Below are 171,711 nucleotides of genomic sequence, written 5' to 3'. Positions count from 1 at the left end.
AATTCGGGGTGCAGTTCACAACGTAGATTCTTCCTGTTATCACTATTTTTTTACTGGGTGGCGACTATTTGTTGCCAGAAAATACGCGGCAACTCCAAAACCAAGTAAGAAAAACGCGAGGATTCCGTAAGCTGCTCCTTCAAAACCTCGAATGAACTCTAAACTCACATAAAAAATGACCAAGGAGCTAATCACAGTTAACAAACATGGCACAAGTTTTATGAACAAAGAGATGTTCTTTTTTCTTAGCCACCACGTAATAAAGAGGACGATTACGCCTGGAACTAAGCTAATAAGAAAAGGCATTCCAAAAAACATGATACATTCCTCCTGCTTCTCTACTTCATTAAGGCTTTGACCAGAAGAGGTGCATGCCTAGATAAATGAGAGCGGCCAAGCCTATGAATCCAAAAACCAGAGTTGTAGCTATTCGTTTTGATAATCCTTTTTCCGCGTAAAAAGCCAAGAACAAGGATAAGACGATAAACGTGAAAAAAATAGGAAACATATAGTCCCCAATGAATTGGCTATATGCAGCCAAAATGATTGGAGAACCCGCAATTAATAAAGATAGAATTGAAAGTATACCAGCATTTCTTTTAAACACCATAATATCACTCCTCATAATAACTTTTAACTTTTATTTCCACCTTTTAATTATACATAATTTTCCTTATTGTGTATGTACACTTAATCTACAAATGCTGCAGGTAGCCATTTAATTAAACAACTGTTTAAAAATATTAGTATTGCCTCACTAAATACGGCAAATATTTTACCGATATAGAATATGTAAAGTATTTTCGATTTATTAACAAGGAGAGTTTCTATAAATGGATGCCGTTTCTAGTACATATCATATTCCGCTTGTCTCTCTATCTATCATTATTGCAGTCATTGCTTCTTATGCTGCATTGGATTTAGGGATTCAGGTACAAAAAACAAAATCATACGCACGGTACATTTGGATGGTCTCGGGAGCTTTTGCGATGGGGATGGGCATCTGGGCCATGCATTTCGTGGCGATGCTTGCTTTTCACTTATCTATCAACGTCACTTATGATGTGACGCTCGTCATCGTGTCAATCATTCCAGCGATTCTTTCTTCAGGAATCGCTCTCTATATCATTAGCAGACCCGTTATGGGGAAGAAACAGGTATTGTTGGGTGCTCTTTTCATGGCGACGGGTATTGTTTCCATGCATTATACAGGCATGGAAGCGATGAAAATGAACGCTGAAATAGAGTATGATCCAGTATTATGGACGCTCTCGGCGGTCATTGCTTTTGTTGCATCAGTAGTGGCCCTTTATCTACTTTCGTTTGTTAGCCAAAACTACAAAACAAGTAAAATATGGCTCGTGAAGTTAGGAAGTGCGGTGCTCATGGGTATCGCCATTTCCGGAATGCATTATACGGGTATGTCAGCTGCTACCTATAAGGCGCATCAGCATCACACTGATCTAGCAGCAACACCGTTTAACAGTACCCTTTTAGCTTATGCGATTGGTATTGTCATCCTCATTCTGTTAGGGATGGTGTTCATCAGCACGTTCATCGATCGAAGGTTTGAGTATCAGTCAATTCTATCAGAAAGAAAGTTTCGTTCAGTTATCGAATCTGCCAACGATTCTATCATTCTGTCAGATCGAATGGGAACCATCATTTCTTGGAATAAAGGAGCAGAGCTAATCTTTGGTTTTTCCGAAAAAGAAGCGGTAGGAAAAAATCTGCAGATCATTATACCGGACAAATTTAAAAAAGCGCATAAACAAGGAATGGAACGCTACCTTTTGTCTGGAGAACCAAAAGTGATTGGCAACACGGTAGAGTTAGAAGGACTTCGAAAGGATGGAAGTGAATTTCCGATCGAACTGTCGCTCGCAGCTTGGCAGGAAGATGATCAAGTTTATTTTAGCAGCATCATTCGTGACATTACAGAGCGAAAAAGAAACGAGAAGAAAATTAATCAGATGGTCTACCGTGATCCTTTGACAGGACTGCCGAATCGACTTCTGTTGAACGACCGTCTTTCTCAAGCCCTTGAACTCGCTGATGAGAACAAGCAGACGATCGGCATCATGTTCATTGACCTCGATCGGTTCAAGTATATTAATGATACGCTTGGACATGCGGTTGGAGATCAATTGTTGATAGAAATTTCAAAGCGCATTCAATCATGTGTAGGGAAGAACGACACGGTCTGTCGCCAGGGTGGGGATGAGTTTATCGTACTTATACCTAATACAACGGCAGATGAAGTGTCCAAAATCGCACAGCAAATCGTAGATCTGTTTAGCAGCTCCGTTATGGTCAATGAGCAAGAGCTCTTTGTGACTCCATCGATCGGAATCGCGATGTATCCGGGAGATGGCCGTGATATAGAAACGTTGATCAAAAATGCGGACACTGCGATGTACCGTGTGAAAGAACAAGGGAAAAACAACTTTCAATTTTATACACCAGAGATGAATGAGGCAGTTACTAAAAAAATGAAGCTTGAGATTGGCTTACGAAAGGCACTTGAGCGCGATGAGTTTAAAATTGTATACCAGCCTCAGATCGATGTGGAAACGGGCGTCATCATTGGAGTTGAAGCTCTTTTACGTTGGCATCATCCAGAATGGGGTACGATCTCACCGGCTGAATTTATTCCGATCGCAGAAGAAACAGGACTGATCTTACAGATTGGAGAGTGGGTGCTACATGGCGCTTGTCGTCAAAACAAAGCCTGGCAAAACGCAGGATTTGCGCCGTTACGGATGGCCGTCAACATTTCATCCCGTCAATTTCAGCAAAGTGATCTTGTTGAGCGGGTGAGTAGAATTTTGAGAGAAACTGAGCTTGATGCTCAATATTTAGAGCTTGAGCTAACAGAAAGTATCATTCAAGATTCAAAGTATGCGGTAGCTAAAATGCAGCAGTTGAAAGAGATGGGGATTCATCTCTCGATTGATGATTTTGGAACAGGCTATTCGTCGCTTAGCTATCTGAAGACGTTCCCGATTCATACGCTAAAAATTGATCAAAGCTTTACGCGTAACATCTATTCGGATCCAAAAGACGCTTCGCTTGTAGAAACAATTATCGCGATGGCTCATAACTTGGATTTGAAGGTAATCGCAGAAGGGGTAGAGACGGAAGAACAGCTTCAGTTCCTGCAGCAAAAGCAATGTAACGAGGCGCAAGGGTATTACTTCAGCCGGCCGATTTCAGCGGAGGAGCTGGCGGTGGTTCTTAAGGAAAAGTCAGTTGTAGCAGTTACTTAGGATAGTTTAATTGATTGAATTAATACTAACGAAACAAGCCACCTAATTTAATTAGGTGGCTTGTGCGTTTGTTAAAGCTTTATGTTCTGAGTTAGTAGTGTCATTTGACTTTACTTTTAAATTTTAAAACTCTCACAAGGACCACAAGTGATATTAACACTACAAGTATCCTATCATATTTAATAACATGATTTGTATAGTCAATTTTATTGTCATTGTAGAAAATTATCTTGTCATAAAAGATGCTATTTTCGATATTGTAATATCTTCCTGAACTATCTAAAATTAACGTATCTATTTGAAAATCTACAATCCAGCACAATGATAAATAAATTATTGATAATAAAATCACAGATATTAAATTCTTCATGTCTGTACCTGCCTTATTTGTTTGTATAAACCAGCTTTCCACTCTTTATATATTTCATTTTACCAGCATCAATATCACTTTTAATACGTTTTTTTAAATTTGCTTCTGAAGTACTACTTCCACTATTCTCTAAAGCTGTAAAGGCAGATCTTCCCTTTGAATTATTAAAGTAGTCCATATCATGTTCAATTTGTGGACCTTCATTATATTCTTCATGAATATCTGCAACTTCTTTCGCTTGTCCAGTACCAATACTTTCGGACATTAAGGCATTCCAAAATGAATGTCTAAATGCGTCAGCTTTTCCGTTATGTGCACCAGAATACCCAGAATCTAGAGCAGCAGCCGAAGCAGTATCCGCATTATTTTTTGCTGTTGCTGTATCAAATGGACCGACAGCAGCTATACATGCTGCTACTTCAGCAGCTTTTATTAAATAACTACTCCCACTAGAGCCCATAGTAGTCATCTTAGGAGGTAAATTCATTGCTTCTAATTCTGCTAATCTAGCTTCAGCTTCTGTATCATTAGTAATTTTACCTTCTTTTACTTCTATTACAAGTTGCTCGAAAGCAGCCATATCAACTGTTAGTTCTTCAGGTACTACTTGGTTAGTTGCATTTTCGGCTTTTGATACACTAGGTAAGAGTCCTCCAGATAAAATTGTCGCTGTTAAAGCAACTGCACAAAATTTTCCTAATTTCGCTTTGTTCATAACTTTTTATTCCCCTTTTCATTTTTGTAAACACAACGTATGTGGTGTTCTAAATAAAAATTAGCATTATTTGGATTATCTGTATATTGATAAAATTCCAAAAAAAGTAACCATTTATATCATTGTCATTTCTGTATTTTCACAACTATAAAAATCTTGATTGAATGATTTTCCATGCTATAAAATTAGAATCTTCTTGTTTGTTTTAAGAATAATTTTAAAAAACTATGACTTGTTACATTAGTGACTTAGTGCTTTTAACCTTGTTGAGAAAAACTTAGAAAATATTATAAGTAATTAAGTAAGAAGAATAAGATTTTTTCAATCACAAGTTATATAATGAGTAAATCATTATTAGGTTAAGTATGGTAATATGGGTAATAAGTGGTAAAAAAACATCAAGGAGTGACTTTATGATTAGAGGGGAGAAGATAAAATACTACCGGGATAAACTAAACTTAACGCAAAAAGTCTTAGCTGATGGGATATGTTCGATCTCTTATTTAAGCAAGATTGAAAACAATAGCATCCTCCCTACCGAAGAAACACTTACGTTTTTATGTAAAAAGCTTCATATTGACGTTAATGAGTTATTAGAATCTTCATCAACTGAAAAATTGGAATTATTGTTATCTAGCTGGTATGAGGATATTAAATTTCGTGATAAAAATGCGAGCAGTGAACATTATTCGATCATGAAAAAGCGAATAAAAGGAATTAGTGATATTAATTTGCTTGCACAATTTAAACTCATGTCCGCACGTCACTTTTTGTTAATTAATCAATTTATAGAGGCTAAAATATTATTAGATGAAGTAAGAGAAATATTGAAGTATCTTCCAGAAAAGATTACATCAAGGTATTATTACTTTGCTGGTCTGAATGAATACTTAAAAGGTGATTTGAATACAGCGCTTACTTATTATCAAAAAGTAGAAGAAAAAATAAGAGAGCCCGAATATTACTATCAACTTGGACTTATCTATACATCTCTTAATAAGATTACGATGTCAATTGTAAATACAGAAAAAGCTTTAAATGAATTTAATAAAGATATTTTGTTCTTTAAGGTAATTGATTGCTACATATTATTAGGCGTTAACTATAGTCGTATAAGAGAATATGAGCTTGCTATATCCTACTATAATAAAGCGTTAAAAGGCATACATTCTTTGAAAAATGTTACCCATTTAAAAGCAAACATTTTTCATAACCTAGGATGTGTCTATCATAGTCAAAAAAAATCAGAAGAAGCTGTGAATTATTTTTCGAAAGCTTTAGCGGAATGCGACAATTACTCTGGCTGTATTAATACAATCTATAAATTAGCTTTTGAGTTATTCCTCTTAGATAAATTTGTAGAATCTAACCAATGGATTGAAAAGGGACTTGCTTTGTCTGAACCAACTAATCAAACATATTATTTATTAAGGATGCTTAAGTTTCAAGTCGAAGGAAAAGAGTCCTATGAAGAATTTAGGAACTATGTAGAAGAAGAGGCAGTGAATTTCTTCCAACAAAAAAATGATGTAATTAATCTCGCATATTGTTATGAAATACTTGCAAAATTTTATTACCAAACTAAGGCTTATAAAAAATCAAGTGATTATTTTAGGAAATGTTGTCAGTTAAAAAATAATTATTATTGAGGTGTCAAACAATGAGAAAGAAAATCTTCATGTTTAGCGTTTTAAGTTTAATTACCCTTGGTATTTATGCAGGAGAAAATCTTCCAGAACCGATTATTAAACCATTTATTCATAGTCTATAGACATAAGGTCGCATAATATTTAATAAACAAAAAAAAGCACATGCACGTGCTTTTTTCTTTTTGCTTGAATTTATATGTAAGTAACACCTAAGTCATACATCTTTCTCATAGCTTCCATAGCAGAACTATAATACATGCTTGCTTGTTTATATTTTTGGTGATCCTCAAAATACTTTCCGAGTATAGGGTAATATTCTGCTAAAAAGATCCACTCATTTCTTTTTCTAAAATAAGGAATCATTTCTTTTATCATAAATTGAACGGTTGCTTCATTAAGTTCCCCGTGTGTAAATAGTTGTTTATAATAAAGGAAATGCAGTTCATATCCTCTGAAAATAGGGTTATCTTTCACGTGATCCATCCAAGTGTTCAATAACTGTAAGCCTTTTTCTGGTTGGTTTGTTTTTTCATAGCTTTTAATTAATGCGTAGATTGTCATAATCTTAGCTATGATAGGTTCACCTTTTTTTGCTTTTAAACTTCGAGAAAACAATTCAATCGCCTTTTCTGTTTCCCCTTTGTGATTAGCAATACTACCTAAATTATGGTAGACAATTCCTCTAATAACTTCATCACCAAATGAATTAGCTATGGTTTCGGCTAGGAGCAATTGCTTAATAGATTCGTCAAAATTTTTAATTCTCGTTTGGACAATGGCAAGTATAATCCTACAATCTGCACATCTTTTAAAGAAGTACGTTTTTTCAAATATGGTTAGAGCTAATTGTGTATATTCTAAAGCGGTGATGCTTTTAAATAGCTGATTTGCTGTGAGCCCAATCATATAGAGTAAGTAGCCTCTTTCCCATTCCTGAAAACGGTGTTCTTCTAACAATTTTTCAGCTTTTAAAGCATAGCTATGCGAGTCTTCAAATTCTTCCATAAAAAAACTGAGCTGAGATCTAGCTAGTAGATAGTAAAATGCCTTTTCCCCTTTGATTAAATCGTCAATATATGCAACTTCATCTAACATCTCAGGAACCCCATTTGTTTCCTGGGTAGTCATCATAATGTACATACTCTTAAAAATCTTGTTCAGAATATCCTCTTCAACGGATTGTGAAGGTAAGTCAATTAAATTTTCATATTTCTGCTTTGCGGTTGGATAATCTCTCATATATAAGGAATAGAAAAGATCTACATAGTTCTGAATGATACTTTTTTCATTTGTAGTATGTAACCTGATACCTAATCGCTCTGCTAAATGGTGCTGAATTTCCTCTGAAGGTTCAGTTACTCCATTTTCAATCTTACTTAAATAAGGTACTGAACATATCCCGGTAGCGATTTCTTGCTGGGATAAGTTTTTGACTTTTCGGAAATAACGAATCTTTTCTCCTAAATTCATTCTTGTTTACCCCACCTTTGTTCATAGGTTGATTTTACAATTATTAGGTATAAGCTCATGCTGAAAATTTTCCCTTCTATAAATATACCTGAACTTTAACTGTAAGAGGAAACTAGTCTCAAATAATTGCAATCTAATCCCTAAATCACTTCATGTTTCCCAATTTTCTTACCGAATTAATTAGGTATAATTATCTATAGAAACTAACAACTAGGGTGAAGGCTATGACTATTGAAAGAGGCGATTTAGTAACATATCACGAGGAATTACACAAAGTACTTCATGTGTATTCTTCAGATTTTCTTGAAATCAGAAAAGTGAACGAACCATATATCCCTAGAGTTATTTTGGTTCATAAATCAGAAGTTATTGCCCAACCATGATATACGGATATCCAACCAATACTAGAAAAGACTTTAGAGTGAGTGCTGTTCACTTCTTTAGTCTTTTTTCATTAGGTTAAAAATAATATGTAAGAATTTTCTGTAATCATTTATAATGAGGTTACTACTAATCAAGGAGGAATTTAACATGAGAAACATGACAAGTCGTATCGTCCAAACATATAAGGGTGGAACACGTTCTTAACGTATAGACGGTGTGTCCCCTTATGTGTGCCTCGTAAAAAAACACAAAAGGGGTAAATCATGCATTTTCCAATCAAACTTTTTTTCTCCTATTACAGACCGTATTTAGGGTTATTTCTATCTGTATTAATTATTGCGTTTATTGTTTCTGGAATCACACTCATCCTTCCGTTGCTCGTTCGGTATATAACCAAGGATGTTTTGGAAGGGGACTTGTCTGTTGCCCTTCATAAGGTGTACTGGATCGGCGGAGTCATGATTGTTTTAGTGGCGCTGCAAAATCTTGGAACCTACTTTGTCGATTATAAAGGCCATGAAGTCGGCGCTCGGATGGAAAGTGACATTCGCAGCGAGTTGTTTCAGCATCTGCAAAAACTTTCATTTAGCTTTTATGATAAAGAAAAGACAGGCCAACTCATGTCTCGGGTAACAAACGATTTATTTTTACTTGCTGAACTGTATCATCACGGTCCAGAAGATTATGTGAAATATTTTGTGAGGTTTGTTGGAGCCTTTGTGATCCTGTTTTTTATCAATGTGCCTCTAACGCTTGCCGTGTTTTTGTTTCTGCCCGTCATCGGATTTCTTTCGCTTTATTTTAACAAGAAAGAGAACGAGGCTTTGCGGCGAAATAAGGAGCGGATCGCAGATATCAACGCACAGCTTGAGGATACACTTTCCGGCATTCGGGTCGTAAAATCTTTTGCAAACGAACAAGTGGAAATTCATAAGTTTAACAATGAAAATATCCGTTTCTTAGATAGTCGAAGAAATACGTATAAAGTAGAAGCAACCTTTTATAACAGCATACAAATCTTGATTCAGCTCATCACGATTACCGTTGTTGTGTTCGGCAGCGCAAGTATCGTCAATCAAACGTTAGATTTAGCCGATATGATCACGTTTTTGTTATATGTCGGCTATATGGTGGAGCCTATTCAACGTCTGACTCATATGAGCACACAGTTTCAAGAAGGAATTACGGGCTTTCAGCGATTTATGGAGATCATGAACCTGAAACCAGACATCGAAAGTAAAACAGATGCGATAAAGCTTTCCGTGGTGAAAGGGGAAATTGCTTTTAAGGAAGTGAGTTTTCAGTACGAACCGCATTTGGATGCTGTGTTTTCAAATCTTACTCTTCATATACAGCCTGGAGAATATGTAGCGTTAGTCGGTCCATCTGGTGCGGGAAAGACAACATTATGCTCGCTCATTCCTCGCTTCTATGAAGTGACAGGTGGGGAAGTGCAGCTTGATGGTGTGGACATACGGAAGCTAGATTTAAATGATTTGAGAAATCAAGTTGGTGTTGTTCAGCAGGACGTTTATTTGTTTTCGGGAACGGTGATGGAGAATATTCGCTACGGCAAAAACGAAGCGACAGATGAAGAAGTGGTTGCAGCTGCAAAACAGGCAAACGCTCACGATTTCATTATGAGCTTGCCAAACGGATACCACTCTGACATCGGCCAACGCGGAGTTAAGCTATCTGGAGGTCAAAAGCAGAGACTTAGTATTGCTCGCGTTTTTTTGAAAAATCCGTCTGTCCTGATACTGGATGAAGCGACGAGTGCGCTGGATAATGAATCTGAAAGTGTTATTAAGGATTCGCTTGAGTCTTTAGCAAAAGGGCGGACAACGATTGTGATCGCCCATCGCCTTTCCACGATCCGCAATGCTGAACGAATTATTGTTTTAACGAATGAAGGCATTGTGGAGGAAGGTACGCATGATGCGCTGCTTAGACGCGATGGAGCGTATGCGCATCTTTACAATAAGCAGTTTGAAGTACAATACTAGATGGTTTTATAAAATGGTCGCCTCCTTTTTTAAAAAGGGGCGGCTATTTTTATGTGGCATGCAAGGATTGTACGTTTTACGGTACGTGCTTTTATAATTGTTACGCGTTCGCACAGATTTTTGTGTTTTACGCACACAATGTGGAGAATTGCGCACAAATAATGATGATCTGCACACATTTCGACACGCCTTTCACTCTTTTCGACACGCCTTTCGCACATCTCGTCACCATTTATGAAAAGTCCAACTGCATTTATTCAAAAAAACATAATAAAAATGAACTGGTTGATCATCCACTTCATTGGTTCGTTTCTTATGTAATTTACTTCTCTATGTACACTGTTTCACAATCTGTTGCAAAAAGAAAAGCGAGAGTGAATCAAGTTATGCTTCTCTTTGTAGGGCAGGCTTTTCAATCGTGCTGAGTAGATCTTCGCGTGCTTTTTGGCTTAATTCATTAGAGTACTCGATCGCATCATAGATGGATGCGAAGTGCTGTGATGCATAGTAAGGTGACTTGTAGCAACGTATCACTTTCGTTTGTGAAGGATAGATGAGCACCTTCCAGTGGTACACATTTCGTTGCTTTTCACTGCCTTCCATCGCGATGAGCCAATGTGTGGAGCTTTCAAGTGCAGCATCGTCTGTCTGTGCTGTATCCATGAGAGCTGCGCGATCATTCTCACCGATTAATATAGGTACCTTTTCATAAAACTCCCTAAGGTTTGGGTAGTTGTTCATACCATCTCTCCTCTCAAACATGATTTGTCCATTTCACAAAGTACATGTTTCGCTTATTGTGACATTATATGAAGGGAGAGGAGAAAAGATGATTCAAAAATAAAACCAGATGCTGAAAATCTTCAGCATCTGGTAGGTAATACATGCAAACTTTTAGAAACGTCTTCGCTTGTTCCGGCGAGGTCGTCTTGGTCGTCTAATTTTAATCTCTTTTACTTTAATAAACCTAACTCCAATAAATAAGAAATACGTAGCGAGTGCGACATAAAAGAAGATCGGTACGCTCTCGAATTTGTTCTTCGCAAGTAAGTAAAACATATAGAACAAAAATAGCGAGATGATCGTTCCGTATCGCGGCATCGGAATATCCTTGAAGCTTGGAATCTTGATCGTACTAACCATCAAGAGGCCGAGTCCGTAAAAAAGAAGTACAAAAATCCAAAGTGGAATCCATTTTACAAAAAAGACTAAGAATACAACGATTCCGCCTGCTAGTGGGATCGGAATTCCTTTAAAATATTTCATCGATTCTTCTGAAGCCGTAATGTTAAAACGCGCTAGACGGTATGCGCCGAATAACGGAAACAATCCTGCAAATAGAAAGCCCCACATTCCTAAATGAGCGAAGTAAGTATTCGCTACAAAATAAGCAGGTGCAACCCCGAAAGAGACAACATCCGCAAGGGAATCGAGTTCTTTTCCTAGGTTTCCTGAAACTCCTAAGATGCGAGCTGCTCTTCCATCGACCGCATCCAGCATCATCGCGATAAATATGAGGATGGCTGCGTTTCTAATATCACCGTTTGAAACGTATCCGATAGAAAGAAACCCACAGAATAAATTTCCTAAAGTTAATAAATTTGGTATATGCTTTTTCATTGTTCACGTCCTTAAATAATACTCTTCCCTATATAATAGATGATTTTATTGGAAAAAGTTATGTTTTTTTACAAGTAATTCAGTAATGTGTCAAAACATTTTTTAATTTTATTCTCAATATTTCTAGGAAAGTTTATATGTAACATTTTAGAGATCTAAAAGCAAGATTACTTCGTCAAAAAAATCGAGACGAAAAAGACAAAAAAGTTACTATGTTAAATTTTCATTAATTAAACCTTTCAATCTTGTAATCTTATTGCAGAATAATATTCCGTGTGTTTTACTAAAAAAAGTTTTTTAGAAAACAAATGGAAAAGAGGGGAGAAAATTCATATGATCCTGATACCTATTATTCTCGCTATAATTATTTTTTATGGAGTATATGAACAGAGATTACATAAGAAAAGCATAGAATCGATTCCCATTCGAGTTAATATCAATGGAATTCGTGGTAAGTCAACCGTGACTCGTTTAATAACAGGTATCGTAAGAGAAGCAGGTTATAAGACGATAGGTAAGACTACTGGTACTTCTGCAAGGATGATTTTTTGGTTCAAAGACGAAGAGGAACCAATCATCAGGAGGCCAGAGGGACCTAATATTGGAGAACAGAGGCGAGTCGTACAAAAAGCAGCGGACCTTGGCTGTGAAGCATTGATTAGTGAGTGTATGGCTGTAAATCCGGATTATCAGATCACTTTTCAAGAAAAATTAGTTCAAGCGAATATTGGCGTGATTGTAAACGTCCTGGAAGATCATATGGACGTTATGGGACCAACATTAGATGAGGTCGCGGAGGCGTTTATGGCTACCATTCCATATAATGGTCATTTAATTGTTACAGATGATGCCTACTTGGACTATTACAAAAAAATAGCTAAGGATAGAAATACGAAAGTTATCGTTGCAGATCACTCACAAATCAAAGAGTCTTTCTTAAGACAATTTGAATATATGGTCTTTCCTGATAACGCAGCATTGGCACTTGGTGTTGCTGAAGCGCTTGGTATTGATAAAGAGACTGCGTTTAACGGAATGTTACGTGCAAATCCAGATCCAGGGGCGATGCGTATCACTATTCTAGGAGATGAAGATTCTCCGTCCTATTTTGTAAATGGGTTTGCTGCAAATGATGCATCATCAACATTAAAGATCTGGGATCGAATTGTTGAACTAGGATATCCAACAGAAAAACCCGTGGTCATTATGAACTGTCGAGCAGATCGGGTGGACCGTACAGAACAGTTTTCTAAAGATGTTTTACCATACATAGATGCTGAAATACTTATTTTGATTGGAGAAACGACTAGTCCAATCGTTAATGAATTTGATAAAGGAAACATGAAAGCAAAGGAATTGTGGAATTTAGAAGGCTATCGTACAGAAGAGGTCTACAGCAAAATCATGCCTTTGTTAAACAACACTGTTATTTATGGTGTAGGTAACATTCATGGGGCAGCTGAACCTTTAATTCAAAAATTTTCAACAAATAAATACGGGAAAAAAGTGGGGTAACGAACAGATATGTTTGGATCTGATTTATACATAGCATTAGTCCTTGGAGTTATTTTAAGCTTAATTTTTACTGAAAAAACAGGAATTATCCCAGCAGGATTGGTTGTACCTGGTTACTTAGCACTTATCTTTGATCAACCCATTTTTTTGCTGATTGTACTATTTATTAGCTTACTTACATTTTTAATTGTTAACTTCGGACTTTCCAGATTTATGATTCTGTATGGACGCAGAAAGTTTGCAGCCATGTTGACTACAGGTATAGCTCTTAAATTAGTTTTCGATTATTTATATCCTGTTATGCCCTTCGAAATCTATGAGTTTAGGGGTATTGGAGTCATCGTTCCAGGATTGATTGCAAATACAATTCAAAAACAAGGTATTCCAATGACATTGGGAAGTACAGTATTACTGAGTGGAATAACGTTCAGCATCATGTCATTGTATTATTTGTTTTAGGAGAATAGTAGATGAATAGAGAATTAACACCTCAGGAAAAAGTGTTGCGCTTCTTAAAACGGACAAAAAAGAAAAATAAAAAATATTCCATTCTTTCCACGATCATTGTTTTAACTTTAATCATCTCTTACAACCTCTTTTTTGAGAATGATCCTGTTGCTGTAAAAAGTGAAGGAGAGCCACCGCTTCTAACAGGTACATTTGTGGGAGACATTATGCTGGGCAGGCATGTGGAGGAAGTTACGGATAAAAAAGGGCAAGAATACTTATTCAGAAATGTTCGTCCTTATTTTGAGACTTCTGATTACGTTACAGGCAACTTCGAGCATCCTGTAACAAAAACAGATGATTATGAAGAAGCGGATAAATTTATTCACTTACAAACTTCTGCTGATAGTGTAAAGACATTGAAGAATTTAGGATTTTCCGTATTGAATCTAGCGAATAATCACACGATGGATTATTTAGAACCTGGTTTAAAGGATTCAGTTGAAACATTCAATGAGACGGGCATGGACTTTGTAGGGGCAGGAAAGAACATTGAAGATGCAGGTAAAGTCTCCTACAAGTCGGTAAACGGCGTTACAATCGCAACGTTAGGGTTTACTGATGCTTATGTAAAAGGAGCAAGAGCTACAAAAAATGACGGTGGCGTAGCAAACGCTGATCCGACAATCTTTATGCCGCTAATCTCAGAGGCAAAAAGAAATGCAGATCTTGTAGTCGTGCACATGCATTGGGGACAAGAATACGATGCTGAAGCGAGTCCTAGGCAAAAGGGGCTTGGTCATGCGCTTTCAGATGCAGGAGCTGATATTGTTATCGGCCATCACCCTCATGTACTTTCCACTGTAGAAAAGTATAATGACACTGTTATTTTTTATTCGTTAGGTAATTTTGTATTTGACCAAGGCTGGTCCAGAACGCGTGACAGTGCAGTCGTTCAATATAAGCTTTCTAAGGATGGCATGGCAACCTTTGAAATCACGCCATTACGCATAAGAGAAGCAACACCTTCTCCTGTTAACAGTTGGATTTCTAGAGAAAAGATATTTAGACAATTAACAAAAGATACTGGTGAAAGTATAGTCTGGAAACGTAAGGATGGAAAGCTATCATTTCAGGTTAATCATAAAAAGGTAATAAAAGAAACGAGAAGATAAAATGAGAAAAAGGACAAAAACTTTTATTTTGGTAATTTGTTTTGGGATTTTGTTTTTATGGTTCAGTATGAGCGATTGGAATAATAAACGAGAGCATACAAAAAAATACGAATCAATTAAAGGTTTTGAGTCCTCATCAAACTATGAAAAATCAAGGCAAATTGGAGTATCTGCTTCCCATCCCATTGCCGTCAAAGCCGGAATAGACATCTTAGAGCAAGGTGGTAATGCGGTTGATGCTGCAATTGCTGTTTCATTTGTATTAAATGTAGTAGAACCATACGGCTCGGGGATGGGCGGTGGTGGTGGAATGTTAATTCAAAATAACGAAAAAAATGATTTTATTAACTATCGGGAACGTGCTCCATCGCATTTTCTTACTACAAAAAACCAAACAGCGATTCCTGGCTTTGTGAAAGGTATGGAAACAGCCCACAAAAAATACGGTTCTCTCTCTTGGGAAAAACTTCTGGAACCCGCGGTAGATTTAGCGGAACTAGGATTTAGATCAGATCAAGTGCTTTCAGAGCGGTTATCGAATGCGAAATATCGCTTGAATTCCTCTGATATGTCTGCGTTTTTTCCAGATGGCGAGACAATTGAAGCGAATGAAATAGTTCAACAAGAAGAACTTGCGAACACCTTAAGAGTTATACAGAGTGAGGGTGCAGAAGGGTTTTATTCTGGTGAGATTGGAGCAGACCTTAGTAAGTATCTAGGAATTAGCAACAAAGAGCTTAAGAGTTACTCAGTAAAATTCCAAAAACCAATTGCAAGTAAGGTGGATGGGTATGAGATTGTTTCAGCACCTCCACCGTTTTCAGGTATCACCTTCATACAAATGTTAAAGCTAGCTGACAAGTTTGAAATAACTGATTCAGAAGGCATGAGCGAATATATACATTTATCTGGAGAAATACAAAAAGCAGCTTATCATTCACGTTCGAATCATTTGAGTGATCCGTATTTTAATGAGGTCAATCAAAAGTACCTTTTGTCAGATTCATACATGAACAAACTCTCAGATCATATAAACCGTGATAAGATCTCGGGAAAAATGGATTTTGATGATGAAGAACATACAAGCACAACTCATTTTGTAATCATGGACAAGAAGGGAACAGTAGTGTCAGCTACAAATACGCTTAGTAACTTTTTTGGAACAGGTAAAATAATGCACGGATTTTTCCTAAATAATCAGATGGAGAATTTTAGCACTCAAGAACTATCTGCAAACTACTATTCAAAAGGAAAACAATCTAGAAGTTACACAACCCCGTCCATTATAAAAAACAAAGATCTTACGATTGGAATAGGTTCTCCTGGCGGCAGTAGAATTCCTATGGCTCTGTTTCTAGCATTGAATGAGTTTAAATCTAAAGAGGTTACACTTCAAGATGCTGTAGATCATTCAAGGTTTTATTTTGAAGACAAAAAGATAGTAGCAGAGTCCTCTTTTCCGAACAGTACTGAAAAAAGACTAAAGAAGCTAGGGTATTCTATTGATTATTATCAAAACAATACCTTTTATGGAGGCATTCAAGCCTTAGTCATTGATAGACAGCACGATAAAATATACGGTGTGGCAGATAAGCGTCGTAATGGGAGTTGGATGGTTAAATGAAAACAGTAAAAAAGTTTATGGGCTTTATACTGCCTGTGGTCATTATTCTTGGATTGCTACAGATCATGTCAACGTTTAAAAGAAGTGAAGTATTAAGTGCTGAAGAAAAAGAAGTGATTGATGGATTTGAAAACTTATCAGAGAATCTAGATACTACGCTTAACTATACAAAGGTTACAGGTAATAACGTGAGAGTGTTTAATTCGTACGGTGAAGTAGTATTTCAGACTTCGCTAAGCGATTGGAACAAAAAGCTAGTTTCCTATCAAAAGAAGTTCAATCTAGAAACGTTAGAAAAAGACGGCTGAAAAAAGTTGACACCACTGAAAAAGTCCATCAATAGATGATTTCAAGCGGTGATTTCCGCTCCAGGGTACATGCTTTCCGCGGGGCGGGCGGTGAGCACCATGCCGCTTCGCGCCTTTATGGGTCTCACCTGTCCCACTCGTCCCGCAGGAGTCAGTACCCTTGCGCTCCAATCCCTACATGGTTGTATCCAATCAAAAGAAAAGATCAAACGTTCTCGCAATGTCGAGCGTGTTTGATCTTTTTTTGTATAATAAAGAAATTTAAAAACGTGAATGTTTATCGTTTGGCATCCTCCCTGTGTAATGAATATGGATTTGCAAGGTGCATCATAATATTTGCGTCGAATTTAAAAAGAACTATTACGTTTAAAAAAGACAAAAAGAATGATTTGAAGTAAATCTATGCGGTGTGAGGCTATTGTTATTTTCAGTACCTTGAAAAAAGTCGTCTTTTTTATTTAATCATTTTTAGAAAGAATGCTTCATTTAATAGATGTAACGGTCGATAAAAGCTATAACACTCATATAGGAAAGAGGAAAAAAGATGAGGTTTAAGGCAAAGCGTTTATTGGCAATAATCGGATGTTGCTTATTAGCTATCGTTCCGTTATATCCTAATGATCTTAATTTAAGTGCGGAAGCTGTGGAAAAAGAAAATGTAATAAACTCTTCGCTAAAATTGCTTGGTACACCCTATAAGATGGGCGGAGAAGACAAGAGTGGATTTGATAGTTCTGGATTCTTACAATATGTTTTTAAGGACTCTCATAATATTTTATTACCTAGAACAATATCTGAACAAAGTAAAGTAGGATCTACGGTTAAAACAAAGGATTTAAGACATGGTGATTTAGTTTTCTTTGGCAGAGAGAATAATAAAAAAGTGGCTACACATGCCGGAATTTATATCGGTTCTAACCTTTTTATTAATGCACAAACTAAAAGAGGAGTTATCGTTAGTAACCTGAAAGATTCATATTGGCAGAAGAGTATTAAGGAAGCAAGACGTATCCCCTTAAATGATAAGAATATCAATAAATCACCAGTTATCAAAGAGTCTCTGCATTATCTAGGACTTCCCTATAAAAGGGGTGGGGATAACACAGAAGGTTTCGATAGCTCTGGTTTTGTACAGTACGTTTTTGAGAACTCAATGAATTTTAACATTCCAAGAACTATTGAGAAACAGTGGGATTTCGGTAAACCCGTCGTCGAAAAAGAGGTACAGGCAGGTGACTTATTATATTTTTATAATGATAAAAAGGATAAAACCTCACATGTAGGCTTATACCTCGGCAACGATCAATTTATCTCGTCTACGGTTTCAAATGGCGTTGTCATTTCCTACTGGAAAAAGAGCGACTACTGGAGAGGTAAATTTGCGGGTGCGCGCCGATTCCAAATTGCAGATTCCAATGTGCCAACGATTGAAGAAGCCAAAAAATATTTGGGCACACTGTATATCTTTGGAGGCGAAACGAATGCTGGGTTTGATTGTTCAGGATTAGTAAAGTTTGTCCACGATCAAATGACTAGTGTAAAATTACCGCGAACTGCAGAAGAACAGTGGTCTGTCGGAACTGAAATTACGATAGATCAAATAAAGCCTGGAGATGTTGTTTTTTTCAGCAACACATACAAAAAAGGAATTTCTCATAATGGCATATATATTGGTGAGAATCAGTTTTTACATGCGAACCGATCAAAAAATGTAGTTGTTTCTTATATAGGGGATACTTATTGGAAGGATAAATTTACGGGTATAAAAAGGTATAATAAGTAAAGTTAGGTAAAGAAGACTAGTCGGAATATAGACTAGTCTCTTTTTGTTTGTACCAATAGAACTCGTAGCATTTGAATCATTATTTTTGCACCGCAAGTTTTATAGAGATGAAGGTTTATCTTACTGGTTTACCGAATGAAGAAATAGTATAAATAGCGAACGTTAAAGGTAGGTGGACACCAATGAAGATTGTCATCGCTCCTGATTCTTTTAAAGAAAGTATGACAGCAGCTGAAGTCTGTAGAGCAGTGGAAGCTGGTTTCAAAAAGGCGTTTCCTCACGCAGAATATGTGCACGTGCCCGTTGGTGATGGTGGAGAAGGAACCGTTACCTCTGTTGTTGATGCGACAGGCGGTGAGATAGTCGAAGTGGTGGCAACAGGTCCGCTCGGTGAAAAAGTGGATGCGTTTTACGGCGTGACAGGTGACGGTAAGACGGCAGTGATCGAGATGGCTGCCGCTTCCGGTCTGCATCTTGTTCCGAGAGAGATGCGAAATCCTAGTTTGACAACAACACGCGGAACAGGTGAACTGATTCTAGATGCTTTGGATCGCGGTGTAGAGCGGATCGTACTCGGTCTTGGTGGATCTGCAACAAACGATGGCGGAGCTGGCCTGGCGTCTGCACTCGGTGTAAAGTTTTTGGATGTGAATGGCGAGGAATTGAAGGCCGGTGGTGAAGCGCTTCGTGAGCTGTTGACCATTGATGTATCTGGGCTGGATGCTAGGATACAGTCGGTGAAAGTGGATGTGGCGTGTGATGTGACCAATGCGTTAACAGGACCGCTTGGAGCATCCGCTGTTTTTGGACCGCAAAAAGGTGCGACGCCAGAGATGGTTGGTATTTTAGATGAGAGCTTAAAACGATACGCGGAAGTGGTGGAGCGGAATCTAGGTATTGCTGTGGATGAGTTGCCTGGCGCTGGTGCCGCTGGCGGCCTTGGTGCTGGGATTGTAGCGTTTTTAGATGGAAAGCTGCAAAGCGGAATCGATCTCGTGCTTGATGTGATTGGATTTGAAGAAGCCGTTCGTGATGCGAATCTCGTGATTGTTGGAGAAGGTCGGATCGATTCTCAAACCATTCATGGTAAAGCGCCAGTTGGTGTAGCGAAACGAGCGAAATCCGTTGTGGAAGGTGTACCGGTTGTTGCGATTGCTGGCAGCATCGGTCCTGAATACGAAGCGGTGTATGATCACGGAATTGATGCTGTGTTTAGCGTGATGAACAGTGTGGTGACGTTAGAGGAAGCATTGCTGCATGGAGCTCGAAATGTGGAAAAAACAGCAGAAAATATAGCGCGTTTGATGCAATTGGAAATAAATTAGCCCCTTAATTTTGTTCTCAAGGGGCTTTCCTCTTTTTATAGGATTTGAGAATTTTGAAGTAGTCTTGAAGTGCACAATCGAGGACTTTTTGTGAAGTGATTTACACGACATGTGGTTAATGTTTCTGTTTTTGCATCACTTTTAATAATTCAACCACATCATCATTTTGGCTAACTTCGATCCGCTTGGCAGTGGCTTTGACTTCTTTAACATCTGTTTCTAATGTATCGAGTCTAGTTACAATCTGTTGTTGGCCAGTTTCTAAGGTTGTTACCTTATTATCTAGATTGATCACTTTATTATCCAGATGGGTCACTTTATTATCTAGGTTACTCACTTTATTATCCAGCTTGCTCACCTTATTATCCAGATTACTCACTTTGTTATCCAGATTACTCACTTTATTATCCAAGTTGCTCACCTTATTATCTAGTTCAGAAACCTTATTATCGATGCTAAGTAATTTTACTAGAATTTCATTCAATATTTTTTCCAAATTTCTCACCTCCTTCATTAGTCTTCCTAAACATTTTACATTATATAAAACTTATCGTACAGTTGGGGTAAATTAAACGCATGTTTAAAAATCGGGAGGTCTTTTTCATGAGTGTTATTGATATTAACTGTGATATGGGCGAGAGTTTTGGGGCTTACAAACTCGGGACGGACGAAGAGATTTTAAAATACATAACATCAGCTAACATCGCGTGTGGTTTTCATGCTGGAGATCCTGCGACCATGAGAAGAACAGTAAAATTGGCGCTAGAGCATGAAGTTGGAATCGGTGTTCATCCAGGATTGCCTGATCTAGCAGGATTCGGCCGTCGAAACATCGACATCTCTGCTCAAGAAGCGTATGAGATGGTGGTTTATCAGATCGGCTCGTTGTGGGGATTCGTTCAGGCTGAAGGTGGAAAAATTCAACACGTGAAACCGCATGGAGCCCTTTATAATATGGCAGCGGTGAACCGTGAGCTGTCTGAAGCGATCGCCGAAGCGGTTTATAAGGTGAATCCTGAGCTTATTTTGTTTGGACTTGCAGGGAGCGAACTTGTTAAAGCGGGTGAAAAGGTGGGCTTACGCACAGCATCTGAAGTTTTTGCCGATCGTACGTATCAGCAAGATCGCACACTTACTTCACGCAAACTGCCTCATGCTGTGATTACGGATGATGATGCGGCTGTCGCACAAGTGATCCGTATGGCAAAAGAGGGAAAAGTGATGACGCAGCAAGATGTGGATGTCGATATTAAAGCAGATACAGTTTGCATACATGGAGACGGAGCTCATGCGCTAAGTTTTGCGAAGAAAATCAGACAAACGTTAGAGGATTCTGGGATCTCTGTACGGAAAATCGGAGAAAGTCTTTAAAATTAGGTATAACTGGGGGTTCAAGATGTGCTTGTGTAGCAGATTTTGAACCTTTTTTTATTTAGTGTGCGTAGAGTAGTGAGAAATGTGCGTAACAGGTGTCGCTTTGTGTGTAAGTTATGTCGAAAAGAGTGAAGTCGTTTATTAAATGTGCGCATCCATCCAAAAAGTGTGCGAACGTGTAACAAATATAAAAACACGTACCGTAAACGCATCATCCATGACATAATAAATCCTACAAACTTCTATACAGAAAGGAAACAAACTTATGATTTGGATTGCCTACCTCATACTTTTCTTCATTTCCCTTACTCTCGCGGTACTAGAAGCGCCAACGTGGATGTTCGTTACACTTCTATTCCTGTTCGTTGCTGGCTTTTTCCTCGCACTTTTCTATCCACTTATGTGGCAAAAAGATGCTGAGAAAGTAAAGAGATATTTATTAAAATCAAAGCAGCCGTACCACCGCTTTTTATATGCCTTTCTATATGAAGAAGAAAGTGAGGCTGAAGCGAGGCTTGCGAAAATTAAACAAGTTCAAGCGAGAAAATTTGCAGAAATCATGCTTTTCACACAGCAAGAAAGATGGGTTGAGGTGAAACAACTCTTACAGAACATGAAAAAGAGTGAGCTCACACTATATTATTCTGCGATCGTCGCGATGGAAGAAGATAGACAAGCAGAATACGAGGAATATAAAAATCAGTTGAAAGACCCCGATTATGTGACATGGTTAACAGCTGAAGAGCACCGACGCAACGGCAACGTTAACGGCGCTCTCGCAATTATCGATAAACAAATAAGTACCTTAGGTGGACTAAAGCTACTTTCCGCACTTCATTATAAAAATAAGCTGCAACACTCAAACTAAACGCCTAAAACTAGATCTCTGTACAAAAGATCTAGTTTTTTCTTTTTCCAGCACATTCCACGCGTCTTCAAGCTACCTTTATCCGACAAATAACAGTATAATTAGGCATAAAAACATTTTTTGTAAAAAGGCAGGAATATAGGGGATGAATAATTTTAGATTCGGGATTCGCCAGAAAATTATTGCTGGCTATATTGTCATCATTGTCTGTTTAATTGCTGCTATTATTGCGGTGACCAATCAGCTGGATAACATGAAGAGTGAGAGAAACTTTATCATCCAGCATGACATCGCGGTCAGGGACCTAACGAGTCAGATTGAAAAAGATTTGCTAACAATGGAGACGAACAAAAGGGGTTATCTGATCACTGGAGATGAGAGCTATCTTCAGCTTTATAATGAAGCTCGTTCAAAATGGACGAAGGACTTTAACGCACTGAACGAACTTCTTTCTGATAATCCGAGTCAGCAAAAAAACGCGGCAACGATTAACGAAAACATTAAAGAATGGATCACAGTTGCTGGAGATCCGCCTATTAAGATGAAGCAGCAGAACGATACGGCGGGTATCACGGAATTTTTCAGACTAGATCCAGGTAAAGAAAAGACAGGGCAAGTGCTTCAGCAGTTCGAATCTTTTCGTGCGAAAGAAAAAGCACTTACTGAACGACGCGCAGATGATCTGAACGATCAAAATCGATACTTAGAGATCGGTCTTTTTAGTTTGCTCGCATTCGTTGTCATCGCATCCATTACGCTTGCATGGATCATTTCCGGTTCGATCATTAAGACGATAAAAGCAGTCGTTGAGACGATTCGCGCCATGACAACAGGCGGCAATTTGAGCAGTCGCATTCATGTGAAATCGAATGATGAGATAAAAGACTTAGGAGAAGCGACGAACGAACTGTTGAACTCTTTCGAAGAACGCGACTGGCTGCAACGAAGTGTAACGGATGTTGTGAGCAAGAATCAAGGCGTTTCATCGCTTGAAACACTTGCTGAGATCTTTCTTTCTGCGACAGCCCAGATCACGGAATCATCGTACGGCGCTTTTTATATTAAAGAAGGAAAAGATAAGAACATTCGCTTTGTTAAAAAAGGAGCATTCGCCGACACTGCTGCAGATGTAGGACGAGCTAGCTTCACGCTAGGTCAGGGCCTCATCGGACAATGTGCATTGGAAAAACGAGTTCAAGTGGTCGAAAAGATCGATGGAAACTATACGCTTATTTCCTCTGGTCTTGGAGAAACAAAACCGAACAGCATCCTGATCGCGCCGATCGTGCATGAGGACGAAATCGTGGCTGTGATTGAGCTTGCGAGCCTAACGACATACAGTAAACAGCACATTGCATTTATTGAAAAAGTGCTTGAAACATTCGGACTCACGATCAATCGAGTGATCGACCGAATGGAGATTGCAAGACTTTTATCAGAATCACAAGCGATGACAGAAGAACTGCAGGCACAATCTGAAGAGCTTCAAACGCAGTCTGAAGAATTGCAGATGCAATCGGAAGAACTGCAGATGATCAACGAGCAACTAGAATCTCGCTCACAAGATGCTGAAGAAAAATCGAGGGCACTTGAGATCGCGAAAAAAGACCTGGAAGAGAAAGCAAAGCAACTTGAAACGGGGTCTAAGTACAAATCAGAGTTTTTAGCGAACATGTCTCATGAACTGAGAACGCCGCTTAACAGTATCTTGATTCTTTCCGAGATGCTTGCTGAAAATGGAAATCAGTCACTTTCGGACGAAGAGTTAGAGTTCGCTCGAGTGATCCATTCTTCAGGACAAGATCTTCTGAATCTGATCAACGATATTCTAGATCTTTCGAAGGTAGAAGCAGGTAAACTGGAGATCATGCTTAGTGAAGTGAACCTCAGTGAGTTTCCGTCTAACCTAGAAAGAAACTTTACTCATATTGCAGATCAAAAAAACCTGAACTTTACGATCAATATAGCTCCTGATGTTCCGACTCTTTTACAAACAGACGAGAAACGCTTTCAGCAGATTATCAAAAACCTGCTGTCTAACGCGTTTAAGTTTACAGAAAAAGGATCTGTATCGGTTAGCGTGAAAAAAGTTCAAACGGATGTGGTCTACAAAGGTGTAGATTATTGGTTAGAAGTAGCAATTAAGGATACGGGAATTGGTATTCCAAAAGAAAAGCATGCACTCATTTTCCAGGCTTTCCAGCAAGGTGATGGTGCAACGATTCGTAAGTATGGCGGCACAGGTCTTGGATTATCGATCAGCAGTGAGTTTGCGAAGCTTTTAGGTGGACGATTACAGCTGCAAAGTGAAGAAGGAAAAGGAAGTACGTTTAAACTGCTGATTCCAAGTATTTCAGATGAAAGTGTTTCTGCACATACGTTCCTAGGAGCATCAGCTGAAGTGGCAACCGCACTCGAACAGTCCAGCAACCCTGTTCTTGTAGCAGAACAACCGATAACAGCTAAAATCGTACCGGCAGAGCCTGAGGCAGAACAAACGCCGATCTCTGTTGATGAAGAGAACGTATTCTACGGTAAAACGGTATTGATCACAGATGACGATAACCGAAATATTTTTGCGTTAAAAACAGCTCTAGAACAAAAAGGAATGAACATTCTAATTGCCAATAACGGCATGGAATGTCTGGACGTTCTTGATGCGAACAAGAAGATTGACCTGATTTTGATGGATATCATGATGCCTGAGATGGATGGCTATGAAACGATGCAGCGCATTCGCGGAAACGGTGAGCACAAGGATCTGCCAATCATTGCGTTAACGGCAAAAGCGATGAAGAACGACCGTGAAAAGTGTCTGGAAGCAGGGGCTTCTGATTATATCAGCAAACCGTTGAAGCTTGAACAGCTCTTTTCTGTGATGCATGTTTGGATGACAAAGTGAGGATCGACCACTGATGAAGGATTTTTTATGGAACAACGATGACAACCAGGAAAATAGCTTAACGGAGACGCTTGAGATGGATCTGTTGTTAGAAGGGTTGTACCGCGTATCTGGGTTTGATTTTCGCCAGTATATGCGGTCCTCCATTCATAGACGTGTGCACAACCGCATGCAGCTCGAACAGATTCCGACGATTACAGGTGTTTTGGAAAAAGTGCTGCACGAACCAGCTTTTATGACGACGCTGCTCAATGATTTTTCGATCAACGTAACGGAGATGTTTCGTAACCCCGAGTTCTTTCGTGCCTTTCGTACAAAGGTGATTCCCGAGTTAAGAGATTTACCTGAGATCCGCATTTGGCACGCAGGATGCGCAACGGGGGAAGAAGTGTATTCAATGGCTATCTTAATGGAAGAAGAAGGCTTAAGTCATAAGACGAAATTTTATGCGACAGACATGAACGAGCCAGTGCTGAACAAAGCTCGTTCTGGCATTCTGCCGCTGAGCAAGATGAGGACGTATACGAAGAACTATATGTCAGCTGGAGGGACTCAAGCCTTTTCTGAGTACTATACAACAGACGGCCACTTTGCTTATTTAAAGCCTTCATTATTAAAACAAGTCAGCTTTCTTCAGCATAATCTTGTAACGGACCATTCGTTTAATGAATTTCATATTATTCTTTGCCGAAATGTCTTGATCTACTTTACGGCTGCTCTGCAAAATCAAGTGCATGAGCTGTTTTACGATAGTCTTAGCGCGAATGGTTTTCTTGGGCTTGGAGATAAAGAATCCATCCAATTTGCGGACTGTGCAGATAAATATACAGACTTTGCGGAACAGGTGAAAATTTATCAAAAAAAATAAAAGCAGGATGAAGGAGTATGGTTGCTTCTTCATTCCTGCTTTTTTTATTGGGCTTGAATCATCATGATACACATGTCATCGCTCTGACCTTTTTGTTGTTCTTCTGGAATGACAAGATGAATCGGCGAGCGGATGTTGCTCCATTTTTCAGAAGCCACATACTTCAGCTTCTCTAGCATCGTTTCTTCGTCATCGTCAGCTTCTAACACACCATCCGTGAAAAGTAACATCTGAATGTTGTCTTCATAATGGATAACAGACTTCTTCACTTCGATCTGTTCGAAGAAACCAACCGCATAACAGCTTCTTTCAATGGATTGAAGGGAGTTATCAACGAGCACATAGCCTTCTGGATGCCCCGCATTCACGTACTCAACCGTCTTTTTCTCGGTATCGATCAAAAGGTAGATGCCTGTGAAATAGTAGTTGTAATCGTTCTTCGGATTGTGAAGAAGTGCCATGTAACGGTTCAACTCTTTGATCACAAGCTCTGGATCTTTAAGTTCTTTAATGCTATCCCGCATAACAGAAGAGATGAACATGCAGACAAGAGAAGAAGAGATTCCGTGCCCCATCATATCGAGCAAGATGATGCCATATCGATTGTCATCAAACTTATGCCAATAATACATATCACCCGCGAGCTTAAAGGAAGGCAAATGAGATACGTTAATTGTAATATTGTCTTCTTTAATCGGAGGATTCAACAAGCCTTTTTGAACTTGCATCGCAAGATCGAGCTCGTTCTGAATCTTTTGTTCTTGTTCCGCATGCCAATCTTTCTCATATTTCAATCGCAGTGCGACTCGAATTCTAGCAAGCAGTTCTACTTTATTAATAGGCTTCGTCACATAATCCATCCCGCCGCAGTCCAGCGCTTCTGCTAACTTCGTAGAGTCTTCAAGCGCTGTGATGAAGATGATCGGAATGTCTTTGAAGCGCTCATCTTTTTGGATGCGCTGACAAGCTTCGATCCCATCGATCTCCGGCATCATGATATCAAGGAGGATCAGGTCGATCGACTTTTTGTTCAGCTCTTTATCGTTTTCTTCGAGGTGATCGAAAAGCTGTTGAGCAGATGAGAGTGAGGTACAGTCTTCGTATCCTGCATTCTTCAATATTTTTTCTATTACAAATAAATTTACTGTATTGTCATCAACGATCAGAATGGACATTCAAACTTCTTCCCCTTATATGTACCATTTATTGTGTGCTTTTCTAATATCATTCATTTCTATAACTCTAGTATACAAGTAAATGCAGAAAGGGACTATTTTTTAGATTAATTAGAGTGGGATTGTGGTGGTATAACAGTTATTAGGAGTGATTATGCTAGTTATAGCAGAAGAGGGGGTGTGTTGCGAAGTAGACTGTGTTCAGGATAAGGACATTGTTGCGGTTTGTACACACCAGATAGACTCCTTGAAATATATCCACGGTAATCCAAATTATATTCACGGATAAACCTTTTAATTTCAAGGATAACTAGAATAATTTCAGGGATAACAAGAATAATTTCACGGATAAAAAAATTTAAACGATTTTCGACACATATCGCCTCAGCTATTATCCATTTGCCCAAAAAGTTGTTTACCCTAATGTTAATTTCGAACAAAATTATTGACATTATTGTTCGTTTGTAACATTATAATACATATATAATGTTTGAAAATAACAAAGGTGATGAAAATAATGCCTAAAGAGCGTAGAGATCATATTCTTCAACAATTAAATACGAACGGAAAAATTGAGATTGAGGATTTAGTAAACGAATTAAATGTTTCGGCGATGACAATCCGCCGGGATCTTGCTTATCTCGAAGAAACCGACCAGATCATTAGAACGCATGGCGGAGCGATACTTAACAAGCCGTTAGTCGTGGAATCTTCGTTTCGAACAAAAGAAGGGAAGTTCAACGACCGTAAAAAAGCGATCGCCGAGAGAGCCGTGCAATTCATACAGGATGACTCGACTATTCTTTTAGATTCGGGAACGACAACATTAGAAATTGCAAAATTGTTAAAAGAGAAAACGACGATCACAGTAGTTACGAATGATATTAAGATCGCAGCTGAGCTTCTCGATACGGATGTAAAAGTAATCGTTACTGGCGGCGAACTGCAAAATACGATAGGAACATTGTTCGGCCCACTAACAGAACAGATGTTAAGAGCAATTCATGTGGATCTTTTTTTCTTAGGAGCTCATGCGATCCACAGCCGAGCAGGTGTTACAGCACCCACTTTCGAAAAGGCTTCGATTAAAAAGCTGATGATTGCGGCATCAGAAAAAACATGGCTCGTGGCTGACTCTAGTAAATTTGATCAAAAATCATTAACAAAGGTTTGTGACTTAAACCAGATACACGGATTGATTACAGATCAGCACATTTCAGAAGATACCGAAAAAATGCTGAATGAATATTTAGAAGTCGTAACCGTTAAAGGTGGTGGAAAGGGATGAAAGTCGGCGTTATCGCAGACGATCTAACAGGTGCCAATGCGACAGGTGTAAAACTGATCAAGCAAGGTTTTGAAGCGGCAACGATGGTGTATTACGATCAGGAGCCAGCATCAGGCAGTTACAACGCAGTTTGTATCGATACAGATAGCAGGTATGCACGAAAAGATGTGTCTGAGATGCGAATCAAAAAGTCATTGAGCAACCTTCAGCGTTGGGGCGCAGATGTTATCTGCAAACGAATCGACAGTACGGTAAGAGGAAACATCGGAACAGAGATTGACATGGTTTTGAATGAACTTGGTGAACGATCAATTGCGGTAGTGGTTGCATCGTTTCCAGATTCAAGCCGTATCACATCTGGCGGTTACTTACTGGTCGATGGTGTGCCTGTTCAGGCGACAGATGTTGCCAAAGATCCGGTCATGCCTCTTACTGAATCGTACGTTCCTTCTATTATAGGTAAACAGAGTGAGCATCTCGTATCACACATCGGACTCGAAACCGTTTTACAAGGAAAGAAAAGAATTCTGCAGGAGTTAAAGCGAAAAATAGACGAGGGAAATCGTATCCTTGTGATGGATGCGGTAACAGATGAAGAGATTGAAGATATCGCACATGCGATGACACTAATTGAGGATTATCAACTTGTACCGGTAGACCCGGGACCATTAACAGCTTATTATGCAAAGGCTTACACGTCTTTACACACAAAAAGTAAAAAGATACTCGTCACAGTTGGAAGTGTAACCTCTTTAAGTGGAGAGCAGCTAACATACTTGATCGATAAAACGGATGCGAAACCGGTCTATGTTGATGCTGAAAAATTAGCAAGTCTGTCGGATAGTTGGGAGTCAGAAGTTCAAAGGGGTGTGACAGCAGCCCTGGAAGCTATCCATCACCAAGACATCCTGATCATCACGACCAATTCGCCAGAAGCAAAACGATTAGAATTAAAACGATTGGCTGAAGAGCAAGGTGTGAGTCAGGATCAACTCGCAAAAAGAATTGCAGATGGATTAGGAAAGATCACGCGTATTGTGATTCAGTCAACGAATTATGAGATTGGTGGTTGCTTTTCTAGTGGAGGAGATGTTACGGCATCACTCTGTTCCGTTGGTAGAGCAGAAGGAATTAAGTTAAAAAATGAGGTGCTTCCTCTCGTCGCATACGGTGAATTCATTGGAGGTTACTTTGATGGTATACCGCTCGCAACAAAAGGCGGCATGGTCGGTGACAAAAAAGCGATTCACACGATTGTTAAACACCTTTTAGCAAACCAAACGTCTACAAAGCAAGTTCAATAAATTTTTTAAACAACTGAAGGAGGAAGAAACATGACTACGACAACGAAAACGACAACGACAGAAAAAGCAATCATCGCAATTCCAATGGGAGATCCAGCTGGTATCGGACCTGAGATTACGATGAAGTCTCTTGCGAAAAAAGAGATATACGACGTGTGTAAACCACTTGTGATTGGAGATACTGCAGTACTAGAAAAAGCTATCGAGATTGTAGGTGCAGATCTTAGAATTAATGAAGTAACATCACCAGCAGAAGGGAAATACGAACTAGGAACAGTTGATGTGATCAACTTAAACAACATTGATATGAAGAAACTTCAGTACGGTGAAGTTTCTGCTCAAGGCGGACAGGGAGCATTTGAATATATCAAAAAAGCTGTAGAGCTTGCGACAGCAGGAGAGGTTAAAGCGCTGGCAACAACGCCGATCAACAAAGAATCGTTAAAAGCCGCGAATGTTCCTTATATCGGACATACGGAGATGCTTGAAGCACTTGCAGGTTCAGATGATCCTCTAACGATGTTCGAAGTTAGAGGGATGAGAATCTTTTTCTTAACACGTCATCTTTCTTTAAAAGATGCGATTGCAGCTATGACGAAAGAACGTGTGCATGATTATTTAGTACGATGTGATCGAGCGCTCGCTCGCCTAGGTGTTGAAAACAGACGCTGGGCAGTTGCTGGTTTGAACCCGCATAGCGGAGAAGGCGGACTGTTTGGCTGGGAAGAAGTCGAGCAGATCAAACCGGGTATTGAGCTAGCTGTAGCAGATGGAATTAATGCAGTAGGTCCGGTTCCAGCAGATTCTGTATTCTTCCAAGCCTTAAACGGAAAATATGATGCGGTGTTGTCGCTCTACCATGATCAAGGACATATCGCAGCTAAGATGACAGATTTCCACCGAACAATTTCTATCACGAACGGCCTTCCGTTCTTAAGAACTTCTGTAGACCACGGAACGGCGTTTGATATTGCAGGGAAAAACATTGCAGAGAGCACGAGTATGGAAGAATGTATCAAACTAGCAGCTCAATATGCACCGAAATTTACAGCGAACAGTCTTTAAAATAGTCAGATGAAAGTGAAGGGTCTCGTGCCCTTCACTATTATTCCAATAAAATAAAAGCGCTTACATTAAAGGGGGTTAATGAAATGGAAGTTTCAGGAGCACAAATGGTAGCTGGTTTAGTTCTTGGGGTTATTGCATTAATTTTTCTCGTTTTAAAAACAAAGATTCACGCTTTTCTAGCTCTTATCATCGCAGCTTCAATTGCCGGTCTTGTCGGCGGTATGGAACCAGGTAAAGTCGCGGATACCATCTCGGCAGGATTCGGTAGTACGCTTGCCTCTATTGGGATTGTTATCGGACTCGGTGTGATGATTGGACGGATTCTCGAAGTGTCAGGAGCGGCTGAAACGTTAGCGTATTCACTAATTAAAGCAGTCGGCCGGAAAAAGGAAGAGTGGGCGATGGCGATCGCGGGTTATGTGGTTTCCATTCCGATCTTTGTTGACTCAGCGTTTGTTATTTTAAATCCACTCGTAAAAGCTTTATCTAAGAAAACGGGGAAATCGGTCGTTTCATTAGGTGTAGCTTTAGCCGTGGGTCTCGTGATCACGCACTCTTTAGTACCACCAACACCTGGTCCGTTAGGTGTGGCGGGAATCTTTGGAGTGGATATCGGACTTATGATTGGTCTTGGTCTTCTTTTTGCCATTCCGATTATGATCGCAGGCGTTCTTTATGCAAAATGGATTGGTAAACGAATCTATCAAGTACCAGATGATTCCGAGCTAGGATTTACACGTCCTACTAAACAAGCAGCTTATCAAGAGTTTATCGAGCTAGCAAGTGCGCGAGAGGATGATCTGCCTTCTTTAGGTCGCTCACTACTACCGATCGTCCTACCGATTCTATTAATCTTTTTAAACACGACGTTAACCGCACTCGAACTTACATCTGGATTTTACGGAATTCTAATTTTCTTAGGTAAACCGATTATCGCCGTAAGTATCGGACTCATTGTAGCAATCTACGCTTTAGCTGGTAACTTGAGTCGCTCTGAATCACTTGACCGAATGGAAGAAGGAATTCAGACAGCAGGTATCATCCTGTTAGTTACAGGTGCAGGTGGGGCGCTTGGAAATGTCCTTCGTGAGAGTGGAGCGGGGAATTTTATCGCTGAAAAAATTGCAGATCTTCCACTACCCGCGATTTTAATTCCGTTCTTTGTCGCGACGATTGTTCGCCTTGTTCAAGGAAGTGGAACAGTAGCGATGATAACTGCAGCATCTATTTCAGCACCGATCCTTTCTCAGCTAGATGTGAACATGGCACTCGCGGCTCAAGCTGCAGCGATGGGTTCGATGATTTTCTCGTACTTTAACGACAGCTTGTTCTGGGTAGTTAACCGGATGCTCGGCATAAAAGAGGTAAAAGAACAGATTATGGTCTGGTCTGTACCGACGACGATCTGTTGGTTTGTAGGATTAGTGTCACTTTTAGTGGCGAATATGATTTTTTAAACAGATGTTTAAAAAGAGTCTCATCATGTTGATTTCGTGATGAGGCTTTTTAATTATAAGAATGGGAGGTTTTACGGTACGTCTTTTTATAATCTGTTACACGTTCGCACACTTTTTCCCTATTTACGCACATATCAGAATCATTTGCGCTCTAATCGACACTCGCTTCACTCTTTTCGACACGACTTTCGCACACCGCAGCTAGTTTTACGCACACCCAGCTGCGTTCACACTCGAAAAACAGTAAATCCAACAAAAAAAGAACCTACAACAAGTAGATTCTTATATAGCAACTCATTATTTATGTACAGAATCAACAGTTGATGCCGAATGTACGGGTAAAGTGATCTGAAAGGAGGTGCCTTCGTTCAGTTTGCTGTCTACCAGAATCGTACCTCCATGGTTTTGAATGATTTTAAAGCAAACCATGAGTCCGAGTCCTGTTCCGTTACATTTCGTCGTGTAGAACGGCTCGCCGATTCTTTTTTGTTGCTCGTCTGTCATGCCGACTCCGTTATCTTTTACCGAAAGAACGACGTGTCCGTCAACTGGGGCGGCCGAGAGCGAGATCACACCCCCGTCAGGCAATGCTTCCATCGCGTTTTTGATCATGTTGATGATCACTTGTGTTAGCTGATTCTTCTCACCGTACACGAGCGGCATGTCTTTCTCTTTTTCAAATGAAATAATGACGTTGCGCAAGTTCGCTTCAGGCTGCATGAGATCGATGACGTTCTGGGTGCTTTCAACGATATTGAACCAGCTGAAATAGACAGCGTGGGGTTTGGCGAGGACCATCAGTTCACTCACGATAAAATTGATACGATTGATCTCGGTTAGAATGATATCTTTAAAAAATGTGTTCTTTTCGTAATCGGACTCGTTAATGAGCTGAACGAGGCCAGCGATCGATGTTAGGGGATTGCGAATCTCATGAGCGATTCCTGCGGCTAAATCGCCGATAAGCGAAACCTTCTCAGATTTTAGCAGGATCTCCTCTGTTTTCTTTTTCTCCGTCACATCGTATTGGATCGAGATGTGCTGATACGCCACGCCTTCTGGATCTAGAAACGGAACAATCGTCGTATCTACCCAATAAAGTGAGCCGTCTTTTGCTTTATTGCAGATTTCGCCGTTCCACACACGACCAGCTTTTATCTCCTGTTTTATTTGATTAACGAAGCTTTCTGTATGAACGCCTGAATATAAAATTTTACCGTGGTCTTGCCCGATCAGCTCTTTCTGGGTATATTGCGTTAATTGGCAAAAATGATCGTTCACTTGTGTGATGCGATCGTTTTTGTCTGTAACGGAGAAGATTGTTCCTTCAAAAAGAGCGGTTCGAATGTTATTTAATTCAAGGATGGAGATATCCAGATTTCGATTTGTGTGTTGAAGTGCTTTTTTTGTGTGATCCATAAACTTAGTATAGTGTGTGATGATGTTACGAGCGGCTGTATCGATTAAAAGATTTAGGCGATTGGATGCAGTTATAGCACGATCAGTCTTCGTACTGTATGTTTTAAATTCTTCCTCTACAAGCTGTGAAAGAATAACACGAGATTCAAAGATAAAATGAAGAGCGTGATCGAGCGGAATCTCCAACTCAGACGAGCGCTGGCCGAATGAGTCAGCCCATTTTGTGATTTTTCTTTCAGCCGTTTGCCCATTTTCTGATAACCCATCACCTAAATATTGAAAAAGGATCTCCATCCAGTGTGACACTTTATTTTTGTAGATTAAGAAATCAGCTTCTAAGTTCTCGATCGGCGTGAGTTTGTCTACAAGTTGTTTGCTGTTTTCTTTTATTTTCGTTCCTAGATTCCTACAACTTTCCATGGGGATAGCCTCCTCGAACAGTTTCCGAATGCATCTGTTGAAACCTTCGACATTTCGACAAACATCCCTTCTATTGGAAGAAAAGGATTGCTAAAACTTTTTTGAGTAACGCTTTTTATGCCTTTATTCGTTGTTGATTTCCGTTTCAGATGCTCGCTTTCCGGGGTGCGTGGGGTGAGCCTAAAAAAATACACACAAAAAAAGACACCGGATCTTCTATGATCAAGTGTCGTCATCTTTAAATGGCTTCTAAAATACTCTCCATATAGGTTTCGGTAAACACCTGAAAGCATAGATCGAGCATCTGGTTCATTTCTTGAATGATATATATCACTTCTTTTATGCTAGTTTGTTCTTGTTCCGCTATACGCTCGATCACATGAAGAATCTCACTGCGAATAAAAATCGTTGATTGCATCGCAACATCCAACGACTGACCGTATTCAAGAGCATAGCGAGCGGTTTGGATCGACCATATTGTTAAACCTTCTTCTCTTTCACTTGGTGACAGCAAGATTGAGCTGCCTAAGAGTTGGACTAACTTCATAATATATTCAGTGGATGATTGACGATCAGATAGCTGTTTATCTTTTATCGGGTATTTCTTAAACCGTAGTGTGAGTATGTGCTCAGCCAGTGTAGGTGCCTCTTCAATGAGCGCTTTGGCTAAAGTGTGCTGGATCTGATTCAAGATGGTAACCTCCTCATTTAAAAGATATATGTATTGAAATGTTAAAAAAAGAAAGCTTTATCTCTAGTATTACTTAAGAAGATATGGTTGTCACGAAATATCGAGCTACAATCGACCAAAGTTACAAAAAGACAGCTGAGATCAGCTGCCTTCTGTTTCTGGTTGTTTTTCTTTTATAAAAAATGAGATCACAAGACTCACCAATGATAATACGGACACAACGATAAAGGCCATGTTCGCGCCATACATATCTGGATGTGAGATTTCAGGACGCGCTGCCGCGTTTTCAGCGGTAGTTGTCATGACCGTTACTAAAATGGCTGTACCAACTGATGCTGCTATCATTTTCATCGTATTATCCATCGCTGCACCGTGTGGAATCAAACGCTTCGGAAGACGGTTGAGCCCGGCGGTAGCAACAGGCATCATGACCATCGCAAGCCCAAACATCCTAACACCATACATCACAGTTAAATAGGTGAACGATGTGGTCGGACTTAAAGTGGCAAACGCAAAGGATGATCCTGTTATGATCGTTAATCCGATGATCGCAAGCCAGCGTGCACCGAACTTATCAAAGAGTCTTCCCGTGATCGGAGACAACAGCCCTGTGATGAGCGCACCTGGTAAGAGTGCAAGACCTGCTTCAAACGCGGTAAAATCTCTCATGTTTTGCATGAATAGCGGTATGATTGTCTCCGCGCCAATCAGTCCTAAGAACGTGATCATTCCAATTATGATTGTAAGCGGAAAGATGGAATTCGCGAACACTCTAAACTCGAGCATCGGGTGTGCTAAACGCAGTTGTCGTGTGATGAACAAAACAAGAGCCACGACACCAATCGCGAGCCACATCAGTGTGCTTGGCGCGGTCCATCCTAGATTACCTGCACACGTAAAACCGTACAGCAATCCTCCAAAACCGAACGATGACAGAATGATTGAAGTTACATCTACCTTTGTTTTTGATGTTTCCGTAACATTTTTTAACGCAAAAAAGGCCACGATAATATCAATGATGGCGATGGGCAAGATGATGAAGAAGAGTATGCGCCATGAATAGTGTGATGTTATCCATCCTGAAAGAGCAGGTCCGATGGCAGGTGCAAATGAGATCACGAGCCCGACCAGTCCCATCGCCGATCCGCGTTTATTCACAGGGAAAATCATCAGAAACACGGTCTGCATAAGAGGGAGCATCACACCTGCTCCACTCGATTGGATGACCCTGCCGAGCAAAAGCGTCTCAAAATTGGGTGCAAGTCCTGCAACGAGTGTTCCAACAGCGAACACACTCATCGCGGAAATAAATAGCTGACGTGTTGTGAACCGTTCGAGCAGAAACGCACTAACGGGAATCATAATTCCGTTCACAAGCATAAAAACGGTCGTCAGCCATTGAGCGCTGTTCGCCGTTATGTTCATCTCTTTCATGATCGGAGGAATCGCAGTGATCATGAGTGTTTGATTTAAAATCGCAATAAACGTACCAGCGAGCAGCAAGGCAACGATCGTTGATTGTTTAACATTTTGTGAGGTTTCCATAGTCGTCCATTCCCATCTAAGCGTGACATGATGTGTAAAGCTTACAGGATTTTAAACAGAATTGATATAAAGTTGCTTTCATGAAAAAGCATCTTTTCACTCATCACATACACTAATCAAAAAGCGGGTGAGTGGTATGGAAGAAGAGCAGCTGGCAGCGCTGGATGAGGTCCTGTTGATCGTTGATATGATTACCATTCTTTTATTAGAAGAGCGGCCGCTTTTAGGGATCGTTTCTGTAGGACTGCTGAAAATAGTGGCCAAAGATCGTTTTATCAGAATCGCTTTTATCTTGCTGATCATCGTACTGAATGTGAACCGAAGATAAAAACACTCATATATTCCTGGGTAGTAGGATGGCTGTTTTCGACGAAAAGATGCAGGATTAAACAATTCATACTATTCAAATGATTTCGTCGTTATTCTACAATAAGGAACAAAAGGAGGGTTTTTGTGAGGATATCATTTGTTAGAAGTATTGGAATGACGTGCGCTTTGTTGCTTGGAGTCGTTATTTTTGAAAATGGTGAAACAGCAGAAGCGAAGAATAAGACAAGCTGTTTTGACACGAATGTTGAGTTAACAGCAGAAGAACAAAGAATTGAAGATGGCAGGCCAATTCCGCAACAACTATTGGAAGAAAGTGAATTCACTTCATACGTGAATCATTTTAAAAAAGACCTATGTTCAGCAAGAAGTCCAGAAAAAGCCGAAAAAGTGATACATAAGCATGGGACGGAACTATGGAAAACAGCTGTTGATCGCGCTCAAGGAAAAAGACCAGATTTAGGCGAGCTCGATTCCTATGATGATCGACCGCTTTACTGGGCAAGATTACATATGACGAGTGCTCTCAGACAATGGGATCCTGCTTTTAACGTGACGAAAGAACAACGCGAGAAGTTAATGAAATCATTAGAATATACATCAAGGGGCATTACGACGATAGACTATCCAAAAAGTAAGAAAGTGAAGCGGATTCTTGTGAGCGGATTCGATCCTTATCGCCTGGAACAAGAATTCAGACGAACCAATCCTTCGGGTGCAAGTGGTCTGCAGCTCGACGGACGATGGGTGTGGACGGGTGATGGATTAGCCGTCATACAAGCGGCGAATTTCCCTGTTCGATGGGATGACTTTGAAGAGGGAATCGTTGAGAATACGTTTGGTCCATTTTTAAAGCAAGGCTTGAAGCAAGTGGACTTAATCATGACCATCAGTCAAGGTGGACCGCGTAAGATGGCGATCGAAGGATATGCCGGACGCTATCATACGGGAGCTGATAACAAGCTCGAAGAAAGAGCAGAAGTCACGCCACCTGTATCTCATTGGCCGATGCCAAAGCCGCTTCCGGAGTTTATTGAAACCACACTTCCATATGAGGATATGATTGCGGCTAAAACGGGACCGTGGCCTGTTTTCCGAAATGATAAAGTATGTGAATGGCTGCCGCCAACTTTTGAAGATCCAGCGGTTTGTAATGAGGATGGACCAACACCTGGCTCAAAAGCGAGAGAGGGTGGAGGCGGAAGCTATCTGTCTAACGAAAGCATGTACCGCTCGAATCGTGTTCGCTTAGGTGTTGGTGCAACAGACATTCCAGGGGGACACCTGCATATTGCAGCACAAGAATTTTATCCAGAGAACAAATCCGTATATATCACGGAGGAGTTCAAGGATTTTCGCCGAAATACAGTGGATCAAACAGTTGATCTCGTTGAAGCCGCAGGTCGAGCGGTGAAATAAAGATTAAATGATGTCTCTCATGTTTGTGAGGGGCATCTTTTTTGTGTGATTGATGGAACTTGAGGGGGGCAGAATTGATGACTCATAGAATCATGCGGATGACCCATAGAGTGTGAACGAGGACCCATACAATATTGGTTTGACTCATAGAAACGCCATTAAGACCCATAGGATGTTAATGACGACTCATAGAAAGACTATGGTGACCCATAGAAGTCTCGTAAAGACCCATAGATGATTTTTCGGTTCGTTTTAGTAATTTAATGAAACACTTTTAAACAAGCCAACACTCGAAAAATTCCACATAGAAATTTTTTTGCAAAAAAGTGATCTGATTTGACTACTTTTAGCGTATATATTATATTACTGTACTTATGGACTGGCTTATCTAAAGAGGTGTTGCACCATGAATATCGTTCAAGTTTTAAACCAACTAGGTGACCGATTTTTCAAACTGAGGGTGTACGATTTATCGGCACAGATGGCTTATTATTTTTTAATGTCGGTCTTTCCATTTTTGCTCGCCATCTATTCATTGCTGACATATTTACCACTGAGAGAAGAAAATATATTAGAGCTAGTCCAGCCATATGCGCCAGAGAGCACATATGCATTAATCGAAAAAACATTATCGTATACTGTTATGAGGCAAGAAGGCAATCTATTGTCGTTCAGTTTGATCGTCACATTGTGGCTATCATCGATGGGCTTTCAGAGCATGAAACGTATTATGAACGATGCGTATCAAGTACGAAATGAAGAGAACATGCTAAAACAGATCCTAGAAAGTTTGCTGTTAACCGTAGGATTCATGATCGCTGTCCTTTTTTCTGTTTTTGTTCCGTTGTTTGAAAAAATTCTGCGCGTTTATTTGGAAGGTATCTTTTCAAATCTTGCTTTTCAAAAGCTATGGATCATCGTGCAGTGGGGAATCGGGACCGTATTTCTGCTGCTGTTTTTTATCGTGTTGTACACATTTGCGCCGAGCATCAAGCTTGGGTTTCGTAAAGTACTTCCAGGTGCATTCTTTGCGACGATCGGCTGGCAGCTCGTTTCGATGGGCTTTGCCACATATGTGAGTGGAAGCAACTATTCCGCGCTGTACGGTCAAGTGGCAGGTCTCGTCGTATTGATGTTATGGTTCTACCTGTCTGCGATGATCATTATCCTAGGTGGATTGCTGAATACTGTAGTGCACCCAGCGGAAAGTGAATAGATGTATGTAATGTTTTGAGGGCTGATTCTTGCATGAGGGTCAGTCTTTTTTAAATTGTCTGGGGTCTGACCCCGGGTCAGACCCCAGACAATTTCCACCGTTGTTTACGGTACGCGTTTTTATATTTGTTACACGTTCGCACACATTTTAAAGTTTTACGCACAATTTTCCTATCTTTACGCACACTTCGACACACAACTCACTCATTTCGACATGACTTACACACATTCTAATATGTTTTACGCACACGGCATCATTTCTGACCCTTTCAAACGACAACAAAACACATTCAAAACTCAAAAAAAGAACCTACCGAAGTAGATTCTCTCCTCGTTTTACGATTTCAACTACAAAACACCATACTTTTCATCACGAACATCGGTAATTAACATGTGGCCGGGAGCATGTGTGATCATGATCTCAGGTTTCACATGCATCGCGACAGCTTGAGGCGTTACCCCACAAGCCCAAAACACAGGAACTTCACCGTCATGAATCTGAACAGGATCACCGAAATCTGGCTGATATAAATCATGCACACCGATCGCTTCTGGATTCCCAATATGAACCGGAGCTCCATGAACAGAAGGGAAGCGGCTTGTTACCTGAACAGCTCGAACGACATCTTTTTCAGGAACGGGCCGCATACTCACGACCATCGGACCTTCAAAGCGCCCAGCTTTCATGCATTCGATGTTTGTTTTAAACATCGGAACGTTGCAGCCGCGTTCGATATGACGAACAGGAATCCCATTGTTCATCAACGCATGCTCGAACGTAAAGCTGCATCCGAGCAGGAAGCCGACCATGTCTTCATTCCATAACGAAGTAATATCGGTACACTCTTCAACGAGCTCGCCGTGTCGATAGACGTTATACTTCGGTATGTCCACACGTAGATCGGCATCAGGTGCAACAAGTGCAGGAACGGCGGATCCGGGCTCAGTTACATCTAGCACCGGACAAGGTTTCGGATTTCGCTGACAGAACAGAAGGAACTCAAACGCCAGATCTTTCGGCAAAACCACAAGATTTCCTTGTGTAAAGCCGTTTGCGAGTCCGCTTGTCGGCTTTCTCCACTCACCACGGCGAATCAGTTCACGAGCTTCAACTGGAGTTAAACGGTCTAGTGCGTTCATAACAAGCTCCCCTTTTTATAAAATATTTATGCGAAAAGTTTTGGAACTTCTGTGTACATCGTGTATACACTCATCGCGGCCATGATCAGAACGATTACAACGCCAAAGACCGTCATCCACATCGGATGTTTATAGTCTCCAACGATCTTAGGTTTGTACGCTGCAATCAGCATCACACCAAGTGAAATCGGTAAAATGAGTCCGTTTAACGCACCAACTAGAATTAAAATCGCAACGGGTTTTCCAACGAGTGCGAAGACAATGGTTGAAACAGCGATAAATCCAATGATGATCCACTTATGATACTTTTCGAGTGTTGCATTCAATGTACGGATAAACGAAACCGACGTGTACGCTGCACCAACAACAGATGTGATGGCAGCGGCCCACATAACGACACCGAACATTTTGTAACCGATGTTTCCGGCAGCTAACTGGAAAACAGAAGCGGGCGGGTTCTTTGGATCAAGTGCGAGTCCTTGAGACACGATTCCAAGTGCCGCTAAGAATAAGAAAATACGCATGATCGATGCGATCCCGATTGCTGAGATCGAACCTTTTGTTACTTCACCTAAGTTTTCTTGGCCTTTAATACCTGCATCAAGCAATCTGTGTGCACCAGCAAACGTGATATATCCACCAACTGTTCCACCGACTAGCGTAACGATCGCTAAAATATCAATCGTGTCAGGTACGAATGTTTTTACAACCGCTTCTCCAACAGGAGGTTGCGCTGTGAACATCACATATACAGTCAATGCGATCATGATGAAACCGGCAACTTGTGTGAAACGGTCCATCGCTTTTCCAGCTTCACGGACAACAAATACTAAGATGGCAACGATACCACTGAGAACAGCACCCATTGTAGGCGAGACGCCGAACAATACGTTTAAACCAAGACCAGCACCGGCTATATTTCCGATGTTAAACGCAAGTCCTCCAATAACAATCAATACAGCTAAGAATATACCTAAGCCCGGAAGTACAGCGTTCGCGATATCTTGTGCTCTTTTTTCTGATACAGCGATAATTCGCCATACGTTCATCTGCGCGCCGATATCAATAATAATTGATGTTAAAATGACAAAACCAAAACTTGCCGCAAGAATGGACGTGAAGTGTGTAGTTTGTGTTAAAAACCCTGGTCCGATAGCTGATGTCGCCATCAAGAACGCTGCGCCTAAAAGAATACTTGCTTTTGACTCTTTCTTCATAACTTACCTCCTAAATTACTTCATTTCTTGTCGTATTTTAAGTGCGATTCCTTGTTTTAACTGGTGCAATTTCTTTTCACGATCTAAGTAGAGTTGTTGGGCTACTTCGTGTGAAACTTCGACGAACTGAACTTTGTCTCCAGGCTTAAGCTGCGCCATGATTGAGAGATCGACGGTTGCGATCTGCCCGATCTTTGGATATCCGCCGGTAGTTTGGCGGTCGGCGAGCAGTACGATCGGATTACCTTCTGAAGGAACTTGAATCGTACCAAAACTTACAGCTTCTGAGAGCATCTCTTGTTTCTCTTGAAGTTCAAGCTGGGGTCCTTTTAAACGATAACCCATTCGGTCAGACTGTGATGTAACTTCAAAGTGTTCGGTAAAAAGCTTCATCTGGCTTTCTGTTGTAAACCAGTCGTACTGTCTGCCCTTCATAACTCGGACTTGCGGTTTAGAAGCAGAAGACGCGATAAAATCAGAAGAGATCGTCCAATGCATCTCGACAAACTTTTTATCACCAAGGTCTGCCGCTAAAATTTTTGAAATGTTACTGGAAAGTTCACTCGGCTCACCCAAAGAAAGCTCATTCTCATTCTGCAGTGCTTTTCCGTTATGTCCGCCGATTCCAGCTCGTAAGTATGTAGATTTGCTGTTCATAACTTCAGGCACATCAAAACCGCCGGCAACAGCGAGATATGCACGGCACCCTGTTTTACAGCCGCCAAATTTTAGCTTGCTACCAGCCGTCACAAGGACCGAGCGCCATAATTTCACAGGTTTACCGTCAATGGAAGGAGATAAGTTGCCACCACAGATTGAAATTAGTGTATCTTCATGAAACTCCATATCAGGCCCAAGCAACGTAAGTTCTAAAGTTGCTTCATTCTCAGCATTTCCAACTAAAGAATTTGCTATCCGATGTGCAGTCGTGTCCATGACACCACTCGTGATCACACCATATTTTTGAAAACCGTAACGGCCAAGATCTTGAACACTCGTTAGGAGGCCAGGCTTTGTAATCTTAATCATTTCGCGTCCTCCTCTATTTTTTGAAACTCTTCTACTGAGATCGGAACAAACTTGATCTGATCACCGGCTTGCAGAAGGGAAGGCGTTTCACCTTCTGGGGTAAAAAGCTTTAGGGGTGTTTTGCCGATCAGCTGCCATCCACCAGGCGTTTCGATCGGATACACGCCTGTTTGTTTGCCTGCGATTCCAACAGAACCAGCAGGAATCTTTAGTCTCGGATTACTTCGTCTTGGCGCAGCGATTTTCTCACTCATGCCACCAATATACGGAAAACCAGGGGCGAACCCGATCATATAAACGGTGTATTCACCATTTGAATGAATATCGATCACTTCCTCAACCGTAAGTCCATTGTGATGCGCGACTTCCTCTAAGTCTGGACCGAACTCACCGCCATAACAGACGGGAATTTCCACCACACGAGGTTCGGCATCAACGTCAACTTCTAATTTTTCTAAAAGCGGTTCCAAAAATGCGCATACTTCTTCAAAAGGAAGTGTCGTTGTCTTGATCTTTAATGGATCATAAAAAACAGCAACTGTCGTAAAACCAGGTACTGTTTCAATCACCCAGTCAAACGCGTGCTCTTCAAAGAAAGAGGAGACTTTTTTGACTTTTTGCTGGATCTCATGGCTCATATCTTGTCCTAGTTCAATGATCATGCTGTTATCGCCAAGCGGCTCAATGGTAAATTTCATCGTCACGTCTCCTGTCTTATTATGTAAAATTAATCAGAATATTTGTATATTTATAAAGGTCTAGTATATCGGATTATGTAACAAAATCAAACCTACATTCATAGATTCCCGATAGAAATAATTTCTAGTCTTATCATTTTGGAAGCTGACTTAGAAAAAGCCAGCTTCCGAGTTAGTATGTGCGTAAATGCTGAGAAAGTGTGTGTGAACTAGGTTTTGATGTGCGAAGTTGAGGTCGAATAGAGTGAATCATATGTCGAAACGAGTGCAGATAACAAAAAAATGTGCGTACGTGTAAGAATTTAAAGAGCACGTACCGTAAATTGGGCAGTATTATTCTAATTCATGAAGGTGATAGATTCTTTTGGATCCCATTTTTGAAGAGGAAAGTGGACTAGCATCTAAAAGGTGTTTGATTACAAACCGAGAAGGAATTTGTAAAAAATCACAGCATTGACGATTAGATATGGAGGGGTTGTAAAGAATGGAATAATCCTTTAACGCCGCCAAATGGGCGTCTTTTGAAGTATGGCCACATTTTAAACAGAACCATTTTCCTCTTAGGCGGACAATGGGTATCATCTTACAATCTGGACAAGCAACACCTTTTAAAATGTCATGTTCTGTCATTGAAAACTGATTAAATAAATCTGTAGTTTGCGGCCGATTTTGTTTAAGTAAAAGCCGGTACAGCTTTTTAATCTCTTTTTTTGCTATTTTCTCTTCTTTATAAACATTTTGGTATTCATGAAATTTGGCTAATAGATTTGTGCTATGGGTAACACTTTTTGAGAGATCTATATGTTCAGGGATGGATTTAATGCGGGTATGAGGGTTGCTAACGATAACAAGTGATTCGATGGGGACATAGGGAAAACGATTTTGCTTTAACAATTCTTTAAGAAGAAAAGTCTGCCGATACAGCTGTGAAATAGGATCTGGAAACGTTTCTTCAACACCTTTATAGGTTCTTATTAATTGTTTAAATTCTTGATCAAAAATTAAGGTACCGACCATGTTCTTTACTTCAATAATGAGAAAGAAAGTAGTTGTTAAGATGAGGATGTCCAATTGAAAGTGGTAAGTCGTGCCGTAGGGTATTCGAAGATCATGAAAAATAAAAGTTTCTGCTTTAGGAAGAAGGTCCATGTGAAAATCCATAGACTTTTCGCCTTGATAACCGGCTATCCGCCGAGCAAGTTCACTTTCCATTTCCTTTCGATACAAAAAGTGTGGTGAGGATCTACTTAACATCACTCGTAATTGCTTCATTTTTAATGATTCTGCAGCTTCTTTAATTAACATAGCATCACTCCTTTAATGGTTTATGTTTATTTTCTATATATCTTCAGGGTTTACCTGCTCGTTAGTAGAATAGTTGGAGAACTTTTAGGGGTGATGTGCCTAAAAGTGTTGAATGTGTGTGTAAAGAAGTAATAAATGTGTGAAGCTGATGTCGATTTGAGTGAAGTTAGTGTCGAAGCGTGTGTAACCATCATAAAATTGTGCGAACGCGTAACCACAATAAAAACACGTACCGTGAAACCTAACTAATGAAGCTCTTTGTTCATTTGGGCATAACAAAAATTACTTACAGCACGTCACAATTTTTAGAAAATTATATTGTAACCGTTTACAAGTTGATTTATAATATGAAAAAGTGAAACGTTTCTATTGGTAAAATGAGGATTGAAGGGGTCCAACGACAATTCAAACGTTTATATTTACCGAAAATCCTATTTTTTTGCACTATATCGAAACGTTTCGAAACAACTGCACCCTAACGCATCACCCACATGATTTTATCTATTTTTACTCCAGTACCCCGGCTTTTACCGGATGAAGAGGTGATTTATGAAGAACATCGCAATAAAAGATGAAAAGGTGATCGTGGACGGTCAGGAGGTCTTCTTGTTCGGAGGAGAACTTCACTACTTCCGAATCCCGAAGAAAGACTGGCGCGAGCGCATCCAGCAGGTAAAAGAAGCTGGCGCGAACATGATCAGCACGTACGTACCGTGGATTTTTCACGAGTATGAGGAAGGTGTTACGGATCTTACCGGAACCTCTCGCCCAGAACGTGATCTACATACGTTTCTGCAGCTCGTAAAGGAAGAGGGGATGTACTGTCTAGTCCGCCCGGGGCCATATGTGATGGCAGAAATCGTGGATCATGGGGTTCCAACGTGGTTCATCGATAACTATCCGGAAGCGGTAGCGAAAACGAACGTTGGCGAAATTCATCCAAACCGAGTCGTAAGTTACAGTCACCCGACCTTTTTAGAAAAAACAGAGCTTTGGTATGAAAAAGTATGTGCTGTTATTAAGCCGTTTCTCGTTACAAACGGCGGTCCAGTTATCCTTTTTCAGCTCGATAACGAAGTGGGAATGTTCCACTGGGTGACGAACCAACCCGATTTTAACACTTCCACACTACAAGAGTTTCAACAACATCTGAAAACCAACTATACAGAGCAATCGTTTCAAGAAACATTCCGCATTCCGTTTAGCGAGATTCAGTCGTTCGCGGAGAACATGACAAAAAAGCCTGAAGCGATTTTCGCTCATGCGCTAAGAAATGAGTTTGGACTTTTTTTACGACAACACTACAAGCGTTTCATCGAGCATCTTAAACAGTCAGCAGAGGAAAAAGGCATCGACGTTCCGTTCGTGGTGAACATTCATGGCTTTCATGGAATCGATATCTTAAAGCGCGGAACGATGTATCCGATCGGCATTTCGCAGCTGCTCGAAACCGCGAAAATTGAGAACACGCTCATGGCTGGTGATTATTATATCGGCAACATCGAGTACGACAGTTACGTGGATATCGTTTTGGCGAACGCGTTCACAAAAGCGATCCAATGGAAAGAACAGCCGCTTTTCTCAGCTGAGTTCCAAGGCGGGAGCATTCACGACAAGCCGAAGCTTCAACCGACAACGTTTGATCTGACGACGCGTTTATGTATCGCGGACGGAATGAACGGTGTGAACTATTACATGTTTGGTGCGGGTGAGAACTACGAAAACATCGGTTTGTTCGGCAGACGTCACGATTGGCAAGCACCGCTTACTAAGTCGGGCCAGAAAAACCCACACTATCCTGTTATTCAACATATCGGAAAGATGCTTCAAACATTTGAAAGCTCACTTCTACAAACGAAACCAGTTGTTGATACACATCTCGGTTTTTATCCGGATTATTACATGACAGAGTTTCATGATGAGCATACAAAACACATGGTCGACCAGATTCAGCGTGATCGTGAAACCTTTATGGCGAACGGCATCGCGAAGGCACTTCGAGTGAACAACATCATCTATGATGCGATTAACGTGCAGGAAGATGCCGAGATTGATCCGAGCGAAATTCCTTCTCTCTGGATGTTTACCACAGAGTGGATGGATGAAAACATTCAGCAAAAACTCGTCTTATATCTAGAGAACGGCGGCAAGCTTATCCTGTTCCCGACGATTCCGACAAAAACGTTGAAAAACGTACCGTGTACGATTCTAAAAGACTACATCAACGTATCGGTAAAAGAAACAAAGCATCGCGTGTTCGGTCAGATTGATCAGGCGGACAACGTGTTGATCGACCGAGCTGAGATCTATGAAAACCTAGATGGCGCGTTTGCGCATATCGAGGACAAGCCGGACCAAGTGATCGCGTTTGAAAAGCAGCTTGGAAAAGGTCAGCTATACATGTTTGGTATTGGAATGGATCACGGTTTTCATTATCAAAACGACATCATCGTCGATCTTGCCAAACGAGCTGGGATCGAGAGTCGTTTCACACTAGAAGAAGAGCTTGATATTACCGTTCGATCTTCACCAGAAAAAGGAGACTTCTTCTTTCTTCAAAACTTTGATGAATTTAAGAAGAAGACGACGATCACGTACGACGGAACAACTCTTTTCGGTGGAAAAGAAATCTCGATTCCAATGCGAAGCGGCCTCATGCTACCAGTCAACGTACCGTTACATGACGAACTGTTCATCGAATACGGAACAGGTGAAATCTACGAAAGCCTACAGCAACAAGACGAAATCTCACTCACTATTAAAATGATTCAAAAAGAAGAAGAATTCGTCTTCCGTTCCTCCACCTGGAAACCTGTAGACACCAAAGAGGTTTCAATCGAGGAACTCCAAGAGCACGCCTATAAAGTGCTGATTTCAACAACAGAAGACACAACATCCATCCGGTTTCAACCGGCATTCGCAAACGCTATTCAACCATAAGTAAGGCTATTCCTAACTGTTGCTGCTAATGTAATTTTTTCATTCTCATCCCTGAATAAGTTGATTGCAGTGTAGGGCGCGAGACTCCTGGGGGATCAGGACAGGTGAGACACCTAAGGGAACAAAGTGCCGAGGTGGCTCACCGCACGCCCCCCGGAAAGCGAAGCACCCGAAACGGAAATCAACACTTTCAAAAGCAACGTAGCATTAGCCCCCAAAAAATTAATTAGGAGTTGATAGGTAATGAAGAAAGTTTTATCACTATTCATGATCATCGCACTGCTATTTTCAGTAGCAGCTTGTAGCTCAGATGAAAAAGCAAGCACGGACAGCAAGAAAGAAAACGTAACCATCTCGTATGCCAGCTGGTCACTTGGTACTGAAAAAGAACAAAACCTTGAGCGCCTTATGATCAAAGCGTTTGAGAAAAAGTATCCGAACATTAAGGTGAAGATCGACGAGTCAATCACAGCGGCTGATTGGAACGGAACACTCGCTGCAGCAGCAAGTGCGGGCAAGATGCCAGACGTTTTCGCTCTTCCACAGATTCCATCGTCACTATCAAACGACTGGTTGATGGACATCACGAAAATGACAGAAAAAGATAAAGATTTTGCTAACATTCCAGAAGCGGTTCGCGAATCAGCGACTTACAACGATAAAGTGTATGCGGTTCCATTCGCACAGCATTTCTTAGGCTACTTAGTAAACAAAGATCTGTTTAACGAAGCGAACCTAGATTACCCTGAGTTTGGTTTTTCACTAGAAGAGTACACAAAATCCATTAAAGAAGTAACGAACATCAACAAAGGTGTAGCTGGAACGAACCACGCGTTCTCCGTAACAGACTGGTATCCGGCTGCTGCTAACCCAGACATGGGCTGGTTTACGGTTCAAGACGGACAATATTCTCTTGATTCAAAAGAATTCATTGCAGGAGCTAATCTTGCAAAAGAAATCACAACGAACAACTACGCGTACGAGTCACTTCCAGATGACTTGAAAGCTAACTTTAAAGGTGAGAACCCAGAAGAAGTATGGATGAACGGCCAAGTTGCTGTTAAATGGGACGGTACTTGGGGAGTTCCTTCTCTCGTTGAAAAAGGAACGTTTGATTTTGACTTCATCGGTCTTCCGGGTGGAAGAACGGGTGTAACGAACGACTTTGTTGGAATCTCTAAAACGAGTAAGCACGCTGAAGAAGCATTCCTTTTCTCTAAGTGGATGTCATTCGGTAAAGAAGGTTTCATGAAACGTATGGAAATCGCTGAAAAAGAAGGAAAAGCACTGAACACACTACCAGTTAACGCAGATCCTGAAATTTTAGAAGAGTACTTCGCGATCAATGAAGTGCCTGGAATTAAGACAGCTTATGACAACTTAGACAACGCAGTCGTTGAGCCGGTTAAAACCGTACCTGGCTATGTTGATGCACGTTGGGAAGCACCAACTGGCGTGAAGGTTGGAGAAGAAGCGAATGCGAAAGTGGCCGTGATTTTAGATAACGTGATCAAAGGAAATCTGAAGATCGAAGACTACGCAAAACAGCTTGATCAATTAGCAGACCAAAAGAGCAAAGAAGCAAGTGAGGCTTTAAAAGATAAATAGAAAGCCTGAAGTTTAAGGGGAGGTTGATAGTATGAAGTTTAAAAGATTTCTTTGGTTAGGTTTAGCGCTGTGTCTCATTATTCCACACCCATATGCATCTGCTGAAGGCAACAGTGAGGTTAAGCCTGCCGAACAAGTCGTGGAGGAAAACTATCATACCGTCCTTAACAGTTGGGAGAAGAAAGGGACAGGTGACGCTTCTAAGTTTGAAGCGTCTGTCTCTCCTTCTGATTTTAAGATCAAAGACAAAAAGAACCTTTTGTCAGAATCAGAGAGTAAGGGCTATAACGATCGTGTTTTCTATTGGCATAACCGAGACTCCGTTTCTTATGAAGTGAATGTGGAGGAAGCGGGACTATATGAGCTAGCGTTTGATTATTATCCACTGAGCAACGAGGTTGTTCCAATAGAGGGCGCCATTCAAGTGAACGGCAACTATCCTTTTTATGAAAGCCGAAGAATCGTGTTTCCGGCCGACTGGAAAAACGAGAAAAATACGTTCGAGAAAGATCGGTTCAAGAACGACATGATTCCGAAGCAGAAACGGATCGAACGTTGGAACACGTTAACAGCTGAAGATGCGAGTCAGCTTCAGTCAGAACCGCTTCGTTACGAATTGAAAAAAGGAAGGAATACGATCCAGCTTACAAATCTATCAGGCGAGATGCTGCTAGGAAAAGCGTACGTCAAATCACCTAGCAAACTACCAAGCTATAAAGACTATGTAAAAAAGCATGAAAACGCAAAAATGGTCGACGAGTTGATCACACGTGAAGCTGAGAAGGATTACGAAAAAAACAGCTCGTACATACGTCCTTTTGCAGCGAATGATTCATCAGCGATACCGAGCTCTCCAAAGAACCTCCTTCTGAACACGCTAGGTTCTGAATCGTGGAAAGACTCCGGACAGACAGTTAATTGGAACGTTAACGTTAAAAAAGCTGGACTATACAAAATAACGTTTAAAGTGCTGCAGAACAAAGAGACGGGTGGTCCAGTCTTCCGAAAACTGTTGATCGACGGAAAAGTTCCGTTTCAAGAAGCTTCACCCGTTACGTTCCCATTCAATAAAAACTGGGATAACGTCACGCTAGAAGATGAAGATGGAAAAGCGTATCTTTTTTATTTATCAAAAGGGAGTCATCAAATCGGTCTAGAAGCTGATGCCGCTCCTGTTGAGCCCGTTCTTCATACGACGAACAAAGTGATGCGCGAGATGGAAGAGCTCACGCTTGAGATCCGAAAGCTTACCGGGAATCAGACAGATATATCTCGTGGCTGGAAGATCAGCGAGTACATTCCTGGCATTGATAAAAAACTTGCTGGATGGGCGGACGAGCTAGAGAAAGAACTGAACTATCTTAGAACACTTGATAAAACAAAAGAAGATTCAAAAGATATGGTCTCGCTTGAGATGGCGGTTCAAAAGCTAAGAGCACTTAGCAAAAAGCCGAATGAGATTCCAAGCCGACTCACAGAGCTGTCAGAAGGATCGTCTTCAGCGGCACAACTGCTTGGAAACATGCTCGTGACTTTGCCAGAACAACCGTTAACGGTCGACCGTTTCTACGTGCATGGTGACGAAAAAGAAGTGCCGGATGCAGAAGCTGGTTTTTGGGAAAAGCTGATTGACTCGATTCAACGCTTTTTCTTATCGTTCTTCTCTGAAAATTATTCAGCGAGTGAGGCAAAAGAAGATACGTTAGAGGTTTGGGTGAACAGACCGCGCCAATATGTTGAACTCCTACAAAATCTATCTGATCAAAACTTTACGCCGAAAACAGGAATCAAAGTAAAGTTCTCGATCATGCCAGAAGAGCAGAAGCTGATTCTTGCGAGTGCGTCGAACAAACAACCTGACATTGCGCTTGGTATCTCCTCATGGCTGCCTTATGAGTTATCCATTCGTGGTGCGGCCGTTGATCTGCATCAATTCGAAGATTTTGAAAAATTTAGCAAGCAGTTCTCACCAGGAGCTTTTCTGCCGCTCATGATCGGTAATTCGGTTTATGCAATGCCAGAGACGCAAGATTTCTTTGTGCAGTTTTACCGAAAAGATATCCTGCAGGCGCTCGGTCTTCCGGTTCCAGATACGTGGGATGACGTGAAGAGCATCTTGCCAGAACTACAGCGTTTTGGGATGAACTATTATACGCATATCGCTGGTGCAACAGGCTTTAAGCCGTTCCAAGCAACCGCTCCGTTCGTGTATCAGTTTGACGGAGATCTTTACGGAAAAGATGGGATGAAGACGGCGATCGGAACAGAAGAATCACTAAAAGGCATTCAGTTCATGGCAGAGCTAAACACGATCTACAGCATGCCGTTACAAGTGCCGAACTTTTATAACCATTTCCGATATTCAACACTTCCGATCGGAACAGCAAACTTTACGACGTATACACAGCTAACAGCAGCCGCTCCAGAGATCGCAGGATGGTGGGATATTGCACCACATCCTGGTGTGAAAAAAGAAGACGGAACGGTGGAGCGCTGGGCAACAGGTTCAGGTCAGTCTGCGATGATTTTTAAAGGTACGAAGAGTAAGGAAGATTCGTGGGAGCTTTTAAAATGGTGGCTGTCAGAAGATACGCAGACCGAGTTCGCGACCAATCTGCAGATGCTTTACGGACCAGAATATATGTGGAACACGTCGAATCTAGAGGCGTTCAAGAACCTTCCATGGCCAGAACAGCATAAGAAAACGATTCTGAAGCAGTGGGAGTATCTATACGAAGTACCGAAGAATCCAGGTTCGTACATGATCGAGCGTGAGCTTTCGAACATCTGGAACCGCATCGTATTTGACGGTGTGAACCCGAGATCTGCAGTTGACGATTCAGTCGTTGCGATCGACCGGGAGATCAAGCGAAAGATGGAAGAGTTCGGATATGTGAAAGACGGCAAGATGGTAAAGCCGTATCCGATTCCTACGATAGAACAAGTGAAAAGTTGGGCAGGCGATGAGAATGAAAAAGAAACCAAATAAACGAGATTATTCACCGTGGATGTTCCTTGCTCCGTATATCATCTTTTTTACAACGTTTATCATCATACCTGTTGCAGCGGCAATCCTATTGTCATTCACGTATTTTAACGCGATCGAGACACCATCGTTCATCGGGTTAAGCAACTATGTTGGTCTGATCACACAGGATGAAGTGTTCATGCAGAAAATCCTGCCGAACACGTTAACGTTCGCACTGATCGTGGGCCCTGGCGGGTATATCTTATCGTTCATACTCGCTTGGGCGCTTGCTCAAGTGCCAAAGCGCATGCGAACGGTGCTTGCCTTAGTCATCTACTCGCCGTCCATGACAGCGGGGGTTGCGATGGCGGTCGTTTGGACGATCATCTTCTCTGGAGATGAAACCGGTTATCTAAACAGCTTGCTTCTAACGATGGGTGTGCTGTTAGAACCGATTCAATGGCTGCAGTCACCTGAGTATTTGATGAAGATCATGATCTTTGTAACGCTTTGGGGCTCTATGGGTGTTGGCTTTCTAGCGATGTTATCAGGTGTTCTAAACATTAACACAGAGATCTATGAAGCGGGATACATCGACGGCATCAACAACCGTTTTCAAGAGATCATCTATATTACGATTCCGTCCATGAAGCCGCAGATGTTGTTTGGGGCGGTCATGGCTGTTGTTGGAACGTTTCAAGCTGGTGCGATCGGGGTGGCGCTATCTGGTGCTAACCCGACACCGCAATATGCGGGTCAGCTTATGGTCAACCACTTAGAAGATTATGGATTTATCCGTTATGAGATGGGTTATGCGGCAGCGATCTCGGTCGTGCTGCTCATCGTTGTATATCTGTTCTCGAAAGTAGCCTGGAGGCTGTTTGGAGAGAAAGACTAGCGAAAAAGGAGTGATCAACATGTCAGCCTTTCAAGGAACAAGAATGAACCCGTCAAAGTTTCATAGAAGTCAGTTGAAGTTTCTTGCGTTTTTAATTCCACTGGCTATTTTTATGGCTTTGCCGATCGTTTATATATTTTTTCATGCGTTCAAACCGATCGACGAACTGTTCGCGTATCCACCGCGCTTTTTTGTAGATAACCCGACGTTACAAAACTTTGTAGACCTTTTTACAAAGACGAACGATACCGGTGTTCCGATGTCGCGCTTTCTGTTCAACTCTGTTGTGGTTACGCTAATCGTTGTTGTTCTGACCGTCATCATCAGCACGATGGCAGGCTACGCGTTATCTAAGAAAAATTTTAGAATGAAAAAAGCGATCTTCGAGATCAACACGTTGGCGCTCATGTTCGTACCAGCAGCAGTTATGATTCCGCGTTATCTGTTGATTGACGAACTCGGCTTGATCAATACATTTTTGGTTCATATCTTGCCGTTACTCGCGATGCCGATCGGTCTGTTTCTCGTCAAACAGTTCATCGATCAGATACCAGATGAACTGCTAGAAGCAGCAAGGCTTGACGGTGCATCTGATTTTCAGATTTTTGTTCGAATCATCATACCGCTCGTCAAACCTGCAATCGCTACAATCGCGATTCTATCGTTCCAGCTCGTTTGGAACAGCGTTGAAAGTTCGTCACTTTATGTAAACGATGAAGGACTGAAGACGTTCTCGTTCTATATGTCGACGTTAACTTCAACGGTCGCAGGAAACAACGTGGCAGGACAAGGACTGGCAGCAGCGGCATCACTAATCATGTTCGTACCAAATTTAATCATCTTTATAATTCTGCAGAGCCAGGTGATGAACACGATGGCCCACTCAGGAATCAAGTAAGAAAGTAGGAGGGGGGAGAAATGAAGCGCATTGCCCAATTTGTAGCATTTTTGGTATTCCTGCTTGTTCCGATCTACTCTACCGCTTCTGCTTCTGTCCCTTATCAGACAGAAACTTTATCAGCAGGCGGTCAGACGATCGAAACACAGACTGCTTACACGCCCGTAGGTACACTGTTACCAGACGTTGAGATCATGAACCCGGAAGACATTTTCTCTGATACAAAAGGAAACCTTTATATTGCGGATTCTGGGACTAAAAAAATTCTCGTTGCTGATAAGAATGGGAAATTTGTCCGTGAGATTGGAAAAGGTGTCTTAAAATCACCAACTGGCGTCTATGTGGACGAAAATGAAAACATTTATGTAGCGGATTATGAAGTAGAGAAGGTATTCCGCTTTTCGCAAGACGGCAAGGTAGAAGAGGTATACGGAAAGCCAGATTCACCGCTTTTCGGTAAAAGCTCTTCTTTTAAACCGCAAAAAGTAGCCGTTGACCGTCGCGGCAGCATCTATGTGATCAGTGAAGGATCAACGAACGGAATCATTCAGCTAAGTAAAGATGGCGGATTTCTCGGCTATTACGGCGTAAACAGCACAGAAGGATCGTTTGGCACGTTTTTGCAGAAGCTTCTCACATCAGAGAGTAAAAAAGCAAACATGTTCATGAAAACACCTCCCGCGCCAGACAACATCGCGCTTGATGATCAAGGTCTCGTCTATTCCGTGACAGAAGGAACGACGAACGAAGTTATCAAAAAGCTGAACGTTGCCGGAAAAAATATGCTGTTTCCAGATATCTCTGATGAGAAGTCTCTACAAGATATCGCGGTCGATCACGACGGAAACATTTTCGTCGTATCAAGCACCGGCGAGATCTATGAATATGATAGTTTCGGAAATTTACTATTCATCTTCGGCGGTAAAGACGACGGAACGAACCGTCTCGGGTTGTTCAAACAGCCGACAGGCATCACGATTGATCCTGAAGGCAGGCTGTACGTAACCGACAAAGAACGCGGCATGATCCAAGTCTTTGAATCTACTGCTTTCTCTAAACAAGTGCATGAAGGAATTGCCCTTTTTAAAGAAGGGCGTTATGTAGAAAGTCAGAAGTACTGGGAAGAAGTGCTGAAGATGAACTCTTCGTTCGGTCTCGCACATTCGGCCATGGGCTCTGCTTATTATAAACAGCAAGACTATGATAAGGCGTTAGAAGAATACGAGTTTGCTAACGACGTGTTCGGTTATTCCGATTCGTTCTGGGAAGTCAGACATGCATGGATGCAAGAGAACCTGGAAACGGTGTTGTTCGCGCTCATTTTCTTTGGGATTTTGTACTATATAGTGAAGGCGATCGACAAAAAGAAAGGCATTCTGAATCAGCCGCGTAGACAGATTGGCGCGATTAAGAAACAGAAATTGATAGGAGAACTGCTCTTCCTGTTCAAGTTCTTCCGTCATCCGATCGATAGTTTTTATTATCTGAAAAGAAAACAATACGCGTCGATTCTATCAGCGACGATCCTGTATGTAATCTTAATCGTCGAGTATATTTACAGCCGGTTTTATACCGGATTTATCTTTAAAACGGTGAGCAGCGATGCGAACTTAGTTGGCGAGCTTCTCTTACTGCTCGTACCACTCGCACTTTTTATCGTAGTGAACTATCTCGTTAGTACGATCAACGACGGTGAAGGAAGGTTTAAGGACATCTATATCGGAACGATTTACTCACTCGCTCCGTTTCTTTTGTTCAGTCCGATCCTGACCCTTTTATCGAACGTGCTCACTTACAATGAAGCGTTTGTTTATGTGTTCTCGATCCGCATCATCTACGCATGGTGTCTGATCATCCTTTTCATCATGCTAAAAGAGATTCATAACTACACGTTCTCAGACACGATCCGAAACATCTTCGTCACGCTGTTCGGTATGGTAATCATGCTTCTTGTTGTGTTCATCGTGTTCGTGTTGATTGATCAAGTGTACGATTTTGTTTATTCCATCATAAAGGAGGCTGTTCTTCGTGTATAAAAAGTTAAGTATCGCGCTTCTTACCTTGCTCGTACCGATCTCTGTATTCGCGGCGCAAGATGATAAGAAAAGTACGGAACAGCCTCCCGTACCAACAGAAAACAGTCAAAATGTGATGAAGTATACGTCTTCATCGTTTACGAAGCCTGAGAAAGAGAGTGCGGCTCCGATCAAACAGAAAAACTCGTTCCAAGGCTTTGAAAAAGCAGCCGAGAACGATAATCTTGCTCTTTATGTGAACGAAGAAACGCTCGCGATCAAGATAGAGAACAAAAAAACGAAATACGTTTGGAACTCAGGCCTCGATAACCCCGATCAGTACCGACTGAACAAAACGTGGGAACAGATGGCTCAATCTGCGATCACCGTTGATTATATGGATCGACGCGGAAAGGTGAAAACTGAGAGCATCACGACGAACGATTCTAGACCTCGTGTGAAGATGAACGATAAAGGGTTTACGGCCTCTCTTTACATGAACCAGTCAAAATTAGAATTTGAAGTGAACGTAGAGCTTCAAGAAAACGATCTTGTTGTTTCAATTCCTGAGAATGAGATCAGAGAAAACAAGTACACAAAGCTCATCTCTATGCGCGTTTATCCGTTTTTAGGTGCTGTGAACAAGAGTGACATCAACGGCTATATGTTCATACCAGACGGCTCAGGTGCATTAATTCGTTATGAAAAGAACGGCACAAAAGCGGATGCACCGTTTACCGGATCCATTTACGGTGATGATGAAGCTTTTTTGAAAACAAAAGTGAAGAAGGAAGAAGAAGAAAAAGTAACACCGGTTGAGCAGATCAAGATGCCGGTATTCGGAACGGTTCATGGTGTGAAGCAGAACGGATTTCTGGCTGTGATTGAAGAAGGCTATACGCATGGTGACATTTTAGCGTATCCATCAGGCGTTTCGACCGACTTTAACTGGATCTCTTCTGAATTTCATTTTAGAAAAGAATATTATCAGCCGACGAGTAAAAACATGAAAGGTCTTAACGTATATCAAAAAACGAAAAATCCGTTCGGCGTAAAGCTGAGATACATGTTCTTACAAGACGATGACGCAGATTATGTAGGGATGGCCAAAGCGTATCAAAACCATCTTTCTGATACAAAACAGTTAGAAAAACAAGACGACAAAACCGGTGTCAGACTTGAGTTTCTAGGTGGCGAAGTGAAGGAAGGTCTGTTGTGGGATTCTGTTCTGCCGATGACGAAGGTGACAGACATTCCGAGCATGACATCTGAACTCAAAAAAGACATCGATGATCTGTTCGTCGTTTATAAAGGCTGGTCAGAAGGCGGGCTAACAGGCACGCTGCCTCAGAAGTTTCCGTTTGAAAGTGAGCTTGGAAATAGTGACGACGTGAAGGACACGATCGACAGTCTTAAAAAGGATAACATTCCGCTCTATTTTTACAGCGATTATACAAAAGCGTATGACGGAGCATCTGGCTATTCGGGCAGCAAAGACGTAGCAAAGAAAATTAGTGCAGAGACGATCTCACACAGTGAAGATAAGAAAACGCTCTATTATTTATCGCCAGAAAAATCTCTTGCGATCGCAAAAGACGATGCAAAGGAATTTAAGAAACAAGGCATTTCAAACGTAGCAATCGATACGAGCGGATACACGTTGTTCTCTGACTTTAGCGGAAAAAAATCGAGCGAGCGAAATCAGACGATCAAAACGTATCAAAAGCTGTTTGGCACACTTAACAAAGAAGTGGGGAATGTCGCTCTTTATGAACCAAACACATATCTATGGAATCAGGCCGACCGCTATCTCGACATTCCGATGAACGCGTCGAACTATGTGTTTGAAACAGACACGGTACCGTTTCTGCAGATCGTGCTAAAAGGGTACATGCCATACTACGCACCGTTCTCGAACTTTCAGTCAGATTCAGAAGATCAGATGCTGCGCATGATTGAGTACGGAGCGTATCCATCGTATCTTTTAACGAAAGAAGCGTCACACCTACTTGCTAAAACTGCATCGAGTGACGTTTATACATCGGAATACTCGATCTGGAAAGACAAGATTTTGTATCAGTACGAAAACATTAAGAAAAGTCTTGGTGAGGTAGAAGGTGAAGAAATCGTCAGCCGTAATGTGCCACAGACAGGTGTTGTGGAAGTGGAATACTCCAACGGAAAAGTGATCGTCGTCAACTACACGAACGCAACTTATAAAAGTAACGGTATTGAAGTGAAACCAAAGTATTTTGCGGTAACAGAAGGAGGAGAAAGCGATGAAACGACTAGGCAATAACAGAAATCTTACAGGATTGCTGTTTGTTTCACCATGGATCATCGGCTTTCTCGTCTTTACGGCGTTTCCGCTTCTATACTCGCTCTTTTTAAGCTTTCAGGAAGTAAAGATCACGACCGATGGCATCAAAACGAACTTTGTGAGCTTTGGAAACTACGAATATGCGTTTTCGGTCGACGGAACGTTCGTAGACCGCGTCCTAAAATATCTAGAAGAGATGGTCATCTCGGTTCCGATCATCATCGTCTTTTCGTTGATCATCGCTCTATTGTTGAACCAGAAGATCAAGTTCCGCGGATTGTTCCGTACAATTTTCTTTCTGCCCGTTATTATTGCGAGCGGACCGGTAATCAAAGAGCTGATTGATCAAGGAATCACGACCATTCCTTCTATTGAACAATACGCCATCTATCAGGCGTTAAGTGATAACCCGGATGGTTTCTTTAACGGAATCTTACTGTATTTAATTAAAAACTTGATCGTAATTCTGTGGTATTCCGGAGTACAGATCTTAATTTTCTTAGCTGCACTTCAAAAGATGGACAAGCAGATCTTTGAAGCGGCGAAGATCGATGGTGCGAGCAACTGGGAGTTCTTTTGGAAGATCACCTTGCCAAGTCTAACGCCGATGATCATCGTTAACTTGATCTACACGATCGTAACGTATTCGGTATTCTCGTTGAATCCGATCATCGAACACATACAGAAAAACATGTTTAAAGTAAACACAGGTTATGGCTATGCTTCAGCACTATCGTGGATCTACTTTCTGATCATCGCTGCAGCGCTTGCGATCGCGGTTGGTGTGATGACGGTAAAAAGAAAGAAAAAATACACCTAAGAGGATGTGATCAATGTGCAAACCAAAACACAGCAAGTAAACAAGTATTACTTAAAGACGAAACGCATGTTTTTGGGCATGCAGGGGACAGATGGTCTTCTTTACAAGCTCTTGATCTACGGACTCTTAGTCGGGATCGGATTTGTGTACCTGTATCCGCTTCTCTACATGGGTGTGTACAGCTTTAAAAGTTTGGACGATCTGTTGAACCCGCTCGTAAACTGGATTCCAACACAGTTTTATACTGGAAACTATGAGCAGGCGAACAAGGTTCTGAACTTCTTTTCAACATTGATGGAAACGTTGTATGTGACGGTCCTTCCTGCCTTGGCGCAGACTGCTGTAGCAGCAGTTGTCGGATACGGACTCGCTCGTTTTGATTTTCGCGGTAAAAAGATCATGTTCGTTCTAGTGCTCGCGACGTTCATCATCCCGCCACAGGTGACGCTCATTCCAAGATACATCTTCTTTAATGAGCTGAACATTCTCGGCAGTTTGAGTGCGTTCTTGCTTCCGGCAACGTTTGGACAAGGATTGAACAGCGCGATCTTCATCCTGATCTTTTATCAGTTTTTTAGAGCCGTGCCAAAAGCATTGGAAGAAGCAGCTCAGCTCGATGGCGCAGGACATTTTCGAATCTTTTTCACGATCGCCTTACCGATGGCCTTGCCAGCGATCATCATCTCATTTTTGTTCTCATTCGTTTGGTATTGGAACGAGACGTATTTGGCAGCGATCTATTTTGGAGATGCGTTAACGACATTACCGCTGCAGCTGCAAAAGTTCGTTGCGACGTATCAGCAGATGTTCCCGGCTGAGATGGGAGTGAGTGGAGGCAACCAGTTGAACGAAGGAATCAAGATGGCAGGAACCGTCCTGTCGATTCTGCCATTATTAATCGTGTACTTTATCACGCAGCGCTGGTTTGTTGAAGGTGTGGATCGTTCGGGGATTACTGGGGAGTAGGGATCGGTGTGGGTAGTTGATTTCCGTTCCAGGTGCTCGCTTTCCGCGGGGCAGGCGGTGAGCCCCTTGCCGCTTTGCGCCGTTAAGGGTCTCACCTGACCGCTTGTCCCGCAGGAGTCTCGCACCTTGCACTCCAATCAACTTAGCAATGAAGTACAATCTCAAAACCTATTCAAAAATCCACGATCTTTTATTAAAAATTAAGTAAGAGATGAGAGGGGAATAACGATGGATACACAAAAACTATTGGACCTTGAAGCAAAAGGGTGCTTTAATTTCTTTTGGAACGAAGCTAACACGGATAAAAACAGCCCGGGATACGGGTTGATCCTGGATCAGTCAGCGAATAAAAAAGTAGCAAGTATCGCATCAAACGGATTCGGATTAACGGCGATCATCATCGGAATCGAGCGCGGATGGATCACGAAAGAAGAAGGATACGAGCGTACTAAAGGGACGCTTGAAACTTTCTTAAACAACGTGGAACACGCGAGCGGCTTCTTTTACCACTTCTTAAACATGCAGACAGCGAAGAAAAACGAAGAGTGGTACGACTGTGCGTCAATCATCGATACGGGAATCTTCCTATGTGGAGCCGTAACATCTGCTGAATACTTTGGCGGAGAAATCGCAGAGCTTTTTGAAAAGATCTATGCTCGTGTCGACTGGAACGTGTACTATGATGAGCCGGTGAACCAGTTCTACATGGGATACAACCCGGAAACAGGCGGCTTCCACCATTGGGATATGTACGCGGAGCAGATGATGACGTACGTGCTTGGTGTTGCATCTCCAACACATCCCGTTCCAGCAAAAATTTATGACGGCTTCGAGCGAAGAAAAGGAACGTACAAAGATTACGAGTACATCCACGCGCCAGGAAACGCAATGTTTGTTCACCAATATTCGCACGCGTTCATCGATTTTAGAAATATCGTCGACGGAGACGGAATCAACTGGTTCGAGAACTCGGTAAAAGCATCCCTTGCGAACCGTGCGTTTTGTAAAGAAAAATCGAGTGAGTTCAAGACGTATCATGAGAACGCGTGGGGCTTAACGGCTTGTGCGAGTCCGACCGGCTACCGCGTCCCAGGTGCTCCTCCATATTATGAAGGGTGTACGCCTGAGCTTGAAGGGACGATCGCACCGACGGGAGCAGCGGGATCGATCGTGTTCACACCAGAAGAGTCGATCGCGGCAATGAAGTACTTTTACGAAGAGCACCCACAGCTTTGGAGTGAGTATGGTTTCCAAGATTCTTATAATCTGGATGTCACGCCAGCTTGGTATTCAGACCATGTAATCGGGATTGATAAGGGAATCACGCTTCTTATGATCGAAAACTATCAATCTGGTCTCGTGTGGGATCTGTTCATGAAAAATAAGTATGTGAAACAAGGTGCTGACCTATTAGGTTGGAAAAAGACAGAAGGAAGTCCTGTTAAATGATTGAGGTCAAAAACAAACAGATCATCATCGACGGTAAGCCTGTTCTGATCACGTGCGGTGAGATTCATTACTACCGTCTTGATAAAAGCGATTGGCAAGACCGTTTGAACAAGCTAAAAGAAACAGGATGTAACGCCGTGGCCACTTATGTGCCATGGCTTTGGCATGAGCCGGTGGAAGGGCAGTTTGATTTTACAGGTAAAACGCGTCCAGAAACAGACCTTGCCGGTTTCATCGACCTTTGTACGGAAAACGGCTTTTATTTCTTCGTTCGTCCCGGGCCGTTCATCATGGCCGAGATGAAAAACGAAGGCCTTCCTTATTGGGTGTACGAGAAGCACCCTGAAATCATTCCGGTTGGTTGGGACGAAAGCGAACCGACTACACCGACCGTGGATTATCTCGCACCAGGATTTTTACAAGAAGTGCGTAAGTATTATGAAAAAGTGATGGAAGTGGTTACGCCGCGCACCTATCCAAACGGCGGAAAAATTATCGCGTTTCAGCTTGATAACGAGATCGGCATGCTGTCATGGGTGAGCAACACACCGGATTTAACAGACAACGTGCTGAACGATTTATCAAATTGGTTAGTTGGTCGCTATGGAGATACCGTTTCTGAGCGTTACCCGTTTTCTTTAGAAGAAAGCCGTGAGCGAAACACTGCATTCCGCTCTCCAAAAGAAGAGTATGCGGCACAGCTGTTAAAAGATCTAGGCTATTACATGCGCTACCGATTCGCGAAATATATTGCGATTTTAAGAGAGTATGCAGAAGAGTTCGGTGTGAAAGACATTCCGTTCGTCGTAAACATCCACGGAACAGGCGGAGGACGCGGGTTCACGTACCCGATCGGAATCAGCCAGCTTTATGAAACGTATAACCAAGGACCTGGATATATCTCGGGATCTGATATTTATTTTGGCGATCTCGACATGAAAACGTTCCAAGACCTCTACATCATCAACGGTCTGATGGAAGCTGTGCATACCGAAGATCAACCGTTAACGTCTGTTGAGTTCAACTGTGGAGATGGTAATTTTGGTGAGACGTTAGGTGAGCGCTATGATCCATCAGCTGCGGATTTTAAGTTTAGAATGTGTCTTGCTCAAGGAAACCGACTGATCAACTATTATCTGTTTGCTGGCGGTAAAAATGCGAGACTAGATACGTTAGTTGATGATGGCAACGACCGAATTGCATCAACTGGTGAACGCCATGGTTTCGCGGCACCAATTGGTCCAGAAGGCGACTACAATTATACGTTTCCGCGCATGTCACGCGTGAACCAAAGTGTGATGGCGGTGAGTGATAAGCTCGCACGTATGAACGAAGAACGAGATGAAGTATCGTTTGCGTTCATCCCGGATTATTATATGACCGAATATCGTTATCCAAAGAGCGAAGTGATGCGTGAGATCCTGTCGAACATTGAAGCGAACCGCGGTGCTGGAGCTTGGGAGATCATGGGCCGTGCGATGCTGCTTAACGGTTATCGTTTTACAGCGGTTGATGTTCAGAACAAACCGCTTGATGTAGCTGTAACACCTGTTCTCGCGTTACCGTCCGCTCGTTACATGGATAGTGCTATCCAGGAGAAACTCGTAAACTATTTGAACATCGGCGGGAGCATTCTTCTATACGGTGAGGTTCCTCTTTATGATATGGAAGGGAAGAACTGTACGCTATTAGCGGAAGCGCTAGACGTGACGTATAAAGGGATAAGCCGTGATGGTCACGGAAACTATCTATCTATCTATGGAGACAACTGGGCTTCAGCTCAGCCCGAGATTCGTTCAGGCTTCGTTCAGCGTTTTGAAGTTGGACCAGATGTGACGCCAATTTTCAGAGTGTACGGATCTGGAGATGTTTGTGGCTTCGAGTCTGAGGTAGGAAGCGGACGCGCGATCGTGATTGCCAGCTTCTATCGTTGCGATCTGCCTTTCTTCAAAACAGCGCTCGAGCGACTAGGAAGTCGTGCGAAACTAACGCATGATTGCCCACACCACGGCATCTTCATGACATCGACTGCTGATGCGGAAGGTGAGCGTTTCCTTCATCTGTTAAATTTAGATGGATTTGATAAAGAATTTACGCTTTATGAAGATGGAGTAGCGTTGTTGGGTGGAAGAAAGCTGTTGTTGCAGAGCAAAGACGGTGTGATGCTGCCTATGAATCTATCGGTTGGTCGTGTGAAAATTGCTTATGCGACCGCTGAAATTACCGGTGTAAGTGAAGATTATATCGATTTCCGCCTAACTCAGGTGGAAGATGTGATTGCATTTGATTCTAGAACGAAGATTTTACCGAGTGCTGATTATGTAATTGAAGAAAATGATGAATTAACTCTCGTTCGCAGCAAGAAACATGCGAAAGTGGATGATGCGTTGCGTGTTTTGGTTGGATAATTAAGTATGACTGCTCTTTTAGGGCAGTCTTTTCTGTTTTCAGGGCTAATTGTTAGGTCGTTAAAGATGCGATTTTTGAATTTGTGCGTACTGAGGCTAAGTTTGTGCGGAAAGTTGAATTTTTTGTGCGAAATACTAGTAATTGTGTGTGAAAAGTTCATGAATATGTGCGCAAAATGATCATTTTTGTGCGAACGTGTAAGAATTATAAAAACACGTACCGTAAAACGAATAAAAACATTTACTATAGTCTCTTCTACTGGTATAAATTACCTATAAGGGAGGTGCCACGAATGAAAGTACTTAAGCATCACAGCAAAATAAGGCGCAATAGCCTTGCTATTATTGGTTTAGTTATTATCCTTACTAGTTATTTTCAAGTGGATACATGGTGGACTTATGCGATGGGCTGTTTACTATTACTATGCATCCTTCGATATGAATCGAGCTCAGAACTCAGACGCTTTTTTAACTCCATTTGGTTTGTTTATCTTGCTTGGTTCATCCTTCTACTCGCAGGCGGAGCAGATCGAGACATGACAATAGAGGCTTTAGGCAACGTTGCTCTAATGGCAGGATTCTTTTTCCCGATATTTCTTCCCTCAATTTCTATCATTCCTTACTATCAAGTAAAATGGCTCCTACCATATGAATTGAGAACGTTTAAACGAGCTGTAAACTATGTTTTCTATGGATGGTTGCTTTTTTGGGTCGTTATTATTGGCTTATTTCAGCTATAAAACGCATGAAAAAAGAGGACTACCTCATAAGGCGTCCTCTTACCCAATTTACTTAACCAACCTAAAAGGAACACTAACCACATCATGGCTGTTTTTCCCTATAAAAATCGTAAACTTACCAGAATCGCTCATGAACTCAAGGTTCTCGTGGTGATAGCGAAGCATTTCTTCAGTGATCTCAAACGTTACTTCCTCAGACACGCCTGGCTCAAGTACAATCTTTTTATAACCTTTAAGCTCTTTCACCGGACGAACAACATCACCGGCAATATCTCGGACATACAGCTGAACAAGCTCTTCACCAGCCATGTCGCCGATATTCGTTACCATAACAGAAGCTGTAATCGACTCATCCTCCGTCAACACATCACTAGACAACTTAACATCGTCGTACTTGAACTTTGTGTAGCTCAATCCAAAACCGAACGGGAATAGAGGCTCGTTCGGGATGTCCAGATAATGAGACAGATAGCGCTCTTTATTTTCTGGAGTTGGCTGTGGACGACCTGTGTTGAAGTGGTTGTAATACACAGGAACCTGACCTACTGAATATGGGAACGACATCGATAAACGTCCAGACGGATTCACGTCTCCGAATAAAAGATCTGCGATCGCAGCGCCTGCTTCAGTACCTGGATACCAAGCTTCTAATACAGCATCGACTTGATCTACTACACCATGTAGGTCAAGTGGACGACCGTTAAAGAGAACCGTCACGATTGGCTTACCTAACTTTTTCATCTCCTGAATCAGTTGAAGTTGAGGCTCTGGCAGACGAATGTCAGCTCGGCATCCTGCTTCACCACTCATGAATGAAGCTTCTCCAAGTGCGAGCACGATCACATCCGCATCACTCGCAACACGAACCGCTTCTTCCAATTGCTCATCTGTTACAGACTCAACTTCACAACCGTCAGCAATCGTTAAAAGAGAAGGATCAGCCAGTTTACCCAACAGACCTGTATCTACTTTTACCACATCATCATAAGCACCTTGCCAAGACCAAGGTCCCATCAAATCGCCATTTGTAGAGAATGGACCGATCAGTGCGATTTTTTGCGTGGATTGAAGGGGAAGAACGCCGCCTTCATTTTTTAATAAAACACAAGATTTTGCAGCCAGTTCACGTGCTACATCACGGTGCTTGTCACACAGAATCACTTCTTTCGCACGCTTCTCATCAGCACCACGGTAAGGATCTTCAAAAAGTCCAAGCTTCTGCTTCAGCGTTAAGATACGTTCTACTGATTCATCAACGAGAGATTCAGATAACTTGCCGGTTTCCACGAGTTCCTTCACATGGTCGACATAGCACGTTGTCATCATCTCGATATCAACACCAGCTGTGAGCGCTTTATATGCCGCTTCTGCTTCGTCTTCAGCCACACCGTGCGGAAGCTGCTCTTTTACAGCACCCCAGTCTGAGATAATCACACCGTCAAAGCCCCACTCGTCACGAAGAAGGTCGCGCATCAGTTTCTTGTTCGCCGTTGCCGGAATACCGTCGACTGTATTGAACGCCGTCATCACCATCTCACAGCCCTCATCAAGCGCCGCTTTATAAGCAGGCAGATAAGACTCGCGAAGCTGACGTTCAGACATGTTCACCGTATTATAATCGCGTCCGCCCTCAGGAGCACCATATGCAGCAAAGTGCTTCACGCAAGCTGCAACACGATCTTTGTCGTTTGTTAGATCACTTCCTTGGAAACCGCGAACGAATGCACGAGCGAACTCACTGTTCAGAAATCCATCTTCACCCGTTGATTCCATCACACGGCCCCAGCGCGGGTCACGAACGAGGTCGACCATTGGAGCGAACGTTACGTGAACACCAGAAACAGAAGCTTCTTTTGCTGCGATCTCTGCACTCTTTTCCGCTAGATCCATATCCCATGAACAGCCGATCGCAAGAGGTACCGGGAAGATCGTCTTAAAACCATGAACAATATCAGCCATCATCAATAAAGGAATGCCATGACGGTTTTCTTTTAAATGTGCGTCTTGGATGTTGCGCGTTTCACGAGCTCCTGATCCACCAAGAACAGATCCCGTATTGCGAATCACATCATCCGTAATCCCCATCTCCTGCATAGGACCCGTGATGAAGCCTTGATCAGATGAACCTTTAAAGAAAGGAGTAGCAAGCTGAACCAACTGGCTGATCTTTTCTTCTAATGTCATGTCTTGAATTAAATGTTGCACGTTTTGCTTAAGCATAAAGAAAACCTCCTGGATATCGTTTATTGTGTATGGTCTGATACAATCGAAACGTTTCGATAAACCTGATAATAAAAATTATAAGCGCTTTCATTTTGAGAGTCAATGAAAAATCGAAACGATTCACCTTAGTTTTTTAGAAAAGGTTGGAAAGTTTTCTTGACATAACTTTTATACTCTTTCATATAGTTGTAAAGGATTTTTAACTAGTGTAACGAACAAAGACATTAAGCAGAAGTGGTGAGCCATTCAGAAAGGGGAACTCTCTATGAAGACCTTGCTTAGGATAGGAATTTTTATTATTATAGCAATCATTTTGACTGCTTGTTCTAATAGCGAAAATGAAGAAGTAAAACCTCAAAAGCCTCCAGTTGAAGAGAAAGAGAAAGAATCACAAACAAAGTTACCGCCTACCCAAAATATAGAAGTAGAAGTTGAGGGGATGAAAGAGCAGCGGCCAGCTGAACTTATGCAAAGCTCAAACGGCTTTCACTTTTACATGCTCGATCTGTACCATTTTGAAAACGAGAACGAGCAGACAGGAAGGATTGAATTTCTGAACGATTCTTCTTTTTATGCGACAGTTGAAAAGTTGGATCCATCCGCTGATATCGAAAGTTTGAAGAAATCGTCAATGAAACGAGCTGAAGAACAAACCGGAAAAGCGAATGAGTTAGCGGCTACTGACTTGTACTTTTCTTATTTTCGTGATGCGAAGTTTTATGTGAAGGGGATAAGCGAACAGCACGATGTGGTGATGTATCTTGTGAAAGAAGTGGAAGGCGAATTGTTTTACTTCTCCCTTCATATCCCATCAAAAGCAGAAATGGAAGGCGTAGAAACAAGCCTGTGGGCAATGCTGCAAACAATAAAGCCAAATTAAATGGAAAGATCCGGACAAATGTGTAACGGTGTCACAAAACGTTAATATCATTTTTAACAGTAATATTTGCTGAATATATATGTGAACTAGGCAGGTTAGCGGAAGATGAAAATAGAAAATAAAAGTAGAATTTATTTACATTTAAAGGAATGTATTCTTATTAATTATTTGGGAGTAGAAGATGAAAAATAAAAAAAGAAATAGAAATAGCTTTTTAAAAGATACCCTAATCGAGTTTGTATTTGAATTGGTATGGAACATCATAATGTTAATACCAAGAATGATAATTCGCTTAATAGGGCACATTTGGTGATAGCGTTAGTCAAAACAGAGCTACCGGTTGCGTTTGCAAGAAGTGCTGTTCTTCTGTTAGAACAAGACACGAATTTCATAAGGATCATTAAAGTCGCTTAACGTCAAAGTTAAGCGACTTTTCATTTTCTATACCTTTTGTGGTGCCGGATTTTTCTATTTCGCTACATCTTTCAGTTTTTCATTTCGATGTTCTCTTTCCTTCTCATCTGCAAGATCGTACTTTTTCAAAAGATGAAACACTTCATTTAAGTAGGTCTGATCAGCATCATCAGATAAAGAGTCGCCAACTTCCATCACTAGTTCACGCGGCATAAAAGCGGATTGTTCTGCTAGCTTTTGCTCTACATCTTCTAACGTGTGGTCAATCGTGCATTTGCCCATTTTTATCCAAGCTCCTTCCATATCGTACGCTTTATATTGAAAAAATCGTAACATACATCTCTGTTGAAGTGGAAGAATAGTGTCTCAGCTAGGATTCATGTTACGCTAATAAGGATATAAAAATAACGGAGGTGTTAAACATGCGTTTAAAAGGTAAAAAAGTGCTCAGTCTCGTGCATCATGATTTTGAGGACTTAGAATTGTGGTATCCGATTTTACGTTTGCGTGAAGAAGGGGCGATCGTCGAACTTGTTGGAGAGAAAGCAGGAGAGACGTACATCGGAAAATACGGTGTTCCGGCCGATGCTGATTATGCGTTTGGTGATGTGAATGCTGGAGATTACGATGCAATCTTAGTTCCGGGTGGTTGGGCGCCGGACAAGCTGCGCCGTTTTCCTGAAGTGATCGAGATGGTTCAACATATGGAGAATAACAAAAAGCCGATCGGCCAGATCTGTCATGCCGGCTGGGTTCTTGTTTCAGCAAAAGTTTTAGACGGTAAAAAAGTAACGAGCACACCTGGAATCAAGGATGACATGGAGAACGCTGGTGCAACGTGGATCGATGAACCTGTCGTTGTAGACGGTCACCTCGTATCAAGCCGCCGTCCGCCGGATTTACCTGATTATATGCGTGAGTTTGTTGCGGTTTTGGAAGCTAAATAAGATGTCACACCCAAAAGTTGTCGTGATGAAGACTTTTTGGGTGTTTTTTTGTTGTGCAAAGTGTTTTGCTAGGCGGTATGAAAGTTAAAATTTAGCAATTTGTGCGTAAATGGAAACAATGTGTGTGTAAACAATCATTAGATGTGCGCATTACATGTCGAAGTGTGTGTATTCGGTGTCGAATTGAGTGCAGAAAGAAGAAAAGTGTGCGAACGTGTAATAATATAAAAAACACGTACCGTGAAAAACTTTGTTCACACGGCTTCACGAACACTAATCCCAATAACATGATGTATCCGAGTTCCCAACACCCACTCATCTCTATACACTACTAACACATATTCCTTCACAGTTAGGAGTGAAAAGACATGCCATCCAAAGACGATTTTATCAAGCAAGAAGGCACAACGTTCCCCGGCAAAACATACGTGGAACACTTGCTGCGACCCGTATTCAACGACCAAAGAGACTATCTTTTTAAACATATGTTTAACATTCACCGCGCACATGTTGTGATGCTATCCCAGCAACAAATCCTGGATAAAAGTGAAGCCGCGAAAATACTCAGAGGTGTAGAAATCATAGCGAAGATTGACCCGCAAACACTAACCTACGACCCACAATTCGAAGATCTATTTTTCATGATTGAACAAAAAATCAGTGAAGAAATTGGACCAGATCTTGCGGGGAGTATGCATATGGCACGTAGCCGGAATGACATGGGAATCGCCATGTACCGTCTCGTGCTTAGAGAACACATCCTCACACTTACAGAAAGCGCACTCTTGCTAGCAACAGCCCTTCTAGAAAAGATCTACGAACACTCGGAAACCGTCATGACAGCCTACACCCACACCCAGCCCGCACAGCCGACAACGCTCGGCCACTACCTAACCGCTGTGTTAGACATCCTAATACGTGATATTAAACGGCTAGAATCAACATATGAAACAGTGAACTGTTCACCAATGGGAGCAGCGGCACTCTCTACAACGAGTTTTCCAATCGACCGCAATAGAGTTTGTGAACTACTCGGTTTCTCCAAACTTATTGAAAACTCCTATGACGCTGTAGCTGGCGCGGATTATTTGATAGAAACAGCGACCGCCGTGTTAACGTTGATGACGAACAGCGGACGTTGGATTGGAGACTTCCTTCAGCTCGTTACCCGTGAACACGACATCATAAAAGTGGCAGATCCATACGTGCAGATCAGCTCGATCATGCCACAAAAACGAAATCCGGTTTCCATCGAACACTCACGCGCACTCGCCAGTTCATCAGCAGGAGAAGCCCTGGCTGCAATTCACATGATCCATAACACCCCGTTTGGCGATATCGTGGATACGGAAGACGACCTTCAGCCCCATTTATATAGAAGTTATGAAAAAGCAAACCGAGTGATGTACCTCATGCATGCAGTCATCCGGACGATGGAAGTGAACAAAGATCTAGCGCTCGCTCGTGCGAAAACATCATGTATCACGATTACAGAGCTTGCGGACTTTTTAGCAAAAGAAAAGGGAGTGCCGTTTCGAAAGGCTCACAACATAGCGAGCACCATCGCAAAAAAATGCTCATCTGATAAGTTAGAACTTCCCGACCTGTCTCTTCAAACGGTTCAACAAATTTTGACGACTCATCACCAACACCTGAATCTCACCCAAAAAGAGTGGGAGGACATCATCTGTCCGATTCAGTTTGTGAAAAGGCGCAGTATTCAGGGGGGACCGAATCCGGATGAGGTGAGGAGGATGGCTAAAGAACGGCGCATTGTGATAAATGATCTAGTGAAGCGTCTTAAAGAAAGAAAAACGAGCCAAACTTTAGCAGAATATAAGCTGCAATGTGCAATTCGTAGTCTAATAGAAGGAAAATAAAAAAAGCCAGCAGGCTTTTTTTCGTTTTATGTCGAAAAGACAGTTAAATAAATATCCATAATTGCCGATATATGTAATAAACGGTATTTTTGAAGGAGGAGAACATGGAGAACACGGTTGTAAAACGGTTAGTGATGACTTCTGCGTTTGCTGGTGCATTTTTTGCTGTTCCTCTCGTTGGTGAAGCTGCCTTAGGTGATAACACCCTAAAACCTGGGACAACGCATGCGGATGTTCAGCAGCTGCAATCCATTTTAAAGCAAAAAGGATTCTTTAAAGATTCACAAACGACAACGTATTTTGGACCGATTACAAAAAAGGCAGTTATGGATTTTCAGAAAGCGAACGGACTCGTTGTAGATGGAATCGTGGGGAAGAACACGTATAGCAAGCTGTTACAGAAATCGTTTCAAGAAACGGCCCCGAAACCAGCTGCACCAAAGCCGATAGCTGCAAAACCAGTTCCGTCGAAGCCAGCTGCATCAAATCCAGCGGCTAACACTTCTTCGAAAGAAATGAAGCTGAACTCCACAGGACAAGCTGTCATGAAGCTTCAGCAAGACCTAAAGTTCCTTGGTTTTTTTACATATTATAAAACGACCGATTATTATGGAACAATTACAACCGAAGCAGTGCGCAAATTTCAAATCAGTCAAAAGTTAAAAGCTACAGGTGTGGCTGATGCGAAAACGCAAGAATTAATCGCGAAAGCTGTGGCAGCTAAAAAAGCACCGGCGGCTCCACCTAAGCCAAAACCAACGCCAGCTCCATCAAAACCGGCGACACCACCAGCAACATCAAAGCCTCAGCCAATCACTTCTAAGGAATTGAAGTTTGGCACAACAGGACCAGAAGTTAAGCAGTTGCAAACGCGCCTTAAAAACTTAGGCTTCTTTACATATCCGATGATTACGGACTATTTTGGGACGGTAACAGAAGATAGCGTTGAGGCGTTTCAAAAGGCACATGGCTTACCTGTGACAGGAATCGTAACCAAAACCGTTTTGGACAAGATGACTGAAGTGGAGAACAAAAAGCCAGAGCAAATCAAAACGCCAAATGAAATTACGATCAACGTAATCGCGAACGCGGCAGAACTTATGGGAACACCGTACGTTTGGGCAGGAACGACTCCGAGCGGATTTGATTGCAGTGGATTTATTCAATATGTGTTTGCAAAAGAAGACGTAGCGCTTCCAAGAACGGTTGCTCAGATGTGGAACGCCACAACGGCTGTTTCTAAGCCAGCCGTTGGCGATCTTGTATTTTTTGAGACGTATGCCACTGGTCCATCACACCTTGGCATCTATTTAGGAAATGATCAGTTCGTTCATAGCGGATCGAGCACGGGTGTGACGATCAGCAATCTCACTTATAAGTATTGGCAAGACCGATATCTTGGGGCTAAGCGTATTAATTACTAACAATCTATCACCTTGTGCGTATCTTTATCTATGCGCACAAGGTGATTTTTTTATCATGTAGTTATCACACATTTATTACCAGATATTTTGCTATAATGATTAAACACTTGTTTAATGGTAGGGAAAGGAGTTCTGTTTTTGAAGAATTTTTATAAAATCCTCGTATTAGCAGCACTTTGTTTTGTCTTTTTGACGGCGTGTTCTGAACCGCCAAAGCCAGAATCAACGGTGGAGAAGTATATGTCTGCGTGGCAGAAGCAAGATTTTGAGAGTATGTATGACATGCTAGATTCAAAGTCTAAGAAAGCCATCTCGAAAAAAGAATTCGTAGATCGTTATACTACTATTTATAGTGGCATTGAAGCTGTAGATCTTAAGGTTAAAGCTTCAGGGAAAGTGAAACAAAACGAGAAACAAGAAGAAAAGGCTGAAACCTCGTATTCTGTAAAAATGAACACACTCGCGGGTCCGGTGGACTACACGCATAACATAAAACTGAATCTAGAAGAAAAAGAAGATACAGAGAATTGGAGAGTGGAGTGGAATCCGTCACATATCTTCCCACAGATGAAGGAAGGAGATAGAATCTCTGCTTCATCCACCGCGCCAAAACGTGGAGCGATTTTAGACCGTGAAGGAAATCCGCTAGCGTTTAACGGAACAGCTTATGAGGTATCGATCGTTCCTCAAGAACTGCCGGAAGACCAAAGCAAAACAATCGTCCCACTCGCAAAAATCTTAGGCATGACACCTGAAGAAGTTCAGAAAAAACTGGATCAGCCTTGGGTCAAACCTGAATATAGTGTTCCAATTAAGAAGATGCAAACCGATAACCCAGATATTCAAAAAGCCGTAGCACTAGAAGGTGTGCAGTCACCAAAAGCCGAAACGAGATTGTATCCGCTAGGAGAAGCGGCAGCCCATCTAACAGGTTATATCGCACAAGTAAATGCTGATGACCTGAAGAAGTTAGAAGGTAAAGGATATATCGCGCAAGATTTTGTCGGTAAAGCCGGACTCGAGAGATTGTATGAAGAACAGCTTCGCGGTCAAGCGGGCGGTGTCATTAAAGTACTTACGAGTGAAAAAGAAGAAAAAGCGGTTGTCGCAGAGAATGAGGTTGTAAACGGTAAAGACGTGAAAACGACGATTGATAGCGACGTGCAGAAATCTATCTATGCTCAACTTCAAGGGGATGTTGGAACTTCATCTGCCATCCACCCAAAAACGGGAGAAGTGCTGGGGCTTGTAAATAGTCCTTCGTACAATCCGAATGAATACACACTCGGCCTGACAGAAGCGGTACGAAAAAAGTGGAGTGACGATCCGAAAAATCCACAGCTCAATCGTTTCGTATACACGTATGCACCTGGATCGGTATTGAAACCAATAACAGCTGCAATCGGAATGGAGAACGGAACACTCAATCCGAGCGATGTCATAAACGTGAACGGTAAGTCGTGGCAAAAAGATAAATCATGGGGCGGGTATACGGTAACTCGTGTTAGTGCCGTTCCAAGTGTGAACCTTGAAAAAGCTTTGATCTACTCAGACAACATTTATTTTGCTCAAGCTGCACTGAAGATCGGACAAGAACCGTTCGTGAACGGCTTGAAAAAGTTCGGATTTGGCGAAGATCTGCCACTCGCGAATCCATCTACAATTGGTGAAGAAGGAATGACCGAAGTCCAGCTAGCAGATAGCGGATATGGTCAAGGAAAGATCGAGATGAGTCCACTTCACCTCGGAATTTCATATACGCCATTTTTAAATAACGGAAATCTTTTGAAACCGCAGATTCTTCAAGATGAAGCGGCAGGTCAGCCGGCTGTTTTAAAGGAAAATGTGATATCTGAAGAAACGGCAGCGATCCTTCGAGATGATATGTCGAAAGTGGTCTCGAACTCTGCTGGAACGGCTCATGATGCCTACATGGCGAAGCTGCCGCTTGCTGGGAAAACAGGAACGGCTGAACTCAAAGCCAGTAAAGAAGACAAAAACGGTATGGAGCTAGGCTGGTTTGTAGCGTATAACACTGAGAATCCGTCCCTTTTAGTCACGATGATGATTGAAGATGTGAAGGGAAGAGGCGGCAGTCACTATTTGGTGCCAAAGGTGAAGAAGGTTTTCCAAGATCATCAGCAGAAATCATAGATCGAAGGAAGCCCCTTGCTAAGCAAGGAGCTTCTTTTTTTATGCTGATCGATTTTTATAGAAGTCTATGAGTCGTTACCAAAGTTCTATGAGTCAAAATCACCATCCTATGAGTCGTTATGAATGGTCTATGAGTCAAAATGAATGTCCTATGAGTCAAACCAAATTCTATGGGTCAAAACGGCCCTGCTATGGGTCAAACACCAACCTCTATGGGTCAAACCAGATCCAACATCACATCATCACATCATCACATCCACCCCTAATACCCCATCTCTTTAATCTCTCCAATCATCAAAATCCAAATGATACTTTCTATGACGCAGTTCTCCAGACGTCGGTAAGTCCATGCTCAAAAGGTATTTCTTAGCTATTGTCCGTGATTCTAGCTGAATAAAGTCACGAAACTGACTATTGGTAATCGTGGGGCCGAAAAGAAGAGAGTAGTCTTTCAATGCCTGAATGTGTGCTGATCTTGAGTAACACTTACACGAAGGGCAGAACCACTTTCTTGTATTCCTGATCATTGGAATTAAACCGCAACTAGGACAGGCTACACCTTTCACGATATCATCTTCTAAAATTTGATACTTTTGCAGCAGATTTGGGATAGAGGGAGTGTGTGCTTTCAAAAGCCCCTTAGAAAGCTTACGTAAATCCTTCATCGAGAGCCGTTCCTCTGTATGCTTCTGGTCAAAATAACGAATCTTCTCTGGAAGATTGATTTTGTGAGTAATCCATTTGTAAACTTTCGAGCGGCCGGGGGAGACTTTAATTTGCGTTTGAGGATTGCTTATGACAACAACAGCTTCAACAGGGATCTCCGAATAAAGATGATTCTTCAGCCAATCCAGTAAACAATAACGCTGCCTTTTCAACTGTGAAATAGGATCTGCGAATGCTTCTTCAATGCCATTGTAAGTTCTAATAAGTTGGAATAAGTCTTGATCAAAATAGAGTTTGCCAGAAAAATTCTTAACTTCAATAATGAAAAAGTAATATGGAGTTAGGATTAGAATGTCGAGTTGGAAATACGAGTCGTTATGAGGAATACGGAGGTTGTGAAAAATTAAATACTCTTTTTGAGGTAAGTGCTTCATGTGAAAATCAATGGATTGCTCGCCTTTATAACCTGACAAATACTTGGCGAGTTCATCTTCCAAGTAAGTTCTCAGAGGATAGTGTGGCAGCAGTCGTGTTAAAAGTAATTGTAAACCGGAGACAACAACTGGTGTACAACGCTCTTTCATAATCATTTCATTGAATCACTCTCCTTTATATACATTCGAATTCTAGAAATAAACGAATTTCCCTGCACCAAAAGTCTACATTTTTCAACAATTTTCTTGTAATAGAAAATTTTACCCATTATTATAGTGATAGACTATATAAGGGGTTGGGACGGGTGAAGAAGCGTCGATTTTTAACAGTGTTTATTATGGTTGCATGTGTTACGAGTGTGATTGGCGGGCATTTTTATTACAATAATAAATTAGAAGAAACAGCATATGCGGCAAAACTAGAACTAGCAAAAGCTCCAAATGTGAAGACAGAAACGGAGAAAACAGCGGCTAGTGAGAAGAAAGTAGAGCATTTTGGTAATGCTCCTGCTGGAATCGCTGATCTATACAACAAGAAAAAAGCAGCGGGTGAAAGCTTGAATCTTACGCTTGTCGGATCATCGTTAACGACGACAGAAGCTGGCAATTGGGCTACACTTTTTACAGCAAAAATGAACGAGGCGTACGGTAAAGATGTGACTGTTGGAACTACGAGCTTCGGAAAATTTAATAGTTTAGAGTTAACTAGCCAAAATAGCTATGCGGAGCTAGTTAAAAAGAAAACAGATGTTGTCCTTATTGAGCCAGTTCTGATGAACGATAATGAGGGTGTCTCAATCGATGATACTCTTTATGTGTTGGGTAAAATGATTAATGATATTAAATTTACAAATTCTGAGGCGATTATTGTCATTCAGCCATCTAATCCGATCTATCAACCGGTTAAGTATGCGACTCAAGTAAGTGCGTTAGAGGCTTATGCAAAAGAGAAGGGCATTCCTTATCTCGATCATTGGGTAGCTTGGCCAGACGTTGATTCAGAGGAACTCAAAAAATATGTGACAGATGATCTAGTTCCAAATGAAGAAGGCTATAAATTATGGTCAGAGCATGTTTATAATGTGTTCAAATAATACTGAACAAATCTGCCTTTTAGTGAGGCGGATTTTTTTTATTTGATAGTGTTTAAGAGGGAAATTCTTCAAAATTTCTAGTGACCGATAGGAATAACAACCTTATTAACGAAGTATATGTATGGCTCTTGATTGTGAAAAGGATAACTATTGACGGGATACGTATGAAGAAGTAGCATGAAATGAGGGTAAATCGCCCATAATGGTATACATATGTCCTGATTAAAGGAGAGAATTTTTAAATGGCTGAAAAAGTTAAAGTAATGACGATCTTCGGTACAAGACCAGAAGCGATTAAGATGGCACCGCTTGTGTTGGAGTTAGAAAAATATAACGAACAGATTGAATCCATTGTAACGGTTACGGCACAGCACCGTGAAATGCTTGACCAAGTTTTGGAGATCTTTGGGGTAACACCTGATCATGATCTGAACATCATGAAGGATCGTCAAACGTTAATAGATGTAACGACTCGTGCACTTCAAGGTCTGGATGAAATCATGAAAGAAGTGAAGCCTGACGTCGTTCTTGTTCATGGAGATACGACGACAACGTTTGTGGCGAGTCTTGCAGCATTTTATAACAAGATTGCAGTCGGACACGTGGAAGCGGGACTTCGTACGTGGAACAAATACTCTCCGTATCCAGAAGAAATGAACCGTCAACTAACCGGCGTTATTTCAGATTTAAACTTTGCTCCAACAGATACTGCGGCTAGAAACTTACTGAATGAAAACAAGTCTGGCGACAGCATCTATGTAACAGGGAACACAGCGATTGATGCGTTGAAGACAACGGTAAAAGAAGATTACACACATGAAGTTCTTGATAAATTAGGTAACGATCGATTGATCTTGCTAACAGCTCACCGTCGTGAAAACTTAGGTGATCCGATGCGCAACATGTTCCGTGCAATCAAACGATTAGTGAACGAGCATGACGATGTACAAGTGGTTTACCCTGTACATTTAAATCCAGCTGTTCGTGAAGTAGCGGATGAGATCCTTAAGGACGATAACCGTATTCATTTGATCGAACCGCTTGGAGTAGTAGATTTCCACAACTTTGCATCACGTGCGCACATCATTCTAACGGATAGCGGCGGTGTACAAGAGGAGGCACCTTCACTAGGCGTTCCTGTTCTTGTGCTTCGTGATACAACAGAGCGACCTGAAGGCATCGATGCAGGTACACTAAAGCTTGCAGGAACAGACGAAGAAACGATCTATGGATTAGCGAAGGAATTGCTAACAGATGATGCTGCTTATGAAGCGATGTCAAAAGCTTCAAATCCTTATGGTGATGGTGAAGCGAGCCGTAGAATCGCTGAAGCGATCTTGCATTACTTCGGCAAATCAACGGAGCGCCCAGACACGTTCAGAACTTTAGGGGTCTGACCCCACACAAATACAAAAACGTAAAAACCCTCCACGTCGGGCGGACACATCCGCTGACATGGAGGGTTTTTCCTTCCAAATTCACACTTTTTCACTTCCGTCGAAATAACCACATAAATCTTAACCCATCTAAATTCACTCAAACTCAATCATTAATCACTACTAAATTCCTAGAAGCATCCCACTTCACATCAGCTCCAAATGCTTCGGCGAAAAATCTTACAGGGACGACCATTCGGTTATTGATACTGATCAAAGCTGTATCTAACTGAACACTCTTGCCATTAATTTTACCAACATTCGAAAGATACTTTAACTCAACCGTAGTACCATTTCGTACTGCTTTTACGGTTTCAGTGGCAGCATTCCATTCTACCTTCGCACCTAGTGCTTCTCCGATGCCTCGAAACGGTGCCAGCGTACGGTTATCGACAGATACAGCAGGTTGGTCGAAGTTTTTCTTCACACCGTTAATCATTATGCCGACTTCAGGTAGTTTCTCATTTCGCGCATACAAATATCCATCGATTTCAGAAGTAGGTCCCATCACGATCAATGGTTTTTTCTTTGAATCCATCCAGGTCAACAAGGTTTTCATGTTTACTTCAGATACGGCTACACATCCTGCTGTTGCTGAGGAGGAGCTTTTCCACATATGGAGAAAGATGGCACTTCCTTTGCCTGCTACTATTGGATTTTCATTATATTTTATGACTGCCCCATATTTGTATAGAGGATGATTCATCCGTTCGAATGACTTCCATCGCTTTGTAGGATCACCGCTATAACTGATCCACTTGTTATAATCAGGAGACGTAACATCATCCACCCAATAATCATAAGAAGTGGTTACGCGATAGGGGTAAGTGCTGTTAGCTGGTTTTGCTACAGAACCAAATCCCAATCCCATGTTATAGATGCCTGTCGGAGAAGCGCCACCGCCTTCTTTCATCACACGTGCAAAGCCGTTATAACCGATCATTGCAGGCATATCGTTGAACACTTTCGTCCAAACACCATTTACTTTTTCGTATGTAGAAAGCTTTGCGTATTTCGTATCCCAGCCATTTGATTCTACAATCATCATCTGAGATTCGTTAAAAAACTTACTCGAGATCAGTTTCTGACGCGGAAAATCAGCTGCTATTGCTGGTTTTGCAAGTATACTCATCAACACCACGGTAACCACACCACATAATAACCATCGTTTTTTCATTCGTTCACCCTCAACTTTTATGTCTATATTATTATTTCCATCGTAATATAACCCTATAAAACTTCACAGTCCGAAAAGTCACAAAACAGAAGAGGTATGATGGTTTTTTTAGAGAAGTGTAAGAAGTCTATAATGAAAAAGGAGCTTTTATCTATGGGATACATTCAGGAACTCAGAAAAGTAGTGGGCACACGTCCGCTCATCATGGTAGGAGCTTGTGTGCTGCTGCTCAACGAAAAGAACGAATTGCTTTTACAATTAAGAACGGATAATCATATGTGGGGTCTGGCGGGTGGCTCATTAGAACCAGGAGAGGGGTTAGAAGATACAGCAAGAAGAGAACTGTTTGAAGAGACCGGATTGACTGCAAATGAATTAACCATACTTAACATCTTTTCTGGCCCAGAATTTTATTATCAATATCCGCATGGAGATGAGGTTTACAATGTGGTATCAGCTTACGTATGCAAAAATTACGAAGGCGTTCTAAAGCCTGACAACAAAGAGACATCGGCTCTGCAATTTTTCCCCCTTCATAAACTGCCACCTAACATGAATCCGGTAGATATTCCAATTGTTAACGAGTTATCGGCAACGCAACATATCACCTCACCCCTATAAAGGAAGCCCCGCCAAACCGGCAGGGCTTTTTCACATTTAATAGACTTGATCTTCTTTCTTTTTATTCTGCTCTTTTTCTTTTCGTTCGCGCTCTGCTTTTTCAGAAAGATCAAAGTCGTACATAAGAGAAAACATATTTGCGTTGTTGTATAGGAAGATAACAGTGTCGTATTCATTCTTTTCTATGAAGTCATACACGGTACGATCCATGTTATAACGCATATCATAGAACGTTGTTTGGTAATAATGCTGACTCACCAATTGAGTCAACGGATTAGCATAAGAATCTTTGATGACTAATGCACGCTTACCTTCTTCTTTTTTAGCTGGGTTGATAATGTTTAATTCACGCCAGTCTCCTGTAAAAATACCAGAATAATCTACGAGTTTTTCTTCTTCATTTAACGCTTTTCCATATACTTTGTTCCAATCGGTCTTTTTTTCTTTGGTAACAGGACCGGTGTACACATCAAAGCTAGAAATATCATATTCTTTTGATACCATATGACAGATTTTGTCGCGGTCTAAGTCGATCATTCCGTATAGTTGCTTGTTATAACCGCCCATAAATTTCTTTTCGTTAAAACACTTCATGTCATATTGTTTCTCATCCACTTTGCCATCCGTAAAGTTAGACGATTCTTCGGCTAGATAGTTACGTACAAAACTATACCCTTCAAACGCACCAACTGTGTTCCAATGGTGATCGGTCACAAAGAACAGCTTCTTCAATTCGTTTTGATCATACTTTTTCTTGAACGATTCTGATACATCAACAACATGCAAAGGTTCTTTAGGCAAGTTAGACAGTACATAATTTTTGTTCGTCTCAGAAAGATTAGGTCCTGTATAAGACGGATATGGGATGTCTAGGATGTTCTTGCGATCTGGCAGCGAAAAGTAGAACAGTTCAATATTACGCTCAGCCGTAAATTTGTTGAGATCTTTCATCGATTGAATCGTTTTATCGTAGCTTGGTTTGGCAAACTCTGAAACCGGTTCAGGGAACACCCAACGGTCATCTGTAATCAAGTATTTATAGATATACGTTTGATTCGTCATTTTCTGCCAGTTCAAGTACATCTTGATCCATTCATCACGATTAATGAACTGGTCGCTGAAATAACTTTCATATTCTTTCGCGAACGTGCCATTTGCTAAATTTTGAATCTTCACTTCCGGTTCATTAGCAAGCACACGGTTCTCATAATAAGATTTTGCGCGGTCTTCGGTATACTCCATCTTGAGCGCCATTCCAAACACGAATGCTAAAAAACATACGGATAGTATGACATTACTGATTGTTTTCATATTTTTTCCCTCCTCGCGTCCTTAGAATCGGAAGTAGATAAATGGATTATAAGTTGAGTTCACTAGGAACATCGTTACGAATACAAGTAAAGCCATATAAACAACGGGACTCACAATCGGAACGGCCCATCTACCAATAAAACTATTTTCACGGTATAACAATTTTCTTAGCCAATCCATAACAGGCATGCTAAAAAGGATACCTAAAATAAACACGTAACCATAATCGTTCAAATAAAGGAACGTTGAGTTATCAAGAGCTTGAGTTCCATTCATGCCAAACAGTGTTTGAATGAAGTTGAACGAGTAATCAAAGCTATCAGCACGGAAGAACACCCAACCGATCATAACGATCAAGAGTACATAAACGTGTTGAAGCGGACTCCACAATTTTTCTAAAACCTTACTCAAACCGAGTCGTTCAAGACTGATGATGATTCCGTAGTAAAAGCCCCACGCCATGAAAGTCCAGCTGGCCCCATGCCAAAAACCTGTGATCGTCCATACGATAAGCAGGTTTCGATATGTTTTCCAAGGTCCTTTACGGTTCCCGCCTAATGGAATATACACATAATCACGGAACCAGGAGCTTAGTGAAATGTGCCATCTTCTCCAGAACTCTGAAACGCTTCGTGAAATGTATGGATAGTTAAAGTTTTCTAAGAAGTTAAAACCAAACATCTTACCAAGACCGATCGCCATGTCACTGTATCCAGAGAAATCAAAATAAATCTGGAGGGTGTAGGCAATGATACCGAGCCAAGCCGTTCCAGAACTCATGTCTCCGGGGTTCATGGCAAAAAGGGTGTCTGCTAGTTCACCCATCGGATTTGCAATCAGAACTTTTTTAGAGAGACCGATAATAAAGCGGCGTACACCTTCAGAAAACAGTTCAAAACTATGCACGCGTTTTTTGATTTCCTCAGCGACCGTGTTATATCGGACGATCGGACCCGCAACGAGCTGTGGAAAGAGAGCGATATAAAGTGCTAAGTCAAAAATATTAGACTGAACAGCAGCGTCACGACGATAAACGTCGATCACATAGCTCATCGCCTGGAACGTGAAAAAAGAAATTCCAATCGGCAAAGGCAAAGGTTCATTTGAGATGTTTAAACCAAATACATTGTTCAAATTCTCAATGAAAAAGTTGCTGTATTTGTAGTAGCCTAACAGACCAATATTCCCGATCACGGCTAGAGCAATCGTCATCTTTTTGTAGCTGATCTGGTCGCGGAACTTATGTACCATCAATCCAAACATATAGTTCATAAGGATGGATACAAGCATTAAGATGACATACTTTGGCTCTCCCCATGCGTAGAAGATAAGACTAGCAAGCAACAATATGAAGTTTTTGAACATCTTTGGCAGCAGAAAGTAGGCTGCTAGAACAATAGGCAAAAACATGAATAAAAAAACGAGATTACTAAAGACCATTTATTCCCCTCATTTTATAAAAGTTGGTATTTGAGCATAATTTCGACAAAAATTTACTGCAATTTTGATTTTACCATATAGAGGTAGTTTTTAAAGGGGATTTTGTAATATCTACTAGATGAATAAATTAAAAATGCCTCTAAGAGCTTCATTAACTAAAATTAGTAGATTAACAAATAAATTACAAAAAAGGTCTTCCATTATTGTTTTGTAAATATATAATAAACTTTGGAAGTACAAAATATTGTGTCAAATGGGGGATAAGCATGGCGAAAAAATCAATTTCGAAAGTAAGCCGTACAATGTTAGCAACCACTATGGCTCTTTCAGTACTAGCAACACCGATCACTTGGAAAGACGTAGTAAGTGCGAAGGAAACGATCAAGTTTTCTGATGTTTCTGAGAAGCATTGGGCATATTCAGTTATCCACGAGCTCGCTAATGAAGGTCTAGTATCAGGTGTTGGCGGCAACAAATTTGCTCCAGAACAGAAACTAACTCGTGCGCAGTTCATTTCTATTATTGCGCGTGCACTAGATCTACCAGAAGCAACAAAAAAGACACCTTTTACAGATGTACCTGCTTGGGCAGCAAACGACATTGCAGCGGCTTATGAAGCTGGTCTAGTAAAAGGAACGACTCCTACTAAACTAGAACCTACTAAAACATTAACTCGTGAAGAAATGATCGCCATGCTTGTTCGAGCTTATGAATACGGGATGGACGTTAAATTAGAAGCAGGTGAGACGCCTGATTTTGCTGATATGGACAAAGTAAGTTCATGGGCGAAAGAAGTTGTTGCAGTCGGTGTACAAAACGGACTGATCAACGGTAAAGCTGGGAATTTATTGGCTCCACAAGACATTACAAATCGTGCTGAAGGTGCAGCAGTTATCTACAACTTGCTTGATAGCTCGCTCATTTCTGCTCAATTACTAGGATTGAATGACTTTCACGGTCAGATTAACACATATAAAAAAGTTGGAGACAAAATGGCTGGCGGCGCTGAATATTTAGCTGCTTACCTTAAGAAACATGAAGCAGAGAATCCAGAGAACACACTGTTAGTTCACGCTGGTGATACGGTTGGAGCAAGTTCTCCTGCATCTGCTCTTCTACAGGACGAGCCTACGATCGAGATCTTTAACAAATTAGGCTTTGATGTAGGAACTCTAGGAAACCATGAGTTTGACGAAGGCGTAGAAGAGATGAAACGCTTGATTAATGGTGGTAAACATGAGGCAACTGGAGACTTTGCTGGTGCAAACTTTGATTATGTAGTAGCAAACGTAGTTGACGAGCATAATAAACCAATCTTAGATCCTTACGTAATTAAAGAAGTTGATGGTGTACCAATTGGATTCATCGGTGTTGTTACAACTGAAACGCCAAGCATCGTTATTCCAAGTGGAGTAAAAGGCGTTAAGTTTACAGATGAAACAGAAGCAATCAACAAATATGCTGCAGAGTTAAAAGAACTAGGTGTTGAAGCGATCGTTGTTCTTGCACACAAACCTGCAATCTCTAATACAGATGGAACAGGTGCATCTGGTGAGCTGATCGATATGATCGAGAAGATGGATGACGAAGTAGATATCGTATATGCAGGTCATAACCATAAATACACGAACGCGGTTGTCGATCGTAAACTAGTTGTTCAATCGTATTCATCAGGAACAGCATTCTCTGATATTGACCTTCTTATCAATGGTAAAACAGGTGATATCGTGAAGAAATCTGCTGAGATCGTAAATACAGTTCATGAAGGTATCACACCAGACGCTGAAATCAAAGCGATGGTTGATGCTGCTTACAACAAAGTAAAAGATAGACTTGATGCTGTTATCGGAAAAACAACAGCTGAGATCAGCAAAGAGATGAACGAGCACGGTGAGAGCGCAATGGGTAACTTAATTGCTGACTCAATGACTGCTCAAACTGGAACACAGCTAGCATTCATGAACTCAGGTGGGGTACGTGACAGTGTAAACGCTGGTGACATCACTTGGGGTGAACTGTTTAACGTTCAACCATTCGGTAACGACCTTGTAACGATGGAGCTAACAGGACAACAAGTATATGACTTATTGAACCAACAATGGTCAACAGGTGCTGCGAAAATTCTTCAAGTGTCAGGTCTAACGGTTAAGTACACTTCTAAAACAGGTACTGACGGGAAAATTTCGGGACAAGTGAAAGAAGTAAAACTTGCTGACGGTAAAGATATCGATAAAGCAGCGACTTATACAGTAACGGTTAACAACTTTATGGCAACAGGTGGAGATGGATTCACTGTGCTGAAAGATGGTAAAAAACCGACTGTTAATATCACGGACTTGGATGCGTTGATCAATTACGTGAAGAAAGCTGGTACAGTGGAAGCGAAGATCGAAGGACGCGTAACCAAAGTAGCAGAATAAAAGGGGTCTGACCCCAAACAAAAACAAAACAACAGATTTTGTCCACCAGGAAAGAACACGGCATCAGCCGTGTTCTTTCCATGGTGGTTTTTGTTTTATTTAAGGAAAAAGAGGAGAACGTATTAGCAGAGAGAAATAATATGTATTATCTTTATGACTTAAAAACGGATAAACTAGATGAAACATCAATAATAGAGTAGAACATTTTTAACGGAGGTGTAACCATGAATTTATTCTCATCAATTACGGAAGAAAGTTTTGACTATTTAATACATGATTATGGATTTTCTGAACCGGTTGATACAGATGGGCGTTGGAAGACAACCTTCTTATACACGAAAGGCCAACTAGCCATTGAAATTGAACTGAACTATCAAGATATGGATACTTTTATTTACTTGAGAAGTTTAAATCATGATACAGAAGAACAATTGCCGCGTATGCAACTAGAAGAAATTCTTAACATTGAACCCGTTAAAAGTAATGGAGATCAAACAACAATTGAACAATTTGAAAAAGGGATCGTAAATAAAGCAGCATTATTAGAGACGAATCTTAATCAAATCATAAACAAAAAAGAAAAGATTTTTTCGTGAAAAGAAAAAAATTCTATTTTACCAAAAGTGTCGCAACGAATATTCGTTGTGATTTTTTGGTTATTCTTTTTTATGTATCTAAAGACTAAATATCGTAAAGAATTACTTTGATTTAAACAAAAAAGATAACTCCATATTCGAGTTATCCTTATATATAATATAGGTAAACTATGCGAAAGTAAGTGTCAATCCTAAGGTGATCACTAAATAGCCAACAAACATTAAGACAGCTAAGAAAGCTCCTTTCCCACTTGTGCCACCACGTTTACGAAGTTCGTGCATCTTCTCCTCTTCGCTGATAGAAAGCTGATTAACTTTTTGCACTTGTTTTTCAGCATGCTTTCTATAAAACATATTACCTGTTATCCCTAAAGCACCGGCAAGTCCATATCCTAACCCTCTACTGATAGCTGCCCCATCAATACCAAGAAATAAAATAATAATGTCAATTGCTAAAAAACCAAAGAGGATGAAAACAACAGGCTTGAGCATTTTTCTGTATCCCAACCAAAAAAGGGGCAATAAACAAGCTGCCCAGTTCCAACTGTTGTCTTTCTTCCATTTTCTAAAATAAAAATCTCGCTTTTTTTCTCCTACGAATTCACCGAGTTTAGCCTGTTCGCTACTTTCGATCAACCTGTCGCTAGAATAACTTGTGCCTGGCTGAGTATGATCCATTAAACATTTCTCCTTCCATCTATTGAATGTGTTTACGCCTGCCCAATTAATGGGGTAACGCAAAACCTAACCATTATATTCCATTTATTACAAAAGAGTAAACCTGAAAATGCACGTAATAGGTTGTTATGTAAAATGTCTTGCTGAAATAAACATATTAGTAAAAGTGTAATTGTGAGGGGTCAGACCCGGGGTCTGACCCCTCACAATTATGTAATTTTTTATGAAAGTGCACAAAAGGGTTTAAATTTTCTAAAAAATATTGTAAAATAATTTGAAAATCATGTTTCGTTTTATCGGAATTGGGGAAGGAGAGTATATTTGGGGTGAAACATATTACATCGGGTTTTGGATTTGCATTTACATTTCTGTCGGCGCTTTTTGCTTTAGGACTCTATCAAACAGTGATGGTATGGGGGAATATTAATTTGTTCTTTGAACGAATTATGGGACTGACTTCAACTTCATTTATTTCTTCCATACTTTTATTCTGGTCGATCACGAGTGCTTTTTGGATCTTAAGTTTAAAGGTTTTAGACATTGCACACAAAACTGAGCTTTATAATACGAAGAATGCGGTCTTCGGTATGTTATTCTTGTTCTTCGCTGTTCCATTTGGAATTTGTGTACAAGTTTATCATGCTCTGAACATTAATTCTGGTGTGACTACCATTACAACTGCAATGTTCATCATGACGATTGTTTCGTTTATCATCGGATTTGTATTCAAGTTTAGAAAAACCGCACGATAATAATCAAGCTTGAAGAGAATGAAAGACTTCTCTTCAAGCTTTTTTTTATTTCATTAGACGAACTTCTGAACTTCTTTTAAAATAGAGATAAGAATAAGAGGGAGAGTGTTTCATAATGAACATGCCTTTTAACATGCATACGAGCATCTTAACGAACGGAATGGAAAAACGTTTAGAAGGAAATACATTCAAACTAGAGCTTGAAGGATACCACATATACGTTTTGAACAATATCCAAAACGTTCAAAAAACGGAGAAGTCACAACCATCAGGTAAAGCAAAAGTGATTGAGATCAACTGGAAAGAGAACAAAACACAGCTTACATATGAACTTGTTGATTTACACAATGTAAATTAATTACTTCTCCAAAGTGTCAGTTTTGATTAACTGATGCTTTTTTTATTTGTTTAGGGGTCTTCTTCATAAAGATCTGGATATGCTGTATAATGAACAATTACGAAGGATAAAGGAGTTTTTGGATTGAAATTGAAATTATATCAGTGGATTCCTGTTCTATTGATTGTTATAGGTGTTTTCTATTCATCGTCTCAACCGTATCAAAAGCAAGATGTACGGCCTGAGATCGGTAAATATGTAGATTTAGAAAAAGTCGAAAAAAACTTCAGTGACGTGAAAGTCAATTATGCTGGATCTGAAGTTAGTGTAGAAGCACGAGGAGCAGCAAGCTTCGTAGAGTTTTTTATACGTAAAGGAGCTCATTTTACCGTTTTCTTTGCACTTGGTTTTTTCGCTTTCCGTGCTTTACGCATAAGTGGAAACAGAACCTGGAAATCAGCCGTCATCGCACTAATACTTGTAGCAAGCTATGCGGCATTTGATGAAACACATCAAAACTTCACAGAAAATCGCACGCCACATGTAGAAGATGTAGTCATAGATATTACCGGTGGGGCTACCGCTATACTTCTTGCCAGTCTCATCTACCGCAATAGACCCATCAAAAAAACCAGCTATCGGAATTTATAAAACATTCGATGCTGGTTTTTATCATTCTACTCTTCTAGGTTAAAACCAACGCGTTAAACTTATAGAAATAACTTTCTCTTGATCGTACATAAACTCATACATATACAAGCCTTCATAGTAGGCATAGATCATATTTCCTGAAACATCATGTAAGTATAAGTTTTCGGCAGGTCCGAGCGCGTTAAAAACATCATCTAAAGTAATTGTTGCACGAGTAGGCTCAACCTTAATCGCGTTAACATCGCCATTTTTAAATACAAACCAATAATCCCCGTACATCCACTCTTCAAATTTTTCTGTCTCAGAAATTCCTGGTCTGAAGATTTTAGGTGCTCCTGCTTCATCTAAAAGTACACCAACACCATCGTTTAACCCTACTGGGAAGTCTGGAAATTTACCTTCTCTAAGTGTTTCAAGCATGTTTTCCTTTAATTGTTCTTTTGTAAAAGCGCGGTCTTCAACAAATTCATGATTTTCGTGAATATGGATCAGATTGAATGTCTTATGCCAGTCAACCTTATATCCAGTCGCTTCACCAATGAAACGTAGTGGAACAAATGTGTAGTTGTTATTTGCAAAAGGTGCTGCATCTAACTGAACGGCTTTTCCATTGATATAGGCTGTTTTGTTACCAATTTGCAGTTTGATCGTAGTTCCTTCTTTTTTTCCTGTAATCGTTTGTGTGTTTTGATCCCAGTACAGCTTGATACCTGCAGTTTCAAAAATCGGTCTCATTTCTACAAAAGTACGGTTATTTTTAATAATCGGTGCTGTTTGAAAAGGAAGTTTTCCTCCATCCATATAAACTTTTATAGGTTTTGAAGTAGCGGCATTTCCTTGTGAGTCTTTCTTGTATTAGCGTACAACAACACGATGAATAAATGAAATCAAGTCATCATTATCCCCACAAAAAGGTACAAACGTTTGAACAATTTAAGATATAGATTTGGAAAAATAGGGAATAGGATGGATAGGATTGAAAAATGTGTTCAAAAATAGTAGCATTTACATAACGTTAATAGTTCTGTAATAAAAGTAATTTATAAAGGTGGCTAAGATGAAAAAGCAAATAAAGTCGTTAAGCATATCTCTTCTCATTTATAGTATGTTTGTTATCCTCATCGGCTGGAAGTTAACATGGTTTTCTAATCAGTCTGATACCCTATTCTCACAGTATGGAATCATTGAAATGTTTAAACGATTGTTTAACTTCTTTGTGAATGATGCTTCTTTCTCACCACTAAGAGAAGGGATTCTGCTCGTTTCATTCGGAGCGATCATATTAGTTTCATTCTGGACAATTTTTTTGAAACTTAGAAAGCAATTGATTGCCCTCATCGTTGTAGATTTTATACTTTCATTCATAATCCTAGCAGATGCGATTTATTTCAGATATTTCGAGGACTTGATCTCGAGCGCAGTATTATTACAAATAAAACAGATGAGCTCACTCGGCAGTTCGGTTGGTGATCTTTTTACTTGGAAAGATTTCTTATTGTTCGGTGATGTTCTGATTTTCATAGTACTCTTGGTAGTACTTTATAAAAAAATTCCACATAACAAAAATGCAAACCCTGCTCTTCGTCTTGCAACAGGTTTAGTTGCTGGAGCTGCTGGAGCGTGGCTATTCTTCTATCCGCTTCATGATTTTGTTGAAAAGGGTGGAGCGTACCTTTTTGATAAGACATTATCGAGCATGAGAGTATATGAAGTAACAGGTTTGTTCGGCTTTCATGGATTTGATACGTATAAGTACTTAGATGAGTATGTATTAAATAAGAAGGAAGTTAGTGCGAAAGATCGAAAAGACGCTCAAGCTTGGTTCCAGGATAAAAATGAAGAACCTCCCGTTCAAACGGCTTATGAAGGAAAAGCAGCTGGGAAGAATTTAATTATGGTTCAGCTTGAAGCTTACCAAAGTTATGTCATCGATAAAAAAGTAAACGGACAAGAAATCACACCAAACTTAAATAAGCTAAAAAAAGAATCGCTCTATTTTAGTGATATACATCATCAAACAGCGAGTGGACGCACATCGGATGCGGAGTTTTCAGCGAATACATCTTTCTATCCGCTTGCAACAGGATCAGCTTATGTAAGGTTTCCTCGTAACGAGTATGATTCACTTCCTCTCATTATGAAAGAGAGTGGATATGATACAGCAGCCTTTCATGCATATAAACCTGGGTTTTGGAATCGTTACATTGTTTATCCAAACCTTGGATTTAATGAGTTTCATAGTATTGAAGACTTTAAAAAAGGTGAGCAGGTCGGTTGGTCTTTAGGAGATGAGTCTTTCTTCACGCAATCCGTTGATATCATGAAGAAAGGTAAGGATCCGTTTTATTCGTTCTTAATCGCTTTAACTTCACATTATCCCTACACGATGCCAGCTCAGTATCAAAACTTGGATATTGATGATGTAGGTGATGTTAACCTTCGAAACTATCTTCAGTCTGTTCATTATGTGGATCAGGCAGTTGGAACGTTTATTGAAAAACTTAAAAAAGAAGGACTATGGGAAAACTCGGTCGTTGTCTTTTATGGTGATCATGATAGCGGATATATGCAGGCGAATACAGGGTCTACCTTATTTGCTAACACAAAAGCAGATAAACTTGGAGAGCTAGAAGTGAAAGATGGTATTCCTTTGTTGATGCATGTGCCAGGTGTTGATGGAAAGGAAATAAATAAAGCTGGCGGGCAAGTAGATATTATGCCAACGTTGCTGCATCTATTTGGAATGAATAAAGAGAATTACCATCACATGGGACAAAACTTGTTAGATGATAAAGAAGGCTCTGTTGTGTTTCGATACGGTTCAGTGAAAACGGATAAATACTATTACAAAGCTGCTTATGATCTAAAGTTAGAAAACGGAACGTGTTATGATATTGAGAAAAGAGAGTCTGTTTCTGCGGAAACGTGTAAGCCTCTTTATGATAAAAGCATTGAGCACCTTGGTATTTCAGATGATGTGATATTTGGAAATCTCGTTGAACTTTGGCGCAATTAGTGTGATAAGTAATAAAGCTTTGGACCTTTGGTTCAGAGCTTTTTTTCTTGTGCACACTCATTTTGAAAAACATAGTAAACGTTTAAAAAGATAGGCCGATATAAGACATGTGAAAAATTAACACAAAAATCAATTATTGTGAGATAATTCTAATAATGTAATAAATTATTTTACTTTATTCGTAATAAGGGTGGTTGCTTAAATGGACAAAATCGGAATCAAGTTTACTTATTATCGTATGGGAACATCTATTTCAAGAATGACAGCTTTTGAGAACATGGAAGATGTTGTGAACCGGGGGTTAGAAAATGTGGCTGAAGAGTGTATTAAAGAAGTAGTAGAGGCTCTAGGACTTGATCTTAACCAACTATCATACCCGTATCCAGCTTCGAGATTTTGCTTTTTTACAGAGCTAAGTTTTGATTCTGGATTAGAAGTAACTACTGAAAGCAAACGTATTACAGTTGTAAATGATACAGTGGCCGTTAGCGTTTAAAAAATACAAATAGGTTGATCTAAAAAGGGCAGATTTCTGTCCTTTTATTTTTTTAGCTAAAATCAGACAAATTATGACCGATATTAATTTTGATATAGGAAATAGTTTCCTCCAAAATATTACATCCTTACTAATGGTTCTACTTATTTCTACAAAGAAAATGATCTATTTTAGTACAAACTAAGTATATACCCTTTTGGAAGGAACTGTTAAACTATAAATAAATTACAATATTAGGAGGAATTTGGATGATTGGCAAGAAGAATGTCGTCGCATGGCTAATGATGCTGATGACTGTACTTTGCTTCTCATCACCTGCGTCAGTTTCTGCTGCGTCTTTTCCTGATGTGTCAAAAAGTCATCGCGCATACGATGAAGTTATGTATTTGGCCAACAAGAAAATTCTTAGTGGTTACACGGATGGTACGTTCAAGCCTGGTAGTTATGTAACACGTTCAGAAGCGGCTTCTATGATCGGACGTGCTCTTCAGTTAAAGGGAGGGTACAGACAAACGGAATATCGTGATGTTCCAAAAGGTCACTATGCTTCAGGTTACATTCAGGATATGAGCAGTGATAACATTCTGTCGGGTTATGGGAATGGTTACTTTGGTGTAAGTGATAAACTTACCCGTGAACAGATGGCTTCGATTTTATCGAGAGCTTGGTCTTTCAAGGAAACAAGCAATCTATCCTTTACTGATGTACCAAAAAGTTCGCCTACATATGTTCCAATCAACAAACTAGCAACAGCCGGTATAGTTGGAGGGTATCCGAACGGAAAATTTGGTCCAAAAGATTACATCATGCGTGCTGACTTTGCGCTTATGCTTGCTAGAGTACTAAATCCAGAGTTTAGAAGTAAGCCAGCAGAGCCAAAGCCTGAACCGCCACCGCCATTACCGCCAACATCAACACCGATCGCTCAGGCACAAGTGACCGCTGATTTCTTAAATGTAAGAACTGGCCCTGATGCTAACAATTCTGCAATCGGTATGCTAAGATACGGCACAACGGTGGATGTGTATACGAAACTATCAAATGGATGGGCATATATTAAAAGCTCGTCACTGACAGGCTACGTACATGGAGGGTATCTAAAGTATGGGTTTTCAGATACTTCTAATCCTTCTAATCCTTTAAGCGGTAAAATTATTGTTGTCGATGCTGGGCACGGAGATCATGATCCAGGTGCTAGCGGTTATGGGATGAAGGAGAAAGACCTTACATTAATTGTATCAAAACATCTACGAGATTATTTAGAGGATGCAGGTGCAACTGTTGTAATGACACGTGAGACCGATATCTTTCACGAGTTAGAAGAAAGAGTATCGATTGCAAAGAAAGCTAAAGGAGATGTATTTGTTTCTGTACATATAAACTCCTTTAACGGAAAAGCTCATGGTACAGAAACGTATTACAGTTCTGATAATGCTATGAGTGAAGAGAACAAAAAGTTAGCAACATTTATACAAAAACGTATGATGAGTTCTGATTTAGACATGGAAGACCGTGGTGTAAAAAAGGGACCTTTCTATGTTATTAAATATCAAAAGAATATGCCAAGTACGTTAGTTGAATTAGGGTTTATTGATCATAAAGATGATGCGCTTAGACTTGCATCTGATACGTGGCGTAAAAAAGCAGCAAACGCCATTCATCTTGGAATTAAAGACTACTTTAGCAATAAATAAATTTTACTTTAGAAGTCCATATGGAAAGGAAGCGTAGCATCCTTTCCATATGGACTTCTTTTATATTTATCTGCCATCTTCGACAAAACTTCTTATTTCCTGCTATTGATTTACTAGTCAAAAAAACCGATAGTTAAGAAAGGGGTCTGACCCCAAACAATTTCTAATTTTCCACCATTTACTTCTATAGGGGGATTCATATGCTCAATATCAAATCGAAAATAGGGGCTGTTTTCATTTCTGCTTCTCTAATCGCACCAATCGTTGCATTACCAACGCAAACCCAAGCAGCTACAGATACAGAAACTGCTGCAACTGAAACGAAAACTGCAAAACACGCATACATCGTAGTGTTTAAAAACAGCATCGATGAAGAGTTACTACAATCTCACGGTACCTCTATCAAAGCAAAGCTAGAGAGCATTTCTGCAGTTTCCACAATCCTTACCGAAGAAGCTGCATATAAACTTTCGCAATCTCCTAACGTTCGCTTCGTCGAGCAAGACAAAACAGTACAGACAGAAGAACAATACATAAATCCATATCTATCAAAACTCAACTTTCCACCTATATCAGATCACAACACTTCTTACTATAGTGGAAAGGGCGTAAAAGTAGGGATTCTTGATACGGGCATTGACACTAAACATGAAGATTTAAAGATAGCGGGTGGTGCGTCTTTCATACCTGGCGCCCCAACTTATCATGATGATAACGGACATGGCACACACGTTGCAGGTATTATAGCTGCACAAGATAATGATTTTGGCATAAGGGGTCTTTCACCACAAGTGGAACTTTACGCGATTAAGGTTTTAGACAAAAATGGAGTCGGTCTTCATTCACAGATCATAGATGGAATTGAATGGGCGGTGCAACAAAAACTAAACATTATTAACCTAAGTCTATCGAGCGAAGAAGGATCAAAAGCTTTAAGACTTGCGGTGGATGAAGCTCATAAGAAAGGCCTTCATATTGTTGCAGCATCTGGTAACCACACGGATACAACGTTTAGCGAAGATCAGGCCGTGATGTACCCAGCAAAATATGAAAGTGTTGTAGCGGTTGGAGCAGTTGATCAATATGACAAACATCCAAAATTTTCAGGCTCGGGTCCTGAACTTGAAGTTGTAGCACCAGGTGTGAACATTTATAGTACATTCGTTCAAAATAGTTATGAATTCCAAACGGGAACTTCAATGGCAACACCTTATGTGACAGCCATTTACTCCCTATATAAAGAAGCATATCCTAACCTAACTGCACAAGAACTACGCACAAAAATTAATATACAAACAAGAGATCTTGGAGCGCCTGGACGTGATGTGAATTATGGGTATGGATTGATTCAAGCGCCAAAGCGCGTTCAACAACCAGCAGCACCAAAGAATCTAACTTATAAAATCCTAACAAACGGAAAAGTCCAGTTGAATTGGTCAGCAAACTCTACAAATGAAGAGATCAAGGGTTATAACATCTACAGAAACGGTGTTAAAATCTCATCCTTAGTTTCACAGCTTCAATTCAGCGAGTCTATCAAACCAGGATTCTATAATTATGAAGTTACTTCAGTAAATGATGGGGGATTAGAATCTAGTAAGGCAGCTATTGAAACAAAAGTTTACGGTTTGTTTCCTGACTTCAAACCTTCAGATTGGTACGCAAAATATGTGTATGATTTGAATGCTAATCACATCCTATCTGGTTATCCGGACGGCAAGTTTTATCCGCTAAAACCAATAACACGCGGAGAAGCTGTATCTATGATTGGACGTGCACTGAAATTAGATGGAACGCCACGAGCCACTCGTTATCCTGACGTGAAAAGCAGCTATTTTGCTTCTGGTTATGTAGCAACGATGTCTGAAAAAGGTTTAGCAACTGGTTTTTCAGACGGCACGTTCAAACCAACTCAAATCATTTCGCGCGGTGAAGTCATCGCTCTACTAGATCGAGCTTACACATTAAAAGAAACAACAGGTTCGGCAAAATCTTTCAAAGACATCAACTCAGACTTTTATGCATATAACGCTGTACAACGATTTTCTGCTGCATCTATAGCAAATGGCTACAACGATGGCACATTCAAACCAAACCATCCCGTTACGCGATCCGAAATGGCAGTGTTTCTTGCAAGAACAATAGAAGAAAGTAACTAAAGAAAGCTGTTCTCCAACTAACGGAGAGCAGTTTTTCAAATATTATGTAAAAAAATAGAAGCCACCTGAAACTTTTTTTCAGGTGGCTTCGTCTTATTTAACGGGTACGGTAGTTATTGCTCTGTATAGGAATGCGGAGAACTCTGCGCGTGATGTTTTGTTTAATGGTTTGAATGTGTTGTCCGTATAACCTGACACTAAGTTGTTAGCATTCAATTGTTGAATCGCATTGTATGCCCAGTAACCTTCTTTTACATCCGTAAACGATGAGTTTACTTCTTTATCTTTTAAAGCGAATGTCTTTGTGATTAAAGCTGCGATTTCTTCACGAGTCATTTCTTTGTTCGGTTTGAATGAACCGTCTGGATAACCAGAGATAATTCCAGCTTCTTTTACTGCGTTGATCGATCCAACTGCCCAGTGTGAAGTCTTTACATCACGGAAGTGGCTCATTTTTGTTGAAGCATCAATATTAAGTGCGTTTGCAACCATCGCTGCTGCTTCTGCACGCGTTACCGATTGAGTTGGTTTGAATTGGCTGTATTGATATCCGCTCATGACATTCTTTTTACTTAAATTCGTAATAGGCGTGTAAGCCCAGTATGTATTCGGTACATCATGATATTGTCCTTTTGGAAGAACAGCAAGTGATGCAATCTTATCTTCTTCTAAGTAACGACGTGCTCCAAGATATCGAGAACCCCAGTAATAAGGATCACTTACAGAAGAAATCATAACTCCTTTTGATGAAGAAGCATGAATGAAGTTACCGTCTCCTACATATATACCTGAGTGGGATGCGCCAGAGCTTGTTGTGGCAAAAAAAACTAAGTCGCCTTGCTCTAGATCCGCTTTCTTAACGGAAGTTCCACCTTTATATTGCTCAGCTGCTGTTCGAGCAAGTTTAACATCGAATTGCTTAAATACATATGAGTTGAAACCAGAACAATCAAATCCGGTTGAGGGTGAAGTTCCACCCCAAGCGTACTTTATACCTATGTATTTTTTTGCGGTTGCGATTAAGTTCTCTTTTTCGCTTGCTTTTGCTTGTCCAGGTAAAAGAGTAAGTACTAATAGAAGAGATACGATCCATGTGCCTAACTTCTTAACCATAAAACACTACCTTTCCCCAATATGTGAGCTTATAAACTAGTATTTAGTGAATTTTCTATTATTTTCTACAAAAGTTAGCTTATCACATAATAGGACTTTAGTAGTTTACAGTTATGTAACAATTGTAACAGCTTTGTTTTATATTTTTCTGGAATAACAAGAAAATATTTCAATATATTTATTTCCGTTTTTTACTAAACATTACTAAAAATGTGTCGATATAGGTTACTGTAAGGGCAAACAACATCAAATTTCGACCATTTAATACAATTATTGCTATTTTATAGAATTTATTTGAAAGAAATATATTGCATAAAATGAAATATATTGTAAAATAATCGTAACAAGGTAAAACTTGCCACTTGTGAGGAAAGATGGGAATACAATAATATTTTGGAACTATTGGATATTTATGTTGACATACCTTATCCCCACAAATATACTATTTATTGTTATAGTTTGTATAATTTGGTATTTACTGATCTGTGGGCCCTGGGACTCATAGCTTAGTTAAATCATATATTAATAGTTACATATTAAGGGAGGAAATAACGACATGGCGTCTAAGTCTTATCGTAAATTTATGGCAACTGGTCTGACAGCAGCAGTAGTTGCTTCAGCAGTTGCTCCAGTAGCTAGCGCAGCTACTTTCACTGATGTACCAGCAGGAGCTTGGTACAAAGGAGCAGTAGATTATGTTTCTGGAAAGGGTTATATGACTGGAACAAGTGGAACTACATTTGCTCCTGAAAAAACTATGACTCGTGCAGAAGCAGCTACGCTTTTTGCTAACAAATTAGAACTTTATAAAGATGGTCAACAAGCTGGATACACTGATGTTAAACCAGGTGTTTGGTACCATAACGCAGTTGCTGCAGTTAAAGACGGAAAAATCATGGGAAGCACTGGAGACAACATGTTCTCTCCAGACCGCAAACTTACTCGTGGTGAAGTATCAGCTCTAATCGTTCGTGCTTACGATCTTCAAGGGTCTGGAAAAGCTACTTCTTTCACTGACATTGACAAGAGCATCTTCAAAAACGATATCGCAACTCTAGTTGAGTGGGGAATTGCTGACGGTAAAACAGCTACTACTTTCGCTCCAACTGATGTAGTATCTCGTGCTGAGATGGCTGCTTTCATCCAAAAAGCTGACGAAGCTTGGGCAAAAGCAAACGCTATTCCTGAAATTAAAGCTGTAAGTGCTGTTGATGGAGATACAGTTACAGTTGAATTCAACGCTCCAATTGCAGACGTTGATCACACTAACTTTGCTGTTTCTGGTGGAGTTACTGTAACTAAAGCTACTCTTTCTGCAGACAAAAAGTCAGTAACACTTCAATTAAACAAAGGTTTAACTTCTGGTGCTAAGTACACTGTTACTGCAACAGGCGTTAAGAATGCTATGAGCGGTAAAGCTGCTGCTGAATTAAAAGCAGAGCTAGTTTACACTTATGACTATGGAATTACAGTTAACCTTTCTAAGACTTCTTTAGGACTTGGTGAAACTTCTAAAGTAGTTCTTAAAGATAAATCAGGTAAAGTCGTTACTCCAGATAGCATTACTTATGTTATTAACAATACTAATGTTGTAACAGGATCTGGTGATACTTTAACAGCTTCATCTGTTAATGAAGGAACTGCTTCAGTAACAGTTAAAGCTACACTTTCTGATGACACAGTTGTAACAAACACTTTCAATGTAGTAGTTGAAGAAGTTGTTCCAGTTGTAGAAAATAAAGGTTTCACTTTAGTTTCAACTTCTGGTACTGCACCTGCTAACACTGCTGTATTCAATGTATCTAAACAAGATACTAACTTGTACAACAATGGTGAAGTAGCTGAGGTTGCTTTGTTTAATACAACAAACGGCGATCCAGATGCAGCTCACGTTAACTTCACTGGTGCTACAGTTAAATCTTTAAATCCTACAGTTGCAACTGGTGCTGTTTCAGGAAGCGACCTAGTTCTTACTGCTAACAACAACAAGCAAGTTGGAAATGCTTCTTTCGAAATCACTTTTGCTGATAAGACAAAAAAGACAATTACTGTTGAAGTAATTGCTGCACCAGCATTTAAAGAAATCGATTTAAGTGCTACATCTGTACAACTTTCTGATGAGTCAAAAGGAACTACAGCTGCTGGCGTAAATACTACTACAGTATCTGTTTATTCAGTTGACCAATACGGAAAAGCTATTGCTCGTCCTGCTGCTTCTAAAGTAACTATCTCTACAAATGAAGAAGGAATTACTTTAGGTGCTTACAACAGCACAAACAACACATTTACTATTACTTCTAAACAAGGTAAGGTTGTTCCAACTGCTACAGTTCGCGTTAACTATTTTGCTAAATCTACAGATACAACTCCGGCAATGACTAAGAATGTTACTGTAAGTGTTGTTAATGTAGATGCTACTAAGGCTCCTGCATCAATCGATGTAGTTCCAACTTATAGCTCTATTGATGCTGCTGGAGTATTCAACTACGAAACTGATCTTTCAACAGTTTATGAGTTAGATGCTAACGGTAACCGCATTGGTAAAGCAACTCCAAGTATCGCGGCTCTTGGTACTTCTCTTGATAGCTGGTTAGATCTTACTGGTCCTGTACTTGGTTTTGATGCTTCATCTCTATACACAATGAGTGAGGGTGGAAAAGCAGATCTTAAAGTTACTGCTTCTGGAATCACAGTAACTGAAACAATCGACTTTACAAACTCATGGTTAGTTCCACACAAAGCTATGGTTGATACAAAACCTGTATCTATTAAGCTTGCAACTGGAGACACTAGCATCTCTCTTGAAGAAATTTTATTTGGAAAAGTTGATGCTACTCAATTATTAAAAGATACAAATAGTGGCCCTGAATTCTTCTTTGGAGTTAAGAAAGCTGCTTCAAATGGTGGATATAAATATAACAAACCTCTAGTTTCAATTACTGATGTAAAATCAGGAGCTGTTTCTACTGGAGTTAACGTTTATGGTGCACCGACTTCACTTGCAACTGGTAACCTTTGGGATCTTAACGGAACATATGGTAAGTTCTCTTATGAAGCTACTGTAGTAAACTCTTCAGATGTAACTGTTTCTGGTGAAACTGTAACTCATGCATCTGGTAAAGATGGCGGAACATTTACAATCGTTCTTAAGTCAGTAAAAGTTTCTGGTGACACTCACACTGATGCTAACCTATTAGCTGCTCCAGTAAGTGTTGATGTAACTCTTACTAAGTAATTAATAATAGTTACACATTAAAAAGACTAAGGCCATTAGGCTTTAGTCTTTTTTTCTGTAAATAATTGTTATTTCTCAAAAAATGTAATTTGCAGGAGGAGTTACAATTGAAGTTTCACAAAAATAAAGCTTCACTAGCAAAAGCCATCCAAACTCTTTTAATACTTATCATGACAATCAGCCTCTGGCTATACCCACCAGGCTCAGCAACAGCAGATGACATTCAAGTCTACATCGATCAAACCAAAATTATATACGATGTTCCACCACATGTTAAAGATTCACGAACACTCGTACCAATCCGAAAAACATTCGAAAACTTAGATGCTACCGTTAAATGGGACGCAAAAGATAATAGCATAACAATCCTGAAAGAACACACAACACTAAAGCTGACATTAAATAAGAAAACCGTTTGGAAGAACGGTAAATCTACTACAATAGATGTTCCTGTTATTGCAAAAGATAACCGCACGTTTGTACCTATTCGTTTTATTGCAGACTCACTCGGCTATATAGTGAAATGGAACAACTCGACTCGTTCCGTTCTCATAAGTTCAGCTGAGTCTACGGATCTACCTCAAGAACAGATTCCGGTTACGGTTTTGATGTACCATCATTTCCAAGAAGGTCTTTCAACTAACGCTACTGTAGAACCTCATCTTTTTAAAGATCAGCTACTCGCATTAAAAGAACAGGGTTATACAACGATAAACGATCACGACTTGCTTGCGTTTATGGAAGGAAAGAAAGAACTTCCGCAAAAGCCACTTCTCATCACGATGGATGATGGGTATGTAAGTAACTACGAGATTGCGTATCCTATTTTAAAAGAATTAGATATGAAAGCTACTGTATATATAATAGGAAGTCGGATAGAAGATGGGCAAGAGTACGAGTTTCCTAGAATGACCTGGGCACAAGCGAAGGAAATGTATGAATCTGGTGTTTTTGAAATACAGTCTCATACGTATAACATGCATCATAAAGGAAAAACTGCAACTTATGACCGAGGGGCAATTACCACACCTATAAAGATAGACGGTAAACTTGAAACACAGCAAGCCTACGAAAAGAGAGTATTAGACGACTTACTTCTAAATGAAAAAACTATAGAGGAAAAAGTCGGCAATAATGTTATCTCGTTCGCCTATCCGTTTGGTGACCATAGCGATAGTGCCGAAAAGTTGCTTAAAAAAGCTGGGATTAAGATGACGTTTACGATTAAGCCAGGCATGAATTATAAACAAAAAGGTCCTTTTAAATTAAATCGAATTAATGTGCCAGGTGGTATGACTGGAAAAACATTAATAAAGGAATTAGAAAAATACCAAAAATAAGACTGGTTTTCGAGACGTGGTTGATAATCTCCATATCTCGATTTTTTTTATTCAAAAATTTGTAAGATAGTTTCATAGGCTGATATAATAGAAAAAGATATACCAAATATTTCTATAAAAGGGGTTAAGTGTATGGGTAATTGGCACAAGAAACTAGCTTCACTCACTCTGACAGCTAGTTTAGTTGGAACGGGCTTAACGACAGTCTCAGCAAAATCAGACGAGGTCAAGGTAAGCTCGATTCCGGTATCTTCTTTATTTGAACCAGGTAATACCGTAAAAGAAAACTTATTTGGTCCTACTAAACAAAAGCAAAAACAGATGAGTGATTCTGTGCTGATTGTGAAGTATGTCAAACCATTAACTGCTTCTGACCACAAAAAGGCAGGAGCATCCCTACAACGACGAATTACTTCTCTAGGTTATGATGTAGTAAAGATTGATAAAGGTAAAAAGCTAGATGCGGTTATGCAGAACTATAGCAAACTAAATTCTGTTACTTATGTTTCACCAAGTGCGCTTTTTACTAGACAAGGAACACCTGATCCAAAGACAGCTGAACAATATCATCTGTCCCTATTAAATGTAGGAAAAGCTCAAACGATGAGCGGTAAGAACAAAGTACGTGTAGCTGTAATTGATACAGGTATTGATAAAAATCATCCTGAATTGAAAAACAAGTTACTTCCATCGTATAACGCGGTAAATCCGATGAATCAAGGTTCTCCTGATTCACATGGAACGCATGTTGCGGGTATCATTGCGGGTGAAAAAGGAAACGGTATCGGCGGATACGGAATTAACCCGAACGTGGAGATTTTACCGATCGATGTGTTTGATCGAGGCATGGGCGCTTCTGATTATGTAATTGCTGAAGCTATTCTTTATGCGGTTGAGAAGAAGGCGAAAGTGATCAACATGAGCTTAGGTGGCTACTCTAATTCTCCACTTATTGCTGAAGCTGTAAAAAAAGCGTTAGCTGCAAACGTAACCGTAGTCGCAGCTGCAGGTAATGAAGCGATCGATATGCCATCTTATCCAGCTGCGTTAGAGGGTGTTATCTCTGTTGGTTCAACAAATAAGTTGAACGAACTCTCTTATTACTCGAACTACGGTCCTTCCGTGGATGTTGTTGCACCAGGTGAAGATGTATATGCACCGCTTTATCATTACGAGAAAAAGTCATCGTTTATGAAGATGAGCGGAACATCGATGTCATCTCCAGTGGTGGCTGGTGTTGCTTCACTTTTATTATCGAAGAACCCTAACCTTACACCAAAACAGATTGAGTACATTTTAGAACATACAACGAAAGATCTCGGAGCAAAAGGGTACGACACGAAGTTTGCTAACGGGCTTGTTGATCCGGTTAAAGCCCTTTCGTTCAATACTTCTAAAATTCCACCTTCTGTTAACGTAAAACGTGATAAAGCGAGCTTACTAAAAGCTGCGAAGAAAATAGACCTTACGAAAAAGTTAGTAGAAAAAGGAGCGATTAAGCTTCCGTATGAAGAGAAGTTTGTTCAAGTTCCTGTAAAAGCAGGTCAGTACATTCAAACAACTCTTGTAGGATCATCAGATTATGACTATAAGATGACTTACTATTTAATAGGTAAGGATGCGAAACCGAAAGAGCTTCCTATTAACGCAGTAGCTGAAGGAAAAGCAGAAGGACACCTATATAAAGTGTCTGAAGATGGCACGCTTGTAATCGGTGTTTCAGATGCGAACGGAAACTATAATGCAGCCGGCAAATCCTCTTATCAGTTAACTCTAGAAAAATTTGATGGGCTTTTGAAAGATACAAACACGAAAGAGAAGCCAGTACAAATCAAAGCTTTCCCTTACAACAATGAAAAAGAAACCGATCGTACCTTTACGGCAGAGGAAAATGGAGATTCTGATTTCTACTCGTTTAAACTAGCAGGTGAAGAGCCACAACTTGTTAATGTAGACTTAAGAGGAGTAACAGGAATTGATAGTGCCATTGGCGTCTATATGGTTGAAGAGTTTCCTGAAGAGGAAATGGAAGGTATGCCAGAAGAAGAGATGCCACCAATGGAGCATCTAATGGAAGTAATCAATTTCAAGCCTACGAGCGAAAGTGAAAAGTATACATTTGAAGCGATGCCTGGCATGGAATATATTATTGAAGTGAACAACCACACACCAAGCTACTCGTTCATGATGGGCGAAGTAGGTAATGGGATGAAGGAATGGCCATCTTCACACCTTCCTTATTCTCTAAAAGTGGATGCAAAAGCGATGTCTGAAGACGAAGACGGCCTACCATTGTACGGCCATTATGAGGAAGAGTACATGGAAGGTGATATTTCCATCGAAAGTTTCCTAAAGAAACGTGCACAATACAAACGTAGCTTCCATGAATCTGAGAATGAAGATTGGATGGCTGAACAAGAAGAAATGATGAATCAACTGCGCGAATCTGCATTGGAATATGATGTAGAAACAGGCGCAATGGGTCATCTTCAGTTCAGCGGTGACGAAGATTATTTCAAGTTACAGCTTGATGAGAGCGGAATCGTACAGTTTGACTTCAGTTACTCCGACTCTGTACCGGTAGTTGAAATTCTAAAAATTCACGAGTTCCAAGACGGATATATGGACCTCATTCCGGTCGCATCAAACATTGAGTATGGATTTAGCGATGTGAAGACGAAGTATCAGTTATCTGCAGGGCTGCGAAAAGGGGAAGAATATTTTATCCGCGTGATGGACTTAAACTATCAACCTAGTTTTGACCGTTATGTGATCACGTCAAAGATGAAATTTAAGAATACGGAAGATAAGCACGAGCCAAACAACGATTTTGAGAATAAACCAGTAAAAGATATGGCTGGTGAGAAAATCCGTGCGAACTTCGGTTCAAATGGAGATCTGGATGCTTATTATGTAAAAGCAAAATCAAACAGCATCTATGGTGCGCACTTCCAGCCGTTAGCAACGTCAAAAGAGTTGAAAGCAAAATATCCAAAAGAATTGCTTCAACCAGTTGATGGTATTCTCGTTATTTTAGAAGACACAAACGGTAACAGAAAGCTAGATGAAGAGGAATTCGGAAGCGCACGCGTGACGGATCGAGGATTTGCGAACGATCCTGAACAAGGTTCATTTAAAGCAAAATCAGGAAAAGGCTACTTCATCATTATTGACCAATGGAGCTGGGAATACCCGCCTGCTAACTTGAACGAATACGAGCTAACGGTAAAACCAGTTAACACGAAAGATGAAGATGCAGGATCTGTTGTGAAGAACAATGTACCATCTAAACCGATCGCACTAAAATGGAAATCAACAAATACGTGGGAAAGCACAGGCTATCTCAACGCTGGCGTTTCAAACGGAGATGCAGATTGGTACAAGTTTAATGTGAAGAGTGCAAAAACAGGTAACCTAACATTTGCAAACGCACAGATCGACGGTGTGATCAGTCTGTATGACAGCAAAGGAAAGCTTGTTGCATCCTCTGACACGTATGGTTTAGGAGACGCTGAGTTCTTAAACTTCTCTGTTAAAAAAGGAACGTATCACGTGAAAGTCACAGACATTTTCGGTAACGCCTCATTAACACCGTATACGTTAAAGTTAAAATTGAATTAATGTAGGTTGAAGGCAGCTCTTTTACGAGGGCTGTCTTTTTCTATTGCTTCTATTAATGGTAATAAGCTGTACGATCGCGATTTGGTGGAACCGATATACGGCAAGTGAAGTGATTTTAACAGATGAGTTGTAACACTGGTTGATGGCATATGTAAAAACTTTTTGCATTCACGGTTTGTAATTGTAGGGGATATAAGGAATGCATAATCTATTAGTGCCTCAATATAAGCGGTTTTTGACGTGTGCGAACAATTTGTGCACCGCCAATTTGCTCCTTTATAGTACATGGTGGCAGGAAGTATACATGATGAACATAGTACACCTGTAATAAGTTCGGTTTTGTCTATCTGAAAGAGCTCGCAAACATCAGGATTATAGATATCATGCAATTTAAACAACTGTTTAACTAGTTTCTTTATTGTCCTATTCTCTAAAATGTTGTTTTTGTGCCGTTGCTGAAACTCCATAAATTTAAATTGAAGTTGAGGACTCTTGATTACTTTTTGCATCGCCTCTTTATATGTAGGTGAGAACTCCACAATTGTAGAGGAATTTGCCACTACAACCAATGTCTCAATTGGAATGGCAGGGAATTTATGTTGTTGCATGAGCTGAATGAGATGATACCTTTGCCGGTTTACTTGTAAGACAGGATCTTCAAACGCAACTCTATGACCATCGAATGTCCTGATCATCTGATTCACTTTATCGTCAAAATAAAGATGCCCAGCATGATTTTTAATCTCGATTATTAATAAAAAATGAGGAGTAACCACGAGTAAATCCATCTGAAAGTAATAACCATCATGCAGGATCCTGAGTCCAGGATAGAAAGATACCTCTTCCTTTGGTAAGTATCTGTAATAGTAGGCTAAAGATTGCTCACCGTTATATCCTGAACGATATTTTCGGAGACTTTCAATAATTTGTGATCTTTTTGAATGGCTGGATGGGCATCTTTTTAATAAGTTTTCTAGTTTATTAATGATAATCGGCTGTTCTATCTTTAATTTCCTCATTATCTATCTACCTTTCGTATTTGTAGATGTTGTTGTCCTTAGTTTGGCTGATGTTTCCGTTTGTAGCAAAGAAGGAAAAGCCTAAACTTACCTAGCTGAGACTAGTAATCTCACGAAAATCATTAATAATCTCACGAAAAGTGAACATAATCTCACGAGGTTTTCCTGTAATCTCACGAAAATTTCAATATACTCGCGAGCCGACACCTTTCGACACCACCGCCCCGCCGCCCCGCCCCCAAAACAACCAACAACCACATAATTCCACCAGGGATGATTGCCCTTTTTTATATATAAATGTAAAATGATAGAGGTACTGAAAGGGGATACACGTGAATGATTTCTAAAGGTTTTAAGCGCTGGGGATGGGACTTCTTTTTTTACGGTGCCTTTCTGATCGCTGTCTTTCTTAAACTCTACTTATTTGCTGCTTTTTCTGATACCGTTTTTGCTCAAACGGGTCTTGTGGGCTATGTAAAAGAGAGCCTTAGTAAACTTCTAAATGAAGGAACAATCATTGGATTTTATGCAGGATTAACATTAATTAGCGTGGGTGCTCTACTCGTTGTCTCGTTCTGGACACTGTTCCTAAAACAAAGCAAGCGCTGGATCAGCTTGCTTATTCTAAATGGAATCCTTACTTTTTTAATAGTAGGAGACCTGATCTATTACAGATATTTTAACGACTTGTTGTCAATGACCGTGTTGTCGCAAGCCAATCAAGTTGGAGCGATTTCTGGTAGTATACTAGATTTATTTCAAGGAAAAGATCTTATTTTTATCGCGGATCTACTCGTGTTAATTCCACTAATGATCATTTTGATCAAGCGTGGAAACGGACAGTTGAAAGCGCGTGTTGTAACACGTGGCGCTTTGGGATTAGCTGCATTCTTCATCGGATACCTCTTCATCATGAGTCCGATCAATGAATATACGAAAAAGTACGGATCGGCTCTTTTTGCGAGTAACTGGTACAACATGGCACTTTATAGCCAGACTGGTCTATTAGGCTTCCATGGTTTTGATGTTTATCGGTTTGTGAACGAAACGGTCTTTCAACAAAAGAAGATCTCGGCCAAAGAGTCTAAAGAGATTGAAGACTGGTTCGCGAATCATCAAAAAGAAATGAGCAAGGAAACGCCGTTTTATGGTGTGGCAAAAGATAAGAACGTGATCATGATCCAACTCGAAGCGTTCCAAAATTTTGTGATTAATCAAAAGATCAACGGTGAGGAAATAACGCCGAATATTAATAAACTTATTAATGACAGCATGTACTTCCCGAACTTCTCACTTCAAACGGGACAAGGGCGTACATCGGATGCTGAGTTTTTAGCGAACGCATCGCTTCATCCGTTATATTCGGGTTCTGTTTATGTGCGATATCCGAGTAACACGTTCGATGCGCTGCCTGGTATCTTAAAACAAAAAGGGTACGAAACTGCGGCGTTTCATGCTTACAAGAAAAGCTTCTGGAATCGTTATGTGGTGTATGACAATTACGGGTTTGATCACTTTATTGGTGAAGGTGATTTTAAAGACGGTGAGATCGCAGGGTGGACGCTTGGTGACAAACCGTTCATGCAGCAGTCTGTTGATGAGCTTTTAAAAATGAAGCAGCCGTTTTATGGATTTATGGTCGCACTCACAAGTCATCATCCTTATAATATCCAGTCGAGTTACCGCAGTCTGGACGTTGGTGAATATGAAGGAGATATTGTTGGTGACTATCTTCATTCTGTTCACTATGTGGACGAAGCGGTTGGTATGCTAGTTGAACGTCTCAAGAAGGAAAATCTGTGGGACGAGACCGTATTACTTCTTTATGGAGATCACGATTATGGTGTTGATAATAACGAAGCGATGATGAAGATTGCCGGTGAAAAGTATTCGCCATACAACATCGAAAAGACGTTCCACGAAGTTCCGCTCGTGATGCACTTGCCGAACGACGAAGGAAAAGGTGTGTATGAAAGAACGGGTGGACAGCTGGATCTATCGCCAACGATTCTTCATGCTCTAGGCGTTCCGTTTGATGATCGATTCATGATGGGCGGAAACCTGTTTGATGAACAGAACCAATTGGTCGTTCAGCGTGACCTCTCATTCACGAATGGAGACTACACCTACAAGTCATCGGTGGAAGGTTTCTTTGATAAAGGTACGTGTTTTGATGGTAAAACAGGGAAAATAACCGATATCAATTTGTGTAAACTAGCTTATGATCAAGCAAAGAAAGAAATATCCATCTCAGACATAGTTATTTTTAGTGATGTGTTAGAAAACATCATGAAAAAGAAATAATGAGGAGGCTCATCCGTAGTGATGAGTCTTTTTATTTTTATAAAATAACTTAACCTTGTGAAGTATTGGTTTTTGCTGCAAATTATATAGGTATCAATAGCGAAACTTGTCGAATGACAGAATCGTTGTCTGAAAGCTATTATCACAAGGATTTTATCTTAAATAACTTTTGAAAAATAGTACAAATGACATAGGACAAAACATTGTAAAAATTATAAAATTTTTCCGTAATGTATAATATTTTGAATCGAGGGGAACTTTTTTGAAAAAGTTTATTGGGGGATTAGTAGGTGCGGCAATCATAGCTGGAACAATCGCTTCACCAGTTAAAGCAGAGTATAAAGATCCGTGGGATAACTATTATCCGGATGACACATGGGGATCATGGGCTGAGACAGAAATGCTTGATCTGTTACAAGCTGATATTTTACGTGGTCAAAAAGAATTCAACCGCAAGCAAGGAATCGTCTATCTTTATTTAAATCCGAACAACACGATTAGTCGCGCTGAGTTTGTTGCGATGATCGTTCGTGCATTAGAATTAGAAACAACGAAAAAAGGTACGGCGTTCACAGATACAAAAGGTCACTGGGCTCAAAACGACATCAATACGGCGAGTGCATTAGGAGTAGTTTCTGGAAAAACAGCAACGACTTTTGATCCGAACGGCAAGATTTCTCGTGCTGAGATCTCATCAATCCTTGTTAGAGCATTTGATCCAACTGTTGATTTTGCAAAAGGTACGGCAAAAACGTTTGCTGACTTAAAGAGCAGCCACTGGGCATATAACCATGTTCGTCAAGCTAACCAAGTTGGCATCGTAGGTGGAACGTCAGCTACTACAGTTTCTCCTGATAAAAACGCAACTCGTGCAGAAGCTGCAGTTATGATTCGTAGAGCGCTTTGGAAAGAAGAAGTAGGTCTTCCTCAAGCGGGAGCACTTACGACTCAAGTTCTACAAAACGAAAAAGATGGCATGGCAGCTTTTAATGAACAAGACTTTGATAAGCTTGCGGTGCTAAATGACAAGAACCACTATGGTCTTGTTCATGCGATGATGGGTCAATTCCTTGGGTTTGGTTATGAAGAAGAAATTCCAGAAGAAGAAATGCCTGCAGAAGGGGAAGAGGAATTCTTCTATGAAGAAAAACAAGAGCTAATTAGTGAACCGAAGTTGACGCTTGTCTCTTCTTCAACTCGCTTTGCAAAAGTAAATGTAGAGAACTTTATCGTGAAGTATACGATCACTTATTATGATGAAGAGTTAAAGAAAAATGTAACAGATACTTATGAAGAGGATCTTTCTAGCATGTATCACCTAATTAAGCGTGATGATTCGTGGAAAGTGTATTCTACTGACTATTTAACGGGTGTTCTTTATGACACTTATTTTGAAGAGGAACAAGAGTAATAAGATTAAAAGCCTTGAGGTCAACTCAAGGCTTTTTTCTAGTTGGGGAAAGACTTATTAAGATGACAGAAGGAGATTTAATAATGAGACTTAGAAGTAAAGTTATTAGCTTTGGTATCGGACTTTCACTCACATTATCACCTTTAACATTTTCTGAAGAAGTGGCTGCGAGTAGTTCCATTTCGTTATATATGAACGGGGCAAAGCAACAATACGACCAGCAGCCTATTATTAAAGAGAATCGTGCCCTTGTGCCAATCCGAGCTGTATCGGAAGGTCTTGGAGCTTCTGTTACGTATCAATCATCTGACAAAACTGTACGAATTAAGAAGGATAGAATCAATATTACTTTGAAGGTAGGTTCGAAAACGGCCAATATCAATGGTATGAAAAAAGTACTTGATGTGCCAGCTCAAGCGATAAACAACCGGACATTAGTGCCACTACGTTTCGTGGGAGAGACTTTGCACGCAAAGGTTGCTTACGACTCCAAAAGTAAGAGCGTACATATAACAGGATCAGAGTTCACGAAGTTTGTGGAGGCAAACCAAGAAAAGGTAGTAACAATCACAAAATTGAAACATGGTTTGCCTTATATCAATAAAGGGGCTGGTGTTGTGGTTAGTCCAAGCCTCATCTTGACAACACAATCTGCTGTAAATCAAGCTGAAGGAGCATACATTGAGACCGTGAAGGGAGAGAAAGTTCAGGTTGAAGGAATTGTTGAGATGGACCTTCTCGAAAATCTAGCTCTTGTTAAGCTAGCATCACCAATAACGATAAAGCCTGTAAACGTTCATTTCTCTAATGTTGCGAAAGGTCAAAAAGCTGTTGTGCTTGATGCTTCTAAAGGAACTGAAGTAAAAGTAGATGGTTTTGAGAATCGACTGAGTGAGCAGCTTTATACGAAAACTCCGTATATAAACTCATTCATTGGTACACCTCTCTTCAATTATGAAGGTGACGTGATTGGATTATCGAGTGAACTTGATTTAGATAATTCGATAGAGTACTATGAAGCAGCTTCAAAAGTGGAGAAATGGAAACCATACTTTTCAATGAGTCACTCTGATATTAAGACGAGTGGGTTTTTCCATAAGCTACCTTTGAGTGAGATGAAGACAATTACGGACGTTTCGTTAGGTATGAATGATGCTGAAGTGCAATCACTTCAAAAAGGTGATATTTACGTAGATTCAAAGTTTCCGTACCTCAGCTACAAAAATGATGACACGATTGCTCCTGGAGGATATGCAAGTTTTGAATTTCACCGTAAAGAAAGGATTCTGAATCGAATTTCTTATCAATATAGCTCTGAAACGATGACACAAAATGAAGCTGCAAGTTTGTTTAATGAGATGAAAGCAAACTTGGAGAAGCTTCACGGTACTCCTTATACAGTTGATATGGATTGGAATCGTGATGAAGATAATCAATACAGGAATCTGTATGTTCATTGGCTCCCTAAATTTAATGAGGAAAAGCCAGTTGTAAGGTTATCAGTGGAAGAAGATACTTTTAATGAGGCTTATAGGTTTGAGCTTTATTATTACTATGGCGGTACGTATAGGAAGTAGGCTGCTATTGTAAGGAGGCTAAACCACTTGAGGTGGTTTAGCTTTTTTATTGAATTGAAGTTGTCGGTTGGTGTCGAGAGGTGTCGAGAAGTGTCGACTCGCGAGATTATGACTACTTTTCGTGAGATTATGGGTAATTTTCGTGAGATTATCAAAATTCTCGCGAGATTATCCTCGGTTTCTGTGAGATCATCCTCACAGAAGCTACTCCAAGGACCATCTATCACTCTAACTACAGCAGCCGAACCCCACAAAACCCATTTACAAACACATCATCACTTCAACACATATTTATTCCAGAAGTTATATGGCTCAATAGATGCTGTAATCGGAACAAACACATACCCTTTTGAAGTTAATTTCATTGAAAATGACTTCAAAATATCAACGGTATCAACTCGATCGTGCAACAAGATAATCGGTGCATGACCAGCTCCAATCACCCCAGAAATCTGCTCATTTACATACACACTCGTTTTTTTAGCATTGTTGTAGCTCCAATCCAGACTATCCACGTTCCAATCCCACATCTTATAGCTAGCCGTATCCATGGCTTTTCTATACGATTCGGTCATATATGGCTTACTTCCGTATGGTGTTCGTATGATGGCGGAGGGAGATCCACCAGTAATATTCGCGACCGATTGAAAACACTCACGCATCTCAACTACGGCGGCAGCAGGAGAGCTGTAAAATTTGCTTTTATCATGTGTAACCCCATGACAACCAATTGTATGTCCTTCGTTAAACATTCGTTTAATGAGTTCGGGGTTTTTATCAACATTAGGTTTTAAAACAAAGAATGTGGCTTTTATTCCATTCGTTTTTAAATAATCTAAAATACCCGCTGTATGCTTGTTCGGTCCGTCATCAAAGGTAAGAAAAGCACGTTTGCCAGGTGCCGGTGTTGGAGGCTTAGCTTGTGGTGGAGGGTTGTGAGCCTTACGATAAGCCTCAATCTGACCTTTGTTCCTCTCATATAGTTGATCGAGTGATAATTTTGCGCCTGAATCGGTAACACGTGCAATCGGTCCTTTTTGAGAATAAGATACTCCATAACCGAACACTTCACTAATTTGGCGGTAAGGGATAAGCAGATTGTTGTTTATGTTTATATAAGAAAAGGGAACAAAGGTGTTTCCTTGTATCATCTGTTTCGTCTTGGTGTGTAAGGTTATTACTTTGTTACCTTTCCTGAGTATGATTTGACCGGTCGCTCCGATCCACTCGACCTGAAAGCCGAAGTGTGTGCTGAACGAACGGAGGGGAACGTACGAAACACCATTCACCGCACGAGGAGCGGGTTGTAGTTCAAACAAAATTTTATCATTGTGAGCTGCGAAAATAAGAGAATTTCCATGATCTGCTTTTACAGGTTTAACGGAGATTAATAGATAAATTACAAAGAATAGAGTGAAGATAGAAAGAAATTTACTCTTCATCATAACTTTCCTTTCCATATTGATATGATTTGTTCATATTTTGTCTAAACTTGTAAATAGAGTTTTGCTAGAATAAGAGATGTACTTCTATACATATGAATGAGGCAGTCGTTTAAGACTTGTCCAGAAAAAAGTAGGGATCATGTTGAAAAAATGGATAGCTGTAATATTGGTAATGGTACTAGCAGGAGGAGCTGCTACAGGCTTTTATCTGTATAAAAATGACGATGTAGTTCGGATTGACGATAACCTTCCACTCGATACGTTTGATGTAATCGTTGTTGGAGGAGAACCTGAAAGTGTAGCAGCTGCTGTTGCGTCTGCAAGAGCAGGAGCGAAGACACTCATGTTGGTAGAACGTAATGGACTAGGCGGTTTATTTACATACGGTGAGTTGAACTTCCTAGATCTTGGAATAGATAAGGACAAAAAACCAGCCAACGCGGGAATATTTAAAGAGTGGCATGAGATGGTAGATAAAGAAATTTCGTTTGATCTTGATAAAGCGGAGAAAGCTTTTGATGAACTGGTAGGAAACGAAGAAAATATAACGTTGAAGCTCGAAACAGAAGTGGAAAAAGTGGAGCTAACCGAGGACGAGAATGCGATCAAGCAGATCCAAACTAAAAGCTCTGACGGTGTGATGCGTTATAAAGCAAAACGATACATCGATACGACTGCACATGCTGATTTTGCCGCACTCGCACAAGTTCCATATTTTATCGGTCAAGAGGACATCGGGAAGAAAGAAACGAGCATGTCGGTCACACTCATGATGCATTTCAAGAACGTAGACTGGAGTAAGGTATATAAAGTAGCAAAAGATGAAACGTTTGGAGAAGCGGTTGTCCAGCCACGTACGGCATATGGATTCTGGGGTGTGGTAGAAGCGTATAAGCCTGAAAGTGAACGGACTCGATTGCGCGGACTCAACATCGCTCGCGTAACGGACGGTGACATCTATATTAACGCACTACAGATTTTTGGTGTAGATGGATTAGATGAGAAATCAAAAAAAGAAGCGATTGAGATCGGCAAAAAAGAGACGAAACATGTATTGAAATTTTTACGAGAAAATTTCCCTGGTTTCGATAATGCAGAGATTGCAGATTTTCCGGAAGAACTGTATGTACGTGAAACGCGACACATTAAGGCGGAGTACCAGCTTCCTATCTCTGATGTTTGGGAATACAAAGACCACTGGGACTCGATTGCGTTTGGATCTTATCCGGTAGATGTGCAAGCAACGGAACCTGATGGGGAGGATTATATCATTCTAAACCCTAAGCAGTATGCAATTCCGTTTCGTTCTCTTGTTCCTAAAAAAATCGATAATTTACTAGTAGCGAGTAAAGCGTCAGGCTTTTCCTCGTTAGCAGCCGGAAGTGCTCGAATCGTTCCTACTGGGATGTCTACAGCAGAGGCAGCAGGCATCGCTTCGGTTCTTTCTTATAAAAATGAAATGAACTTCCGTGAGATGTCAAAGGACAAGAAGCTGGTCAAAGATTTACAAAAAGAGTTAATCGCGAAGAATGCTCACTTATATCCTTTTAAACTGAACTATTTATATGAAGGAAAGTGGTATTATCCAGCGGTAAAAGATTTGTATACAAGAGGTCTGCTGTTCGCGGGCTATGAAAATGACCTGAAGCCAGAGGAACCATTTACAGAGGAGCAGTTTGTGTGGATGGTGAAGAATGGTGTGGAACGAACCGACCGAGAGCTTTACAAAAAGATAAACTGGCCAGATATTTCAGGAGATCAGTCATTAACTCGTGACAAAGCAGCACGTTATATCTTCGAGTGGTTTATCAAGAGTGATAAGCAGCACAACAATCCATGGGCAGCAGCTGCGAAAAAAGGTTATCTAAACGGTGAAGTATTTAAGCGTGTTGATGAGAACAGACCACTTCTTAAAGAAGAAGGTTATTCGCTTGTTTCCGGTATACTTAAACAAGTAGAGATGAAAAATAAATAAACAAAAGCTCCGCAGGACATGATCTTGCGGAGCTTTTTATGATGTTTAGGATTGCTCGATCAACTGAATCTTTTTATTCTTTAATCGGTGAGTGATCCATTTTATAAAACGGATGTTTAAATAGATTAAGAAAGCAGCCGATAAAAAGGTGAGGATCAATAGTAGATTTGATAAAAATAAGTTTGTTTCTTCATATTTAAAAGCTGGAGAAAGTGATTCATAGAATACAAAGAAACTCATATCTTTCCGGTTTAATGTTGTAAGGACCAATGCGACTGAAATAAAAATACTAATAAAAGATAGGACATTTAAGAGAACACCCATGTTGTTCTTTAATCGAGTGCTAAACGAGATGCTCCACTTCAAAACGGTTTTTATAAAGTAAAAATTCATGTAAACAAACAATAGTTCAAAAGCGAAAAATAATAGGGATACGATCGGAAATCCAGATTGACCTGTTTCAGGATTAAAAGAAGCAAACATGAACCACATTGGAAAAACAGTGATTCCAACGAGCGATGTTTTTCCGATGCTATAAAATAAGATACCTAAAGAAACAAGTACACATACGATTGATATTCCAAACAATACAATTCTTCTCATAACGAAACCTCTAATTCTACGAGTGATTTTATTTTAAAATGAATGTCACGACGAATATTACTTTGTCCGTGCTCCATTTATATCGGCACTACTTCATTCCGCATTCAGCCGCCAGCGCCCTCGATATCTAAATCCAATAAAAACTACTATATGTAACTTCATATCCAAATTCTACATTAATTTTCCTAATAAAACAATTTTAGTTCTTTTTCACTATATTCTTACATAATCTTGCAATCTATTACATTTATTATAAAATAGTAAAGGTGTTGGAAAAAATTACATTAAAAGGTATGGGGGAAATAAAAAATGCGGGGAAGATTTTTAAAGAGGAAGACGGGGGTTGTATTAGCGCTCTTGTTAGCAGGACAGACTGCTTTCGGTGCTAGTTCTTCATACGCTTCAGAGTTTGTTAACTCAAAAACAGTGAAAGAGATCAAACTATCAAAAAGTGCAACTTTTAAAGAGATTACATATAAAAGTGCTTCTGTTAATCAAGATATTTTTATGCTTGAAACGAAATGGGGGCAGCCTCATACAACCGTAAAGGTAGGGGTGCCGAATCCGATTAGTTCGTTAATGACGGTTACGAAAAGAGCAAAATTAGATAATCGTGCAGGTCATTATGTCGTTGGTGCTGTAAATGCTTCATTCTTTCGCTCAAACGATAAATATGGATATGCACCGACTGGCGTACTTTCACAAAACAATGAAATCGTAAACTATGGAGTAGTAACAGGCGATTCGACGTCACCGATGAATGTAGCGGTAGGATTCGGAATCGGTGCTGATGGAGAGCCGATTATTGACTATACGCGTCCTAGTCTATCATTCTCTTTTGAAGGCAAAACGTTGCCGTTATACAGCATGAACTCTGTGCGTGAATCCGATGCAGGTATTCTTTATACGAAAGATAATAAGTTAACCTCTTCAGGTACGAATGAATGGGGCACAGAAGTGATTATTACAAATACGTCAAAAGATCCTGCTGAGATCGGCTTTGGTGATACGATCACTGGAACAGTTTCAGAGATTACGAGATTAAGTCAAAAAGCGGACCGTTCCATTCCTAAAGGAGGAATGATCGTTTCGTTTGCAGGTGGCGATTTCTCTAAGCAGTTAGCGGGCTTAAAACCAGGAGACAAGGTGTCCGTATCTGCGAACATCGAGCAAAAATGGAAAGATGCCGAGTTTATTTTAGGCAGCGGGCCGATGCTTGTTCGTAATGGGAAAGTGGAAATATCGATGTCTAGTAATGATTATCTTGTAAAAGACAGAGCTCCACGTACGGTTGTAGCGTACGATAAAGATACGAAAAAGCTATTTCTTATTGTAAATGATGGACGCTCTTCAGCTAGTAAGGGATCTAGTCTACCAGCTATGGCAAACTACTTGATCTCACTTGGTGCGGATTATGCGATGAACCTAGATGGCGGTGGATCATCAGCGATGGTTGCTCGTCCGTACGGAGCATATGAACCGGTATTGATGAATACACCTTCTGATGGAGTGGAGCGAGCGGTTTCTTCTATTCTGGAAGTTGTTAATACAGCACCAGCAGGCAATACAGCAATGCTTGTTCTAGGCGAAGCGCCAGCACTTGAAGTAGGAATGAGTGGCGCTGTTCCTTTAAAATATGCGCTCGACGAGAACTATAATCGTCTCAACCTAACATCATCACAGCTGAACTGGACGGTTGAAGGTGGAGTAGGGATCATGCAAGGAAATGTCTTTTATGCGAAAAAAGAAGGAAAAGGGGCACTTGTCGCTAGTCATGGTGGAGCTGTAGCAAGGATTCCAGTTACCGTTACAAATTCAGTCCCATCAAATACAAAAGTGTTGCCTCTAGATTCGTTTAACTCATTAGCTAATTGGAGCACGACTGGAGCACGTTCAAAAGTATCATTATCTGGTGATTCTTATTTAGCAAGAGAAGGATCTGCGGCGAAAGTTAGTTATGATTTCACAAATAGCGGTGGAGGAACAGCAGCTGCATATTTAGATGCTAAAGGAGCGATACCTGTAAAAGGTAGTCCTCACTCGATTGGAGTATGGGTTCATAATGATGGATCAGGTCACTGGCTTCGCGGTCAGATCATTGATGCTTCAGGAAAAGCTCAAACGATTGATTTTACAGAGCAAGGTGGAATGACGTGGAAAGGTTGGAAATATGCTGACGTTAAACTCAGTTCTGATATCGCTTATCCAATAAAAGTGAAACAGCTTTATTTTGCTGAGACGAATGCAGCTAAGCATAATAAAGGAACGATCTATTTTGATAAGCTACAAGCGGTGTATGATGCCGGTTATGTTGAGCCACTCTTTACAGACCTAGAAAAAGCGACTTGGGCGAAGAAGTCGATCTTAGCATTAACGAGTCAAAACATTATCAGCGGCTATCCGAACGGAAAGTTTGGTCCTAACGATAAGATTACGCGTCTTCAAGCCGCAACGATGATTTCAAAACAGATGGGGCTTGAAACTAAAAATGTAGTTAACCCTGGCTTTAAAGATGTTTCGCCAAGTACTTATGGATATGGAACCATTGCAGCTGTAGCAAAGATTGGCGCAATGTCAGGATTCCCAGATGGCCGTTTTGGACCGGATGAAACATTAAGTCGTGGTGAAATGGCATCAATTATCCAACGAGCTTATGACTTAAAAGGACAAACATCAAAATCATTTACAGATGTTAAACAAAGCTTCTGGGCATACGGTTCAATTCAGACTGTGTTAGCCAATGGCATTACAAGTGGGTATGACGATGGTACGTTCCGTCCGTTAAATCCAATCACTCGTGCTGAATTTTCATCGATGTTAGATCGTTATATCAATTAAATTTTTATAATCTTTTAAAAACATGCTAAACATTATTGAAATATAACCGATAAAAGGGATACTAAGTTACACATCCTACAAGAACCTGTCTATTTTAGGCAGGTTTTTGTCGTTATTTGAAGAATTTTATAATGTAGCCAAAATATAGATGCTTTGTAACAATAGTTTGACAAAAGATAAGTCTATTTCACTTTGACTACCTATCATAATACTTATAATCTACTAAAGTAGTTTATTTTTGGAAGGGGAGAATGTTTTTGGGGAAACGACAACTTCATAGTTTTATGGTTCTTTGTCTGATCGTCTCGTTGTTTTCGACGTTTAGTTTTACGGGAGACCAAACGGTGGAAGCAGCACACGATCTTGTGAATCCTAATCAATTTTATACATATGATGAGATGATTACAGACATGAAAGAACTGGCGGCGCATTATCCAGGCTTAGTCAGCTATAAAGAGATAGGGCGCAGTGAATATAACCGTCCGATCTATGCGATTAAACTAGGCAAAGGCAATGCGAATGTTCTTATCAATGGTTCACATCATGCCCGTGAATGGATCTCTACGAATCTATCCATGGATATGATTGACGAGTATGCTAGTGCATACACGAACGGAGATACATTAGGAAAATATAACGTTCGTGATGTGTTAAACAAAACAACGATGTGGTTCGTGCCGATGGTGAATCCAGACGGTGTTACGCTGCAACAGTACGGATTGACGAAGTTTCCGTCTGCAGATCATTTCAAACTCATCAACATGAACGAAGGCAGCACGGATTTTAAACGTTGGAAATCAAACGCTCGTGGTGTGGATCTTAATCGTCAGTATGCTGCTGATTGGGCAAACATCAAGAACAATAAATCAGGTCCATCTTGGAACAATTACAAAGGTACCGCGCCTGTTAACCAAGCAGAATCAAGAGTGATGGTGAATTTTACCGCACAAGTTGATCCTGAGATGGCCATCGCCTATCATACGAGTGGCGAGATCCTGTATTGGAACTTTCACCAGACAGGAAGCTGGTATAACCGAGATCATGCTTATGCAAAAGCAATCGGAAACATGACAGGTTACAGTCTGATCTATCCGGGTACAAATCCTTCAGGTGGAGGATATACAGACTGGTTCATTATTAAATATAAGCGTCCAGGATTCACGCCTGAACTTGGAAACTATGCAGGCAACACGCATGTTCCAGTGTCAGAGTATCCAGCGATCTGGTCGCAGAATAAATATGTCGGGCTTTATGTCGCACAAGAGGGCTATAAGCTGTATGTGAACAGTCCACGTTACGAGCCTGAACAGAAGATTACGGTAAAAGTGAACGGCAAGCTCTTCAGCTATGATGAAGATGCATTTGCAAAAGATGGCCGCACGTATGTACCACTTCGCGGAATCTTTGAAAAGCTAGAAGCAACAGTGAATTACAATGCTTCAACTGGCGTGATAAAAGCAACTAGATGGGATAGAACGGTAACCTTTAAGCTTGGCTCAAAAACGGCAACAGTTGTTTCAGCTAGTGGCACATCAACCGTCACGTTCGATGCTGCACCTCAAGTGATCGACAACCGAACGATGGTACCGCTTCGCTTTATCGCAAACGCCCTTGGAGTTGAAACAAAGTGGGATAACGCAACCTATACAGCTTCGATCACAGATCGTTATGTAATGGATGCGAATGTGAAGAATCCAAATCCAGTTGCAGTGACGATTGATGGAGTCAAGCAAAACTTCGATCCTGCCGCACACATCTATGGTTATGACACGGTATACTTACCGCTTCGTGATCTTTTAACAGCAATGGGTGCAACGGTTACATTTGCTAACAATATTGTAACCGCTGAAAAAGACGGAACGAAAATGGTCATTAACCTAAAAGAACGCACCATTTCTGTAAACGGTAAATACATTTTCATGAGCGAGCCAGTGGTGGTAGATCAAAATACGACGATGCTGCCTATTCGTATTATTTCTGAAGCATTTGGCTTCAACGTGGTATGGTCTCAAAGTGAGTGGACGGTCCATGTAACAAATGCCGCAGCTGCTGTTGAACAGCCGGCAGAGGAAGCGCCAGCTGTGGAAACGGAAGCTGTAGATGTGGAAGAACAGCAGCCGGAAACAGAAGAAGGAACTCCTGCTGAACCGAATATGGATGGTGAAACAGCTCCGGGTGAGGATGTTGCGCCAGGTGAAGATGTAACGCCAGGTGAAAAGACTGCTCCGGATGAAGAAACAACACCGGGTGAAGGAAATACACAAGCAGAGGAGCCAACTTCTAGTGAAGAGGGAGCAACTTCTGAGGAAACGCCAGCAGTTGAGCAAGGTTTATCTACTGATGGAACGGCTGAAGATCAAACAGTAGAAGAAAGTTCAGTAAAAGAATCGGAAAATGGCCAGATTGAATCTCAATCTGTTCAGAATTTAGAAGAAACACCTCTGAATGAAGAAAAATAAGTGGAGAAAAACCATACCTATTGATTTAGGTATGGTTTTTGTTCGTTAAAAGGACGGTGTGGGGTTCAGGTGGTAACTTTAAGTTGAAATAATTTCGCGAAAATGGAGCAGAATCTCACGAAAACAGTGTATAATCTCACGAGTTTTTTCTATAATCTCACGAATTTGCTCCATATACTCGCGAGTCGACAACCCTCAACAAATTTCGCAAACGTCCACCCCTCCGCCGCAGCATCCACCCCGCCACCTACCACTCAAATCAACCACCCACACAAACAAAAAAACCAACCCCACAAGAACTTATTCTCAAATAAGTCCTCATGAAATTGGCTTCTTCACATGCTACCTTTTTTATTGATTTTGTTGCGGTGGATAAGCTTTCCACACAGATAGATCGACGTTTTCCTTCAACACGAGGTCGCTAGGGAAGATAAATGTCCACGGCTTGCTCGTATTAGCCTTCACTTCTAGATCATCCAGCGTAAATCCACCTTTTGCGATGACTTCTTCAGATGCATCCATCACTTCTAAAGGCAGCTGCTGCAACTGAATATTTTTATCCGAGCCGTTTCGAATGAGCATCGTTACATGCAAATTCCCTTCAGAAGTTTGCTTCGCTTGAAGTCCCATAAAGTTTACTTCACCAGGTTTCGGTGCTTGAATTTCAGCGACCAGCTGATGCAAGCGAGCTTTGTCCTCTTCAGGAAGACTGTTCGCCCAGCTTTCTTCTAAATCAAGTTCATGTCTTCGCGCGGTCTTTAACTCAAATGCAAGTTTCCAACCTGTTTTAGGGAATTCCTCAACATCAGCCGTTTCATCCGCACTGAACGTGAATACCCAAGGCGTACTGCTTTTCGCTGGAATTTCACCAACTTCAGCAAAGTTGAACACTTTACGACCCAACATCTCATCCTCTACACCTAAAAGAAGTAGAGGCATCTCTTGTAGTTGAATCGACTTATCCAAACTGTTACGAATGAAAGCTGTAACCGTCACATCTCCACCATCCTGTTTTAATTCGATCCCAGAAAGTGAAACCTGGTTAGGTTTAAGTGGAGTTAGATCTAGATTTAAAAATTGATACACATATTTTAATTCCTGTGTTGGCATATAGGCAGGAGAGTAGTGAAGTGTTGTTTCCACTTCTTCCTCAGCAGAAAGATCTGCACTCGTTTCATTTAATAATTCTTCAGAGGACACCGTTGTGTCTTCTCCAGTTTTATTTAAATTTTTCTTTTTAAAAAGAGAAAGCATGATGAACCTCCTTATGAGTTTTGCTTTTGTATTTCTAGTGTTTGCATAAACTGAGTCAGCTGATTGATGGTCGTTTTATGAATTTTATGGCGTGTTCCGATAAAAATCTGAAGGCCTTCTTTTTCATAGATGCGCATCGGATCTTCTTGTCCGTAGCTGCGTAATCCGATTCCTTCTTTTAAGTGACTCATCGCTTCGAGATGGTTTACCCACTCTAAATCAAGAGCCATCAAAGTACGACCTCTTAACCATTCAGTCATCTCATCATTTAATTTTAAGAAAGATTCTAGTTCATTTAAATAGATAGAGAACTGTTCTTTTAGATGTTGCTGAAGATCAACTTCTTCCGAATAGCGGTCGTTTAGAGAAATAAAGTTTCCATATAATATTCTCAAATCTGATTGAAGAGCCGCTAAATCCCATTCTTCCGGTAACAGTTCTTCTGTAATATGGTCGTTGTATACTTTTTCAACGGCATCTTCAGCCATTTCTTTAACAAATGGGAACATATCTTGCTGCTCTAGCAACTGATCTCTCATCTTATAGATGATGTTACGCTGCTGATTGACTACATCATCTAACTTCAATGTGTATTCACGGCTAGAATAATTGAACCCTTCGCAAATACGCTGAACACGATCCATGAAAGCTAACGGACTTTGGTTCAAAATAAGACCAGCAGTATCCGTCTTCATTCCTTTTTCAAACTTTTCTAGCTCTACTCGTGCAAAACGCTTTACGATATCATCTTGGATACTGACAAAAAATTGAGATTTACCAGGATCACCTTGACGTCCTGAACGGCCTTTAAGCTGATTATCAATACGTCGGCTCTCATGGCGTTCTGTTCCAATCACGTAAAGACCACCAAGTTCTTTCACACCTTCACCAAGCAAGATGTCGGTACCACGGCCAGCCATATTTGTTGCGATCGTAATCTGACTCTTCTGTCCTGCTAAAGAGATCAATTGTGCTTCTTGTTCTTCACTTTTTGCGTTCAAAAGTTGATAAGTTAACCCTTTTTTATCGAGGTACGATGCGACTTCCTCTGATTGAGCAATTGAAGTTGTACCGATTAATACAGGTTGCGAGGTATTATGAATACGGGCAACTTCTTCGGCTACTGCTTCATATTTATGTTCATGTGTAGCATAGACACGGTCTGAAAGATCTTCTCGAACTTTTGGTCTGTTCGTAGGAATGGGAACGACTTGAACACCGTACACATCACGAAACTCTTTTTCTTCCGTTTTCGCTGTTCCTGTCATACCCGAGATCATCGGATACATTCTGTAATAGTTTTGAATCGTAACGGATGCTTGTGTTTTGTTTTCCTCCGTTACTTGAAGGCCTTCTTTCGCTTCAATCGCTTGGTGAAGACCATCACTGTAAGTTCTTCCTTCTAAAATCCGACCTGTAAATTGGTCAACAAGCTCAATTTTTCCATCACGAACGATATAATCAACGTCACGCTTCAACATGATGGCCGCACGTAATCCTTGAATCACATAGTGATACAGCATCTGATGATCAAGGTCATAGAGATTCTCGATGCCAAAACCAGATTCGATGCGGTCGATTCCCTCGTCCGTCAGGCTTACTGCTTTTGTTTCAGGATCAAACAAATAATGCTCATCTTCCTTGAAACGTTTTACAAGTTGAGCACAAACATAATGAAGCTCTTGGCTCACTTGTGTTTTACCGGCGATGATGAGCGGTGTACGTGCTTCATCAACAAGTACGCTATCTGCTTCATCCAAAATGGCAAAGTGGTAAGGGCGCTGAACTTTTTGCGAGGGGTGAGATACCATGTTGTCTCGCAAATAATCAAAACCGAACTCATTACCCACACCATACGTAATATCAGCTTGATAAGCGGCTGACTTTTCCTCTGGCTTCATTAAAGGCACGTTCAATCCAACGGTCAACCCAAGGAACGTATGAATCTGCCCGATGATTTCGCAGTCACGGCGTGCGAGGTAGTCGTTTACTGTGATGACGTGAACGCCTTTACCTTCTAACGCTCGAACATAGGATGGAAGCGAAGCGACAAGAGTCTTCCCTTCACCTGTAGCCATCTCTGCAATATTTCCTTCTAATAAAACAAGTCCACCAATCAGCTGAACGTCAAAATGACGCATGCCGAGCACACGTTTCGATGCTTCACGAACAACAGCAAACGCTTCAAACTTGATGTCGTCAATTGTCTTTCCTTCTGCAAGCTGTTCTTTAAAATATGTAGTTCTAGCACGTAATTCCTCATTCGTATATTTTTCAACAATAGTTTCTAGTTCGTTAATATGGTCTACCATTTTGGTATATTTTTTTAACGTTCTATGCTGTTCATCTATGATGTTTTTCAAGTAGGTCAACATCTTACTCTCTCCTTATCAAATACTGAAACTAGTATATCACAGGAATTTATAAAAATATCCAAAAATAGAATGATTTTAACAAAAATGGTTAAATAACCTTTTAAAATAAAAAGAAGATATTGTCATATATAGTAGGGATTTGTATGATAAAAGAAAAATAGACAAGTGAAAGAAGGATAAACCGTTGATTCAATATGCAAATGCATTAAGAGCTTTGGCGATTATGGCCGTTGTTATGATCCATGTGATCGCGAGTTTGATGGCAGTCGATATTTCAAAAACGTGGTGGTTGGCAAATATCATTGATAGTTTTGCTCGCTGGAGTGTACCGGTGTTTGTAATGGTCAGTGGTGCATTGCTGTTAGGAAAGGATGAACCACTTTCTATCTTCCTTAAAAAGAGAGCTTCTAAGATTATTATACCTTTTCTTTTTTGGACCATATTCTATGAATTGTTTACTTACCGGTCGCAGTTTGAGCTGTTCTCAGTAAAAGCAGCAATTGTAAACATATACAGCGGTCAAGCTTATTATCATCTCTGGTTTTTGTATATGATTGTAGGAATCTATTTTGTTACACCTTTATTCCGTTCGATCGCCAAAAATACGAGAATCCTCGTTTACTTTGTGGTGATCTGGTTCTTTATGACGCTGGAAAATGTAGTTTTTTATTTTACCTCTACACATTTAGGATTTAAGTTAGGCGTGTTTTGGGGCTTTGCAGGTTATTTCGTACTCGGTTATCTTCTTGCTAAACATGAATTAAGTAAAAGGATGACTGGACTGATCTATCTAGGCGGAATTATCGGTATGATTGTTACGATCTTCGGTACTTACTATATGACATATACAAAAGGGAAATTGGACATTTTTTGGCTAGATTACCTAGCTCCAAACACGGTGTTTGTGTCCATGGCTGTTTTCGTTTTATTTAAACGGTCGTTTAAAGTTAACATCAAATGGATCAACTCGTTTGCAGCAGCAAGCTTTGGAATCTTCCTGATCCATCCGTTCTTTTTAACACTTTATAAGTCTAGTCTATTTCAAGATCTATTCGGCTTTGCTCTCCACAGCAGGACGTATCACGTTTTATTCGGTATCCCGGTTACCTTTGTTGTCGTAACGTTATCGAGTTATATCGCTGTTGTGATCCTTCAAAGAATTCCTATTGTAAAAAATATTGTTCCATAGAAAAATAACGAGTCATACGAGGACTACTATACAAATAGTGGTCCTTTTTCTTTTAACTACTATTATTGTTAAATAAAAGATAGTCAGAAAGATACTAGAAAATAATGTAGAATATTGGTAGATTAATAGAGGTTGTGTAAAACTTAGTAAATATTTCTAATCAGGGGGAGTAAGAGTTGAAAAAATGGTTGGCTTTGTTTTTGTTGCCATTTGTTCTGTTGTTCAGTTCGCCGGTAAACGCTGCTGACGACATTACAGATCATTATTTTGAGGAAGATATGAGAAAGCTTATTGATTTGGGGTACTTAAAAGGTTCGATAAAGGATGGACAAACATTCTATGAACCAGATCGTGCAGTAACTAGAGCAGAATTTGCAGCATTCTTAGTTCGTGTGTTAGAAGCACAGAACTTAGAAGTGATTAACCCGAAAAGCTTTTCCGATGTAAAAGAAGGAGCTTGGTATTATAACGTTGTACAACAAGCTGCTGAAATGAACATCGTTAACGGTACGCCAGATGGGAAATTTCTTCCGAATGCTACAATTTCAAGAGAAGCAATGGCTTCAATGATGAATGGAGCTTTTGAATATAAGGGTATCAAACTGCCAGAAGCTGATCTTACATTTAAAGATGCTTCAAAAATTCAAAGTTGGGCACTACTTTCTGTAAAACGAATGGTTTCTGCAGACATCATTGCTGGATATGGCGATAATACGTTCCGTCCACAAGATGAGGCAACAAAAGGAACGACAAGTGCGTTCTTAGTTCGTATGATGGGTGAACTGAAGAGCCCACCACCGCCACCTCCTGTACCTAATTTTTATCTTGCTACGGTAACAGCAGATGCTACAACAAAAGTAAAAGAGTATGAAACGTATGAAGAAGCGAAGGCTGCAGCTACTCAAAGCAACCATGTTGTTCTAAAGGACAATAAAGTTGTTTACATGAAGAGTGGAGTGGTTTCACCTGCTCAAGTCCATCCACTTGCATCTACTCTCTACACGAGCTCAGCGTTTAGTGCAAACCATTTCAGCTTAGTTGCTGGAACGGAAACTGAATTTATCGATGCTGGCGAAACTTGGGTAAAAGTTAAATATAACAATACGACGGGTTACTTTAAGATGAATCAAGCTACACTTCACCCTACAGTAACAGTAAAGGGCTATTCTTATTACAAAGCTGATAATGGGAAACTTACTCATTATACGTACAATGTGAATACGAATACGTACGGTCCTTATGAATATGGAAGCAGCGTAGGTTTGCCAAATGGTAATTACAAAAGCACGGACGGTCATACGTTCAAGTCGGTTACTGATGGAAAAGTATACGACCAATATCAATACTTTAATGTGATGCCTTTATACACAAAAACGAGCTATACTGCAGAACAGCTTAACGATTTTGTTAAGAAAAACAAACCTTCTACGGTCGGAAGCACACCACTTGAAACATTAGGAGAAGACTTTAAGAAGGCTGAAGCAAAGTATCATGTAAATGCGATGTACCTACTTGCTCATGCTATTCATGAAACCGGATGGGGAAGTAGTGAACTTGCACGTGATAAAAAGAACTTGTTCGGATTAAAAGCATACGATGGTAACGCTTATGAAAATGGAGCTGAGTTCCCAACGTATGAAGCAAGTATTGAAGAGTTAGTAAACCAATTTCTTTTAAAGCCAAATGAGGGCTATTTCATGGATAGCTGGAAATCTCATGGAGAAGTTCTTGGCAATAAAGAACTTGGTATGAACGTACGTTATGCATCAGATCCATACTGGGGGCAAAAGATTGCCGGCTATATGTACCGTATGGATAATTTCTTTGGTAAAAAAGAACGCAATCAGTTTAAGATCGCAGCTACATTAACGGACGGTGTACGTGTTCGAGGTGAAGCTACGGCATTAAAATCAAACGAACTTTATAAAGTTACAAAGACGGGTACGCCAGTGCTTGTATTAAATGAAGTATCTACATTAACAGGTGAAGGTACTTGGTATGATATTGCTCCTAAAAACTTAAACGGAGCTAGCTATCCGAAAACGTTTGTTTACAGCCATGGTGGTTCTTATGGGACGAACATGAAGCTGTTCCCGTTAGCTAAATAATTTATATATAAGCTGAGACTATTGGAATTCTAATCAATAGTCTCTTTTTTGTTGGTTGCTTGCAGCGGTGGTTGTTGTCGAAGGGTGTCGGCTCGCGAGTATATTGGTTGTTTTCGTGAGATTCCTACAAAAATTCGTGAGATTAACAAACAAATCTGTGGGATTATCAAGGATTCTCGCGAGATTATCTATCCGCAATGATCTCCACGCACCTCAAACGACAAGTTTTGTTTCAAAACTGCCCCTTATTTTTAATATTACTGGATAATCTAACCACCTCCCTCAAAAACTACAATGAGAGACGACCTATTATATGAAGGAACTTATCGTTTAATGTCTTTTTATGATATATTTATTAGTGTTTTATCAAAAAACAGGTAAACATTGCTAATTGGCCAGTCCAACTGAGCCAGGATCACATAAGATAAATAAGAAAAAGTGGTGACATTCATTGAAAAATACAGTGCGAATTTTAGGAGTAGATTTTGTTAACTCCACACAGAGCGGCTTCTTAAATACATTAAGCGGACATCTGGAAAGAGAAGAGAAAACGTTTGTTGTAACGGCAAATCCAGAGATTGTTATGAAGGTAAGGGAAGATGCTCAATATCGAGACGTTGTTCAAAAAGCAAATTACGTAACGGCGGATGGAATTGGTGTCGTTAAAGCAGCAGGACTGTTAGGAAATCCATTGCCAGAGCGTGTTACAGGATTTGAGACGTTCATCGGACTTCTCGAGATCGCAAACGAAAAAGGTTATAGTATTTACCTTTTAGGAGCGAAAGATGAAGTACTTCAACGAACAATTGCTGAAATCATGACACAATACCCGAACGTGAAAATTGCAGGAGCACATCACGGTTTCTTTGATTGGAGTGATGATCACATTCCAAACGAGATCAAACGCACGAAGCCGGATCTAATCTTCACAGCACTTGGTGTTCCAAGACAAGAGCTTTGGATTGGTGAGAACATGGACAAGTTTGAAAAAGGTGTGTTCATGGGAATCGGTGGTTCATTTGATGTTCTTGCAGGTGAAGTACAGCGTGCACCAGAAATTTGGCAAAAGATGAACTTAGAATGGGCTTACAGATTAATGAAGCAACCTTCTCGTTGGAAGCGCCAGTTGAGCCTACCGCATTTTGCGTTAAAAGTCATCCAGCAAAAGGTGACAGGCAAGCATGAGTAAGAACACATTTATCCGGGGAGCCTTAATCCTTACGATCGCGACTTTCTTATCTAAATTCCTTGGTTCCGTTTTTCGAATTCCTCTACAAAACATTGCCGGTGACGATGTACTCGGTATATTCAGTCTCGTTTACCCAGTTTATATGACTGCACTTATCTTATCTGTAGCAGGGATTCCAATTGCTATCTCGAAGCTCATCTCTGAAGCTCGAGCGAAGGGTGAGGATACAGAAATTCGAAACATATTTAACACGGCAGGAATTCTGGCTGTGATTTTCGGAGTCCTTTCATTCAGCTTTTTATACGGGTTTTCGTATCAGATCGCAGACATTCTTGGAGGACAGGAAACGAGAAGTTCATTGATTGTCGTTTCTATTACGCTTTTGGTCGCGCCGTACATGGCGGTTTATCGAGGATTTTTCCAAGGCTATGAAGACATGAAGCCAACCGCGTACTCACAAGTAATCGAGCAGTTTATTCGTGTGGCTCTCGTCATTGTTGCGGCTTACTATTTTGTTTCGATCGCAGCTGATAACGAGACGATCGCAGCAGGTACGATGGCAGGTTCAGCGATTGCAGCACTTATATCATTAATTTACTTGCGAATTATTTTTCAAAAGTCGAAACTTAAACCGGGCTCAGATCGTCCATATACTATGAAGGCATTTAAATCGTCGAGTAAGAGGATATTAAAGCTATCATTGCCGATTTGTGTCGGTGCTCTTACTATGGCATTACTTAACGTGGTGGACTCGCTTACGATTCCGTCTGCCCTACAAATGGCAGGGAAGACAGCGAAAGAAACCTTCTACTTAAATGGTATCTACGCTCGTGGTACGTCACTCGTGCAGATCGCAACGGTTTTCTCAACATCGATCGTTTTGCCTTTAATTCCATTGATTACGGGCAAAATAGCCAAAAACGAGATGGATGATGCGAATAGAGTTATTAATCGTTCATTTAATTTAACACATCTATTTTCTTGGCCAGCAGCTGTTGGAATTGCAGCTCTGACTCTTCCTTTAAACATCGCTCTTTTTACGAACGATGAAGGAAGCTTAGTTGTGGCAATCGTGAGTTTCAGTTCAGTATTCACGTCACTGGCCGTTCTTGGAACAGGAATTCTACAAGGAATCAATCGTCCAACAGCCGCGGCAGTTATTATCGTTGCTGCTGCGATCGGTAAAGCAGTGCTAAACTTTATGCTGATCTCGCAATACGGATTGCTAGGAGCAGCGCTAGCTACATTGATTATTTATATCGTGATAACAGGAGCTAACGCGCTCGTTATTAAACAAACGTTTAAATTACCTCTTATCAACCGTTCAATTCTTACTTTTATCGTCGCAAGCTTGATTATGGGTGTGGCGATCGGTTATCCAACATTAGTGATGGACTTGTCTAGTCGTCTTGCAAGCTTATTGTATGCAGGTGTTGCGATAATAATCGGTGGTATGCTTTTTGCGGTTTTTATTTTGCTTACAAAGGGTATGTCAGTAGAAGAATTACAGTCTTTACCTGTTATCGGTAAGAAATTGGCTCGATTTGGAAGGGTTTCAAAAAATAATGCGTAAAAGTTTTGCGAAAGCTATAAATGAAGAAAAAACGCTTTCAAGAAATTCATAATTTGTTAATGATTTTTTCACACAAAATAAAATTATCTATGCTATAATTTTCTCTGTGTATAAAGATAAAGTTGATTTATGTCGAAATAAATACAACCATACATTGCATGATCATAAACAAGCCAATTGGGGAGTGTAACTATGACTTACTGGGCATTGTTAATATGTTTTATCGCGTCAGTTCTCTTGACGCCTGTTGTAAAAAGGTTCGCCTTTTTCGTTGGAGCAACGGATAAGCCCAATCAGAGAAAAGTTCATCAAAAAATAATGCCGCGTTTGGGCGGTTTAGCCATCTTTCTCAGTTTCTTGATTGGAGTTCTGATCGTACAGCCGGCCAGCCAATATACGGTACCGATTGTGCTCGGAGCGATCGTCATCATCATCACAGGTGTTTTTGATGACATCTTTGAACTTTCACCGAAAGTGAAACTGTTAGGGCAGATTATTGCTGCAGGTATCGTAATCTACGGAGGGGTAGAAGTTCATTTTATCAACTTACCGTTTGATTATCGTTTAAGCCTTGGGATTCTTGGAGTTCCACTAACACTTTTATGGATTATCGGAATCACGAATGCGATTAACCTAATCGATGGATTAGATGGACTCGCAGCCGGTGTTTCGTCTACGGTATTGATCACCATTTCAGGTATGGCGGTCTATAACGGCAACGTTCTTGTTGCAGCACTTGGAATTATCTTACTTGGTAGTACGTTAGGATTTTTGGTTTACAACTGGCATCCAGCGAAGATTTTTATGGGAGACACTGGAGCGCTTTTCTTAGGATATATGATCGCTGTTCTATCTCTATTAGGATTTAAGAACATCACATTATTCTCACTCGTTGTTCCAATCATTATTCTCGGTGTACCGATCTCAGATACATTATTTGCGATCATCCGCCGTTTCTTGAACAAGAAGCCATTATCTGCACCAGATAAGTCGCATTTGCATCACTGCTTATTAAATAGCGGAATGTCTCATCGTCAGACCGTGTTAGTTATCTACGCGATGAGCGCTTTATTTGGACTAGCAGCTATTTTGTTCAACTTAACAACATTATGGGGATCATTATTAATCCTTTCTGTGTTATTGTTGATCACGCAATTTATTGCTGAACGAATCGGGCTGGTTGGTAAAGACCATGCGCCTGTAAATAAGTTTTTACGAAAGATTTTCTATACACTCAAGGCAGCTAATCCGAGAGTCGGAAAATAAAAATGAAGAAGGACATCAGTCAGGCTGGTGTCCTTTATTTTATGGCCAAGACAAGATGCTCTTTATAATAAAGGGGATATTAAGGTAAAATAAAAGCAATATGCGACTTCAGAAAGGAATGTTACTTGTTGAAAAAAGTGTTATTCGGTCTATTGATAGTATCTTTGCTGCTTACTTCTCCTATGATTTATGAACGTATCAAGACGGAGTCAGCAAACAATACATATGAAGTTATGGTCCCCTATACGGATATTGAAATATTAAAGAGTGAAGATGTTTCAGCAAACAAGATTTATAAAGGTCTGAAAGAAGCAAAGGTCCATTCGATTACGCTTGAGCCGGAGAATTTGTCTTCTTTAGAAACACAGGGTATCGTAGCTGTTTTGAGTAAAAGTGATATCCAAAATTATTTTGCACTAACGAACAATCCAAATATTAATAGCCTTCCTACGACTGATGGGATTTTTATTAGTTATTTAAAAGAAGGACACAGATCTGAACCTTATTTAAAACGAGCTTTTAAAGATAAAATTACGGAGATTACAGCAAATAATCAAAAGTTTTATTTTATTGAAGGAAAAGATACGGATGACCTAAAGATGGAAGACAAATCGTTGGGTTACTTTAGTGCTGATGCGTACGAAGAAATTACATCAAACGGTTTTCAGGTAGTGCCTCGAATCAAGAATGACTTCTCATCTTCAGAAGAAGAAGCTCATTCTAGCAACGATCAAATGGTGAACCAGCTATTAAAATTCCCTAAAAACGAAGTAGATAAAGTTTTATTTATCGGGAAAGAAGTCGTCGGTTATGACGGTACTTCGAAAGATAAGCTCATCGAATATGCAAGAAAATTAAAAGCAAATGATTATGACGTGGTAACGATCGAAGGAACAGAGCAAAAAGGAATGCAAACTTTTGCTAAAGAAATGAAGTATGACGTGGAAAGACTCTACTCAGAGAACAGAACAAGTGAAAACGCTGCTTCTGAGCGATTATCACGTGCGATAAAAGAACGTAACATTCGAACAGTATTAGTAAAAGTTCAAAAATTAGACGACAAAACAGCAGATGCTGAATTTAAACAAGTGATTAACGAGATCAATGATTTCCATAGAGAAGCGCCAGGATATTTTAATACTGGTGAAGCTCAACCTTTTAAAGACTTAAAGGATTATTCTTTATTGCACCTGTTCGCCTTTTTAGGAAGCTCGGTATACTTAGCGTTAGCAGCTGCTTCTGTTCATAAGAAGCTTACTTGGATAGGCTTGATCGGCGGACTCGTTATCTCTGCAGGATATCTTTTAGTAGGTGCAGGAATTTTATTAAAAGGTTTGGCCCTATTAGTAGCTGTTGCTGGTCCGATTTGGGCAGTACTACGCATTCAAGAATTGAAGGATATGAAGCTTGGTAAACTTATTATTCACTATCTGATCTCAGCAGCAGTTGTATTTGCTGGAGCTTGGTTGGTTGTAACACTAATGTACGGCAATCCATATCTGTACAAGCTGGAAGAGTTCAGAGGCATTAAAGTATTGCTAGCACTACCGATCTTAGTAACAGCTGTAGTTCTAGGGTTGAAGATCAATCATGCATCTTCTATTAGAAAACTTATTAGCTACTTTAACAGCCCTGTTCGTTATTGGCATGTATTGTTGTTTGGGATGGTTGCGATAGTAGGAGCTTATTATTTAAGCCGTTCCGGAAACGCTGGAACAGCAAGTGCGCTTGAATTGACGTTTAGAAGTAAGTTAGAAGAAATCATGTTCGTTCGTCCACGTACAAAAGAATTCTTAATCGGATTCCCGTTCTTTGTATTCGGACTATATCTATTCCGCAAGCATGCTGGAATCGCAAGTGCTTTCTTAGTTGTTGGGGCGATCGGGTTCGCTTCCATGATGAACACATTTACGCATCTGCACATTCCACTTCTGTTATCCGTGTTGCGTTCGGTTTACGCACTAGCAATCGGATTAGTAATCGGACTTGTTATCATAGCCGTTTACAAAGCTTTAAGAGATAAATTGTACCCGTATGTACGTGAAAGGTGGATACAATGAAAGTAGTTTTATCAGGGTATTACGGATTTAATAACATTGGAGATGAAGCGATTCTTTTATCGATCATCTCAGCACTAAGAGAACAAAAACCAGATATCGAGATCGTGGTGTTATCAAACGATCCTGAGTTTACGAAAAGAACGTATGGCGTTGATGCGATCAACCGCTGGCAGATGAAAGAAGTACTAGCTGTGTTAAAAACGTCTGACGGATTAATATCAGGTGGAGGAAGTCTGCTTCAGGATAAGACGGGTATGAAGAGCATCCCGTATTACACAGGAATCATGATGCTTGCTCGCATGGCCGGAAAACCATTCTTTATTTACGCACAAGGAATGGGACCGATCGATAAGACGGTGAGTCAAGTTCTAACGAAGATGATGCTTAAAAAAGCCGGAAAGATTACTCTTCGTGATACAGGTTCGATTCAACTTTTAAAAAAAATCGGAATACGAAATGAGATGGAGCTAGTTCCTGATCCGGTCTTAGGCTTTCATTTAGACGAAGCAAAGTCTGAGTGGTATGTTCAGCAAGGATTTACAAAGCCTGTCCTAACGGTTTCTGTTCGTGAATGGCCGACTTCGAATAATTTTAAATCAAAAGTGGCAGAAGCGTTGGATGATTTTGTTTTGAAAGGCAATGAGGTCGTGTTCATCCCGATGCATGATAAGCATGATGATGATACATCGCGTGAGATTTTAGGGATGATGAAGCAAAAAGCGTGGGTAGCTCCATATGATGCTTCAATACAGGAGAAAGTCTCCATTATTGGATTGTCTGATATGCTGCTCGCGATGAGGCTGCATGCGTTGATCTTTGCTGGTATCATGAACACGCCGTTTTTAGCGCTGTCATATGACCCTAAGATTGATGCATTTTCAGAACAGGCGAATCAACCAGTCTTTGCTCATGTTGATGGTGAGTGGACGGGTGAAGAGCTCGCTTCTGCTTTAACTAATCATCTAGAAGTGTTGCCTCAGGAAAAAGAAAAGTTGGCAGCTGCAGTTGCACCTTTGACTGCAAAAGCGAAAGATACAGCTAAGCAAGCAATTGAGTTGTTTGCAAGATAGAGATTGAGGATGTAGTGGCCCTGGTGAGATGGTTTATACCTCTTGCCAGGGTTTTGTGTTTGTCGATGTGTGTCGACTCGCGAGTATATTTTATTTTTCGTGAGATTATAGTTAAAACTCGTGAGATTATGAAAATTTTCGTGAGAATACAAAACAAATTCGTGAAATTACGATAAGAAAGCCTCTGCCAAAAGATGATGGCAGAGGCTTTCTTATCGTTATTTATCTGGTAGTGACTTTAAATACTGATCAGATAACCCTAATAACTTTAAAATACGATCATAATCTTCTCTGTATGGAGCATGTGGTACCTTTTTAGCTGTCTCAAGCATTAAAGCTTCACCGTCATCAAACGATTTTTCTGGCTGGAACACCACTTCTCCATTAAAGAAAGATCCAGCTGGCATGTAATACCGCATTCCAATCAAATTTTCCTTATGATTCAACAAATCTTGTCCAAAATGCACATAATTGTTCAGTGAAACTCCCATCAAGTTAGCGAGTGTTGGCATCATATCCAGCTGCCCTGCGAGTTGATCAGAAGTCATGCCGTTATCTGTAATGCCAGGAGCCGTAATCACAAAAGGTACATTAAATCGATCAATTTTCGTATATTCATGACCAAGAAGCTCTTTTAAAATGTCAGGGTCGTTCTCTTTAAACATCGTATGGTGCATGCCCATATGATCTCCGTAAAACGCCAACACGGAGTTTTCCCATAATCCTTCTGCTTTTAGCTGATCGATGAATTTCCCTAAAACCATATCATTATAGCTGATTGCTTGAATGTACTTTCCGACAATGGATTTCTTGTACGCTTCTGGTAACTCGAAAACGTCTTTGTCAGTTGGAATCTCATAGGGATGATGACTCGTCATAGAAATGAAATGTGCATAAAAAGGTTTGTTCTTGTCTCTTAGCTTTGTTAAAAGTGGCATGCCTTTGTTAAACATCACTTCATCAGAAGGGCCAAGGCCGATCAAATCTTCTTTGCCAAAAAAGTCTAACTCATAATATTTATCAAATCCTAAGGAAGGGTAGAGTTCAACGCGGTTCCAAAATTCAACTTTATCTGCATGCAGCGTGAACGTCTCGTAGCCTTCTTTTTGTAAAAGCCTCGGCATACTTGGAAAAGCCTTATTCTCAAAAAAAGTAGATGTTGCGACCATTCCAGCAGGATAAAGAGAGGTGTTTGCGATGAATTCTGCATCAGATGTGTTACCTGCTCCTGTTTGCTGATAAAGATTGTTGAAATAAAAACTGTTGTTTAACAACTTGTTCATAGTTGGTGTTACTTCTTTACCATCGATTTTCAAGCCGATTGGAAAGTCTTGCATCGATTCAAATTGAATCAGAATGAGGTTTCGCCCTTTGGCGGCACCAAAGTATTTACGCTCAGAGTCTGGGATTTCGGTTATTCCTTTTACTTCGTTTATCTTATCTTGTATGGTTTTTTCATTTTGAAGCTCTGCTTCTGAAAAAGCAGCAGCTTGAGGCAAGCCGCCATTCGGACCGTAATACACTTGAAGGGCTTCGAAATTAAAAATCCCTTTACTTTCTGCAGCTACAGCGGAATCTGTTATAATTTCATCTTTGTGAAGAAAGAAGTTAGCTAAACAAACGGCAAATGAAATGCCTAGAATAGGTGCGATCATCTTCTTTTTTGAAAGTTTAAATTTAGATTGCAAGGGAATTTTTCTAGTTAATAGAAGGATAGCCATCACGATAAAGTCTGTATAGAAAAGAAAGTATTCTGGTTGAATCAGCTGATTGACACTGTCTTTAACAGCTCCTACTTGACCAGCTTGCATTAGGGCATAATAAGTTGGAATATTACCGAAGTAAGAGTGATAAACAGTGATTCCAAAAAATAAGGTTGAAAGCAGCAAATTTAACGATAAATATGCACTAAATTTAACCTTGCTGTTAGCTATGTACTCGATCAAACAGGCAAAAAGAAGGATGTAACAGAGCTCTAAAGAAATAGTATCTATCATATTAATATCTTCAAATAATAAAAAACGAACAAAAATAGCTTTTAAAAACATTGAAATTGTAAATGTGAAGAAAAGAGTACTAAAGAATGAAGCCTTTTTATATTGCAAATCAGCACCTCCGAAATTAAACGCTCCTTTAACAAATTATAACTATTGAGCTTTTCTCTTGTAAAGATATTATCAATTTTCTGTAAATGAAAATCTCCAAAAAACGACAAAAATTGCTGTATACTGGGTAATTTTTGTCTGATATACTAATTTTATGTTAAATTTTCGTTACGAAGGATGTTGAGGGGAATGAAAAACAAAGGTTGGTTGAGATGGGCTGTATCGGGAGGATTGCTAATCGTTCTGGTAGTGGCGTTCATTTTTATAAAAAAGATATATCCATATCCTACTTCTGTTGCAAAAATGGATGTGGTGCCATATGAAGCACCAGATATACAAGAAGAATACGATGTAATCGTTGTGGGAGGAGAGCCAGAAGGTGTGGCAGCCGCTGTGTCTGCTGCAAGAAATGGTTCTAAAACGTTGCTGATCGAACATAGAGACGGTTTAGGCGGTCTATTTACATATGGTGCTCTGAATTTCCTTGATGTGAGCTATGATAAAAATGGAAAATGGGCGAATCAAGGAGTATTTTTAGAATGGTTTAAACTTACGGGCAGCAGAATTGGATTTGATTTAGATGATGCTGAAAATGCATTCATGCAGCTTGTACAAAAGGAAGAAAACCTGACGCTATCTTTAAATACCGTGATGGATGACGTCGTGATGGACGATAATGCACTGACAGGTATCGTTTTAACAGACGAAAGTGGAGAGCAACAAACAGTTTCGGCCAAGCGATTTGTTGATGCAACACAAGACGCTGATCTAGCAACGGCCGCTGAAGCGCCATTCTTTAAAGGTGGAGCAGATATTGGTCTAGAAGATCGTAAAATGGCCGTTACGCTCATGATGCACTTTAGCAACATCGATTGGGACAAAGTTCAAAAGGCTGCTAAAGATGGTGTTTTTGGTGGTGGAGAAGTAACGAGCAATGTAGCTTGGGGGTTCTCAGATCTTCACTATGATTACAAACCCGTTAATCCAGTGACTCGACTGCGCGGATTGAACGTTGTACGTCAAGATGACGGATCAGTCTATATCAATGCCTTACAGGTGTTTGGGATCAACGGATTAGATGAAGCAGACAAGAAGAAAGCAATCAAGATTGGTAAAGAAGAAACAAAACATATTCTCAAGTATCTTCAAAAAGAGTTTCCTGGCTTTGAGAAGGCAGAAATCAAAAGCTTCCCGCCAGAATTATATGTTCGTGAAACGCGACATGTTAAAACCGTGTACCAACTGCCTATGACAGACATTTGGGAAAACAAAGATCATTGGGATTCAATCGGATTCGGCGCATATCCTGTAGACGTACAAGCGACATCACCTGGTGATTACGGTTATGTTATTTCAAAACCTGAACAATATGCGGTTCCGTTCCGCTCTTTAATTCCGTTAGAGGTTGATAACTTGCTGGTTGCAAGTAAAGCGGCGGGCTATAGCTCGATTGCAGCAGGAAGTGCTCGCGTTGTTCCAACAGGAATGACATTGGGAGAAGCGGCTGGAGCAGCATCAGCAATATCGATTAAAAATGAAACAACATTCCGCGAGATGTCTAAGGATAAAGAATTAATCAAAACGCTTCAAGAGACTTTGAAGGATAAAGGTGCTAATCTCTACGCGTACGAAGCTGATTACCCGTACAAAGGAGAATGGTTCTACGAGAACACGAAGCCATTGATCAACTATGGACTAGTTGTAGGTGGATATACGAATGAATTCCCTGTAAATAAGCCGATCAGTGAACTTTCATTCAGCAATCTGCTAACAAACGGGATCAACCGAATGGTGCCTGAAGAAGCTGATGAATATAAGATGCAAAACTTGAAAAAAATCGTAGATGAAAAAGGAAAAGAGATTCTCACAGGTCAGCAAGCTGCGCACATGCTTCTTACACTACACGGCGTTTCCGTGTCAGAAAGTGAAGCGTGGGATGTAGCGGTGGAAAAAGGATATATTGATGAAGTTTTACAGAAGCGAGTGAAACCTGATTCACAGCTAAAAGGCAGTGAAGGATATTATCTAGCTGGACATGTGTTGAATAAAATTAAAGAGATGTAAGTGAATGAGTGTGTGAATGAAGCTAATGCAGGCGTTGATGTCTGCGTTGGCTTTTTTTGTTTGTGGTGGAAGGGGGGGAGGTGCGATTTGTTTGTCGAGGGGTGTCGACTCGCGAGTATATATGTGATTTTCGTGAGAATCCTAACAATTTTCGTGAAATTATTCCTGATTCTCGTGAGATTATTATACTTTCTCGTGAGATTATTCATCCGAGAGGCTACATTCATCTCTATCATCCACCATAGAACACCGCAAACAACAAAAAAGAACTGACTCGATCAAGAGTCAGTTCCATATCAACACCATTATGAGGCTTGAGCAGCTTCTTTTTTAGATGGTACATAAGGGTTTTTGGGTTTCGGGCCGAACAATACCCAAGATTGTTTGATTCTCATAATATTTCCTACAATAATCCATGAACCGATCAATGCGAATAAGAATAAGGCAGCGACTGATACGTGATAAAGGATCGGATCTCCTATTACTAATACTTTTCGAGCGATTAATAAAAGAATCGGATGGATCAAGTAAACACCGAACGATACAACACCTAAATGAATCATAACGTTTAATACTTTTTCATGGAGATGTCTGTATAACCAATATGAAATCTGCATTAAAACGATTGCTGACGTAAAGGTGTGCACGTTCCATAACAGTTCATAAATCTTCGAATCGATCATCGCACCATTCGCACGCGTTACATACCAAACGCCAACGTGACCAGCAGATGCTGCAATCCAGATCACCCAAAGTGGAATCCAGACTAATGCTTTCTTAGAGAATAATTTCTCTTTTGTAACAACAAGGTAATCGTGAATCTGTTGATAATGGATACCGATAAACGCTCCAAGGAAGTAATAAGACATATAAGAGAACGAGATACTACCTTTAAGCGAATACTGCCAATAATAGTGATTTAGCAATACGAATGTCCATTGAAGCACAAATCCAATCCAGATCGTGTGTTTCGTTACTTTCGGAAACTTTTTAAGGAACATTAAGATAAACGGAAACAGTACATAAAGCTGGATGGAAATAAAAACAAAGTATAAATGAGTGTACGCTTTACCTGTTAAGAAATCCATCATGAACGCCTTTGCCATCTCTCCTGTATTTGCATAACCTTGTACGCTCGCTGTCATGGCAAAATACAAGAATGAAAAGATAAAGTACGGAATGATGATAAACAACATACGCTTTTTATAAAAGCTCGTGATACGTTCTTTCGTTAATGGTTTGTGATAGTAGTTAAAGAATAAAACAAAACTACTTAAGAAAATAAATGTCGGTGTTCCAAATTTAAAGAAGATGTTAAGAAAATTGTAAACACCGTAAAGCGATGAGTCGGGATTGAATGATGCGACAACTCCGGAAGTGGAGTGGACCATGATTACACCGATGATCGCCAATGCTCGGACCAGGTAAATTTCACGAATTTGTTTTGGTCTTTCTTGCAATGTGTTGTTATTCATGACTTTCACCTCGATTAATAATTGCATAGGATATCTTTTTCAGAGATTAAATTTCATAACTACAACGTTCGTAAGTGTAACATGATTTATTGGGATAGTTAAACACACACTTATTTCCATATCGTTTCCAATTTAAGTTACCTCTTTAAAAGCATACAAAAAAAGCTTCCCTGTAGATAGGGAAGCTAAACTAAGATTTTGTGAAGATATTGTAAACTTTATTCTGTTGCTGTATCTTGCTCTGAATCTTCGCTCGTGTTTTCAGAACTATTCGGATCATATTTGTAACCTGGCAGCTCTAAGTGAGATTTAAGCTGCTCAGAAATCTCTTCAACAGAAGATTCATCAAGCTGGTAGTAATAAGCTCCAGTGCTTGTATCATCTGTTCCTTCAAGTTTCAAGTTCTCAATCGTATCGATTGATTTTGCGTATTTGAAAAGAGCTAAAATATTCCCGAACGTAAAGTTTGTCGCCATGTTGTCACCAACCGTGTCAATCACTGTTCCATACTTCGGAATAGATTCCATAGATGCTGACTTTTTAATGATGGCTTCTACTAATTGTTTCTGACGATCACCACGATAAATGTCAGAATCGAGTTTTCGTGTTCGCGCATAAGCAAGTGCTTCTTCAGGAGTTAATTCTTGAACACCAGGTTCAAGGTGGATTGCTCCTGCTTCGTCCTTACTGTTTTGTTCCGTGATTTCTTTTTCAACATTTATTTCTACGCCACCTAGAGCATCAATGATCTCAAGGAAAGCATCAAAGTTTAATTTTACATAATAGTCGACTGGTACATCAAACAAGTCTTCAACCGTCTCAACCGTTAAGTCCATACCGCCGTATGAGTGAGCATGTGCGATTCTGTCAGTATTTCTGTGACCAGGAATCTCAACTTTTGAGTCACGCGGCAAACTTACCATTTTAACTGATTTATCTTCGCGGTTAAAAGTTGCTAATATAAGTGCATCTGAACGAACACCTTTATAGCCCCCATTTGCACTAAATCCACGTTTTGAACTATCATCGACACCGGCCAACAGCACCGAGAAATGATCTTCAGATGGATCAACGGCTTGTTCACGTTTATCTGATTTTCCGCCACGTCCTAATTCCTCACTTGCATTAGACGTTGCATTTGCTAATTTATACGTAAGATAAGATCCATATCCTACAGAAGCTAGAATAACTACGAGTATAGGAACAAGGATAAAGAGAATTCGACGGCGTCTTTTTCTCCTACTGCGCATTGCTTTTCTATTCATATGGAAAAAACTCCTTTAAGTTCGAAAAATGAGGGTCTATACCCATAGTATAAATCTTTCGTAACAATTATATATAATGTTGGCGTCAAATTAACCGTAATTTTTTGGCAATAGCTTAATGTTAAGAGAGGAACGGGAAAATAGCAATAAAATATTTGTTACATTTTGTTGAAATTAGGCAAAAATAACTAGAAATTTTTATATGTCCTTTTCTAGGTACTCTTGCTCACCAAAAACAATCTCACTTTGTGCGTTTGAAAGATCGATGATCCACTCTTTAAATGTTTCTTTTTCTTTTATCGGTACATACATTTGAATCTCCACTTTTTCCATGTAGTTCATCTCTTTGATGGGGTAGACTGAGTTGCGCAGTTCGTTCTCCATTTTTCCGAGAAGGGTGTAATCCACGGTGATGTGAACGATCTGTTGAAGTTGACGTTCTACAACGCCAATGTGGTTGAGGCCTTCTGAAACAGATTTGCCGTACGCACGAATGAGTCCTCCAGCACCTAATTTTATTCCGCCGAAATAACGTGTCACAACAGCAACTGTGTCTTTCAATTCCCGTTTTTTTAGCACTTCTAACATCGGAACACCCGCAGTGCCGCTTGGTTCACCGTCATCGTTTGCTTTTTGAATGTTGTCCGTTTCTCCAATTAAGTATGCAGAACAGTTGTGTGTGGCGCTGTTATGTTCTTTTTTAATTTTTTGTATGAAAGCTTGAGCTTCTTCTTCAGTAGTAGCTCGAGCGATATGAGCGATAAAACGAGATTTTTCAATCACAATCTCGTGCTGTCCTTCGTTTTTTACGGCAAGATAATTGGCAAGCATATAGGGTAAAACTCCTTTGAGTAGTGAATATTATGAATTCCATGTCAAATTTGTCGAATAATCTTCATGTTTCAAGTGTATCGTGTTATCCTTCATTATAAGGTGATTATAAAAAGCATTCAAATTCTTAAAAAATTTTTTAGCATTAAAAGTCATAAAATTCCACATCCTGGCGAATGTAGTATATTAGAAGGATTAATGTCTTCGCGGTATGATTCGTCTAGATGGGTATTTAGACCTATGTATAAATTAGGCAAGATGGTTCTAGAACTTCCGGGTACACTTCTTTATCGTTTTAATTGGGGGAAATTTACATGACTGCAGCTAAGTTAACGATAGATCCACATTTGTTGGACGGAATACTGAATCAGACCATCGATACAGTTACGGCAAGTCAATCGCAAATCTTTGAGATCAGTGAGCATTCTCGCCAAGAGTTTCAACAGCTGCGTCGTGAGCTTGAGTTAGTGAAGCAGCAGGTCATTGAGGTCATACATAAATCTGACCGGACCGAGGAATATGCAAAGCTAGCACGAACTCGACTGGCTGAGGTGAGCAAGCATTTTCAAAAGTACAGCGAATCTGATATTCGTGATGCGTATGAGAATGCCAATAAGTATCAGATTGAACTTTCCATCATCCGACAAACAGAGAAGCAGCTTCGGGAGAAAAGAGATGAGCTCGAGCGGAGAATCGGCGCATTGAACGATACGGTTCAAAAAGCGGAGTCTCTGGCAGGTCAGATTTCTGTTGTTTTAAATTATCTTAACGGTGATTTAAGAAAAATTAACGAACTCGTTCAAAACGCTCAGCAAAAACAAGAGTTTGGACTTCAGATTATTGAAGCTCAAGAAGAAGAGCGTAAACGCGTTTCACGTGAAATTCATGACGGCCCAGCTCAATTGATGGCGAATGTGCTTATTCGCTCGGAACTGTTAGAGAAAATCTTTGTAGAAAAAGGAACTGAGGCCGCCCGTGTTGAAATAAAAGATTTACGGGTGATGGTTCGAAATTCCTTGAAAGAGGTACGTAGAATTATCTACGATCTGCGCCCGATGGCTCTAGATGATCTTGGTATCGTTCCGACATTAGACAAATATTTACGCAATGTGAAAGAAAGTACAGGTATAGAGGTTGAGCTTCATGCGCTTGGTCAGACTCGACGGTTTCCGAATAAGATGGAGATCGCGATTTTCCGTTTGATCCAAGAGTCGGTAAGCAATGCCGTTAAGCATTCTGAAGCAAAGCTGATTGAGGTAAAGTTAGAGTTTACTCAAAAGTTTATTTCATTATATATCCGAGATGATGGCAAAGGGTTCGATATGGCACAGCCTACAAAATCAAATTCCTTTGGCATGATGGGGATGAGAGAGCGGGTCGAACTGCTCGAAGGAACTCTAAAAGTGAAATCCCGCATAAACTTCGGTACAAGTGTTTACATTCAAATTCCCATTCAAGACTAGGAGGGTTCACACATGAATAATGTTAATGTGTACGAAAATAACGCCTCAGCACCTGAGAAAACAAGAATAGCGATTATCGACGACCACCGTTTGTTCCGTGAAGGAGTAAAACGTATTCTAGATATGGAAGATCAATTCTCTGTTGTTGCTGAAGGTGATGATGGCTCAGAAGCGGAAAATATCGTCCGCGATCATAATCCAGATGTGGTTTTGATGGACATCAATATGCCAAACATCAACGGTGTAGAAGCAACACGTCGATTGGTTGAGAAGTCTCCTGATACGAAGGTGATTATCCTTTCAATTCATGATGATGAGACGTATGTGTCACATGCGGTTCAAACAGGTGCATCTGGTTACCTCCTAAAAGAGATGGATGCTGATTCATTGATCGAAGCGGTTCGTGTCGTTGCGGATGGTGGAGCTTATCTTCATCCGAAGATTACGTATAACCTATTAAATGAATTCCGTCGTTTATCGACATCGAATAAAACGCAGCAAAACAAAGCTGGTTTTGTTGAAGTGGAGTACCGTAAGCCACTTCATATCTTAACGCGTCGTGAGTGTGAGGTTCTTCAGTTATTGGCGGATGGACGCAGCAACCGTACGATTGGGGAAGAGCTTTATATTAGTGAGAAGACGGTTAAGAACCATGTGAGTAATATTCTGCAGAAGATGAATGTGAATGACCGTACGCAGGCTGTTGTTGAGGCGATCAAGAATGGTTGGGTTAAGGTACGTTGATTTGATTTTAGGGGAAAAGACCTTCGAATGTGAAGGTCTTTTTTTGTTTTGTTTTTTTTTGAGCGAGTGTGGTGGTGCGGGGATGTATATTGAAAATCTTTGTGGGTGGTTTTTGGTATGTCACGGTAGATGTTAGCTGTTAATTTCCGTTGCAGATACTCGCTTTCCGCGGGGCAGGCGGTGAGCCACTTGCCGCTTTGCGCCATTAAGTGTCTCACCTGACCGCTTGTCCCGCAGGAGTCTCGCATCTTCCACTTCAATTAACTTTCTAAGGAGTTGAAAGAACAAAAAATATTTTTCAGCAGCTATCGTTTTTGAAAGAAGCCAAATTAACTTAAGCTCATCTCAAGTACCTTTTCTTCTGACGGAACGCTTATTGGGAATTCTAGTGAGACTTTTGTTCCGTAGCCTTCTTTTGATTCGATCCTCATTTTTCCTCCGTGGTTCTGAACGATTTGGTAGCAAATTAGGAGGCCGAGTCCAGGGTTGCCTTCTTTTGTTGTATAGAACGGCTGTCCGAGCTTTGATAGGAGGTGCTCGGGGATGCCGGGTCCATCATCTTGAATGGCGATCGTGATGTTTCCATTCGTTTGTTTCAGCTGAAGTAAGATGTTACCCCATGCAGGTGTCGCTTCTAATGCGTTTTTTACAATATTTAAAATGAGTTGAGCTATTAGATTTTCTTCGCATTTTAATGTTACAGGTTGCTCTGGCAGATCAAGGTGTAGCGAAATGGTTTCAAAGTCTGTTTCTTCTTCTATAAATTTAAGCGAGCGTTTAATGACCTTGGTTAAGTCATGGTCACTTTTTAAGATCATATGTGGCCGAGCTAAGATCATAAGTTGGCTGATAATAAAGTTGATCCGATCTGTTTCACGTAGCATGATGCCAAGGAAGTGGTGCGTTTCTTCTGTCGTATTTTGAGATTGAAACAATTGCGCGAACCCTTTTATTGAAGTAAGAGGGTTACGAATCTCATGAGCAAGACCAGCCGCGAGTTCTCCAACATAGGCGAGCGTGTTTGCTCTTTGTTTAAAATTCTGTGCTTCATTTATGGCTGTCATATCTTTTGCGATTCCGATTACAGCGGTCATATCACCTTTTATAGAATAAGGGATGCTCGTAATATCGAGCTCTATTTCGTGCCCTTCTTTATGGATGATTGTTAGTGGATGTTTGATTGTTTCTCCTTCAATCACTCTACGTAAGTAATCCAGTGAATGTGAGATTTCATTTTCTTTTAAAAGATTGGTATACGGCATAGCGTGCAGCTCTTCTAGTGAATAGCCAGTAATTTGGACAAGTGAAGAATTTACTTTTATAAAGTTCAAATCTGGACCAATTACAAAAACGCCTTCAGGATTCAATTCAAAAAGTGAGTTATATCGGTGCTCAGATTCAAGTAGTTGAAATTGATGCTCAACGAGTCTTTTTTGGTTTCGTTGTTCTAAAATATATAGAATCAATACAACGGTTGTAGCGCCGAATACCAGTAAAGTAGCGGTCATGTTGATATTGTTGATGGGAAAACTGCTATGCCAATCGAAAGTAGGTGTTCCGGTCATTAAACCCATCTCACCGATATAGTGCATAAGGCTAACACCTATAGTGAAGGAGAGGCTAGCAGAAACTTTCCTGGCTGAAAAACTTCTTTTGGTGAGTAGATAGAAGCCAAGCCATGAAAATAAATAGGCGAAAGAAATGGAAAGTAAGATAAACATGAGATTGGGTTTCAGCGGCATATGCAAGTGCATAGACATCAATCCGATCACATGGACAGATATTAAGCCGATGCTAAATAAACTAACGGATACAAAGAGTTTATTCTGCGGTCTTTGAGAGGTAAAATGCAAGAACGATACATATGAGAAGAAAATACCTGCAGCAAGTGCTGCGGTAACGATTAAAAAATTATAGTTAACGCGAACAGGATATTGGATGGATAACATCCCCATATAGTGAGTTGCCCAGATTGCAATGCCCATTGTAACAGAACCTATTAATAAGAATAGTTGCTGCGATTTTTGCTCTTCTGTACGTCTAACTGCCCAATCAAGTGAGATTAAGGCAAACAGAAAGCAAACGAATAGAGAGAGTATTACGATATATAGATTATGATCCAATGGTCCTAGCCCCCTTTAAAACATGTCTCACATTCTAATTTCTTCCATATCCGACAAATTCCTTCTTCATTCGAAAAAAACTTTTAAAAAGATTAATAATTCGTGTGCTTAATAATGAACAATAGTGTAGAAAACGGTTTGGATAATTAGTAAAAAAGTACTTATTAGCGGTTGAAGTAGTAGGGGACACCAATAGAGTTCTAATGCCTTAAAATAAAAAATAGGAATCCCGAAAAAATATGTCCCTCACAAACCAGAATTAAAAATGTTAACTATGCAGAATCACTTCAAACTGAATGGTGCTTTCTCATTTTGCAGAAAACAGGTGAAAAGCACATAAAGGATAGTGGAAGAAAAAAGAGAATACTTAGTGTAAGTAAATTTGAATTTAGTGAATTACTTTTTCTGATGGTGTACACTGTTAGAGGAGAAAAAAACAAGATTTTTGGCATAAGAGAGGACTAAAATTATGAGCAAGGTAGCCGTCATTACAGACAGTACTTCCTACATACCCGAACATATCCGCAACGAAAAAAATATTGTAATGATTTCGCTCAACGTGGTTTTTGATAAAGAAACATACAAAGAAGAAGCTGAAATAAAAGCAGATGATTTTTACGACATGGTTGGTAAAGAAGGAGCCCTTCCTAAAACATCACAGCCTGCTATCGGTGAGCTTGTAGAACTATTAGAAGAGCTATCTAAAAACTATGATGAAGCTGTGATGATTACACTATCGAGTGGAATCAGCGGAACGTATCAAAGTGCGGTAGCAGCGGGTGAGATGGTAGAAGGAATCAAGCTTCATGTGTTTGATTCAGAGATCAGCTGTTCACCTCAAGCTTTTTACGTGTTGAAAGCTGCTGAACTCGCTAGTGAAGGTTCGAACGGTTATGACATTATGAATCATCTGCTGCAGATGAAGAACAACGGAGTACCAGCTTATTTCATGGTTGATGATTTAAATCATCTTCACCGCGGAGGTCGTTTGAACACAGCTCAACTTTTCGTAGGAAATCTGCTTCAGATCAAACCGATTCTTCATTTTGAAGACAAAAAGATTGTTCCGTTTGAAAAAGTACGTACGAAGAAAAAAGCCTTAAAACGTATTTTCGATATCATGGATGAAAACGTAAAGCCGAATGACAAAGTGAAGATTAGTGTAATTCATGCTAAACGTGAAGATGAAGCGGTTGAAATCGCTGAAGAGCTGCGTGAAAAATTTGTTAACGCAGACGTGTGGGTTAGCTATTTCGGACCAGTAATTGGCACGCACTTAGGTGAAGGCTCACTCGGCATTACGTGGATAAAAGAATAAACATTGGAGAGATGAAAATGAAATCTCTAACACTGGGGGAGACAACACAATGAGGTTTGTCTCCCTTTTTTTAAACAACCGTTTAACCATAACCCCTGAAATTCTTGTGAATGATTCCTCTTTGAAAGCTGTCCCTTTTAGTGAACTTCCTGTGGTAGAGCAACCTCCCTTTAATCCAACATTTCAGTATAATAAGAAACTTCAACAAATCCTCTTTGGTAAGCAACTTCTATTTGATGAATTATCTTTTACAGTAGATCAAATTCAACGGCATTATGAGAACGGTTATGTGAATTACTCCACTGGTGTTAGTAAAACTTCTTACGGTTATGTATGTAGCCGATGCGGAAATGAGAAGAGTCGTATGTTTGCGAGTTTTTCCTGTTTTCGCTGTAAGAGTGATAACTGTGCGTACTGTCGGAACTGTATCATGATGGGAAGAGTGAGCGAGTGTACTCCATTGGTGTCGTGGAGTGGACCTGAAGTGAAGTGGTCACATGAAAATATTCTGCACTGGAATGGGGAGTTGTCGAGTGGACAACAAGTAGCATCTCAGGAATTTGTGGAGCGAATCGGAAATGAGGGTGAACTTTTAATTTGGGCGGTGTGTGGAGCGGGAAAGACTGAAGTTCTTTTTGAAGGAATTGAAACAGCACTAAACCTCGGACTTCGTGTTTGTATAGCAACTCCTCGAACGGATGTTGTACTAGAGTTAACTCCTCGTTTAAAAGCAGTTTTTCCAAACACATTGGTTGCGAGTTATTATGGTGGATCAGAAGAACGTGAAGTACCAGCTCAACTCGTCATCTCAACCACTCATCAGCTATACCGATTTAAACAAGCGTTTAACATCATGATCGTCGATGAAGTCGATGCTTTTCCTTATTCGTACGATAAAACCCTTCAGAATGCAGTATCTCGTGCCGTTACACAAAATCACTTTCTTCTTTATTTATCTGCTACTCCTTCTAGAACGATGAAAAAAGCAGCTATGAATGGGAGATTACCATGTGTGAAAATCCCAAGGCGGTTTCATGGATTTCCATTACCTGTACCAAAAATGGTTTGGGGTGGTGAGTGGAAGAAGAGGTTAGAAAGTGGAAAACTGCCAGCTCATTTTGTTAAGTTTTTGAAATCTCAAGCTGATAGTGGACGACGCGCAATGATATTTGTGCCTTCCGTAATCGTTTTAGAAAAGCTGACAGAATTGATAAAAAAGATCGTTAATGTATCAGTTGACAGTGTTCATGCAGAAGACCCAATGCGGAAAGAAAAAGTGACTCAGTTTAGGAATGAAGATATTCAGTTTTTAATTACAACGACCATACTAGAACGCGGAGTTACGGTTCCTTTTTTAGATGTAGTCGTTTTTGGTGCTGATCATGACGTGTTTATAGAAAGTGCTCTCGTTCAAATTGCAGGAAGAGCGGGGAGAAGTAAGGATGATCATAACGGTAAGGTACTTCTTTTTCATTACGGTAAATCACTCAGTATGATACAAGCAATCAATCACATAAAGAACATGAACAAGGAGGCTGGAATTTGAGTTATTGCCTGTACTGTCATGAATCATATTCTGAGGCTTGGTCATGGGAAGCGCTGATCGGCTTAAAGCAATCACCACTATTGTGCCAAGACTGTGAAGGAAGGTTAGTGCGGATTAACGGTGAGATATGTAGAATATGCGGTCGGGACTTTTCAGTATTTCCCGAGCAATATCGACAGGGTGATAGTTGCTTTGACTGCATTCGTTGGGAGGAAAACGAGGATTGGAACGGCATTCTACAGCAAAATCGGTCACTTTATGTCTATAACGACTATATGAAAGAAATCATAGCTAAGCTGAAATATCGTGGAGATGCTGAAATCGTTAAAGCCTTTTATCCAGTAATGAGTTCAGAATTTAAAAGGATTTCTCGTAATACAATTTTTGTTCCCATTCCTTTAAGTGAGGAGCGACATTATGAAAGAGGGTTTAATCAATCTGAGCTTTTGGCAGAAGGATTGAATAAGTCAGTAGAAAACCTATTAAAGAGAAAAACACATGAAGAGAAACAAAGTAAAAAAACGCGTGAGGAGCGTTTGTCCCAAAAAGAGAACCCGTTTGAGGTTGTAGACTCTAATAAAGTAAAAGAGCAGAAAGTCATTCTAGTGGATGATGTCTACACAACAGGAAGCACTTTACGTTATGCGGCAAAAGTCCTGATTGAAGTAGGAGCGAAAGAAGTATCATCAATTACCCTAGCACGATAAATAAAACGAATGACCTGTTAAAACTCGCTCGCTCAAATCCGATATATACAGAAGATAGAAGTGTTAAGGAGCGGGAAGCGATATGGACAATTTAATGAACTGTCCGCAGTGCGGCAAACTTTTTGTGAAATATATACGTGAACAGTGTGATACGTGCTTTCGAGAAGAAGAACAGGATTATGATAAAGTTTATCGATTTCTTAGAAAAAGTGAGAATCGAAAGGCCACAATCGTAGAAGTGAGTGAATCAACAGCGGTTGCTGAGAGTAAGATCATCTATTTCATACACCAAGGAAGAATTCGTGTAAAAGGATACCCGAACTTCACATACCCGTGTGATGGCTGCCAAGCGCCAATTAACGATGGCCGCTTATGCGAGGAGTGTAAAACTCGTATCAAATCAGAGCTCTCGATTGAGGACTTGATCAGAAGAAAACAAGAAGAAGCATTACCTTCTTACCATACTGATGACAATTAACCTAATTTCTTTTCATTACTTAAAGATTTTTATGATTTAGCCGATACATTAAATAGATTAAAGTCTCTAAATGAGGTGACTAAAAATGCGAATTAATCATTTTAACTCTATTCAAAATAACCCATACACAAAACAGGTGCCCCATATGAAAGATAATCATGTTAAGGCTGCATACAAAAAAGATGAGATTCAAATTTCTGATGAAGCAAAGAAACTATTGTCTTCCTCAAAATTTGAACAAGACCGGATGAATAAAGTGAATGAGATCAAACAACAAGTGGATAGCGGAACATATAAAGTCAATGTTTCTAAAACAGCAGCTTCCATTATTCAACATTACAAGCAGGTATAGGGAGGATCTCATGGAAACGGCACAGATGACATCACTTCTTGAACGTTTGTTACAATCCCACACAGATCTTCTAACTCTTGGAGAACGGAAAACAGAAGTGCTTAAATCAGGAGATATGAAGTCACTAGATATTTTGTTAAAAGAAGAAGACCTTCAAGTGAAGAAACTGCAACAAATCGAAAAAGAAAGACTTGTTAAGTTCGCGAATGTCACGTTAGGTGATGTTTTAGAACAAGTAGAAGAACCTGAAAAAGAACGATTGTTGAACCTGCAAAACAGACTGGTTGATCTCTATGATGCATTAAAGAATAGAAACCAACTCAATCAAGAGTTGCTAGAGCAGTCACTTCAATATGTGAATATGTCACTTAGTATGATGCAACCTCAAAGTGAACCGGTTACCTATAACCAGACGAAAAAAAATCCTTATCAGAATACCGCAGCATCACTTTTTGATTCAAAAGCTTAAACCTACGGAGGAATTACAATGCGCTCAACCTTTCATGGATTAGAAACAGCCCGTCGAGGAATGTTTACACAGCAAACAGCTCTTCAAACGACAGGTCACAACATAGCAAATGCGAATACTCCAGGGTATAGCCGTCAAAGAGTGAACTTTGTTCAAACTGAAGCGTATCCGGCTGCGAGCATGAACCGTCCGCAAATTCCTGGGCAGATGGGAACGGGTGTCGCGGCTGGATCGGTACAGCGTGTTCGCGAAGGATTTCTTGATACTCAGTTTCGAGGAGAGAACAACAAGCTTGGGTATTGGGATGCGAGAAGTGAAGCGTTAGAGAAGATGGAAGACATCATGAATGAACCATCTGACAATGGTTTGGCGAAAACCCTTGACCGCTTTTGGCAATCACTTCAAGATCTATCAGTTAACCCTGAAGATTCAGGTGCACGTTCGGTTGTGCGCCAGCGTGGATTGGCAGTAGCAGAAACGTTTAATTATCTATCCAACTCACTAACTTCCATTCAAGATGACATAAAGTCGCAAGCAAATATCACGACAAAAGAGATCAATGCTCTACTAGACGATATCCAAAGCATTAATAAACAGATCAGTGAGGTTGAGCCACACGGCTATCTTCCAAACACACTCTACGATGAGAGAGATAGTTTAGTAGATCGTTTATCCACTCTACTAAATGTAGAAGTTACTACAAAACCAAGTGGCGGCAAACCAGATCCACTAGCTGCCGGACTTTATGATATTAAGATGAAAGATAAAGATGGTACTGAGTTCACATTAGTAGATTCTGCAAGTGGAACGGTTAAGCATCTTTCAATTAAATATGATGATGCAGCAGGTGGAAATGGATTAGCTGATAGTGTGGAAGTGGGCGGTGTTCCGATTACTATCAGTAAATTTGCGGGCGGTAAGCTACAAGGTTTGATAGAGTCCTATGGTTATAACGACAATGGTTCTGTTAAAGGAATCTATCCAGAAATGCTTGCAAACCTTGATCAAATGGCTTTTCAGTTTGCGACAGAATTTAATGAAGTTCACTCTAATGGGTGGAGTTTATCGGAGATTGAGGCAAATGCTCATACCGGCTATAACTTCTTCGACCTTGGAGGAGTGACTGACTCAGTAAATCCTAATGGTGCAGCAAAGTTACTCAAACTTCATGATGACATGAAGGAGTTGGATAACATCGCAGCTGCGACTAACAAGTTTGGTGGGGATGGAAGTAACGCATTACTTCTAGGTGATGTAAAAAATGCGCCACTAAATTTCCCCGGTAGTAAATCATCCTTACAAAGCTTTTATGAAGGCGCAATCGGGAAGATGGCAGTTGATGCACAGCAAGCTGTTCGTTTAACGAACAACTCAGCTGTATTGACGGATTCCGTTCAACAACGCCGCCTGTCTGTAAGTGGTGTTTCTCTAGATGAAGAAATGACAAACATGATTCAGTTTCAACATGCATATAACGCATCTGCTCGAAACATTACAGTAATCGACGAGATGCTAGACAAAATCATTAACGGCTTGGGTGTCGGCGGAAGGTAGGTGCAAGTAAATGCGTGTAACGCAATCGATGTTATCTAATAATATGCTACGCCATATAAGTAAAAGCTATGAAAGTATGGCCAAAACACAAGAACAATTAACAACAGGTAAAAAGATTAGCCGTCCATCGGATGATCCGGTCGTTGCGATGAAAGGCATGACATACCGAACAAACTTAACCGAGGTTGAGCAATACAAGCGTAACCTATCTGAAGCGTACAACTGGATGGAGAATAGTGATGCTGCACTTGATAAAGCAACAAGTGTGATGCAACGAATTCGTGAGTTGACCGTTCAGGCAAGTAACGGAACCTATGAAGAATCTCAAAAAGGTATGATTGGAAAAGAGATTGAGCAATTAAAAGAACATCTCGTTTCCATCGCCAACACACAGGTTGCAGGGAAGTACATTTTTAATGGAAATGATACTACGAATAAACCAGTTGATCTCAGCGAGACACCATCTGTTTCGGAAAATAAAAATTCAGTTAATCTAGCATTATCTCAAGGTATTGAAGTAGCAGTTAACATCAACCCTAAAAACGTATTTACACATACGGCTGGTCCACCTGAAAGTGGTTTATTTGGGGATATTAATGAATTGAAGAAAGCCCTTGAAAGTACTTCAGGAGAAGACATTGGTGGATTTTTAGATAAGTTAGATTCACATATTAATAACTTAGTTGCCGAACGTGCTGAACTAGGGGCAAGATACAATCGTGTAGAACTAATTGATGCTCGAATTGGCGAGCAAGAAGTCATAGCGAATCGTATACTTTCTGATAATGAAGATGCGGATATCGAGCGTGTGATTACAGATCTAAAGATGCAAGAGAGTTTACACCGTGCGGCATTAGGGGTTGGATCTCGCATCATGCAACCGACACTTATGGACTTTTTACGATAAATCTAAGAGAGCTATCCTTGTGATAGCTCTTTTCTTGCAATTAAACCTTTTGGAGGGATCAATAATGAATGTTCCTCAACTTAGATTAGAATCAACGAATGCTAGAATAGGACTACAAACACAGAAGCCTGTTCAAGAAATCCAACAAGCTCCTGCTGATTTGCAAATCAAACAGCCAAAAGCAGAACTAGAAGTGAATCGAACACCAAGTCAGTTAACCATCGATCAAACAGAAGCTTGGGCTGATATGGATTTAAAACACATTTCACGGAGAATAGAAGAGTTTGCACAACAAGGATATGAGGATTGGCTAACAGGCCTAGCTCGCATGTCTCAAGAAGGCGATGACTTGATGAGTGTAGAGAACGGTGGCAACCCAATTGCGGAACATGCGAAAATGAACAGTGAAAGTCCGATGTATGAATTTAACATCGGCTTTATTCCAAGAGCAAATAGTGTGAAAATTAATTATCAACCAAGTAAAGTTCAACTAAATTGGCAGACTCACAAACCAGAGATTGATGTTACGATTAATAGACCACAGCATCAGTACACTCCTGGTAAGGTAAACGTTAGTATGGAACAAATGCCTTCTTTAACAATTAATTTGACTGCATAATAACCAAAAAGGTAAAGGGTGATTGCGATGATACTTCATACAAAATTTGAAGAAATTATAGAGATATGTGAGGAAGATATATTACGTTTTGAACAAGGTTTACCTGGTTTTGAAGACGAAAAACACTTTGTTCTTCTTCCGATGGAAGGAACTCCATTTTCAACACTTCAATCGGTGTCCACTAAAGAATTAGCTTTTTTTACTACAAATCCTTTTTTGTTCTTTAAGGATTATGATTTTGAATTAATAGAATCGGTACAAAAACAATTAAAGATAGAAGAAGAATCTGATGTGTTGGTTCAGGTCATCTTAACGATTCAAGAACCACTAGAAAAATCGACAGGTAATCTTCAAGCACCAGTAGTGATTAATGTAAAGGAAAACTTGGCAAAGCAAGTGGTATTAACTGATAACAAATACCGAACAAGACATGTATTATTAGAAACTAGCATTGTCGGACAGGAGGGTTAACGAATGCTTGTATTAACCCGAAAATTACAAGAGGTGATTAAAATTGGGGAAGATATTGAATTAACTGTGTTATCCATAGATGGTGATCAAGTAAAATTAGGAATTTCGGCTCCTAAACAGATAGAGATTCATCGTAAAGAAGTCTTTCTATCTATCCAACAAGAGAACAGCCAAGCAGCGAGCACTTCAATTAACACATTCCAAGCATTAAAAAAGTTAAAAAACACGTAAAACCCATTAAAGATGTTTCTAATTACTCCGATATAACGAATGTAGGAACAAGCAGTACTTTTAACGGCCGTAAAAGTACGCGTGTTTCATTAAAAGAATCCAACCACAAGGACGTGGGCGGAACACATTCAAGGAGGAAATTAAAAATGAGAATTAATCACAATATCGCGGCGCTTAACACTTATCGTCAGTTGAACAGTGCAGCTACTGGTCAGTCAAAATCAATGGAAAAGCTATCTTCGGGTCTTCGTATTAATCGTGCTGGTGATGATGCAGCTGGTCTTGCCATTTCTGAAAAAATGCGAGGCCAAATTCGTGGTTTGGACATGGCATCCAAAAATGCTCAAGATGGTATTTCATTAATTTCAACTGCTGAAGGTGCATTAAACGAAACTCACGATATACTTCAACGTATGCGTGAATTATCTGTACAATCTTCAAACGATACTAATACAATTGATGATCGTAAAGAAATACAGAAAGAAATAGACCAGCTTACTTCAGAACTAGATCGAATTGGTAATACAACTGAATTCAATACAAAAAAACTTATTAACGGTGGAGCCTCTGTTAGTGGTTCAGTAGCTGACACTGATGCTGGTGATGCAGCGAAACTTAGTATTATTGGTGGTACAGGTGACACAACTGCAGGAGCTTCCATTACACTTAGTGCTTCGACAGTAGCAACTGCTGCTACAGACGCTACTACAGCAACATTTGCTCTTTCTACAACTGCATTAGGTGCGGCTTCATCAATAACAATCAATGGTACGAAATTTGATTTTGCAGCTACTGATACTGTTCAAAATGCTTTAGATGCCATTAATGATGCGGGTATTGGTGTTAAGGCTTCTCATACTGATGGTGCAGGAATCTCTTTAGTGACTAATGACAAAGGGAGTTCTGCAAAATTCACAGTGAATGCTGTTAGTGGGGCATTAGCAGGGTTAGCGACAGCAAGTGGTAGTGATGCAACAGTTACTGCAGCGTCAGGCTTTACAAGCTATAAAGCAGAAGGAGATACTGTGACAATACTAGATGGTGCAGCAAAAGGTTTAGAGCTAAAAGTTAATGGAGCTCTTTCAAACGTCGCTAACACCACTGTTACTGTGACATCAAATGGAACTTTAAATTTACAAATTGGTGCGAATGAAAACCAAGAAATGAACATCTCTATTAAAGATATGAGAGCAGCTGCTTTAGGGGTAGATGGTCTAGATGTAACTGCTCAATCAGGAGCTTCTACAGCAATTTCAACTTTGGACAAAGCAATCCAATCAGTATCAGCAGAACGTTCTAAATTAGGGGCATATTCAAACCGTTTAGAGCATTCAATTAATAACTTGAACACATCTTCAGAAAACCTAACTGCTGCGGAATCTCGTATCCGTGACGTAGATTATGCTTTAGCTGCTTAAGTAGTGACAAGCACAGTCGTCCTGGCTGGTAACGGCTAGAGATCATAATTGGGTGAATTGCTGGAAACCCCTTAGAGCTTTTCTTGCCACAACGTAGTTGGAAACGACAAGCGTGATGGCTTTAACAAAAGAAGAGATTGGGCAATCAGCAGCCAAGCTCCTGTCTTGAAAGAGTGGAGAAGGTTCAACGACTAGGATAGACCATCTAAGGCGAAAGCTATGGTGATGAAATCCGTAGGTGAAACAATGGTCATCAGCATTGTGAATCCGAAGTGCCCAACCCCTACTTTTATAGAGGGTGAAGATATAGTCTGGTCATTTATAAAAGTAAATGTTCGCACGATGGCGAAAGAAATGATGAACCAAACGAAGAATTCTATTCTATCTCAAGCAGCACAAGCAATGTTGGCTCAATCGAACCAAATGCCTCAAGGAGTTTTACAACTCTTAAGGTAATGGTGAGAAGGGCGTCTAACTTGGTAACGGGTTAGAGTACGACTGGGTGAATTGCTGGAACTTCCTTAGAACCTTTTATCCCACAACGTGACTGGAAACGGTGAGCGTGACGGGTTGAAAAATAAAAGGATTGGATAATCAGCAGCGAAGCTCCTAAGAGGAAACTCTGGAGAACGTTCAACGACTAGGAGATACTGTCTAAGGCAAATGCTATGACAATGAACTCCGTAGGGCGGTTAATCCGTTCGAAGTGCCCAGCCCCTTAAATGTAAGGGTGAAGATATAGTCTATTCTATGATCGAAAGACATAGTCGCGAAGCAAGCGAACCAACAACCACAAGGAGTTCTTCAACTTCTTCGTTAAAAAGAAAGGTCGTCTGTAATCAGGCGACCTTTTTGTAATTTAGATAAAATTGAAAGGAATTAGCTATGCTTTTTTATTGTGAATCTTATGTTCGTGATACTCTTTTAATCTTAGACGTTAAAGATATTGATGAACTTTCCAAATGGTGGGGGATTATGGAATTCCAAAACTGGAATTCATCTGACAAGAGATCGTTAATAGAAATAAAAGATATCAAGTGTCCCCCTTATCATGGACCTAGAGAAGGTTATTGGTACAAGTTAAATCGTAATTTTTGGGAGGATTTTGAGTTTGATTTTGAAAAGTATTCATTTGAACAAAAAAATAAATCTTTGATTTTCAGAGTGTCTGCTACTTATAAACCTAAAGAGGAATGTAATTTTTATAGTTATAAGGTGGCAAATATAGATGAAAAATAATTACTTTAATATAGAAGCAAACAGCGAGTTAGAATTGAATATTATAAAAGTAGGACACGGTAACTGGAACGAAATTAGAAGTGGAAAAACAAGAATATTTTATGATACAGGAGCTGACAAGCGCTGGAGACAGCTTTCTATTAGAGACTTAATTGATACTATGGATATTAGAAACGACCACGATATTCATATTGTCATTAGTCATTGGGACGTTGATCATTACCATGCTTTATTGGAATTTGAAAGTAAGCATTTTAAAAGAATTAAAAGCATTATAGCACCTTCTAATCCCCCAAAAACAAATACGTGTACTAATGTAATACAGCTACTAAAACTAAATAATGTTCATTTAGAATTTATAAAGCCAGTTTCTGTTTCAAATGGTCCATTAAAAGAAATAAAGTTGGGACTTTACAGGTTTGATAATATAATAGACGTATATAGAGCAACTAATACAAAGAATAGAAATCAAGGAGGGATTGTACTACTTGTTAAAGGGAAGAATTGTGATGCATTATTAACTGGAGATCATCATTATTCTAAACTATATAAATATATATTAAATGGTTATAGTAACAATGATAAGCCCTTAATTTTTATTACTCCACACCACGGAGGATATGCAGGAAAATGGGATATCAATAACTGGAAACAACTAAATATCCGTGAAGTTGCTATTTCATATTGTCAAAGTAATCCTTATAATCATCCAACCAGGGACAATTTATCAAAATTAATTACTTTAAATAATGGTAATGTAAGTTGTACTACAAGAAGGACATTGAATTATCTTTTATAAAAATATAAGACATCCAAAGGGTATGACACCGCACAATAAATCTTACAAATATGGTAGAACGATCTGTTCAACCCAATTTAATAATTGATCTGAAACTGTTAAAAATTTTAATAAGGATTTTATTTATTTTAGAAAACACCAGTGGACAATCTCACTTACTCTCATTCCGGTGACAGCCTGACATTTCGAAATTTCTACAATTTGGTGGGGTTGCAAGATCACTTGATAACTATAATTAATCTGTTTTTTCATATCCAAGTTCTTGAGCACACGACAATACAGGCCAATGTATTTTGTTTCGTCACTCAGAAGTTCAATCTTTAATCTTAATGATAATAATGCTTCCTGAATTTCCTTTGTTGGGGAGGTTAGTTTAATAGGAAGGTAAATAGTAGTTCTTTTAGGAGTCATCACATTGCTTAATGAACTTTTAAGCAGTGTTTTTCTATACATACAACTTACTAGGTAAGGTTGTACTAACTTCAAAAAGTAGTGTATTTGCATCTTGTTGTATATCACTAATCGTTTTGCTTTATCTATCTTAAATTCAAGGAGAAATTTTTCATTCAATATAGAGCATAAGCGTTTTAATTCCAAGGGAGTAAATGATTCTGTTGAGAGGATAATCTTTGATGGTTGTCCGTTTACTATTTTTAAATGACCGTCATCCATAAACCACCAAGCTAATGAAGTTCTTGTGAAGTGAGTTTGTAAAAGATGAAAGGGAATGATTTTCACACCGGAGGGATACCAAAGTTGTTTTAGTAGTTCTAGAGCTGGATGAGTATGAGATTGTGCATAATAGCTTTCTGTGAATCCATTTGTTATTCGAGCATCTTTCACTTTTCTGTATTTAATCGTCGGAAAAGAAATATGGGCTGCTAGTAGATCTCTAGAATGCGCGCACCATTGCTTATCTTGTAACTTATGAGAAAAACGTAATCGTGGACGTTTGTTCTTTTCAATCGTCAAATTACCATCCCCTAATAACTTACCGATCAACATAGAGATTGCGTACGCAGGTAATAGTTTACTTACATCTTCAACTAAGTCAGTCTCCATACAAACCTCCTAAAGTTATCTTTTCTATATTTTACTAAATTCCGACAACCCCTGTCGCTATTTGCAACACATTTTTTAGCAACTTTCTCTCTTTTTCGGGGTATACTCCTTTAGTAGAGAGGAGTGAAGGTGGATGGATTGGGTAATTCGGTTTCAGTCTCATTTGTGGATTTGTATCTGTTTGGCTGTGTTTAATGCGGCTGATGCTTTGTTTACTCACCGTGTTCTTTTAAAAGGTGGAAAAGAGCTGAATCCATTGATGAGCCAGTTGTATGCGATTGATCCTGTTCTCTTTTTACTCGTGAAATTTATCTTCTCTTACCTCATTCTTGCAGTTGGCCTTGTTCCTTTACACAGAAGGGTACAGTGGTTGTTGCTACTTGCTTTTGTCGTTTATACACTTGTCATTGGTTGGCATGTCTTTATCAATATCTACTATATCAAATAGAAAAGCTCTCCCAGATGGGAGAGCTCTTATTGTGCGTCTCTATTTAATTGTGTAACGGATAGGTCTTTGACTTTTGGAAGTCCTTCAGGTGGGTTTTGGATCAGTTCCGGATTATAAATAATTCTGAGCCGAGACTTATCAGGTGAGATTTGATGCTGATTGGATTGGAAATTATACGAACCATCTCCTCGTTCATCGTCGTCCCCTGAATTTGAGGTAACTTTTCCTCTTGTCGCGTTCAGCACAACTTTTCTTCCAAACACGCCTCCTTGAATCTCAACATTAGAACCTACTCCATAGATCTCCATCAAATCTTCTGAGTAGAAGAACCCTCTGACAATATTAGGGGTATCTCCGTAAACATTGTTATTTGATATAAGGATAGATTCTTTACCAAAAAGAACTAATGATTTTTCTATATTATTTAGATCTCGAATTCCTTGTAATTTAGAGAAACGGATTGTGGTTTTACCTGTTACATAAATCGTTGAGTTGAATTTAACGTTTGCTCCCCAAATGGTAAGATCGCCATCTACAAATATAGGGCCATCAATTTCGAACTTTGGATAGTTATCTGTGTTGTAGTTGTTAATGGAAGGATTTCCAATCGTCACGTTACCTCCCAGGTAAGCACCATCCTTAAAGGTTAACTTACTCCACTTTGTAATATCTTGCGTACCTGTTATTGTAATTTTTCTGTTTGTCGATTTATCTTTTGTGCTCAACCGTTTAAAGGCGAAACTGCCGTCAATTTTCACGTTGTTGTCAGAGTTAATAAATACGTTATCATTTTCATACTTTTTGCGAAGTTGCTCTTGGTTAGCATTATTATTAAAGTTAGCATCATTCACCTTGTTTACTGTAAACGAGTTTGTTGTTTTGTCTGTGAAAAAGTACAAACTCTTTTGATCGGTAATCTTAATAGGCGCAAAGTTTGGAACACGTGTCTCAATAATAGGTACGTATTTTTTATTGCTATCTGTATACCTAGTAAATGCAGAGGCAACATTTTCCTTGTTGACTCTTTGATAGCCATACCATGATGAAAAGCCTGTTTCACGGATGTGATAATAATAGTGACGATCAACTGGTTGTTTATATAGATTTCCAGGAAGGATGAGATGGGCAGCTTTACCGTTCTCACCTTCTATGCTAGGAAAGTCAGACTGTACCCAACCATATCCTGTACCCACAATCCCTTTATCCTTCGTTATGAGGTTGCGCTCTACATAAAGATCACCTTTTATAGCGACCCCGCCATGTAGAAACATATTTCCATCATCGCTAAGCGGCGTACAGCCTATGATACCTTTACATGGATTGTAAGAACCTACAGCGTATTTTAAAGCTTCAGGAACTTGTTTCGCACCAAGTTTAATGGTGGAAATTAATGTTCTTTTCTTACCATTTACTACTGCTTCACTATGTAATGTCATGGTTTGTGTAAGGTCTTCTGGATCAGAAGATGTTTTTTGACGGTTGTATATCTTTACTTTTAGCGTTCCCTCATCAGATGGTAATGATGCTGTTGAAAGAAAGTCTGAGGCGGCATTTCTAACTTCGTACTTGTTTAATAATGTAACGAGTGCAGGTTCAAAATCTTTTACCGGTAGTCCGGCTAGTGCTTGTGTTTGTGTTTCGAGATAAGCTGACAGGTAATCAATTCCTTTTTCAGCAAGTTCAATAGACTGAACTTGTGTTTCGCGAGCATCTGTTTTCTTTAGACCGCTAAACGTAGTAGAGATTAATGAAAGTCCGCCAACAGTGAAGATCACAATCATTAGGAGTACGATAATTAAAGTGTTACCTTTTTGAGAAAGCAAGTTCTTCATCATTATTCCTCCATCAGTCCAAATTGGCTTTGTAATGAGAGTGGTTTGGCACTTGTGTTACTTTTACTCTTCACATTTAATATAATCTTTACGCTTGTACCTACCTTTAAGATAGAGGAATCTTTGAAATCAAATTTTCCTGAGCTGATGCGCTCACCGTTAATGACAGGTTCATTTTCGATAAAGCCTACCGTAACAGGTGATGTCTTTTCATAGATTAAAAGATTTCGATTACCTGCGGAAATATCTTTTACTTTTGTTGAAGGTGCCGTGTAAAGGGAGTCCATGATCTGTGACATAACGAGATCCGCTTCGTCTCGAATCAAAGTTTCATTATATATCTTGTTCTCGGTATTTAAGCCACCTACTAAAACGAAATAGATAACTGTGCCGATAACAGCAAAGAGAAAGAGAGAAAGAAGAGATTCGATTAAAGTAAGTCCTTTTTGGTTAAGCAGCTTAGTCAGCATTTTTTACATATCCCTCCACAGCTGTTGTTCGCATCTTGTTATTCATTTCATATTTTATGGTTACTTTGACTGGAAATAATTTAACTAGCAGTTCATTTGCCGATTGACGCTGTACATCAATCTCAACGTTATAAGGAATATTATTGATTGTTACTTCGTATAGGTTCTGACATTCTGTTGTTTCGCACACTGTCTTTTTGTATGTACCAACAGCAGATGAAATATCGAATGAGGAATAATCATGTTGTACTCTTTCAAGTGTCATTCTAGCAAGATTCGTAGCTACAAGCTTGTTATTGTTTCCTGAAGAGATTTGGTTGGCTTGGTTGTAAAATTGAGAGATTCCAATAACAGAAACAGAAAGAATGGTCAGAGATAGTAATACTTCTATTAATGAAAAGCCTTTTTCTGAAAGCATAATTTCAACCTCCGACATAAGTTGTGGTTCTATTGAACTATGTAATTCTATCTTTCTATATATTATACAATATTCTTCAGAAAAATTTGTTATTAATGGATGATTTTTAGTAAAAATGTAGTATTATAGGATTTAATAGCTAATTATGGAATTGAGGAGAAGTCATTTGATATCATTCATCATCTTACTTTTATTTACGTTGATCGTAAGTCCTGTCTTATATTTTTATCCACCAAACATTCCATTGAAATTAAAGATGACTCTTTTAGGAATAGCATTTTTGCTTGCATTGGGAGGGTTATTTGTTTTTGATATCTTATCGTACTGGCTATCTGTAGCAGCGATTGTTGCGATTGCATTTATTGCTTCATATCTAGCAGAAAAGCGGTTAGATCTTATTGATACAAACGGTGAAAAGACGGAGATCATCCTTTCTTTTTCAGATGACGTAGAGTTGGCTGACCCGAAAAGAGAAGACATCCTTACGTCTGATATGAACAGTGCACAAGATGTGGAGAGCGCTGTAACTCTTGAAGAACTGCCTGTTGAAAAAGAGATTCCAGAGTTACATCGTGAAGCGGAAGCATTAAATGAGCAGGCTATTGAGGATTTTAATTTGGAAAAAGTAGAAGAATTGGAAGTTCTGCAAGAGCTTAAGATTGAAGTGATCGAGCCGGAAGAAGTAGAGCCGGAAGTATTATTAGAGGCTAATGAAATTGAGGAGATTCAAGAAGTTATAGCACCAATCGGAGACCTGACCGAAGAGGAGTTTGCCTTTCTTTCAGAAGGAAGAGAAATTATTCTAGAAGAGGGTATAGATAGCTCTAATCCGACCGATATAAATGATGAAGAAATGATCATCCAGCGTTCAGCATTGTTAGATGAACTTGAAGAATTAGAAGAAACAACAGCTGTAGTTGAAAATTCTTCAGAAATTCATTGCGTAGAAGAGGAAGAAGAATTAGAAGCGTTTGAAGATAGTAAAGCAGAAGAAGTAGAACAGGAAATCGCTGAAATACAGCTAGAAGAAGCAACTTTAATACCAGATACTCATCCAATTGACGAGACAAAAGTGACTAATGATGAATCACTTGTTTTACATGAAGAGATGCTTAAAGAAATTGATATGGATGAGTTAGAAGTTATTTCTAAAGAAGAATTGGACACAGTCATGGTAGTTTCTGAGCAAACAGAAGTTCTTGATGATACAAACAAGATTTCAGCAGAAGAAGAGGAAGCATTAGATGAAGAAGATCATGCTAAACCATTAGTTGTGGAAGCAGAACATCATGAAGAAGTTATTCTTGAATCTAATGAATTACTAACTAATGAAGAAGCGCTAGAGGATGAAGTTGTAATAGAAGAAGTTATATCTGTAGAACAAAAGGATATGGATGTTGATGTACAAGATATGCTATTGAATACCTTGACATTTTATCAAGTACAGGCTGATACAGAATCTTATGAGGACATGCTTCAGTCGATTCTAACTCAAGCATTATCAAATAAAGATTTTTACTTGTTCTCAAAGTTTTTACTAGAGTCTTATATGGCGAGAAACAACATCGAAAAGTCTCAATCTATGCTTGATAAGATGAGAGAAAGACTCGATAGCTATCCTGTAATTATGGAAGAGATTGATAGATACGCTGGTAGTTTAAACGTTAAGAAGTAAAAAAACACAGCATAATTTAAAAACATAAAGGGTTGGGTGAGTGTAATGAAAAGAAGTAATCAGTTTATCGGACTGCCTATTATCAGTATCGCTGATGGAGCAGAGGTCGGTCATGTTAAGTCTTTAGTGGTGAATCCAAAACAAGGAACAGTCGATTTCCTAACAGTAGAACATCCAGATTGGCAGATCAGTGTTCGTGCGGTTCCTTTTAAAAAGATCGTTGGTGTAGGAGCATTTGCCGTAATGATCGAAGACAGTACATCCATATTTGATCTGACAGAGATCCCGATTGCGAACGAACTGGTACAAAAGAAAATCGGTGTTGTTGGAGCGAAGTTGATTGATAAGAAGGGTCAACTCGTTGGCGAAGCTTCAGAGTTTTTCATTAACGATGATAACGGTGTGATCCTTGGGGTAGAACTTTCTATGCCATCAAAGAAGGTTGTTTTAGCTGCAGATGAACTCATCACATATGGTCGTGATCTAATCGTAGTTAAAGAGGAAGCACAATTAAATTTCCTTGATAAACCAGAATTATTACTGAATGATCAATCAGAAATAGAGGAAGTAGCACCACAGTTAGCAATAGAAGAACAAGTTGTTGAAAAAACGGAAGAGAAAACAACTGATCATTTACAAGAAAAGCAGCTCGTGCTGTTAACTGGAAGAACAACAACAAAAGATATATTTGAAAGAAATGGCGAGCTGTTATTTCCGAATGGAACAAAGCTTCAAAAAGAAGATGTAAAAAAAGCACAAGAGAAAGGTCCTGCCGTTCTAGCTGAACTATCCATGAACGTAGTAGGCTAAAAGGCGAGCTATGGCTAAAAGAGAATTCAATCCAAAAAGCTTTCTCATGATATTTTTATCCCTTAGCCTTGCAGCTCTCTTTCTTTTCTTCTCAAGCACCTTTGCTACAGACGTATACTCTAATATTTTCGAAGAGGAAAGGTTCGGTAAGGGGGTCATGTTAGGTCCTATTTCACTTCATGATGCTACAAATGAAGAAGCATTGAGTCTTGTTAAAGACAAAATTAACAATTGGAAGCAAGGACATCCTGTCTTTCTTGTTTATAACGAGCAAAAAGCTCAGATCAGTTCGGACGCTTGGATGTTTCAGCCAGAAGATAGTCTGAAGAAAGTTTCGGGTACAACTAATAAGCTTATCGTCGAACTAAATGAAGACTCCGTTATGGATTCGGTAGCCCAATTAAAAGTTGCTGGTTTAGAAGATTTACTTATTAAAGAGATGTTGATAGCTCATCTGAAACAGATTGGAGCAGATCTTAAGACGAACAATCTGGAAATTGACATTAGTGAATTTCTTACTACATTCGGTCAAGCGGAGGAAGTTGTCAGCCAAGGTACCATCAAACTTCCTGGAGAGCACATTTTGTTAGAAGACTGGATACAGAGCTTAGAAGGATATGAAATTCAGCCAGGAAAGACGTTCTCTCTCATAAAAGCGATCGAAGAAGTTGGTTTGAGTGCACAAGATTCGATCGACATAAATGTTTTAGCTAGTGCTACCTATACAGCGGTGCAAAAAACGAACTTTACTATTGTTGAACGACATACTTCAAGAGAACTTCCGGATTACGCTGCGTTAGGATATGAGGCGTATGTAAAGCCTCAAGAGATGGACTTTGCATTTGAAAATCCGAATGCGACTTCTTACAAACTTGAGTTTGCTATCGATCAAGGAAATTTAGTTGTTTCCATTGTCGGTGTTCCGCTTACATACACATATACCGTAAAAGTGGATAAGCAGGTTTTTAAACCGAAGACGATCATTCATTTTAATGATCAGCTAGCTGACATCTTTAGTTCTGTTGTCATTAACGGCGGAAGAGAAGGCTACCTTGTGACGGTCTATCGAGAATCCTTCGGTAAAGGTGGAGAGGAAATAGAATCCCTTAAGCTTTCAGAGGATTTTTACCCGCCTAAACACCGTATTGAGGAAAGGGGCTATCCAGTCGAGGAGGAAGAGGTAACAGATCCGGCCATTCCTGAGAATGGTGTGCCAGGTATGCCTTATCCTTATCCAGGATATCCTTACCCAACGAATCCTCTTGATCCTAATAACCCAGTCACTCCAGGCATTCCTAGTAATCCCGATACGAAAAATCCGCCTGAGACACCAACTGGAGATGAGGATAAAAAAGAGGAAGATTCGAAGAAACCTCCGACCGATGTTGGAAAAGAAAACGGTGGTGAGAAGACGTGATCGTTCAGAAAAAGCGCCTAGGTGATCTTTTAGTAGAGTCTGGTCTTATTACAGAAGAGGTTTTACAGCAAACGTTAAAAGACAAAAGAAGTAACCAAAAGCTTGGAGATGCTTTTATTGAAAAAGGATTGCTTACCGAACAGCAATTAATAGAAGTTCTTGAGTTTCAGCTAGGGATCCCACACATCAGTCTGTACCGCTATCCAATTGAAGAGCAAGCGGTTGCAATCGTTCCAAGAGATTTTGCGAGACGACACTTCCTCATGCCTGTTAAGAAGGAAGCCGATAAGCTCTTCGTCGCCATGGCTGATCCAATGGACTTTACGGTTATTGATGACCTGAGACTCACTACCGGCTTCCAGATTGAGAGAGCGATATCTGCTAAAGACGATATCATTCGTGCTCAGAAGAAGTTTTATGATATAGATGATTCGATGGAAGAGTTTCTAGATCTTCTTCCACAAGGAACTTCGCTAAAAGACGATAGTCGGATGACTGAAGAAGATTCACCTGTTGTAAAGCTCGTGAACCAGATCATTCAGCAAGGTGTTCAACTTAAAGCAAGTGATATCCATTTTGATCCGCATGAAACCAAATTAGTCGTTCGCTACCGAATTGACGGGATGTTAAAAACAGAGCGAAGTCTTCCGAAGCATATGCAAAATATGCTCACCGCTCGTATAAAAATCATGGCGAATCTGAATATTACGGAAAGCCGTCTGCCTCAAGATGGCCGAATAAAAATGAATTTGGACATGCATCCTGTTGATCTGCGTGTCTCCACACTTCCGGCTATCTATGGTGAAAAAATCGTTCTACGTATTCTAGATCTCGGCAGTTCATTAAACAAGCTTGAGAACCTTGGTTTTAACAAGTTGAACATGCAGCGTTTTGAAAAGCTGATTAAGCAACCGAACGGCATCATTCTAATCACTGGGCCAACAGGATCAGGTAAATCTTCTACGTTGTATGCGACGTTAAATAAGTTAAACACTGAGGAAGTAAACGTGATTACGGTTGAAGATCCTGTTGAGTATCAGCTCGGCGGTATAAATCAGATTCAAGTAAATTCAGCTGTTGGACTAACATTTGCGAGTGGTTTAAGGTCCATTCTTCGTCAAGATCCTGATATCGTCATGGTCGGAGAGATTCGTGATACAGAAACCGCGGAAATCGCAGTTCGTGCCTCATTAACAGGTCACTTAGTGTTAAGTACGCTTCATACAAACGATTCTATTGCAACGATTGCTCGTTTAACGGATATGGGTGTGGAGCCATTCTTGGTGGCTGCGTCTTTATCTGGTGTTGTTGCTCAGCGCTTAGTTCGTAGAGTATGCCGTGATTGTAAACAAACGTATAAAGCAACAGAGCGTGAAAAAGAGATCTTCGCCAAACGTGGCATTAAAATCGAAGCCATTTCACGTGGTAAAGGCTGTGGAATGTGCAACATGACAGGTTATAAAGGTCGAATTGCTCTTCATGAGGTATTGGTGATCGACGAACATACCCGACAGCTCATCATGAACAACAGACCGATCATTGAGTTAAGAGATTACGCGATGAAAAATGGAACGATCTTCTTGATTGATGACGGGTTCCTAAAAGTGAAACAAGGCTTAACGACGACTGAAGAAGTCTTGCGTGTAGCCATCAATGAGTAGGTGCTGACATGAAGGAAAAGCTGGAACAATGGCTGAGAGCAGCCTTTCAATTAAAAGCATCAGATGTTCACTTGTCTGTCGGGATGCCTCCTGTTTTTCGAATTAACGGGGGACTGAAACGATACGGTAGTGAAGCATTAAAGCCAGAGGATACGGAACAGATTTCACAACTAGTCATCGATGAAAAGTATTATCCAGACTTTGAAGAAGCGGGAGAAATTGATATCTCTTATGGGATTCAAGGATTGTCGCGTTTCCGGGTAAACGCGTATCGTCAGCGATCTTGTGTGAGTCTTGCTTTTCGAATCATTCCAACATCCATTCCTAGTATGGAAGATCTGATGCTTCCTGAAAGTGTGCGGAAGATGGCGGGAAAACATCAAGGACTCGTGCTCGTTACTGGCCCAACAGGTAGCGGTAAGTCTACGACTCTTGCCTCGATGATCGATTTTATGAACCGGACGATGAGCCGGCACATAATTACGTTAGAGGACCCGATCGAGTACTTGCACAAACATCGAACGTGCGTAATCGACCAACGTGAAATTGGATTTGATACAAACAATTTCGCAAACGGTCTCCGCGCAGCACTTCGTCAAGACCCTGATGTGATTCTGCTCGGGGAAATGCGGGATCTGGAAACCATTGCGACCGCTATTACGGCAGCGGAAACGGGTCACCTTGTTCTAGGCACGCTACATACGACAAACGCATCATCAACGATCGATCGAATCGTCGATGTGTTTCCACCGGAACAACAAGGACAGATTCGAATTCAGTTAGCGTCCGTATTAGTCGGTGTCATGTCGCAGCGACTCCTTCCGACCAATGATGGTAAAGGAAGAAGAGCCATTACAGAGGTGTTAGTCAATACACCTGCTGTAGCGAACTTGATCCGTAATGAAAAGATTCACCAGATTCATAGTGTAATGCAGACGAGCAAGAACGCTGGGATGCATACGTTTGAGATGTCTGCCAAGGAAGCTCTTGAGCGTAACGAAGTTTCAAGAGAGTTCGTGGAGTCATATCTCCTGGAGAAAGGGGGATGAGATGGCACAATTTAGTTATGTAGGCCGTGACAAGAGCGGCAAGAAACGGACAGGAAACATTCTTGGTCTTTCAAAACGTGAAGCCGTTCTAAAGTTAAAAGAAAAAGGCATCGCTGTTACAGAAGTCCAAGAGATGAAGCAGACTTTGTTGAACAAAGAGTTAAGTATCGGGAAACAAGTGAAGTCACAGCAGTTTGTAATTTTCTTAAGACAGTTTGCCACATTACTTCGAGCAGGTGTATCTGTCGTAGATTCTACAAATATTCTGTCTGCGCAAACAGAAAGTAAAGCACTTCAAAAAGTGTTAGCAGATGTGGAAGAAGAACTTCGACAAGGAAATCCGTTATCAAGTGCAATGAGCAAACACCGAAATGTCTTCCCGCCAATGGTAATCAATATGGTTTCCGCGGGGGAAGCAGGAGGAAGTCTGGACGACACCTTAGATCAACTTGCCACTTATTTTGAGAAGCAGCATTTTACAAAACAAAAGATCATCTCCGCTATGATGTATCCGATGATTGTCGGAGTGGTTGCTGTATTTGTAGTTATCTTCCTGCTTGCAAAGGTTGTTCCAACATTTGCAGCTATGCTTCAGGATGCAGGAGGAGAGTTACCAGGCATCACTAGATTCGTGTTAAGTGCTAGTGATTTTATGCAAGAGTTTTGGTGGCTTCTGGTAATATTTGCTGTAATCATCTATTTTACATTCTTCTTTATACGCAGAAATAAATCTAGCCGATATTATTTTGATTACGCTGTTTTAAAGATACCGGTTTTCGGTAAATTGTTACAAAAATCAGCACTTGCTAGAATGACGAGAACATTAAGCTCGCTATTTTCGAGTTCTGTTCCTATCCTTCAATCTCTTTCCATTGTGGAAAAAGTTGTCGAGAACGAAGTAGTGGCGAAAGTAATCAGAGAATCAAGAAGTGCTTTAGAAGGCGGTCAGAAGTTAACGACCCCTATGAAGAAGCACTGGATCTTCCCACCGCTCGTTACGCAAATGATTTCTATTGGAGAAGAAACAGGATCTCTTGATGAAATGCTGGCAAAGGTTGCAGACTTCTATGAAAAAGAAGTGGAAACCTCAACAGATCGATTAAAAGCATTGATTGAGCCGTTGATGATTGTCTTCTTGGCGTCAGTAGTAGGAACGATTGTAATCGCTATTATCGTACCGATGTTTGAAGTGTACAAGACAGTCGGTTAACGACCACACACAAATAAAATTAAGGGGATAAAAAAATGTTGAAACTTATTAAAAAGCATTTGAAAAATGAGAAGGGTTTAACACTTATTGAATTACTAGTTGTTATCGTAATTCTAGGTATTATCGCTGCGATTGCAGTTGTTAGTATTGGCGGAATTATTGATAAAACAAAACAAAAAGCTCAAGTTACAGAAGCTGTGCAAATTATTAATGGTGCTAAGTTATCTCATTCTACTGATGGAAAAACAAGTTGGACAAGTACAACTGCTAAACCAGAGTTAACAGAATATGTGAATAATGTTAAAGATAAAGATTGGGTAGTAACTTTTTCCGGGGGAGTTTATTCAATTAAAGATCATGAATCTTTTTCAGTGGTTGGAAAAACTGCAACTGATGATGTACCAGAATCAGCTTTGACAAAATACCTACGTGGAGAATAAAAAGCAAGTACCCCTTCATTTAAGAAGGGGTACTTCTAAAATATAACATAGTATCTTTCTACGATTACATTACATTATAAGTGTAATGGTCGAAGGATAATTCAATAATTTTTTTGGTTTAGTATTTAGTCAGAGGGTGGGTACACATGAGGTTTGGTTTAGGACTATTCAACAAGAAACGAATTAACTTAATCATTCAAGATCACGTCATCCGTTATTTGGATCTGCGTCAGCCAGAGGAACTGGATGTGAAAAGCTCTGGTGAACGTTATCTGCCAGAAGGGATTATTCAGGATGGCATCATTCAAGAACGTGAAACACTTCTGACTATTTTAGAAGAATGTGTGGAAGACTGGGGCATCAAAGGTAGAGAAGTTCAATTCTTAATACCTGATAGCAAGCTCGTAATCCGTAAACATCAAATTCCCACAGAATATATAGATGAAGAAATTAAAGGCTATCTGTATTTGGAGTTTGGCAGCACGATTCATCTGCCATTTGAAGATCCTGTTTTTGATTTTGTTCTTCTTGATTCAGGTGATGAACATAAAGAGATTCTTTTATTTGCTGCTTCTGAACAGATGGTCAATGATTATTCTGCTCTATTAGTTGAATGCAAATTAAAGCCCGTTGTAGCGGATGTGTCTTGTGTAGCTCTATATCGATTGATCTATTTGAAACAGCTTACCTCGGATGAA

General features: G+C 40.1%; 132 protein-coding genes (1 of these 132 running past the window's edge). 93 read left to right on the top strand and 39 right to left on the bottom strand.

Features of this window, described 5'->3' with window-relative positions; genetic code table 11:
* Positions 1 to 42 precede the first annotated feature (42 nt).
* Positions 43 to 318: a YesK family protein gene (locus P4V41_RS03550; protein WP_328083448.1), complete on the bottom strand. Its 276-nt coding sequence runs from the start codon at positions 316 to 318 to the stop codon at positions 43 to 45.
* 28 nt (positions 319 to 346) lie between these two features.
* Positions 347 to 610 carry a hypothetical protein gene (locus P4V41_RS03545; RefSeq protein WP_328083447.1) on the bottom strand — a complete coding sequence of 88 codons (264 nt, stop codon included), beginning with the start codon at positions 608 to 610 and terminating at the stop codon, positions 347 to 349.
* A 223-nt stretch (positions 611 to 833) separates the two neighbouring features.
* Here P4V41_RS03545 and P4V41_RS03540 point away from each other — a divergent pair, with 223 nt between their 5' ends.
* Positions 834 to 3,269 carry an EAL domain-containing protein gene (locus tag P4V41_RS03540; RefSeq protein WP_328083446.1) on the top strand — a complete coding sequence of 812 codons (2,436 nt, stop codon included), beginning with the start codon at positions 834 to 836 and terminating at the stop codon, positions 3,267 to 3,269.
* Between the two features lie 383 nt (positions 3,270 to 3,652).
* Here P4V41_RS03540 and P4V41_RS03535 read toward each other — a convergent pair whose 3' ends face one another.
* Positions 3,653 to 4,354, bottom strand: coding sequence for a DUF6973 domain-containing protein (locus P4V41_RS03535; protein ID WP_328083445.1), 702 nt, complete (start codon positions 4,352 to 4,354; stop codon positions 3,653 to 3,655).
* A 413-nt stretch (positions 4,355 to 4,767) separates the two neighbouring features.
* Between P4V41_RS03535 and P4V41_RS03530 the strand changes: the two genes are divergently transcribed.
* Positions 4,768 to 6,003, top strand: a complete 1,236-nt coding sequence (locus tag P4V41_RS03530; protein ID WP_328083444.1) for a helix-turn-helix transcriptional regulator — start codon at positions 4,768 to 4,770, stop codon at positions 6,001 to 6,003.
* A 192-nt stretch (positions 6,004 to 6,195) separates the two neighbouring features.
* Here P4V41_RS03530 and P4V41_RS03525 read toward each other — a convergent pair whose 3' ends face one another.
* The gene (locus P4V41_RS03525; protein WP_328083443.1) at positions 6,196 to 7,473 is read right to left on the bottom strand and encodes a helix-turn-helix transcriptional regulator; all 1,278 of its coding nucleotides are present in this window, start codon (positions 7,471 to 7,473) and stop codon (positions 6,196 to 6,198) included.
* A 647-nt stretch (positions 7,474 to 8,120) separates the two neighbouring features.
* On the opposite strand from P4V41_RS03525, the gene P4V41_RS03520 reads away from it, so the two are divergent.
* Positions 8,121 to 9,863, top strand: a complete 1,743-nt coding sequence (locus P4V41_RS03520) for an ABC transporter ATP-binding protein (RefSeq protein ID WP_328083442.1) — start codon at positions 8,121 to 8,123, stop codon at positions 9,861 to 9,863.
* Between the two features lie 384 nt (positions 9,864 to 10,247).
* On the opposite strand, the gene P4V41_RS03515 is transcribed toward P4V41_RS03520, so the two are convergent.
* Together P4V41_RS03515 and pssA are read right to left on the bottom strand one after the other, a co-directional pair.
* Entirely contained in the window at positions 10,248 to 10,604 is a 357-nt protein-coding gene (locus tag P4V41_RS03515; RefSeq protein WP_328083441.1) for a hypothetical protein, read from the bottom strand.
* 153 nt (positions 10,605 to 10,757) lie between these two features.
* Positions 10,758 to 11,483, bottom strand: a complete 726-nt coding sequence (pssA, locus tag P4V41_RS03510) for a CDP-diacylglycerol--serine O-phosphatidyltransferase (RefSeq protein WP_328083440.1) — start codon at positions 11,481 to 11,483, stop codon at positions 10,758 to 10,760.
* 333 nt (positions 11,484 to 11,816) lie between these two features.
* Between pssA and pgsB the strand changes: the two genes are divergently transcribed.
* From pgsB to P4V41_RS03475, 7 genes are all read left to right on the top strand, one after another.
* Positions 11,817 to 12,998 carry a poly-gamma-glutamate synthase PgsB gene (pgsB, locus tag P4V41_RS03505; RefSeq protein WP_328083439.1) on the top strand — a complete coding sequence of 394 codons (1,182 nt, stop codon included), beginning with the start codon at positions 11,817 to 11,819 and terminating at the stop codon, positions 12,996 to 12,998.
* 9 nt (positions 12,999 to 13,007) lie between these two features.
* Positions 13,008 to 13,457, top strand: coding sequence for a poly-gamma-glutamate biosynthesis protein PgsC (pgsC, locus tag P4V41_RS03500; RefSeq protein WP_328083438.1), 450 nt, complete (start codon positions 13,008 to 13,010; stop codon positions 13,455 to 13,457).
* Positions 13,458 to 13,468: 11 nt separating this feature from the next.
* Entirely contained in the window at positions 13,469 to 14,620 is a 1,152-nt protein-coding gene (locus tag P4V41_RS03495) for a CapA family protein (RefSeq protein ID WP_328083437.1), read from the top strand.
* A 67-nt stretch (positions 14,621 to 14,687) separates the two neighbouring features.
* Complete coding sequence (locus P4V41_RS03490) at positions 14,688 to 16,244, top strand: gamma-glutamyltransferase family protein (protein ID WP_328083436.1); 1,557 nt, start codon at positions 14,688 to 14,690, stop codon at positions 16,242 to 16,244.
* Positions 16,241 to 16,552, top strand: coding sequence for a CapE family protein (locus tag P4V41_RS03485; RefSeq protein ID WP_328083435.1), 312 nt, complete (start codon positions 16,241 to 16,243; stop codon positions 16,550 to 16,552). Before P4V41_RS03490 ends, P4V41_RS03485 begins: the two co-directional genes overlap by 4 nt.
* Positions 16,553 to 17,096: 544 nt before the next feature.
* Positions 17,097 to 18,335 (top strand): NlpC/P60 family protein, encoded by a 1,239-nt coding sequence (locus tag P4V41_RS03480; RefSeq protein WP_328083434.1) that lies wholly within the window; start codon positions 17,097 to 17,099, stop codon positions 18,333 to 18,335.
* Positions 18,336 to 18,517: 182 nt separating this feature from the next.
* On the top strand, positions 18,518 to 19,660 hold the full coding sequence (locus P4V41_RS03475; protein WP_328083433.1) for a glycerate kinase: 1,143 nt from the start codon (positions 18,518 to 18,520) through the stop codon (positions 19,658 to 19,660).
* A gap of 115 nt (positions 19,661 to 19,775) precedes the next feature.
* On the opposite strand, the gene P4V41_RS03470 is transcribed toward P4V41_RS03475, so the two are convergent.
* A complete protein-coding gene (locus P4V41_RS03470; protein WP_328083432.1) occupies positions 19,776 to 20,156 on the bottom strand; it encodes a hypothetical protein in 381 nt (126 codons plus the stop codon).
* Between the two features lie 107 nt (positions 20,157 to 20,263).
* Here P4V41_RS03470 and P4V41_RS03465 point away from each other — a divergent pair, with 107 nt between their 5' ends.
* The 4 genes from P4V41_RS03465 to P4V41_RS03450 all read left to right on the top strand — a co-directional run bounded on the left by P4V41_RS03465 (position 20,264) and on the right by P4V41_RS03450 (position 25,672).
* Positions 20,264 to 21,031 (top strand): 5-oxoprolinase subunit PxpA, encoded by a 768-nt coding sequence (locus P4V41_RS03465; protein ID WP_328083431.1) that lies wholly within the window; start codon positions 20,264 to 20,266, stop codon positions 21,029 to 21,031.
* Between the two features lie 268 nt (positions 21,032 to 21,299).
* The gene (locus tag P4V41_RS03460) at positions 21,300 to 21,902 is read left to right on the top strand and encodes a hypothetical protein (RefSeq protein WP_328083430.1); all 603 of its coding nucleotides are present in this window, start codon (positions 21,300 to 21,302) and stop codon (positions 21,900 to 21,902) included.
* Between the two features lie 145 nt (positions 21,903 to 22,047).
* Positions 22,048 to 24,804, top strand: a complete 2,757-nt coding sequence (locus P4V41_RS03455) for a response regulator (protein WP_328083429.1) — start codon at positions 22,048 to 22,050, stop codon at positions 24,802 to 24,804.
* Between the two features lie 13 nt (positions 24,805 to 24,817).
* Positions 24,818 to 25,672, top strand: coding sequence for a protein-glutamate O-methyltransferase CheR (locus P4V41_RS03450; RefSeq protein WP_328083428.1), 855 nt, complete (start codon positions 24,818 to 24,820; stop codon positions 25,670 to 25,672).
* Positions 25,673 to 25,716: 44 nt separating this feature from the next.
* On the opposite strand, the gene P4V41_RS03445 is transcribed toward P4V41_RS03450, so the two are convergent.
* Positions 25,717 to 26,847: a fused response regulator/phosphatase gene (locus P4V41_RS03445; protein ID WP_328083427.1), complete on the bottom strand. Its 1,131-nt coding sequence runs from the start codon at positions 26,845 to 26,847 to the stop codon at positions 25,717 to 25,719.
* Positions 26,848 to 27,364: 517 nt separating this feature from the next.
* Here P4V41_RS03445 and P4V41_RS03440 point away from each other — a divergent pair.
* The 4 genes from P4V41_RS03440 (at position 27,365) to P4V41_RS03425 (ending at position 31,964) form a co-directional block, all read left to right on the top strand.
* Complete coding sequence (locus tag P4V41_RS03440) at positions 27,365 to 28,135, top strand: DeoR/GlpR family DNA-binding transcription regulator (RefSeq protein WP_328083426.1); 771 nt, start codon at positions 27,365 to 27,367, stop codon at positions 28,133 to 28,135.
* Positions 28,132 to 29,439 carry a four-carbon acid sugar kinase family protein gene (locus P4V41_RS03435; RefSeq protein WP_328083425.1) on the top strand — a complete coding sequence of 436 codons (1,308 nt, stop codon included), beginning with the start codon at positions 28,132 to 28,134 and terminating at the stop codon, positions 29,437 to 29,439. The genes P4V41_RS03440 and P4V41_RS03435 overlap by 4 nt, the downstream gene beginning before the upstream one ends.
* A gap of 30 nt (positions 29,440 to 29,469) precedes the next feature.
* Entirely contained in the window at positions 29,470 to 30,504 is a 1,035-nt protein-coding gene (gene pdxA / locus P4V41_RS03430) for a 4-hydroxythreonine-4-phosphate dehydrogenase PdxA (RefSeq protein ID WP_328083424.1), read from the top strand.
* 86 nt (positions 30,505 to 30,590) lie between these two features.
* Complete coding sequence (locus P4V41_RS03425) at positions 30,591 to 31,964, top strand: gluconate:H+ symporter (protein WP_328083423.1); 1,374 nt, start codon at positions 30,591 to 30,593, stop codon at positions 31,962 to 31,964.
* A gap of 297 nt (positions 31,965 to 32,261) precedes the next feature.
* Here the strand turns inward: P4V41_RS03425 and P4V41_RS03420 are convergent, their stop codons facing one another.
* The 3 genes from P4V41_RS03420 to P4V41_RS03410 form a co-directional block, all read right to left on the bottom strand.
* The gene (locus P4V41_RS03420; RefSeq protein WP_328083422.1) at positions 32,262 to 33,803 is read right to left on the bottom strand and encodes an ATP-binding protein; all 1,542 of its coding nucleotides are present in this window, start codon (positions 33,801 to 33,803) and stop codon (positions 32,262 to 32,264) included.
* 238 nt (positions 33,804 to 34,041) lie between these two features.
* The gene (locus P4V41_RS03415) at positions 34,042 to 34,494 is read right to left on the bottom strand and encodes a hypothetical protein (protein ID WP_328083421.1); all 453 of its coding nucleotides are present in this window, start codon (positions 34,492 to 34,494) and stop codon (positions 34,042 to 34,044) included.
* Positions 34,495 to 34,635: 141 nt separating this feature from the next.
* Positions 34,636 to 36,039: a DHA2 family efflux MFS transporter permease subunit gene (locus tag P4V41_RS03410; protein ID WP_328083420.1), complete on the bottom strand. Its 1,404-nt coding sequence runs from the start codon at positions 36,037 to 36,039 to the stop codon at positions 34,636 to 34,638.
* Positions 36,040 to 36,175: 136 nt separating this feature from the next.
* Here P4V41_RS03410 and P4V41_RS03405 point away from each other — a divergent pair, with 136 nt between their 5' ends.
* The 3 genes from P4V41_RS03405 to P4V41_RS03395 all read left to right on the top strand — a co-directional run bounded on the left by P4V41_RS03405 (position 36,176) and on the right by P4V41_RS03395 (position 39,001).
* Positions 36,176 to 36,367, top strand: a complete 192-nt coding sequence (locus P4V41_RS03405) for a hypothetical protein (RefSeq protein ID WP_328083419.1) — start codon at positions 36,176 to 36,178, stop codon at positions 36,365 to 36,367.
* 125 nt (positions 36,368 to 36,492) lie between these two features.
* Positions 36,493 to 37,785 (top strand): hypothetical protein, encoded by a 1,293-nt coding sequence (locus P4V41_RS03400; RefSeq protein WP_328083418.1) that lies wholly within the window; start codon positions 36,493 to 36,495, stop codon positions 37,783 to 37,785.
* A 406-nt stretch (positions 37,786 to 38,191) separates the two neighbouring features.
* Positions 38,192 to 39,001 carry a YihY/virulence factor BrkB family protein gene (locus P4V41_RS03395; RefSeq protein WP_328083417.1) on the top strand — a complete coding sequence of 270 codons (810 nt, stop codon included), beginning with the start codon at positions 38,192 to 38,194 and terminating at the stop codon, positions 38,999 to 39,001.
* A 347-nt stretch (positions 39,002 to 39,348) separates the two neighbouring features.
* Here the strand turns inward: P4V41_RS03395 and P4V41_RS03390 are convergent, their stop codons facing one another.
* From P4V41_RS03390 to P4V41_RS03370, 5 genes are all read right to left on the bottom strand, one after another.
* The gene (locus tag P4V41_RS03390) at positions 39,349 to 40,140 is read right to left on the bottom strand and encodes a putative hydro-lyase (protein ID WP_328083416.1); all 792 of its coding nucleotides are present in this window, start codon (positions 40,138 to 40,140) and stop codon (positions 39,349 to 39,351) included.
* Between the two features lie 26 nt (positions 40,141 to 40,166).
* Positions 40,167 to 41,357, bottom strand: coding sequence for an NRAMP family divalent metal transporter (locus tag P4V41_RS03385; protein WP_328083415.1), 1,191 nt, complete (start codon positions 41,355 to 41,357; stop codon positions 40,167 to 40,169).
* 15 nt (positions 41,358 to 41,372) lie between these two features.
* Positions 41,373 to 42,386 (bottom strand): biotin-dependent carboxyltransferase family protein, encoded by a 1,014-nt coding sequence (locus P4V41_RS03380; protein WP_328083414.1) that lies wholly within the window; start codon positions 42,384 to 42,386, stop codon positions 41,373 to 41,375.
* A complete protein-coding gene (gene pxpB, locus P4V41_RS03375) occupies positions 42,383 to 43,084 on the bottom strand; it encodes a 5-oxoprolinase subunit PxpB (protein WP_328083413.1) in 702 nt (233 codons plus the stop codon). The genes P4V41_RS03380 and pxpB overlap by 4 nt, the downstream gene beginning before the upstream one ends.
* A gap of 333 nt (positions 43,085 to 43,417) precedes the next feature.
* Entirely contained in the window at positions 43,418 to 44,389 is a 972-nt protein-coding gene (locus tag P4V41_RS03370; protein WP_328083412.1) for a nuclease-related domain-containing protein, read from the bottom strand.
* Between the two features lie 549 nt (positions 44,390 to 44,938).
* Here P4V41_RS03370 and P4V41_RS03365 point away from each other — a divergent pair.
* The 12 genes from P4V41_RS03365 (at position 44,939) to P4V41_RS03310 (ending at position 64,419) form a co-directional block, all read left to right on the top strand.
* Positions 44,939 to 47,329, top strand: coding sequence for a beta-galactosidase (locus tag P4V41_RS03365; protein WP_328083411.1), 2,391 nt, complete (start codon positions 44,939 to 44,941; stop codon positions 47,327 to 47,329).
* A gap of 243 nt (positions 47,330 to 47,572) precedes the next feature.
* Positions 47,573 to 48,937, top strand: coding sequence for an ABC transporter substrate-binding protein (locus P4V41_RS03360; protein ID WP_328083410.1), 1,365 nt, complete (start codon positions 47,573 to 47,575; stop codon positions 48,935 to 48,937).
* Between the two features lie 31 nt (positions 48,938 to 48,968).
* Positions 48,969 to 51,926, top strand: coding sequence for an extracellular solute-binding protein (locus tag P4V41_RS03355; protein WP_328083409.1), 2,958 nt, complete (start codon positions 48,969 to 48,971; stop codon positions 51,924 to 51,926).
* Positions 51,907 to 52,803, top strand: a complete 897-nt coding sequence (locus P4V41_RS03350) for a carbohydrate ABC transporter permease (RefSeq protein ID WP_231618237.1) — start codon at positions 51,907 to 51,909, stop codon at positions 52,801 to 52,803. The genes P4V41_RS03355 and P4V41_RS03350 overlap by 20 nt, the downstream gene beginning before the upstream one ends.
* Before the next feature lie 19 nt (positions 52,804 to 52,822).
* The gene (locus tag P4V41_RS03345) at positions 52,823 to 53,701 is read left to right on the top strand and encodes a carbohydrate ABC transporter permease (protein ID WP_328083408.1); all 879 of its coding nucleotides are present in this window, start codon (positions 52,823 to 52,825) and stop codon (positions 53,699 to 53,701) included.
* 20 nt (positions 53,702 to 53,721) lie between these two features.
* Positions 53,722 to 55,737: a YIP1 family protein gene (locus P4V41_RS03340; RefSeq protein ID WP_328083407.1), complete on the top strand. Its 2,016-nt coding sequence runs from the start codon at positions 53,722 to 53,724 to the stop codon at positions 55,735 to 55,737.
* The gene (locus tag P4V41_RS03335) at positions 55,730 to 58,015 is read left to right on the top strand and encodes a DUF5696 domain-containing protein (RefSeq protein WP_328083406.1); all 2,286 of its coding nucleotides are present in this window, start codon (positions 55,730 to 55,732) and stop codon (positions 58,013 to 58,015) included. The genes P4V41_RS03340 and P4V41_RS03335 overlap by 8 nt, the downstream gene beginning before the upstream one ends.
* On the top strand, positions 57,996 to 58,856 hold the full coding sequence (locus P4V41_RS03330; RefSeq protein ID WP_328083405.1) for a sugar ABC transporter permease: 861 nt from the start codon (positions 57,996 to 57,998) through the stop codon (positions 58,854 to 58,856). Before P4V41_RS03335 ends, P4V41_RS03330 begins: the two co-directional genes overlap by 20 nt.
* Positions 58,857 to 58,871: 15 nt before the next feature.
* Complete coding sequence (locus P4V41_RS03325; protein WP_312035304.1) at positions 58,872 to 59,822, top strand: carbohydrate ABC transporter permease; 951 nt, start codon at positions 58,872 to 58,874, stop codon at positions 59,820 to 59,822.
* Between the two features lie 228 nt (positions 59,823 to 60,050).
* Positions 60,051 to 61,271 carry a glucoamylase family protein gene (locus P4V41_RS03320; protein ID WP_328083404.1) on the top strand — a complete coding sequence of 407 codons (1,221 nt, stop codon included), beginning with the start codon at positions 60,051 to 60,053 and terminating at the stop codon, positions 61,269 to 61,271.
* Positions 61,268 to 63,679 (top strand): beta-galactosidase, encoded by a 2,412-nt coding sequence (locus P4V41_RS03315; RefSeq protein ID WP_328083403.1) that lies wholly within the window; start codon positions 61,268 to 61,270, stop codon positions 63,677 to 63,679. Before P4V41_RS03320 ends, P4V41_RS03315 begins: the two co-directional genes overlap by 4 nt.
* A gap of 293 nt (positions 63,680 to 63,972) precedes the next feature.
* Complete coding sequence (locus P4V41_RS03310) at positions 63,973 to 64,419, top strand: hypothetical protein (RefSeq protein ID WP_328083402.1); 447 nt, start codon at positions 63,973 to 63,975, stop codon at positions 64,417 to 64,419.
* Positions 64,420 to 64,467: 48 nt separating this feature from the next.
* Here P4V41_RS03310 and P4V41_RS03305 read toward each other — a convergent pair whose 3' ends face one another.
* Entirely contained in the window at positions 64,468 to 66,639 is a 2,172-nt protein-coding gene (locus P4V41_RS03305) for a glycoside hydrolase family 3 N-terminal domain-containing protein (protein WP_328083401.1), read from the bottom strand.
* A gap of 268 nt (positions 66,640 to 66,907) precedes the next feature.
* Here P4V41_RS03305 and P4V41_RS03300 point away from each other — a divergent pair, with 268 nt between their 5' ends.
* The gene (locus tag P4V41_RS03300) at positions 66,908 to 67,522 is read left to right on the top strand and encodes a hypothetical protein (RefSeq protein ID WP_328083400.1); all 615 of its coding nucleotides are present in this window, start codon (positions 66,908 to 66,910) and stop codon (positions 67,520 to 67,522) included.
* Positions 67,523 to 67,990: 468 nt separating this feature from the next.
* Here the strand turns inward: P4V41_RS03300 and P4V41_RS03295 are convergent, their stop codons facing one another.
* Positions 67,991 to 68,218, bottom strand: coding sequence for a hypothetical protein (locus P4V41_RS03295; protein ID WP_328083399.1), 228 nt, complete (start codon positions 68,216 to 68,218; stop codon positions 67,991 to 67,993).
* A 140-nt stretch (positions 68,219 to 68,358) separates the two neighbouring features.
* Between P4V41_RS03295 and P4V41_RS03290 the strand changes: the two genes are divergently transcribed.
* The 4 genes from P4V41_RS03290 to P4V41_RS03275 all read left to right on the top strand — a co-directional run bounded on the left by P4V41_RS03290 (position 68,359) and on the right by P4V41_RS03275 (position 74,341).
* Positions 68,359 to 68,883 carry a type 1 glutamine amidotransferase domain-containing protein gene (locus P4V41_RS03290; RefSeq protein ID WP_328083398.1) on the top strand — a complete coding sequence of 175 codons (525 nt, stop codon included), beginning with the start codon at positions 68,359 to 68,361 and terminating at the stop codon, positions 68,881 to 68,883.
* Between the two features lie 368 nt (positions 68,884 to 69,251).
* A complete protein-coding gene (gene argH / locus P4V41_RS03285) occupies positions 69,252 to 70,763 on the top strand; it encodes an argininosuccinate lyase (protein WP_328083397.1) in 1,512 nt (503 codons plus the stop codon).
* Positions 70,764 to 70,867: 104 nt separating this feature from the next.
* Positions 70,868 to 72,187, top strand: a complete 1,320-nt coding sequence (locus P4V41_RS03280; RefSeq protein WP_328083396.1) for a peptidoglycan-binding protein — start codon at positions 70,868 to 70,870, stop codon at positions 72,185 to 72,187.
* A gap of 138 nt (positions 72,188 to 72,325) precedes the next feature.
* Entirely contained in the window at positions 72,326 to 74,341 is a 2,016-nt protein-coding gene (locus P4V41_RS03275) for a penicillin-binding transpeptidase domain-containing protein (RefSeq protein WP_328083395.1), read from the top strand.
* Between the two features lie 278 nt (positions 74,342 to 74,619).
* On the opposite strand, the gene P4V41_RS03270 is transcribed toward P4V41_RS03275, so the two are convergent.
* The gene (locus P4V41_RS03270; protein ID WP_328083394.1) at positions 74,620 to 75,597 is read right to left on the bottom strand and encodes a nuclease-related domain-containing protein; all 978 of its coding nucleotides are present in this window, start codon (positions 75,595 to 75,597) and stop codon (positions 74,620 to 74,622) included.
* 149 nt (positions 75,598 to 75,746) lie between these two features.
* Between P4V41_RS03270 and P4V41_RS03265 the strand changes: the two genes are divergently transcribed.
* Together P4V41_RS03265 and wecB are read left to right on the top strand one after the other, a co-directional pair.
* Positions 75,747 to 76,535: an SGNH/GDSL hydrolase family protein gene (locus tag P4V41_RS03265; protein ID WP_328083393.1), complete on the top strand. Its 789-nt coding sequence runs from the start codon at positions 75,747 to 75,749 to the stop codon at positions 76,533 to 76,535.
* 242 nt (positions 76,536 to 76,777) lie between these two features.
* Positions 76,778 to 77,932, top strand: coding sequence for a non-hydrolyzing UDP-N-acetylglucosamine 2-epimerase (gene wecB, locus P4V41_RS03260; protein ID WP_198768448.1), 1,155 nt, complete (start codon positions 76,778 to 76,780; stop codon positions 77,930 to 77,932).
* 145 nt (positions 77,933 to 78,077) lie between these two features.
* Here the strand turns inward: wecB and P4V41_RS03255 are convergent, their stop codons facing one another.
* On the bottom strand, positions 78,078 to 79,148 hold the full coding sequence (locus tag P4V41_RS03255; protein ID WP_328083392.1) for a stalk domain-containing protein: 1,071 nt from the start codon (positions 79,146 to 79,148) through the stop codon (positions 78,078 to 78,080).
* 153 nt (positions 79,149 to 79,301) lie between these two features.
* Here P4V41_RS03255 and P4V41_RS03250 point away from each other — a divergent pair, with 153 nt between their 5' ends.
* Positions 79,302 to 79,769 (top strand): NUDIX hydrolase, encoded by a 468-nt coding sequence (locus tag P4V41_RS03250; RefSeq protein ID WP_328083391.1) that lies wholly within the window; start codon positions 79,302 to 79,304, stop codon positions 79,767 to 79,769.
* 36 nt (positions 79,770 to 79,805) lie between these two features.
* Here the strand turns inward: P4V41_RS03250 and P4V41_RS03245 are convergent, their stop codons facing one another.
* Both P4V41_RS03245 and P4V41_RS03240 read right to left on the bottom strand, forming a co-directional pair.
* Entirely contained in the window at positions 79,806 to 81,080 is a 1,275-nt protein-coding gene (locus P4V41_RS03245) for a DHHW family protein (protein ID WP_328083390.1), read from the bottom strand.
* A 21-nt stretch (positions 81,081 to 81,101) separates the two neighbouring features.
* Positions 81,102 to 82,520, bottom strand: coding sequence for an MBOAT family O-acyltransferase (locus P4V41_RS03240; protein ID WP_328083389.1), 1,419 nt, complete (start codon positions 82,518 to 82,520; stop codon positions 81,102 to 81,104).
* A 266-nt stretch (positions 82,521 to 82,786) separates the two neighbouring features.
* Here P4V41_RS03240 and P4V41_RS03235 point away from each other — a divergent pair, with 266 nt between their 5' ends.
* Both P4V41_RS03235 and P4V41_RS03230 read left to right on the top strand, forming a co-directional pair.
* Positions 82,787 to 84,940, top strand: a complete 2,154-nt coding sequence (locus P4V41_RS03235; protein WP_328083388.1) for a 5'-nucleotidase C-terminal domain-containing protein — start codon at positions 82,787 to 82,789, stop codon at positions 84,938 to 84,940.
* A gap of 224 nt (positions 84,941 to 85,164) precedes the next feature.
* On the top strand, positions 85,165 to 85,536 hold the full coding sequence (locus P4V41_RS03230; RefSeq protein WP_328083387.1) for a hypothetical protein: 372 nt from the start codon (positions 85,165 to 85,167) through the stop codon (positions 85,534 to 85,536).
* A gap of 168 nt (positions 85,537 to 85,704) precedes the next feature.
* Here P4V41_RS03230 and P4V41_RS03225 read toward each other — a convergent pair whose 3' ends face one another.
* Complete coding sequence (locus P4V41_RS03225) at positions 85,705 to 86,214, bottom strand: DUF2628 domain-containing protein (RefSeq protein WP_328083386.1); 510 nt, start codon at positions 86,212 to 86,214, stop codon at positions 85,705 to 85,707.
* Between the two features lie 326 nt (positions 86,215 to 86,540).
* On the opposite strand from P4V41_RS03225, the gene P4V41_RS03220 reads away from it, so the two are divergent.
* The 3 genes from P4V41_RS03220 (at position 86,541) to P4V41_RS03210 (ending at position 87,954) form a co-directional block, all read left to right on the top strand.
* A complete protein-coding gene (locus P4V41_RS03220) occupies positions 86,541 to 86,966 on the top strand; it encodes a hypothetical protein (protein ID WP_198768440.1) in 426 nt (141 codons plus the stop codon).
* Between the two features lie 115 nt (positions 86,967 to 87,081).
* Positions 87,082 to 87,324, top strand: a complete 243-nt coding sequence (locus tag P4V41_RS03215; protein ID WP_328083385.1) for a DUF2584 family protein — start codon at positions 87,082 to 87,084, stop codon at positions 87,322 to 87,324.
* Positions 87,325 to 87,447: 123 nt separating this feature from the next.
* Positions 87,448 to 87,954: a VanZ family protein gene (locus tag P4V41_RS03210; RefSeq protein WP_328083384.1), complete on the top strand. Its 507-nt coding sequence runs from the start codon at positions 87,448 to 87,450 to the stop codon at positions 87,952 to 87,954.
* 39 nt (positions 87,955 to 87,993) lie between these two features.
* Here the strand turns inward: P4V41_RS03210 and P4V41_RS03205 are convergent, their stop codons facing one another.
* Positions 87,994 to 88,755 carry a copper amine oxidase N-terminal domain-containing protein gene (locus tag P4V41_RS03205; RefSeq protein ID WP_328083383.1) on the bottom strand — a complete coding sequence of 254 codons (762 nt, stop codon included), beginning with the start codon at positions 88,753 to 88,755 and terminating at the stop codon, positions 87,994 to 87,996.
* Positions 88,756 to 89,011: 256 nt separating this feature from the next.
* On the opposite strand from P4V41_RS03205, the gene P4V41_RS03200 reads away from it, so the two are divergent.
* The 4 genes from P4V41_RS03200 (at position 89,012) to P4V41_RS03185 (ending at position 95,319) form a co-directional block, all read left to right on the top strand.
* Complete coding sequence (locus P4V41_RS03200) at positions 89,012 to 90,970, top strand: LTA synthase family protein (RefSeq protein WP_328083382.1); 1,959 nt, start codon at positions 89,012 to 89,014, stop codon at positions 90,968 to 90,970.
* A gap of 202 nt (positions 90,971 to 91,172) precedes the next feature.
* Complete coding sequence (locus tag P4V41_RS03195) at positions 91,173 to 91,466, top strand: hypothetical protein (protein WP_328083381.1); 294 nt, start codon at positions 91,173 to 91,175, stop codon at positions 91,464 to 91,466.
* Positions 91,467 to 91,714: 248 nt separating this feature from the next.
* On the top strand, positions 91,715 to 93,160 hold the full coding sequence (locus tag P4V41_RS03190) for an N-acetylmuramoyl-L-alanine amidase (protein WP_328083380.1): 1,446 nt from the start codon (positions 91,715 to 91,717) through the stop codon (positions 93,158 to 93,160).
* 200 nt (positions 93,161 to 93,360) lie between these two features.
* Positions 93,361 to 95,319 carry a S8 family serine peptidase gene (locus P4V41_RS03185; RefSeq protein ID WP_328083379.1) on the top strand — a complete coding sequence of 653 codons (1,959 nt, stop codon included), beginning with the start codon at positions 93,361 to 93,363 and terminating at the stop codon, positions 95,317 to 95,319.
* Positions 95,320 to 95,412: 93 nt separating this feature from the next.
* Here the strand turns inward: P4V41_RS03185 and P4V41_RS03180 are convergent, their stop codons facing one another.
* Positions 95,413 to 96,432, bottom strand: coding sequence for an S-layer homology domain-containing protein (locus P4V41_RS03180; RefSeq protein ID WP_328083378.1), 1,020 nt, complete (start codon positions 96,430 to 96,432; stop codon positions 95,413 to 95,415).
* Positions 96,433 to 96,988: 556 nt separating this feature from the next.
* On the opposite strand from P4V41_RS03180, the gene P4V41_RS03175 reads away from it, so the two are divergent.
* The 3 genes from P4V41_RS03175 to P4V41_RS03165 all read left to right on the top strand — a co-directional run bounded on the left by P4V41_RS03175 (position 96,989) and on the right by P4V41_RS03165 (position 104,628).
* The gene (locus P4V41_RS03175) at positions 96,989 to 99,667 is read left to right on the top strand and encodes an S-layer homology domain-containing protein (protein WP_328083377.1); all 2,679 of its coding nucleotides are present in this window, start codon (positions 96,989 to 96,991) and stop codon (positions 99,665 to 99,667) included.
* Between the two features lie 107 nt (positions 99,668 to 99,774).
* Positions 99,775 to 101,007 carry a stalk domain-containing protein gene (locus P4V41_RS03170; RefSeq protein WP_328083376.1) on the top strand — a complete coding sequence of 411 codons (1,233 nt, stop codon included), beginning with the start codon at positions 99,775 to 99,777 and terminating at the stop codon, positions 101,005 to 101,007.
* A gap of 132 nt (positions 101,008 to 101,139) precedes the next feature.
* Positions 101,140 to 104,628, top strand: a complete 3,489-nt coding sequence (locus P4V41_RS03165; RefSeq protein WP_328083375.1) for a S8 family serine peptidase — start codon at positions 101,140 to 101,142, stop codon at positions 104,626 to 104,628.
* Here the strand turns inward: P4V41_RS03165 and P4V41_RS03160 are convergent.
* On the bottom strand, positions 104,625 to 105,647 hold the full coding sequence (locus P4V41_RS03160; protein ID WP_328083374.1) for a nuclease-related domain-containing protein: 1,023 nt from the start codon (positions 105,645 to 105,647) through the stop codon (positions 104,625 to 104,627). The two genes, P4V41_RS03165 and P4V41_RS03160, sit on opposite strands and share 4 nt — an antisense overlap.
* Before the next feature lie 336 nt (positions 105,648 to 105,983).
* Between P4V41_RS03160 and P4V41_RS03155 the strand changes: the two genes are divergently transcribed.
* The 3 genes from P4V41_RS03155 (at position 105,984) to P4V41_RS03145 (ending at position 110,939) form a co-directional block, all read left to right on the top strand.
* The gene (locus tag P4V41_RS03155; RefSeq protein ID WP_328083373.1) at positions 105,984 to 107,951 is read left to right on the top strand and encodes an LTA synthase family protein; all 1,968 of its coding nucleotides are present in this window, start codon (positions 105,984 to 105,986) and stop codon (positions 107,949 to 107,951) included.
* A gap of 262 nt (positions 107,952 to 108,213) precedes the next feature.
* Positions 108,214 to 109,362, top strand: a complete 1,149-nt coding sequence (locus P4V41_RS03150) for an S-layer homology domain-containing protein (protein ID WP_328083372.1) — start codon at positions 108,214 to 108,216, stop codon at positions 109,360 to 109,362.
* An 83-nt stretch (positions 109,363 to 109,445) separates the two neighbouring features.
* A complete protein-coding gene (locus P4V41_RS03145; protein WP_328083371.1) occupies positions 109,446 to 110,939 on the top strand; it encodes a stalk domain-containing protein in 1,494 nt (497 codons plus the stop codon).
* A 275-nt stretch (positions 110,940 to 111,214) separates the two neighbouring features.
* On the opposite strand, the gene P4V41_RS03140 is transcribed toward P4V41_RS03145, so the two are convergent.
* Complete coding sequence (locus P4V41_RS03140; protein ID WP_328083370.1) at positions 111,215 to 112,384, bottom strand: polysaccharide deacetylase family protein; 1,170 nt, start codon at positions 112,382 to 112,384, stop codon at positions 111,215 to 111,217.
* A 139-nt stretch (positions 112,385 to 112,523) separates the two neighbouring features.
* Between P4V41_RS03140 and P4V41_RS03135 the strand changes: the two genes are divergently transcribed.
* The gene (locus P4V41_RS03135) at positions 112,524 to 114,359 is read left to right on the top strand and encodes an FAD-dependent oxidoreductase (RefSeq protein ID WP_328083369.1); all 1,836 of its coding nucleotides are present in this window, start codon (positions 112,524 to 112,526) and stop codon (positions 114,357 to 114,359) included.
* A 45-nt stretch (positions 114,360 to 114,404) separates the two neighbouring features.
* Here the strand turns inward: P4V41_RS03135 and P4V41_RS03130 are convergent, their stop codons facing one another.
* Positions 114,405 to 114,962: a hypothetical protein gene (locus P4V41_RS03130; RefSeq protein WP_328083368.1), complete on the bottom strand. Its 558-nt coding sequence runs from the start codon at positions 114,960 to 114,962 to the stop codon at positions 114,405 to 114,407.
* A 309-nt stretch (positions 114,963 to 115,271) separates the two neighbouring features.
* Here P4V41_RS03130 and P4V41_RS03125 point away from each other — a divergent pair, with 309 nt between their 5' ends.
* Positions 115,272 to 117,800, top strand: a complete 2,529-nt coding sequence (locus tag P4V41_RS03125) for an S-layer homology domain-containing protein (protein ID WP_328083367.1) — start codon at positions 115,272 to 115,274, stop codon at positions 117,798 to 117,800.
* Between the two features lie 257 nt (positions 117,801 to 118,057).
* Entirely contained in the window at positions 118,058 to 120,259 is a 2,202-nt protein-coding gene (locus P4V41_RS03120; RefSeq protein WP_328083366.1) for a stalk domain-containing protein, read from the top strand.
* 351 nt (positions 120,260 to 120,610) lie between these two features.
* Here the strand turns inward: P4V41_RS03120 and P4V41_RS03115 are convergent, their stop codons facing one another.
* Both P4V41_RS03115 and secA2 read right to left on the bottom strand, forming a co-directional pair.
* A complete protein-coding gene (locus P4V41_RS03115; RefSeq protein ID WP_328083365.1) occupies positions 120,611 to 121,513 on the bottom strand; it encodes an accessory Sec system S-layer assembly protein in 903 nt (300 codons plus the stop codon).
* An 11-nt stretch (positions 121,514 to 121,524) separates the two neighbouring features.
* Entirely contained in the window at positions 121,525 to 123,888 is a 2,364-nt protein-coding gene (gene secA2 / locus P4V41_RS03110; protein WP_328083364.1) for an accessory Sec system translocase SecA2, read from the bottom strand.
* Between the two features lie 184 nt (positions 123,889 to 124,072).
* Here secA2 and P4V41_RS03105 point away from each other — a divergent pair, with 184 nt between their 5' ends.
* The 7 genes from P4V41_RS03105 (at position 124,073) to csaB (ending at position 134,343) form a co-directional block, all read left to right on the top strand.
* Complete coding sequence (locus tag P4V41_RS03105; protein WP_328083363.1) at positions 124,073 to 125,077, top strand: acyltransferase; 1,005 nt, start codon at positions 124,073 to 124,075, stop codon at positions 125,075 to 125,077.
* A gap of 176 nt (positions 125,078 to 125,253) precedes the next feature.
* The gene (locus P4V41_RS03100) at positions 125,254 to 127,185 is read left to right on the top strand and encodes an S-layer homology domain-containing protein (protein WP_328083362.1); all 1,932 of its coding nucleotides are present in this window, start codon (positions 125,254 to 125,256) and stop codon (positions 127,183 to 127,185) included.
* Positions 127,186 to 127,636: 451 nt separating this feature from the next.
* Entirely contained in the window at positions 127,637 to 128,374 is a 738-nt protein-coding gene (locus P4V41_RS03095) for a WecB/TagA/CpsF family glycosyltransferase (RefSeq protein WP_328083361.1), read from the top strand.
* Entirely contained in the window at positions 128,367 to 129,947 is a 1,581-nt protein-coding gene (locus P4V41_RS03090; protein ID WP_328083360.1) for a polysaccharide biosynthesis protein, read from the top strand. Before P4V41_RS03095 ends, P4V41_RS03090 begins: the two co-directional genes overlap by 8 nt.
* 192 nt (positions 129,948 to 130,139) lie before the next feature.
* Positions 130,140 to 131,213, top strand: a complete 1,074-nt coding sequence (locus P4V41_RS03085; RefSeq protein WP_198768404.1) for a glycosyltransferase family 4 protein — start codon at positions 130,140 to 130,142, stop codon at positions 131,211 to 131,213.
* A 137-nt stretch (positions 131,214 to 131,350) separates the two neighbouring features.
* A complete protein-coding gene (locus P4V41_RS03080; protein WP_328083470.1) occupies positions 131,351 to 133,273 on the top strand; it encodes a DUF5693 family protein in 1,923 nt (640 codons plus the stop codon).
* On the top strand, positions 133,270 to 134,343 hold the full coding sequence (gene csaB / locus P4V41_RS03075) for a polysaccharide pyruvyl transferase CsaB (protein WP_328083359.1): 1,074 nt from the start codon (positions 133,270 to 133,272) through the stop codon (positions 134,341 to 134,343). Before P4V41_RS03080 ends, csaB begins: the two co-directional genes overlap by 4 nt.
* A 218-nt stretch (positions 134,344 to 134,561) precedes the next feature.
* Here the strand turns inward: csaB and P4V41_RS03070 are convergent, their stop codons facing one another.
* The gene (locus P4V41_RS03070) at positions 134,562 to 136,448 is read right to left on the bottom strand and encodes an LTA synthase family protein (protein ID WP_328083358.1); all 1,887 of its coding nucleotides are present in this window, start codon (positions 136,446 to 136,448) and stop codon (positions 134,562 to 134,564) included.
* A 189-nt stretch (positions 136,449 to 136,637) separates the two neighbouring features.
* Here P4V41_RS03070 and P4V41_RS03065 point away from each other — a divergent pair, with 189 nt between their 5' ends.
* The gene (locus P4V41_RS03065) at positions 136,638 to 138,512 is read left to right on the top strand and encodes an FAD-dependent oxidoreductase (RefSeq protein ID WP_328083357.1); all 1,875 of its coding nucleotides are present in this window, start codon (positions 136,638 to 136,640) and stop codon (positions 138,510 to 138,512) included.
* A gap of 305 nt (positions 138,513 to 138,817) precedes the next feature.
* On the opposite strand, the gene P4V41_RS03060 is transcribed toward P4V41_RS03065, so the two are convergent.
* The 3 genes from P4V41_RS03060 to P4V41_RS03050 form a co-directional block, all read right to left on the bottom strand.
* Positions 138,818 to 139,987, bottom strand: a complete 1,170-nt coding sequence (locus tag P4V41_RS03060) for an acyltransferase (RefSeq protein WP_328083356.1) — start codon at positions 139,985 to 139,987, stop codon at positions 138,818 to 138,820.
* A 218-nt stretch (positions 139,988 to 140,205) separates the two neighbouring features.
* Positions 140,206 to 141,252, bottom strand: a complete 1,047-nt coding sequence (locus P4V41_RS03055; protein ID WP_328083355.1) for an LCP family protein — start codon at positions 141,250 to 141,252, stop codon at positions 140,206 to 140,208.
* 198 nt (positions 141,253 to 141,450) lie between these two features.
* On the bottom strand, positions 141,451 to 142,083 hold the full coding sequence (locus tag P4V41_RS03050; protein ID WP_328083354.1) for a YigZ family protein: 633 nt from the start codon (positions 142,081 to 142,083) through the stop codon (positions 141,451 to 141,453).
* A gap of 314 nt (positions 142,084 to 142,397) precedes the next feature.
* On the opposite strand from P4V41_RS03050, the gene P4V41_RS03045 reads away from it, so the two are divergent.
* Together P4V41_RS03045 and P4V41_RS03040 are read left to right on the top strand one after the other, a co-directional pair.
* Entirely contained in the window at positions 142,398 to 143,546 is a 1,149-nt protein-coding gene (locus P4V41_RS03045) for a sensor histidine kinase (RefSeq protein WP_197195027.1), read from the top strand.
* A gap of 12 nt (positions 143,547 to 143,558) precedes the next feature.
* Positions 143,559 to 144,290: a response regulator gene (locus tag P4V41_RS03040; RefSeq protein WP_137792006.1), complete on the top strand. Its 732-nt coding sequence runs from the start codon at positions 143,559 to 143,561 to the stop codon at positions 144,288 to 144,290.
* A 329-nt stretch (positions 144,291 to 144,619) separates the two neighbouring features.
* On the opposite strand, the gene P4V41_RS03035 is transcribed toward P4V41_RS03040, so the two are convergent.
* Complete coding sequence (locus P4V41_RS03035; RefSeq protein WP_328083353.1) at positions 144,620 to 146,413, bottom strand: ATP-binding protein; 1,794 nt, start codon at positions 146,411 to 146,413, stop codon at positions 144,620 to 144,622.
* A 469-nt stretch (positions 146,414 to 146,882) separates the two neighbouring features.
* Between P4V41_RS03035 and P4V41_RS03030 the strand changes: the two genes are divergently transcribed.
* The 15 genes from P4V41_RS03030 to P4V41_RS02960 all read left to right on the top strand — a co-directional run bounded on the left by P4V41_RS03030 (position 146,883) and on the right by P4V41_RS02960 (position 158,521).
* Positions 146,883 to 147,731 (top strand): DegV family protein, encoded by an 849-nt coding sequence (locus P4V41_RS03030; RefSeq protein ID WP_328083352.1) that lies wholly within the window; start codon positions 146,883 to 146,885, stop codon positions 147,729 to 147,731.
* Between the two features lie 49 nt (positions 147,732 to 147,780).
* A complete protein-coding gene (locus tag P4V41_RS03025) occupies positions 147,781 to 149,277 on the top strand; it encodes a DEAD/DEAH box helicase (protein ID WP_328083351.1) in 1,497 nt (498 codons plus the stop codon).
* Positions 149,274 to 149,984: a ComF family protein gene (locus P4V41_RS03020; RefSeq protein WP_328083350.1), complete on the top strand. Its 711-nt coding sequence runs from the start codon at positions 149,274 to 149,276 to the stop codon at positions 149,982 to 149,984. Before P4V41_RS03025 ends, P4V41_RS03020 begins: the two co-directional genes overlap by 4 nt.
* A gap of 82 nt (positions 149,985 to 150,066) precedes the next feature.
* Complete coding sequence (locus P4V41_RS03015) at positions 150,067 to 150,462, top strand: TIGR03826 family flagellar region protein (RefSeq protein WP_328083349.1); 396 nt, start codon at positions 150,067 to 150,069, stop codon at positions 150,460 to 150,462.
* An 85-nt stretch (positions 150,463 to 150,547) separates the two neighbouring features.
* Positions 150,548 to 150,814, top strand: coding sequence for a flagellar biosynthesis anti-sigma factor FlgM (flgM, locus tag P4V41_RS03010; protein WP_328083348.1), 267 nt, complete (start codon positions 150,548 to 150,550; stop codon positions 150,812 to 150,814).
* Between the two features lie 10 nt (positions 150,815 to 150,824).
* On the top strand, positions 150,825 to 151,283 hold the full coding sequence (locus tag P4V41_RS03005) for a flagellar protein FlgN (RefSeq protein WP_328083347.1): 459 nt from the start codon (positions 150,825 to 150,827) through the stop codon (positions 151,281 to 151,283).
* Between the two features lie 18 nt (positions 151,284 to 151,301).
* Positions 151,302 to 152,837, top strand: coding sequence for a flagellar hook-associated protein FlgK (gene flgK / locus P4V41_RS03000; RefSeq protein WP_328083346.1), 1,536 nt, complete (start codon positions 151,302 to 151,304; stop codon positions 152,835 to 152,837).
* Between the two features lie 10 nt (positions 152,838 to 152,847).
* Positions 152,848 to 153,744, top strand: coding sequence for a flagellar hook-associated protein FlgL (gene flgL / locus P4V41_RS02995; protein ID WP_328083345.1), 897 nt, complete (start codon positions 152,848 to 152,850; stop codon positions 153,742 to 153,744).
* A 64-nt stretch (positions 153,745 to 153,808) separates the two neighbouring features.
* Entirely contained in the window at positions 153,809 to 154,363 is a 555-nt protein-coding gene (locus P4V41_RS02990) for a DUF6470 family protein (protein ID WP_328083344.1), read from the top strand.
* A gap of 27 nt (positions 154,364 to 154,390) precedes the next feature.
* Complete coding sequence (fliW, locus tag P4V41_RS02985; RefSeq protein WP_328083343.1) at positions 154,391 to 154,834, top strand: flagellar assembly protein FliW; 444 nt, start codon at positions 154,391 to 154,393, stop codon at positions 154,832 to 154,834.
* Between the two features lie 3 nt (positions 154,835 to 154,837).
* Positions 154,838 to 155,065, top strand: a complete 228-nt coding sequence (csrA, locus tag P4V41_RS02980) for a carbon storage regulator CsrA (RefSeq protein WP_328083342.1) — start codon at positions 154,838 to 154,840, stop codon at positions 155,063 to 155,065.
* Positions 155,066 to 155,211: 146 nt separating this feature from the next.
* On the top strand, positions 155,212 to 156,483 hold the full coding sequence (locus P4V41_RS02975; RefSeq protein ID WP_328083341.1) for a flagellin: 1,272 nt from the start codon (positions 155,212 to 155,214) through the stop codon (positions 156,481 to 156,483).
* A 219-nt stretch (positions 156,484 to 156,702) separates the two neighbouring features.
* Complete coding sequence (locus P4V41_RS21615; RefSeq protein WP_419181277.1) at positions 156,703 to 156,939, top strand: flagellin; 237 nt, start codon at positions 156,703 to 156,705, stop codon at positions 156,937 to 156,939.
* Between the two features lie 519 nt (positions 156,940 to 157,458).
* Entirely contained in the window at positions 157,459 to 157,722 is a 264-nt protein-coding gene (locus P4V41_RS02965; protein ID WP_328083340.1) for a hypothetical protein, read from the top strand.
* Positions 157,712 to 158,521, top strand: a complete 810-nt coding sequence (locus P4V41_RS02960) for a hypothetical protein (protein WP_328083339.1) — start codon at positions 157,712 to 157,714, stop codon at positions 158,519 to 158,521. Before P4V41_RS02965 ends, P4V41_RS02960 begins: the two co-directional genes overlap by 11 nt.
* 123 nt (positions 158,522 to 158,644) lie before the next feature.
* On the opposite strand, the gene P4V41_RS02955 is transcribed toward P4V41_RS02960, so the two are convergent.
* Positions 158,645 to 159,583: an endonuclease gene (locus P4V41_RS02955; RefSeq protein ID WP_328083338.1), complete on the bottom strand. Its 939-nt coding sequence runs from the start codon at positions 159,581 to 159,583 to the stop codon at positions 158,645 to 158,647.
* A gap of 133 nt (positions 159,584 to 159,716) precedes the next feature.
* Between P4V41_RS02955 and P4V41_RS02950 the strand changes: the two genes are divergently transcribed.
* Entirely contained in the window at positions 159,717 to 160,031 is a 315-nt protein-coding gene (locus tag P4V41_RS02950; RefSeq protein WP_328083337.1) for a DUF5658 family protein, read from the top strand.
* A gap of 26 nt (positions 160,032 to 160,057) precedes the next feature.
* On the opposite strand, the gene P4V41_RS02945 is transcribed toward P4V41_RS02950, so the two are convergent.
* From P4V41_RS02945 to P4V41_RS02935, 3 genes are read right to left on the bottom strand one after another with little or no spacing between them, the layout of a single operon-like run.
* Positions 160,058 to 161,863 (bottom strand): hypothetical protein, encoded by a 1,806-nt coding sequence (locus P4V41_RS02945; protein WP_328083336.1) that lies wholly within the window; start codon positions 161,861 to 161,863, stop codon positions 160,058 to 160,060.
* A 2-nt stretch (positions 161,864 to 161,865) separates the two neighbouring features.
* A complete protein-coding gene (locus P4V41_RS02940) occupies positions 161,866 to 162,333 on the bottom strand; it encodes a PulJ/GspJ family protein (RefSeq protein ID WP_328083335.1) in 468 nt (155 codons plus the stop codon).
* A complete protein-coding gene (locus P4V41_RS02935; RefSeq protein WP_328083334.1) occupies positions 162,323 to 162,751 on the bottom strand; it encodes a type IV pilus modification PilV family protein in 429 nt (142 codons plus the stop codon). The genes P4V41_RS02940 and P4V41_RS02935 overlap by 11 nt, the downstream gene beginning before the upstream one ends.
* A gap of 166 nt (positions 162,752 to 162,917) precedes the next feature.
* Here P4V41_RS02935 and P4V41_RS02930 point away from each other — a divergent pair, with 166 nt between their 5' ends.
* The 8 genes from P4V41_RS02930 to pilM form a co-directional block, all read left to right on the top strand.
* Complete coding sequence (locus P4V41_RS02930; protein ID WP_328083333.1) at positions 162,918 to 164,426, top strand: hypothetical protein; 1,509 nt, start codon at positions 162,918 to 162,920, stop codon at positions 164,424 to 164,426.
* A 45-nt stretch (positions 164,427 to 164,471) separates the two neighbouring features.
* On the top strand, positions 164,472 to 165,236 hold the full coding sequence (locus P4V41_RS02925) for a PRC-barrel domain-containing protein (RefSeq protein ID WP_328083332.1): 765 nt from the start codon (positions 164,472 to 164,474) through the stop codon (positions 165,234 to 165,236).
* A gap of 157 nt (positions 165,237 to 165,393) precedes the next feature.
* Entirely contained in the window at positions 165,394 to 166,653 is a 1,260-nt protein-coding gene (locus tag P4V41_RS02920) for a VanW family protein (protein ID WP_328083331.1), read from the top strand.
* On the top strand, positions 166,650 to 168,314 hold the full coding sequence (locus P4V41_RS02915) for a GspE/PulE family protein (protein ID WP_328083330.1): 1,665 nt from the start codon (positions 166,650 to 166,652) through the stop codon (positions 168,312 to 168,314). The genes P4V41_RS02920 and P4V41_RS02915 overlap by 4 nt, the downstream gene beginning before the upstream one ends.
* An 8-nt stretch (positions 168,315 to 168,322) precedes the next feature.
* Complete coding sequence (locus P4V41_RS02910) at positions 168,323 to 169,363, top strand: type IV pilus twitching motility protein PilT (protein WP_328083329.1); 1,041 nt, start codon at positions 168,323 to 168,325, stop codon at positions 169,361 to 169,363.
* A gap of 1 nt (position 169,364) precedes the next feature.
* Positions 169,365 to 170,573: a type II secretion system F family protein gene (locus P4V41_RS02905; protein ID WP_328083328.1), complete on the top strand. Its 1,209-nt coding sequence runs from the start codon at positions 169,365 to 169,367 to the stop codon at positions 170,571 to 170,573.
* Positions 170,574 to 170,608: 35 nt separating this feature from the next.
* Entirely contained in the window at positions 170,609 to 171,013 is a 405-nt protein-coding gene (locus P4V41_RS02900) for a type II secretion system protein (RefSeq protein ID WP_328083327.1), read from the top strand.
* Between the two features lie 146 nt (positions 171,014 to 171,159).
* A protein-coding gene (gene pilM, locus P4V41_RS02895) for a type IV pilus biogenesis protein PilM (protein WP_328083326.1) crosses the window boundary here: on the top strand, positions 171,160 to 171,711 show its 5' portion. 432 nt of this gene lie beyond the right edge of the window; only the first 552 of its 984 coding nucleotides appear in the window; the start codon lies at positions 171,160 to 171,162; the stop codon falls past the right edge of the window.

The sequence above is a fragment of the Fictibacillus nanhaiensis genome, from assembly GCF_036213205.1.
GTDB classification, from domain to species: Bacteria; Bacillota; Bacilli; order Bacillales; family Fictibacillaceae; genus Fictibacillus; species Fictibacillus nanhaiensis_E.
Note: the sequence above shows the minus strand (reverse complement) of the source record. Positions and strands in the feature narration are given on the sequence as shown.

Coding starts and splice junctions, on each gene's coding strand:
- P4V41_RS03550 (WP_328083448.1), bottom strand. CDS start 318: ATGTTTTTTGGAATGCCTTTTCTTATTAGCTTAGTTCCAGGCGTAATC.
- P4V41_RS03545 (WP_328083447.1), bottom strand. CDS start 610: ATGGTGTTTAAAAGAAATGCTGGTATACTTTCAATTCTATCTTTATTA.
- P4V41_RS03540 (WP_328083446.1), top strand. CDS start 834: ATGGATGCCGTTTCTAGTACATATCATATTCCGCTTGTCTCTCTATCT.
- P4V41_RS03535 (WP_328083445.1), bottom strand. CDS start 4,354: ATGAACAAAGCGAAATTAGGAAAATTTTGTGCAGTTGCTTTAACAGCG.
- P4V41_RS03530 (WP_328083444.1), top strand. CDS start 4,768: ATGATTAGAGGGGAGAAGATAAAATACTACCGGGATAAACTAAACTTA.
- P4V41_RS03525 (WP_328083443.1), bottom strand. CDS start 7,473: ATGAATTTAGGAGAAAAGATTCGTTATTTCCGAAAAGTCAAAAACTTA.
- P4V41_RS03520 (WP_328083442.1), top strand. CDS start 8,121: ATGCATTTTCCAATCAAACTTTTTTTCTCCTATTACAGACCGTATTTA.
- P4V41_RS03515 (WP_328083441.1), bottom strand. CDS start 10,604: ATGAACAACTACCCAAACCTTAGGGAGTTTTATGAAAAGGTACCTATA.
- pssA (WP_328083440.1), bottom strand. CDS start 11,483: ATGAAAAAGCATATACCAAATTTATTAACTTTAGGAAATTTATTCTGT.
- pgsB (WP_328083439.1), top strand. CDS start 11,817: ATGATCCTGATACCTATTATTCTCGCTATAATTATTTTTTATGGAGTA.
- pgsC (WP_328083438.1), top strand. CDS start 13,008: ATGTTTGGATCTGATTTATACATAGCATTAGTCCTTGGAGTTATTTTA.
- P4V41_RS03495 (WP_328083437.1), top strand. CDS start 13,469: ATGAATAGAGAATTAACACCTCAGGAAAAAGTGTTGCGCTTCTTAAAA.
- P4V41_RS03490 (WP_328083436.1), top strand. CDS start 14,688: ATGAGCGATTGGAATAATAAACGAGAGCATACAAAAAAATACGAATCA.
- P4V41_RS03485 (WP_328083435.1), top strand. CDS start 16,241: ATGAAAACAGTAAAAAAGTTTATGGGCTTTATACTGCCTGTGGTCATT.
- P4V41_RS03480 (WP_328083434.1), top strand. CDS start 17,097: ATGAGGTTTAAGGCAAAGCGTTTATTGGCAATAATCGGATGTTGCTTA.
- P4V41_RS03475 (WP_328083433.1), top strand. CDS start 18,518: ATGAAGATTGTCATCGCTCCTGATTCTTTTAAAGAAAGTATGACAGCA.
- P4V41_RS03465 (WP_328083431.1), top strand. CDS start 20,264: ATGAGTGTTATTGATATTAACTGTGATATGGGCGAGAGTTTTGGGGCT.
- P4V41_RS03460 (WP_328083430.1), top strand. CDS start 21,300: ATGATTTGGATTGCCTACCTCATACTTTTCTTCATTTCCCTTACTCTC.
- P4V41_RS03455 (WP_328083429.1), top strand. CDS start 22,048: ATGAATAATTTTAGATTCGGGATTCGCCAGAAAATTATTGCTGGCTAT.
- P4V41_RS03450 (WP_328083428.1), top strand. CDS start 24,818: ATGAAGGATTTTTTATGGAACAACGATGACAACCAGGAAAATAGCTTA.
- P4V41_RS03445 (WP_328083427.1), bottom strand. CDS start 26,847: ATGTCCATTCTGATCGTTGATGACAATACAGTAAATTTATTTGTAATA.
- P4V41_RS03440 (WP_328083426.1), top strand. CDS start 27,365: ATGCCTAAAGAGCGTAGAGATCATATTCTTCAACAATTAAATACGAAC.
- P4V41_RS03435 (WP_328083425.1), top strand. CDS start 28,132: ATGAAAGTCGGCGTTATCGCAGACGATCTAACAGGTGCCAATGCGACA.
- pdxA (WP_328083424.1), top strand. CDS start 29,470: ATGACTACGACAACGAAAACGACAACGACAGAAAAAGCAATCATCGCA.
- P4V41_RS03425 (WP_328083423.1), top strand. CDS start 30,591: ATGGAAGTTTCAGGAGCACAAATGGTAGCTGGTTTAGTTCTTGGGGTT.
- P4V41_RS03420 (WP_328083422.1), bottom strand. CDS start 33,803: ATGGAAAGTTGTAGGAATCTAGGAACGAAAATAAAAGAAAACAGCAAA.
- P4V41_RS03410 (WP_328083420.1), bottom strand. CDS start 36,039: ATGGAAACCTCACAAAATGTTAAACAATCAACGATCGTTGCCTTGCTG.
- P4V41_RS03405 (WP_328083419.1), top strand. CDS start 36,176: ATGGAAGAAGAGCAGCTGGCAGCGCTGGATGAGGTCCTGTTGATCGTT.
- P4V41_RS03395 (WP_328083417.1), top strand. CDS start 38,192: ATGAATATCGTTCAAGTTTTAAACCAACTAGGTGACCGATTTTTCAAA.
- P4V41_RS03390 (WP_328083416.1), bottom strand. CDS start 40,140: ATGAACGCACTAGACCGTTTAACTCCAGTTGAAGCTCGTGAACTGATT.
- P4V41_RS03385 (WP_328083415.1), bottom strand. CDS start 41,357: ATGAAGAAAGAGTCAAAAGCAAGTATTCTTTTAGGCGCAGCGTTCTTG.
- P4V41_RS03380 (WP_328083414.1), bottom strand. CDS start 42,386: ATGATTAAGATTACAAAGCCTGGCCTCCTAACGAGTGTTCAAGATCTT.
- pxpB (WP_328083413.1), bottom strand. CDS start 43,084: ATGAAATTTACCATTGAGCCGCTTGGCGATAACAGCATGATCATTGAA.
- P4V41_RS03370 (WP_328083412.1), bottom strand. CDS start 44,389: ATGTTAATTAAAGAAGCTGCAGAATCATTAAAAATGAAGCAATTACGA.
- P4V41_RS03365 (WP_328083411.1), top strand. CDS start 44,939: ATGAAGAACATCGCAATAAAAGATGAAAAGGTGATCGTGGACGGTCAG.
- P4V41_RS03360 (WP_328083410.1), top strand. CDS start 47,573: ATGAAGAAAGTTTTATCACTATTCATGATCATCGCACTGCTATTTTCA.
- P4V41_RS03355 (WP_328083409.1), top strand. CDS start 48,969: ATGAAGTTTAAAAGATTTCTTTGGTTAGGTTTAGCGCTGTGTCTCATT.
- P4V41_RS03350 (WP_231618237.1), top strand. CDS start 51,907: ATGAAAAAGAAACCAAATAAACGAGATTATTCACCGTGGATGTTCCTT.
- P4V41_RS03345 (WP_328083408.1), top strand. CDS start 52,823: ATGTCAGCCTTTCAAGGAACAAGAATGAACCCGTCAAAGTTTCATAGA.
- P4V41_RS03340 (WP_328083407.1), top strand. CDS start 53,722: ATGAAGCGCATTGCCCAATTTGTAGCATTTTTGGTATTCCTGCTTGTT.
- P4V41_RS03330 (WP_328083405.1), top strand. CDS start 57,996: ATGAAACGACTAGGCAATAACAGAAATCTTACAGGATTGCTGTTTGTT.
- P4V41_RS03320 (WP_328083404.1), top strand. CDS start 60,051: ATGGATACACAAAAACTATTGGACCTTGAAGCAAAAGGGTGCTTTAAT.
- P4V41_RS03315 (WP_328083403.1), top strand. CDS start 61,268: ATGATTGAGGTCAAAAACAAACAGATCATCATCGACGGTAAGCCTGTT.
- P4V41_RS03310 (WP_328083402.1), top strand. CDS start 63,973: ATGAAAGTACTTAAGCATCACAGCAAAATAAGGCGCAATAGCCTTGCT.
- P4V41_RS03305 (WP_328083401.1), bottom strand. CDS start 66,639: ATGCTTAAGCAAAACGTGCAACATTTAATTCAAGACATGACATTAGAA.
- P4V41_RS03300 (WP_328083400.1), top strand. CDS start 66,908: ATGAAGACCTTGCTTAGGATAGGAATTTTTATTATTATAGCAATCATT.
- P4V41_RS03295 (WP_328083399.1), bottom strand. CDS start 68,218: ATGGGCAAATGCACGATTGACCACACGTTAGAAGATGTAGAGCAAAAG.
- P4V41_RS03290 (WP_328083398.1), top strand. CDS start 68,359: ATGCGTTTAAAAGGTAAAAAAGTGCTCAGTCTCGTGCATCATGATTTT.
- argH (WP_328083397.1), top strand. CDS start 69,252: ATGCCATCCAAAGACGATTTTATCAAGCAAGAAGGCACAACGTTCCCC.
- P4V41_RS03280 (WP_328083396.1), top strand. CDS start 70,868: ATGGAGAACACGGTTGTAAAACGGTTAGTGATGACTTCTGCGTTTGCT.
- P4V41_RS03270 (WP_328083394.1), bottom strand. CDS start 75,597: ATGATTATGAAAGAGCGTTGTACACCAGTTGTTGTCTCCGGTTTACAA.
- wecB (WP_198768448.1), top strand. CDS start 76,778: ATGGCTGAAAAAGTTAAAGTAATGACGATCTTCGGTACAAGACCAGAA.
- P4V41_RS03255 (WP_328083392.1), bottom strand. CDS start 79,148: ATGAAAAAACGATGGTTATTATGTGGTGTGGTTACCGTGGTGTTGATG.
- P4V41_RS03250 (WP_328083391.1), top strand. CDS start 79,302: ATGGGATACATTCAGGAACTCAGAAAAGTAGTGGGCACACGTCCGCTC.
- P4V41_RS03245 (WP_328083390.1), bottom strand. CDS start 81,080: ATGAAAACAATCAGTAATGTCATACTATCCGTATGTTTTTTAGCATTC.
- P4V41_RS03240 (WP_328083389.1), bottom strand. CDS start 82,520: ATGGTCTTTAGTAATCTCGTTTTTTTATTCATGTTTTTGCCTATTGTT.
- P4V41_RS03235 (WP_328083388.1), top strand. CDS start 82,787: ATGGCGAAAAAATCAATTTCGAAAGTAAGCCGTACAATGTTAGCAACC.
- P4V41_RS03230 (WP_328083387.1), top strand. CDS start 85,165: ATGAATTTATTCTCATCAATTACGGAAGAAAGTTTTGACTATTTAATA.
- P4V41_RS03225 (WP_328083386.1), bottom strand. CDS start 86,214: ATGGATCATACTCAGCCAGGCACAAGTTATTCTAGCGACAGGTTGATC.
- P4V41_RS03215 (WP_328083385.1), top strand. CDS start 87,082: ATGAACATGCCTTTTAACATGCATACGAGCATCTTAACGAACGGAATG.
- P4V41_RS03205 (WP_328083383.1), bottom strand. CDS start 88,755: ATGGATGGAGGAAAACTTCCTTTTCAAACAGCACCGATTATTAAAAAT.
- P4V41_RS03200 (WP_328083382.1), top strand. CDS start 89,012: ATGAAAAAGCAAATAAAGTCGTTAAGCATATCTCTTCTCATTTATAGT.
- P4V41_RS03195 (WP_328083381.1), top strand. CDS start 91,173: ATGGACAAAATCGGAATCAAGTTTACTTATTATCGTATGGGAACATCT.
- P4V41_RS03190 (WP_328083380.1), top strand. CDS start 91,715: ATGATTGGCAAGAAGAATGTCGTCGCATGGCTAATGATGCTGATGACT.
- P4V41_RS03185 (WP_328083379.1), top strand. CDS start 93,361: ATGCTCAATATCAAATCGAAAATAGGGGCTGTTTTCATTTCTGCTTCT.
- P4V41_RS03180 (WP_328083378.1), bottom strand. CDS start 96,432: ATGGTTAAGAAGTTAGGCACATGGATCGTATCTCTTCTATTAGTACTT.
- P4V41_RS03175 (WP_328083377.1), top strand. CDS start 96,989: ATGGCGTCTAAGTCTTATCGTAAATTTATGGCAACTGGTCTGACAGCA.
- P4V41_RS03165 (WP_328083375.1), top strand. CDS start 101,140: ATGGGTAATTGGCACAAGAAACTAGCTTCACTCACTCTGACAGCTAGT.
- P4V41_RS03160 (WP_328083374.1), bottom strand. CDS start 105,647: ATGAGGAAATTAAAGATAGAACAGCCGATTATCATTAATAAACTAGAA.
- P4V41_RS03155 (WP_328083373.1), top strand. CDS start 105,984: ATGATTTCTAAAGGTTTTAAGCGCTGGGGATGGGACTTCTTTTTTTAC.
- P4V41_RS03145 (WP_328083371.1), top strand. CDS start 109,446: ATGAGACTTAGAAGTAAAGTTATTAGCTTTGGTATCGGACTTTCACTC.
- P4V41_RS03140 (WP_328083370.1), bottom strand. CDS start 112,384: ATGATGAAGAGTAAATTTCTTTCTATCTTCACTCTATTCTTTGTAATT.
- P4V41_RS03135 (WP_328083369.1), top strand. CDS start 112,524: ATGTTGAAAAAATGGATAGCTGTAATATTGGTAATGGTACTAGCAGGA.
- P4V41_RS03130 (WP_328083368.1), bottom strand. CDS start 114,962: ATGAGAAGAATTGTATTGTTTGGAATATCAATCGTATGTGTACTTGTT.
- P4V41_RS03125 (WP_328083367.1), top strand. CDS start 115,272: ATGCGGGGAAGATTTTTAAAGAGGAAGACGGGGGTTGTATTAGCGCTC.
- P4V41_RS03115 (WP_328083365.1), bottom strand. CDS start 121,513: ATGCTTTCTCTTTTTAAAAAGAAAAATTTAAATAAAACTGGAGAAGAC.
- secA2 (WP_328083364.1), bottom strand. CDS start 123,888: ATGTTGACCTACTTGAAAAACATCATAGATGAACAGCATAGAACGTTA.
- P4V41_RS03090 (WP_328083360.1), top strand. CDS start 128,367: ATGAGTAAGAACACATTTATCCGGGGAGCCTTAATCCTTACGATCGCG.
- P4V41_RS03085 (WP_198768404.1), top strand. CDS start 130,140: ATGACTTACTGGGCATTGTTAATATGTTTTATCGCGTCAGTTCTCTTG.
- csaB (WP_328083359.1), top strand. CDS start 133,270: ATGAAAGTAGTTTTATCAGGGTATTACGGATTTAATAACATTGGAGAT.
- P4V41_RS03065 (WP_328083357.1), top strand. CDS start 136,638: ATGAAAAACAAAGGTTGGTTGAGATGGGCTGTATCGGGAGGATTGCTA.
- P4V41_RS03060 (WP_328083356.1), bottom strand. CDS start 139,987: ATGAATAACAACACATTGCAAGAAAGACCAAAACAAATTCGTGAAATT.
- P4V41_RS03055 (WP_328083355.1), bottom strand. CDS start 141,252: ATGAATAGAAAAGCAATGCGCAGTAGGAGAAAAAGACGCCGTCGAATT.
- P4V41_RS03050 (WP_328083354.1), bottom strand. CDS start 142,083: ATGCTTGCCAATTATCTTGCCGTAAAAAACGAAGGACAGCACGAGATT.
- P4V41_RS03045 (WP_197195027.1), top strand. CDS start 142,398: ATGACTGCAGCTAAGTTAACGATAGATCCACATTTGTTGGACGGAATA.
- P4V41_RS03040 (WP_137792006.1), top strand. CDS start 143,559: ATGAATAATGTTAATGTGTACGAAAATAACGCCTCAGCACCTGAGAAA.
- P4V41_RS03030 (WP_328083352.1), top strand. CDS start 146,883: ATGAGCAAGGTAGCCGTCATTACAGACAGTACTTCCTACATACCCGAA.
- P4V41_RS03025 (WP_328083351.1), top strand. CDS start 147,781: ATGAGGTTTGTCTCCCTTTTTTTAAACAACCGTTTAACCATAACCCCT.
- P4V41_RS03015 (WP_328083349.1), top strand. CDS start 150,067: ATGGACAATTTAATGAACTGTCCGCAGTGCGGCAAACTTTTTGTGAAA.
- flgM (WP_328083348.1), top strand. CDS start 150,548: ATGCGAATTAATCATTTTAACTCTATTCAAAATAACCCATACACAAAA.
- P4V41_RS03005 (WP_328083347.1), top strand. CDS start 150,825: ATGGAAACGGCACAGATGACATCACTTCTTGAACGTTTGTTACAATCC.
- flgK (WP_328083346.1), top strand. CDS start 151,302: ATGCGCTCAACCTTTCATGGATTAGAAACAGCCCGTCGAGGAATGTTT.
- flgL (WP_328083345.1), top strand. CDS start 152,848: ATGCGTGTAACGCAATCGATGTTATCTAATAATATGCTACGCCATATA.
- P4V41_RS02990 (WP_328083344.1), top strand. CDS start 153,809: ATGAATGTTCCTCAACTTAGATTAGAATCAACGAATGCTAGAATAGGA.
- fliW (WP_328083343.1), top strand. CDS start 154,391: ATGATACTTCATACAAAATTTGAAGAAATTATAGAGATATGTGAGGAA.
- csrA (WP_328083342.1), top strand. CDS start 154,838: ATGCTTGTATTAACCCGAAAATTACAAGAGGTGATTAAAATTGGGGAA.
- P4V41_RS02975 (WP_328083341.1), top strand. CDS start 155,212: ATGAGAATTAATCACAATATCGCGGCGCTTAACACTTATCGTCAGTTG.
- P4V41_RS21615 (WP_419181277.1), top strand. CDS start 156,703: ATGGTGATGAAATCCGTAGGTGAAACAATGGTCATCAGCATTGTGAAT.
- P4V41_RS02965 (WP_328083340.1), top strand. CDS start 157,459: ATGGAATTCCAAAACTGGAATTCATCTGACAAGAGATCGTTAATAGAA.
- P4V41_RS02960 (WP_328083339.1), top strand. CDS start 157,712: ATGAAAAATAATTACTTTAATATAGAAGCAAACAGCGAGTTAGAATTG.
- P4V41_RS02955 (WP_328083338.1), bottom strand. CDS start 159,583: ATGGAGACTGACTTAGTTGAAGATGTAAGTAAACTATTACCTGCGTAC.
- P4V41_RS02950 (WP_328083337.1), top strand. CDS start 159,717: ATGGATTGGGTAATTCGGTTTCAGTCTCATTTGTGGATTTGTATCTGT.
- P4V41_RS02945 (WP_328083336.1), bottom strand. CDS start 161,863: ATGAAGAACTTGCTTTCTCAAAAAGGTAACACTTTAATTATCGTACTC.
- P4V41_RS02940 (WP_328083335.1), bottom strand. CDS start 162,333: ATGCTGACTAAGCTGCTTAACCAAAAAGGACTTACTTTAATCGAATCT.
- P4V41_RS02935 (WP_328083334.1), bottom strand. CDS start 162,751: ATGCTTTCAGAAAAAGGCTTTTCATTAATAGAAGTATTACTATCTCTG.
- P4V41_RS02925 (WP_328083332.1), top strand. CDS start 164,472: ATGAAAAGAAGTAATCAGTTTATCGGACTGCCTATTATCAGTATCGCT.
- P4V41_RS02920 (WP_328083331.1), top strand. CDS start 165,394: ATGTTAGGTCCTATTTCACTTCATGATGCTACAAATGAAGAAGCATTG.
- P4V41_RS02910 (WP_328083329.1), top strand. CDS start 168,323: ATGAAGGAAAAGCTGGAACAATGGCTGAGAGCAGCCTTTCAATTAAAA.
- P4V41_RS02905 (WP_328083328.1), top strand. CDS start 169,365: ATGGCACAATTTAGTTATGTAGGCCGTGACAAGAGCGGCAAGAAACGG.
- P4V41_RS02900 (WP_328083327.1), top strand. CDS start 170,609: ATGTTGAAACTTATTAAAAAGCATTTGAAAAATGAGAAGGGTTTAACA.